The organism is Burkholderia sp. GbtcB21, assembly GCF_019091065.1.
Lineage (GTDB): Bacteria > Pseudomonadota > Gammaproteobacteria > Burkholderiales > Burkholderiaceae > Burkholderia > Burkholderia pyrrocinia_C.
Genome location: NZ_JAGXKA010000002.1, coordinates 520,358 through 745,458, shown reverse-complemented (window position 1 = coordinate 745,458; position 225,101 = coordinate 520,358). Strand labels below are relative to the sequence as shown.

The window sequence follows — 225,101 nt, the reverse complement described above, 5'->3', positions numbered from 1 at the left end:
GGCAGGTCGGCGGACACGACGACCACGACCGTGTTGTCGAGCGACGACGCGGCTTCGTTGAACTTGCGGGTCGACGTCGCGCAGGTCGGCGTGTCGAGGCTCGGCACGATGTTCAGCACCTTGCGCTTGCCGGCGAAGCTGGCGAGCGACAGGTCGGCGAGGTCCTTGCCGACCAGCTTGAAATCGGCGGCTTGGGCGCCGACGGCCGGGAACGTGCCGGCGAGATCGATCGGGTTGCCACCCAGCGTAACTTTGCTCATGTTCGTGCTCCGAAATAGCGCGCCGCTCGGGCGCGCGGGTTGAGACGGGCGCGCAGGCGCGCGCCGCGGCGCGTCACGGATAGAAGATCTGGACGCGGAAATTCGAGGCGGGCGTGCCGTTCGTTTCGACGCGGACGATCATCGTCTGCGTCTTGCCGGGCGGCAGCCCGGCGTCGATCGGCGTGCCCGGGCGCACGTAGTCGCGCGGCGCGAGCACGCGGCGCACGGTCACGTGATTGGTGTCGTCGAGCAGCGTCAGTTCGAGCGACGGGTACGCGAGCGCGACACGGTAGCGGTTCGTCAGCGGCACCTTCAGCTCGAGCACGCGCGGGCCGTCGAGCTGGCGCAGGTCGGTCGCGTCGAGCCGCAGGCCGTCGATCGCGCGCGGCGGCGCGACCGTGCAGCCGAGCGGCGCGCAGGCCTGACGGAACCAGCCCTGCGTGACGGGCCAGTAGATCATCAGCGTCTCGCGCTGCCACCATGCGAGTTGCGCAACGAGCAGGAAGGCCAGTACCGCGGCGACGAGGCCGCCGAAAAAGCCGCCGAGCAACCCGCGCCGCTGCGGCGCGCGCGTCTCGCGCGTGACGGCGAAGGGCGGGCGATCGTCGTCGGTCAGCGCGGCCGGGAACGGCGCGGCGGGCGCGTCGGTGATCGCGGCCGGTGTTTTGTCGTGCCGGGCGACGGCGTCGGGCTCGGATCCGGTTTCGGGTGCGGTTACGGCCGGCGCCGGAGCGAACGCAAAACGCGGTTTGCGCGGCGCGCGCTCGTCGTCCGGTACGGCGAAGTGCGCGTGGCCCACGGGTCCGGTGTCGTCGGTAGCGGTTTCTGCTTCCGACGGAATGCGGGCGACGAAGCGGGGCTCATGCGGGTCGCGTTCGACCGGGGGCACGACGGGCGCGGGCGATGCTTCGGCTTCCTGTTCCGTCTGCGTCGAATGCGGTTCGGCCGGTTGCACGGCGTCGGCGGATGCATCGAGCTCGGTCGGGGACGGGAACGGCGCGGGCGTACCCGACAGGTGAACGATGCCGGCTTCGGTGGACGGGAGCGCGAGCGGCACCAGCGGCGCGGTGCGCACGGTCTGCACGTTGTGCTGCAGCGACGGATCGACGCCGGCGTCGAGCCACGGCGCCCACATGTCCCAGCCTTCCGGCTTGTAATCGGTGTCGGACGGCAACCCGGCCGGCGCGTCGGCGGCGAACAGCCGTGCGGGCGCGGCCTGATGGTGCGCGTCGCCGTTCTCCGGCGCGGCAGCCGTTTCGGTCAATACCGGTTCGGGCTGCTGCGCGTGCTCGGGAACGAGCGATTCCGACGCGTTGAAGACTTCGTGGCAACGCCCGCAGCGCACGAGCCCTTCATGCAGCGAGAGCTGTTCCTGCTGCAGTCGGAAGACGGTTTCGCAATGGGGGCAGCGCGTCGCAAGAAGCATGTCGAGCCGGGCGGCCTGCTGGCCAGAGTGAAGGACAGCGCTATTCTAATGGCTTTCCCGCCGGGTTCCGGCAAGGCAGACCCAACCTTCGTGTTCGCGCCAGACCGAGATGTCGATGTAGCGCGCATAGACGGCTGCGACTTCGTCCGCCTGGCGCGCGAGCACGCCCGACAGCGCGATGCGCCCGCCCGGTTTGACCTTCGACGCGAGCATCGACGCCATCAGCTTCAGCGGGTTCGACAGGATGTTCGCGACGACGATGTCGAATTCGCCGTCCGGGCATGCATCGGGCAGCCCGTACGTGACTTCCGCGCGATTGCGTTCGCTGTTCTGCCGTGCCGATTCGACGGCCTGCGGATCGATGTCGATGCCGATGACGGGGTTCGCCCCGCATTTCTTCGCGAGGATCGCGAGAATGCCGGAGCCGCAGCCGTAGTCGAGCACCGACTGGCCGGGCTTCACCGACTGTTCGAGCCATTCCATGCAAAGGCGCGTGGTCGGGTGGCTGCCGGTGCCGAACGCGAGGCCGGGGTCGAGTTCGAGTACGAGCGCGTCGGGATCGGGCGCGTCGTGCCACGACGGCACGACCCAGATCCGCTCGCCGATCGGGATCGGCTCGAACTGCGATTGCGTGAGCCGCACCCAATCCTGTTCCTCGACTTCGCGGACGTCGAATTTCGGTGCATCGGCGAGGCCGATCTCGTTCGCGGCCGCCGCGAGCAGCACGGCCGGCTCATGGTCGGGCGACAGCAGCGCGACCACGCGCGAGTGCTGCCACGCGGTGCGATCGGGCACGAGGCCGGGCTCGCCGAAGAGCGGCTGTTCGTCGGGCGTGTCGGCGTCGGCGTCCTCGACGGACACCGACAGCGCGCCGAGGTCGAGCAGCGCGTCGGACAATGCCTCCGCATGCTCACGGGCCAGTTCGACGACGAGTTCGCGATAGCTCATGCTTACGCTTCTTCCGGTGCGACCTGCTGCTTCTGCGCGAGCCGGTTTTCGAGGTAGTGGATGCTGGTGCCGCCTTCGACGAACTTCGAGTCGATCATCAGCTCGCGGTGCAGCGGGATGTTGGTCTGGATGCCTTCGACGACCATTTCCGACAGCGCGATGCGCATCCGGCTGATCGCCTGCTCGCGGGTCGCGCCGTAGGTGATCAGCTTGCCGATCATCGAATCATAGTTCGGCGGCACGAAATAGCCATTGTAGGCATGCGAGTCGACGCGCACGCCGGGGCCGCCCGGCGTATGCCACGACGTGATCCGGCCCGGCGACGGCGTGAACTTGAACGGATCTTCTGCGTTGATCCGGCATTCGATCGCATGTCCGCGGAACTGGATGTCGCGCTGGCGCAGCGCGAGCTTCTCGCCAGCCGCGATGCGGATCTGTTCCTGCACGATGTCGACGCCCGTGATCAGTTCCGACACCGGGTGCTCGACCTGCACGCGCGTGTTCATCTCGATGAAGTAGAACTCGCCGTTTTCGTACAGGAATTCGAACGTGCCCGCGCCGAGGTAGCCCATCTTCTTGCACGCGTCCGCGCAGCGGTCGCCGATGCGGTCGATCAGGCGGCGCGGAATGCCCGGTGCCGGTGCTTCCTCGATCACCTTCTGGTGGCGGCGCTGCATCGAGCAGTCGCGCTCGCCGAGCCAGATCGCGTTCTTGAACGCGTCGGACAGCACCTGGATCTCGATGTGGCGCGGGTTCTCGAGGAACTTCTCCATGTACACCTGCGGGTTGCCGAACGCACGGCCGGCTTCCTCGCGGGTCATGTTGACCGCGTTGACGAGCGCGGCCTCGGTGTGCACGACGCGCATCCCGCGCCCGCCGCCGCCGCCTGCCGCCTTGATGATGACCGGATAGCCGATCGCGCGCGCAATCTTGACGATCTCCTTCGGATCGTCCGGCAACGCGCCTTCCGAGCCCGGCACGCACGGCACGCCGGTCTTGATCATCGTCTGCTTGGCGGTGACCTTGTCGCCCATCATCCGGATCGTTTCCGGGCGCGGGCCGATGAACGTGAAGCCCGACTGCTCGACGCGTTCCGCGAAATCGGCGTTCTCCGACAGGAAGCCGTAGCCGGGATGGATCGCCTCGGCATCGGTGACTTCCGCGGCGCTGATCAGCGCCGGCATGTTCAGGTAGCTCAGGTTCGACGGAGCCGGGCCGATACAGACGGCTTCGTCCGCGAGGCGCACGTACTTGGCTTCCTTGTCGGCTTCCGAGTAGACGACCACCGTCTTGACGCCGAGCTCGCGGCACGCGCGCTGGATGCGCAGCGCGATTTCACCGCGATTGGCAATGAGGATTTTTTCAAACATAGCGAGTATTCGTCTCTTCGAGGGGCGCGCGAACGGCGCCTGGCGAGCATCGGCGGCGCGCGGCCGGAAGGCCGCGCAGCGGGCTTAGCCGATCACGAAAAGCGGCTGGCCGTATTCGACGGCCTGGCCGTTCTCGACGAGGATTTCCTTGATCACGCCGGCCTTGTCCGACTCGATCTCGTTGAGCAGCTTCATCGCTTCGATGATGCAGATCGTCTGGCCTTCCTTGACCGTGTCGCCGACCTGGACGAACGGGTCCGCGCCCGGCGACGGCGCGCGATAGAACGTGCCGACCATCGGCGACGTCACGACGTGGCCTTGCGGGACGGCCGGCGCGGCTGCGGCGCCGGCTGCCGGTGCAGCGGCACCGTCGGTCGGCAGCGCGGCCGACGGAGCGGGCGCGCTGATTTGCGGGGCATACCCAGCCGTCGGCTGTACGTAGACCGGCGGTGCGTTCTTGACGATGCGCACCTTGCCTTCGCCTTCCGTCACTTCCAGCTCGGAGATGCCGGATTCGGAGACGAGGTCGATCAGAGTTTTCAGCTTACGAAGATCCATCGGGAATTCCCCTTTCAATACGTGAAAGCGCCGGTTAGGGGCCGGCGCTGAATCTAGATCGCGAATTCAGCCGCGCGACGTGCCTTGCAGCTTGTCCAGCGCGTACTCGAGCGCGTACAGATAACCTTTCCAGCCGAGCCCGCAGATCACGCCTTCGGCCTGGTCGGAAAAGTAGGAGTGGTGCCTGAACGCTTCGCGGCGATGCACGTTCGACAAGTGAACCTCGACGAACGGGATGCCAACGCCGGCGATCGCGTCCCGGATCGCGACGCTCGTGTGCGTATACGCGGCCGGATTGATCAGGATGAAATCGGTCTGTTCCTCCCGCGCGGCCTGGATGCGGTCGACCAGCGCGCCTTCATGGTTGCTCTGGAACGACGACAGTTCGGCGCCGGCTTCCCGGGCGCGCGCGGCAAGCGCCTGATCGATCTGCGCCAGCGTGACGCGGCCGTACACCTCCGGTTCCCGGGTGCCGAGAAGGTTCAGGTTCGGGCCGTGCAGCACCAGCAATCGTGTCATGGTCGCTTCTATTTCTGCGGAATTGCGCGAACTTTAGCGCTATTTAGAGAAATTTGTCTAGTTTTGCCGAACGGCCGAATTCGCCGGACCTGCAAGAATTACCGGTGCGGATGCAAAGTATCGGCGAATTCACGCGAAATTGCGGCGATCGACGGGCAAATTGCCGCGAACGTGCGGGCCGGCGTTCGGGCAGGTTACAGCGCGTCGAGCGTCTTTTTCAGCTCGGCCGGCTGGATTTGTCCCAATTTTGTCTCGCGAATCTTGCCGGTTTCGTCGATGACGACCGTAAACGGCAACGCGCCAGCCGTATTCCCGAAATTACGGGCCAGATCGGCGCCCGCATAACCGCTGACGAAAACCGGATAGTCGACCTTCACTTTCTGCAGAAAGTTCTTCACGTTCTGCTCGGAATCGACGCCGATCCCGATGAAACGGATGCCTTTCTGTTTGTACTGATGCGACAGCGCGACGAGCTCGGGCATCTCTTCGACGCACGGGCCGCACCACGACGCCCAGAAATTGACGACGACCTTCTGGCCCTTGAAGGCGGACAGCGTAGCCGGCTTGCCGTCGACACCCGTCAGCGCCGCCGCCCACAACTGGTCGACCGGGCTGCCCGCTGCGGCGGGCGAGGCGACGGCGGCGCCGTCGTCGGCATTGCCGCGGAACCAATGGCCGGCGGTAATCCCGCCGGCGACGGCGGCGGCCGCGACCACCGCGAGCGCCAACATGCGTTTCATCATCATCGTTGAATCATTCAGGTTCGGAAGGGGCTTTGCCTGCTTCGACGAGCGTGCGCAGCGCGGCGGCATCCGCACGGGCGACCCGGCCGCGCGAGTCGGCCTTGACCGCGCCGCGCAGGTCGTCGCTCGCATAGAGCGCGAGGTGGATGCCGATCGCGTCCACATCGCGCCGCGGGCGCCACAGGAAGCTCAGCGTCTCGACGTCGCCGCGGCCCGCGAAGTGCCGCGTCTCGGACACGTCGTACTGGATGTTCTGGTTCAGCAGGTAGATCGCGACGTCCTTCGGGTTGTCGGTGAATGCCTGCAGATGGATATCCGAATGCGCGTTTGCGGTGCCGTTCAGCACGGCGCCCGTCACATACGGACGGAACTCGGCGAGCCGGCGCATCCAGTCGAGCGCGATCTCGCGCAGCAGACGCAGTTCGTCCGGCTGCGTGTCGCTCTGGAACAGTGCGAGGTACTCGCGCAGTTCTTCCTCGATCTGATCGTTATCCGGCAGCCATTCGCCGGCAACGCGCGAATCGCCGAGCAACTGGCGCGCGGCCTTGCGTTTCGCGCCGGCATAGTCCAGCCCGTCCTCCGCGATCAGGCGGGCGGCGGACTGGGCGATTTCCTCGCGGACGCGCCGCGGGTCGACAAGAGGTTTGCGAGACATGATCCGGCAATCATACTAGATCGCCGCGGCGCCCGAACGCGGGTGCGGCGGCCTGCCGCCCGGTGCGCCGGCGGCGTTCGCGCGCATCGTTCCGGCCGCCGGGCACGGCAGGCCGTCAGTTACAATACTGCTCTTTGTGTCGCGGCGACGAGCGCCGGTCGCACGGCCTGTCCGGCGCGCCGCAGACGCATCTTTTCCGAATCGACGGCGCCCGGCGGCGCGAAAGCATTCATCTATGCACATCCACATTCTTGGCATCTGCGGCACCTTCATGGGCGGTCTCGCCGTACTCGCGCGCGAGGCGGGCCACACGGTGACGGGTTGCGACGCGGGCGTCTATCCGCCGATGAGCACGCAGCTCGAGGCGCAGGGCATCACGCTGATCGAGGGCTACGGCGCCGAACAGATCGACCTGAAACCGGACCTGTTCGTGATCGGCAACGTCGTCACGCGCGGTAATCCGCTGATGGAGGCGATCCTCGATCGCGGCCTGCCGTACGTGTCGGGCCCGCAGTGGCTCGGCGAGCACGTGCTGGCCGGCAAATGGGTGCTCGCGGTCGCGGGCACGCACGGCAAGACGACCACGTCGTCGATGCTCGCGTGGCTGCTGGAAGACGCGGGCCTGAACCCGGGTTTCCTGATCGGCGGCGTGCCGCTGAACTTCGGCGTGTCGGCGCGGCTCACCGATTCGAGCTTCTTCGTGATCGAGGCCGACGAATACGATACGGCGTTCTTCGACAAGCGCTCGAAGTTCGTCCATTACCGGCCGCGCACCGCGGTGCTGAACAACCTTGAATTCGATCACGCCGACATCTTCCCGGATCTCGCCGCGATCGAAACGCAATTCCACCACCTCGTGCGCACCGTGCCCGGTGTCGGCCGGATCGTCACGAACGGCCGCTCGGACGCGCTCGAGCGCATGCTGGCGCGCGGCTGCTGGAGCGAGGTCGAGCGGTTCGGCGTCGACGGCGGCTGGCAGGCGTTGCCGGCCGAGGACGGCGTGCCGGTCGACGAGCGCTTTGCCGTGTATTCGCACGCGGAGCGTGTCGGCGAAGTCGCGTGGCAGGTGCAGGGCGATCACAACCGGATGAACGCGCTCGCGGCGATCGCCGCCGCGCGCCACGTCGGCGTGCCGCCCGCGCAGGCCGCGGCCTCCCTCGCGGCGTTCCGCAACGTGAAGCGCCGCATGGAAGTACGCGGCAGCGTGGACGGCGTGACCGTCTACGACGACTTCGCGCACCATCCGACCGCAATCGAAACCACGATCGCCGGCCTTCGTGCGCGCATCGGCAGCCGGAATGCCCGCATCCTCGCGGTACTCGAGCCGCGCTCGAACACGATGAAGCTGGGCGTGATGAAGGCGCAATTGCCCGCGAGCCTGGCCGATGCCGATCTCGTGTTCGGCTACGGCGCGCCGACCGGGCGTGACGCGCTCGGCTGGAATCTCGGCGAGGCGCTCGCGCCGCTCGGCGACAAGGCGCGCGCGTTCGACGATCTGCACCTGCTGGTGAAGGCCGTCACCGAGGCCGCGCGCCCGGGCGACCACGTGCTCGTGATGAGCAACGGCGGCTTCGGCGGCGTGCACCAGAAGCTGCTCGATGCGCTCGGGAGCCGCACGTGATCCTGTATCTGCACGGCTTCCGGTCGTCGCCGGAATCGCAGAAGTCGCGGCTGCTTGCCGCGCGCATGGCCGAACTCGGCCGCACGGCCGAGTGGCGGTGCCCGTCGCTGTCCGTGTCGCCGCTCGACGCGATCGCCGTCGCGGAAGCCGAGGTTGCCGGTGCGCGCGACGTGACCGTCATCGGCAGCTCGCTCGGCGGCTATTACGCCACGTGGCTGGCCGAAAAGCACGGCTGGAAGGCCGTGCTGCTGAATCCGGCCATCGTGCCGCAGCGCGATCTCGAGCAGCATCTGGGCGAACAGCCGCTGTGGCACGGCGGCGGCACGATCGTCGTCGAGCGCCGTCACCTGCACGAGCTCGACGCGCTGCGCGTGCCGGCGATCACGCGTGCCGAGCGCTACTATCTGTTCGCGGCGACCGGCGACGAAGTGCTCGACTATCGCGAGATGCTGGCCCATTACCCCGGCGCGAAAACGCGCGTGATCGAAGGCAGCGATCACGGCATCAGCGAATTTGCCGACTATGTCGACGACGTTCTCGCGTTTTGCGACGGAAAAGCGCGATAAACCGGCCGCGTGCCGATCGAATCCCCATCATCATGCGGCGCCGCCGATGCGGCGTCCGGCAGTCTGAACGAGAGTACTGAGTGAACGTTTTCTTCGAGGAATCGGGCAGTTTCAAGGCGGGCAGCGTGCTGTCGCGCCAAGGCGACGCATTTCAGGTCGAGTTGCCCGGCGGGCGGCGTGCGAAGGTGCGCGCGAAAGACGTGCTGATCGAATTCGACAAGCCGGCCGCGGGCGAACTGATGCAGGAGGCCGACACGGCCGCGCAGCAGATCGATCTGGATTTCCTGTGGGAATGCGCGCCGGCCGACGAGTTCGCGTATACGGCGCTGGCCGAGGAGTACTTCGGCGCGGCGTACGGCCCGGTCGAGCGCGCGGCGCTGGTGCTGCGGCTGCATGGCTCGCCCGTCTACTTCCGCCGCAAGGGGCGCGGCCAGTACCAGCGCGCGCCGGAAGAGCAGCTCAAGATGGCGCTCGCGGCGCTCGAACGCAAGCGCCAGCAGGCGCTGGTCCAGGCGCAGTATGAGGAGGAACTGAAGGCCGGCAAGCTGCCGGAAGCGTTCGCGGGCAAGGTGCTCGGGCTGCTGACGCGGCCGGACAAGAACGCGATCGAATACAAGGCGATGGAAGCGGCGGCCGGCGCGCGCGGCGTGTCGCCGGCGCGGCTGATGCTCGACTGCGGCGGCATCGCGTCGCCGCGTGCGCTGCACGAGGCGCGCTTCCTCGCGGAATTCTTCCCGCACGGCACGGGCTTTCCGCCTGTCGCGGTCGGCGCGCTGCCGGACGACCTGCCGCGCGCGAACGTCGAGGCGTTCTCGATCGACGACATCACGACGACCGAAATCGACGATGCGTTCTCGGTCGAACACCTGTCCGACGGCCGCGTGCGGATCGGCGTGCACATCGCGGCGCCGGCGCTCGGCATCGTGCGCGGCGACGCGGTCGACGCGATCGCGCGCACGCGCCTGTCGACCGTCTACATGCCGGGCGACAAGATCACGATGCTGCCGGACGACGTCGTCGACGTGTTCACGCTGAAGGAGGGCGATTACCGCCCGGCGCTGTCGCTGTACATCATCGTCAACCGCGAAACGCAGGACATCGTCGCGAACGAGACGCGTGCCGAACTCGTGTTCGTGAAGAACAACCTGCGTCACAACACGCTAGACGAGCTCGTCAACGAAGAGACGCTCGCGGCCGGCACCGGCGACTACCCGCACAAGGACGACATCGCCGTGCTGTGGCCGCTCGCGCAGGCGCTGTTCGAGAAGCGCCAGCTCGCGCGCGCGGGCTACGGCCTGAAGCGCGAAGTGCAGCGCAACACCGACTACAACTTCTACGTCGAAGGCGAGCACGTGTCGATCACGCCGCGCCGCCGCGGTTCGCCGCTCGACCTGATCGTGTCCGAGCTCGCGATCCTCGCGAACTCGACCTGGGGCGCATTCCTGCACGACCACACGGTGCCCGGCATCTACCGCTCGCAGCGCGGCTTCGGCGCGCCGGGCCCGAAGCGCACGCGGATGCAGACGACGGCCGCGCCGCACGAAGGCCTCGGCGTGCCGCAGTACGCATGGAGCACGTCGCCGCTGCGCCGCTACGTCGACCTCGTGAACCAGTGGCAATTGCTCGCCTGCGTGCAGCATGGCGTCACCGCCAAGCTCGCCGCGCCGTTCAAGCCGAAGGACGCCGACCTGTACGCGGTCGTGCAGGGCTTCGACGACACCTACACCGCGTATGCCGACTACCAGCGCCGGATGGAATATTTCTGGTGCCTGCGCTGGCTCGCGCAGGAGCAGAAGAAGCAGGTCGTCGCGAGCGTCGTGAAGGGCGATCTCGTGCGCCTCGAGGAAATTCCGCTGCTGCTGCACGTGCCGGGGCTCGGCGTGCATGCGCGCGGCACGCGCGTGCTGCTCGACGTGATGTCGCTCGACGAGCTGACGATCGAAGCGTCGGTGCGGTTGCTGAACGTGCTCGACGCGCCGACCGTGACAAGCGGCGATGCGGCCGAGGAAGAGGATGACGCCGAAAGCGGCGACGACACGCTGATCGACGCGGAAGACGCTTCGGCCGAAACCGAGGCGGAAGCGCTGGCCGAAGCGGACGGTGCGGCGGCAGGTGACGGTGGCGAAGCCTCGCGCGGCAACGACGGCGAACAGGGGCGGGCATCATGAACGCGGTTGCGTCGACGAGCGGCGCCGACCGCTACGTGGTGTTCGGCAACCCGGTGGCGCACAGCAAGTCGCCGTTCATCCACGCGCAGTTCGCCGCGCAGACCGGCGAGGCGATCGAGTACGCGCACCGGCTCGCGCCGGTCGACGGCTTCGAAGCGGCCGTGCGCGCGTTCGTCGCCGATGGCGGTCGCGGCGCGAACGTGACGGTGCCGTTCAAGCTCGAAGCGCATGCGCTCGCCGACACGCTGTCGCCGCGCGCGGCGGCGGCGGGCGCGGTGAACACGCTGCGCATCGACGCCGACGGAAGCATCTACGGCGACAACACCGATGGCGTCGGTCTCGTGCGCGACATCGAAGCGAACCTCGGCGTGTCGCTCGCGGGCGCACGCATCCTGCTGCTCGGTGCGGGCGGCGCCGCGCGCGGGGTCGTGCTGCCGCTGCTCGAGCGCGCGCCGCTGTCGATCACGATCGTGAACCGCACCGCAAGCAAGGCCGAGGCGCTCGTCGGCCAGTTCATGCAGGCCGCACACGATGCGGGCTGCACGCTCGCGGGCGGCGGCCCCGATGTGGTGCGCGCGGAGCCGTACGACGTGATCGTCAATGCGACGGCCGGCAGCCTCGATGCCGCGCTGCCGGCGTGCGACGCGGCCGCATTCGGCGCGGGCACGCTGGCGTACGACATGATGTACGGCGCGCAGCCGACCGTGTTCATGCAGCATGCGGCGTCGCTCGGCGCACGCACGGCCGACGGGCTCGGGATGCTCGTCGAGCAGGCGGCCGAATCGTTCTTCATCTGGCGCGGCGTGCGGCCGGACGGCGCGCCGGTGCTTGCCGCGCTGCGCCAGGCGCTCGCGGCGAGCTGAACGGAGCGCGGCACGTGGTGGCGGTAAGCAGCACGCAGCGCACGCGAGCGGTGAGCCCGGCTCGCTGGATCGTCTACGCGGGTGCGGTGTTCGCGGGCGCGTGGCTCGCGACGCAGCTGTTCTATCTCGCGCAGATCGCGTTGTGGTCGTTCGTGAACCCGGGTTCGACCGCATTCATGCGCACCGACGCGTGGTGGCTGTCGCGCGACAAGCCGCCTGCGCAGATCCAGCACCAGTGGGTGCCGTACGACCAGATCTCGCGCAACCTGAAGCGCGCGCTGATCGCATCCGAAGACTCGACCTTCGCGACCAACAACGGCTACGACGTCGATGCGATCCTGCAGGCGTGGGAGAAGAACAAGGCGCGCGGCCGGATCGTCGCGGGCGGTTCGACGATCACGCAGCAGCTCGCGCGCAACCTTTTCCTGTCGCGCGAGAAGAGCTATATCCGCAAGGGGCAGGAGCTCATCATCACGTGGATGCTCGAAACGGTGCTCGACAAGGAGCGGATCTTCGAGATCTACCTGAATTCCGTCGAATGGGGCCGCGGCGTGTACGGCGCCGAAGCGGCCGCGCGCTATTACTACAGGATTCCCGCGAGCCGGCTCGGCGCGTGGCAGTCGGCGCGTCTCGCGGTGATGCTGCCGAAGCCGCGCTGGTTCGACGCGCATCGCGGCTCGGCCTACCAGGCACAGCGCGCGGCAATCATCGCCCGCCGGATGGGTGCGGCCGCGCTTCCGCAATCGGAGTGAACGGCGCGCTCGCGCCGCCGCATTGTCCGTTCTGCCGTCAATGCGCCATTGGTGCGCTGCAGCGCATTCCTGTCGCGTGCATTTCGGGCCACATCCTTTAGACGAATTCATCTATTTCGCTTTGCTGAGCAATGCCCGTGACTGCGCGATTTTGTTTGCCGATATGGCGCGAAATCCGCGCTTTTTTAGTATTCCCGGGTAAACACGAAAGACGTTGAAAGCAGCGCGAAATGCAACGTTTCGCGAACCGAAGCATTCCTGAAAGGTGTGCGCCGCACCGGCCGCCGGCCAAATATTTCAAAATTTTTCAAAGCCGATGTGCTCGCGTATATTGGCCAGCGCCTCGGCTTATCGGCCGCAATCGAGGCGGGGGGCGGCTTATCCGGCTGCTCGACACAAAAAACATCCGAGAGAAGGAAAGCAACGATGCCAGCGAGCAAAGCGAAGCTGTTGTTGGGGGTGGTTTTTTCTTCGCTGATTCTGACGGCCTGCAACGACGACGTGACATCGTCCGCTGCTGCGAGCGCCGACAGCTCAGCCGATCCCGCCAGTCAGGTGGACAGGGCGTACAACGATCCGAACAGTTATTCGTCGAGCGCGAACGCGTCGCTCGACGCATCCGCCGCGGTCGAAAAGGCCGCCGTCACGCATCACCAGATCACGCTGAACGGCAAGACGATCCGCTACACGGCCACGGCCGGCCACCTCGTCGCGCGCAATCCGCAGACGGGCGCGCCCGAGGCATCGTTCTTCTACGTCGCCTACACTGCCGACAACCAGCCCGCGGCGAAGCGGCCCGTCACGTTCCTGTACAACGGCGGCCCCGGCTCGGCATCGGTGTGGCTGCACCTCGGCTCGTTCGGCCCGCGGCGGGTCCAGACGGGCGACCCGAACGCGAACGCGTCGACGTTCCCGTTCGTCGACAACCAGGAAAGCCTGCTCGACACGACCGACCTCGTGTTCGTCGATGCGATCGGTACCGGCTTCTCCGAAGCGATCGCGCCGAACACGAATCAGACGTTCTGGGGCGTCGACCAGGACGCCGGCGCGTTCCGCGATTTCGTGACGCGCTACCTGACCGTGAACCAGCGCAACGATTCGCCGAAATACCTGTTCGGCGAGTCGTACGGCACGCCGCGCACCGACGTGCTCGCGAACCTGCTCGAGACGGCCGGCGTGAAGCTTGCCGGCATCGTGCTGCAGTCGTCGATCCTGAACTACAACACGAACTGCGACATGGCGAGCGACTATGTCGGCAACTCCAACAACGGGTCGAGCCCGGTGAGCTGCGCGGGCTTCGCGCCGTCCTATGGCACCGTCGGCGCGTACTACCAGCTCGACAATCCGAACCCGTCGAACCTGCCGCAGTATGCGGACCAGATGCGCCTGCTGACGGCCGGCAGCTACGCGCCCGCCGTGAACGCGTACCTGGCGAGCCATACGCCGCCGCCGCCGAGTCTCGTCACGACGATGGCGAACTCGACCGGCGTGAAGCAGGCGCTGTGGAACGCGGACTTCAACGTGATCCCGACCTTCTTCGACAACAGCTTCCAGCTGTCGCTGATCCCGGGCACGCTGATCGGCCGCTACGACGCGCGCGTGAACGTGCCGGTGTCGAGCCCGCTCGCGGCGGACGGCGATCCGTCGAGCACGTTCATCACGAAGCCGTTCACCGACACGATCGGCAGCTACCTGCCGAACGAGCTGAAGTACACCGCGCAGTCGGCCTACTCGTTGAGCAGCAATGCGATCAACACATGGGACTGGACGCACGACGGCCTCGCGATGCCCGACACGATCCCCGATCTGGCCGCTGCGCTGACGCTGAATCCGTCGTTGAAGGTGCTGTCGCTGAACGGGTATCACGACATCGCGACGCCGTTCTACCAGACCGAGCTCGACCTCGCGCGGCTCGGGACGCAACCGAACCTGACGATCAAGGACTATCAGGGCGGACACATGGTCTATCTCGACGATACGTCGCGTCCGCAGGAGAAAGCCGACCTCGTGACCTTCTACAACGCGGCCGCGCACTGATGCGATACGCGACGCCGGCGAATGGCGCCCCCGGCGGCGCCTCGCCTGCCGTCGACGACCTCATTCCAGACTGGAGCCTGATATGAAGAATCGTTTCATCGTCGTTGCCGCGGCGCTCGCATGCGCCGCCGCTGCAGCATCCGTATCCGCGTTCGCTCAGGCGAGCGACGCTGCCGCACCGGCGCGTGCGCGCCAGGCGCAGCTCGGCGATCCGTACGTGCCGCCGGCCGCGCGCAAGCCGACCGCCGGCACGCAGACGACGGGCGCCGCGCTGCATGCGCAGGTGGTGCGCAAGCTCGCGCGGCAGTTCGACTCGGCCGATACGCAGAGCACAGGTTCGATCACCGAGGCGCAGGCGCGCGCGGCCGGGCTCGGTTATGTCGCGAACCACTTCCGGCAGATCGATTCGGGCGGCAGCGGCCGCGTGTCGTTCGCCGACGTGCAGCGCTACATGCAGGCACGCAGCACGAGCCAGCAGTAAGCGCGGTGCGTGGTGAACAAACGGGGGCGGAACCTGCTGTGCGGCGGGTTCCGCCCCCGTGCACATGGCGCGGCCGTCGCGTCACGCGCGCAGCGTATCTCGCCTGAATTCTCATTATCTGGACAACGCATTCAAATATTGGAGACGAGTGCGTGCGCTCCTACAATCCGAAGCACATCGACAGCTTCGGACCCACGCATCGCGCGGCGCCCGACGCACACGGAGACACATTCCATGAAGTTCGCCGGGCGCCTTATTCGGTGCATCGACCGCCGCCACGCCGCAGCATCGGACGCAGTTCCGGCGCCGCGCGAGCGGCTTCACCGATTCCGTTGAAGAAGCCCGCCCCATGACCAAGATGCCCGACTCCCTTGCCCTCGATGCCCGGCGCGCGACGCCGGACGATGGGTCGCTGACCGACAGCATCGGCGCGACCAGCACGCCGCTCGATCTCGCCGCACAGCAGGCCGGCACGCAGACGCTGCTGCGCGGTCTCGCGATCCTCGAGGCGATCGCGAACGGCGCGCGCGACATGCGCGCGATCGGCGCCGCGCTCGGCACGACACGCAGCACGACGCACCGCCTCGTCAGCAGCCTCGTGCAGGCGCGCTACCTGCGCCAGGTGCAGGGCGGCTACCTGCTCGGCCCGAAGCTGATCGAGCTCGGCACGATCGCGCTCGAGCAGATGCCGCTCACCGCGGTGGCGCGGCCGCATCTCGAAGCGCTCGCGGAAGCGACGCTCGACACGATCCATCTCGGCGTGCGCGACGGCGACGACGTGCTGTACATCGACAAGATTCCCGGCACGCGCGGCCTCGAGATGCGCTCGCGCGTCGGCCACCGGATGCCGCTCGCATCGACGGGCATCGGCAAGGCGATGATGCTCGACCTCGATCCCGACCTGTGGCGCTCGCTGTTCGAGGCCGCGCGGCGCGCGCTGGCCGGCGTCAATTTCAAGCCCGACAACCGGCCGGAGACGAGTGCGTTCCTGCAGCGCATGGCCCATTACGCGGCCGGCGGCTATACGTTCGACCTCGAGGAGAACGAGGCGTCGATCCGCTGCGTGGCCGCGTCGATCCGCGACGCATCGGGTGCGATCGTCGCGGCCGTGTCGGTCGCGAGCACGATTCCGTACATGCCGCACGACCGGATGGACGAACTGATTCCTCTCGTGCAGCGCGAAGCGCGAGCCATTTCCGCGGAACTGGGCTGGAGCCCGCCGCAGGGTACCCGCAGGATCAAACGATGACGACTTCGACCCGGGCCGTTCCGGTTGCCAGCTCCGCCACCCCGTCGCTGATCGCGCTCGACTGGGGCACGACGTCGCTGCGCGCGTATCTGTACGACGCGCACGGCGCGCTCATCGACACGCGCAGCCGCGCGGCGGGCGTCATGCACGTGCCGGGCGGCGGCGCGCGCGCGTTCGACGCGGTGTTCGAGGACGCCTGCGGCGACTGGCTCGACCGCACGCCCGGGCTGCCGGTGCTCGCCGCCGGGATGGTCGGCAGCGCGCAGGGCTGGCGCGAGGCGCCGTACGTCGCGGTGCCGGCCGGCGCCGACGCGCTTGCCGCGGGTCTTATTACAGTGACGACGTCGCGCGGCGCGACGGTATCGATCGTGCCGGGCGTGATCGCGACGGGCGAATTGCCCGACGTGATGCGCGGCGAAGAAACGCAGATATTCGGCGCGCTCGCGAGCGATCCCACGCTTGATGCAGATCGTTCAGGGGTACTGATCGGCTTGCCGGGTACGCATGCCAAATGGGCGTGGGTCAAGGACGGGCTGATCGAGCGCTTCCAGACCTTCATGACGGGCGAGCTGTTCGCGGCGCTGCGCGACCACACGATTCTCGGCCGCACGATGCGCGCGGGTGCGTTGCCCGATCGCGCGGCGTTCGTGCACGGCGTGTCGGTCGCGCGCGGCGCGCAGCGCACGGGGCTGCTCGCGACGATTTTCAGCACGCGCACGCTCGGCCTGACCGACCGGCTCGCGCCCGATGCGCAGGGCGACTACCTGTCCGGCCTGCTGATCGGCCATGAGCTCAATGCACTCGACGCGATGCTCGCGGAGCGCGGCATCGCGCTCGCGGACCAGCCGCTGCTGCTGATCGGCGACGACGGCTTGTGTGCGCGCTACGTCGATGCGCTCCACGTATTCGGCCACACGCACGCGCGGGTCGTCGCGCATGCGACCGAGCGCGGCCTGTGGCGGATCGCGTCGCGCGCCGGGCTCGTGCGCGCGGACGGCGAGCCTGTCCTGGCCGACCAATGAACCGATTGCAGAGGAACCCAGTCATGCCGTCCGACCTTACGTTGCCCGCGCCGTACACGCCCCACGCCGCACTGATGCGCGCGTTCGATGCGTGCCCGCTGATCGCGATCCTGCGCGGGATCACGCCCGCCGACGCGGCCGACCACGGGCATGCGCTTTACGAAGCCGGCTTCCGGATCGTCGAGGTGCCGCTCAACTCGCCGGATCCGTTCGACAGCATCGCAAAGCTGCGGCGCGCGTTGCCCGACGATGCGATCGTCGGCGCGGGCACCGTGCTGCGTGCCGAGTATGTCGACCGCGTGCAGGACGCGGGCGGCGCGCTGATCGTGATGCCGCACAGCGACGCGGCCGTGATACGCCGCGCACGCGAGCGCGGCCTCGCGAGCGCACCGGGCGTCGCGACGCCGACCGAAGCGTTCGCGGCGCTCGCGAACGGCGCCGACGTGTTGAAGATGTTCCCGGCCGAGCAGCTCGGCGTGACGGTCGTGAAGGCATGGCGCGCGGTGATCGACCGCGCGGTGCCGCTGATTCCGGTCGGCGGAATTTTGCCCGACAACATGCAGCCGTTCCTCGCGGCCGGCGCGAACGGCTTCGGGCTCGGCTCGGCGCTGTACCGGCCCGGCCAGGCGGCCGATGCGACCGCGGCGAACGCGCGCGCGTTCCAGGCCGGATTGCGCGTCGCGCGCGGCGGAGCCGCATGATGGGCCGCCTCGCGGGCAAGGTCGCGATGGTGACGGGCGCGGGCCGCGGAATCGGCGCCGCGATCGCCCGAGCGTTCGCGCGCGAAGGCGCGGCCGTCGCGCTCGTCGATCTCGACTTCCCGCAGGCGCAGCACACGGCCGCCGCGATCGCGCACGACGTCGACGGCGCGCGCGTGCTGCCGCTGCACGCGGACGTCGCGCGTCAGGATGCGGTGCGCGATGCGCTCGCGCAGACCGAAGCGGCATTCGGCCCGCTCGACGTGCTGGTGAACAACGCGGGCATCAACGTGTTCGCCGATCCGCTGACGATGACCGACGACGACTGGCGCCGCTGCTTCGCGGTCGATCTCGACGGCGTGTGGCACGGCTGCCGCGCGGCGCTGGAAGGCATGGTCGAGCGCGGCCGCGGCAGCATCGTGAACATCGCGTCGACGCACGCGTTCCGGATCATCCCGGGCTGCTTTCCGTACCCGGTCGCGAAGCACGGCGTGCTGGGCCTCACGCGCGCGCTCGGCATCGAATACGCGGCGCGCAACGTGCGCGTGAACGCGATCGCGCCGGGCTACATCGAGACGCAGCTCACGCGCGACTGGTGGGACGCGCAGCCCGATCCGGCTGCCGCGCGCGCCGAGACGCTCGCGCTGCAGCCGATGAAGCGGATCGGCCGGCCCGACGAGGTCGCGATGACGGCCGTGTTCCTGGCGTCCGACGAGGCGCCGTTCATCAATGCCGCGTGCATCACCGTCGACGGCGGGCGCGCGGCGCTGTATCACGACTGACGCAACGATTCGAAAGACCGCACGTGCGACGGCCGCGCGCACGCTGCGTCGAAACCAACAAGCGGCTGCATCCTGTTCGATGAAAACAAGGAGACACTGGAGATGAAACGCAGAACGTTCGTAACGCTGGCCGCGGCAGCCGCGGTGGTGATGGGTAGCCCGGTTGCGCACGCGGCAGACCCGGTCAAGATCGGCTTTCTGGTGAAGCAGCCGGAAGAGCCGTGGTTCCAGGACGAGTGGAAGTTCGCCGAGATGGCGGCGAAGGAAAAGGGCTTCACGCTCGTGAAGATCGGCGCGCCGTCGGGCGAAAAGGTGATGAGCGCGATCGACAACCTGTCCGCGCAGAAGGCGCAGGGCTTCATCATCTGCACGCCCGACGTGAAGCTCGGGCCGGGCATCGTCGCGAAGGCGAAGTCGCACAACCTGAAGATGATGACGGTCGACGACCGCCTCGTCGACGGCGCGGGCAAGCCGATCGAAGCGGTGCCGCACATGGGGATCTCCGCGTACAACATCGGCAAGCAGGTCGGCGACGGCATCGCGGCCGAGATCAAGAAGCGCGGCTGGAACGTGAAGGAGGTCGGCGCGATCGACATCACCTACGAGCAGCTGCCGACCGCGCACGACCGCACGAGCGGCGCGACCGACGCGCTGGTGGCCGCCGGTTTCCCGAAGGCGAACGTGATCGCGGCGCCGCAGGCGAAGACCGACACCGAGAACGCGTTCAACGCGGCGAACATCGCGCTCACGAAGAACCCGCAGTTCAAGCACTGGGTCGCGTACGGCCTGAACGACGAGGCCGTGCTCGGCGCGGTGCGTGCGGCCGAAGGGCGCGGCTTCAAGTCGGACAACATGATCGGCATCGGCATCGGCGGTTCCGATTCGGCGCTGAACGAGTTCAAGAAGCCGCAGCCGACGGGCTTCTACGGCACCGTGATCATCAGCCCGAAGCGCCACGGCGAGGAAACCTCGGACCTGATGTACTCGTGGATCACGCAAGGCAAGGCACCGCCGGCGCTGACGCTGACGACGGGCATGCTCGCGACGCGCGACAACGTGTCGAAGGTGCGGGAGGAGATGGGGCTCGCGTCGAAGTAAGCGGCCCGCCGGCCGCCGCGGCGATGCGGCGGCCGGCGGTCGATCGATTGGGAAGTGAGGAGACGACGTGTCAGCGGCACTGCGTTTTGACAATATCGGCAAGGTATTTCCCGGCGTGCGCGCACTCGACGGCATTTCGTTCGACGTGCATGCGGGCGAGGTGCATGGCCTGATGGGCGAGAACGGCGCGGGCAAGTCGACGCTGCTGAAGATTCTCGGCGGCGAATACCAGCCCGATGCGGGCAGCGTGCTGGTCGACGGCCAGCCCGTGCAGTTCGCGAGTGCGGCGGCGTCGATCGCGGCCGGCATCGCGGTGATTCACCAGGAGCTGCAGTACGTACCCGACCTGACGGTCGCGGAAAACCTGCTGCTCGGCCGCCTGCCGAACGCGTTCGGCTGGGTGAGGAAGCGCGAGGCGAAGCGCTACGTGCGCGAGCGGCTCGCCGCGATGGGCGTCGACCTCGATCCCGACGCGAAGCTCGGGCGGCTGTCGATCGCGCAGCGGCAGATGGTCGAGATCTGCAAGGCGCTGATGCGCAATGCGCGCGTGATCGCGCTCGACGAACCGACGAGCTCGCTGTCGCATCGCGAGACCGAGGTGCTGTTCAAGCTCGTCGACGACCTGCGCGCGCAGGGTCGCGCGCTGATCTACATCTCGCACCGGATGGACGAAATCTACCGGCTGTGCGATGCGTGCACGATCTTCCGCGACGGGCGCAAGATCGCGTCGCACGATGCGCTTGCCGACGTGCCGCGCGAGCGGCTCGTCGCCGAGATGGTCGGGCGCGAGATTTCGGACATCTACCATTACGCGCCGCGCGCGCTCGGCGACGTGCGGTTTTCCGCCGAAGGCGTCGACGGCCCGGCGCTGCGCGAACCCGCGAGCTTCTCGGTGCGCGCGGGCGAGATCGTCGGTTTCTTCGGGCTGGTCGGCGCGGGCCGCAGCGAACTGATGCGGCTCGTGTACGGCGCGGACCGCCGGCGCGCGGGCGTGCTGACGCTCGACGGCACGCGCATCGACGTGAAGCGCACCGGCGACGCGATCCGCCACGGCATCGTGCTGTGCCCCGAGGACCGCAAGGAAGAAGGGATCATCGCGATCGCGTCGGTCGCGGAGAACATCAACATCAGCTGCCGCCGCCATTCGCTGCGCGCGGGGCTGTTCATCGACCGCAAGACCGAAAGCGAAACGGCCGACCGCTTCATCCAGCGGCTGAAGATCAAGACGCCGAACCGGCGGCAGAAGATCCGCTTCCTGTCCGGCGGCAACCAGCAGAAGGCGATCCTGTCGCGCTGGCTCGCGGAGCCCGACCTGAAGGTCGTGATCCTCGACGAGCCGACCCGCGGGATCGACGTCGGCGCGAAGCACGAGATCTACGACGTGATCTACCGGCTCGCGGAGCGCGGCTGCGCGATCGTGATGGTGTCGTCGGAACTGCCGGAAGTGCTCGGCGTGTCCGATCGCATCGTCGTGATGCGCGAAGGCCGGATCGCGGGCGAGCTGCCGCGCGAACAGGCGAACGAGCACGCGGTGCTGAACCTCGCGCTGCCGCAGACGAGCGCCGCCCAGGCGGCCTGACGCGGCGCACGACATTCGAATCGATCAGGCGCGGCGTGAGCCGCGCGATGCAGGAGCAGGAGACACAATCATGCAAGTCAGGGAAAACCTCGCCGGCGCAGCCGTGAAGCAGTCGGCCGACGCGCTGGTTCCGCAGCAAAGCGACCGGCAGAAGTGGTGGCAGCATCTCACCGAGTACAGCCTCATCGCGATCTTCGCGGTGATGTTCATCACGATGTCGCTGACGGTCGATCACTTCTTCTCGATCGACAACATGCTCGGCCTCGCGCTGTCGATCTCGCAGATCGGCATGGTCGCGTGCACGATGATGTTCTGTCTCGCGTCGCGCGATTTCGACCTGTCGATCGGCTCGACCGTCGCGTTCTCGGGCGTGCTGTGCGCGATGGTGCTGAACGCGACCGACAACACGTTCGTCGCGATCATTGCGGCGGTCGCGGCCGGCGCCGCGATCGGCTTCGTGAACGGCGCGGTGATCGCGTACCTGCGCATCAACGCGCTGATCACGACGCTCGCGACGATGGAGATCGTGCGCGGGCTCGGCTTCATCGTGTCGAAGGGGCAGGCGGTCGGCGTGTCGTCGGATACGTTCATCGCGCTCGGCGGCTTGTCGCTGTTCGGCGTATCGCTGCCGATCTGGGTCACGCTGCTGTGCTTCATCGCGTTCGGCGTGCTGCTGAACCAGACCGTGTACGGCCGCAACACGCTCGCGATCGGCGGCAACCCCGAGGCGTCGCGGCTCGCGGGGATCAACGTCGAACGCACGCGCGTGTACATCTTCCTGATCCAGGGCGCGGTGACCGCGCTCGCGGGCGTGATCCTCGCGTCGCGCATCACGTCGGGCCAGCCGAACGCCGCGCAGGGCTTCGAGCTGAACGTGATCTCCGCGTGCGTGCTCGGCGGCGTGTCGCTGATGGGCGGCCGCGCGACGATCTCGGGCGTCGTGATCGGCGTGCTGATCATGGGCACCGTCGAGAACGTGATGAACCTGCTGAACATCGACGCGTTCTACCAGTACCTCGTGCGCGGCGCGATCCTGCTCGCGGCGGTGCTGCTCGACCAGCTGAAGAACCGCGGCGTACGCGACTGACCTGATTTCACGGAGACGAACCGCATGACCATCGACACTTCCGCGCACGACCCGCACGCCGCGAGCCATGCGCGCTTTGCGCGATACCCGAGCCTCGAGGATCGCGCGGTGCTGATCACGGGCGGCGCGACCGGCATCGGCGCGTCGTTCGTCGAGCACTTCGCGCAGCAGGGCGCGCGCGTCGCGTTCGTCGACCTCGATGCGGCCGCGGGCACCGCGCTGGCGGAAAGCCTCGCGCATGCGCCGCACGTACGTCATGCGCCGCTGTTCATCCAGTGCGACCTGACCGACATCGATGCGCTGCGCCATGCGATCGACGCGATCCGCGCGCGCATCGGCGCGATCGCGGTGCTCGTGAACAACGCGGCGAACGACACGCGCCACGCGATCGGCGACGTGACGCCCGAGTCGTTCGACGCGGGCATCGCGGTGAACCTGCGCCACCAGTTCTTTGCCGCGCAGGCGGTGATCGACGACATGAAGCAGCAAGGCGGCGGCGCGATCGTCAATCTCGGCTCGATCAGCTGGATGCTGAAAAACGGCGGCTATCCCGTCTACGTGATGGCGAAGGCGGCCGTGCAGGGCCTGACGCGCGGCCTCGCGCGCGACCTCGGTCCGTTCGGCATCCGCGTGAACTCGCTGGTGCCCGGCTGGGTGATGACCGACAAGCAGCGCCGGCTGTGGCTCGACGACGCGGGCCGTGCGGCGATCAAGGCCGGCCAGTGCCTCGATGCCGAACTGCTGCCGGCCGACCTCGCGCGGATGGCGCTGTTCCTCGCGGCCGACGACAGCCGGATGATCACCGCGCAGGACGTGATCGTCGACGGCGGCTGGGCCTGACCGTTCGCACCGACCCGCATCGTTTCTTCGACGAAGGAAAGGAGCTCATCATGACCGCCACGCCCTCGCGCGCATCGTCGTCCACGAGCCAGTCGCGCCGTGCCCGCCTGGCCGCCGCCGCGCAGCCGGTCAGCCCCGGCCCGCAGACGGCCGCATTCGCGCAGGGCGTGGGCGCCGCGCATGCGGCGGCCGTCTCGCTGTCGAATGCGTCGCTGCGGCTCGACGTGCTGCCGCATCTGGGCGGCGGCATCGCGCGCTTCGACTGGCGCGGCGACAACGGTGCGCTGGTGCCGGTGTTTCGCCGCTGCGAGCATCCGGAGACGGCGACGGACCCGAACGAGCTCGCGTGTTATCCGCTGCTGCCTTACTCGAACCGGATCGGCGGCGCACGCTTCGAATGCGACGGGCGCAAGGTCGCGGTGCCGCGCAACCGGCGCGACGAGCCGCTGCCGATCCACGGCGACGGCTGGCTCGCGCCGTGGCAGGTGGACGAGGCGACCGACACGACGCTGCAGTTGTCGCTCGATCGCGCGGCTGGCGCGCCGTATGCGTTCCGCGCGATCCAGTCGTTCGAACTCGACGACACGACGCTGTCGATCGCGCTGACGATCGAGAACGCGGGGCGCGCCCGGCTGCCGTTCGGGCTCGGCGTGCATCCGTTCCTGGTGCGCGACGCGGTGACCGAGCTGGCCGCGGCGGCCGGCGGGCTGTGGTTGTCGGGCTCCGATTTCCTGCCGGTGCGGCACGTGAGCGTGCCGCCGGCCTGGCAGTTCGGCGTCGCGTATCCGCTGCCGGGTGCGCTCGTCAATCACGCGTTCACCGGCTGGGGCGGCCACGCGACGGTGAGCTGGCCGCGCCGCGGGCTGTCGCTGACGGTCGCGGCCGACGCCGACGCGTACGTGCTCTATACACCGCCCGGCGAGGATTTCTTCTGCTTCGAGCCGGTCGATCATCCGATCAATGCGGTGAACCTGCCGGGCGGCGCAGCCGCGCACGGAATGACGCTGCTCGCGCCGGGCGAGCGGCTCACGCGGCGTTTCGCGTTCACCGTCGGGCGCGCCGATGCGCGCGGCAATGCCGCGACTCGCGAGGCGCGCCGAAGACGCGGGTAAAATACGCGGTCTACCAATGGTTTGCCGCGAGTACCCGCCATGTCTTCCCCGCTTACTTTCATCGAATCGCTGCGCGCCGCGTGGCAGCGCACGAATTCGCTGCTGTGCGTCGGCCTCGATCCCGAGCCGTCGCGCTTTCCCGTGCAGTTCGACGGCCAGCCCGACGCGATCTTCGAATTCTGTCGGCAGATCGTCGACGCGACCGCGCAGTACGCGAGCGCGTTCAAGCCGCAGATCGCCTATTTCGCCGCGCATCGCGCGGAAGACCAGCTCGAACGGCTGATCGCGCACATCCACCTTCAGCATCCGGGCCTGCCCGTGATCCTCGACGCGAAGCGCGGCGACATCGGCAGCACGGCCGAGCAGTACGCGCGCGAAGCGTTCGAGCGCTATCGCGCGGACGCGGTCACGGTGAACCCGTACATGGGCTACGACTCCGTCGAGCCGTACTTCGAGCACGACGGCAAGGGCGTGATCGTGCTGTGCCGCACGTCGAACCCGGGCGGCTCCGACCTGCAGTTCCTGGAAACGGGGGGGCGGCCGCTGTACCAGGTCGTCGCGGACCTCGCGGCGAACAAGTGGAACGCGAAGAACGGCCAGCTCGGCCTCGTGGTCGGCGCGACGTTCCCGAAGGAAATCGAGATCGTGCGCGGGATCGTCGGCGACATGCCGCTGCTGATTCCCGGCATCGGCGCGCAGGGCGGCGACGTGCAGGCGACCGTCAGCGCCGGCCGCACGGCCGACGGCACGGGCATGATGATCAACTCGTCGCGCGCGATCCTGTACGCGAGCAACGGCGAGGATTTCGCCGAAGCCGCGGCGCTCGCCGCGCAGAAGACCCGCGATACGATCAACGCGCATCGCTGAAATGCACAGGCCGCCCGTTCGGGCGGCCGACTTTCCGGCAGGCCCGCACCGGCGGGTCGGTGCCGCGTTCCCGCTCAACTTTCCCGCTTCGTCCGCCTGCCCGCTCAGCCCTCGCGCTCGTCGAGCAGCTTCAATAGCCCGCGCAGCGCATGCACGGCCGCCTGCGTGCGGATCTGTTCGCGGTCGCCCTTGAACACGAGCGTTTCGACGTCGGTATGAAGCCGGTTGCTCCAGCCGAACGACACGGTGCCGACCGGCTTTTTCTCGCTGCCGCCCGCCGGGCCCGCGATGCCCGTGACGGACAGCGCGACCTGCGCGCGGCTGTTGCGCAGCGCGCCTTCGGCCATCGCGCGCGCGACGGGCTCGCTGACGGCGCCGTGCTTGTCGATCAGGTCGGGCGGCACGCCGATCATGTCGATCTTGGCCTGGTTCGAATACGTGACGAAGCCGCGCTCGAACCACTGGCTGCTGCCGGAGATGTCGGTGATCGCCGCGGCGATCATGCCGCCGGTGCAGGATTCGGCGGTGGCGAGCGTCAGGTGCTCGTCACGCAGCTTGTTGCCTGCGCGGATCGCAAGCTGGTGGACGACGGAATCGGTTGGCATGCGCGTCGGGAAACGGGAGTCGGGAAATCGGTCAGCCGACGACGGAGCGCCACAGGGCGATCACGAGCAGCGTCATGAACGCGGCGACCAGGTCGTCGATCATGATGCCGAGCCCGCCTTTCAGGCGGCGGTCGAAATAGCGGATCGGCGGTGGCTTGAGCATGTCGAAGAAGCGGAACGCGACGAACGCCCACAACTGGCCGATGAAGGTCGCCGGCGTGACGAACAGCATCACGAGCCAGATCGCGACGATCTCGTCCCAGACGACGGCGCCCGGATCGGACGTGCCCATCTTCCTCGCGGTGAAACCGGTGATCCACGTGCCCGCCGCGAAGCCGGCCGCGATCAGCACCCACCATTCGGGTACCGTCAGGTAGCGGCTCAGCACGATGAACGTGAGCCAGCCGAACAGCGAACCGAACGTGCCGGGCATGATCGGCGCGAGCCCGCTGCCGAAACCGAGCGACACGAGGTGCGCCGGATGCGACAGCATGAAGCGCGCGCTCGCGCGCTTCGGCGCATTCCCGTTCGGTGCGGCGCCGGGTTCGACCGCGGCGTGCGCGGGCGTCGGGTCAGTCTGCATGGAAGTGGTCGAAGCCGTGCAACGTGAGAGCCAGGGGCGCGCCGGCGGCGTCGCGCCACGCGATCGCGGGCCGCTCCGACGGCGCGGACAACGCGCGTATTGTACCGATTCGCGTGACCGGCACGCCGGCCGTCGCGCCTGCCGCTTCGACCGCCGCGCGGGCCGCGGCCGGAGCCGTGAAGCACAGCTCGTAGTCGTCGCCGCCCGCCAGCGTGCAGCGGCGCTGCACGTCGGGCGGCAGCGTCGCGAGCGCGGCCGAGCGCGGTACCGCGTCGGCGTCGATCTCGGCGCGCACGTTCGAGCGCGCCAGGATGTGCTGCAGGTCGCCGGCGAGGCCGTCCGAGATGTCGAGCGCCGCGTGCGCGACGCCCGCGAGCGCGAGGCCGAGCGCGACGCGCGGTTCGGGGCGCTCGAGCGCGTGCCGGAACGCGGCCGCTTCGTTCGCGCCGGCCGCCCATTCGCCGCGTGCGACGCCGAGGCCGGCGCGTGCGTCGCCGAGCGTGCCGGACACCCAGACGTCGTCGCCGTCGCGCGCGGCATCGCGCCGCAGCGCCGCGTCGGGCGCGACTTCGCCGAATACGGTCACGCACAGGTTCAGCGGCCCGCTCGTCGTGTCGCCGCCGACCAGCTCGCAGCCGAATCGCTCGGCGAGCGCGAACAGCCCGTTGCTGAACGCCTCGAGCCACGCCGCGTCGGCGCGCGGCAGTGCGCACGCGAGCGTGAACGCGCGCGGCTCGGCGCCCATCGCCGCGAGGTCGGACAGGTTGACCGCGAGCGTCTTGTGGCCGAGCGCGTCGGGCGCGACGTCGGGGAAGAAGTGGCGGCCCTCGACCAGCATGTCCGTCGAAATGGCCAGCAATTTCCCGGATCGAGGTGCGATCAGCGCGCAATCGTCGCCGATGCCGAGCGTCGACGCGCGTGCGCCCTGTGCCGCGCGGCGCGCGAAGAAGCGATCGATCAGCGAAAACTCGGAGAGGGCGGCTGGCACGGCGGGTGGATCCGATACGGTTCAGGGAACGGCATTGTACGAGGCGAACGGCGGCGTTCCTGCACCGTTCGGTTCATTTTTGTCGCGGCTGTCGCACCCGAATCGCCGGTCTGGCGGCCTTCGATTGGCGCTACAATGCCGTCGAACAGTTATTCTAATCCGCCCGTCACGAGACATATGTCCACCCAAGCCTCCTCCAAAGCCAAGCTCCGCGAAGCCGCGCTCGACTATCACGAATTCCCGACTCCGGGGAAGATCGCGATCGCCCCGACCAAGCAGATGATCAACCAGCGCGACCTCGCGCTCGCATATTCGCCGGGCGTGGCGTATGCGTGCGAGGAGATCGTCGAGAACCCGCTCAACGCGGCGCGTTTCACCGCGCGCAGCAACCTGGTCGGCGTCGTCACGAACGGCACGGCGGTGCTCGGTCTCGGCAACATCGGCCCGCTCGCGTCGAAGCCGGTGATGGAAGGCAAGGCCGTGCTGTTCAAGAAGTTCGCCGGCATCGACGTGTTCGACATCGAGCTGAACGAGTCGGACCCGCACAAGCTCGTCGACGTGATCGCCGCGCTGGAGCCGACCTTCGGCGGGATCAACCTGGAAGACATCAAGGCGCCTGACTGCTTCATCGTCGAGCGCGAAGCGCGCAAGCGGATGAAGATCCCGGTGTTCCACGACGACCAGCACGGCACCGCGATCGTCGTGGCCGCGGCTGTCACGAACGGCCTGAAGGTCGTCGGCAAGGACATCAAGAAGGTGAAGCTCGTCGCGTCCGGCGCGGGCGCGGCCGCGCTCGCGTGTCTCGACCTGCTGGTCGACATCGGCCTGCCGATCGAGAACATCCTGGTGACCGACCTGGCCGGCGTGGTCTACAAGGGCCGCACCGAACTGATGGACCCGGACAAGGAGCGTTTCGCACGCGAGACCGAAGCGCGGACGCTGGCCGAAGTGATCGAAGGCGCGGACATCTTCCTCGGCCTGTCGGCCGCGGGCGTGCTGAAGCAGGAGATGGTGAAGGGCATGGCCGAGCGCCCGCTGATCCTCGCGCTCGCGAACCCGACGCCGGAAATCCTGCCGGAACTCGCGCTCGAAGTGCGCCCGGACGCGGTGCTGGCCACGGGCCGCACCGACTACCCGAACCAGGTCAACAACGTCCTGTGCTTCCCGTTCATCTTCCGCGGCGCGCTCGACGTCGGCGCGACGACGATCACGCGTGAAATGGAGATCGCGGCCGTCAATGCGATCGCCGAGCTCGCGCAGCAGGAACAGAGCGACATCGTCGCGACCGCGTACGGCATCCAGGACCTGTCGTTCGGCCCCGAATACCTGATTCCGAAGCCGTTCGACCCGCGCCTGATCGTGAAGATCGCGCCGGCCGTCGCGCAGGCCGCGATGGACGGCGGCGTCGCGACGCGCCCGATCGAGGACATGGAGGCGTACCGCGTCCATCTGCAGCAGTTCGTGTATCACAGCGGCACGACGATGAAGCCGATCTTCCAGATCGCGCGCAGCGCGCCGGCGGAGAAGAAGCGCGTCGTGTTCGCGGAAGGCGAAGAAGAGCGCGTGTTGCGCGCCGTTCAGATCATCGTCGACGAAAAACTCGCGACGCCGATCCTGATCGGCCGGCCGTCGGTGATCGAGCACCGTATCCAGCGCTACGGCCTGCGCCTGAATCCGGGTGTCGACTTCACGGTCGTCAACACCGAGCACGACGAGCGCTACCGCGACTTCTGGCAGTCGTACCACAAGCTGATGGCGCGCAAGGGCATCAGCGAGCAGCTCGCGCGCGTCGAGATGCGCCGCCGCACGACGCTGATCGGCGCGATGCTGGTGAAGCGGGGCGAAGCGGACGGGATGATCTGCGGCACGATCAGCACGACGCACCGCCACCTGCACTTCATCGACCAGGTGATCGGCAAGCGCCCCGGCTGCAGCGTCTATGCGGCAATGAACGGCCTCGTGCTGCCGGGCCGCCAGATCTTCCTCGTCGATACGCACGTCAACGTCGATCCGACCCCGGAGCAACTGGCCGAGATCACGATCATGGCCGCGGAAGAAGTACGCCGCTTCGGTATCGAGCCGAAGGTCGCGCTGCTGTCGCATTCGAATTTCGGCACGAGCAACGCGCCTTCGGCGCAGAAGATGCGCGATACGCTCGCGATCCTGCACGAAACCGCACCGGAACTGAAGGTCGACGGCGAGATGCACGGCGACGTCGCGCTCGACGCGGCGCTGCGCAAGGAAATCCTGCCGGAATCGACGCTGGAAGGCGACGCGAACCTGCTGATCCTGCCGAACATCGACGCCGCGAACATCGCGTACAACCTGCTGAAGACGGCCGCCGGCAACAACATCGCGATCGGGCCGATCCTGCTGGGTGCTGCCCAGCCGGTGCACGTGCTGACCGAATCGGCGACCGTTCGCCGCATCGTCAACATGGCGGCGCTGCTGGTCGCCGACGTGAACGCCGCGCGCTGAGCGAAAACGAACGCGCCAGGCCGGTCGAACCGGCGTGGCGCGTCGGGCGAAATTGTAAACAAAAGCAAAAAGAAGCGTGCCCGCAATGGGCACGCCGTCGGGCAGGGCGCAAACGCGCTTCCCTCAAAGCAACAGCAGCATCTCTCCACTCCAGGTAACGAGCGTGGCAAGGAGGCAGGGTCTTGCCATACGAAAGATGCCGCCTGCATTTTATCTTATGTAAGATAAATGTAGTGCAAATTCGGTAAGAAATACGCACATCCGCGCGTCGTCGGGCTTTCGATTCCCAAACGGACATTGATTCGCGCGGCCAATAACGCTACGCTAACGCCTTTGTTGGTCGTCAACTACTTGATTTAACAGCGGGAACCCTGGTTCATGGCACGCAAGTGGCTCCGCAACGGCGCGCTCGCGTCCGTCTTCGCGATGTTCGCGATGGGTATCGTCGGCACGCCGACGGGCAGTCTGGTTTCCGCCGCTTACGCACGGGAGGCCGTTTCGGCCGACGTGGCCGCCAGCGGGCTCGATACGATCCCGACCGCCCGTCTTCCGCGCGAGGCCGTGACCACGCTGGGACTGATCGGCGCCGGCGGCCCCTATCCGTACGAGAAAGACGGCGTCGTGTTCGGCAACCGCGAGCGGATTTTGCCGAAGGCGAAGCGCGGCTACTACCATGAGTACACGGTGCCGACGCCGCGTGCCCGCAATCGCGGCGCGCGCCGGATCGTCTGTGGCGGGCCATTGCGCCGGATCGACAACTGTTATTACACGGGCGACCACTACAACAGTTTTAAACGTATTGTTGAATGACTTCGGGACGAATGGCATGAGCGACTCCATCTACGCGCACGATTCGGCGGCGGCGGAACTGTTCGCGGCCGGCGACGGCAACCTGTTTCAGCGCGTGATTCAACTGAACGCGGCGGCACAGGCCGTCGGCGCGCCGGAGCAACAGGAAGCCGAGCCCGGGCTTTCATCGAACGAGGAGCCTATGAGCCTTTTCACGACCGTGCGACCCAATCTCGTGCAGTCGATCCGCGCGTTCCGCGTGCAGGATCTCGCCGACGAAGCCGGTCGGCTCGGCCAGCACTTCCTGTACGCGTATTGCGGCGCCGCGCAGTCGAAGCAGGAAGTGATGGAAACGATCGCGACGTCGTTCCTGTTCCCGAAGCATTTCGGGAAGAACTACGACGCGCTGTACGACTGCCTGACCGACCTCGTCGCGAAGGCCGGCGCGCAGCCCGGTTTCGTGATCGTCCTCGAAGGGCTGCCGATCGCGCAGAAGTTCGACAAGGAAGGGCGCGAGACGCTGCTCGACGTGTTCCGCGAGGCGGCCGAGTTCTGGGCCGAGCGCAAGGTCGCGTTCCGCGTGTTCTACTCGTTCGCGTAAGCGCGAATCGGCCTGCGGCACGGCGAAAAGCCCGCTTCGAGCGGGCTTTTTTGCGTGTGCGCGGCCGGCCCGACAAAATTCCTTATCGATATCGAGCCGTTGAAAGCGGCGCGCTAACGCGCATCGCCGCGCGTCGACGTCATGCCGCGGCGCCTGCCCGGTCGCGCATCACCATCCGCCCCAGCGCGCTGCCAATGCCGCGAGCACGGCCGCGCCGGCCGTCTCGGTGCGCAGCACGCGGGGCCCAAGCGACAACGCGGTGAAGCCGCGCGCGCGGGCCGCGTTTTCCTCGTCGGGCGACAGTCCGCCTTCGGGCCCGATCAGCAGCGTGACGGGCGCTCCGGGCGGCGTGTCTGGCAGCGACGCGAACGGGATGCTCGCGCGCGGCGACAGCAGCAGCCGCAGTTCGCCGTCGGCCGGCGCGGCCGGCAGCGCATCGAGCCACGCGTTGAAGCCGAGTACCGGCGCAACCTCGGGCAAGCGGTTGCGCCCGCACTGTTCGCACGACGCGCGCACGACGCCGCGCCAGTGCGCGACGCGCTTGTCCGCGCGTTCGCCGGCGAGCTTCACGACGCCGCGTGCGGTCGACAGCGGCACGATCGCCGCGACGCCGAGCTCGACGGCCTTCTCGATCACCCAGTCCATCTTGTCGCCGCCGGCGATCCCTTGCGCGAGCGTCACGCGATAGGGCGGCTCGGCCTCGGCCGGCTCGAACGCGTCGATCTGCGCGAGTGCGCTGCGCTTGTCGATCTCGACGAGCCGCGCGCGGTATTGGCCGCCCGTGCCGTCGAACAGCGCGAGCACGTCGCCGGGCTGCAGGCGCAGCACCTGAGCGTGGCGCGCGACGTCGGCCGGCAGCGCGAGCGTGGCGTCGGCGCGCAGTGCCGCGTCGACGAAAAAGCGCGGCACGGCCGCGGTGGTGGTGGCTTCGTTCATGCGTGTGGCGGTTTCGGTCATGCGTCGAGATGGCGCGCGAGTGCCCAGCGGTAGCCGTCGAGATCCTCGATCTGCGCGAACCGGTCGCCCCAGAACTGGTCCTGCGGCGCGCTCAGCGATTTCGCGCCCGCGTCCAGCGCGCGCTGCCAGGTTGCGTCGACATCGTCGACGTACAGATAGAACGACTGCGGCGCGGTGGCGTGCGCGCTTTTCGGCGTGAGCGCGATCGAGCCGAATGCACCTTCGGGTGCGAACATCACGATCAACTGGCCGCGGTAGACCATCTCGACGTGCATGATCGCGCCGTCCTCGTCGTGCACGTCGCGCAGCTCGAAGCCGAATGCGGCCTTGAAGAAATCGATGGCCGCGCGCGCGTTGCGTACGGCCAGGTATGGCGTCAACCAAGGCACGTTGGCCGGACGTGGATCGGTCATCGGTAGTTCTCCTGCATGGGGGAAAGCGGAACGGCTCGGCTGCCCGGACGCTCAGCGGCGAGCGCCCAGTGTATCGCGCAGCGTGTGCGGCAGGGCAAAGAGGGACGCATGCAGCCGCGCGTCGTAGTAGCGCAAGCCCTGGACGTGGCGCGCGGCGAGCCGTTCGTCGATGTCGTGCGCGAACAGCGCGGCCGCATCGAGCGTGTCGCTCGCGATCGCCATCAGCCACTGCGAACCGTACAGCGGCACGTGCGCGGACAGCGGATCGACGACCGCGAAGCTCGCGCGCAGGTCGTCGAGCAGCGCGGCGATGCGCGCGGCGTGGAACACCGGCGAGCCGAGATGCATCGAGATCGCGCCGCACGGCGTGAGGATCCGCTTGAGCCGCGCGTAGAACGCGCGCGTGTAGAGGCCGGCCGCCGGCGAATCGGGCGGCGTGAGGTCGAACACGACGAGATCGAAATGCTCGACGGTCGACTCGACGAAATGCGCGGCGTCGCCGATCACGAGCTCGACGCGCGGGTCGTCGAGCGCGCCCTGGTGCACGTCGTCGAGATAACGACGCGCCATCCCGACCACCTCGTCGTCGAGCTCGGCGATCACGATCCGCTCGATGCACGCGTGCTTGAGCAACTGGCGCGCCGCACCGCCGTCGCCGCCGCCGAGCACGAGCGCCTTCTTCGGCGACGGATGCGCAAGCGCGGCCGGGTGCGTCATGCACTCGTGATAGACGTATTCGTCGCCGACCGACGTCATCGGCCGGCCGTCGAGCGTAAACAGGCGGCCGAGCTGCGGGGTTTCCCAGACTTCGATCTGCTGGTGCAGGGACGCGACGCGCGCGAGCCGCCGGGCATTCGGGAAGCCGTAGGTGGCATCGGGCGTGGGGTGAAAGAGTAGCGTGGTGCTCACGGGCGGGCCGCTAGGGGCAGTCGGTTCTGACGTCTGAATTATAGGAGGCGCGCGGTTTGGCGGAAAACCGTGCCGGAACACCGCGCGCCGACAAGGGAAATGTCGGCCCATCTGTTAAAATGACGAGCTTTGCAGCCCCGTCCGTAGGCTCCGTCCGCTTCGCGTCCGTCAGGCGCCGCACCGCGCGCCGGGAACGATTGACGCTCGAGCTTCCGGATGCCGCCGTGCCCCCGTTTCCTCGACTCGTTCTCCGGACTCGACATGACGACTTCGTCTCCCGCCTCCACCACCCTGATGGCCAACGCGATCCGTGCGCTCGCGATGGACGCCGTCCAGCAAGCGAACTCCGGCCACCCCGGCATGCCGATGGGCATGGCCGAAATCGGCGTCGCGCTCTGGTCGCGCCATCTGAAGCACAACCCGACGAACCCGCACTGGGCAGACCGCGACCGCTTCGTGCTGTCGAACGGCCATGGCTCGATGCTGCTGTACTCGCTGCTGCACCTGACCGGCTACGACCTGCCGATCGAAGAGCTGAAGAACTTCCGCCAGCTGCACTCGAAGACGCCGGGCCACCCGGAATACGGGATCACGCCGGGTGTCGAGACGACCACCGGCCCGCTCGGCCAGGGTCTCGCGAACGCGGTCGGCATGGCGCTCGGCGAAGCGCTGATGGCCGACGAGTTCAACCGTGACGGCGCGAAGATCGTCGATCACCACACGTACGTGTTCCTCGGCGACGGCTGCCTGATGGAAGGCATCTCGCACGAAGCCTGCTCGCTCGCGGGCACGCTGAAGCTGAACAAGCTGATCGCGCTGTACGACGACAACGGCATCTCGATCGACGGCGACGTCGTGAACTGGTTCCACGACGACACGCCGAAGCGCTTCGAAGCGTACGGCTGGAACGTGATCCCGAACGTGAACGGCCATGACGTCGACGCGGTCGACGCGGCGATCGCGAACGCGAAGCTGTCGGACAAGCCGACGCTGATCTGCTGCAAGACGGTGATCGGCAAGGGCGCGGCGACCAAGGCCGGCGGCCACGACGTGCACGGCGCGGCGCTCGGCGCGGAAGAAATCGCGAAGACGCGCGAAGCGCTCGGCTGGAAGTGGGAGCCGTTCGTGATTCCGCAGGAAGTCTATGCGGCATGGGACGCGAAGGAAGCCGGCAAGCGTGCCGAGAACGACTGGGACGCGACGTTCGCGCAATATCGCGCGAAGTTCCCGGCAGAAGCCGCCGAATTCGAGCGCCGGATGGCCAACCAGCTGCCGGCCGACTGGGCGCAGAAGGCTGCGGCGATCATCGCCGGCGCGAACGAGCGCGCCGAGACGGTCGCGACCCGCAAGGCTTCGCAGCAGGCGATCGAAGGGCTGGCCGCTGCGCTGCCCGAACTGCTCGGCGGCTCGGCCGACCTGACCGGCTCGAACCTGACCAACTGGAAGGCGTCGAAGGCGGTTCGCGCGAATCCGGAAGGCGCGGGCGTCGTGCTGGGCAACCACATCAACTACGGCGTGCGCGAATTCGGCATGAGCGCCGCGATCAACGGCCTCGCGCTGCACGGCGGCCACAAGCCGTTCGGCGGCACGTTCCTGACGTTCTCCGACTACAGCCGCAACGCGCTGCGCGTGGCCGCGCTGATGAAGGTGCCGTCGATCTTCGTGTTCACGCACGATTCGATCGGCCTCGGCGAAGACGGCCCGACGCACCAGTCGATCGAGCACGTGTCGAGCCTGCGCCTGATCCCGAACCACGACGTGTGGCGTCCGGCCGACACGGTCGAGACGGCCGTTGCCTGGACGCACGCGGTTGCCGCGGATCGTCCGTCGAGCCTGATCTTCAGCCGCCAGAACCTCGCGTTCAACCCGCGTACCGACGCGCAGATCGCCAACATCGAGAAGGGCGGCTACGTACTGAAGGACTGGGACGAGGAAATCGTCGCGCGCAAGATCATCCTGATCGCGACGGGTTCGGAAGTCGAGCTCGCGATGAAGGCCGTCGAGCCGCTCGCGCAGCAGGGTATCGCGGCGCGCGTCGTGTCGATGCCGTCGACCAACGTGTTCGACCGCCAGGACGCCGAATACCGCGAACGCGTGCTGCCGCACGGCGTGCGCCGCGTCGCGATCGAAGCCGGCGTGACGTCCTTCTGGCACAAGTACGTCGGCCTCGAAGGCGGCGTCGTCGGGATCGACACGTTCGGCGAATCGGCGCCGGCCGGCGTGCTGTTCAAGTACTTCGGCTTCACCGTCGAGCACGTCGTCGAGACGGCCAAGGCCGTGCTGGCCTAAAAGCAATTCGCGACGCGCGCCACCCGTTGCGCGCGTCGCACCGTGAAGCTGCACGAAACGAATTTTTTCAGCCATCAGGAGATAGACCATGACGATTCGCGTCGCAATCAACGGCTACGGCCGTATCGGCCGCAACACGCTGCGCGCGTTTTATGAAAACGGCAAGAAGCACGATCTCGAGATCGTCGCGATCAACGACCTGGGCGATGCGAAGACCAACGCGCACCTGACCCAGTACGACACCGCGCACGGCAAGTTCCCGGGCGAAGTGTCGGTCGACGGCGACTACCTCGTCGTGAACGGCGACAAGATCCGCGTGCTGGCGAACCGCAACCCGGCCGAACTGCCGTGGGGCGAGCTCGGCGTCGACGTCGTGATGGAGTGCACGGGCTTCTTCACGACCAAGGAAAAGGCGAGCGCGCACCTGAAGGGCGGCGCGAAGAAGGTGATCATCTCGGCACCGGGCGGCAAGGACGTCGACGCGACGATCGTCTACGGCGTGAACCACAACGTGCTGAAGGCCGAGCACACCGTCATCTCGAACGCATCGTGCACGACGAACTGCCTCGCGCCGCTCGTCAAGCCGCTGAACGACAAGATCGGCCTCGAAACCGGCCTGATGACGACGATCCACGCGTACACGAACGACCAGGTGCTGACGGACGTCTATCACGAAGACCTGCGCCGCGCGCGTTCGGCCACGCACAGCCAGATCCCGACGAAGACGGGCGCTGCTTCGGCCGTCGGCCTCGTGCTGCCGGAACTGAACGGCAAGCTCGACGGTTACGCGATCCGCGTCCCGACGATCAACGTGTCGATCGTCGACCTGTCGTTCATCGCCAAGCGCGACACGACGGTCGAGGAAGTCAACGCGATCATGAAGGAAGCGTCGGAAGGCTCGCTGAAGGGCATCCTCGGCTACAACGACGCACCGCTGGTGTCGATCGACTTCAACCACAACCCGGCTTCGTCGACGTTCGACGCGACGCTGACCAAGGTGTCGGGCCGCCTCGTCAAGGTGTCGAGCTGGTACGACAACGAGTGGGGTTTCTCGAACCGCATGCTGGATACGGCTGTCGCGTTCGCGAACGCGAAGTAATCCCGCACGTTGCGCGGCCGCGGCAACGCGGCACGCGCGGCGAACGAGCCCGGCCCGGTTTTCCGGCCGGGCTTTTTTGTTGTCGCGAGCCGCGAATGCGTCGTCACCGCGCCGCCGTCACCTGCTCGAGCGCGTCGACGAACGCACGCTTCAGCGGGCTGTCGAGGTCGGTCCACGCGAGGCCGATGCCGCTCCGGTGGCCGGCCAGGTCGAGCGGCCGCGCGAGCACGTTCGGCGGCAGCGCGCTGGCGGCTTCCGCCGGGATCAGCCCGATGCCCATCCCCGCCGCGACGAGCGCGAGCATCGTCGTGAATTCCCCGAACTCCTGCGCGATTTCGAGCGTCGTACCCGCGCGGCTCAGCGCGAGCAGCATGTCGTCGTGAAAGCCGGGCGCATAGCGGCGCGCGAGCACGAACGCGGGCTGGCCGCGTAGCGCCGCCGGCGGGATCGTGTCGTGCGCGGCGAGCGGATGGTCGAGCGGCAGCGCGACGATGAAGCCTTCTTCCAGCACCACGCGCGTGTCGATGCCCGCATACGCGGCCGGCAGCCGGATCATCCCGAAATCGATCCGCCGGTCGCGCAGCGCGGCGATCTGGTCGGGCGTCGGCATGTCCTTCAGTTCGAGCGCGATCAGCGGATAGCGCTCGCGCATCGTGCGCAGCACGGCCGGCAGCAGCGCGGGCAGCACCGACGACACGAACGCGATCCTCAGCGTGCCGATCTCGCCGCGGCTCGACAGCCGCGCCATCTGTTCCGCGCGCGCGGCCTGCTGCAGTGTCGCGCGCGCTTCCGGCAGGAACACGCGCCCCGTGTCGCTCAGTTCGACCTTGTGGCGGTCGCGCTCGAACAGCCGCGCACCGAGCTCTTCCTCGAGCGCCTTGATCTGCATGCTCAGCGCGGGCTGCACGATGAACAGGCGCTGCGCCGCGCGCCCGAAATGCAGCTCTTCCGCGAGCGTGACGAAGGCGCGCAATTGCTTGAGTTCCATGGGCGGCGGGCAGGAGAGGGCGGTAATCAGATTTCATGATAACCGGATCAAAAAAGACCATTGGCGCAGCCTCGGGCCGGCAGCAGAAGATACCGTCGACGCGAGACCGGCCGCGACGGGCAGCCGGCTCCACTGGCACGAGGAGACATGCATGACCAACGCACTTGAACGGTTCCGTCTCGACGGCCGCCGCGCACTGATCACGGGTTCCGGACGCGGGATCGGGCTGACGCTCGCCCGCGGGCTGGCGGAAGCCGGCGCGTCGATCGTCATCAACGATCGTAATGAAGAGAAGGCTGCGACGCTCGCGCGCCATTTTCGCGACGAAGGCTTCGCGGCCGACCATGCGGTGTTCGACGTCGCCGAGCATGCGCAGGTGCGCGCGGCGATCGACGACTTCGAGGCGCGCGTCGGTGCGATCGACATCCTCGTGAACAACGCGGGCATCCAGCGCCGCGCGCCGCTCGACGCATTCGAGCCCGACGACTGGCATGCGCTGATGCGCGTGAATCTCGACGGCGTGTTCAACGTCGCGCAGGCCGTCGCGCGTCACATGATCGCGCGCGGCCATGGGAAGATCATCAACATCTGCTCCGTGCAGAGCGAGCTCGCGCGGCCGACGATCGCGCCGTACGCGGCGTCGAAGGGCGCGGTGCGGATGCTGACGAAAGGGATGTGCGCCGACTGGGCGCGCCACGGCATCCAGGCCAACGGCCTCGCGCCCGGCTATTTCGAAACGGAGCTGAATCGCGCGCTGGTCGACGACGCGGCGTTCTCGGACTGGCTGTGCAAGCGCACCCCGGCCGGCCGCTGGGGGCGCGTCGACGAGCTGTGCGGCGCGGCGATTTTCCTTGCGTCGGCCGCATCCGATTTCGTCAACGGCCAGACGCTGTTCGTCGACGGCGGCCTGACGAGCGCCGTATAGGGAGGAAGGTCATGCGTATGCGTTGCATGTGTGTCGTGATCCACGGACCGAACGACCTGCGGGTCGAGGAACAGGACGCGGGCGAGATCGGCCCGGGCCAGGTGCGCGTCGATGTCGCGATGGGCGGCATCTGCGGGTCCGACCTGCATTACTTCCGGCACGGCGGCTTCGGCGCGATCCGGCTGCAGCAGCCGATGGTGCTCGGCCACGAGGTTGCCGGCACGGTCGCGGAGGTCGCGCCGGACGTGACGTCGGTGAAGGTCGGCGATCGCGTCGCGGTCAATCCGAGCCGGCCGTGCGGTGCGTGCCGCTACTGCCTCGAAGGCTTGCCGAACCAGTGTCTGGACATGCGCTTCTACGGCAGCGCGATGCGGATGCCGCACGTGCAGGGCGCGTTTCGCAACGCGCTCGTGTGCGACGCGGCGCAGTGCGTGAAGGTCGCCGATCACGTGCCGCTGTCGCTCGCGGCGCTCGCCGAGCCGTTCGCGGTCGGGCTGCATGCGGTGTCGCGCGCGGGCCCGCTGATCGGCAAGCGCGTGCTCGTGTCGGGCTGCGGGCCGATCGGCGTGCTGGCGGTCGCGGCGGCGCGCGTGCACGGCGCGGCGGAGATCGTCGCGACCGACGTCGTCGAAGCACCGCTGGAAGTGGCCCGCGCGCTCGGCGCCGACCATACGATCAATGCGGCGGCCGATGCCGGATGGGTCGAGCGCTACGGCGCCGACAAGGGCACGTTCGACGTGATGATCGAGTGTTCGGGCAATGCGCGCGCGTTGCGCGACGGGCTGGACGTGATGCGTCCGCGCGGCGTCGTCGTGCAGCTCGGGCTCGGCGGCGATGTCAGCCTGCCGCAGAACGTCGTGGTCGCGAAGGAGTTGTCGATCTGCGGATCGTTCCGCTTCCATGCGGAATTCGCGCTCGCGGTGCAACTGATCAACGCGGCGCGCGTCGACCTGCGGCCGGCCATCACGCGCGTGTTCCCGATGCGCGACGCGAACCTCGCGTTCGAACTGGCCGGCGACCGGCAGCGCGCGATGAAGGTGCTGATCGATTTCGCGGGCGAGGCCGCGTGATCGTCCGGCGCCGGCGCGTGCTTTTTTCGTGATCGACGCGAATCCGATCGCTGCGGTGTGATGCTCGTGCGGCGCGCGCCGCACGGCCGTCAGGCGCCGGGCGTCGGGAAGAAGATGCCCGCGCGCTGCGCGGCGTTCGCGATGTGCGTTTCGATCGCGCTGCCCGCGGCGGCCGCATCGCGTGCGATCAGCGCATCGACGATCGCGCGATGCTCGTGCCACGTCGACAGCAGCAGCTCGCGCCGGTAGAACGGCATGCGCTGGCTTTCCTTCATGATGTCCGCGCTGCCGCGCAGGATCGATTCGATCGCCGCGTTGCCGGCGAGATGGATGATCCGCATGTGGAAATCGAAGTCGAGCTGCGACGCCTCGTCGAGCGCGTTTTCGGTCAGCGCGACGTGCAGGTCGGCGAGATTGTCTTCGAACCACGCGATGTCGTCGTCGCTGACCACGCGCGCGGCCATCCGCGCGGCGAACCCTTCGAGCGCGTAGCGCATCTGGTAGGTATCGGGCGGCGACGACTGCTCGGCAAACTGCCACGCATGCGCGGCCGTTGCCTGCGCGCTTTCGACGTACACGCCCTTGCCCGCGCGGATGCGCAGCATCCCGAGCGCCTCGAGCGTCGACAGCGCCTCGCGCAGCGACGCACGGCTGATCTCCAGCTCCTCGGAGAGCTGACGCTGGGCCGGCAGCAGGCTGCCGACCGGATAAACGCCTGCCTCGATCCGGTCGCGGATCGTCGCGATGGCGGCGTCGGTCACGGTATGCGGAACATTTTTCATGATGTGAACGATGGCCGGTCTGACCGGCATTGTAATCCGCACGGGCGCAGCGCACGACCGCACTACGGGAAAGCCACGATCAGACCCGTTTTCGGGGCCGCCGGACGCATGCGAAGGGGGGCGGGAAATCCCTATTTTGTCCGTCCTTGACGTCACTATATCGGCTTCCTACTATCCACCATAACATCACTGGTCTTACCAGTATGAACAGACGAAACTGCAACCGTTGGATCGGGAGAGCGCCGTGTCGAAATTCCTCAATTCGCTGTTTGGCCGGGTAGTCGTCGCATTGATCCTGGGGGTCGCGCTCGGCGCGTTCTTCCCGCATTTCGCCGAGTCGCTGCGACCGCTCGGCGACGGCTTCCTGAAGCTCATCAAGATGGTCATCGGCCCGATCGTGTTCTGCGTCGTGGTCAGCGGGATGGCCAACGCGGGCGACCTGAAGAAGGTCGGCCGGGTCGGCCTGAAGGCCGTCATCTACTTCGAGATCATGACGACGCTCGCGCTCGGCATCGGCCTCGTGCTCGCGTGGGTCACGCGCCCGGGCGTCGGGATGAACATCGACCTGCATTCGCTCGACGCGTCGTCGCTCGCGTCGTACGCGAAGAACGCCGAAAGCCTGAAGGACACGGCCGGCTACCTGATGAAGATCATCCCCGACACCGCGATCGACGCGTTCGCGAAGGGCGACATCCTGCAGATCCTCGTGTTCGCGGTGCTGTTCGGCTCCGCGCTGTCGCTGCTCGGCGACAAGGCGCAGCGCGTCAACTCGCTGATCGAGGAGCTGTCGCACGTGTTCTTCCGGATCATCGGCTTCATCATCAAGCTCGCGCCGCTCGGCGTGCTCGGCGCGATCGCGTTCACGACCGGCAAGTACGGCGTCTCGTCGCTCAAGCAGCTCGGCTACCTGGTCGCGGTGTTCTACCTGAGCTGCTTCGTGTTCGTCACGGTCGTGCTCGGCATCGTGATGCGGCTCGCGGGCTTCTCGGTGTTCAAGCTGATCCGCTACCTGCGCGAGGAGCTGTCGATCGTGCTCGGCACGGCGTCGTCGGATGCGGTGCTGCCGCAGGTGATGCGCAAGCTCGAATACATGGGCGTCAAGGATTCGACGGTCGGCCTCGTGATCCCGACCGGCTATTCGTTCAACCTCGACGGCTTCTCGATCTACCTGACGCTCGCCGTGCTGTTCATCGCGCAGGCCACCAACACGCCGCTGTCGACGCATGACCTGATCGTCGTGCTGCTCGTGTCGCTCGTCACGTCGAAGGGCGCGCACGGGATTCCCGGTTCGGCGATCGTGATCCTCGCGGCGACGCTGTCGGCGATCCCGGCGATTCCGGTGCTCGGCCTCGTGCTGATCCTGCCGGTCGACTGGTTCGTCGGCATCGCCCGCGCGCTGACCAACCTGATCGGCAACTGCGTCGCGACGGTCGTCGTCGCGGTGTGGGAGAACGATATCGACAAGGTTCGCGCGAAGCGCGTGCTGAACCGCGAGCTGCGCTACGTGCCGGCCGAAGAGGAAGGCCGCGCGACCCCGGTCGCCGGCGACCAGGCCCACGCGCTCTGAGCGCGGCTTGTCGCGCGGGGCGGCTTTGCCCCCGGTAGTCCCGCGCGATCGATTTACATGCGGCCGGCGCCTCGATGCGCCGGAACTTAATCAGAAATTGCTTTGCATGGGACGGGAGTAAGCGCTGAAGCGCCAACTCTCGTCGACCGCGAAGCATGGGATGGGAGTAAGCGCTGAAGCGCTAACTCCCATCGACAGGAGACGACATGGCAGCCCCCATCCTCGATCCGAACGCGCCGGCCTTCACGCGGCGCTACATGAACCTCGCCGACCCGCGCCTCGGTGCGCAGGCTTTGTTTGCGAGCGACGAGTTCTTCGCGCCGAAAGAGCGCATGCTGAACCCCGAGCCGGCGGTGTTCATCCCCGGCAAGTACGACGACCACGGCAAGTGGATGGACGGCTGGGAAACGCGCCGCAAGCGCACGACCGGCCACGACTTCTGCGTGGTGCGGCTCGCGCGGCCGGGCGTGATTTTCGGCGTCGATCTCGATACGAGCCACTTCACCGGCAACTTCCCGCCGGCCGCGTCGATCGAGGCGTGCGTCGCCGACGGCGACACGCCGCCCGACGATGCCGAATGGCGCACGATCGTCCCCGCGACGACGCTGCAGGGCAATTCGCATCACTACGTGAGCGTCGACGACGCGCAGCCGGTCACGCACCTGCGCGTGAACCTGTATCCGGACGGCGGGCTCGCGCGGCTGCGCGTGTACGGCCAGCCGCAGCGCGACTGGCGCCATGTGCCGGCCGGCGAACTCGTCGATCTCGCGGCGATCGAGAACGGCGGTTATCTGGTGGCCGCGAACAACCAGCACTTCGGCCCGGCATCGCAGATGCTGATGCCGGGGCGCGGCGCGAACATGGGCGACGGCTGGGAAACGCGGCGCCGCCGCGAGCCCGGCAACGACTGGGCGATCGTCGCGCTCGCGCGGCCGGGCATCATCCGGCGCGTCGAGGTCGACACGGCGTTCTTCAAGGGCAACTTCCCCGACCGCTGCTCGCTGCAGGCCGCGCGGGTCGCGGGCGGCACCGACGATTCTCTGGTCACGCAGGCGATGTTCTGGGCCGAATTGCTCGGCGAGCAGAAGCTGTCGATGGACCACGTGCATACGTTCGACCAGCTCGCGGCGCTCGGCCCCGTCACGCACGTGCGTTTCAACATCTTCCCGGACGGCGGCGTGTCGCGCCTGCGTCTGTGGGGCGAGCCGGCTTGAAGGAGGGCGACGGCATGAGCGGACCCCATATCCTGCGCGTCGAGCGCCTGACCCGCGAAGCGTTCGCGCCGTTCGGCGACGTGATCGCGCTCGAAGGCGCGCGGCATTTCCCGATCAACGGCGGCACGACCGAGCGCTTCCACGATCTCGCGACGATCGACGTCTGCGCGGACGGCGGCCGGCCGCTCGTCAGCGTGTTTCGCGCGCAGCCGCGCGCGCTGCCGGTCGCGGTCACGCTGATGGAGCGCCATCCGCACGGCAGCCAGGCGTTCATCCCGCTCGCGGCCGTGTCGCGCTACGCGATCGTCGTCGCGCCTGCCGGCGAATTCAGGCCCGAAGCGATGCGCGCGTTCCTGGCCGAAGGCTGGCAGGGCGTGAACTATGCGAAGGGCGTCTGGCACCATCCGCTGCTCGCGCTCGACGCGGTCAGCGATTTCGTGATCGTCGATCGCGGCGGCCCGCAGCCGAACTGCGACGAGATCCCGCTCGACCGTGCGTGGGCGCTCGAGTTCGAGCCGGCCTGCGCGAGCACGGCCTGACGCGGCGCGCAGCCGGGGTCGGGTTCCGGTTGCGGGCCGCGCGAGATCGCCGAAGGGCGTTCGGCAGCATTCCGAACCGGCTCGTGCGCGATGCGCGGCACGATCCCGAAAAGAACACGGCCCGGGCGGCGAGATGCCGGCCGGGCCGTGCTTCGTGCGCGCGGCGCGCGATTCAGTGCTTGCGGTGCGGGCAGTTCTCGGTCGTGCAGGAACCGTACATCGCGAGCGAGTGCTCCTGGAGCCGGAAGCCGCGCTCCTTCGCGATCGCCTGCTGGCGGCCTTCGATCTCGGCGTCGAAGAATTCCTCGACGCGGCCGCAATCGAGGCACACGAGGTGGTCGTGGTGCGAGCCTTCGTTCAGTTCGAACACGGCCTTGCCGGATTCGAAGTTGCTGCGCGAGAGCAGGCCGGCCTGCTCGAACTGCGTCAGCACGCGGTAGACGGTGGCGAGCCCGATGTCGAGCTGCTCGTTGAGCAGGTTCCGGTAGACGTCTTCCGCCGTCAGGTGGCGCACGGGGCTCTGCTGGAAGATCTCGAGAATCTTGAGGCGCGGTAGGGTGGCCTTTAGCCCGATATTCTTGAGATCCGTCGGATTGGTCATGGCTAGGCATCCCTAGAGTACAATGCAGGGCTTCAATGTTACCGGCTTTTCGCCGTTCCAGATATACGCGCGGCCTGCGACGCAGGCCAGCACGGTGAAGGAAATGATCCCAGAAACGCTTTCGCACTTTCAGAGGAGTCGCATGCGGAGTGCCATCATCGCTGCCGCCGCCGTTGCGGCGCTGGCTGGTTGTTCGTCGTACGACAGCGTGACGCAGCGCATCGCGCAGAGCATCACGCCCTATCGGATCACCGTCGTGCAGGGCAACTTCGTGTCGCAGGAGAAGGCCGCACAACTGCAGGTCGGCATGACGCGCGAGCAGGTGCGCGCATTGCTCGGCACGCCGCTGCTGGCGGACATGTTCCACGCCGACCGCTGGGATTACCTCTTCTACTTCAAGCGCGGCTCGACGTCGATCGTCCAGCAGCGCGATCTCGTCGTGACCTTCTCGGGCGATCGCCTCGCGGGCTGGACCGGCGCCGAGAACCTGCCGTCCGAGCTCGACCTGCTGGCCGATATCGACGGCGATCGCGGCGGCAAGAAGGCGAAGGCGGCCGCGGCGGCGAAGGCCGCTTCAGAGGCGGCTGCCGCACGCGCTGCACAAGCGGCGAGCGCGTCGGAGGCTGTCGCCAGCCCGTCCGCCGTGCCGGCGTCCGGCGCGGTGGTCGATCAGGATGCGAACGCGCAGGCCGCCCGCGCGGCGAACCGCGCGACCAACCAGGTGTCGGGTCAGGGCTCGAACGCGCGCCGCTTCACGCCGTCCACGCAGGCTGCCGGCGGTGCGCCGGTGCCGGGCGGCCAGCCGCCGGGCGCGGTGCCGGCGATCCAGCCGCAGTTCCAGTTCCATCGTCCGCCGCAGCCGAACGCGTCGAGCGAGGCGTCGCCGCCGGTCGGCCCGCAAGGCTCGGACACGCTGCAGAACCAGCCGCTCACCACGCCGGCCCAGTCGCAGTAAGCGGCCGGCGTGCGGAAACGGGGCGGCTCGCGCCGCCCGCCTTTAGACCTGTCGTGTAGAAAGCCATGAAGATTGCGATTGCCGGCGCATCGGGCCGAATGGGCCGGATGCTGATCGAAGCCGTTCTCAACGATCCCGACGCACAGCTCGTCGGCGCGCTCGACCGCGCCGATTCGCCGTTCCTCGGCCAGGACGCCGGCGCGTTCCTCGGCAAGGAAACCGGGATCAAGCTGACCGACGACCTCGACGCCGTGTTCGTGCAGGCCGACTACCTGATCGATTTCACGCGCCCGGAAGGTACGATCGCACACGTCGAGGCCGCGCTGCGCCACGACGTGAAGCTCGTGATCGGCACGACCGGCTTCACCGCCGAGCAGAAGGCCGAGCTGCAGGCCGCCGCGGGCAAGATCGGCATCGTGTTCGCGGCGAACATGAGCGTCGGCGTGAACGTCACGCTGAAGCTGCTCGAATTCGCGGCCAAGCATTTCTCGCACGGCTACGACATCGAGATCATCGAGGCGCACCACCGCCACAAGGTCGATGCGCCGTCGGGCACCGCGCTGATGATGGGCGAAGCCGTCGCCGGCGCGCTCGGGCGCTCGCTCGACGATTGCGCGGTGTACGGCCGCCACGGCGTGACGGGCGAACGCGATCCGTCGTCGATCGGCTTTGCCGCGGTGCGCGGCGGCGACATCGTCGGCGATCACACCGTGCTGTTCGCCGGGATCGGCGAGCGCATCGAGATCACGCACAAGTCGTCGAGCCGCGTGTCGTACGCGCAGGGCGCGCTGCGCGCGGTCCGCTTCCTGTCGGCGCGCGGCGCCGGCCTGTTCGACATGCAGGACGTGCTCGGCCTGCGCTGACACCCAACGGGGAAACTCCGATGGCGATTCCCACCGGCGTTGTCCACTACCTCGAAAGCGGCGATGCGATCACGCACGCCGTTGCCTATGTGCTGCTGGCGATGTCCGTCGCCAGCTGGTGCTTCCTCTTCATGAAAGCCTGGCTGCTGGTCCGCGCGAAGCGGCAGGGGCCGCGCGCGCTCGCCGCGTTCTGGCGTGCGCCGTCGCTCGACGCGGGCATCGCCGCGCTCGCCGGCGCCGATCGCGAGCGCGTATTCGCGCCGCTCGCCGAAGCCGCGCGCGACGCGGCCGACGATCACGATCCGGCCACGCTGGCCGCACGCGTCGAGCGCAGTGAGCGCGTGCTGCGCGCGTTGCGCCACGCGATGCTGCGCTCGCAGCGGCGTCTCGAATTCGGCCAGGTGCTGCTCGCGTCGATCGGCAGCACCGCGCCGTTCGTCGGGCTGCTCGGCACCGTGTGGGGCATCTACCACGCGCTCGGCAGCATTGCCGCGAGCGGGCAGGCGCAGATCGAGAACGTCGCGGGGCCGGTCGGCGAGGCGCTGATCATGACCGCGTTCGGGCTCGTCGTCGCGATTCCGGCCGTGCTGGCCTACAACATCCTCGGGCGGCTCGTGCGGCAGCTCGCCGAGGAGCTCGACGGCTTCGCGCGCGACCTGCACGTGTTCGTGTGCGCGCAGGAATCCTGACGCGCCCATCCGGGAGGAGCAACCATGGCATTCGGCGGACTCGAGCACCACAAGACCTCCGCGCCGATGGCGGAGATCAACATGACGCCGCTGATCGACGTGATGCTCGTGCTGCTCGTCATCTTCATCATTACCGCGCCGCTGATGACGCATGCGATCCGGCTCGACCTGCCGAAGGTCGCGGCCAGCGTCGCGCGCGACACGCCGCAATCCGTCACGCTGTCGATCGACGACGCGGGCAAGCTGTACTGGGACGACGCGCCGGTTGCGCTTGACGCGCTGCCCGCGCGCTTCCGGGCCGCCGCCGCGGGCGGCGCGCCGCCCGAGCTGCGGCTGCGTGCGTCGCGCGCGACGCGCTACGACGTGATCGCGCAGGTGATGGGCGCCGCGCAGGCCGCGGGCCTCGTGCGGATCGGCTTCGTGACCGACGTGCCGCCGCAGGCGGGCGGTTCCGTCGTGCCGTCTGCGGTGCAGGCGAACCGCTGAGCGGATCTTCCGGCCGGTCCGCGCCCGCCGCGGGATCGGCCGACCGCCGCGAGACCGGCCGAATGGGCCGGCGCGGGCGGTATAATCATCGTTTTTCCCGGTTGGCAGGCTTTTTCAGGTAACCCGGAATTTTCCAGGCTACCCGGGCATGCTGCGGGTTACCCGGAAAATACCCGGAAACCGTGAACAGGTCCGGCAACAGCGAACCTGCAGGTCCGCCGGGCAAGCACGACTTTCGATCCACTCCAGCGCGCGAGCTGTCGCTGCGCGCCGCTTAAAGCCTAGTCCGAACCACACCATGCACGAGAGATACGTACCCGCCGACGTCGAAGCCGCCGCCCAGGGCGACTGGCGCGCAGCCGATGCCTACAAGACGAAGGAAGATTCGCAGAAGCCGAAGTTCTACTGCGTGTCGATGCTGCCGTACCCGTCCGGCAAGCTGCACATGGGTCACGTGCGCAACTACACGATCAACGACGTGATGTACCGCTATCTGCGGATGAACGGCTACAACACGCTGATGCCGATGGGCTGGGATGCGTTCGGGATGCCGGCCGAGAACGCCGCGATGGCGAACGGCGTGCCGCCCGCGAAGTGGACCTACGACAACATCGACTACATGAAGGGCCAGATGCAGTCGATGGGCCTCGCGATCGACTGGTCGCGCGAGATCGCGACGTGCAAGCCCGACTACTACAAGTGGAACCAGTGGTTGTTCCTGAAGATGCTCGAGAAGGGCATCGCGTACAAGAAGACGGGCACCGTGAACTGGGACCCGGTCGACCAGACCGTGCTCGCGAACGAGCAGGTGATCGACGGCCGCGGCTGGCGTTCGGGCGCGCTCGTCGAAAAGCGCGAGATCCCGATGTACTACCTGCGGATCACGCAGTACGCGGATGAGCTGCTGAACGATCTCGACGGCCTCGGCTGGCCCGAGCGCGTGAAGATCATGCAGCAGAACTGGATCGGCAAGAGCTTTGGCGTGAACTTCGGCTTCCCGTACGAACTCGACGGCGAGAAGAAGCTGCTGCGCGTGTTCACGACGCGCGCCGACACGATCATGGGCGTCACGTTCTGCGCGGTCGCGGCGGAGCATCCGCTCGCCACGCGCCTCGCACAGGACAAGCCCGAGCTGCTGGCGTTCATCGACGAATGCAAGCGCGGCGGCGTCGCCGAGGCCGACGTCGCGACGATGGAGAAGAAGGGCGTCGCGACGGGCTTCTCGGTCACGCATCCGCTGACGGGCGAGCCCGTCGAGGTGTGGATCGGCAACTACGTGCTGATGAGCTATGGCGAAGGCGCGGTGATGGGCGTGCCCGCGCACGACGAGCGCGACTTCGCGTTCGCGAAGAAATACGACCTGCCGATCAAGCAGGTGATCGCGGCCGAAGGCCAGACGTACTCGCTCGACGCGTGGCAGGAGTGGTACGGCGACAAGGAAGTCGCGGCCTGCGTGAACAGCGGCAAGTACGACGGCCTCGCATACGGCGCGGCGGTCGACGCGATCGCGGCCGACCTGAAGGCCGGCGGCTTCGGCGACAAGCAGGTCACGTGGCGCCTGCGCGACTGGGGCGTATCGCGCCAGCGCTACTGGGGCACGCCGATCCCGATCATCCACTGCCCGTCGTGCGGCGACGTGCCGGTGCCGGAGAAGGATCTGCCTGTCGTGCTGCCGGAAGACCTCGTGCCGGACGGCTCGGGCAACCCGCTCGCGAAGTCGGAAGCGTTCCTGAACTGCACGTGCCCGAAGTGCGGCGCGGCCGCGAAGCGCGAAACCGACACGATGGATACCTTCGTCGATTCGTCGTGGTACTTCTCGCGCTACACGGCGCCGGACGCCGAGACGATGGTCGACGCGCGCACCGACTACTGGATGCCGATGGATCAATACATCGGCGGCATCGAGCACGCGATCCTGCACCTGCTGTATTCGCGCTTCTGGACCAAGGTGATGCGCGACCTCGGCCTCGTGAAGTTCGGCGAGCCGGCGAAGAACCTGCTCACGCAGGGGATGGTGCTGAACGAGACGTTCTACCGCGAAGACGCATCGGGCAAGAAGACCTGGTACAACCCGGCGGACGTGACGGTCACGCACGACGACAAGGGCCGCCCGGTCGGCGCGACGCTGAACACGGACGGCCAGCCGGTCGTGCTCGGCGGCATTGAGAAGATGTCGAAGTCGAAGAACAACGGCGTCGATCCGCAGGTGCTGATCGACCTGTACGGCGCCGATACCGCGCGCCTGTTCACGATGTTCGCCGCACCGCCCGAGCAGCAACTGGAGTGGTCGGGCGCCGGCGTCGAGGGCGCGAGCCGCTTCCTGCGCCGCGTGTGGAGCTTCGGTTACGCAAACCGCGAAGCGCTCGCCGCGCGCGCGGGCTTCGACGCGGCCGCGCTCGGCGAAGCCGACAAGGCGCTGCGCCGCGAGATCTACAGCGTGTTGAAGCAGGCCGATTTCGACTACCAGCGCCTGCAGTACAACACGGTCGTATCGGCCGCGATGAAGATGCTGAACGCGGTCGACGGCGCGAAGGGCGCGACGCCCGGCGTGCTGCGCGAAACGTACGGCGTGCTGCTGCGCGTGCTGTACCCGGTCGTGCCGCACGTCACGTTCGAGCTGTGGAAGGCGCTCGGCTACGCGGACGAATTCGGCCCGCTGCTCGACGCACCGTGGCCGAAGGTCGACGAGGCCGCGCTCGAGCAGGCCGAGATCGAACTCGTGCTGCAGGTGAACGGCAAGGTGCGCGGCGCGCTGAAGGTCGCGAAGGACGCAAGCCGCGAGGCGATCGAAGCCGCGGCGGTGGCCGACGACGCATTCGCGAAGTTCAGCGACGGCAAGCCGGCGAAGAAGATCGTCGTCGTGCCGGGCCGCCTCGTGAACATCGTCGTCTGACGGCCGCCGGCCGTCGGACGTACCCAGAAGGAGCGAAGGTGATCCGCAGATCGTTTTTGATGCTCGTCGGCAGCGCGGTCGCGCTGTCGGCATGCGGCTTCCAGTTGCGGGGCCAGCAGGACTATGCGTTCAAGCACCTGCTGGTGGCCGGCGCGCCGGCGCCCGTCGAGGCGCGGCTGACGCGCCTCGTCGAGGCCGGCAGCGACACGAAGATCGTCAAGTCGGCGGACGACGCCGACGCCGTGCTGCGCATGTGGGAGTCGCGTGGCCAGAACACGCTGACGCTCAACAAGTACGGTTCGGCGCAGGAATACGCGCTGTTCTATACGCTGAACTACACGCTGACGAGCAAGGACGGCACCGTGCTGATCCCGCCGAGCGCGATCGCGCTGAACCGCGCGATGACGTACAGCGACCAGTACACGAACGCGAAGGCGCAGGAAGCCGACATCCTGTACGGCGACATGCAGAACGATGCGGTCGACCAGTTGATGCGGCGTCTCGCGATCGTCCACTCGCTGACGCCGGCGCCGGAGGACGTGGTGCCGGGCGTCGCGCCGCGCGCGCCGCTGCCGCCGCCGCCGCTCTGATCGACGGCGCACGCACCGATGCAATTGCGACTTGATGCGCTGGAGCCGCACCTCGCGAAGGGGTTGGCCGGGCTCTATACCGTCTACGGCGACGAGCCGCTGCTCGCGCAGGAAGCATGCGACCGCATTCGTGCGGCCGCGCGCGCGGCCGGCTTCACCGAGCGTTCGGTGCATACGGTCGAGCGCGGCTTCGACTGGAGCGTGCTGCTCGGCGCGACCCAGGCGATGTCGCTGTTCGGCGAGCGCCAACTGATCGAGCTGCGCATTCCGTCGGGCAAGCCCGGCAAGGAAGGCGCCGACGCGCTGAAGACGCTCGCGGCCACCGCCAATCCCGATGCGCTGTTGCTCGTCACGCTGCCGCGTCTCGATGCGGCCACGCAGAAATCCGCGTGGTTTACCGCGCTGCAGAACGGCGGCGTCGCGCTGAAGATCGATCCGGTCGACCGCGCGCAGCTGCCGAACTGGATCGGCCAGCGTCTGTCGATGCAGGGCCAGCGCGTCGCGGCCGGCGACGACGGGCGGCGCGCGCTGCAGTTCATCGCGGAGCGCGTCGAGGGCAACCTGCTCGCCGCGCACCAGGAAATCCAGAAGCTCGGGCTGCTGTATCCGCAGGGCGCGCTGTCGTTCGAGCAGGTGCACGATGCGGTGCTGAACGTCGCGCGCTACGACGTGTTCAAGCTGAACGAAGCGATGCTCGCCGGCGACGCCGCGCGGCTCGCGCGGATGATCGACGGGCTGAAGGGCGAGGGTGAGGCGATCGTGCTCGTGATGTGGGCCGTCGTCGAGGAACTGCGCACGCTGCTGCGGATCAAGCGCGGCGCGACGGCCGGCAAGCCGCTGGCGACGCTGCTGCGCGAGAACCGCGTGTGGGGTCCGCGCGAACGGCTGATCGGCCCCGCGCTGAACCGCGTGTCGGAACCCGTGCTCGAGAAGGCGCTCGCGTTCGCCGCGCAGCTCGACCGGCAGGTCAAGGGGCTCACGGCCGTCGTGCCGGGCCGCCGCACGCAGGACCAACCGCCGCCCGATCCGTGGGACGGGCTGTTCCAGCTCGCGATGACGGTTGCGGGCGCACGCGGCGAGCGACCGCCGACCGCGGGTCGCGTGCGGCGTTAAGCCCCGTTCGGGCCTTCAGCGCGCGCTGCACAACCCGCTTACAATGCTTCGAAAGCCGGGGCGGCCATCCCCGGCGCGGCCTTTCGGCCGCCGCACCATACGGATGGCCCACCCGCGGATAGCCGCCCCTCGCTTCCCCACGAATTCATGCCGCCCAACGCGGCTTGCTTCTCGAGTCACACGATGGATATCGATCAGTACATGACCGACCTGGGCCGTCGCGCCCGGCACGCTTCCCGCGCGATGGCGCGCGCCAGCACGGCCGCGAAGAACGCGGCGCTCGACGCCGTGGCCCGCGCGATCGAACGCGACGCGCAGGCGCTGAAGGACGCGAATGCACGCGACGTCGCCCGCGCCCGTGAAAAGGGGCTCGATGCGGCGTTCGTCGACCGCCTGACGCTGTCCGACAAGGCGCTGACGACGATGGTCGAAGGCCTGCGCCAGGTTGCGTCGCTGGCCGATCCGATCGGCGAGATCGGCAACCTCAAGTACCGCCCGAGCGGGATCCAGGTCGGCCAGATGCGCGTGCCGCTCGGCGTGATCGGCATCATCTACGAGTCGCGCCCGAACGTGACGATCGACGCGGCCGCGCTGTGCCTGAAGTCGGGCAACGCGACGATCCTGCGCGGCGGTTCCGAAGCGCTCGAGTCGAACACGGCGCTCGCGAAGCTGATCGGCGAAGGGCTCGCGGCGGCCGGCCTGCCGCAGGACGCGGTGCAGGTCGTCGCGACGGCCGATCGCGCGGCGGTCGGCAAGCTGATCACGATGACCGAATACGTCGACGTGATCGTGCCGCGCGGCGGCAAGAGCCTGATCGAGCGCCTGATCAACGAGGCACGCGTGCCGATGATCAAGCACCTCGACGGCATCTGCCACGTGTACGTCGACGATCGCGCCGACCTCGACAAGGCACTGACCGTCTGCGACAACGCGAAGACGCACCGCTACGGCACCTGCAACACGATGGAGACCTTGCTCGTCGCGAGCGGCATCGCGGCGAAGCTGCTGCCGCCGCTCGGCAGGCTGTACCGCGACAAGCAGGTCGAGCTGCGCGTCGACGCGGCCGCGCGCGCGGTGCTCGCCGACGCGGGCGTCGGCCCGCTCGTCGATGCGACCGAGGAAGACTGGCATACCGAATATCTCGCGCCGGTGCTCGCGATCAAGGTCGTCGACGGCCTCGACGCCGCGATCGAGCACATCAACCAATACGGCTCGCATCACACCGATGCGATCGTCACCGAGGATCACGACCGCGCGATGCGTTTCCTGCGCGAGGTCGATTCGGCGAGCGTGATGGTCAACGCGTCGACGCGCTTCGCGGACGGCTTCGAATTCGGCCTCGGCGCGGAAATCGGCATCTCGAACGACAAGCTGCACGCACGCGGCCCCGTCGGCCTGGAAGGGCTGACGTCGCTGAAGTACGTCGTGCTCGGGCACGGCGAAGGCCGCCAGTAAAGCGAGGCGCACAACCGATGGCAATGCTCTGGGTCAAGACGTTCCATATCGTTCTGATCGCCGCGTGGTTCGCGGGGCTGTTCTACCTGCCGCGCATCTACGTGAACCTGGCCATGGAAACCGATCCGGCCGCGGTGCGACGCCTGCTGCTGATGGCGCGCAAGCTGTTCCGCTTCATGACGATGATCGCGGTGCCGGCGCTGGCCTGCGGGCTGTGGCTCTGGCTCGCGATCGGCATCGGCCAGGGGCAGGGCTGGATCCATGCGAAGGTGACGGTCGTGCTGCTGCTCGTCGTCTATCACGCGTATTGCGGGCACCTGCTGCGGGTGTTCGAGCGCGGCGAGAACCGCCGCACCGACAAGTGGTACCGCGTGTTCAACGAGCTGCCGGTGCTCGGCATGCTCGCGGCGGTCGCGCTGGTCGTGATCAAGCCGTTTTGAGCGGTGCGGCCGGCGAGGCTGCCGGCATCGATTCATGCGCAACGGCGCCCTTCGGGGCGCCGTTGTTCGTTTACGCACGGGTTCCGTGTGATTCTGTTCAATCCTTCGTGCCGTCGTCGATCCGCCGGCGCGTGATCGCTTCCTTCGCGCGGCCGACCCGTTCCATCAGCGCGGGGCCGCGCGACAGCGCGACGCCGACCGCGAGGATGTCGCCGATCGCGAGATGCGACATCCGCGACGTCATCGGCGAGAACACGTCGGTTTCCTCGGCGACGTTCGACGCGAGGCTCACCGTCGCGAGCTTCGCGAGCGGCGAATGGCTCTGCGTGATCGCGACGACTTTCGCGCCGCACGCGAGCGCGGAGCGCGCGGCGTCGACGATGTCGCGCGTGCGGCCGGTGTTCGAGATCGCGACGACGACGTCGTGCGGCCCGAGCAGCGCCGACGACATCGAGAACGTGTGCGGATCCGAATACGCGACGCTCGGCACGCCGAGCCGGAAGAACTTGTGCTGGATGTCCTGCGCGGCGATGCCCGAGCCGCCGGCGCCGTAGAACTCGATGCGCGACGCGTTCGACAGCAGCGCGATCGCATCGGCGACGCTGCCCGCGGACAGGCTGTTGCGCACCTCGATCAGCGCGCCGATCGTGCGGTCGAACACCTTGCCGATGATGCCGGGCGCCGGTTCGTCGGGCTCGACGTCGCGATACACCGACGACACGCCCGGCGCGACGCTCTGCGCGAGCCGGATCTTGAATTCGCGAAAGCCGCTGCAGCCGAGTGCCTGGCAGAAGCGCGCGATCGTCGGCTGGCTGACGCCCGCGCGCGTCGACAGCTCGGTCATCGCGAGATCGAGCACCTCGCGCGGTGCGGCGAGGATGTAGTCGGCGAGCTTGCGCTCGGACGGGCGCAGTTCGGCGCGGATCGCTTCAATGCGAGGCAGCATGGGGCAGTGGCTGGAAATCGGGTTCGGATGAGCGAGTGTATCGCAATCGAATTGTAGAAAATCTACAAGAAAATACTAGCGTTATTGCAGTGCCTCCGGCGCGATGGCGATGAGGGTAATTAGGGTTTTCACTAGGTAAAGCCTTACTGGTGGCGGGAATGAGGGTTGCGCGCGAATCGATCTGCATTGCATGCTTGTAGTTTTTCTACTAGACTGGCTTCGTTCGGTCGATGCATTCGACCGTCCCCACGATTCCAACCGCCGGTGTCGGCCGGCATACAGGAGCGCCCAGCATGACGTCGCTGCACCCCACTCTGGCGAAGGTCACCGAACGCGTGATCGCCCGCAGCCAATCGACCCGTTCCGCCTATCTGCACCGCATCGACGGCGCGCAGGGCAAGTTCCCGGCGCGCGGCGCGCTGTCCTGCGCGAACCTCGCGCACGGCTTCGCGGGCCTCGAGGGCAGCGACAAGTTCGCGATCAAGACGATCCGCGAGCCGAACATCGGCATCGTGTCCTCGTACAACGAGATGCTGTCCGCGCATGCGCCGTACAAGGATTTCCCCGACATCATCAAGGCCGCCGCGCGCGAGAACGGCGGGGTCGCGCAGTTCGCGGGCGGCGTGCCGGCGATGTGCGACGGCGTCACGCAGGGCAACCCGGGGATGGAGCTGTCGCTGTTCTCGCGCGAGGCGATCGCGATGGGCACGGCGATCGCGCTCACGCACAACATGTTCGACGCGGCGCTCTGCCTCGGCATCTGCGACAAGATCGTGCCGGGCCTCCTGATCGGCGCGCTGCAGTTCGGCCACCTGCCGACCATCTTCGTGCCGGCCGGCCCGATGACGAGCGGCCTGTCGAACGACGACAAGGCGAAGATCCGCCAGCAGTTCGCGACCGGCCAGGTCGGCCGCGACGCGCTGCTCGAAGCCGAATCGGCCGCGTATCACGGCCACGGCACCTGCACGTTCTACGGCACCGCGAACAGCAACCAGATGCTGATGGAGCTGATGGGCCTGCATCTGCCGGGTTCGGCGTTCGTCCATCCGCACACGCCGCTGCGCACCGCGCTGACGGCCGAGGCCGCGCGCCGCGTGCTCGACCTGACCGTCGAGCGCGGCCGCTACACGCCGATCGGCCATGTGATCGACGAGAAGGCGATCGTCAACGGGATCGTCGCGCTGCTCGCGACGGGCGGCTCGACCAACCACACGCTGCACCTCGTCGCGATCGCGCGCGCGGCCGGCATCCTGATCGACTGGAACGATTTCGACGAACTGTCGGCCGTCGTGCCGCTGCTCGCGAAGATCTACCCGAACGGCAAGGCCGACGTGAACCACTTCCACGCGGCGGGCGGCGTCGCGTTCCTGGTGCGCAACCTGCTCGAAGGCGGGCTGCTGCACGAGGACGTGACGACAGTTGCCGGCAAGGGGCTGTCGCACTACACGAAGGAGCCGAAGCTGATCGACGGCAAGCTCACGTGGGTCGACGGCGCGGCCGAGAGCCACGACACGAAGGTGCTGCGCGGCATCCGCGATCCGTTCCAGCCGGACGGCGGCCTGCGCCTGATGCAGGGCCGGCTCGGCCGCGGCGTGATCAAGATTTCGGCGGTCGCGCCCGAGCACCGCAAGGTGACGGCGCCCGCGATCGTGTTCGATTCGCAGGAGGCCGTGCAGGAAGCGTTCGATCGCGGCGAGCTGAAGCGCGATTTCGTCGCGGTCGTGCGCTTCCAGGGCGCGCGCGCGAACGGGATGCCCGAGCTGCACCGTTTGACGCCGCTGCTCGGCGTGCTGCAGGATCAGGGCTTCCACGTCGCGCTCGTGACCGACGGCCGCATGTCGGGCGCGTCGGGCAAGGTGCCGGCGGTGATCCACGTGTCGCCGGAAGCGCTGCTGGCCGGTCCGCTCGGCAAGGTGAAGACGGGCGACACGCTCGTGATCGACGCGGAAGCCGGCGTGCTCGACATCGAGGTCGACGACGCCGAGTGGCAGTCGCGCCCGGTCGCGCAGCCGCAGCACCAGGCCGAGAACGAGGTCGGTTTCGGGCGCGAACTGTTCGGCGTGTTCCGCGCGGCCGCGGCGCCGGCCGAGCAGGGCGCATCGGTTTTCGGGACGCTGGTCGGCGAAACGGCCGTCCGCGTCGACGCATGAATTTCAAGGAGCGAATTTGATGAAGACGATTGCTGAAATCGTGAAGCTGGGCCCGGTCATTCCGGTGCTCGCATTCGACTCGGTCGAGCAGGGCGAGCACGTGTCGCGCGCGTTGCACGCGGGCGGCGTGAAGGTGCTCGAGATCACGCTGCGCACGCCGGCCGGCCTGGAGGCGATCCAGCGCGCGAGCCAGCTCGCGGACGACATCGTCGTCGGCGTCGGCACGATCACGAAGCCCGAGCACTGCGCGCAGGCGAAGAAGGCCGGCGCGAAGTTCGGCGTGTCGCCGGGCCTGACGAAGGACCTGCACCTCGCGTCGCTCGACGCGGGCCTGCCGCTGCTGCCGGGTGTGATGACGCCGAGCGACATCATCCAGGCGCTCGAATTCGGCTACGAGATCGTGAAGTTCTTCCCCGCGCAGCAGGCGGGCGGCGTGCCGATGCTGCAGGCGTTCCACGGCCCGTTCCCGGCGCTGAAGTTCTGCCCGACGGGCGGCATCACGGTCGACACCGCGCCGAATTTCCTGAAGCTGCCGAACGTCGTGTGCGTCGGCGGCTCGTGGCTCACGCCGAAGGCGGCGCTCGCCGCGCAGGACTGGGCCGAAGTCACGCGCCTCGCGCAAGCTGCGAGCCAGCTGCCCCGTTAAGACTTGTACGGAATGACGGTTTGACCCTCGGAAAGCAAGCGCTTAGTGCTTGTTTTACCGAGGGTTTTTGCTGATGGAACCGGTTCTATCCGCGAACCGTAAAGATAAGTAAAATTCAGCGTCCTGACGGTGGGGGTCTCCCCGCTGTTTCGGAGACCTGCATAGCCGGGCATACTCGCAACGATCCGCCCGGTTCGAATAATCCCAAGGAGGAGTCCACATGGGGGCTGTCCAAGGCAGCATGCTGCTCATCTATACCGTGATCGCGATCGTGGCGTTGATCGTGATGATCGCGCGGTTCAAGATCTATCCGTTCCTGGTGCTCATCATCGTGTCGCTCGGCCTCGGCCTGGTGGTCGGGATGCCGATGGACAAGATCGTCAAGTCGTTCGAGACGGGCAACGGCAATACGCTCGGCCACATCGCGATCGTCGTCGGCCTCGGCACGATGCTCGGCAAGATGATGGCCGAATCGGGCGGCGCCGAACGGATCGCGACCACGCTGATCGACTGGTTCGGTGAAAAGAACATCCACTGGGCGATGATGTTCGTCGCGATCATCGTCGGCCTGCCGGTGTTCTTCGAAGTCGGCTTCGTGCTGCTGATCCCGATCGCGTTCAACGTCGCGAAGCGCACCGGCAAGTCGCTGCTCGTCGTCGGCCTGCCGATGGTGGCCGGCCTGTCGGTCGTGCACGGGCTGATCCCGCCGCACCCGGCCGCGCTGCTCGCGGTCCAGCAGTACGGCGCCGATATCGGCAAGACGATCGCATTCGGCCTGATCGTCGGCGTGCCGACCGCGATCGTCGCGGGCCCGCTGTTCGCGCTGACGATCTCGAAGTTCGTGAAGCTGCCGGAGAACAACCCGCTCGCCGCGCAATTCGTCGACACGCACACCGAAGGCAAGAAGCGCGAACTGCCGGGCTTCGGCATCACGCTGTTCACGATCCTGCTGCCGGTAATCCTGATGCTGGTCGGCAGCTGGGCCGATCTGCTGTTCGCGCCGAAGACGCTGCCGAACAACCTGCTGCGCTTTGCCGGCAACTCGGACGTCGCGCTGCTGATCGCCGTGCTCGTGAGCTTCTTCACGTTCGGCAAGCTGCAGGGCTTCAACCGCGACCAGATCCAGAAGTTCTGCGGCGAGTGCCTGGCACCGATCGCCGGGATCACGCTGATCGTCGGCGCGGGCGGCGGCTTTGGCGGTATCCTGCGTGATAGCGGGATCTCGCAGCAGATCGTCGCAACCGCCACGCAGGCGCACCTGTCGCCGCTGCTGCTCGGCTGGTTCGTCGCCGCGCTGATTCGTCTGGCCACGGGCTCGGCAACGGTCGCGATGACGACGGCCTGCGGCATCGTCGCACCGATCGCGGCGGCATCGGGCGCGGCGGTCCGTCCGGAACTGCTGGTGCTCGCGACGGGCTCGGGCTCGCTGATCTTCTCGCACGTGAACGACGGCGGCTTCTGGCTGATCAAGGAATATTTCGGGATGACGGTCGGCCAGACGTTCAAGACCTGGACGCTGCTCGAAACGATCATCTCGGTGCTTGGCCTGAGCTTCACGCTGCTGCTGAGCATGGTTTTGTAACAAGGGGTAGTCAATGATTCTGATCGCAATGGGCGTGTCGGGCGCGGGCAAGTCGCGAATCGGCGAAATGCTGGCGGAACGCCTGTCGTGCAGCTATACCGACGGCGACGCGTTTCACAGCGCGGCGAACAAGGAAAAGATGCACAACGGCATTCCGCTCACCGACGACGACCGCTGGCCGTGGCTGCGCTCGATCCGCGAGGCCATCGAGGAAAAGCAGCGCGCGGGCGAGACGGCCGTGTTCACGTGCTCGTCGCTGAAGCGTTCGTACCGCGACGTGCTGCGCGGCACCGACACCGACGTGCGGTTCGTGTACCTGCAGGGTTCGTTCGACGTATTGCGCGAGCGCCTGAAAACCCGCACCGGCCATTTCTTCGATCCGTCGCTGCTGAAGAGCCAGCTCGACACGCTCGAGGAGCCGGGCCCGGACGAAGCGATCGTGGTCAGCATCGAGCTGACGCCCGAACAGATCGTCGATCAGGTGATGGTGAAGATCGGCCTCGCGCAGCAGCACTGAGCGCGGTTCGCGGCAATCGTGATGAAAAAGGCGCCCTTCGGGGCGCCTTTTTCATTGGCGGCGCGCCAGCCGGTCAGGCCGCGTGCGCGCGCTTCGCGATGCCGTCGAGCAACACGTCGAGCATCGTGTCGTGCACGATCTCCGGATCGAGCTGCGCATAGAGCGGGGCGGCCGACCTGACGAGCGGATGCTCGGTGTCCGACAGCGCGTTCATTTCCTCCAGCTCCACGTCGTTCGCGGGCCGCGTGAGACCGCCGGCCTCGGCGGCGGCAAGCCCGATCACGCTCGCATACCAGCCGACGCACACCGACGGCAGCGCCGTGCGCGGGATGCCGGCGTCGGCGAGCGCGCGGTGCACGGCCTCGATGTGCGCGAGATCGGCGGGCCCCGTGCTCATGTGACGCTGCAGCAGCGCGAACGCGGCCGGGTGGCGCAGCGCGAGCGCGCGGTACTGGCGCGCGAGATCGCGCAGCCGCTCGCGCCACGGCTGAGCATCGTCGACCGGCACGAGCGAGCGCGACAGCGCGTTCGCGATCGCGCGGCTCAGGCCGTCCTTCGACTTGAAGTGATACAGCACGCTCATCGGGTCGCAGCCGACCGACTGCGCGAGCTTGCGGACGCTGAACGCGGCTTCGCCGACGTCTTCGAGCAGCGCGAGCGCGGCCGCGACGATCGCGTCCTTGTCGAGGCCGCGCGGGCCCTGGGCGGGTTTGTCTTTCATCGATGCGGGCTGGCAGCCGGAGCGGGGCCGGTCGTAAACTTGACGAAAACTTATTCTACATTGTAGAATTATTTCTGCGGTGTAGAAATTGGGTGTCCCGGTACTTTTCAATGCGTGCTTTCGCACGGTCCGGGACCCAGGCGGCACGAGCGTGTCCGCCGTCAACACGGGCCATCGCGCCCTTTATCTCGTTGACACCCAAGTGGAACCGGCTGCCCCACCCGCGAAGCCAGAACGGCTCATCGTCAGGCGGCCCAAGACCATGCAAGTGCAATCATGACTTCCAATCACCAACCCCTGATCCAGGGCGAATCGCGTTTCGAGCAAACGCAACTGAACATCGAGAAAGACAACTGGAACTGGTGCAACCCGGCCCGCTATGACGGCGAGCGCCCGGCCAACTGGTACGAGGCGTCGCTGTCGCGCCCCGCGAACAGTGCGCCGCTCGCGCACGACGCCGTGTGCGACGTGCTCGTGATCGGCGCGGGCCTGCTCGGCGCATCGGCCGCGCTGCATCTCGCGGAAGCGGGCGTCGACACGATCCTCGTCGACAAGCATCACGTCGGCTCGGCCGCATCGGGCCGCAACGGCGGGCAGTTGACGCCCGGCCTCGCGCGCTGGGAAGCGGCCGACATGATCGACCACCTGTCGCACGACGACGCGAAGCGGCTGTGGCGCTTCGCGTCGACCGAATCGATGGACCTGATCGATGCGATCGGCGCGCGTTACGCGCTCGATCTCGACCGCAAGCGCGGCCACGTCACGGCGGCGGTCCACCCCGGCCACATGAGCGCGCTGCTCGACGGCGCGGATGCGCGCCGCCATCTCGGCGACGCGGGCGTGACGCTCGTCGGCCGCCATCAACTGCACGACGAATACGTGCGCTCGGGGCTGTACCACGGCGCGGCGATCGACGCGATCGGCGGCCAGATCCATCCGCTCGCGCTGGTGCGCGGCCTCGTGCACGGCTTCCGGCTGAACGGCGGCGCGCTGTTCGAGGGCACCGAGGTGCTCGAGCTCGACGAAACGCCGGCAGGCGTCGTCGCGACGACGCCGGGCGGCACGATCACCGCGCGCAAGGGCGTCGTGCTCGCGCTGCACAACACGACGTTCCGGCTGCTCGACGGCGGCAGCACGACGACCGTGCCGTTCTTCACGTACGTGAGCGTGACGGCGCCGCTCGATGTCGATGTCGCGACGCTGATGCCGGCCGGCATGCCCGTGTACGACACGCAGTTCCAGATCGACTACTACCGGCCGGTGCGCGGCAACCGGCTGCTGTTCGGCGGGCAGGGCACCGGGTCCTGCTGGGCACAACCCGACGTCAACGCGTATCTGCTGACGCGGTTGAACACGGTGTTTCCGCAGTCCGACGGCAGTTTCGCGCTCGACTACTGCTGGAGCGGCGTCAGCGACTTCACGCTGAACGGCGCCACCGACAGCCGCAAGACCGACGGCCGCGTGCCGATGTACATGGTGCAGGGCTGGAGCGGCCACGGCGTTGCGCAGACGGTGCGGATCGGCAAGGCGATCTGCGACGATTTCGTCGGCCGCAACGACGATTTCTCGATGCTGACCGGCATCGACCATCGCGAGATTCCGCTCGGCCGGCAGTTGTCGCCGATCGCGATCCCGGCCGCGAAGGCGGCGATGAGCGTGATGAGCGCGCTCAACCCGGGCCGGATGATTTCGTTCTGAGCGCCTGAAAGGAAAAAGCCCGATGCGATTGTTCGCATCGGGCTTTTGTTCGTCCTGCGACGGCGGTGCTTACGCGATCCGCTTCGCGAGTTCGACGGCCTTGCCGATGTACGACGCGGGCGTCATCGCGAGCAGGCGGTCCTTCGCGTCCTGCGGGATCGCGAGCGTGCCGACGAACTGCTGCAGCGCTTCGCGCGTGATGCCCTTGCCGCGCGTCAGTTCCTTCAGCTGCTCGTACGGGTTCTCGATGCCGTAGCGGCGCATCACCGTCTGCACCGGCTCGGCGAGCACTTCCCAGCAGTTGTCGAGATCTTCGTTCAGGCGCTGCGGGTTCACTTCGAGCTTGTCGAGGCCGCGGATCAGCGAGTCGTATGCGAGCAGCGAGTAGCCGAGCGCGACGCCCATGTTGCGCAGCACCGTCGAGTCGGTCAGGTCGCGCTGCCAGCGCGATACCGGCAGCTTGTCGGCGAGGTGGCGCAGCGTCGCGTTAGCGAGGCCGAGGTTGCCTTCCGAGTTCTCGAAGTCGATCGGGTTGACCTTGTGCGGCATCGTCGACGAGCCGATCTCGCCGGCCTTCGTCTTCTGCTTGAAGTAGCCGACCGAGATGTAGCCCCACACGTCGCGGTCGAGGTCGAGCAGGATCGTGTTCGCGCGCGCGACCGCGTCGAACAGCTCGGCCATGTAGTCGTGCGGCTCGATCTGGATCGTGTACGGGTTGAACGTGAGCTTCAGGCGGTTTTCGATCACGTCGCGCGAGAACGCTTCCCAGTCGAATTCCGGATACGCGGACAGGTGCGCGTTGAAGTTGCCGACCGCGCCGTTCATCTTGCCGAGGATCTCGACCTTCTCGATGCGGGCGATCGCACGTGCGAGACGCGCGGCGACGTTCGCGAGTTCCTTGCCGAGCGTCGTCGGGCTGGCCGGCTGGCCGTGCGTGCGCGACAGCATCGGCTGTTCGGCATGCGCGTGCGCGAGCGCGACGAGGCGCTGGTAGACCGTGCGCAGCGCCGGCACGATCACGTGTTCGCGCGCGCCGGCGAGCATCATCCCGTGCGACGTGTTGTTGATGTCCTCGGACGTGCACGCGAAGTGGATGAATTCGCTTGCCTTCTCGAGTTCGGCCTGGCCCTTCACCGATTCCTTCAGCCAGTATTCGACGGCCTTCACGTCGTGGTTCGTCACGCGCTCGATTTCCTTGATGCGCGCGGCGTCGTGCGCGGTGAAGCGCTCGGCGAGCTGCAGCAGGAACTGTTCGGATGCGTCGGAGAAGCGCGGGACTTCCGCGAAGCCGGCGCGCGACAGCGCGATCAGCCAGTGCACCTCGACGGTGACGCGGTGGCGCATGAAGGCGGCTTCGGAGAGCCAGTCGCGCAGCGCTTCGGTCTTGCTGGCGTAGCGGCCGTCGATGGGCGAGAGCGCGGTGAGGGCGAAAAGCGTATCGGGACGAGTGTCGGACATGATCGGGCGTGGCCTTGGGGCCGGTGCGGACGAGGGGGGAGAAGAATCCGGCATTTTACCATTGGCGCGGGGCGGTCCCGGCCGAACCGGTCCGGCCGAGGCCGCAGCGGGGGATCCGCACGCGCCCGGCGCCCGGGCGGCGCACACGCGGCCTGCCGGCAGGCGCCAGCGCCGGCTCGCCGGGCTGCCCGGCGACGCCGCCGGCCGGGCCCGCCCGCCGGTAGAATGCAGGCTTCTTCCCGACCGCCGCCCGCCGCGCCCGCCTGCATGGAACTGAAATGGCTCGAAGACTTCGTTTCGCTCGCGGAAACGCGCAGCTTTAGCCGGTCCGCCGAACTGCGGCACGTGTCGCAGCCGGCGTTTTCGCGGCGCATCCAGGCGCTCGAAGCGTGGCTCGCGACCGAACTGATCGACCGTTCGGTCTATCCGACGCGGCTCACGCAGGCCGGGCAGATCTTCTACGAGCAGGCGCTGACGATGCTGTCGCAGGCGCACGAGGCGCGCACGCTCCTGCGCGGCCACGTCGGCGCGCCGGTGCCGACGATCGAGTTCGCGGTGCCGCACACGCTGTCGCTCACCTATTTCCCGCGCTGGCTGCAGCGGATCGAGGCGAAGATGGGCCAGGTCCACACGCGGCTGCGCGCGCTGAACGTGCACGACGCCGTGCTGTCGCTGGTCGAGGGCGGCTGTGATCTCGTGATGGGCTACCACCACCCGAGCCACCCGGTCGCGCTCGATCCGGCGCGCTACGACATGCTGATCCTCGGCAGCGAGCCGATCAGCCCGTTCTCGGCGCCCGGCCGCGCGGGCCGGCCGCGCTATACGCTGCCCGGCACGGCCGACGCGCGCGTGCCGTACCTGTCGTATACGCCGAACGCGTATCTCGGCCGGATGACGGAAGTCATCATCGCGAACGCGCCGACGCGGCTGTTCCTCGATCGCGTCTACGAAACCGACATGGCCGAAGGGCTGAAGGCGATGGCGCTCGCGGGGCACGGCGTCGCGTTCCTGCCGCACAGCGCGGTCGAGGACTCGGTCGCGGGCGGCCGGCTGATCCGGCTCGACCGTGCGGCGCGCGGCGGCGCGCATCCGTTTACGCTGACGATGGAGATCCGGCTCTATTGCGACAAGCTCGCGCTGCAGGGCGACGATCCGCGGCAGAAGCTCGTGCGCGCGCTGTGGGAGGTCGTGCGCGACGAACTGCGCGAGACCGCCGGTTAGCAACTGGCTAGCCATCGGCGACTGCGCACGATCGACCGCGACCGGCTGACGGCGAGCTTGCCGCGCCTGTCGGACGGCTGTCCGGCGGCCGGCCCGCGCGCGGGCAACGCGATTGTTCGCGGACGCGATGCGCGGCCGATCGCGTGCGTTCTTGCGCAAATCGACCGCAGATTTGCGAAAAATCGCGATCATGCAAGAAACGCATAATCGAATAAGCAAACGGCATTGGATAAAAAAAACGGGTTTTTCGACAATGTGCGCACCTGTTGACCGTTGGAGCATCCATGTCTTCGCAATTGCAGTCCATCCCGTCCTACCTGCACGCCGACGATCTCGGCCCGTGGGGCAACTATCTTCAGCAAGTCGATCGCGTCGCGCCGTACCTCGGCTCGCTGTCGCGCTGGCTCGAAACGCTGAAGCGCCCGAAGCGCATCCTGATCGTCGATGTGCCCATCGAGCTCGACAACGGTACCGTCGCGCACTTCGAGGGCTATCGCGTGCAGCACAACGTGTCGCGCGGCCCGGGCAAGGGCGGCGTGCGCTACCACCAGGACGTGACGCTGTCGGAAGTGATGGCGCTGTCCGCATGGATGTCGGTGAAGAACGCGGCCGTGAACGTGCCGTACGGCGGTGCGAAGGGCGGCATCCGCGTCGACCCGCGCAAGCTGTCGCGCGGTGAGCTCGAGCGCGTGACGCGCCGCTACACCAGCGAAATCGGCATCATCATCGGCCCGAACACCGACATTCCGGCGCCGGACGTCAACACCAACGAACAGGTGATGGCGTGGATGATGGACACCTTCTCGATGAACCAGGGCCAGACGTCGACCGGCGTCGTGACCGGCAAGCCGATCGCGCTCGGCGGTTCGCTCGGCCGCAAGGAAGCGACGGGCCGCGGCGTGTTCGTCGTCGGCTGCGAAGCGGCGAAGAAGAAGGGCCTCGAGATCGAAGGCGCGCGCATCGCGGTGCAGGGCTTCGGCAACGTCGGCGGCATTGCGGCGAAGCTGTTCCAGGAAGCGGGCGCGAAGGTGATCGCGGTGCAGGATCACACCGGCACGATCTACCGGCCGGCCGGCCTCGATTCGAACAAGCTGCTCGACCACGTCGCACGCACGGGCGGCGTCGCGGGCTTCGAAGGCGCGGAGCCGATGCCGAACGACGAGTTCTGGACGGTCGAGACCGACATCCTGATCCCGGCGGCACTGGAAAACCAGATCACCGAGAAGAACGCGGCGAAGATCCGCACGAAGATCGTCGTCGAAGGCGCGAACGGCCCGACGACGACGGCGGCGGACGACATCCTGAGCGCGAACGGCGTGCTCGTGATCCCGGACGTGATCGCGAACGCGGGCGGCGTGACCGTGTCGTACTTCGAGTGGGTGCAGGATTTCTCGAGCTTCTTCTGGACGGAAGACGAGATCAACCATCGTCTCGAGCGCGTGATGCGCGAAGCGTTCGCCGGCGTGTGGGCGGTCGCGGAAGAGCACAAGGTGACGGTGCGTACGGCGGCGTTCATCGTTGCGTGCACGCGCATCCTGATGGCGCGCGAAATGCGCGGCCTCTACCCCTGATCATTGACTATGATCTAGCCATGACGCAATCCAACCGGTTGCGTGCATGAACCCTCGCGGGCGGTGCCGAATCCGGTGCCGCCCGCGCGCGCATTGGGGCGCGCAAAGGGTGCCCGGAGCCGGGAGGAAGGCGCCGGACAGCGCGATTCGTAGTTCGGTAAACAACCAGTACTTTCAAAAATATTACTTTGATACACTGGCGCGGGTTTTAGCCAAGGAGATGACCAAAATGAAATACCACAAGGCAGTCCTGATGGTCGCGGCGCTCTGCGCGTTCGCAAGCGGCGCGCATGCTCAGGAGACGGGCACGCTGAAGAAGATCAAGGACACGGGCGTAATCGCGCTGGGCCACCGCGAATCGTCGATCCCCTTCTCCTACTACGACCAGAGCCAGCAGGTCGTCGGCTATTCGCGCGAATTCCAGCTGAAGGTGGTCGACGCGGTGAAGAAGAAGCTGAACCTGCCGAACCTGCAGGTGAAGAACATCCCGGTCACGTCGCAGAACCGCATTCCGCTGGTGCAGAACGGCACGGTCGATATCGAGTGCGGCTCGACGACCAACAACACCGAGCGTCAGCAGCAAGCTGCGTTCTCCGACACGATCTTCGTGATCGGCACGCGCCTGATGACGAAGAAGGATTCGGGCGTCAAGGATTTCGCGGACCTGAAGGGCAAGACGGTCGTGACCACCGCCGGCACGACGTCGGAGCGCCTGCTGCGCAAGATGAACAACGACAAGCAGCTCGGCATGAACATCATCAGCGCGAAGGATCACGGCGACTCGTTCAACACGCTGGAATCGGGCCGCGCGGTCGCGTTCATGATGGATGACGCGCTGCTCGCGGGCGAGCGCGCGAAGGCGAAGCAGCCGGGCGAGTGGGTGATCGTCGGCACGCCGCAATCGGAAGAAGCGTACGGCTGCATGATGCGCAAGGGCGATGCTGACTTCAAGAAGGTCGTCGACGACGCGATCTCGCAAGTCGAGAAGTCGGGCGAAGCCGCGAAGATCTACGCGAAGTGGTTCGAGAACCCGATCCCGCCGAAGGGGCTGAACCTGAACTTCCCGCTGTCCGAATCGATGAAGAAGCTGTACGCGAACCCGAACGACAAGGCACTCGACTGACCGCACGGCCGTTGATGCAGAAATGACGCTAATGAGACGGAAGAGGCCACGCTTCTTCCGTTTCTTTTTGCTGGAGTCTTGCCCATGTCTTACCACTGGAACTGGGGCATCTTCCTGAGCCCCGTGTCGACCGGCGAGCCGACGACTTATTTCGGATGGCTGATGTCCGGCTTCCGGGTGACGATCGAAGTGTCGCTCGCCGCCTGGGTCATCGCGCTGATCGTCGGTTCGTTGTTCGGCGTGCTGCGCACGGTGCCGAACAAATGGCTGTCCGCGATCGGCACCGCGTACGTGTCGATCTTCCGGAACATTCCGCTGATCGTGCAGTTCTTCATCTGGTATCTCGTGATACCGGAACTGCTGCCCGCATCGATCGGCACCTGGATCAAGCAGTTGCCGCCGGGCACGCAGTTCTTTACCGCGTCGATCGTCTGTCTCGGCCTGTTCACGGGCGCGCGCGTGTGCGAACAGGTGCGCTCGGGGATCAACGCGCTGCCGAAGGGCCAGCGCGCCGCCGGCCTCGCGATGGGCTTCACGCAATGGCAGACGTACCGCTACGTGCTGCTGCCCGTTGCGTACCGGATCATCGTGCCGCCGCTCACGTCGGAATTCCTGAACATCTTCAAGAACTCCGCCGTCGCGTCGACGATCGGCCTGCTCGACCTGTCCGCGCAGGCGCGCCAGCTCGTCGACTACACCGCGCAGACCTATGAGTCGTTCATCGCGGTCACGCTCGCGTACGTGCTGATCAACCTCGTCGTGATGTCGCTCATGCGCTGGATCGAAGGCCGTACGCGGCTGCCCGGCTATATCGGAGGCAAGTGATGCATCAGTTCGACTGGAGTAGTATTCCCGGCGCGCTGCCGACGCTGTGGACGGGTGCGATCGTCACGCTGCAGATCACGCTGATCGCGATCGTCGTCGGGATCGTGTGGGGCACGCTGCTGGCACTGATGCGGCTGTCGGGCGTCAAGCCGCTCGCGTGGTTCGCGCAGGGCTACGTGACGGTGTTCCGCTCGATCCCGCTCGTGATGGTGCTGCTGTGGTTCTTCCTGATCGTGCCGCAGCTGCTGCAGGGCGTGCTCGGGTTGTCGCCGACGATCGACATCCGCCTCGCGTCGGCGATGGTCGCGTTCTCGCTGTTCGAAGCCGCGTATTATTCCGAGATCATCCGTGCCGGCATCCAGTCGGTGCCGCGCGGGCAGGTGAACGCCGCGTTCGCGCTCGGCATGAACTACGCGCAGGCGATGCGCCTCGTGATCCTGCCGCAGGCGTTCCGCGCGATGGTGCCGCTGCTGCTCACGCAGGCGATCGTCCTGTTCCAGGATACGTCGCTCGTGTACGTGATCAGTCTCGCGGACTTCTTCCGCACGGCCGCCAACGTCGGCGATCGCGACGGCACGACCGTCGAGATGGTCCTGTTCGCCGGCGCATGCTATTTCGTGATTTGCTCGTTGGCGTCTGTTCTCGTCAAGAGTCTCCAGAAAAAGGTCACACGATGATTTCCATCAAGAACGTTTCCAAGTGGTACGGCCAGTTTCAGGTTCTCACCGACTGCACGACCGAGGTCAAGAAAGGCGAAGTGGTCGTCGTGTGCGGCCCGTCGGGCTCCGGCAAGTCGACGCTGATCAAGACCGTCAACGGCCTCGAGCCGTTCCAGCAGGGCGAGATCCTCGTGAACGGCCAGTCGGTCGGCGACAAGAAGACGAACCTGTCGAAGCTGCGCTCGAAGGTCGGGATGGTGTTCCAGCATTTCGAGCTGTTCCCGCACCTGTCGATCACCGAGAACCTGACGCTCGCGCAGATCAAGGTGCTCGGCCGCGGCAAGGACGAAGCGGCCGACAAGGGCATGAAGCTGCTCGATCGCGTCGGCCTGAAGGCGCATGCGCACAAGTATCCGGGCCAGCTGTCGGGCGGCCAGCAGCAGCGTGTCGCGATCGCGCGCGCGCTGTCGATGGACCCGATCGCGATGCTGTTCGACGAACCGACGTCCGCGCTCGATCCGGAGATGATCAACGAAGTGCTCGACGTGATGGTCGAACTCGCGCAGGAAGGGATGACGATGATGGTCGTCACGCACGAGATGGGCTTCGCGAAGAAGGTCGCGCATCGCGTGATCTTCATGGACAAGGGCGCGATCGTCGAGGACGACCGCAAGGACGATTTCTTCTCGAATCCGAAATCGGAGCGCGCGAAGGACTTCCTCGCGAAGATCCTGCACTGAGCGTTCGTGCACTGCGTGCGTTTCGCGCGCGCCAATGCGAAACCGCCCGGCCGAGCGCCGGGCGGTTTTTTTTGTGCGCCGTTACCAGCTGTACCGGTAGCCGACCTGCCCGACGATGCCGCGCCGGTACGCGCCGCCGATGTTGCGCGCGATCTTCGCGTTCGCGTACAGCTCGCCCGACTTGCCGAAGCCCGCGGTCACGCCGACGCCGAGCTCGTACCACGTGCGGCCGAGATGCGTCGCGAACGGCGTGCCGCCGACGACGGTCTGGCCGGGCGACAGGAAGTCGTGCAGCACGTCGGCCGTGAAGTACGGCGTCGCGGCGCCGCCGCCCGAGCCCGCCTCGAGGTTCGGGCGGAAGATGCGCACGCCGACGCGGCCGCGCAGCGCATGCGTCGTCGTGCCCGACACGGCCGACACGTTGTCGTTGAACCCGTTGAGCTTCAGGTACTGGTACATCAGTTGCGCCTGCGGCTCGATCGCGATCGGCGTGCCGCCGATGCCGAGCGGCTTGCCGACCTCCTGCGACAGCGCGATACCGAAGCCGTTCTGCGACGCCGCGTTGCCGTAGCTGTCGCGATAGCGGTTGCCGTAGTGCGTGACCTGCCCGACGCTGTCGAAGTACGTGCCGTCCGTCAGGTAGCGCGTCCAGTAGCCGCCGACGCTCTGCGCATGCATCTCGACCGAGCCCGTCGACGTCGACAGGTTCGGCGAGTCGGCGCGCGCCATGTCGCTGAAGCTCGCGTTCGACACGCCGATGCTGGCCGTCACGCCTGCATGCGTGCTGCTGCCGCCGGGCGCCTGGTCGAGCGTCCAGTCCTTGCCGAACTGCGCGAAGAACGTGCGCTCGTCCGCCGCGAAGCGGTCCGCGTCCGCATCGAGGCTCTGGCCGCCGATGCGGCCCCACACGCCATCGCGGTTGCCGGGCTGCTGCTTGCCGAGGTTGTAGATGTCGCCGACGCGCTCGTGCAGCTTGCCGAGCGTCGAGAAGCCGTAGTCGGCGTTCAGCAGCGGCGTCAGTGAGTAGCCGGCGACGCCCGGACGATACGCGAGCGTGCCGCTGCCGCCATTTCCGCTGCCGCCGCCGGACGGGTGGATCGTCGGGTCGCCGGGGTCCGTCGGATCGAGCTGCGAGCGCAGGTACCAGCCGTTCGCGTCGCCCTGGCCGCCGCGATAGAGCCGGTATTCGTATGCGCCGGCCTGTACCGGGCCCGCGAGATGGAACGCCGACGCGGCGGTCGTGCCGCCGTTGGCCGTGACGACCACGGGAATCCCGTCGCCGGTCGTCTTCGCGCCGGTGCCGGCCGTGTTGGCGATCTTCAGGCCGGTCGTGCCGCTCGCGGCGCCGCCGTTCACGATCAGCCGGTCGGTCGGCGATGCATCGGCGCCGAGATACGTGTTGAGTGCGATCGTGCCGCCGTTGCCGATATAGCTGCCGGTCGTCAGCGTCTTGTAGCTGCCCGTGAGCGTCGGCGAGCCGGCCGGCGCGGCGAACGCGACCAGACCCGCGTTGTTCAGGCTGCTCAGCACCGAGCTGCCCGTCATGCGCCACGTGCTCGTGCCGTCGATCGTCAGCGCGACCGGATCGATCGTGCCGGTCAGCGTCGTGCCGTTCGCGAGGAACACGTTGCCGGTGCTCGACGCGTCGGAGACGATGTCGCCCGCGAGGTTCAGCGCCGACGCGTTGAACGTCACGTTGCTGCCGTTCGCGAGGTTCAGCAGCGTGCCGTTGCCGGCCGTCACGACCGTGCCGTTGCGCACCGCGATGTCGGCCGTGCCGCCGCGCGCGGCGAATGCCGGCCCGGCGGCGGCCGTCACGCTTCCGCCGTCGACGAGCACCGAGCTCGTCGCGCCGTTCGCGAGCGTGTCGGACGTCAGCACGCCGGCCGTCGCGCCCTTGAGCGTCGTGCCGGTCAACGCGAGCACGCCGCCGCTGTCCGCGGTCGCGCCGTTGCCGGCCGCGCTGGCGATCGCCGATCCCGTATCGCCGATGCGGCCGCCGTTGCGCGCGACGACGCCGTCGGCCGCGGCACCCGATGCGGTGACTTTCGCGCCCGACAGCAGCGCCGTCGCGCCACCGTCCATGACGACCGCGTGCGCGCCGGCGCCCGTCGTCGCGACGGTCGTGCCGTTGGCCGTGAGCGTCGAATCCGCGCTCGATACGAACAGGCCGCGCGCGTTGGCGCCGGCGGTGCGGACGACCGTTGCCGCGTCGGTCGCGATGCGCGCGCCCGCGCCGGTCGATGCGAGGCCGTCGGCGCCATTGCCGGTGGTCGCGACCTGCGTGCCGGACAACGCGATCGCGGTGTTCGCGCCGAGGTTGCGGACCCCGCTGCCCGAGCCGCCGACCGCGATCGACGTCGCGCCGGCCGCGAGCCCGCCGCCCGATACGGTCGAGTCGATCAGCACGCCGTCGGCGCTGCCGTTCGCGACGACGGTGCCCGCGCCCGACAACGCGACCGATGCGCCGGCGCCCGTCAGGCGCACGCCCGCGATGCCATCGTCGGCTTCGATCGAACCCGTGTTGGCGAGCGTCGCCGACGCACCCTTCACGAGCGCGCCGGTGCCGTCGGCTACGCGGATCGTCGACGCGTTGTTCACCGTGCCGAGCGTGCCGGCCACGACGCCCGTCGAGCCGGCGCCCGTCAGCAGCACCGTGTCGCGGTTCTCGAGCGTGCCGAGGTTTTGCGCGACGAAGCCCGTCACGCCGGCGGTCGACGACGCGACGGCGGCGTCGTTGATCAGCGTCGTCGCGACCGGCGCGCCGGCATTCGCGCCGGCGAGGTCGTGCGCCTGGCCGTCGACGACGCCCGCGGTCGCGCCGGCCGCGTTCAGGTTGATCGTCGCGCCCGCATCGATCGTGCCCTTCGCGCCGCCTTCGACCGCGATCGCGATGCCGTTCGCGCCGTTGACGTTGTAGATCGCGTTGCCCGTCGACAGCGTGGTGCCGGCGTCGGTCGCGAGCACGCCGCGCGAATGCTGGCCGTTGACGTCGGTCGTCAGCGCGCCGGCTGCCGACCTGCCCGTGTAGGTCGCGCCGCCCGCGACACGGAACAGCGTCGAGTCGTCGGTGTCGACGCTGAGGCGCCGCGCGGCGACGTTGATCTTCGAGCCCGCGCCATACGCGTAGAAGCCGATCTGGTTCGTGCCCGACATGAAGGCCGGCACCGCGTTCGCGCCGACGTCGATCGTCGCGCCCGAGCGCGCGTGCACGCCGATCGCGCCGGTGCCCGTCAGGTTGAGCGCGCCGTCGAGCGTGGCCTTCGCGAGCGGCCCTTCGGCCCAGACGCCGTAGTTGCGCGTGCCCGAGGCCGGATCGAGGCCGCCGGCCACGTTGATCGTGCCGGTCGACGTCACGACCGTCGCTTTCGTGCCGGTCCCGACGACCATGATGCCGATGCCGTTCACGCCGTTCAGCGTGATCGTGCCCGTGTTGGTCACGGTCGCGGCGCTATCGGCCGCAAGCATGCCGACGTTCGCGAGCGGCGTGCCGGGCGCCGCGCCGTTGACGACGATCGAGCCCGCGTTGGTCAGCGTGCCGGACGACGAGCCGATGCTCGCCAGCGCGGCGCCGTTCTGCGTCTGCGAGCCGATCACGATCGTGCCGAGGTTGCTCGCGGTGCCCGATGCGCCGAGCAGGATGCCGTACGCATGCGCGGACAGCGCGACGTCGTTCGCGGCCTCCGGCGACGCGGCGTCATACTGGGCCGCGCGGCCGAGGTAGATCGTGCCGCCGGCTTCGTTCGTGAAGCTGCCGCCGGCGACGAGGCCGCCGATCACCTGGCTGTCGAGCGTCGTCGCGTTGACGCCGACGTTGATCGTGCCGGTGTTCGACCCGCTCGCGCCGTCCGTCGCGGCCACCGCGTAGTTCTGCAGGTCCGGGCGATTGCCGACGAGGTTCCACGCGCCGACGTTCATCACGCCGTTGTTGACGAACGTCGTGCCCGCGCCGTTCGCGTATACGCCGTTGCCTTCCGTGTACGCGTTGAAGCCGAAATTGCCCGGCTGCGCGCTGCCGCCCGTGTTGAAGTTGTCGCCGGACGCATACCCGGACGAGATCGCGCCGTTGTTGACGCCGCTTGCGCCGGTCAGCAGGCGCACGAGCGTGAAGTCGCCCGACAGGCGGCCGTCGTTGACGAAGCGCGCGCCGTTTTCCGCGAGGACCGCCGAGCTGGAGTCGATCGTATCGGTGCCGCGGAAGTCGATCTGGCCGTCCTTGCCGATGTGCAGCGTCGCATTCGCGCCGGTGCCGTGCATCACCGACAGGTGATCGATCGGCAGCGTGTTCTTGTCGCCCGCGGATACGTTGTTCGCGTACTGGAAGGTTTGCTGCGAGAACGTGACGGCCTGGCCGAACGCGCTGTCGTAGGCTGCTTGCGAGCCGAGCGCACCGCTTTGCACCGAGCGCACGAGAAAGTCGTTGTAGGCGGCCAGCGAAGCGGCATCGGTGACGTTCCAGGCGCTGCCGTCGAATGCGGTGAATTTGCCCGCGTAGGCCGGCACGTCGAGCCGGATGCTGCCGACCGGGCCGCCGCTCGCGAGATAGTCGCCGGTGCCGAGCCAGATCTGGTTGCGCGAATTCCAGTTGACGACGCTTTTCGCCGAGCCCGTGCCGTCCGCGAAGGTCAGGTCGGTCTGCTTCGGCGCGATCGAGATCGCGTTGCCGGCCGCGTCGGGCGCGTTCGCCGGATTGCCGATCGACACGTTCAGCGTGCCGCCGGAGTTGTCGACGGTGCCGATCCGCGTGTTGACGTACTGGTTGCCGTTCACGTCATGGTAGACGGGCACGTTGGTCGAGCCGGCCGTAGACGCGGAGAACGCGGACGAGTTGTAGGTGGCGACTGACGCCCGAGTGTCCGTGATCGAATCGGGCGTGCTGATGCTCTGCGTCTTGCCGCCGAGCGACAGCAGCGGCTGGTTCGGGTTGCCCGAGACGACGGTCGCGCTGCCGATCGGCGTGAGGGTGTAGCCGGGGTCGCCGCCGACGCCGGTCCATGCACCCGTCACGCCGACCGTGTCGCCGCCCGACACGGTGGTTGCGCCGGCCAGGTTGTCGTTGACGGTCGGGCTGAAACTGCCGAGCGCGCAGGTGCCGCCGCTCGCGACGGCCGCGCCGCTGCCGCAGGTCGATGCGTACGCGGAGCCGGCCGACAGCGCGGCCAGCGCGGCCAGCGCGGCGCCGAGCGCGGCGACGCGAAGCGGCGACCGGCGTGTTGCCGTGTGTGCAGCGCCGCGGCTTGCGCCGGATTCGCCGCCCGAACGCTTGCCGCGCGCCCGTGCCGTTTCCGCAACCGCGACCCAGCAGCCGGCGGTTTCGCTCCATATCGATCGAAATGAGTGATTCACGACAAGCCCCTCTCTCTTTTTTTGAAGTGGTATTCACCGCGGTGCAGTGAAATCGCAATCCGCGGTGGAGTAATGGCCTGAATGGACGTGCAGCGGCCGTGGCCGTTTCTGCGCCAATCGTGATTCGTTACACCGAGGATGGGAGGAGTCTAATGATCGGAAGGGTGGCCGATTGTCAAAAAAATAATGAATGTGGCAATAATGCCGACTTCATTCGGTATTTTTTGATTGTGTGATGAATCGAACTGAAAGCCTTTGTGGGTAAGGGTTTGGGTGGTTTTGTCAGCGTGGGCGCGTGATTGCCGGATCGGTGGGGTGGCGCACGGTTCGCATCGGGGTGGTGCGTTAGAATGCGGTTTCCGGATTATATGTGCTCCGGATTTTCGGATTTATTTATTTCGGATTTGAGTTATTTTCGCTTGGAAATTAATAAAATCAAGCGAATGTTGTGTCGCATTGAATCGATATGCCGGAATGTAGTCCGGATGAAACGAAACCGGCACGCGGCAGGCGATTTTCCCCGACGGTGAAAGCCGTACGCATCGCGTGCGCACGAAATCGCCCGCCACGCCCGAACGTTGCGGACGACGGTCTTGCCGTGCGGGAATTGGAAAGCGGGAAGTGCGCCGGCGCGCGGCGCTCAGAAGTCGATCGCGTCGTCGGAATCGCCGTCGGCGGCGGTGGCGAGCGCTTCGCGTGATTCGCGCGGTGCCGAGGCCGACGCGTCGAGCGCCGGATTGCGCAGCTTCTCGAGCACGCGTTCGGGCACCGGGATCTGCATCCGCGCGGCGACGTCGCCGCACTGGAACATGATCAGCTCGCCCGGCTCGAACGCGGTCCAGACCTCGTTGTCGGTGAGCGGCTGCGTCGCGATCACCGCGACACGATCCTCGGGCGTCGTGTATTTCGCGAAGTCGATCGACAGGTCTTCGTCGACGAGATGCGCGGTCGAGAACGGCCAGCGCCGCACCAGGTAGTGCAGCCGCGTCGAGCAGTGCGCGAAGAGCGCCTGGCCGTTCGACATCAGGAAGTTGAACACGCCGTGATCGGTGATGCCGCGCGTGAGCTCGCCGACGCGCTCGAACAGTTCGGGCAGCGGCGGCTGCGCGCCGGGAAATGCCTCGCGCAGCCCCTGCATCAGCACGCAGAACGCCTGTTCGCTGTCGGTCGTGCCGACCGGGTGGTAGACGCTGCCGTCCATGTTCGGCGCGTAGTCCTGCAGGTCGCCGTTATGCGCGAAGATCCAGTGCCGCCCCCACAGCTCGCGCATGAACGGATGGCTGTTCTCGAGCAGGATGTGCCCTTGCGTCGCCTTGCGGATGTGCGCGATCGTGTTCTTGGACTTGATCGGGTAGCGCTTCACCATTTCGGCGATCGGCGAGGTAGCCGATGCCTGGTGATCGATGAACAGGCGGCAGGCCTTGTCTTCGAAGAACGCGATGCCCCAGCCGTCGGCATGGTGATCGGTGAGCCCGCCCCGGGCCGCGAAACCTGTGAAGGAGAATGTGACGTCCGTCGGCGCGGCGCAGTTCATTCCTAGGAGTTGGCACATTTTACTTGGGGCGGCAGGCAGAAGCGGGGGGGGGGGTAACGAACCGGGCGAACCCCGGTACAATGCGGCTTCTAGCATATCACCGAGCCCTGAGCGGTAAAAAGCGGATTCCGCTGGCCAAAGGCCTCGTGTTGCGGTTTGCCGTCAGTCGGCCCGCGCACGCGTGTTCCGGCCCCGCTGATGGCCAGTCCGTTCCTCACGACGCCTCCTATGACTGCCTCGAACGCTTCCTCCCCGGCGACGCTTTCGCTCGCCCGTCCCGACGACTGGCACCTGCACCTGCGAGACGGCGACATGCTGGCCGCCGTGCTGCCGCACACCGCGCGCCAGTTCGGCCGCGCGATCGTCATGCCGAACCTGAAGCCGCCGGTGACGACCACCGCACAGGCGCAGGCCTATCGCGAGCGCATCCTCGCCGCGCTGCCGGCCGGGATGACGTTCGAACCGCTGATGACGCTGTACCTGACCGACAACACGCCGCCCGACGAAATCCGCCGCGCGCGCGAAAGCGGCTTCGTGCACGGCGTGAAGCTGTATCCGGCAGGCGCTACGACGAACTCGGACCACGGCGTCACCGATCTCGCGAAATGCGCGAAGACGCTCGAGGCGATGCAGGAAACGGGCATGCCGCTGCTCGTGCACGGCGAGGTGACCGATGCGTCGATCGACCTGTTCGACCGCGAGAAAGTCTTCATCGACCGCGTGATGACGCCGCTGCGCCGCGATTTCCCGGGTCTGAAGGTCGTGTTCGAGCACATCACGACGAAGGACGCGGCCGACTACGTGCGCGATGCCGACGCGGCGCCCGGCCTGCTCGGCGCGACGATCACCGCGCATCACCTGCTGTACAACCGCAACGCGCTGTTCGTCGGCGGGATTCGCCCGCACTACTACTGCCTGCCCGTGCTGAAGCGCGAGACGCATCGCGTCGCGCTGGTCGAGGCCGCGACCTCGGGCAACCCGCGCTTCTTCCTCGGTACCGACAGCGCACCGCATGCGCGCGGCGCGAAGGAAACCGCGTGCGGCTGCGCAGGCTGCTACACGGCGCTGCACGCGCTCGAACTGTATGCGGAAGCGTTCGACCACGCCGGCGCGCTCGACAAGCTGGAAGGTTTCGCGAGCTTCTTCGGCGCCGATTTCTACGGGCTGCCGCGCAGCGCCGAGACGGTCACGCTGCGCCGCGAGGCGTGGGAACTGCCGCGCGAGATCTTCGCGGGCGATACGCCGGTCGTGCCGCTGCGCGGCGGCGAGACGATCGGCTGGAAACTCGTGTGACCGGCGCGCCGCCGCGCGAAGCCGGCCACACGGCCGGCAGCGGGGCGGCGGATTTCGCGCGGATCGACTGGTCCGCGCCGTGGCTTGCGCAGTACGCGGAGCCCGGCCGCGCCGCACAAGCGGCCGCACGGGCGGGCGATGCCGCGCTGCTCGACGCGCTGAACGGCGTTTTGCGCGACGGCGGGCGCATCAGCGGTCGCGGCAGGCCGCTGCGATTCGTGCCGCAGGCCGAACTGCCGCCTGGTGTCGCGTACGAGACCCATATTGCCGACACCGGCGGCGTGCCGACCCGCCACAATCTTCACGACTTCTTCAATGCGCTCGTCTGGTTCGCGTATCCGCACATCAAGGCCGCGTTGAACGCGCGCCAGGCCGCCGCGATCGACGCGGCGGGCGGCGTCGGGCCCGTGCGCGGCACGCTGCGCGATGCGCTCACGCTGTTCGACGAGAATGCCGCGCTGTTCGTGACGGCCGACCGCGCGCTCGTCGATGCGCTGCGCGGCTTCGACTGGCAGCGGCTGCTGGTCGCCGCACGCGACGCGTGGGGCACGCGCTGCGAAGCGCGGCTCGTCGGCCATGCGCTGCTCGAGAAGCTCGTCGCGCCTTACAAGTCCTGCACGGCGCACACGTGGATCGTCGAAGTGAGCGCCGACTATTTTTCGTGGCCCGACGCGCAGCGCACTGCGCATGTCGATGCGCGTGTCGCCGCCGAACTCGCGACGCGCGAGTTGACGAGCCGCGATTTCTCGCCGCTTCCGGTGCTCGGCGTGCCGGGCTGGTGCGACGCGAATGCCGGCGCCGCGTTCTACGACGATCCGGCCGTATTCCGCAGCGGTCGCCGCACGCGCGCAGCCGGCGGCGGCGCGCAGTGCTAGAATGCGCGTCGCAAAGCAGGCCAGGCAGTCGCGGCCTCGCCGCCTTCGGGCGCGCGGGGGCGAGGAAAGTCCGGACTCCACAGGGCAGGGTGATGGCTAACGGCCATCCGTGGCGACACGCGGAACAGGGCAACAGAAAGCAAACCGCCGATGGCCCGGCGCAAGCCGGGATCAGGTAAGGGTGAAACGGTGCGGTAAGAGCGCACCGCGGCGACGGCGACGTTCGCCGGCACGGTAACCTCCACCCGGAGCAATTCCAAGTAGGCAGGCGCGCATCTTCGGATGCAGGACGGGGCCCCCGTCTCGTCTGCGGGTAGGAAGCTTGAGCGCGTCAGCAATGGCGCGCCTAGAGGAATGGCTGCCACGCGCTGTGCGCTTCGGCGCGCAGCGTGCACAGAATCCGGCTTATCGGCCTGCTTTGCCATTCGAATGCGAAAGGGCCGGCGTCTCCTTGCGGAGCGCCGGCCCTTTTTTCGTGCGCGAGCGCCGTGCGTTCAGGCGGCGACGATGTCGAACGAATGCGTGAGTTCGGCCGTCTTCGCGATCATGATCGACGCGGAGCAGTACTTGTCGTGCGACAGGTTGATCGCGCGTTCGACCGTGGCCGGGTTCAGGTTGCGGCCGGTGACGGTGAAGTGGAAGTGCACCTTCGTGAACACCTTCGGGTCTTCGCTCGCGCGTTCGGCCTTCAGCGTGACCGAGCAGCCGGTGACTTCCTGGCGGCTCTTCTTCAGGATCAGCACGACGTCATAGGCCGTGCAGCCGCCGGTGCCGAGCAGCACCATTTCCATCGGGCGCGGCGCGAGATTATGGCCGCCGCCTTCGGGCGCGCCGTCCATCGTGACGAGATGCCCGCTTCCGGTCTGGGCCGAAAACGCCATGCCGTCCTGACCCATCCAGCTTACTTTGCATTCCATGCTTGCACTCCAGCGTTGCCTGATTCGGATTCGATCCGGCATTGTAGCCCGCAGCGCTTCGGTCGGCTGATGCGGTGCACGACGTGCAGCACCGGAGCCGCGCGAGCGGTGCGCGACAGCGTGCCGAGCGGCGATTTCCCTGTTGTTTTTAGGGGTTTTACTCTAGGTGCGGGCTATCTTCGCTCGCCTTGGCCGGAGTCATGTGATTGATTTTAAACATGAAATTGAATTTTTCTGCCAATCGTCAGAAATTTCGCATTATGGTTTTTGATTTCGCAATGCAAATTTTCTTGTGAAGCCGGTGGTGCGTTCGTATAATGAGCCTCATTGGTTGTCGCGCTGCGGCAACCTCCGAATGTCTCCTCCACCCTCCTCCTAAGGTGGATTAAGCCCGAACCAGCCGTTCGGGCTTTTTTTCGTCCCATGCAAACATCGGCGCGCGGCTTGCGCGCCCCGGCATCCCCCGGCATTCATTACGCAGGCTGCCGTGCGGCCGGCTGCGATGTCGCGTCGGGCGGTGTGCCGCGCAAGCGTGCGTCGGGTGCCGGCGCGGTCACGGCCGACGCATGGCCGTGGCCGCGTGCGCAGAAATGGCGGACGCGTTCGCGCACCGCACGCAGGCGGGCGACGCGATCCTCGGCATGGGCGGTCCGGGCTTCGGCAATGCGCGCATCGAGCGCGTCGAGCTTGGCTTCGCAGCCGACCTGGGCGGCGACGGCAGGCGCCGCGGCGGCCAGCAGCGCGGCCGCGAAGAAGGGCGTAAGTCGTTGTTTCATCATGCTTGTTTGTTGTTTTCCGTATTCGGCCGGTCTGGCGCGGCAAGGTCATGTGCCGCGCGTCGATGGGTGCCTCCCCGGGCGCTCGGATCGCCTGGCTTGTCGGGGCACGACCGAATTTTCGCCCATTTCGGGCGCCGCGGACACGGGACGTGGATTCCCTTTGACCGCGTTGCCGTATTTCCTTTATAATTCAGGGCTTTTCCGCATTCATGCCCACGGAAAAAGAACAGGGAGAGCCTGCACCGCGCCTCGAAGCGCACACAGACAAGCAGGAAGAACACATCGGGCAAAGCATTTTTTTTGGATCGATCATGAAGACGTTTTCCGCAAAAGCCCATGAGGTGACGCGCGAATGGTACGTGATTGACGCGACGGATAAGGTTCTCGGCCGTGTTGCCAGCGAAGTGGCACGCCGTCTGCGCGGCAAGCACAAGCCTGAGTTCACCCCGCACGTCGACACTGGTGATTTCATCATCATCATCAACGCGAGCAAGTTGAAGGTCACGGGCAACAAGACGCTGGACAAGAAGTACTACCGTCACTCGGGCTACCCGGGCGGTATCTATGAAACGACGTTCGGCAAGATGCAGGAACGCTTCCCGGGCCGCGCGCTCGAGAAGGCGGTCAAGGGCATGCTGCCGAAGGGCCCGCTCGGCTACGCGATGATCAAGAAGCTGAAGGTCTACGCAGAAGCGACGCATCCGCATTCGGCTCAACAGCCGAAGGCGCTCGAGATCTAAGGGGACCCACATGATCGGTAACTGGAACTACGGTACGGGCCGCCGCAAGAGCGCAGTCGCACGTGTCTTCATCAAGGCTGGCAAGGGCGACATCATCGTCAACGGCAAGCCCATCGCTGACTACTTCTCGCGCGAAACGTCGCTGATGATCGTGCGTCAACCGCTGGAACTCACGAACCACGGCCAGACGTTCGACATCAAGGTGAACGTGAACGGCGGCGGTGAAACGGGTCAGGCAGGCGCAGTGCGCCACGGCATCACCCGTGCATTGATCGACTACGATGCGACGCTGAAGCCGTCGCTGTCGAGCGCAGGCTTCGTGACGCGCGATGCGCGTGAAGTCGAGCGTAAGAAGGTCGGTCTGCGCAAGGCACGCCGCGCCAAGCAGTTCTCGAAGCGTTAATTTCCGCTTCATGGCCGCGCCGCTTTCGGGCGGCGCCCGCCGGAAAAACCGCCAGCTTTCGCGCTGGCGGTTTTTTTATGCCCGCTGCGAGGCCCGTGCTGCGGCGGCTTGCACGGGCAGGTTTGATGAAATCGACAAGAACCTATTGATTTCATGGACTTCAGCACGATCTTCTGATCGGCCCTACAATAGCGGCTAAAGCTTCTTGGAGAGTTCGCAATGAACGCTGTTACCGAATCCGCAGCAACGACGACCGAAATGCCGCTTCCGTTCGTCTTTACCGACGCAGCGGCCGACAAGGTCAAGCAACTGATCGACGAAGAGGGCAATCCCGACCTGAAGCTGCGCGTGTTCGTGCAGGGTGGCGGCTGCTCCGGCTTCCAGTACGGCTTTACGTTCGACGAGGAAGTCAACGAGGACGACACCGTGATGAACAAGAACGGTGTCCAGCTCCTGATCGACTCGATGAGCTACCAGTATCTGGTCGGCGCCGAGATCGACTACAAGGACGACATCAACGGCGCCCAGTTCGTGATCAAGAACCCGAACGCGACCACCACCTGCGGGTGCGGTTCGTCGTTCTCGGTCTGAGCGCACGACAGATCAGCGCCGGTTCGCCGGAATGAAAAACGGGGCATGAAGCCCCGTTTTTTTATGCTCGTGCGCGGCGCCTGCCGGGCGGCAGGCTTTACGTCAGCCCGGATAGAGCGCGCCGAGCACGCGGTGGCCGGCCGCACCGGTGACCGTCGCGAGATTGCCGGGCTGGCGCGCGGTGAAGCGATACGCGAGCCACGCGAACGCGAGCGCCTCGACCTGTTGCGGCGGCACGCCGAGCGCGGCCGTCGTATCGACCGTGGCCGGCACGCCGGCCTCGCGCAGCGCGTGCCGGAGCGCGTCGAGCAGCACCGGATTGCGTGCACCGCCGCCGCACACGAAGACGGCCTTGCAGCCGGGTGCGTGCTGCGCGATCTCCCGTGCGACCGAGACCGCGGTGAGTGCCGTGAGGGTCGCCTGCACGTCCTCCGGCGCGACCTGCGCGAACGCGGCGAGCTTCGCGTCGAGCCACGCGGGATTGAACAGGTCGCGTCCGGTGCTTTTCGGCGGCGGCGCGGCGAAATACGGTTCGTCGAGCAGCGCATCGAGCAGCGGCGCGTGTACGGTGCCGCGCGCGGCGAACTTGCCGCCGTCGTCGTAAGGCTTGCCCAGATGGCGGGTCGCCCACGCGTCGATCAGCGCATTCGCGGGGCCGCAGTCGAAGCCGCGCACGTCGCCGCCTTCGCCGGGCAGAATCGTGATGTTGCTGATCCCGCCGAGATTACAGACGACGCGCGTCTCGCCCGGCGCACCGAACACCGTCGCATGGAACGCCGGCGCGAGCGGCGCGCCGTGGCCGCCGGCAGCCACGTCGCGGCTGCGGAAATCGGCGATCACATCGACATGGGTCAGCTCGGCGAGCAGCGCCGGGTTGTTGAGTTGCCGCGTATAGCCGCGTTCGGGGCGATGGCGCACCGTCTGGCCGTGCACGCCGATCGCGCGAATCTCGTCGCGCGACAGCCCCGCGGTGCGCTGCAATTCGTGGCAGCACACCGCGTAGCGCGTGACGAGCGCGTTCGCCGCGAGCGATTCGCGGTCGATCTCGTTGTCGCCGGGCTGCTGCAGCGCGAACAGCGCGTCGCGCAGCGATTGCGCGAAACCGACGAACGCTTCCGCGAGCACGGCCGGCGCCTTGCCGGCCTCGAAACGCACGGCGACGCCGTCGACGCCGTCCATGCTGGTTCCCGACATCAGCCCGAAGTAGATGCCGTCGGCCGGATGGACGTTTTGCGGCTGTCGTTGCGGCACGTTGGGTTCTCCTCGATCGTACGGCGCGGGCCCGTGCCGCGCACCTTGCGCCCGATTATCCGCGCAACGTGACGCGCCGTTAAGCGATGCGCGCGCAAGTTATGGGAAAATCCCTGTTTTTGCGACATTCTTCCTGGCACCGATGAGCACCGAACCCAGTTCCAAGCCCGTTTTCCCGATCACCGACGAAGTCCGGCATGCGCTCGCCGTCACGAAGCGCGGCGTCGACGAGCTGCTGATCGAGGAGGAGTTCGCGCAGAAGCTCGCGCGCAGCGCGGCCACCGGCACGCCGCTTCGCATCAAGCTCGGCCTCGACCCGACCGCGCCCGACATCCACATCGGCCACACGGTCGTGCTGAACAAGATGCGTCAGCTGCAGGACCTCGGCCACACGGTGATCTTCCTGATCGGCGATTTCACGTCGCTGATCGGCGATCCGTCGGGCCGCAACGCGACGCGCCCGCCGCTCACGCGTGAGCAGATCGAGTCGAACGCGAAGACCTACTTCGAGCAGGCCGCACTCGTGCTCGATCGCGAAAAGACCGAGATCCGCTACAACAGCGAATGGTCGATGCCGCTCGGCGCGGACGGGATGATCAAGCTCGCGTCGCGCTACACGGTCGCGCGGATCCTCGAGCGCGAGGACTTCACGAAGCGCTTCCAGGGCGGCGTGCCCATCTCGATCCATGAATTCCTGTACCCGCTGATGCAGGGCTACGATTCGGTCGCGCTGAACGCCGATCTCGAACTCGGCGGCACCGACCAGAAGTTCAACCTGCTGGTCGGCCGCGAACTGCAGAAGCAGTACGGCCAGGAACAGCAGTGCATCCTGACGATGCCGCTGCTCGAAGGCCTCGACGGCGTCGAGAAGATGTCGAAGTCGAAGGGCAACTACGTCGGCATCAGCGAGAAGCCGACCGACATGTTCGGCAAGCTGATGAGCATCTCGGATACGCTGATGTGGCGTTACTTCGAACTGCTGTCGTTCCGCAGCATGGACGAGATCGTCGGCTTCAAGCGCGAAGCCGAAGGCGGCCGTAACCCGCGCGACTTCAAGGTGCTGCTCGCGCAGGAAATCGTCGCGCGCTTCCATTCGCAGGCCGACGCCGAGCGTGCGCTCGAAGACTTCAACCACCGCGCGAAGGGCGGCGTGCCGGACGACATTCCGTCGGTCACGCTCGCGGGCGCACCGCTGGCGATCGGCCAGTTGCTGAAGCAGGCCGGCCTCGTGCCGTCGACGAGCGAAGCGCTGCGCAACATCGAGCAGGGCGGCGTGAAGATCGACGGCGCGACCGTGTCGGACAAGGGCCTGAAGGTCGAGGCCGGCGAGTTCGTCGTGCAGGTCGGCAAGCGTCGCTTCGCGCGCGTCACGCTGACCGCATGATCGCGCTGATCCAGCGCGTGAAGCGCGCCGACGTGCGCGTCGGCGACCGCACGACGGGCGAGATCGGCGCGGGCCTGCTCGCGCTGGTCTGCGCGGAGCGCGGCGACACCGACGCGGCGGCCGACAAGCTGCTGGCGAAGATGCTCGGCTACCGCGTGTTCAGTGACGCGGCCGGCAAGATGAACCTACCGGTGTCGAATATCGACGGTGCGGGCCGCGCGGGCGGCCTGCTGCTCGTGTCGCAGTTCACGCTGGCGGCCGATACCAACAGCGGGCTGCGCCCGAGCTTCACGCCGGCCGCGCCGCCCGACGAAGGCGCGCGGCTGTTCGACTATTTCGTCGCGGCCGCGCGGGCGCGCCATCCCGTCGTCGAGACGGGCGAGTTCGGCGCCGACATGCAGGTATCGCTCGTCAACGACGGCCCCGTGACGTTCTGGCTGCAAGTGCGGCCCTGATGCTTCCCCGGAGACGCGCCGCGATGGCCACCACGCAGATTCTTTTCATCCGCCATGGCGAGACGGCCTGGAACCGCATCAAGCGCATCCAGGGGCATATCGACATCCCGCTGGCCGATTCGGGGCTCGCGCAGGCGCAGCGACTGGCCGCGCGGCTCGAGCAAGAGGCGCGCAAGGGGGCGCGGCTCGACGCGGTCTATTCGAGCGACCTGATGCGCGCGCAGCAGACCGCGCAACCCTTTGCCGATGCGCTCGGGCTGCCGCTGCAGTTGCGGGACGGGCTGCGCGAACGCTCGTACGGCGCGTTCCAGGGGCACGACAGCACCGAGATCGAGGCGCTGTTTCCGGACGCGTACGCGGCCTGGCAGACGCGCGATCCGGGTTTCGCGCCGGAAGGCGGCGAGTCGCAGCGTTCGTTCTATCACCGCGTGCTGCATGCGCTCGAACCGATCGTCGCCGCGCATCCGGGCGGCCGGATCGCGTGTGTCGCGCATGGCGGTGTGCTCGACTGCGTGTACCGTTTTGCGAATGGTCTCGATCTGTCGGCGCCGCGCAACTACCAACTGCTCAATACGAGCATCAACGTCGTCGATTACGTGGATGGCCGCGCGCAGGTCGTGCAGTGGGCCGACGTGTCGCACCTTGACGCCGAGAGCGACGACGACGGCTATCGCAAGGTGCTCTGAGCACGCGGGGCCGGCCGGGATTCCCCCTTCCTCCTGCGTGACGCTTACTGCGGCAGCGCGTGGCGCGCCTTGTAGTCGGGCGCGTATGCGATCTTGCCAGGCTGGTCGGCCGTGATCGGCTGGCGCAGCTTGTCGAATTCCCCGTTGGTTTGTCACAGGTATTTGACAGTAAATTGAAATAATCTGAAGAGGCGAATCGTCAGGCGGAAGGTGCGCCGTCGGGCGGGGGCGCGGTCGCGCGACGGCGCGCACGCTTCGACGCGCCGTTGACGAGCGCCCAGCGCAGCACGGGTGCGACGGCCCGTACGCCGGGCCGGACCACCGCGCGTCGCAATGGCGCGAACGTCGACACGCGGAGCATCCGCTGCGCCCACGGCGGCAGCAGGTCGATCCCGGCATGCATCACCAGCGACGCGGCCGGCCGCAGCGCGGGCTTCGCGACCGGCACATTCAGCAGGATGGACATCACCTCGAAGGTATGCGGTCCGGCCTCGAGTTCGGGCTGCATGCGCGCGAGATACGCGGCGACCTCGGCGCGCGAACGGGGCACCTCGTGCGCGCCGAGCAGTTCGGCGATCAACGCCGTTTCGGCGTAATAGCGGTCCTGCAATTCGCCCGACAGCGCCGGATTCACGTAGCACAGGTGCGCGGCGAGGAAGCTCGATACTTCCGCGATATGCACCCAGGTCAGCAACGCCGGATCGTCGGCGCGGTACGGCCGACCGTCGGGCGCGATACCCGATACGCGCGAGTGGATCGTTTTCACGCGCTCGATCAGCGCGAGCGCGTCCGCGCGACTGCCGAACGTCGTGCCCGTGATGAACGTGGCGGTGCGCCGCAAGCGGCCGAGGATGTCGGTGCGAAACGACGAGTGATCCCAGACGCCCGCGAGCGCGAGCGGATGGAGCGCCTGCAGCAGCAGCGCGGCGATGCCGCCTGTCATCATCGACGTGAAGTCGGCATGCACGCGCCAGCAGACGGCATCGGGGCCGAACAGCCCGGGATCGCCGGGCGGTGAAGAGAGATCGAGCGACGGGCCGCCGCCGCCCACGGTCAGGTGCGTGATGCCGGCCACGAGCCGCTTGCGGATCGGCTCGGCCCAGCGCGGGCCCGGTGCGGGTGCGGCGGGGTGGTGGCTAGGCGGCGTCGTCATGGCTGGCGTGGCTCGGGCGGCCGGTTACTTCCCGGCGGGCGTATCCCACATACCGCGTTCGGTGCTGCCGGCGTCGGGCGCGGAGAGCCCGAAGTGGCGGTACGTGAGCAGCGTCGCGACGCGCCCGCGCGGCGTGCGCTGCAGGAAGCCCTGCTGGATCAGGTACGGCTCGAGCACGTCCTCGATCGTGTCGCGTTCCTCGCCGATCGCGGCTGCCAGGTTGTCGATGCCGACCGGGCCGCCGTCGAACTTGTACAGGATCGCTTCGAGCAGCTTGCGGTCCATCAGGTCGAAGCCGACCGGATCGACGTCGAGCATCGCGAGCGCGGCATCGGCCACCGCCGCGGTGATCTGGCCGTCGGCCTTTACTTCCGCGAAGTCGCGCACGCGGCGCAGCAGCCGGTTCGCGATCCGCGGCGTGCCGCGCGAGCGCTTCGCGATTTCCAGCGCGCCGTTCGGATCGATCTGCGCGTTCAGCAGCGACGCCGAGCGCCGCACGATGCGCGACAGTTGATCGGCGTCGTAGAACTCGAGGCGGGAGACGATCCCGAAACGGTCGCGCAGCGGGTTGGTCAGCATCCCCGCGCGGGTGGTCGCGCCGACCAGCGTGAACGGCTGCAGGTCGAGCTTCACGCTGCGCGCGGCCGGACCTTCGCCGATCATGATGTCGATCTGGTAATCCTCGAGTGCCGGATACAGGATTTCCTCGACGACCGGCGACAGCCGGTGGATCTCGTCGATGAACAGCACGTCGTTCGCTTCGAGGTTCGTCAGCAGTGCGGCGAGATCGCCCGCGCGTTCGAGCACGGGCCCCGACGTCTGCCGCAGGTTCACGCCCATTTCGCGCGCGATGATGTGCGCGAGCGTCGTCTTGCCGAGACCCGGCGGCCCGAACAGCAGCACGTGGTCGAGAGGCTCGGAGCGGCGCTTGGCGGCTTCGATGAAGATCTCGAGCTGGCCGCGCACCTTTTCCTGGCCGACGTAGTCGTCGAGCTGGCGCGGCCGCAGCGCGCGTTCGAACACCTCCTCGTGCGACGAGGTGGGCGTGGCGGCGATGATCCGCTGCTCGGTGGCGAGTTTGTCGGTTTCAATCATGCGGCCATTGTACCGCGCGCCGCTCGCGGTCCGAACTGGCCGGACGGCCGACTGGCGCGCGCCGCGCGGCGGCACGACACTGCGTCCGACAGTCGGTTCCGGCGGGCGTTACGCCTTCGACAGCGCCTTCAGCGCGAGCTTGATGCCTTCGGACACGCCGGTGCCGGCCGGCACGTTCTTGATCGCGGCGAGGCCTTCCTTTTCGGAGTAGCCGAGCGCGAGCAGCGCGTTGAGGATGTCGGTCGCGTGGTCGGACGCCGACGCGGCGCCGGCGAGCGCGCCGAGGTCGGCGCCGAGCTTGCCCTTCAGCTCGAGCAGCAGGCGCTCGGCCGTCTTCTTGCCGATGCCGGGCAGGCGCGTGAGGCGCGCGGCGTCCTGCATCGTCACGGCCTGCGCGAGCTCCTGCACGCTCATGCCGGACAGCACGGCGAGCGCCATGCGCGCACCGATGCCGGTGATCTTCAGCAGTTCGCGGAACGTCGTGCGTTCCTGCGGCGTCAGGAAGCCGTACAGCAGGTGCGCGTCCTCGCGGACGATCTGCTGCGTGAGCAGCACGACGCGCTCGCCCGTCTGCGGCAGGTTGTAGAAGGTGCTCATCGGCACGTCGATTTCGTAGCCGACGCCGTTGCAGTCGACGAGCAGGTGAGGCGGGTTCTTTTCGAGCAGGATGCCGGCGATGCGACCGATCATGGATGGCGGGATGCGAGGAAGAAAGCGCGAGTGTAGCGCACGCGCGGCGCAATGCCGATGGGCTTGGCCGTCAGGCCGATGCGGTGCGCGTCGCGTGTGCGCCGCGCGCGGGCAAAACAGTCGGTCCGGTGTGCCGGGCGATGGCGCGCGCCGGCATCAGCCGACCAGCCGCCCGCGCCGCACGCGCAGCCCTTTCTTCGCGAGCGCCGGCGCGAGGCCGCCGAGCGTGCTGAGCGTGTTGCCGCCGTGCGCATGGCAGATCGCCATGCCGAGCGCGTCGGCCGCATCGGAACCCGGTTGGCCGGAGAGGTTGAGCAGCCGCGTGACCATCTCCTGCATCTGCGTCTTGGTCGCGCGGCCGTAGCCGACGACGGCCTGCTTGAGCTGCAGCGCCGTGTATTCGGCGACCGGCAGCCCGCCCGCGACGAGGCCGCAGATCGCGGCGCCGCGCGCCTGGCCGAGCAGCAGCGTCGACTGCGGGTTCACGTTGACGAACACCTTTTCGATCGCGGCCTGGTCGGGCGCATGTTCGCGCACGATCGTCGACACGCCCTGGAAGATCGTGCCGAGCCGGGTGGCCAGATCGGCCGTCGGCGTGCGGATCACGCCGCTCGTGACATAGGCGAGCCGATGGCCGCTGACGTCGATGACGCCGAAGCCCGTGACGCGCAGGCCGGGGTCGATGCCGAGAATTCGCATGAGTGAGGAGAGATGCGTGATGCAGCGATACTACAACGAATGGCGCGGCGAGCCGGTCGCACAGTCGCGCGCCGGCGCCGCGCAATAAAAAACCCGGCGGGTGCGACGCCGCCGGGTTGTCGTGCAACGGCCGCGCGGGCCGCATGCGATCAGTGACGGAAGTGGCGCACGCCCGTCAGGATCATCGCGATGTTGTGCTCGTCGGCTGCCGCGATCACTTCGTCGTCGCGCACCGAGCCGCCCGGCTGGATCACGCAGGTCGCGCCGGCCGCGACGACGACGTCGAGGCCGTCGCGGAACGGGAAGAACGCATCCGACGCGACGGCCGAACCGGCCAGCGTCAGGCCCGCGTTCTGCGCCTTGATGCTCGCGATGCGAGCGGAATCGACGCGGCTCATCTGGCCTGCGCCGACGCCGAGCGTCATGCCGTTGCCGCAGAACACGATCGCGTTCGACTTCACGTACTTCGCGACGCGCCACGCGAACAGCAGGTCGTCCATTTCCTTCGGCGTCGGGTGGCGCTTCGTGACCACGCGCAGCTCGTGCGGCTGCACGTTCTTCGAATCGAGCGACTGCACGAGCAGGCCGCCGCCCACGCGCTTCAGGTCGAATGCGTTATGGCCGTCGCCGAGCGCGATTTCGAGCAGGCGCACGTTCTGCTTCGCGGCGAACACCTGCTTCGCGGCGTCGGAGAACGACGGTGCGATCAGCACTTCGACGAACTGCTTCGCGACAGCCTGCGCGGCCGCTTCGTCGACTTCGCGGTTGAACGCGATGATGCCGCCGAACGCGGAGGTCGGGTCGGTCTGGAACGCCTTCGCGTACGCGTCGGCCGAGTCGTTGCCGACCGCGACGCCGCACGGGTTCGCATGCTTGATGATCACGCAGGCCGGCGCGTCGAACGTCTTCACGCATTCCCACGCCGCGTCCGAATCCGCGATGTTGTTGTACGACAGTTCCTTGCCCTGCAGCTGGCGGTAGTTCGCGAGCGCGCCGGCCGGCGTCGAGATGTCGCGGTAGAACGCTGCGCTCTGGTGCGGGTTCTCGCCGTAGCGCAGGTCCTGCACCTTGTCGAACGCCATGTTCAGCGTCGCCGGGTACGCATTGCGCGATGCGTGCTTCAGCTCGTCGGTCAGGCTCGTCAGGTAGTTCGTGATCGCGCCGTCGTATTGCGCGGTGTGCGCGAACACCTTCGTCGCGAGGCGGAAGTTGGTCGGGTAGCCGACCGTGTTGCCGTTCGCCTTCATTTCATCGAGCACGACTGCGTAGTCGGCCGGATCGACGACGACCGTCACGTCGCGGTGGTTCTTCGCGGCCGAGCGCAGCATCGTCGGGCCGCCGATGTCGATGTTCTCGATCGCGTCGGCGAGCGTGCAGTCGTCCTTCGCGATCGTCGCGACGAACGGATAGAGGTTCACGACGAGCAGGTCGATCGTCGGGATGCCGTGCTGTTCCAGCGCCTGCATGTGCTCGGGCAGGTCGCGGCGCGCGAGGATGCCGCCGTGCACCTTCGGGTGCAGCGTCTTCACGCGCCCATCGAGCATTTCCGGAAAGCCCGTGTAGTCGGCCACTTCGGTAACGGGCAGGCCCGCGTCGGCGAGCAGTTTCGCGGTGCCGCCCGTCGACAGCAGCTTGACGCCGAGGTCGGACAGCGACTTCGCGAAGTCGACGATGCCGGTCTTGTCGGAAACGGAAATGAGCGCTTGCTTGATCATGATGGAACCACCAATAGCCAGGGAAACGGGGACGGGACGGCCGACTACAGCAGGCCGTGCTGCTGCAGCTTCTTGCGCAGCGTATTGCGATTGATGCCGAGGTACTCCGCGGCGAGCGACTGGTTGCCGCCTGCCTGTACGAGCACGACCTCGAGCATCGGCTTTTCGACGCAGGACATCACCATTTCATAGACGTCGTGCGGATTGGAGCCGTCTAGATCCCGGAAATACACGTCCAGGCTCTCGCGGACACATTGTTCGATGTTGTGCTTGCTCATGCTGCTAACTGGTTATGGTCGTCCGACTCGCCCTGGCCGTTTTCCTCTTCGTCATCGACGTAGACGAGGTGGTCCGACAGCGCCTTTTGCGCGTCGAAGAATGCATTGACGGCGGCGAGTTGCTCGCGGGTGGAATCGAGCGTGTTCATCCTGTGCCGGAACCCGTTGGCACCGGAAAGGCCGCGAGTGTACCAGCCGATGTGCTTGCGCGCAGTACGGACTCCCGTGAATTCACCATAGAAAGCGTAGTGGTCTTCCAGGTGTTCGTTCATCACGTGCTGGATCTCGTCGATCAGCGGCGGGGGCAGCAGCTCGCCGGTTTGCAGGAAATGATCGATTTCGCGGAACAGCCACGGCCGGCCTTGCGCGGCACGACCGATCATCAGCGCGTCGGCACCGGTTGCATCGAGCACGGCCTTCGCTTTTGCGGGCGACGTGATGTCGCCGTTCGCGACGACTGGAATCCGCACGGCCGCCTTCACGGCCGCGATGGTGTCGTATTCGGCGTCGCCGCGGTACAGGTCGGCGCGCGTGCGACCGTGCACGGTGAGCATCGCGATGCCGGCGGCTTCGGCCAGCCGCGCGACCGTGATCGCGTTCTTGTGCTCGCGATCCCAGCCGGTGCGGATCTTCAGCGTGACGGGCACCGCATCGGGCCCCGTGCCGACCGCCGCGACGACGGCCTCGACGATCCGCTGCACGAGCGGCTCGTTCTGCAGCAGCGCGGAGCCGGCCGCGACGTTGCAGACTTTCTTCGCCGGGCAGCCCATGTTGATGTCGATGATCTGCGCGCCGTTGTCGACGTTGTAGCGGGCCGCTTCGGCCATCATCGCCGGATCGGCGCCGGCGATCTGCACCGCGATCGGCTCCACTTCGCCTGCGTGGTTCGCGCGCCGCATCGTCTTCGCGCTTTTCCACAGCTGCGCGTTGGACGCGACCATCTCGGACACGGCGTAACCGGCCCCCAGCCGCTTGCACAGCTGGCGGAACGGACGATCCGTCACCCCGGCCATCGGGGCGACGAACAGGTTGTTACGCAATACGTGAGAGCCGATAACGGGCATCGCAATGGCACCGCCCGCGACCGGCGCGGGCATGAAAAGGGCGGAGGGAAAACGCGCATTTTACCGTATTCCCATGCCCCGCCGATTTGACCCGGTTTGTGTGGTCCGGCCGGGCGCACCGTATGGTGCGCCCGCGCGTCAGTTGCGCTGGCCGAACATCATCTGGCGCGCGATCGCCTTCTTGAGCGGCGGCACGAATTCGAGCGCGGTGAGCGCGGCGCCGCGCAGCAGCGGGAGCGGACCCGCATCGATCGTGAACAGCCGCGCCAGCGTGTCGGTCGCGCCGATCGTGAAGCGCCGGTCGAGCGCGCGGCGCGCGTTGAAGGTCGCAAGTGCGGTCGCATCGAAGCCTTGCGCGGACAGCGCGTCGACGAGCGTATGCGCGTCGCGCAGCCCGAGGTTGAGCCCCTGGCCCGCGACGGGGTGCAGGGTTTGCGCGGCATTGCCGACGATCGCGACGCGGCCGCTGACGAGCGTTTGCGCGGCGTTCAGCCCGAGCGGGAACGACGCGCGGCCCGCGATCGCGACGAACCGGCCCATGCGTTCGCCGAACGCGCGGCCGAGCTCGCGCAGGAACGCGTCGTCGGGCAGCGCCGCGCGGCGCGCCGCTTCGTCCGGCGTGCAGCACCAGACGAGCGCGTAGTCGGCCTGGCGCGGCCCGCCGAGCGGCAGCAGCGCGAGCGGGCCTTCGTGCGTGAAGCGTTCCCATGCGACGTTCGGGCGCGGCGCCGATACCGTGACCGTGCCGACGAGCGCGGTCTGCCCGTAGTCGCGGCGATGCTTGCCGGCGTCGGCCTGCTGTTCGTGGAACAGCCCGCCTTCGGCGTTGATGACGATGCGCGCGCGCAGCGTGCGCTCGCCCTGCGGGCCGTCGAGCGTCAGCGTGACGCCGTCGGCGTCCTGCTGCGGCGCGCGCGCGGTGGTCGACGTGAGCCAGTCGACGCGCGTGCCGTGCACGGCGCCCGCGAGCGCCTGCACCAGCGACCCGTAGCGCACGACATAACCGAGCGCGGCGAGGTCGTGCTCGTCGCGGTCGATCAGCGTGCGGCCGAAATGGCCGCGCTGCGACACGTGGATATGTTCGATCGGCGTCGCGTCGGCAGGCCACGCGAGCGTGTCGAGCAGCACGCGGCTGCCGTGCGACACGGCGATCGCGCGCGGGTCGTTCATGCTCGCGGCCGGTTCGCGCGCATCGATCAGCGCGATCGACGCGTGCTGCGTTGCGCTGCGGCGCGCGAGCCAGCCGGCGAGCGCGAGCCCGACGGGGCCCGCGCCGACGATGGCGAGGTCGTAATCCGGTGTGGCCGGGGAGGAAGCGGTCGTCATCTTGATTCGTGAAACGGAGGTAACGGTCGGCAGCGGCCGGTCATGCGCCCGCGCGCATCAGCGCTTCGATCTCGGCGGCGTCGACAGGCACGCCGCGCGTGATCAGCTCGCAGCCGTGCTCGCGCACGATTGCGTCGTCCTCGATGCGGATGCCGATGTTCCAGTACTCGGGCGGCACGTCGTCGGCCGCGCGCACATACAGGCCGGGCTCGACCGTCAGCGTCATGCCGGGCGTCAGCGTGCGCCACGGCAGCGCGCCGTTGCCGTCGCGCTCGGCGAGCCGCTCGCGGTAGTCGCCGCAGTCATGCACGTCCATGCCGATCCAGTGGCCCGTGCGGTGCATGTAGAAGCGCGTGTACGCACGCTCGGCGATCACGTCGTCGACGTTCGAGAAGCGCGCTTTCGGGATGATGCCGGTGTCGAGCAGCCCCTGCGCGAGCACGCGCACGGCCGCATCGTGCGGCGCCTCGAACGGCACGCCCGCGCGTGTCGCATCGATCGCGGCCTGCTGCGCGGCGAGCACGATGTCGTATAGCGCACGCTGCGCGGGCGAGAAGCGCCCGTTGGCTGGGAACGTGCGCGTGATGTCCGACGCGTAGCCGTCGAGTTCGCACGCGGCGTCGATCAGGATCAGGTCGCCGTCCTGCGCGGCCGCGTTGCCGGCCGGGTAGTGCAGCACGCACGCGTTCGCGCCGGCCGCGACGATCGAGCCGTATGCCGGCGCCTGCGCGCCGTGCTTGCGGAACGTATACAGCAACTCGGCCTCGAGTTCGTATTCGCGGATGCCGGGGCGGCACGCCTGCATCGCGCGGCGGTGCGCGAGCGCGGAGATGTGCGCGGCGCGCATCATGATCGCGAGTTCGTGCTCGTCCTTCACGAGCCGCATGTCGTCGACGAGCGGCGTGAGGTCGAGCATCGCGTCCGGCGCGGCGACGCCCGTGCGCGCGAGCGCGCGCACCGCGTCGAGCCAGCCCGCGAGCTGCCGCTCGAAATCGGCCGACGCGCCGAACCGGTAGTGCACGGTGCCCGCATCGGCGAGCAGGCGCGGCATCTCGGTGTCGATCACGTCGATCGCGAACGCCGCGTCGAAGCCGAACGCGTCGCGCGCGGCTTCGGGCCCGTAGTGGAAGCCTTCCCAGATCTCGCGGTCGACATTCTTGCCGCGGCAGAACAGGATCGACTCCGGCGCGCCGTGCGGCGCGGCCGCGTTCAGCACGAGCACGGCATCCGGTTCGGTGAAGCCCGTCAGGTAGTGGAAGTAGCTGTCGTACCGGTACGGGTAGGCCGTATCGCGGTTGCGCAGCAGTTCCGGCGCGGTGGGGACGATGGCGACGCCGCCGCCGGCGGCGCGCAGTGCGGCAAGCACGCGTTCACGGCGCTGGCGGTAGACGTCGACGGCGATGGCGGTATCGTGGGGCGCATTCATCGTGCGATTGTAGCGCCGCGGGACGCGGCGCGTGAGAGAGGGGCGGGAAGCCGCGCCGGAAGGCCCGCGGCGGCGGTTGTTGCAAACCATCCACAGGCCGGCCGGGCGATTTTCTATCGCGCGACGCTGGCCGGTTATGATCGGCGACAACGTATACTCTCGGCGGTTCCCTTAAAAAGGCAGATGATGAAATTAATCGGTTCGCTCAGCAGCCCGTACGTCCGAAAGGCGCGGATCGTGCTCGCTGAAAAGAAGATCGACTACAAGCTGGAGCTCGAGAACGTGTGGGCGCCGGAGACGGATATTCATGCATCGAATCCGCTCGGCAAGGTCCCGTGCCTCGTGATGGAGGATGGTGCCGCGGTGTTCGATTCCCGGGTGATCTGCGAATACGTCGATACGCTGTCGCCGGTCGGCAAGCTGATTCCGCCGTCGGGCCGCGAGCGCGTCGAAGTGCGCTGCTGGGAAGCGCTGGGCGACGGCGTGCTCGACGCGGCGGTCGCGATTCGTCTCGAACACACGATGCGCGACGAGGTGCAGCGCAGCGCGAGCTGGATCGCGCGCCAGCAGCGCAAGATCGACGATGCGCTCGTTGCGATGTCGCAGGGCCTGGGCGGCAAGACGTGGTGCGTCGGTAATCATTACTCGCTCGCCGACATCGCGCTCGGCTGCGCGCTCGGCTATCTCGACTTCCGGATGCCCGAGGTCAACTGGCGCGATCGCCACCCGAACCTCGACAAGCACTTCGTGAAGCTGCTGCAGCGGCAATCGTTCGCCGACACGCTGCCGCAGAACTGAACCGCTGCCGGCCACGCAGTCACACATTCGGCAGACGAAAGAAAAGCGCCCCGCGGGGCGCTTTTCTTTTTGCCGGGCCGCCCGGTACCTGGGCGGCCGCGAGCGTCACTCGATCGACGCGTAGACGGTCTCGCCGAGCGTGAACGAATCGCTGCGCGCGATCGGCCACCACTTGTCGTACAGCGAGAAGCCGCAATGGTTGCCGTCGAGCAGCGCGCCGGGCTTCAGGTATTTCAGCAACTGCGACATCAGCCGGACCTCGTGCGGCGCGACGCGCTGCACGATGTGATGCGCGCGCAGCTCGGACGGATGCGCGAGGCCGGCCGCCTGCACGAGTTCCTGCAGCGCGTGCAGCGTATTGCGGTGGAAGTTGTACACGCGGTCGGCCTTGTCGGGCACGACGAGCGCGCGCTGGCGCACCGGGTCCTGCGTCGCGACGCCGGTCGGGCAGCGGCCCGTGTGGCAGGTCTGCGCCTGGATGCAGCCGACCGCGAACATGAAGCCGCGCGCCGAGTTCACCCAGTCCGCGCCGATCGCGAGCGTGCGCGCGACGTCGAACGCGGAGATGATCTTGCCGCTCGCGCCGATCTTCACGCGGTCGCGCACGCCGATCCCGACGAGCGTGTTGTGCACGAGCAGCAGCCCTTCCTGCAGCGGCACGCCGACGTGGTCGGTGAATTCGAGCGGCGCTGCACCCGTGCCGCCTTCCGCGCCGTCGACGACGATGAAGTCCGGCACGATGCCGGTTTCGACCATCGCCTTCGCGATCCCGAAGAACTCCCACGGATGGCCGACGCACAGCTTGAAGCCGGTCGGCTTGCCGCCCGACAGTGTGCGCAGGCGCTCGACGAATTCGAGCAGCCCGCGCGGCGTCGAGAATTCCGAATGCGTGGCGGGCGAGATGCAGTCCTTGCCCATTGGCACGCCGCGTGTCTCGGCGATCTCCGGCGTGATCTTCGCGGCCGGCAGCACGCCGCCGTGGCCGGGCTTCGCGCCCTGCGACAGCTTCACCTCGATCATCTTGACCTGCGGATCGGCGGCCTGCTTCGCGAACTTGTCGGGATTGAACGTGCCGTCGTCGTTGCGGCAGCCGAAGTAGCCCGACGCGATTTCCCAGATGATGTCGCCGCCGTTTTCGCGATGGTATTTCGACAACGAGCCTTCGCCGGTGTCGTGCGCGAAACCGCCTTTCTTCGCGCCGAGGTTCAGCGAGCGGATCGCGTTCGCGGACAGCGAGCCGAAGCTCATTGCCGAGATGTTGAAGATCGAAATGTCGTACGGTTGCGCGCGATTCGCGCCGACGCGGATGCGGAAATCGTGGTTCGGCAGCTTCGTCGGCGCGAGCGAGTGGCTGATCCATTCGTGCGCGACGGCCTTCACGTTCAGCTCGGTGCCGTACGGGCGATTGTCGGCGACGTTCTTCGCGCGCTGGTAGACGAGGCTGCGCTGCGCGCGCGAGAACGGTTTCTCGTCGGTGTCGTCTTCGACGAAGTACTGGCGGATCTCGGGGCGGATGAACTCGAACAGGAAGCGGAAGTGGCCCCAGAGCGGGTAGTTGCGCAGGATCGCGTGGCGGTCCTGCTTCAGGTCGTACAGGCCGAGCACGACGAGGGCGGCGGGGATCAGGATCCACAGCCAGGAGAGTGCGTGGATCGACGCAAGCGAGGCCGTCGCGGCGAGCAGCAGGACGGCACACCACATCGCCAGATAGCGTCTTGAAAGCATGGGGACTCCGTAAGAATCTTGAAATACCGCCATGCGTGCGCTGCGCGGCGGTCTGCCGGCCTCGGCGGAATCATGTTCCGCCGGGCGCGGCGTGCCGCAAGTCTAAACCGAATGTGTGTCAGCGTGCTTCGGCGAGCGCCGGTGCGTGGCCTTCCGCGGGCGCTGCCTGGCCGGGCTGGCCGGTTGCCGCGAACTCGATGATGCCGCCGCCGAGACAGATCTCGCCGTCGTACAGCACGGCCGACTGGCCGGGCGTGACGGCCCACTGCGCGTCGTCGAAGGCGAGCGAGAAGCGCTCGCCGCCGGCACGTGCAAACGTGCATGCGGCATCGGCCTGCCGGTAGCGCGTCTTCGCGCCGCATGCGAAGCCTTCCGCCGGCGGCTCGCCGGCGACCCAGCTCACGTTGCCGGCGACGAGCTGCCGCGACAGCAGCCACGGATGATCGTGGCCCTGCACGACATACAGCGTGTTCGACGCGATGTCCTTCGCGGCGACGAACCACGGCTCGCCGCTGCCGCTCTTGCTGCCGCCGAGGCCGATGCCCTTGCGCTGGCCGAACGTGTAGAACGCGAGGCCGATGTGCTCGCCGACGACCTTGCCGTCGGGCGTCTTCATCGGGCCGGGTTTCGTCGGCAGGTAGCGGTTCAGGAAATCGCGGAACGGCCGTTCGCCGATGAAGCAGATGCCGGTCGAATCCTTCTTCTTCGCGTTCGGCAGCCCGATCTGCGCGGCGATCTCGCGCACCTTGGTCTTCGGGATCTCGCCGAGCGGGAACATCGTCTTCGACAGTTGCGCCTGGTTCAGCCGGTGCAGGAAGTACGACTGGTCTTTCGTATGATCGAATGCCTTCAGCAGTTCGAAGCGCCCGCCGCGCTCGCGCACGCGCGCGTAGTGGCCGGTCGCGATCATTTCCGCGTCGAGCGACATCGCGTGATCGAGGAATGCCTTGAACTTGATCTCGGCATTGCACAGCACGTCGGGGTTCGGCGTGCGGCCGGCCGAGTATTCGCGCAGGAACTCGGCGAACACGCGGTCCTTGTATTCCGCTGCGAAGTTGACGGCTTCCACGTCGATGCCGATCAGGTCGGCCACCGACACGACGTCGATCCAGTCCTGGCGCGTCGAGCAGTATTCGCCGTCGTCGTCGTCTTCCCAGTTCTTCATGAACAGGCCGACCACGTCGTAGCCCTGTTCCTTCAGCAGCCACGCGGTCACCGACGAATCGACGCCGCCCGACATGCCCACCACTACACGGCGCTTGCTCATTTGTTGACCGCCTGACGTTCGAATGCTTCGGGGCGCGGCGCGACCGAATGCGTGTGCACGAAATCGAGCGGAATGCGCCGCCCGGCGAGATAGTCGTCGACGCAGCGCATCACCGCGGGCGAGCGATGGCGCTCGCTGCATGCGCGCAGTTCGTCGGCCGTCATCCACAGCGTGCGGACGATGCCGTCGTCGAGCACGTGGCCCGCGACCGGCTCGCCGGCCTTGCCGCAGAACGTGAAGCGCAGGTAGGTCGCGCCGGCGCTGCCGGGGCGGTCGTAGTGCGCGAGATAGACGCCGACGAGCGCGTCGGGCGTGAACGGGTGCGCGGTTTCCTCGAGCGTCTCGCGGATCACGGCGTCGGCCAGTGTTTCGCCGGCTTCGAGATGGCCGGCCGGCTGGTTGATGCGCAGGCCCGTCGAGGTTTCTTCCTCGATCACGAGAAAGCGGCCGGCGTGCTCGACGAGCGCGGCGACCGTCACATGCGGGGTCCAGATTTCGGGTTTCATGGTTCGGCATTTTACCGGTTGCGCCCGAACGCTGCCCGGCATCTCGTTAGACGAATCCGACCCCCGCAAATCGTCCGTCCCGCCGACGCGTGGCGCTACGAGCCGGGTTAATGTCGCATTCGAGCACGATCGTGCGGAATGTGCTGGCGCAACCATCGCTTTCGGTTAAAGTGCAGCGTGAACGCCGTTGCCCGTGAGCCGGTAAGTCAGCCTGTCCGGCTCGTTGTGCAGTAAAAATCGCAAGAAAAGAAATACTGACAATGACTGGAGGAACTGACGATGCATATTGGAGTGCCTGCTGAAACGCGGGCGAACGAGGCGCGTGTGGCTGCGACGCCGGAAACCGTGAAGAAATACGCGGCTGCCGGCCATCGCGTCAGTATCGCGAAAGGGGCCGGCGTCGCAGCCAGTTATCCCGACCAGGCCTACGCGGCCGCCGGTGCCGAATTGACCGACCAGTCGGCTGCTTTTGATGCCGACATCGTGCTGAAGGTCCAGGCGCCCACCGACGCGGAACTGCCATCGCTGAAGCGCGGCTCCGTGCTGGTCGGCATGCTCGAGCCGTTCAACGGCGAGCAGGCGGCGAAACTGGCCGCGGCCGGCGTGACGGGCTTCGCGCTCGAAGCCGCGCCGCGCACGACGCGCGCGCAGAGTCTCGACGTGCTGTCGTCGCAGGCGAACATCGCGGGCTACAAGGCCGTGCTCGTCGCCGCGGCGCTGTATCCGCGCTTCTTCCCGATGCTGATGACGGCCGCGGGCACCGTGAAGGCCGCGCGCGTGCTGATTCTCGGCGCGGGCGTCGCGGGCCTGCAGGCGATCGCGACCGCGAAGCGGCTGGGCGCCGTGATCGAGGCTTCCGACGTGCGGCCGGCCGTGAAGGAGCAGATCGAGTCGCTCGGCGCGAAATTCCTCGACGTCCCGTTCGAAACCGACGAAGAGCGCGAGGCCGCGCAGGGCGTCGGCGGTTATGCGCGCCCGATGCCGCCGTCGTGGCTCGGCCGCCAGGCCGCGCTCGTGCACGAGCGCGCGAAGCAGGCCGACATCGTGATCACCACCGCGCTGATTCCCGGGCGCCCGGCGCCGACGCTGATCTCGGTCGAAACCGCGCAGTCGATGAAGCCCGGCTCGGTGCTCGTCGATCTCGCGGCCGGCCGCGGCCCCGAATTCGACGGCAGGAAGAGCGGCAACTGCCCGCTGACGGTCGCCGACCAGGTGATCGTGCACAACGGCGTGACGATCGCCGGCTACACGAACCTCGCATCGATGGTCGCGTCGGACGCGTCGGCGCTGTACGCGCGCAACCTGCTCGACTTCATGAAGCTGATCGTCACGAAGGAAGGCACGCTGAACATCGACCTGACCGACGACATCGTCGCCGCGACGCTGCTGTGCCGCGATGGCGAAGTCACGCGCAAATAACGGGGGAGACATGGAAGTCATCAATCACACGGTGATCAACGTGATCATCTTCGTGCTGGCGGTGTACGTCGGCTACCACGTCGTCTGGAACGTCACGCCGGCGCTGCATACACCGCTGATGGCCGTGACCAACGCGATCTCGGCGATCGTGATCGTCGGCGCGATGCTCGCGGCGGCGCTCACCGTCGGCGTGACCGGCAAGTTCTTCGGCACGCTCGCGGTCGCGCTCGCGGCCGTCAACGTGTTCGGCGGCTTTCTCGTGACGAGGCGAATGCTCGAGATGTTCCGCAAGAAGGAGCCCAAGCGTGTCGAGGGCGGCAAGGAGGGCGCGCGATGAGCATGAACGTCGTTACGCTGCTGTACCTCGTCGCATCGGTGTGCTTCATCCAGGCGCTCAAAGGCCTGTCGAACCCGAAGAGCGCGCGGCGCGGCAACCTGTTCGGGATGGTCGGGATGGCCATCGCGATCCTCACGACGGTCGCGCTGATCGTCAAGCAGGCGGCCTGGCTCGGCGCGAACCTGCCGCTCGGCATTGCGCTGGTGCTCGGCGCGCTGGTCGTCGGCGGCGGTGTCGGTGCGTTCGTCGCCGCGCGCGTCGAGATGACGAAGATGCCGGAACTCGTCGCGGCGATGCACTCGCTGATCGGTCTCGCGGCCGTGTGCATCGCCTATGCGGTGGTGTCGGAGCCGGAAGCGTTCGGGCTCGTGCCGCAGGACGCCGTCGCGTCGAACTTCATCCCGTACGGCAACCGCGTCGAGCTGTTCATCGGCACGTTCGTCGGCGCGATCACGTTCTCCGGGTCGGTGATCGCGTTCGGCAAGCTGTCGGGCAAGTACAAGTTCCGGCTGTTCCAGGGCGCGCCGGTCGTGTATGCGGGCCAGCACCTGATCAACCTGATGCTCGCGATCGCGATGCTCGGCTTCGGCATCCTGTTCGTCATCACGCAGGCGTGGCTGCCGTTCATCATCATGACGGCGATCGCGTTCGTGCTCGGTGTGCTGATCATCATCCCGATCGGCGGCGCGGACATGCCGGTGGTCGTGTCGATGCTGAACTCGTACTCGGGCTGGGCGGCGGCGGGCATCGGCTTCTCGCTGAACAACGCGATGCTGATCATCGCGGGCTCGCTGGTCGGCTCGTCGGGTGCGATCCTGTCGTACATCATGTGCCACGCGATGAACCGTTCGTTCTTCAACGTGATCCTCGGCGGCTTCGGCGGCGAGGCGGCGGCCGGCGGCGCGGCGGGCGCGCAGGAGCAGCGCCCGGTGAAGTCGGGTTCGGCCGACGACGCGGCGTTCATGCTCGGCAACGCGGAATCGATCGTGATCGTGCCGGGCTACGGGCTGGCCGTCGCCCGCGCGCAGCACGCGCTGAAGGAGTTGACCGACAAGCTGATCGAGAAGGGCGTCGACGTGCGTTATGCGATCCACCCGGTTGCCGGGCGGATGCCGGGACACATGAACGTGCTGCTCGCGGAAGCGGAAGTGCCGTACGACATCGTGTTCGAGATGGAGGACATCAACGGCGAGTTGGGCCAGGCCGACGTGGTGCTCGTGCTCGGCGCGAACGACGTCGTGAACCCGGCCGCGAAGAACGATCCGAAATCGCCGATCGCGGGGATGCCGATCATCGAGGCTTACAAGGCGCGCACGGTGATCGTCAACAAGCGCTCGATGGCGTCCGGCTACGCGGGCCTCGACAACGACCTGTTCTACATGGACAAGACGATGATGGTCTTCGGCGATGCGAAGAAGGTCATCGAGGACATGGTGAAGGCCGTCGAGTAACGCGCGCACCGGCAACCCGGGCGCCTGCTGCAATGCAGGGGCGGCCCGCCCGGACAGGCCCGACCGGCGCAAGCCGGCCGGGTCTTTTTCATGGCGCGACGAGGTTCGCGATCCGGCGATCGCGTCAGCGCATCGGCGCTTCCGCGATCCGCATGTAGTCGGCGATCCGCCGTCCTTCCATGTCCGGAAACTGCTCGTGCACGGTGATGTCGCCCATCCGCGCGATGTCGAAGGTGCGGAAATCGTCGCGCAGCTCGCACCACGCGCCGATCGTCCAGCGCCCGCCCCAGTAGACGAGCCCGAGCGGCCACACGCGGCGTTGCGAATGCGCGCCGAGCCGGTCGCGGTAGCCGAAGCTGACGATGTGGCGCGTGTCGATGGCCTGGTGGATCGCGTCGACCTTCGCGCAGAACGTCTCGTCGATATGGAACGACGGCGCGAACACGGGCAGGCGGTCGAGCGCCGTGCGCTTGTCGGCCGGCATCGCCGACGCGATCTTCGCAAGCGCCGAGCGGGCGCCGCTCGCGAAGCGCGCACCGCCCCAGGTCTCGAGCATGCGCGCGCCGGTGGCGAGCGCCGCGAGCTCCTCGGCCGTGAACGTGAGCGGCGGCAGGCTCGCGTTGCGGTTCAGCCGGTAGCCGATGCCGGCTTCGCCTTCGATCGGCACCCCTGACAGTTGCAGGTCGCGCACGTCGCGATAGACCGTGCGCGGCGACACCGACAGCCAGTCGGCAAGCTGCTGCGCGGTCGTGAGACGGCGCCCGCGCAACAGCTCGGCGATCTGGAACAGGCGGTCGGCACGGCGTGTCATGGCAGCACCTCGATTCCAACGGCTAAGGGGACTTCGCGATGATAGCGCCGCGCTGCCCCGATGGCCGATGCGCTCAATGGCATTTCGGCGCGTGCAGGCCGACGCGGTTGCCTTCGGTATCGATCAGGTAGCCGATGTAGCCGTAGTTGTTCGGCAGCTCGACGACGGAGCCTTGCACGATGCCGCCTGCGCGCTTCGCGCGTTCGAGCGCCGCGACGACCGAGTCGCCGGCGTTCAGGTAGACGAGCACGCCGTTCGCGCTCGGCTTCATCTGCTGCGGATCGAACACGATGCTGCCGCCCGTGCTCGACGCCTCGTGATCGAACATCGCCATCGGCACGCCGCCGATCACTTCGCGCTGCAGCGTGGTTTGCAGCATGGTTTCGTAAAAACGGATCGCGCGATCGAAATCGAGGGACGGAATGTCGAACCACGCGATCGCGCGTTCCAGGGTTGCGGTGGCAGTTGCGGACGTCATGACGAACTCCTTGTTGCGTTGTTATTCGGGTTCTGGGTGGAAACCAGCGTTGCATTGCGCCGGGATTGCAGTGTGAGCGCGGCCTGCTGACACCGTATTGTCAGTAGAGTTGTCATCCTTGACATGCAACTGTTTGGTTGCATAATAAGGCCATCGACCCGGGAGCGGCATGGATCTCGTTTTCAAGGCGCTGGCCGATGCCACGCGCCGTCAGTTGCTCGACCTGCTGCATGCGAAAAGCGGCCAGACCCTGTCCGAACTGTGCGACGGACTCGCGATGAGCCGGCAGGCCGTGAGCAAGCATCTCGCGCTGCTCGAGGCCGCGAACCTCGTCGCAACCGCATGGCGCGGCAGGGAGAAGCTGCATTACCTGAATCCGGTGCCGATCCACGACATCGCGGAACGCTGGATCGGCAAGTTCGAGCGTCAGCGCCTGCAGGCGCTGGCGGATCTCAAGCGCGGGCTGGAAGCGGCCCGCGGCACAGGAGACGACGATGGGTAATCCCGCTTTTGTGTACGTGACCTTCATCGCGGCGACACCCGAGCGCGTGTTCGACGCACTGACCAACGCCGAGCTGACGAAGGACTACTGGGTCCGGCATCGCAACGCATCGCCCGACTGGCGGCCGGGATCGCGGTGGGAACATCAGGACTACGACGATCCGTCGCGGGTCGACATCGTCGGCGAAGTGGTCGAGAACGATCCGCCGCACCGGCTGGTCGTCACGTGGCGTGCGCCGTCGGGAGACGGCGAGGAATCGCGCGTGACCTATCTCGTCGAACCGCACGAGGGGGTCGTGAAGCTAACCGTCACGCACGACGGGCTCGTGGCCGGTTCGGAGATGGATCGCGGGATTCGCGGCGGCTGGCCGGTCGTGCTGTCGAGCCTGAAGACGCTGCTCGAGACGGGGCACGCACTGCCGTTCACGATGGGGCGCTGGTCGAAGTCGAAGCACTGACGCGCGCCGGCGGGAGGAGCGCGCGGGCGCCGCGATGGCGGCCCCGCGCGACGGTATCGCTTACGCGTCGCCTTCCGGCGCGGCCGGGCGCGCCTTCACGCTGCCGGCGATCAGGTCGAAGCGGAACAGCCGGCATTCGAGCGCGCCGTTGAACAGCGGCGTCTTCGCCGATTCGCGCAGCCGCAACTGGCCCGGCAGCGAACGGTCGGACGTCAGCAGGAATGCCTGCCAGCCCGTGAAGCGCTGCTTCAGCGCATCGCCGAGCGCGTTGAAGAACTCGCTGTCCGGCGCGTCGGTGTGCGTGCGGCGGAACGCGTCGTCGTTGCCGCGGTTGCGGCCGGTTTCGCGCACCTCGCCGCGCGCGCTGCGGCCGCGCACTTCGATCCGCTCGCCGTACGGCGGGTTCGCGAGGATGATGCCCGGCCCGTCGCACGGCGGCGTCATGCCGCGCGCGTCGACTTGCTTGAGCCACACCGACGGCACGCCCGCGCGCTCGAGGTTCGCGCGCGCCTTCTCGAGCATGTCGCCGGAAATATCGCTGCCGTACACGCCGAGCGCATCGCCGCGCTTGCCGCGCGCCGCGCGCTTCGCGTCCAGCGCCGGCACCTTCAGCCCTTGCCACGCGGTGATGTCGTACTGCTTGAGCTTTTCGAAGCCGAACCGGCGTTCGACGCCCGGCGCCACGCCGAGCGCGATCTGCGCGGCTTCCGCGAGGAACGTGCCGCTGCCGCACATCGGGTCGTACAGCGGCGTACCGGGCGTCCAGCCCGTCAGGCGCAGGATGCCGGCCGCGAGGTTCTCGCGCAGCGGCGCCGCGCCCTTGTCGAGGCGCCAGCCGCGCTTGAACAGCGGCTCGCCCGACGTATCGAGGTACAGCGTGCACTCGTTGGCCGTCAGGAACGCGAACACGCGCACGTCCGGCGCACCCGTGTCGATGCTCGGGCGGGCGCCGGTCTTGTCGCGCATCCGGTCGCAGATCGCGTCCTTCACGCGCAACGTCGCGAATTCGAGGCTTTTCAGCGGCGACTTGATCGCGGTGATGTCGACGCGCAGCGTCTGCGTCGCCGCGAACCAGCGCTCCCACGGCTGCTCGAGCGCGAGCGCATAGACATCCTGCTCGTTGCGGTACGCGCGGTGCGCGATCTTCAGCAGGATCCGGCTCGCGATCCGCGAATGGAGGTTCGCGGCCATGCCGGCGGCCCAGCCGCCGCTGAAATGGACGCCGCCCGGCACCTGCGCGCCCGCGGTGAACGGCGCGCCGTTCAGGTGGCGGCCGGCGATTTCGGCCAGCTCGGCGGCAAGCGCCGCTTCGAGGCCGCGCGGGCAGGGGGCGAAGAATTCGTACAGGGTGGGCGAGGACATAAGGCGGGTGAGGACGTGCAAAAGTCCATCATTGTACGCGGCGCGGGCGACCGGGGCCGGCGTTTCGGCGCGGCGGCGCAGGCGCGACGGCCGCGTTCGCGCGGGGAGGCCGGCGCAGCGGCGCCCGGTGGGGCACCGCCGCGCCGCCTCAGGCTCAGTGCGCGCCCGGCTGGCCGGTGCGCGCGGCCTGGCCGGCGGCCGGCCAGAACAGCGCGAGCGGATTCGACAGAACCGTGCGCACGATCGCGGCGACGAGCGCGCGCACCTTGGTCGGGCGCAGGCTGCGCGAGCGCACGGCCATCGTGAACGCGAGCGCGAAGCTCACGAGCACGTTGAGGATCGCCATGCTGAGCACGCCGGCGCCGGCCCACCACAGCTCGGGCGTCCCGAGCGCACCCTTGCCCAGCACGCCGAGCGCGATCCCGATCGAGCCGGCCGACAGCGTCACGTGCCGGACCTCGAACGGGAACATGAACACGGTGACGATCGCCGGAACGAGGCCGAGCATCAGGCCGAGGCCGACGTTCGCGACCACGCCCGCGACGTTCGACCGGCAGAAGTGCGCGAGCTTCGCGGCGCCGGCCGCGCCGAGCGTCAGGCGCAGCCGGCGGTTGTAGGTGAGCGCGTCGCCGACCCGGTGCAGCACGAACCAGTTGTCGGCCCAGCCCGCGAGCAGGCTCGACGCCCACAGCAGCACGCCCGTCAGCGCCGCGTAGAGCGGCGTCGGGCCGAGCAGCGAGAACGAGTGCAGCGTCGCGTGCGCCTTCTCCGGCGAGATCAGGTTCGCGTGCAGCACATTGCCCGCGAACAGCTGCACGAGCAGGCACACGGGCAGCACGACGAGCACGTTGCCGGAAATCGCGGCCGCCTGCGTGCGGATCAGCGCGATCACCGACGACACGAACGCCTTCACGCCTTCGTCGTGGCCGGTGTCGTCGAGTTCGCGCGCGAGCGTCGGCGCGGTCATCGCGGGCTGCTTGGTCGCGAGCGTGAAGTGCAGGAAGTGCATCAGCATGAAGCTGGCCGCGTAGTTGACGCCCGCGAGCAGCCCTTCGAGCATCGACTGCAGGTGCGCGCCCGTGATCGCGAACTTCACGCACACAGTCACGACCGTGACGAGGCCGCCGCCGGCGGCCATCCGCAGCATCTTCAGGTACTCGGCGCGGCCGCGCGAGATGTAGTGCTCGCCGGTGTCCGCGTTGGTCTCGACTAGCTTGCGCGCGAACAGCGAGAAGTTGCTGCGCACGAGGTGCGTGACGCTCTGGCTGTTCTGGTTCGCGTCGACCAGCTCGGCCGTCAGGCGTGCCATCCCGTGCAGGTCGTCGCGTGCCATCCACGCGTTCAGCAGCGTTTCGGCGCGCAGGATGCGCATGCGCATCCGTTCGACCTGGAACACGATGTCGACCGACACGCCGTTGCGGTACAGGTGCGAGAACACGTTGTCGACCGCGATCCGGCATTCGTCGAGCAGCACGCGCAGGTAGTTCACCTCGTGCAGCAGCTTGCTCGGGTCGCCGCCGTCCTCGACGGCCGCGTGCGCGGTCTCGACCGCGAGCATTGCGCGCGTGAGGCGATAGAACGGCTGCGTTTCGAGCGGCTGGCGCGCATCGTCGTCGGACAGCCGGCTGCGCACCGTCTGCGACAGGCCGGTCGAGCTGATCTGGCAGGTCAGGTTGTGCAGCGCGGCCAGCAGGTCGCGCGAGAACGAGCCGGGCTCGTGGCGCTCTTCGTCGGTGACGTCGAACGAGAACAGTTCGGCGAGGCGCGCGAGCAGGTCGTCGGGCAGCGCGTCGATCCATTGCGCGTCCCCGGGTGCCGGGAACATCAGCGTGAACAGCGCCGACAGTTCGCGGCGGTTCGGCGCGGGCGGGATCAGCGACGAGTCGATCCGCTCGAACAGCGCGCCGAAGAAGCCCGAGTGCACGGGCATGCCGGCGTCGCACAGCAGCGAGATGCCGTCGCACTCGCGCAGGATGCCGCGCAGGATGCGCGCGGCATGCGATTTCCATGCGGGGTTGCGATCGAGCACGTGGAACAGGTAGCGCAGCCGCGCATGGGCCGGATACGCGCGTGCGTCGGCGTCGCGCTCGGCCGGCGCGTCCTGCATCGTGCCGTTGCGGCGCAGCCAGTGCGCGAGCTCGATCAGCCATTCGCTGCGCTCGGCGTACGACGCATCGGCGTCGGCGTGCGCGAGCAGCGCATCGAGCTGGTGGCCGGCATTGCGCGACGCGCGCCACTTCTTGATCAGGGTCGTCAGGGAACGAAACATAAACGGAATAGCGAAAGCCCTGGACGGGCGGGTTCGGGATGCCGGCCGGGAATGCGGCACGGCGCCGGGGAGAACGGGTGAGACGGGGCCGGTTGCCGGACGATGCGCGGCGACCCGCGGTACGGCTGCCCCGCTGCGGTGCACGCCGATCGCGTCCGGGCGCCGGGAGGCACGGCAGTCGGGCCGAACGCGGCTCGGCGCCGCCGGCTCGCGCGCACGACGAGCGGCGCGAGCCTGAAAGTGCGTAGGATCGTCAATCGGGCCGGAAAACGCAAGCCGACCGCGTTGCATGGTGCCGGTTCCGGCCGACTTTGACAAACAATGCAAAGTCGCCATTCGGCCGATGAAGCGCTATGCGATCGGCTGCGGCAGCGTCATGCAAGCGGCTGCCGGCAGACGCGCCGCGTCGGACCAAGCCGCACCGGCGAACGGTTCTTCGGACGTCCGCCAGCGCTGCTCGCTCATGCGCCGCCGGACTTGCCCGTCGCGCCGGCGTCGCCGCCGGGCGTCGGGACGGCCGGGCACGGCACGACCGGCGCGGCGGCCGTCTTGCTGCCGGCCGCGGGCGCCGTCGCGGGCGTCGTGCCGCGGCTTGCGGCCATCGCGCGCACGCCGGCCGCGGCCTGCGTGGCGATCACGTCGAGCGCGCGCCGGTGGCCGGCGACGAGCGCGTCGTAGCTGTCGGCGACCGGTTCCGCGACGCTCGTGCGGCAGGTCATCACGGCCTGCGTGCCGAGCGGGCGCACGCTCCACACGGCGTCGACCGCTGCGCGCTTGCCGGGCCACGACTCGAAGCGCTGCACGTTCACGCTGATGCGATACACGGGCACGCCGGGCGGGTACGCGGAATTCGCGACGTCGATCGTGCCGAGCTGCGCGGCGAGATCGTCCGACAGCGCGCGGCGGATCTCGTCGGCGGGCGGCGACGCCCAGCGTTCCTGCTCGAGCACGTCGACCTGCGCGGCGTTCTTCTGCACGACCAGCTGGTTCTTCGCGACCTGCTCGGGCACGCCGACGGACGGCACCTCGATCAGGAACGCCGGGTTGGCCGGCGCGGTGCGCACCGGGGCCGAGGCGTCGGCCGGGCTGAGCGTGTAGAACCGCGCGGGCGGCGAGCTGCACGCGGCGAGCGCGAGTGCGGCGAAGGCCGCCGCCGCGCCGCTCGCGAAACCGTTCACGCGTGTCGTCATTGTTTATCTCCTGGCTTGCCCTTGAGCAGCGATTCGGGGTGACGCTCCAGATAATCGGCGAGCGCGTTCAGCGACTGCAGCGTGCGCGTGAGCTCCTTCAGCGCGCCGCGCACGTCGGATTGCAGCGGCGAATCCTGCTGCAGCGTCGCCTCGGCGGTAGAGAAGGTCTGCTTCGCGGCCGACAGCGTGTCGCGCGCTTCCGGCGCGACCTGCGTGTCGAGCTGCTTGAACAGCTTGTCGGCGTTCGACAGCGCGCTGTTCAGGTTCGCGCCGATCTGGTCGAACGGCACCTTGTCGAGCTTCTTCGCGATGTCGGCGACCTGCAGCTGCAGTTCGTCGAGCGTGTTCGGCACGGTCGGCAGTTCGAGCGGCTGGCGCGCCGTGTCGATCTTCACGACCGGCGCCTTCGGGAAGAAGTCGAGCGCGACGTAAAGCTGGCTCGTCAGCAGGTTGCCGGTGCGCAGCTGGCCGCGCAGCCCGTGCTGGACGAGCCGCTCGACGATCTCGCGGCGCGCCGGTTCGCCCTTGCTCTCGATCGTTTCGCGGAAGCGGCGGCCGAGGCGCTCCGGATACACGTTCATCGTCACCGGCATCGTGAAGTTCTTCGTCTTCGGATCGTAGTCGATGCCGATGTTCGTTACTTCGCCGAGCACGATGCCGCGGAAGTCGACCGTCGCGCCGACGGCGAGCCCGCGCAGCGACTGGTTGAAGTTCATCACGACCTGCAGCGGCTGGCCGTCCGGGTCGCGCATCGCGTCGCCCTCGTCGGAGGCCAGGCGGAACGTCGTGTTGTTCGGCGCCGTCGTGCCGCTGCCCTGGTTCGGCGGCGTCTGGAATGCGATGCCGCCGAGGATCACCGTCGCGAGCGACTGCGTGTTCAGCTTCAGGCCGCTCGAATCGAGCCGCAGGTCGACGCCGCTGGCCTGCCACCAGCGCGAGTTCACGCCGACGTACTGGTCGTACGGCGCAGTAACGAACACGTTGACCGTGACGCCCGTGCCGTCCTTGTCGAGCGAGAAGCCGACCACCTGGCCGACCTGCACGCGGCGGTAGTAGACGGGCGAGCCGATGTCGACCGAGCCGAGCGAATCGCCGCGCAGCACGTATTGCGTGCCTTTCTGGTCGCCCGTGACGGCGGGCGGCGTTTCGGAGCCCGTAAAGTCGGTCAGCGTATCCTGCCCGTGGCCGGCGTCGACGCCGATATACGCGCCGGACAGCAGCGTGCCGAGCCCCGACACGCCGGTCGCGCCGACGCGCGGTCGCACGATCCAGAAGCGCGAGCCCTTGACCGCGAAGTCCTCGGCTTCCTTCTTGAGCTGCACCTGGACGAGCACGCGCGACAGGTCTTTCGACAGCTTGATCGTCTTGACCATGCCGATCTCGACGTCCTTGTACTTGACCTGGGTCTTGCCGGGCTCGAGCCCTTCGGCGCTGTGGAAGCTGATCGTGATTTCCGGGCCGCGCTCGCGCACGGACTTGATCACGAGGCCGATGCCGATCAGCGCGGCGATCAGCGGCACGAGCCACACGAGCGACGGCAGCCAGCCGCTTTTCGTCGAGATCGTCGGATCGGGCGGCCGGGGCTGGTCGTGCTGCGGGCCTTGCGGACTATTCATGGTGATTCCCTGAGGTTTCTACTGGATCCCAGATCAGGCGGGGATCGAACTGCATCGATGCGAGCATCGTCAGGATCACGACCGAGCCGAACGCGAGCGCGCCGGGGCCGGCCGTGATGACGGCGAGCGAACGGAAATGGACGAGCGCGACGGTGAGCGTCACGACGAAGATGTCGAGCATCGACCAGCGACCGATGCGCTCGACGATCCGGAACAGGCGCGTGCGCTGCAGCGGCCGCCAGGTGGTGCGGCGCTGCGCGCTGATCACGAGGATCAGCAGCACGCCGAGCTTGAGCATCGGCACGAGGATGCTCGCGACGAATACGACGACGGCGAGCGGCCAGTCGCCCGACACCCAGAAATAGATGACGCCGCTCATGATCGTGTCTTCCTGCGAGCCGACGATCGACGCGGTGCGCATGATCGGCAGCAGGTTCGCCGGAATGTAGAGGATCGCGGCCGCGAGCAGCAGCGCCCAGGTGCGCATGATGCTGTTCGGGATGCGGAAATGCAGCGCGGTGCCGCAGCGCGCGCAGTGCGCATGCGGCCGGTCGAGCGTCTGCACGAGTCCGCACGTGTGGCAGCTCGCATAGCCCTCGCGGGCGGCGGTCGGCGTCGTCATCGGCGGGCGGCCTCGGGCGGCGGCGCGGCGGTGTCGGGCGGCTCCGGCTGTCCGGGCGGGCGCCCGGCGCGCAGGTCGTCGGCGATGTCCCACAACGTGCGCGGATCGAACATCAGCACGACGGCGATCATCAGCGTGAGCGCGGCGAACGCGAACAGCGCGGCATCGGGAACGACACGTGCGAGGCTCACCATCTTCACGATCGTCACGACGATCCCGAGCATGAACACCTCGATCATGCCCCATGGCCGCACGAGCTCGATCGCGCGCAGCACCAGGTTGAAACCGGGCGGCACGACGCCGCGCCGGATCGGCAGCAGCAGGTACAGCAGCGCGGACATCTCGACGAGCGGGAACAGCACGGTCGAGCAGAACACCATCACGCCGACGGCCGCCATGTCCTGGCGCCACAGCGAGTCGATCGCGCCGATCAGCGTCGTCTGCACGCGGTTGCCGTTCACGTCCATTTCGAGGATCGGGAACGCCTGCGCGATCGTGAACGTGATCAGCGCCGCGAGCGCGAGCGCGCAGATCCGCTCGATCTGCGTGGTGCTGTCGCGATAGAGCAGTGCGCCGCAGCGCGGACAGCGCGCGATTTCGCGGTGGCCGAGGCGCGGTTTGTGCAACAGTGCGTCGCACTCGTGACAGGCAATCAGGTCGTTTCGTTGCATGGAAAAAGCGGTTGCGCGACGGCGGGAAAACGCGTCGACGGGGCCGAAACCCGCGCCAATCTTACCAAAACGCCTTTTTCGCGGTGTCAACGATCGTATGGTTAGTGACCGATCGGTAACATGGCGGGAAGCGGGCAGCAGGCTGACACGCCTGTCCTCAGAGTCCGCGCGGGTCTAAAGGTTGCGGTAGCATGGCGCCCTTGACAAGCGTCGGACTCATGGCCGGCGCGGCTGTTCGCTGAACTGAGGAACCCAAGATGGCATCGAATTCGTTGCCGGCCATGCCGGTACGCTATACGCAGAGCGCGATCGCGCTGCACTGGCTGATCGCGCTGCTGATCGTCTGCGCCTTCGCGCTGGGCTGGGTGATGACGGACATCCCCGGCTTCACGCCGACGAAGCTGAAGTACTTCTCGTGGCACAAGTGGCTCGGCGTGACGGTGTTCGCGCTGGCCGTGGTGCGCGTGCTGTGGCGCGCGACGCACGTGCCGCCGCCGCTGCCGGGCGGCACGCCGGCGTGGCAGCGTGCGGCGTCGCACGGCGTGCACATCCTGCTGTACGTGCTGATGCTGGTGATCCCGATCACGGGCTACCTGTACAGCTCGGCGTCGAACATCCCGGTCGTGTACCTCGGCATCGTGCCGCTGCCGCGGCTGATCGATCCCGATCCGGTGCTCAAGGAAACCTTCAAGACGCTCCACGTGTCTTTGAATTACATTCTGCTTGCGCTCGTGTCGCTGCACGTGCTCGCGGCGCTCAAGCACCAGTTGTTGGACCGCGACGGCCTGCTGTCGCGGATGCTTCCCTTTGCCAAATGAAGGATTCCATGAAAGTGTCTTTCTCCCGCTCCATGCTGACCGCGTTCGCCGCGGTGTCACTTGTCGCGTCGGGCGCGGCGCTCGCCGATGTCGATCTCGCGAAGAGCAAGGTGTCCGCCGTGTCGAAGCAGATGAACGTGCCGACCGAAGGCGCGTTCAAGAAGTTTTCCGCGCAGGTGAAGTTCGATCCGGCGAAGGCCGCGCAGGGCAGCGCGCAAATGACGATCGACGTCGCGAGCTATGACCTCGGCGACAAGATGTACAACGACCAGGTCGCGGGCAAGGACTGGTTCGACGCGAAGGCGTATCCGCAGGCGACGTTCGTGTCGTCGGCGATCGCGCCGGCCGGCGGCAACAAGTACAACGTGACCGGCAAGCTGACGATCAAGGGCAAGTCCGAGGCCGTCACCGTGCCCGTCACGGTCACGCAGAGCGGCGCGACGCAGACCTTCGACGGCGTGCTGCCGATCAAGCGTTCGGCGTTCAACGTCGGCACCGGCGAGTGGAAGGACACGTCGATCGTCGCGGACGAAGTGCAGATCAAGTTCCATCTGGTCGCCACGAAGTAAGCGGCGGCCTGTCGCATCACCCGAATGCCGCGCGAGGGCGCGGCGCCGTTCCAAGGAGAATGAGTTGAAAAAGCATCTGATGATCGCCGCCGGCGCACTGGCCGCTTCGCTGTCGTTCTCGGCATTCGCCGACAGCGCGACCTACCAGTTCGACCCGAGCCACACGTACCCGAGCTTCGAGGCCGACCACTTCGGCGGCCTGTCGGTCTGGCGCGGCAAGTTCGACAAGTCGAAGGGCTCGGTGACGCTCGATCGCGCGGCGAAGACCGGCACGGTCGACGTGACGACCGAGGTCGGCTCGATCAGCACGGGCAGCACGAAGCTCGACGAGCACCTGCAGACGGCCGAGTTCTTCGACGCATCGAAGTACCCGGAAGCGACCTACAAGGGCGCCATCAAGTTCGACGGCGACAAGCCGGTGTCGGTGGTCGGCAACCTGACGCTGCATGGCGTCACGAAGCCGCTGACGCTGAAGATCGATTCGTTCAAGTGCATGCCGCACCCGATGCTCAAGCGTGAAGTGTGCGGCGTCGACGCGGTCGGCGAATTCAGCCGCGACGATTTCGGCCTCGACTACGGCAAGCAGTACGGCTTCAAGATGAAGACGAAGCTGCTGATCACGGCCGAAGCCGTCAAGCAGCAGTAACGCCGTCGGCCGGGCCTGCCGCCGCGCCGGCCCGCCGCGAGCCAACCGCCGCGTTCCCGTTACCGGGGCGCGGCGGTATTTTTTTGCGCGCCTATAATCGCCCGAGCGCCGCTCGCGGCGCCCGGCGGGCCGACGGCGCGGGCGTGGCCGCGGCCGCCTCGAACAGAACGTACAACGACAAGGAGATCGCCGATGCATGCCGCCACGCAGTCCCGTTCCATTGCCTCGTCGCCGCGCGTGTGGCGCGCGGTGGTCGCCGCGTCGATCGGCAACGCGCTCGAGTGGTTCGATCTCGTCGTCTACGGCTTCTTCGCGGTGACGATCTCGAAGCTGTTCTTTCCGGCCGGCAACGACACCGTGTCGCTGCTGCTCACGCTCGGCACCTTCGGCGTGTCGTTCTTCATGCGGCCGCTCGGCGCGATCGTGCTGGGCGCCTATGCGGACCGCGCGGGCCGCAAGGCCGCGCTCACGCTGTCGATCCTGCTGATGATGGTCGGCACGCTGATCATCGCGGTGCTGCCGACCTACGAGACGATCGGCGTCGCCGCGCCGGTGATCCTCGTCGCCGCGCGGCTGATGCAGGGTTTCTCGGCCGGCGGCGAGTTCGGCAGCGCGACCGCGTTCCTCGCCGAACACGTGCCGGGCCGGCGCGGCTTCTTCGCGAGCTGGCAGGTCGCGAGCCAGGGGCTCACGACGCTGCTCGCCGCCGGCTTCGGCACCGTGCTGAACGCGCAGCTGTCGGCTGCGCAGATGGCCTCGTGGGGCTGGCGCGTGCCGTTCTTCTTCGGCCTGCTGATCGGGCCCGTCGCGTACTACATTCGCGCCAAGGTCGACGAGACGCCCGAATTCCTCGCGGCCGAGGGCACCGCGAGCCCGCTGCGCGACACGTTCGCATCGCACAAGGCGCGCCTGGTCGCCGCGATGGGCGTGGTCGTGCTCGGCACCGTCGCAACCTATCTCGTGCTGTTCATGCCGACCTACGGCGTCAAGCAGCTCGGCCTCGCACCGTCCGCCGCGTTCGCGGCGATCCTCGTCGTCGGCGTGATCCAGATGGCGTTCGCGCCGCTCGTCGGCCACTGGTCGGACCGTTACGGCCGTGTGCGCGTGATGATCGCGCCGGCCGTCGGCATCCTCGTGCTGATCTATCCGGCATTCGCGTATCTGGTCGCGCATCCGGGCTTCGGCACGCTGATCGCGCTGCAGGTGCTGCTCGCATTCCTGATGACCGGCTACTTCGCGGCGCTGCCGGGCCTGCTGTCCGAGGTGTTTCCAGTGCAGACGCGCACGACCGGGATGTCGCTCGCGTATAACGTCGCGGTGACGATCTTCGGCGGCTTCGGGCCGTTCATCATCGCGTGGCTGATCCGCGCGACCGGGATGAAGACCGCGCCGAGCTTCTACCTGATGTTCGCGGCCGTGCTGAGCCTCGCGGCGCTGGTCGTGCTGCGCCGGCGATTCGGCTTCCGGTAGAAGGGCGGCGGCGCGTCAGTTGCCGCCGCGTTCGCACACGGGCTGCGCGGGCATCAATTGCGCAGGCGCGTCGACGGTCCGTACGGGGCGCCCCGCGAGCGCGGCGAGCGCCTGCTGCAACTGCCAGTCGTCGGCGGTGCCGAATGCGCGCTGCGGCAGCGCCGCGCTCTTCGACGTGTCGACCTTCGCGCGTACGCGCTGCTCGCGCAGCTTTTGCCGTTCCTTGCGCACGGGCGCGAACGGGTCGGGCGCCAGCCGGTCCGCATACGGCGCGCGTGCGAGATCGACTTCCCTGTACCACAGCAGCACGCCGTCGACGTCCGAGTCGCGGCGCGGCGGCACGAGCCAGTCCGGCACGACGCCGTAGCCGTCCATCGGGCAGCCGTTCGGCCGCAGGTTGCGCGCGAACGTGAAATTCAGGCGCGTGCCGTCGATCAGGTCGACGCCCGTCTGCGCGAGCCCCTTCCCGTAGGTCGGCATGCCGAGCAGTTTTGCGCGGCCGAGATCCTTCAGCGCCGCCGCGGTCGCTTCGGCGGCCGATGCGCTCTGTCCGTCGACGAGCACGACGAGCGGCACGGTCCGCCACCAGTCGTCGGCCTGCAGCGGCGCGAGCGGATCCTGCCCGTGCATCACCGGCAGTTCGTAGTCGGGCCAGTTGGTCGAGAAGCGGCGGCGGTGGGTGTCGCCGCGCTCGACCGTCACCATCGCGGTGCGGTCGCGTCCGGCGAACAGCGCGGCGATGCCGATCGCCGCATTGAGCGCGCCGCCGCCGTTGATGCGCAGGTCGAGAATCATCCCTTTCACCGGCGGGCCCGCGCGGCGCGCGACCTGCACCGCGTCGATGAAGTCGCCGACCGCCGGCTCCGGAAAGCTCGACAGCCGCGTGTACAGGATGTCGCCGTCGAGCCGCTTCGCGATCGCCGGATGCGGCTTGACGATCTCGCGTACGGGCGCGAAGTTCAGCACCGCATGGTTCGGGCCGCGCTGCACCGTGAGCTTCAGCGGGACGCCCGCATCGCCCTTCGCGAGTTTCACGAGCTCGCTATTGTCGATGCCGACGACGCTCCGGTCGTTCATCGCGACGACGAGATCGTCGGGACGCACGCCGGCCTTCTCGGCCGGTGCGTCGGGAATCACGTCGATGATGTGCAGCCCGTCGGGCCGCGTCTCGAAGACGATCCCGATGCCGGGTGTGCCGTCGCGCGTGCGTCGTTCGTTGTCGCGCCGCTCCTGCTCCTCCTTCGCGTTGAAGAAGCGTGCGTACGGCAGCGTCTTGATCCCGTCGTGGGTCGCGGCGTCGAGCAGCGCGCCGATGTCGACGTCGGTCAGGTGCTGCCGCTTCAGCACTTCGACGGCGGCCTTCAGTTCGCAGATCTGCGGCTCCCAGTCGGGCGGGCAGGGTGACGGCGATACGGCGGCAGGCTGGGAGGCCGGGGGGACAGGCGGGGCGACGGGTTGTGAGACAGGCGGTGCGGCGGGCGGCGCGGCTGTCGGTGCGGATGCCGACTGTGCGCCGGCAGGTTGCGTGCACGGCAGCAACGCAGCTGCGACGGCTGCGCAGCCGGCGAGGCGACGAACGACACACATCGGAGGCATCATCGGGACCGCATGTTCGGACGGGGGGGCGAGGGTGCTTGCACGCCGGCGAGTGGCCGGCATGCAGCTGGGCAGGGCGGAGACGATTGTAGCCGACACCCGTGACGGCGCCCGTCGGGCTGGCCGCACGCTGCACGGCGGCGGCCCTCGCATGAAAAAAAGGCCGGTCCAAACAGGACCGGCCTTCTTGCGTTTGCCGAAACGGCGCGGCGCTTAAACCTGCGCGCCCGCGTTCGGATCGTCCGGATCGTGCGCGGTCTTCTTGTCCTTGATCAGGTCTTCGCGCTTGATGCCGAGCCACATCGCGAGCGAGCCCGCGACGAACACCGACGAGTAGATGCCGAACATGATGCCGACCGTCAGCGCGAGCGCGAAGTAGTGCAGCGTCGGGCCGCCGAAGAAGAACATCGACAGCACCATCATTTCCGTCGACGTGTGCGTGATGATCGTCCGCGACATCGTGGTCGTGATCGCGTGGTTGATCACTTCCTGCACGCTCATCTTGCGTTCGCGGCGGAACGTCTCGCGGATCCGGTCGAAGATGACGACCGACTCGTTGACCGAGTAGCCGAGCACCGCGAGGATCGCCGCGAGCACCGCCAGCGAGAACTCCCACTGGAAGAACGCGAAGAAGCCGAGAATGATCACGACGTCGTGCAGGTTGGCGATGATGCCGGCGACCGCGTACTTCCATTCGAAGCGGAACGACAGGTAGATCACGATGCCGATCACGACGCACGCGAGCGCGAGCAGGCCGTCGGTCGCGAGCTCCCGGCCGACCTGCGGGCCGACGAACTCGACGCGCTGCAGCGTGACGTCCGGGCTCTGCGCCTTCAGCGCGGTCATCACCTGGTCGCTCTGCTGCGCGGACGTGAGGCCTTCCTTCAGCTGCAGCCGGATCAGCACGTTGCGCGACGTGCCGAAGTTCTGCACCTGCGCGTCGGCGTAGCCGAGCTTGCCGAGCGTCGCGCGCACGGGTTCGAGCTCCGCCGCCTGCTGGTACTGCACCTCGATCACCGTACCGCCGGTGAATTCGACGGACAGGTGCAGCCCGCGGTGGAACAGGAAGAACACGGCGGCGAGGAACGTGACCAGCGAGATCACGTTGAACACCAGCGCGTGCCGCATGAACGGAATGTCTTTACGGATGCGGAAAAATTCCATGGTCTCGTCTCCGGGGCCTTATTGGGTCGAGCCCGGTTTCTTCGGCGACACGCCTTGCTGCGCGCGGTTGCGCAGCTGCGGCTTGCCGGCGCGCGGCGCATTGCCCTTCGCGGGTGCGGCAAGCTTCGCGGCGCGCGCGGTGTCGGTCGATTCGTCCGCGTCGGTGAACGACGCGGCGGCAGCGGCGCCTTCCGGCCTCCACACCTGGCCGATCGCGAGCGACTTCAGCTTCTTGCGGCCGCCGTACCAGAGGTTGACGATCCCGCGCGAGAAGAACACCGCGGAGAACATCGACGTCAGGATACCGAGGCAGTGCACGATCGCGAATGCGCGAACCGGGCCCGAGCCGAACGCGAGCAGCGCGAGGCCGGCGATCAGCGTCGTGACGTTCGAGTCGAGAATCGTCGCCCACGCATGCGCGTAACCGGCCTGGATCGCGAGCTGCGGCGGCTGGCCCGCACGCAGTTCTTCACGCACGCGCTCGTTGATCAGCACGTTCGAGTCGATCGCCATGCCGAGCGCGAGCGCGATTGCGGCGATACCGGGCAGCGTCAGCGTCGCCTGCATCAGCGACAGCACGGCGACGAGCAGCAGCAGGTTCACCGACAGGCCGATCACCGAGACCACGCCGAACAGCATGTAGTACGCGATCATGAACACGGCGATCGCGCAGAAGCCCCAGATCACCGAGTGGACGCCCATCTTGATGTTGTCGGCGCCGAGGCTCGGGCCGATCGTGCGTTCCTCGATGATGTCCATCGGTGCGGCGAGCGAACCGGCGCGCAGCAGCAGCGCGAGGTCGGCCGCGGCCTGCGGCGTCGGCTGACCCGTGATCTGGAAGCGGTCGCCGAGTTCGGACTGGATCGTCGCGACCGTCAGCACTTCGCCCTTGCCCTTCTCGAACAGCACCATCGCCATCGGCTTGCCGATGTTGTCGCGCGACACCGTGCGCACCGCGCGGCCGCCGGCCGAGTCGAGGCGGATGTTGACCGACGGACGCTGGTGTTCGTCGAAGCCGGCCGATGCATCGATGATGCGGTCGCCGGTGAAGATCACGTCCTTCTTCAGCAGCACGGGTGCCTGGATGCCCTGCGTGAACAGCTCCTCGCCCGGCGGAACCGGGTCGTTCGGGTTCGGGTGCGTGTTGATCGGGTCGGCGAGGCGAGCCTCGAGCGTCGCGGTGCGGCCGATGATGTCCTTCGCCTTCGCGGTGTCCTGCACGCCCGGCAGTTCGACGACGATGCGGTCGCTGCCTTGCTGCTGCAGGATCGGTTCCGACACGCCGAGTTCGTTCACGCGGTTGTGGAGCGTCGTCAGGTTCTGCTTGAGCGCGGCGTCCTCGACGGACTTCTGCACGGCCGGCGTGAACGTGCCGACGACCTGCGTGCCGCCGCCGCCGGGCTGGGTCGCCCATTGCAGTTCGGTGACCGACTGCGCGAGCACCTTGCGGGCGTCTTCGGCGGTCTGCGCATCGCTGAAGTTGACGACGACGGACTGGTCGACGCGGCTCACGCCGCCGTCGCGGATGTTCTTGTCGCGCAGCAGCGAGCGCGCGTCGGATGCGTCGGAGTCGAGCTTCTTCGTGAGCGCGCCCGTCATGTCGACCTGGAGCAGGAAGTGGACACCGCCGCGCAGGTCGAGGCCGAGATACATCGGCAGCGCGTGCAGGGCAGTCAGCCAGCGCGGCGACGCGCTCTGCAGGTTCAGTGCGACGACGTACTGCGGATCGTTCGGGTCGGTGTTCAGCGACTTCTGCAGCAGGTCCTTGACGCGCAGCTGCGTATCGGTGTCCTTCAGGCGCACGCGGATGTTCGCGCTGGTCGCCGTGTTCTCGAAGGTGACGTCGTCCGGCGTGATCTGCGCGGATGCGAGCGCCGATTCGACCTGGGTCAGCGTGGTCGAGTCGAGCTTGACCGTGGCCTTGCCGCTCGACACCTGCACCGCCGGCGCTTCGCCGAAGAAGTTGGGCAATGTGTACAGAAGGCCGATGGCGAGCGCCACGACCATCACGACATATTTCCAGAGTGGGTAACGATTCATGAGGGGGCCGAACGGGTGGTTGGCGTGAAAGCGTCGCGTCCGGCGCCGCGGCGGCCCGCTCTCTCAGGCGGGCACGGCGCGGGGGGCCGGACGCTCGGTGAAGGGCTTACAGCGACTTGATCGTGCCCTTCGGCAGAATGGTCGTGACCGCAGCCTTCTGCACGGTGATTTCAGTGCCTTCGGCGATCTCGACGCCGATGTAGCCTTCGGTGACCTTCGTCACCTTGCCGACGAGGCCGCCGCTCGTGACGACTTCGTCGCCCTTGGCCATGGCCGCGAGCATGTTGCGGTGTTCCTTCTGACGCTTCATCTGCGGGCGGATCATGATGAAGTAGAGCACGCCGAACATCAGGATGAGCGGCAGGAAGCTCATCAGGCTCGATTCGGCGCCACCGGCACCTTGAGCGAAGGCATTGGAAATGAACGGCACGTTGGTCTCTCCGTAGGGGAAGATCGAAAAATAAGCCGGTTATTCTACCACCGGCCCCATGCGCAAACGGCGCAGCAAATGCGCTTTCGGATCAAGCTGTTAAAGCACGAACCGGCACCATTGCGACTTGTTTGGAAAGGCAATTGTAATATTTGGCGGTCGGGTCCGGCAGTTGGAGCGCGTTATTTAGTACACGTCCTATGTGACGAACCGCCGCGCGGCCCGTCGGCCCGTCAGTCGACGCCTCTGGCGCGGTCCTCCGCGAAGCGCTGGCGGAACGCGTCGAACGTATGGGTCTCGATCGCTTCGCGAATCTCGCTCATCAACTGCAGGTAGTAGTGCAGGTTGTGGATCGTGTTGAGCTGCGCGCCGAGGATTTCGCCGACGCGGTGCAGGTGATGCAGGTAGCCGCGCGAGAAATTCCGGCACGTGTAGCACGCGCAGCTCGCATCGAGCGGCTTCAGCGAGTTCTTGTGCGTCGCGTTGCGGATCTTCACGTCGCCGAAGCGCGTGAACAGCCAGCCGTTGCGCGCGTTGCGGGTCGGCATCACGCAGTCGAACATGTCGATGCCGTTGGCGACGCCCTCGACCAGATCCTCCGGCGTGCCGACGCCCATCAGGTAGTGCGGCTTGTTGGCCGGCAGCTTCGGGCCCACGTGCCGCAGCACGCGCATCATGTCTTCCTTCGGCTCGCCGACCGACAGCCCGCCGATCGCGAGGCCGTGGAAGCCGAGCTCCGACAGGCCCGCCAGCGATTCGTCGCGCAGGTCCTCGAACATCCCGCCCTGGACGATCCCGAACAGCGCATTCGGGTTGCCGAGCCGGTCGAACTCGTCGAGCGAGCGCTTCGCCCAGCGCAGCGACATGCGCATCGATTCGGCCGCTTCCTTGTGCGTGGTCGGCACGCCGTCGGTCGCGTACGGCGTGCATTCGTCGAACTGCATCACGACGTCGGAGTTCAGCACCTTCTGGATCTGCATCGACACTTCCGGCGACAGGAACAGCTTGTCGCCGTTGATCGGCGACGCGAACGTGACGCCGTCCTCGGTGATCTTGCGCAGGTCGCCGAGCGAGAACACCTGGAAGCCGCCCGAGTCGGTCAGGATCGGCTTGTTCCAGCCCATGAAGCCGTGCAGGCCGCCGTGCGCGTCGATCGTGTCGAGGCCGGGGCGCAGCCACAGGTGGAACGTGTTGCCGAGGATGATCTGCGCGTTGATCTCGTGCAGCTCGCGCGGCTGGATCGCCTTCACGGTGCCGTACGTGCCGACCGGCATGAAGATCGGCGTTTCGACCACGCCGTGGTTGAGCTTCACGCGGCCGCGGCGCGCGTGGCCGTCGGTCGCCAGCAGTTCGAATTCGAGCCCGCCCGCCGGGCGGTCGTGCACGGGGGCGTGCGTATCGTGATCGTGGGATGAGCCTTCGGTCATCGCGTCATTCTCCTTGCTACCGGAAATGCTTTGCATGGGACCGGAGTATGCGCTGAAGCGCTGACTCCGGATCGCAAGTCCGGCGCATGTTGGGAATGCCGCCGGCAAGCCGGCGGCGGGAAAAATCGGGGCGCGTCATCGTAGCGCGCGGCGGGCGAACGAGGCGGCCGCGCTGCGTGCGGGCCGTCGCGCCTGCCGCGCTTAAACGCGCGGCGCCTCCGGCGTGTCGCGCCGCGTGAGCAGCATCGCGTCGCCGTAGCTGAAGAAGCGGTAGCGTTGGTCGATCGCGTGCCGGTACGCGGCGCGGATCGTCTCGACACCCGCGAACGCCGACACCAGCATCAGCAGCGTCGACTTCGGCAGGTGGAAGTTCGTGACGAGCCGGTCGACCACGCGAAAACGATAGCCGGGCGTGATGAAGATGTCGGTCTCGGCCTGCGTCGCCGCGAGCGGGCGGCCCGCTTCGTCGGCCGAGCGCGCGGCGGCTTCGAGCGCGCGCATCGACGTCGTGCCGACCGCGATCACGTTGCCGCCGCGCGCGCGGGTCGCGGCGATCTTGTCGACGAGCGACTGCGGCAGGTCGTACCACTCGCTGTGCATCTTGTGCTCGGCGATGTTGTCGACGCGCACCGGCTGGAACGTGCCGGCGCCGACGTGCAGCGTCAGTGTCGCGCGCTCGACGCCCATCGCATCGAGCTTCTCGAGCATCGGCTGGTCGAAGTGCAGCCCGGCCGTAGGAGCTGCGACCGCGCCCGGATTGCTCGCGTAGACGGTCTGGTAGCGCGTCTCGTCGGTCGCGTCGGGATCGTGCTCGATATACGGCGGCAGCGGCAGGCGGCCGTACTGCTCGATCAGCGCGAGGCACGGCTCGGGGAAGTGCAGCGTGAAGAACGGCTCGACGCGCTCGCCGACGGTCACGTCGAACGCATCGGCGAGACGCAGCGTCGTGCCGGCGCCCGGCGACTTGCTCGCGCGGATCTGCGCGAGCGCCGTGTGCGTGCCCGTCACGCGCTCGATCAGCACCTCGATCTTGCCGCCGCTGGCCTTCTGGCCGAAGAAACGCGCCTTCAGCACCCTGGTATCGTTGAAGACGAGCAGGTCGCCGGGTGCGATGCACGACGGCAGCTCGGTGAAACGGCGGTCGACGAGGCGCGCGGGCTCGACGGTGCGGTCGACCTCGAGCAGGCGGCTCGCGGTGCGGTCGGGCAGTGCGGTTTGCGCAATCAGCTCGGGCGGCAGATTGAAATCGAAATCGGAAAGCGTGAACATGCGGGCTGGTTCGAAGCGGCCGGCGGGCGTCGCCGGCAGGGCGGAAACGCGTAAATGGGGCGCGCGAGCCGCTATGATGACGGGATGCGCGGCCTGGCCGGCGTCGTTCGTTCGGACGACGTGAAAGCCGCTATTGTACTTGCCTTGCGAAGCACCCAGACGATCCGATGCCTGTGTCACCACGCCGTTCCACCGCCACCGTTGCCGATTCCGCCGATCCGTTCGACACGGAGGATGTTGCGTTGCCCGCGCATCGCGCGGCGGAGCGTGACGCGCAGGATCCTGCCGAGCCGCAGCGCGCCGCGCCGCGCCGTGCCGGCCCGAAGCGCGGCGCCGACGGGCGGCTCGCGCAGCCGGCCGCCGCCGCGCCCGATGCCGAAGGCGCCGCCGCGAGCGACGAAGCGGGCGCAACCGGCACGAAGCGCAAGAAGAAGGCGGCCGCCGACAAACCCGTGAAGACCGTCGACAAGCTCGCGAAGCTCGGTCTCACGCGCTCGATCGATCTCGTGCTGCATCTGCCGATGCGCTATGAGGACGAAACCACGCTCACGCCGATCGGCGAACTGCTGCCGGGCGGCATTGCGCAGACCGAAGGCGTCGTGTTCGACAACGAGGTCGCGTACCGGCCGCGCCGCCAGCTCGTCGTGAAGATCCAGGACGACGACGGCGAGCACCTCGTGCTGCGCTTCCTGAATTTCTACGGCTCGCAGGTCAAGCAGATGGCCGTCGGCCAGCGGCTGCGCGTGCGCGGCGACGTGCGCGGCGGCTTCTTCGGGATGGAGATGGTGCATCCGGCGGTGCGCGTCGTCGACGCGGATACGCCGCTGCCGCAGGTGCTCACGCCCGTCTATCCGAGTACGGCCGGCGTGTCGCAGGCCTATCTGCGCAAGGCGATCGAGAACGCGGTCGAGCGCACGCCGCTGCCCGAGCTGCTGCCGCCCGAGATCGATCGCGCGTACCTGCGGCCGCTCGGCGTGCCGTCGCTCGAGCAGGCCGTGCGCATCCTGCACCACCCGGGCGTCGATTCCGACGAAGCCGCGCTGATGGACGGCTCGCATCCGGCGTGGACGCGCATCAAGTTCGAGGAGCTGCTCGCGCAGCAACTGTCGCTCAAGCGCGCGCACGAGGAGCGCCGCACGCGCGCGGCGCCCGCGATGCCGCGCCGCACCGCGAGCGATGCCGATGCGCTGACCACACGGCTCTACGCGGCGCTGCCGTTCACGCTGACCGGCGCGCAGTCGCGCGTCGTCGACGAGATTGCGCACGACCTCACGCTCGCGCACCCGATGCAGCGCCTGCTGCAGGGCGACGTCGGCAGCGGCAAGACGGTCGTCGCGGCGCTGGCCGCCACACAGGCGATCGACGCCGGCTACCAGGCCGCGCTGATGGCGCCCACCGAAATCCTCGCGGAACAGCACGCGCGCAAGCTGCGCGCATGGCTCGAGCCGCTCGGCGTCACGGTTGCGTGGCTGGCGGGCAGCCTGAAGGCGAAGGAGAAGCGCGCGGCGATCGAGGCGGCCGCGCTCGGCACCGCGCAGCTCGTGATCGGCACGCACGCGATCATCCAGGACACGGTCGAATTCGCGCGGCTCGGCCTCGTGATCGTCGACGAGCAGCATCGCTTCGGCGTCGAGCAGCGTCTCGCGCTGCGCGCGAAGGCCGCGAACGCGGCCAACGGCGCGCGCGATTTCCAGCCGCACCAGTTGATGATGTCGGCCACGCCGATTCCGCGCACGCTCGCGATGACGTACTACGCCGATCTCGAAGTCTCGACGATCGACGAACTGCCGCCGGGCCGCACGCCCGTGCTGACGCGCCTCGTCGGCGACGCGCGGCGCGAGGAGGTGATCGCCCGGGTGCGCGAGGCCGCGCTGACGGGGCGCCAGGTGTACTGGGTGTGCCCGCTGATCGAGGAAAGCGAGACGCTGCAGCTGCAGACGGCCGTCGAGACCTACGAGACGCTCGCCGCGGCACTTCCCGAGCTGAAGGTCGGGCTCGTGCACGGCCGGCTGTCGCCGGCCGACAAGGCGGCCGTGATGGAAGCGTTTACGCGCAACGACGTGCAGCTGCTGGTCGCGACGACCGTGATCGAAGTCGGCGTCGACGTGCCGAACGCATCGCTGATGGTGATCGAGCACGCGGAGCGCTTCGGCCTCGCGCAGCTGCACCAGTTGCGCGGCCGCGTCGGGCGCGGCACTGCGGCGTCGGTGTGCGTGCTGCTGTACACGGGGCCGCTGTCGATTACCGGCCGCGAGCGGCTCAAGACGATGCGCGAGACGACCGACGGCTTCGAGATCGCGCGGCGCGACCTCGAAATCCGCGGTCCCGGCGAATTCCTCGGCGCGCGCCAGTCGGGCGCGGCGATGCTGCGCTTCGCGAACCTCGAGACCGACGGCTGGCTGATCGATCCGGCCCGCGAGGCCGCAACGCGACTGATCGCCGCGTACCCCGACGTCGTCACGCAGCATCTCGCGCGCTGGCTCGGCGCTCGCGAGCAGTACCTGAAGGCCTGATCCACCGGTTCGGGGCCGGATCCTGAGCCGCCAAAACCGTCGATCGACGCATCGCGATGCAGAGAAACTTGGCGAACCGGTGCCAGAGGGTGTATAAATTAAACCTATCGCATGTATATCTCTGATTGACCCACAATGACGCTGACTGAATTGAAATACATCGTCGCGGTCGCGCGCGAGCGGCATTTCGGCCGCGCGGCCGAAGCATGCTTCGTGAGCCAGCCGACGCTGTCGGTGGCGATCAAGAAGCTCGAAGACGAGCTCAACGTGCAGATTTTCGAGCGCGGCGCGAGCGAAGTGAGCGTGACGCCGATCGGCGACCAGATCGTCACGCAGGCGCAGCGCGTGCTCGAGCAGACCTTCGCGATCAAGGAGATCGCGAAGCAGGGCAAGGACCCGCTCGTCGGCCCATTCCGTCTCGGCGTGATCTACACGATCGGGCCGTACCTGCTGCCGACGCTCGTCAAGCAGATGATCCAGCGTGTCCCGCAGATGCCGCTGATGCTGCAGGAGAACTACACGCTGAAGCTGCTCGAACTGCTGAAGCAGGGCGAGATCGACGCCGCGATCATGGCGCTGCCGTTCCCGGAAACCGGCCTGATGGTGCGCCCGCTGTACGACGAGCCGTTCGTCGTCGCGCTGCCGGCCGGCCATCCGTGGGAGAAGCGCGAGGAAATCGACGCCGAGGACCTGAAGCAGGAAACCATGCTGCTGCTCGGCAACGGCCACTGCTTCCGCGATCACGTGCTCGGCGTGTGCCCGGAGCTGATGCGCTTCTCGCAGACGGCCGACGGCATCCAGAAGACCTTCGAGGGCTCGTCGCTGGAGACGATCCGCCACATGGTCGCGAGCGGCGTCGGCATCACCGTGCTGCCGCGGATGTCGGTCACCGAGGTCGGCCCGCGCGCGAACGGCCCCGATGCCGAGTTGCTGTCGTACGTGCCGTTCCACGAGCCGGTGCCCGACCGCCGCGTGGTGCTCGTGTGGCGCAAGAGCTTCACGCGGATGCCCGCGATCGACGCGATCAGCGATGCGATTTCCGCATGCGAACTGCCGGGCGTCGCGAAGCTCGACATGCCGGCGACGATGAACTGACCGAGCCGCGGCTGCGTGCGTGACAACACGATGAACGGGGTCTTGCGACTCCGTTTATTTTTTCCTATCGCATAGATGAAATTAATCAAATTCAAATAATAGATAGATTTGCCTAAAATTCTCTACATGGATCGGCGTCATGTCGACGTTCGATTTGCACGCTGAATGCAAGCGCCAGAGGAGGATGTCATGATGCGGTCGGTATTGCAGCACGCGCAGCGGAACATCCCGTCGCGCGACGGGGTCGTACATCGCGCCAGGGTTGCGGTTCGGCGCCTGCGTCCGATTGCGTTCGCATACCTGGCGGACCGTGTGTATGGCGGATGAACGTTGCCGCATGCCGGTCCTGCGTGCCCCCGCGTCACTGCCGCCAAGCCATGAGAGAGCATCGCATGTCCGAAAGCTGGAACACCACGCGCATCACCGGCACGACGCCTGCCGGGGGCCGGTTCCCCGAGCGCCCCGCCTGCGGCGCGTCGCAGCGGGAACGCGCGGCGAAGGCCTCGCACGACATTCCGTAGTACGACAGGAGGGACCCTACCTGTTCCGTTTCCCATCCCCGCAATGACACTCCACAGACAGCGCCCGGCATGCCGCCGGAGCGAGCAGGTGGAGGCATACGAGCAAGCCAAGGAGAAAACGCATGTCGACCGAAACGAAGTGCCCGTTCAACCACACCGCAGGCAGCGGCACGACGAACAAGGACTGGTGGCCGAATCAGCTGAACCTGAACGTCCTGCACCGGCACTCGGCGCTGTCCGATCCGATGGACAAGGATTTCGACTACGCCGAGGCGTTCAAGAAGCTTGACCTCGCGGCAGTGAAGAAGGACCTGCACGCACTGATGACGACGTCGCAGGACTGGTGGCCGGCCGACTTCGGCCACTACGGCGGCCTGTTCATCCGCATGGCCTGGCACAGCGCCGGCACGTACCGCACGGCCGACGGCCGCGGCGGCGCGGGCGGCGGGCAGCAGCGCTTCGCACCGCTCAACAGCTGGCCGGACAACGTGAGCCTCGACAAGGCGCGCCGGCTGCTGTGGCCGATCAAGCAGAAATACGGCCGCAACATCTCGTGGGCCGACCTGCTGATCCTGACCGGCAACGTCGCGCTCGAATCGATGGGCTTCAAGACCTTCGGCTTCGCCGGCGGCCGCGTCGACACGTGGGAGCCGGACGATGTCTACTGGGGCTCGGAAAAGATCTGGCTGGAACTGAGCGGCGGCCCGAACAGCCGCTACTCGGGCAAGCGCGACCTCGAAAGCCCGCTCGCCGCGGTGCAGATGGGCCTCATCTACGTGAACCCGGAAGGCCCGGACGGCAACCCCGACCCGGTTGCGGCCGCGCACGACATCCGCGAGACGTTCGCGCGGATGGCGATGAACGACGAAGAGACGGTCGCGCTGATCGCCGGCGGTCACACGTTCGGCAAGACGCACGGCGCCGGCCCGGCATCGAACGTCGGCCCCGAGCCGGAAGCCGCGGGCCTCGAGCAGCAGGGTCTCGGCTGGAAGAGCGCGTTCGGCACGGGCAAGGGCGCGGACGCGATCACGAGCGGCCTCGAAGTCACGTGGACGTCGACGCCGACCAAGTGGAGCAACGACTTCTTCAAGCACCTGTTCAGCTACGAGTGGGAGCTCACGAAGAGCCCGGCCGGCGCGCACCAGTGGGTCGCGAAGGACGCCGGCGAAGTGATTCCGGATGCGTACGACGCGTCGAAGAAGCATCGCCCGACGATGCTGACGACCGACCTGTCGCTGCGTTTCGACCCGGCATACGAAAAGATCTCGCGCCGCTTCTACGAGAACCCGGCCGAGTTCGCCGACGCGTTCGCACGCGCGTGGTTCAAGCTCACGCATCGCGACATGGGGCCGCGTGCGCGCTATCTCGGCCCGGACGTGCCGGCGGAACACCTGCTGTGGCAGGACCCGATCCCGGCCGTCGACCACAAGCTGATCGACGACGCCGACGTCGCGGCGCTGAAGGCGAAGGTGCTCGCATCGGGCCTGTCGGTGTCGCAGCTCGTGTCGACCGCATGGGCGTCGGCTGCGACGTTCCGCGGTTCGGACAAGCGCGGCGGCGCGAACGGTGCGCGCATCCGCCTCGCGCCGCAGAAGGACTGGGAAGTGAACCAGCCGGCTGAACTCGCGAAGGTGCTCACGACGCTCGAAGGCGTGCAGAAGGCGTTCAACGACGCGCAGACGGGCGGCAAGAAGGTGTCGCTCGCCGACCTGATCGTGCTGGCCGGTGCGGCCGGCGTCGAGCAGGCCGCGAAGAATGCGGGCGTGGCGGTGACGGTGCCGTTCGCACCGGGCCGCGCGGATGCGTCGCAGGAGCAGACCGACATCGACGCGATGGCCGTGCTCGAGCCGGTGGCGGATGGTTTCCGCAACTTCCTGAAGCATGCGTACAAGACGCCGGCCGAGGCGCTGCTGGTCGACAAGGCGCAACTGCTGACGCTCAGCGCGCCCGAGATGACGGTGCTCGTCGGTGGCCTGCGCGTGCTCGGCACGAACGTCGGCGATGCGAAGCACGGCGTGTTCACCGATCGTCCGGAAACGCTGACGAACGACTTCTTCGTGAACCTGCTCGACATGGGCACGGAGTGGAAGCCGGTGTCGGCCGCGAACGACGTGTTCGAAGGGCGCGATCGCGCGACGGGCAAGGTCAAGTGGACGGGTACGCGCGTCGACCTGATCTTCGGCTCGCACGCGCAGCTGCGCGCGCTGGCCGAGGTGTACGGCAGCGCGGATGCGAAGGAGAAGTTCGCACGCGACTTCGTCGCGGCCTGGAACAAGGTGATGAACCTCGACCGCTTCGACCTCGCATGAACCTGGCCGCCGCGTAATGCGGCAGTGCGGTAACGCAGTAACGTGAAACGGCCGGTCGTTCGACCGGCCGTTTCTTCTGGAACCGATGTCTTGTCGAAGGAGTGACGATCATGACACAAATGATGCTGGACATGCGCGCCGCGTTCGCGGCGCCGGTGACACGGGCGCCGGCCGCGATCGTGCGGCGCTTCGTCGGTTTTGCGATCGTTGGCGGCGGTGCTGCCGTGCTGGTCGCGCAGGCGCTGCACGCGCTCGCGCCGGTTGCGGGCAACTGAGCGCGAAATTTCGCGTGGGCCGAACCTGTCCCTTGATTTCCGTGCATCGCTGCGCCGCCGTGTGCAGCGGGCCCCGGCGGCCCGAGCGCGTCCGGCGGCTGCCGACTGCGGGCCGCGCCGACATGACGGGAAGCGCCGCTCGGCTCTAAAATGCCGGGATTCTCTTCCCGGTGCTTCGCCATGCTTGCCCGCTTTCCCCTGTATCTGCGGCTCGTCCGGATGGACAAGCCGATCGGCAGTCTGCTGCTGCTCTGGCCGACGCTCAATGCGCTGTGGATCGCGTCGGACGGCCACCCGCGCTGGCCGCTGCTCGTGATCTTCACGCTCGGCACGCTGCTGATGCGCTCGGCCGGCTGCGCGATGAACGACTACGCCGACCGCGATTTCGACCGTCACGTGAAGCGCACGGCCGACCGGCCGCTGACGTCGGGCAAGATCCGCGCATGGGAAGCCGTCGCGATCGCGGTCGGGCTGTCGTTCATCGCGTTCCTGCTGATCCTGCCGCTGAACACGCTGACGAAGGAACTGTCCGTCGTCGCGCTGTTCGTCGCGGGTTCCTATCCGTTCATGAAGCGTTTCTTCGCGATTCCGCAGGCGTACCTCGGCATCGCGTTCGGCTTCGGCATTCCGATGGCGTTTGCGGCCGTGCAGGACACGGTGCCGGCGATCGCGTGGGTGATGCTGGTCGCGAACATTTTCTGGTCGGTCGCGTACGACACCGAATACGCGATGGTCGATCGCGACGACGACATCAAGATCGGCATCCGCACGTCCGCGCTGACGTTCGGCCGCTTCGACGTCGCAGCGGTGATGGCGTGCTATGCGGCGACGCTCGGCATCTACGTGTGGATCGGCGTGACGCTCGGTTTCGGCCTCGCGTACTGGGCCGGCTGGGCTGCGGCGGTCGGCTGCGCGCTGTATCACTACACGCTGATCAAGGACCGCGAACGGATGCCGTGCTTCGCGGCATTCCGGCACAACAACTGGCTCGGCGGCGTGCTGTTCGCAGGGATTGCCGTGCATTACCTGCTGGCCGGCAACTGAGCGAAGCCGCGCGCCGGCGCGCGTTGCCAATAAAAAAGCGGCCCGATGGCCGCTTTTTTTACGTCCGGTGCCGGGGCGCCCGGCACCACGGGCGCGCTTACGCGCGGCCGAGCTCGTCGCCCATTTCCTTCGCGCGTGCCTCGGCCGCGAGCGCGCCGCGCACGATCGCTTCCTTCACGCCCTGCGCGTCGAACGACGCGAGCGCGGCGGCCGTCGTGCCGCCCTTCGACGTCACGCGCTCGCGCAGCACGCTCGCCGGTTCGCCCGATTGCGCGGCGAGCTGCGCGGCGCCCGCGAACGTCGCGACTGCGAGCGCGCGACCCTGTTCGTCGTTCATGCCGAGGCGGCGTGCGGCTTCCTGCAGCGCTTCGATGAAATAGAACACGTACGCGGGGCCGCTGCCCGAAATGGCCGTGACGGCGTCGAGTTGCGATTCGTCGTCGAACCATACGATCTCGCCGACCGCGCCGAGCACGTTCGACGCGAGTTCGCGGCCCGCCGCGTCGACGCCCGGCAGTGCGGCGAGGCCCGTCACGCCCATGCCGACGAGCGCGGGTGTGTTCGGCATCGTGCGCACGACGCGGGCGTAGTCGCCGAGCCAGCGCGCGAGGTCCGTGCCGCGAATGCCGGCCGCGATGCTGATCACGAGCTGTGACTTCAGGTGCGGCGCGAGCGCCTGCGCGACGTCCTTCAGCACCTGCGGCTTCACCGCGAGCACGACCGCGTCGTAATCGGCGAGCGTCGCGTCGACGGCCGCGCCGGTGCGCACGCCGAATTGCTGCGCGGCGCGCGCGCGGACGTCCTCGTTGATGTCGATGGCATACAGGCCTTCAGCGGCGACGCCGCGCTTGATCAGGCCGCCGATCAGGGCCGCGGCCATGTTGCCGCCGCCGATGAATGCGATTTTCATGATGTCCGATTGAGCGAGTGAGTGAACGGAAAGGCGGAAAGGGCGCGGCGCTCAGTGCGAATAATCGCGCGCGCCGAAGATCGCGGTGCCGACGCGCACGATCGTCGCGCCTTCGAGCACGGCCGCGTCGAGATCGGCGGACATGCCCATCGACAACGTGTCGAGCGGCAGGCCGCCGGCACGCAATGCGTCGAACAGCGCGCGCAGCGCGCGATGCGGTGCGCGTTGCGCTTCGATATCGCCGGCCGGTTCGGGGATCGCCATCAGGCCGCGCAGCCGCAGCGACGGCAGCGCGGCGACCGCGCGCGCGACGTCGGCCACGTCGGCCGGCGCGACGCCGCTCTTCGACGCCTCGCCGCTGATGTTCACCTGCACGCACACGTTGAGCGGCGGCAGGTGCGCGGGGCGTTGTTCCGACAGGCGCTGCGCGATCTTCAGCCGGTCGACCGAATGGACCCAGTCGAAGCGCTCGGCGACCGGGCGCGTCTTGTTCGATTGCAGCGGCCCGATGAAATGCCATTCGAGCGACGCGCGCAGATCGGCGAGCGCGTCGATCTTGTCGATCGATTCCTGCACGTAGTTTTCGCCGAATGCGTGTTGCCCGGCCGCGTGCGCGGCGCGCACGTCGTCGGCGGGAAACGTCTTCGAGACGGCGAGCAGCGACACGGTGGCGGGATCGCGGCCGGCCGCGCGGGCGGCGTCGGCGATGCGGCGATGAACGGATTCGAGACGGGCGGCGAGATCGGACATGACGGGTACGAAGGCAGGCACGGAAGCAGGCACGAAGCGGATGCGCCGCGGCACGCGGCGCATCGATCCGCCCATTATACGGACGCCGCGCGCGACGCCCGCGTCAGCCGTACAGCAAATGCTCGACGAGCTGGACCCAGTGGACGACCGGAATCTGCGTGCCGCTTTGCAGGTGCGCGATGCAGCCGATGTTGCCGGACACGATCATCTGCGGTTCGAGCGCCTGCAGCTTCAGCAGCTTCTGCTTGCGCAACCGGTACGACAGCGACGGCTGCGTCAGCGAATAGGTGCCGGCCGAGCCGCAGCACAGATGGCTGTCGGCCGGCAGCCGCACGTCGATGCCGAGCGTCTCGAGCAGGCGTTCGACCTTGCCGCGCGACTGCTGCCCATGCTGCAGCGTGCACGGCGGATGGTACGCGACCGTGTGGATCGCGCGGCGCCGTGCGAGCGTCGCGAGCTCGGCCTCGAATGCGAGCAGCACGTCGGAGATGTCGCGCGTCAGCGAGACGATGCGCTGCGCCCGCTCCGCGTAGGCCGGGTCGTCGCGCAGCAGGTGCGCGTATTCGAGCACCGTCGCGCCGCAGCCCGACGCGTTCATCACGATCGCCTCGGCGCCTTGCTCGACATGGGGCCACCATGCGTCGATGTTGCGGCGTGCGTCGTCGAGCGCCTCGTCGTGATAGTTCAGGTGCAGGCGGATCGCGCCGCAGCAGCCCGCGTCGGGCGCGACGACCGTCTCGATGCCGAGCGCGTCGAGCACGCGCGCGGTCGCGATGTTGATGTTCGGCAGCATCGACGGCTGCACGCAGCCGCCGAGCATCAGCATCTTGCGCGTATGCGTGCGGTGCGGCCATTCGAGCAGCCGCGTGCGCGGCGGCACCTTGTCGCGCAGCCGCTTCGGCAGCAGCGGCCGCACGTGCTGGCCGAGCCGCATCATGGGCGAGAACAGCGCGGCGTTCGGCACGAGGCTCGCGAGCACGCGGCGCACGATCCGCTGCTGCACGGGGCGCCGCACCTGCGCCTCGACGTGCTTGCGGCCGATCTCGACGAGCCGGCCGTACTGAACGCCGGACGGGCAGGTCGTCTCGCAGCTTCGGCACGTCAGGCAGCGGTCGAGATGCTGCTGCGTGCTGCGCGTGACGGGCGCGCCTTCGACCATCTGCTTGATCAGGTAGATGCGCCCGCGCGGGCCGTCGAGTTCGTCGCCGAGCAGTTGATAGGTCGGGCAGGTCGCGGTGCAGAACCCGCAATGCACGCACTTGCGCAGGATCGCGTCGGCTTCGTCGCCGTCGGGCGTGTTGCGGATGAAATCGGCGAGGTTCGTTTGCATCGAGCCCTCAGAGATCGGGGTAGAGCCGGCCGCGGTTGAAAATGCGCGCGGGATCGAACGCGGCCTTCAGCCCGCGGTGGATTTTCATCATCGGGGCGGGCAGCGGCGTGAACACGCCCGCGCTGCGGTCGTACGTGTCGCCCGCGCGGAACAGCGTCGCGTGGCCGCCGGCCTGCTTCGCGCTCATGCGCACGGTCTGCGCATCGGCGTCGGTGATCCACCAGCGCTGCGCGCCGCCCCATTCCATCAGCTGGGTGCCGGGCAGGTGCATCGGTTCGGTGATCGACGGCAGCGCGAGGCGCCACAGCGCATAGCCGGGCGGGATGCCGTTGAAGAACGGATCGGTATGCTCGCGCAGGCCGGCCCAGAAGCGCTCGGCTTCGACCGCGTCGACGACTTCGCCGCCGAGCAGCGCCTTCGCGGATTTCACGGCCGCTTCGGCGCCCGACAGGCGCAGCACGAGCGTGCCGTTGCGCCACGCGCTCGCGCTGACGGGCAGCGGATGGCCGCCCCATTCGTTGAGCTTGCGCACCGCGTCGGTCGCGGTCATCTCGAACTTCAGCGTGACTTCGGCGACGGGCATCGGCAGCACCTTGATCGACAGGTCGAGCATCAGCCCGAGCGTGCCGAGCGAACCGGCCATCAGCCGCGACACGTCGTAGCCGGCGACGTTCTTCACGACCTGACCGCCGAACCGCAGCACCTCGCCGCGGCCGTTCATCAGCGTGACGCCGAGCACGAAATCGCGCGGTGCGCCGCAGGTGGCGCGGCGCGGGCCCGCGAGGCCCGCCGCGATGCAGCCGCCGACGGTGGCCGCGCGGCCGAAGTGCGGCGGCTCGAACGGCAGCATCTGGCCGCATTCGGCGAGGACGGCTTCGAGCTCGGCGAGCGGCGTGCCCGCGCGGACCGTGACGACGAGTTCGGCCGGGTCGTACGACACGATGCCCTGAAACGCGCGCGTGTCGAGTATTTCGCCCTCGAGCGCCTGGCCGTACCAGTCCTTGGTGCCGCCGCCGCGAATCCGCAGCGGCCGGCCGTCGGCGCTGGCCGCGCGGATGCGCTCGGCCCATCCGGCGACGATGTCGTCCTCTTCCATGTTCTGTTGCTGCCTCGACTTGTTGTTCGGTCGATTGTACCGGGGTGGCGCGATTCCACATCGCGACTATCCCTAAGCCCCGTATTGCAGACCGCATGCCCGCGCCGCCGCGCGAATGGGCCGCGCGGGCACGGCAGCACGGCGCGGGCCGTGCCGCCGGCGCGCGCCGCGCCCCGCGCGACGCTCAGAAGCGCGGCAGGTCGGGGTGCGGCAGCAGCCCGCCGCGCACGTGCTGGCGGCCGTACTCGGCGCAGCGCGCGCGGGTCGGGATGCCCTTGTCGGGGTTCAGCAGCCCCGCGGGATCGAATGCGCGCTTGACCGCGAAGAACGCATCGCGCTCCTGCGGCGAGAACTGTACGCACATCGAATTGAGCTTCTCGATGCCGACGCCGTGCTCGCCCGTCACGCTGCCGCCGAATTCCACGCAGCATTCGAGGATTTCCGCGCCGAACGCCTCGGCGCGGTGCAGCTCGTCCGGATCGTTCGCGTTGTACAGGATCAGCGGATGCATGTTGCCGTCACCCGCATGGAACACGTTGATGCAACGCAGCCCGTAGCGCGTCTCGAGCTGCTCGATGCGCGCGAGCAGCGGGCCGATCGCGCGGCGCGGCACGGTGCCGTCCATGCAGTAATAGTCGGCGGAAATGCGGCCGGCGGCCGGGAACGCATTCTTGCGGCCCGACCAGTAGCGCAACCGCTCCTGTTCGTTGCGCGACACCTGGATGCGCGTTGCGCCGTGCTCGCGCAGCACGGCCGTCATCCGCACGATCTCTTCGGCGACTTCTTCCGGCGTGCCGTCCGATTCGCACAGCAGGATCGCCTTCGCGTCGAGGTCGTAGCCCGCGTGCGTGAATGCCTCGACGGCCTGCGTGGCCGGCTTGTCCATCATCTCGAGCCCGGCCGGGATGATGCCCGACGCGATGATCGCCGCGACGGCCTCGCCGCCCTTGACCACGTCGTCGAAGCTCGCCATCACGAGTTGCGCGGTCTGCGGTTTCGGGATCAGCCGCACCGTGACTTCGGTGACGATCGCGAACATCCCTTCGCTGCCGATCATCACGGCGAGCAGGTCGAGGCCCGGCATGTCGAGCGCGAGCGAGCCGAACTCGACGATCTCGCCGTCGATCGTCACCGCGCGCACGCGCATCACGTTGTGCACGGTCAGCCCGTATTTCAGGCAATGGACGCCGCCGGAATTTTCCGCGACGTTGCCGCCGATCGTGCAGGCGATCTGCGACGACGGATCGGGTGCGTAATACAGGCCGTACGGCGCGGCGGCTTCCGAGATCGCGAGGTTGCGCACGCCGGGCTGCACGGTCGCCGTGCGCGCGTACGGGTCGACTTCGACGATGCGCGTGAAGCGCGCGAGCGACAGCACGACGCCGAGCGCGATCGGCAGCGCGCCGCCCGACAGGCTGGTGCCCGCGCCGCGCGGCACGATCGGCACTTCCATGCGGCGGCAGATCTGCACGATCCGCTGCACCTGCGATTCCGTTTCGGGCAGCGCGACCGCGAGCGGCAGGCGGCGGTACGCGGACAGGCCGTCGCATTCGTACGGCGCCGTGTCTTCGTCGCGGTACAGCAGGCAGTGCGTCGGCAGCACGGCCATCAGGGCCTGCACGACTTCGCGCTGGCGCTGCGCGCGTGCTGCGCTCGACAGTTCGACGGGAGCGTTCATGGGGTCTCCTGCAGCAGGCGGCGCGCCGTCGCGCCGCCGTCTCAGCACGTGAAAATCTTGCCGGGATTCATCAGGTTGCGCGGATCGAGCGCGAGCTTGATCGCGCGCATCGTGTCGATCGCGTTGTCGCCGTGCTCCTTCGGCAGGAACCGCATCTTGTGCAGCCCGACGCCGTGCTCGCCCGTGCAGGTGCCGCCGAGGCGCAGCGCGCGCTCGACGATCCGGTCGTTGATGTGCTCGGCTTCGGCGAGTTCCTCGGGCTTGTCGGGATCGATCAGGATCGCGACGTGGAAATTGCCGTCGCCGACGTGGCCGACGATCGGGCAGGGCAGCGACGACGCGCGCAGGTCGACTTCGGTTTCCTCGACGCACGCGGCGAGCTGCGAGATCGGCACGCAGACGTCGGTCGTCACCGCGCGGCAGCCCGGCTTCAATTGCAGCATCGCGAAGTACGCGTTGTGGCGCGCGGCCCAGAGCCGGCTGCGGTCCTCCGGGCGGGTCGCCCATTCGAAGCCCTGGCCGTTGTTCTGGCCGGCGAGCGCCTGCACGAGTTCGGCCTGTTCCTTCACGCCGGCCTCGGTGCCGTGGAATTCGAAGAACAGCGTCGGCGCTTCGGCGAGCGTCAGGTTCGAGTGGCGGTTGATCGAGCGCACGGCGAGCGAATCGACGAATTCGACGCGCGCGATCGGCACGCCGATCTGGATCGTCTCGATCACGGTGCGCACCGCGTCGCCCATCGTCGGGAACGTGCAGATCGCGGCCGACACGGCTTCGGGCAGCGGGTGCAGGCGCAGCGTGATCTCGGTGATCACGCCGAGCGTACCTTCGGAGCCGACGAACAGGCGTGTGAGGTCGTAGCCGGCGGACGATTTGCGCGCGCGCGAGCCCGTTTTCACGACGCGGCCGTCGGCGAGCACGGCGGTCAGGCCGAGCACGTTCTCGCGCATCGTGCCGTAGCGCACGGCGTTGGTGCCCGATGCGCGGGTCGCGGTCATCCCGCCGATGCTGGCGTCGGCGCCCGGGTCGATCGGGAAGAACAGGCCGGTGTCGCGCAGCGCTTCGTTGAGCGCCTTGCGCGTGATGCCCGGCTCGACCGTCACGGTCAGGTCCTCGGCGTTGATCGACAGCACGCGGTTCATTTCCGACAGGTCGAGCGATACGCCGCCGCGCACCGCCAGCAGGTGGCCTTCGAGCGACGAGCCGGCGCCGTACGGGATCAGCGGCACGCTGTAGAGCGAGCACAGCGACACGACTTCGCGCACGTCGTCCGCGCTGTGCGCGAACACGACGGCGTCGGGCAGTTGCGGATCAAACGGCGATTCGTCGCGGCCGTGGTGCGCGCGGACCGCTTCGGCGGTCGACACGCGCTCGCCGAAGGCGGCGCGCAGCGCATCGAGCATGGCGGGGGGAAGCGGGCGGCGCGTGGCGGCAGGCGGGGCGGGGTGATTCACGAATGTCTCCTGACTGCTTGTCGAACTTTCGGCCCATTCTACGCTGTAACGCCTGCTGCGAGCCTCGCCGCGGGCTGCGATAATCGTGCTTCAACCCAACCGGGCCGCATCGCGGCCGCGTACGAGAGGACATTCGCATGGGCAACCGCTTGAGCAAGATCGCGACGCGCACGGGCGATGACGGCACCACCGGCCTCGGCGACGGACGCCGCATCGGCAAGGACGACGTGCGGATCGCGGCGATCGGCGACGTCGACGAACTGAACTCGAATCTCGGCGTGCTGCTCGCCGAGACGCTGCCGGACGATGTGCGCACCGCGCTCGTCACGATCCAGCACGACCTGTTCGATCTCGGCGGCGAGCTGTGCATCCCCGGCCATGCGGTGCTCGACGACACGCATCTCGCGCGCCTCGACCGGTGGCTCGCCGACTACAACGCGACGCTGCAGCCGCTGAAGGAATTCATCCTGCCGGCCGGCTCGCGCGCGGCGTCGCTTGCGCACGTGTGCCGGACGGTGTGCCGCCGCGCGGAGCGCTCGATCGTCGCGCTCGGCCGCGACGAAACGCTCAACGATGCGCCGCGGCGATACGTGAACCGGCTGTCCGACCTGCTGTTCGTGCTGGCGCGCGTGCTGAACCGTGCCGACGGCGGGACGGACGTACTGTGGGAGCGCGGGCGCGTCCGCTAGCGCGCCGTGGCGCTGTTCCGCACTGCGACAATTTGTCCGGGTGAGGCAGGTTTTTAAACATGTATCTTATGGGCATGTTTAACGGAGAACCGAACATGACCCAGATCACCGCTGACCAGATGGCTCGCGTGAAGGCCACTGCCCCTGTCCTCGCCGTGCACGGCGCGACGATCACGAAGCATTTCTACCAGCGCATGTTCGCGCGCCATCCGGAACTGAAAAACCTGTTCAACCAGACGCACCAGAAGACCGGCAGCCAGCCGGAAACGCTCGCGAAGGCGGTTTATGCGTATGCGGCGAACATCGACAATCTCGGCGCGCTCGGCGGTGCGGTGTCGCACATCGCGCACAAGCACGCGAGCCTGAACATCCGCCCCGAGCATTACCCGATCGTCGGCGAGAACCTGCTCGCGTCGATCGTCGAAGTGCTCGGCGATGCGGTCGATGCCGATACGCTCGAAGCCTGGCGCGTCGCGTACGGCCAGCTCGCGCAGATCCTGATCGGCGCCGAGGCCGACCTGTACGCGGGCGCCGCGTGGAGCGGCTTCCGTCCGTTCAAGGTGGCGCGCAAGGTGCGCGAGAGCGACGAGATCACGTCGTTCTACCTGAGCCCGGCTGACGGTGGCACGGCGCCGACCTTCGAGCCGGGACAGTACGTCACGGTGAAGCGCTTCGTCGGCGATCTCGGCGTCGACCAGCCGCGCCAGTACAGCCTGTCCGACGCGCCGCACGGCAAGTGGCTGCGTATCTCGGTGAAGCGCGAGTCGGGCCAGCCCGAGGCGATCCCGGCCGGCAAGGTATCGACGCTGATGCACGACGGCGTGGAGGAGGGCGCGATCGTCGAAGTGACCGCGCCGATGGGCGAATTCTCGCTGAAGCGCGGTGTCGAGACGCCGGTGGTGCTGATCTCCGGCGGCGTCGGCCTGACGCCGATGGTGTCGATGGCGTCGACGCTGGTGTCGGAAGGCAGCAAGCGCGACGTGCGCTTCGTCCATGCATGCCGTTCGGGCGCGGTGCACGCGTTCCGCGACTGGCTGAACGATGCGGTGCGCGAGCACGCGAACGTCAAGCGCACGGTGCTGTACGAACTGGTCGGCCCGGACGATCGCGCAGGGATCGACCATGACCTCGAAGGGCGGCTCACGCCGGAACGCGTGAAGGAATTCGCGCTGGTGCCGGGCGCCGACTACTACATCTGCGGTCCGATCGCGTTCATGAAGGCGCAACGCGATGCGCTGGTCGCGCTCGGCGTCGCGCCGGAACGCATCAATACCGAAATCTTCGGCTCGGGCGCGCTCGAGTGATGCGCTGACGGGTGGTCTCCGGCCAATAAAAAATGCCCGGCGCGAGCCGGGCATTTTCGTTGCGATGCCAGTGATCAGTTGCCGCTGCCGCGCGCCACGCGCCGCGCCTTGACCGACTCCGCGAGGCCTTCGAGCACCTTCACGCTGTCGTCCCATGCGATGCACGCATCGGTGATGCTCTGGCCGTAGGTCAGCGGGCAGCCTTCCTTCAGGTCCTGACGGCCTTCGACGAGATGCGACTCGATCATCACGCCGACGATCCGCTCGTCGCCCGCCGCGATCTGGCGGCCGATGTCCGCGCACACCGGGATCTGGTTCTCGTGCTTCTTCGAGCTGTTCGCGTGGCTCGCGTCGATCATCAGGCGCGCGGCGAGGCCGGCCTTGCCGATGTCCGCGCAGGCGGCGTTCACGCTGTCCGCGTCGTAGTTCGGCGTCTTGCCGCCGCGCAGGATCACGTGGCAATCCTCGTTGCCGGCCGTCGACACGATCGCCGAGTGGCCGCCCTTCGTCACCGACAGGAAATGGTGCGGTTGCGATGCAGCCTTGATCGCGTCGACCGCGATCTTCACGTTGCCGTCGGTGCCGTTCTTGAAGCCGACCGGGCACGACAGCCCCGACGCGAGCTCGCGGTGCACCTGCGACTCGGTCGTGCGCGCGCCGATCGCGCCCCACGAGATCAGGTCGGCGATGTACTGCGGGCTGATCATGTCGAGGTATTCGGTCGCGGCCGGCAGCCCCATCTCGTTGATCTGCAGCAGCAGCTCGCGCGCGGTGCGCAGCCCTTCGTTGATCTTGAAGCTGTTGTCGAGGTGCGGATCGTTGATGAGCCCCTTCCAGCCGACCGTCGTGCGCGGCTTCTCGAAGTACACGCGCATCACGATTTCCAGTTCGCCCTTGAAGCGCTCACGCTCCTTCACGAGCCGGCCCGCGTATTCGATCGCCGCCTTCGTATCGTGGATCGAGCACGGCCCGATCACGACGATCAGCCGGTCGTCCATCCCGTGCAGGATGCGGTGCATCGACTGGCGCGAGTTGTAGATCAGCTCGGACGCGGCTTCGGAGCACGCGAATTCGCGGATCAGGTGGGCGGGCGGCGTCAGTTCCTTGAGTTCGCGAATGCGGACGTCGTCGGTATTGTGCGGGGGCATGCTGTTTCTCCTGGTTTTGCGGGCGCCGTTCGGTCAGTGCGCGTGCGGCAGATTCATCAATTCAAGCGATTCAGTGGTTTCGGTCGGGGCCGCGGGACCGCTGCGGCGGCGACCGGGTGGCGAAGGGCGAAAAAAAACCGCCGGGTTCGCCGGCGGTTTTCTCGGGAATTTCGGTTGCGCTTTACGCGCCATCAACCCTCTCGATCCGCCAGCGGTCTGAGATGCCAAAAAAAGTAAAAATAAAACTTGGCGGACATGACGGAGATTCGGTTCGTCAAAAAAGTTGATTCGGAATTTATACCCCGTCGCCGGGCGGCTGGCAACCGGGAGGCGTCAAAAATGCGGACAATCCGCGCGTTTTCTTCAAAATGCGCGGATTGTCTGCGCTGCGATGCGGTTATGCCGTACCGCCGACCGTCATCTTGTCGATCCGCAGGGTCGGCTGGCCGACGCCGACCGGCACGCTCTGGCCTTCCTTGCCGCACACGCCGACGCCCGTGTCGAGCGACATGTCGTCGCCGATCATGCTCACGTACTTCAGCGATTCGGGGCCGCTGCCGATCAGCGTCGCGCCCTTCACCGGGTAGGTGATCTTGCCGTTCTCGATCATGTACGCCTCGGACGCCGAGAACACGAACTTGCCGTTCGTGATGTCGACCTGGCCGCCGCCGAAGTTCACCGCGTACAGGCCGTTCTTCACCGACGCGATGATTTCCTGCGGATCCTTGTCGCCGTTCAGCATGTACGTGTTCGTCATGCGCGGCATCGGCAGCGCCGCGTACGACTCGCGCCGTGCATTGCCCGTGACCGGCATCTTCATCAGGCGCGCGTTCAGCGTGTCCTGGATGTAGCCCTTCAGGATGCCGTCCTCGATCAGCGTCGTGCACTGCGTCGGGTTGCCTTCGTCGTCGATGTTCAGCGAGCCGCGGCGGTTCGGCAGCGTGCCGTCGTCGACGACGGTCACGCCCTTCGCGGCGACCTGTTCGCCGATCCGGCCCGCGAATGCCGACGAGCCCTTGCGGTTGAAGTCGCCCTCGAGGCCGTGGCCGATCGCCTCGTGCAGCAGCACGCCCGGCCAGCCCGGCCCGAGCACGACCGTCATCGCGCCGGCCGGCGCGGGGCGGGCGTCGAGGTTCACGAGTGCCGCGTGCACGGCGTCGTCGACGTAGCGCGACAGCACTTCATCGGTGAAGTAGCCGTAGTCGAAGCGGCCGCCGCCGCCGCCGGAGCCGATCTCGCGGCGGCCGTTCTGTTCGGCGATCACCGTGACCGACACGCGCACGAGCGGGCGGATGTCGGCCGCGAGTGCGCCGTCGCTGCGCGCGACGAGCACGACGTCGTATTCGCCGGCGAGGCCCGCCATCACCTGCGTGACGCGCGGGTCGCGGCCGCGCGCCATCTGCTCGATGCGTTCGAGCAGCTTGACCTTGGCCGTCGCGTCGAGCGACGCGAGCGGGTCGGACGGCAGGTACAGGTCGCGGCCCGAGATGCCCTTCAGCGACGTCGCCGCCTTGATCTTCTGCCGGCCGCCGCCGGCCGCCGCGATCGCCTTGGTGGCCGCGGCCGCCTGCGCGATCGCTTCCGGCGACAGGTCGTCGGAATACGCGAACGCGGTGCGGTCGCCCGCGACCGCGCGCACGCCGACGCCCTGGTCGATGCTGAAGCTGCCCGACTTGACGATGCCTTCCTCGAGGCTCCACGCTTCGCTGCGGGTCGCCTGGAAGTACAGGTCCGCGTAGTCGACGCGATGCGTGAAGATGTCGGCGATCGTGCGCGTGAGCAGGCTTTCGTCGAGGCCGTACGGCGTGAGCAGGATGTCCTTCGCCAGCGCGAGGTTGCGGATGCCGGGTTCGATGATGTTCATGCGGATATCGGGGTTTCTCAAAAAGTTGTCGGGTGCTTCTGGGCAGATGGGTTGGCCGCGCGGCGTTTCAAGCGGCGCGGCGGATTCAGGTCAGCACGCGGTGCCGCCACGCGGGCAGGCTCTGGCGCACGTCGGCGATGCGCTGCGGATCGATCGCACCGAGCACGACGCTTGCGCCCACGTCGCGGACCGCGACGACCTCGCCCCACGGGTCGATCAGCATGCTGTGGCCCCAGGTGCGCCGGCCGTTCTCGTGCTTGCCGCCCTGAGCGGCCGCGAGCACGTAGCACTGGTTCTCGACGGCCCGCGCGCGCAGCAGCGTTTCCCAGTGCGCGCGGCCCGTCGTATACGTAAACGCGGACGGTACGACGATCATCGCGCAGTCGCCCATCCTGCGATACAGCTCCGGAAAGCGCAGATCGTAACAGACCGACAGGCCGACCCGCCCGAACGGCGCGTCGAACGCGACGACCGTATCGCCCGCGCGGATCGTGCGCGCCTCGTCGAACGACTCGTCGCCTTTCTCGAAGTTGAACAGGTGGATCTTGTCGTAGCGCGCGGCCTCGTTGCCGGACGGATCGAACACGAGTGTCGTGTTCAGCACGCGATCGGGCTCCGGCGCCTTCAGCGGCAGCGTGCCGCCGATCACCCAGATGCCGTGGCGGCGCGCGGCGTCAGCGAGGAAGCGCTGGATCGGGCCGTCCTGGTAGGGTTCGGCGAGCGCGAGCTTGTCGGTGTCGCGGTGGCCCATGAAGCAGAAATACTCGGGCAGCAGCACGAGCTGCGCGCCTTCGCCGGCCGCTTCCGCGATCAGGCGGCGGGCTTCGGCGAGATTGCGCGCGACGTCCGGCGTGCTCACCATCTGCAGCGCGGCGACCCGAAAGGGCGTGGCGGAACGGGTGTGGTCGGTCATCGCGGGATCGGTTGCGTCATAAATGGGGTGCGGCCCGGCAGCGCGCGGAACTCAATGGTTCGTTGCATCGGCCGGACCGTGATTCATCTTACCCTGATCGCCCCGCACCCGCTCGATGTGCGGGTGTGCCCACGAGCCCGTGATCGCGTAGTCGAGCGCGAACGCGCGCGACAGCGTCTCCGACAGCGCGTAGTTCGCGGCCAGCACGCCGACGCCGAGCAGCGGATTGACGATCGCGGCTGCGATCGCCGCCGTGCCGGCGCCGATCTTCGGGGCGACGTGCGCGTGCAGGTCCTGCGTTTCGGCGCCGAGGTCGACCGCGCCGCGCACCGTCACGTTCGCGGGCCCCGTCGTCATCGAAAAGTCGTCGGTGCGCGCGATCCCGTTCGAGATCCGGCCGGTGCCCGTGATCTTGTCGAACGGCAGCCCCTTGCCGACCACGTCGCGGAAATTCAGCGTCAGGAAGCGCGCGAGGCTCTGCAGGCTCAGTACGCCGAGCAGCTTCGCCGCACCCGGATCGACCTTCAGGATCTGCCCGTGCTCGAGGTCGAGCGCGACCTGGCCGCCGAGCGACGGGAAGTCGACCGCGGTCGGGCCGCCGCGCCAGCCGACCTTGCCCGTTACCGTGCCGTGTCCGTCCGCGAGCGTGCGCGGCAGGCCGACGCGGTCGAGCAGCGCGCCCGCGTTGTCGATGTCGAGCTTGAAGTCGAACACGGTGCGGCGCGGCGCATCGTTTTCGTCGGCGCCGCGGGCGAGCGCGCGGCGCGACGTGCGCCAGTTGCCGGTCGCCGTCAGCTTCGCGGCCGGATTCGACAGTTCCAGCTTGTCGAGCTGCCACACGGGCGTGCCGTCTTCGTCGATGTTGCGCGCGTTGACGACGAGGCGGCCGATGTCGTGGGCGCGCGCGACGACCTGGTCGACGATCAGGTCGATCGACGGTATCGGGCGGTCGGTCGGTGTCGGCAGGTTCATCGCGCGGCCGACGAGGTCTTGCTGCGCGCTGTCCGGAATCACGAGCTTCGCGAGCCGCGCGTTCAATACGCCCGCGCCGTTGTGGCCGCCGCCCGGCGCCCACGACAGGTAGCCCGACACCTGGTTCGACGCGATGTTCGCCTGCCACAGCTCGTCGACGTGCGATGCGCCGACGATCACGTTTTCCCAGTTGCGCTTGAGCAACTTCAGCGTGCCGAAATGGAACGCGAAGCGCTTCGGCGCGAAGCTCGCGAGATCGACGCGCGGCGCGGCCTGCGGCTCCGGCGCGCGCGGCGTGTCGGGCTTCAGCGTGCGGGCGAGCGCGAGCCACGCGTCGGCATCGAGTTCGTCGACGTCGACGGCCGCGCTCACGCCGTCCTGCGGCATGTCGGGCATCCGGTGGATGCCCATCGCGCCGCGCACCGCGCGCAGCGGCTGGCCGCGCGTCGCGTCGAGCAGGTAGGTCGCGGACACGGGGCCGAGCGTCAGGTCGGCGTGTTCGAGGCGCTTGCCGTCCGCCTGCGGCGCCGGCTGCAGCGTGAAGCTGAACGGCATCGGCGTGCCGGCCGCCTTCGCGAACGGCGCCGGGAAGTCCAGCGCGACGCCGGTCAGGTCGGAGCGCGCGGCGACGTCGGGCAGGCGGCCCGGCGTGCCGCGCACGGCGACCTTGTACGGCGCGTCGCCGATCACATGTTCGAGCAGCGCCGCGGCCGCGCCGTGCAGGTTCAGCCCGCGCGCGGCGTCGAGCGCGAGCCGGCCGTCGACGTCCACCGCGTACGGGCCGTGCGACCGGAAGCTGCCGTTCGCGTGTACCGGACCGCCGAGGAATCGGCCCGACAGGTCGTGCAGCGACGCGCCGGCATCGGTGAAGCGGACCTGGCCGCGCAGCGCGGACAGCGGCGGCACGCCGTCGGCTGACAGCGTGTTGCCGCCGAACGCGAGCGCGCCTTCGATGGCCGTGTGCTTGTGTGCGATGCGCTGCGGAATCGTCAGCTTGAGCGACAGCGCCGCGGGGCCCTGCGCGTCGAGACGCTGCGCCACGTGGCCGCTCATCGCGCCGAGCGAGCTGTTGTCCGCGTAGTCGAGCAAGTCGGCGAGCGGGCCGTTCGCATGGCCTTCGATCACGAGCGGCGAATCGGCCGGGCGGCCGAGATCGTCGATGCGGCCCGTGACCTTCGTCAGCGCGACGCGCTTGTAGTGCGCGCGGCCGATGTCGAAGCGCAGCTTGTTCTGCGCGAGCTCGAACACGCCGTCGATCCCGTCGAGCGCCGGCCAGACGCTCGGCGTGCCGTTCGCGAGCTTGCGCGGCGGATACGGCGTCGGCTCGAAGCGGCCGCCGGTGAACGGCGCGACGATGTGGAACACGCCGGCGTCCGGCTCGTGTTCGAACGGGAATTTCTCGAGCGGGCCGCGGGCGACGATCGACGCGCCCTTGGTCACCTTGCCGTCCTGCAGCGCGTGGCCGAGATAGTTGCGCAGGTGCTCGGACATCCCGGTCGGCAGGTAGCGCGGAATGCGCGCCACCGACGCGCGCGCGAAATCGGCGCGCAGGTCGAGCGAGCCGCGGCCGTGGCCGGGGTTCGTGTACGAGCCCGACACCGCGATTTCTGCATCGGGGTTCGAGACGAGCAGGTCGGGCAGCGTCACGTCGACGCGCGCGTGCTTGTCGCCGGGCGCGGGCGTGATCACCCATTTGGCGTTGCCGCGCAGCCGGTCGAACGTCAGGCGCGGCTCGTCGAACTCGCCGGGCACCGTGACGGCCGCGTTGACCGTGTCGAAATGCGCGGCGCCGCCCGTCTCGTTCGCATCGACGCGGCCCCACAGGTTCTCGACGCCCGGCCAGCCGGCACGCGGGTGGCCGCGCGGCGACAGGCCCGGCGGCGGCTCCTGCGCGGCGAAGCTGATGCCCTGCAGGTCGCCGAGGAAGCGGTAGCGGACGATCGGCGCGGCGCCGGTGCGCCGCTCCTCGTCGGCGAGTTCGGCCCGCGCGGGTTTCGCGCGCTCGACCTCGATGTGATAGTTCGACACCATCCCGCGCGGGTCGATCTTGACCAGCTCGTTGCGCAGGTGCGCCGGCAGCGGCAGCCCGCGGATGAATTCACTGAGGATGCCGAGATCGACGCGGTCGCCGACGACGCTGATCAGTTGCCCCTGGCTGGCCGTCGGCACGCGGTAGCGGGCCGTCAGCGTCGACAGCGCGAGCGAGCGCGCGAGCGGCGTGCCGTCCGGCAGCGGCGGCTGGCCGAGTTCCGCGTTGAAGCGCGTCAGGTGCAGCGTGTAGTCGTGGCCGGCATCGAGCACCATGTCCCAGCCGAAGCCGACCGTCGGCACGTCGAGCCGCGGTTGCGTCGGACGCACGCGCAGCGCGACGTCGGCACCCTGCAGGTCGCCGCCCGCCGAGCGCAGGTGGCCGTCGCTGAAGGTCGCCCAGATCGCGTTGTCGATCCGGCCCGCGTGGATCATGAGCGGTATGTCGAGGTAGCGGGCGAGCGTCTGCAGATCGACGGGGCCCGTCGACAGGTACGCGTCGCCGGTCCAGTTCGACGGCTTGCCGACCGGCGCGAGCGCCTTGTGCGTGAAGCGCGCGCGGAAATCGAGCGGGCCGAGCAGCAGCGTGCCGTTCGCGGGCGCCTGCAGCGCGGCCCTGTGTACGCGACCGTGGTTGAGCACCGCGATCCGGATGCCCGACAGCACGAGTTCCGGCGCGTCGTGCTGCGCGTCGCGCCAGCGCAGCGTGCCGCCGCGCAGCACGATCGCTTCCTGCCTCAGCAGCCACGTGCCGAACGTGTCGCTGCCGCCGTGGGTGGTCGCCACGCCGACGCCCGCGACGCTCAGCGAGCCGTCGGCCGCGCGCGCGACGACGAGGTCGGGCTGGTCGACGATCAGGCTCGACAGCGCGGGCGACAGCCGCAGCAGCGACATCCACGACAGCGCGGCCGTCGCGTGCGGCACCGACAGCGCGACCTTGCCGTCGCGGCCGCGGATCGTCAGGTTCGTGAGTTCGACGCCCGGCTGCATGCCGGACCAGTTCGGGGAAAGCTTGCCGATCGAAAGCTGCGCGTGGAGCTTGTCGGACACGACGCGCTCGATGCGCGGGCGGAATTCGTCGATGCGGGGCAGCAGCACGTAGCGCAGCCCGAGGAACGCGCCGGCCGCAACGAAGTAAGTGCCGATCCCGACGGCCAGCGTCACCTTGAACACGCGACGCAGGACTGGATGATCGTGCTTCGGAGGTCCCGCTTCGGGCGCAGCTACGGCGGATTCCTGACGGTCGGACATGCGGCGGACGGGCGGCGATATGGTAGTTTTGCAGACTGACGTTGAAATGTATCACACGGGTTCGTGCCGGCGGCCGTTGCGGCAGCACGGCACGGGCTTTCCGGCGCGCGGTTTCGCGGCGGACGCACGTGCGTCCCGCGATGCCGCGCCGAGTCCACGGGGCCGGCCGGCAGCGGGGCGCGCACGCGTATGCCCGCGCCGGCCGGCCTTACCGCCAGGCCCGCTTCTCGATGACCGACGCTTCCGCCCTGATCAGCACGTCTTATTCCCGTTATATCGCGCGAGCGGCCGCCGCGCGGCCCGCGCTGGCCGAGCAGGTCGCCGCGTGGGCTGCCGCGCCGCTCGCCCGCGCGCAACTCGATGCGCGCCTCACCGAACTGCTCGCGCTGCCGGACGGCGCGGCCGCGCCGTCCGAGGAGCAACTGAAGCGCGCGCTGCGGCAACTGCGCGCCGAGGCGTTCGGCGCGGTCGCGGAGCGCGACCTGCGCGGGCTGGCGGACGTCGCCGAGGTGACGGGCGCGATGACCGATCTCGCCGAAGTGGCCGTGCAGCGGTCGCTCGCGCTGTTGTCGGCCGAACTCGAGGCGCAGTACGGCGAGCCGCGCGGCGCCGACGGCCAGCGCGTCGTGCTCGGCGTGGTCGGGATGGGCAAGCTCGGCGGCCGCGAGCTGAACGTGTCGTCGGACATCGACCTGATCTTCGTGTACGAGGACGACGGCGAGACGACCGGCGGCGCGCGCGCGCCGCTGTCCACGCAGGAATACTTCACGCGGCTCGGCCGGCGCCTGATCGGCGTGCTGTCCGAGGTCACGGCCGACGGCTACGTGTTTCGCGTCGACATGCGGCTGCGCCCGAACGGCGATTCGGGGCCGCTCGTGTGCAGCATCGGGATGCTCGAGGAATATTTCTACGTGCAGGGGCGCGAATGGGAGCGCTATGCATGGATCAAGGGGCGGCTCGTGTCGGAAGGCGACAGCGACGCGGCGCGGCGGCTGGAGTCGCAGCTCGAGTCGATCGTCAAGCCGTTCGTGTATCGCCGCTATCTCGATTTCGGCGTGATCGGCGCGATCCGTTCGCTGCACCAGCAGATTCGGCAGGAAGCCGCGCGCCGCGCGTCGATGCGGCCCGACAAGGCCGACGACATCAAGCTCGGCCGCGGCGGGATTCGCGAGATCGAGTTCAGCGCGCAGGTGTTCCAGTTGATCCGCGGCGGCCAGGATGCGGAGTTCCGCGTGCGGCCGACGCTCGCGGTGCTGCGCCATGCGCAGGCGCGAGGGCTGATCGGCGAGGACGTGTGCGCACGCCTGACCGACGCTTACACATTCCTGCGCACGCTCGAGCACCGGCTGCAGTACCGCAACGACGCGCAGACGCACGCGATGCCGGTCGAGCCCGACGAACGCGCGGCACTGGCCGCGTCGCTCGGCTTTGCCGATTATGCGGCGCTGATGACGGTGCTGGACGAGTACCGGAACTTCGTCGAGGCGCAGTTCGACCAGATCTTCGCCGACAAGGTGACCGGCGCGCCCTGCGGCGCAGGCGAAGAGACGGCCGCCGCGTGGATCTGGAGCGGCGCGCTCGCCGACGACGGCGAGGACGACGCACTCGCGGCCCGTCTCGACGGCCTCGGCTTCGCCGATCCGGCGGCGGTGCTCGCGCGGCTGCGCGCGGTCTGGCAATCGTCGCGCTACACGGGCCTGCCGGAAAAGAGCCGGCACCGCTTCGACCGCGTTGCCCAACGCGCGCTGGAGGCCGCGCCGCGGATCGACACCGCGCGCCGCGACGACACGATCGTGCGCCTGTTCGACCTGCTCGAGACGGTCAGCCGGCGCGGCGTCTATCTCGCGCTGCTGACCGAATATCCGGCCGCGCTCGACCGCGTGCTGTCGGTGCTCGGCGCGACGCGCTGGGGCGGCGGTTACCTGATCCGCCACCCGCAGCTGCTCGACGAACTGCTCGACGACGAGGCGATCGCGAGCCCGTTCGACTGGCCCGCGTTCAAGGACGCGCTGCGCGCGCGCCTCGCGGCGGCCGACGGCCCCGAGCAACAGATGGACCTGCTGCGGCACGCGCAGCACGCCGAGGTGTTCCGGATCCTGCTGATCGATCTCGCCGGGCAGCTGTCGGTCGAGCATGTGAGCGACCGGCTGTCCGAGCTGGCCGACGCGGTGCTCGACGTGACGATCGAGGTCGTCTGGTCGCAGCTCGCGAAGCGCCATCGCGACGTGCCGAAATTCGCGGTGATCGCGTACGGCAAGCTGGGCGGCAAGGAACTCGGCTACGCATCGGATCTCGACCTGATCTTCCTGTACGACGACCCCGACGAGCGCTCGGCGGACGTCTACACGACCTTCACACGGCGGCTCATCACGTGGCTCACGACGGCGACGGGCGCGGGCGCGCTGTTCGACATCGACCTGCGGCTGCGGCCGAACGGCGAGGCCGGGCTGCTCGTCACCGATCTCGACGCGTTCCGCCGCTACCAGTTGCGCGAGGGCGACGCCGCGAACACCGCGTGGGTGTGGGAGCACCAGGCGCTGACGCGCGCCCGCTACAGCGCGGGCGACGCGCAGATCGGCGCGGACTTCGAGGTGATCCGCCAGCAGGTGCTGACGACGCCGCGCGACGGCGGCGTGCTCGCGAAGGAGATCGTCGACATGCGCGGCAAGGTGTTTGCCGGCCATCCGAACCAGACCGAGCTGTTCGACCTGAAGCACGATCGCGGCGGGATGGTCGACATCGAGTTCATCGTCCAGTACTGGGTGCTGCTGCACGCATCGAGCGACGCCGAGCTGATCCGCAACACGGGCAACATCGCGCTGCTGCGCGAGGTCGCGCGCTTCGGGCTGATGGGCGCGGACGAGGCCGAACGCGTCGGCGCGGCCTACCGCAAGTACCGGAAGCTGCAGCACAAGCTGCGACTCGACGGGATGGAGAAGGCGCGCGTCGATCCGGCCATGGTGGCAGACGAGCGGGCGGCCGTGACGGCGCTGTGGACGCGGGTGTTCGGAGCGGTCGAAACGGGCGTTTGAACGAGGGCGGGGCGGGTTGCGGGCGCTTCGTCCGCAGGCGCTCTGCCGTGAAAGCCGAACGGTGCGAGCCCGTTCGGCGTGGGCGGAGCAGTGGGACAGCCCGACGGCCGCGTCAGGCCGCCAGCATTTCCTTCGCGTGTTTGCGCGTCGTCGCCGTGATCTCGAGCCCGCCGAGCATCCGCGCGACTTCCTCGATCCGGTTGGCGCGATCGAGCGCGACGACCGTCGACACCGTGCCGCCGCGGTCGTCGGCTCCCTTCGCAACCTGGAAGTGGTGGTCGCCGCGCGCGGCGACCTGCGGCAGGTGCGTCACGCACAGCACCTGGCGGTCGCGCCCGAGCTGGTGCAGCAGGCGGCCGACCACTTCGGCGACGCCGCCGCCGATCCCCGTATCGACTTCGTCGAAGATCAGCGTCGGCGTCGGGCTCGCCGCGCTCGCGATCACGGCGAGCGCGAGGCTGATCCGCGCGAGCTCGCCGCCCGACGCGACCTTCGCGAGCGGCCGCAGCGGCACGCCGGCATGCCCGGCGACCCGGAACTCGACCTGCTCGAGCCCGTGCGGGCCGCCGTCGGCGAGCGGCACGAGCGCGACTTCGAAACTTCCGCCTGCCATCGACAGTTCCTGCATGCCGGCCGTGACGGCCGTGCCCAGCGCCTTGGCGGCCTGCGCGCGCGCCTTCGACAGGTGTTTCGCGTCGGCGAGATAAGCTTCCCGCGCCTTGGCCTGCACCGCCTCGAGCGCGCCGAGATCGGCGGCCGCGTCAAGCGCGGCGAGCTGCGCGCGGCGAGCCGCATGTTCTTCGTGCAGCGTGTCGGGCGGTAGCCGGAACTTGCGGGCGGTCGAGTGCAGCGCATCGAGACGCGTTTCGACCTGCGCGAGCCGCTCGGGATCGAGATCGACGCGCTGCGCATAGTGCGACAGCGAATAGACGGCTTCCTGCAGCTGGATTTCGGCCGGTTCGAGCGACGCGAGTGCGTCGCCGAGCGCGGTGTCGTAGTCGGCGAGGCTGCGCAGCTTCGACACGATCGCGCCGAGCTGCGCGAGCATCGCGTCGTCGGATTCGGACAGCGCGTTGAGCGCGCCGCGCACGCCTTCGATCAGGTTCGCCGAATGCGACAGGCGCTTGTGCTCGTTGCTGACTTCGTCCCATTCGCCGGCTTGCGGCGCGAGCTTGTCGAGCTCCGCGAGCTGCCACGCGAGCTTTTCGCGTTCGAGCTGCAGCTCGCGCTCGTGCGCCTTCGCGGCGTCGATCGCCTGCGTCGCGTCGCGCCAGACGCGCCACGCGCGCGCGACGTTCGCTGCATCGGCGACGAGCCCCGCGTGCGTGTCGAACAGCTCGCGCTGCGCGTCGGGCCGCATCAGCAACTGGTGCGCGTGCTGGCCGTGGATGTCGACGAGCATCTCGCCGAGTTCGCGCAGTTGCGCGAGCGTCGCGCTGGTGCCGTTGATGAACGCGCGCGACCGGCCGTTCGCGTCGATCACGCGGCGCAGCATCACGGTGTCCTCGGCGTCGAACGCGTGTTCGTCGAGCCAGCGCGCGACGCGGTCGTGCGGCGTGAATTCGGCCGTGATGTCGGCGCGGCCGCAGCCGGTGCGCACGACGCTCGCGTCGGCACGTTCGCCGAGCGCGAGGGCGAGGGCGTCGATCAGGATCGATTTCCCGGCGCCGGTTTCACCGGAAAAGACGGAAAAGCCGCTGTCGAATTCGAGATCGAGCGCGGCCACGATGACGAAGTCGCGGATCGAGAGGTGGCGGAGCATGGTGTCGGGCGGTGGGGCGTCAGGACGCCGTGTCGTCGTCTTCGTTCGACGCGTGTTCGTTCCAGTGCAGCTTCTTGCGCAGCGTCGCGTAGTAGCTATAGCCGATCGGGTGCAGGAACGGCACCGTGTGCTTCGAGCGGCGTACCTCGATCGTGTCGTTCAGTTCGAGCGAGGTGAACGACTGCATGTCGAAGTTCACGTTGACGTCGCGCCCGCCGACGATCTGGATCGCGATCTTGGATTCGTCGGGCAGCACGATCGGCCGGTTCGACAGCGCGTGCGGCGCGATCGGCACGAGCACGATGCCCTGAAGCTGCGGATGGAGGATAGGGCCGGCCGACGACAGCGCGTACGCGGTCGAGCCCGTCGGCGTGGCGACGATCAGGCCGTCCGAACGCTGGTTGTACATGTACCGGCCGTCGACCGACGCGCGCAGCTCGACCATCCCGGAGAAGCCGCTGCGGTTCACGACGACGTCGTTGAACGCGAGCGCGTGGTAGATCGGTTCGCCGTCGCGCATGATCCTGGCCTCGAGCAGCGAGCGCTCCTCGCGCTCGAACTTGCCCGCCAGCATCACGGGGACGAGCGCGTGCATGTCGGCCGCCGCGATGTCCGTGATGAAGCCGAGCCGCCCGTGGTTGATCCCGATCAGCGGTGTCCGGTACGGCGCGAGCTGGCGGCCGATGCCAAGCATCGTGCCGTCGCCGCCCAGCACGACCGCCACGTCCGCACGCGCCCCGATTTCGGCCGGGGTGAGCGCCGGATAGCCGGTGATGCCGAACTCGCGCGCGGTATCGCCTTCGAAGACGACCTCGAAGCCCAGCTTCGCTAGGCTGGCAGCCAGTGTGGCGAGCGGCTCGGCGATGCCGGGCGTGTTGCTCCGGCCGACGAGCGCGACAGTATTGAACTGATTACCGGTTTTCATGCCGGCATTACACCATAGCTCGTTGACGAAAAGAACCGGCTGTGCGCGGACGGGGCCGGATCGTGCCGGCCCGCGCAACGGTGGCCGACGCCACTCGCCGCGGTCGCGCGGTTGCGCTAAAATTTTCCACCATGCTAGATCCTCGCGCACGAACCCTCCTGAAAACCCTGATCGAACGGTATATCGCCGACGGTCAGCCAGTCGGATCGCGCACGTTGTCCCGTTATTCCGGGCTCGAGCTGAGCCCGGCGACGATCCGCAACGTGATGTCCGACCTGGAGGAGCTCGGCCTCGTGTCGAGCCCGCACACGTCGGCCGGCCGCGTGCCGACGCCGCGCGGCTACCGGCTGTTCGTCGACACGATGCTGACGGTCGAGGCGCCGATCGACGCCGAGGCCGTCGCGCGACAGGTGCAGAACACGCTGCAGGCCGGCGAGCCGCAGCAGCGGGTGGTGGCTGCCGCCGCGAGCGTGCTGTCGAACCTGTCGCAGTTCGCGGGCGTCGTGCTGACGCCGCGCCGCAGCCACGTGTTCAAGCAGATCGAGTTCATGCGCCTGTCGGACAAGCGCATCCTGCTGATCATCGTCACGCCCGAGGGCGACGTGCAGAACCGGATGCTCGCGACGCCGCGCGACTATTCGCCGTCGCAGCTGACCGAGGCGTCCAACTACATCAACGCGCATTTCGCCGGCCTGTCGTTCGATGAGGTGCGCCGCCGCCTGCGCGATGAGATCGACCAGTTGCGCGGCGACATGACCACGCTGATGCACGCGGCCGTGACGGCCAGTACCGAGGTGCCCGACACCGAGGACACCGTGCTGATTTCCGGCGAGCGCAACCTGCTCGAGGTGGCGGATCTTTCGTCCGACATGGCGCGGCTGCGCAAGCTGTTCGACGTGTTCGACCAAAAGACGGGCCTCCTGCAACTGCTCGACGTGTCGAGCCACGCCCAGGGCGTGCAGATCTTCATCGGCGGCGAATCGACGCTCGTGCCGATCGAGGAAATGAGCGTCGTCACCGCGCCTTACGAGGTGAACGGGCAGATCGTCGGCACGCTCGGCGTGATCGGCCCGACCCGCATGGCGTACAACCGCGTGATACCGATCGTCGACATCACCGCGCGCCTGCTGTCGCTCACGCTGAGCCAGCAATAGCCAGCGGTAACCAGCCCGATCCCGCCCCGTCATCGTGCCGCGGCGCCGCCTGCGCCGACAGTCGGCCGAACGGCACGGGGCGGCCCGCTATAATTGAGAGCCGTCCGGTCCCGTGCCCCGAGCACGTTCTTGCCCATGCGTTTCGATCTTGAGCCGCCTTCGAGCACCGCGGCCGCCCATCGCATCGGCGTGCTGCTGATCAATCTCGGCACGCCCGACGCCCCCACGCCGCGCGCGGTGCGGCGCTATCTGGCCGAATTCCTGTCGGATCCGCGGGTCGTCGAAATCCCGCAGGCCGTCTGGCAGGTGCTGCTGCGCACGCTGATCCTGCCGCTGCGCGGCCGCGCGGCCGCGAAGAAATACGCGGCCGTGTGGATGCCCGAGGGCTCGCCGCTGCGCGTGCACACCGAGCGCCAGACCGACGGCGTGCGGCATCTGCTCGTGTCGAACGGCTATCACGTGCTGGTCGATTACGCGATGCGCTACGGCAGCCCGAACATTGCGCACGCGCTCGCGCAGTTCAAGCGCTCGGGCGTCGAGCGCGTGCTGCTGATGCCGATGTATCCGCAATACTCGGCATCGACCACGGCCACCGCGTTCGATGCCGCATTCGGCGCGCTCGCGCGCATGCGCAACCAGCCGGAGGTGCGCACGGTGCGGCACTACGCCGACCATCCGGCCTATATCCACGCGCTTGCCGAACAGGTGCGCCAGTACTGGGCGCAGCACGGCCGGCCCGACTTCGCGGCCGGCGACAAGCTCGTGCTGAGCTTTCACGGCGTGCCGAAGCGCACGCTCGACCTCGGCGACCCTTATCACGACCAGTGCCAGCAGACGGGCGCGCTGCTGATGGCCGCGCTCGGGCTGTCGACGACCGAATGCCGCGTCACCTTCCAGTCGCGCTTCGGCAAGGCCGAATGGCTGCAGCCTTATACGGCGCCGACGCTGCGCGAGTTCGGCGAGGCCGGCGTGCGGCGGGCCGACGTGTTCTGCCCCGGCTTCACGGCCGATTGCCTGGAGACGATCGAGGAGATCGGCATGGAAGTGCGCGACGAATTCCTCGCCGGCGGCGGCAAGGCATTCCACCGCATTCCGTGCCTGAACGGCGCGCCCGCGTGGCTCGGCGCGATCGGCGAGATCGTCGCCGAGAACCTGCAGGGCTGGCCCGTCAGGGCCGCGCAGCCCGAAACGGTGAGCTGACATGGAACGAATCGCTCGCTCGCTTCATTCGCTGCGCCCTGGGGAGGCGGTTGGCCTCCTTGGGGCGGCCCGGCGGAGGCCGACATGAACTACAAGATTTCCACTGAACCGGGCGCGAAGCTGCGCATCGACAAATGGCTGTGGGCGGCCCGGTTCTTCAAGACGCGCTCGCTCGCGACCGATGCAGTCGACAAGGGGCACGTGAAGATCGGCGGCGCGGCGGTCAAGCCGGCGAAGGAGGTGCGCGTCGGCGACGAGGTCGAGATTGCGATCGACGGCATCGTCTGGCACATTGCCGTACTGGGCGTGTGCGACGTGCGCGGGCCCGCGAGCGTCGCGCAGACGCTTTACGTGGAAACGGAAGCGGGGCGGGCCGCGCGGCTCGCCGAACTGGAGCGGCGCCGCACGTATCGCGAGCCGGCGGCCGAACTGCACGGCCGGCCGACGAAGCGCGACCGGCGCATCATCGACAGATTTTCTGGTGGGAGCTGAACATCTGGTCGAAGGTCGCCCGCGCGCTTCCGTATTCGGTCGTGCGGTCGGTAACGGCTCCCGACAGGCAGATGGTGGTGGTGCCGGCAATGAGTACCAGCGCGACCACCGATATCGCAAAGGTCAGTTTCACGGTACTCCCCTCGAGAAGAAGGGTGAAAACGGCGCCAGGTGGATTGGATGTAAGGCGACGGTCAGCTAGGGTAAACACGCTTTTCCGACGCTTGACTGGAGTGTAGTGCAGCCGCGCTGTGCCGAGCTAGTACTTGCCTGGTAAGCGTTGTTACAGCCCGTTTCGCCCGGTCTGGCGAACTCTGCGGGGAATGCACCGGCGAGACGCGCGGTTGTTTCGCGGCATTGGAGAATGCCGGCGAATAACCCTCTTGAAATCGCAGTTTTCACCCTTATTTGCACCAACGATGTGCGGTGCCGCCGGGTATACGATCCGGCGGTTGCCGATTTGGCTTCAACCTCTAATCGACTTTCAGCGACATGGAAAACACGCAAGAGAACCCGTCTACCCAATCGGCCGAAGACATCGGCAGCGAGAAGCAGGCGGCGCAAGGCGCCGCTCCCGCCGCCGAAGCAGCCGACGCGGCGCTCGCGGAGGCTCAAGCCAAGGTCGCCGAGCTGCAGGAGAGCTTCCTGCGGGCGAAGGCCGAGACCGAGAACGTGCGCCGCCGCGCGCAGGACGACGTCTCGAAGGCGCACAAGTTCGCGATCGAGAGCTTCGCGGAACACCTGCTGCCCGTGCTGGACAGCCTGGAAGCGGCCGTCAGCGACACGTCCGGCGACATCGCGAAGGTGCGCGAAGGCGTCGAACTGACGCTGCGCCAGCTGACGAGCGCGCTCGAGAAGGGCCGCGTCGTCGCGATCAACCCGGTCGGCGAGAAGTTCGATCCGCACCAGCACCAGGCGATTTCGATGGTGCCGGCCGAGCAGGAGCCGAACACCGTCGTCGCGGTGCTGCAAAAGGGCTATACGATCGCCGACCGCGTGCTGCGTCCGGCGCTCGTCACCGTCGCGCAGCCGAAGTAAGGCCGTCGCGATGGTTCCCGCCGGCGTCGATCCGGCCGCTTTCGACGCGTTCGACATGCAGGCGCTGGCCGCCGACACGTTCGACGCGGGGATCGAAGGCGCCGGCGACGCGCTCGCGGTGGTGTTCTTCTGGGGCGTCGACTGCTTCAACTGCGAGATCGCGAAGAAGGCGATGCTCGCCCAGCCGGACGCGATCCGCGCGCTGGACCTGAAGTGGTTCCATTGCAACGTGTACGAACACCATCAGCTCGGGCGCCGCTTCGGGCTGCACGGCGTGCCGACGTGGTTCTTCTTCCACCGCGGCAAGCGTCTCGGCCGCGCGACGGGCTGGCATGGCCTCGCGCAGTTCCAGGCGGCCGTTTCGGCGGCGCGCGCGAAGATCGCGGCGGCAAGCCGTGAATCGGCTGGCGGCGATCCGGCGGCCGGCGATCCGGTAGCCCGTGGCGATTGAAAAAATTTAATATCCGCATCGCCTGTCGGGTCTTGAAAACGGACCGGACGGACGCATTTCGGAAACAGAGTTGAATTCTGGCGCGCGAAACCGCCAAAAAAGGCAGGGTTTCGTGCAGCAAACAGGCATTTCTGGAGATTAGGAAAATGGGAAAGATCATCGGTATTGACCTCGGCACCACGAACTCGTGCGTCGCCATCATGGAAGGCAACCAGGTCAAGGTCATCGAGAACTCGGAAGGCACGCGCACCACGCCGTCGATCATCGCGTACATGGACGACAACGAAGTGCTCGTCGGCGCGCCGGCCAAGCGTCAGTCGGTGACCAACCCGAAGAACACGCTGTTCGCGGTGAAGCGCCTGATCGGCCGCCGCTTCGAAGAGAAGGAAGTCCAGAAGGACATCGGCCTGATGCCGTACACCATCATCAAGGCCGACAACGGCGATGCATGGGTCGAGGCACATGGCGAAAAGCTCGCGCCGCCGCAGGTTTCGGCGGAAGTGCTGCGCAAGATGAAGAAGACGGCCGAAGACTACCTCGGCGAGCCGGTCACGGAAGCCGTGATCACGGTGCCGGCTTACTTCAACGACAGCCAGCGCCAGGCGACCAAGGACGCCGGCCGCATCGCGGGCCTCGAAGTCAAGCGGATCATCAACGAGCCGACGGCAGCCGCGCTCGCGTTCGGCCTCGACAAGGCAGAGAAGGGCGACCGCAAGATCGCCGTGTATGACCTCGGCGGCGGCACGTTCGACGTGTCGATCATCGAGATCGCGGACGTCGACGGCGAAATGCAGTTCGAAGTGCTGTCGACCAACGGCGATACGTTCCTCGGCGGCGAAGACTTCGACCAGCGCATCATCGATTACATCATCGGCGAGTTCAAGAAGGAGCAGGGCGTCGACCTGTCGAAGGACGTGCTCGCGCTGCAACGCCTGAAGGAAGCCGCCGAAAAGGCGAAGATCGAGCTGTCGTCGAGCCAGCAGACCGAAATCAACCTGCCGTACATCACGGCGGACGCGTCGGGCCCGAAGCACTTGAACCTGAAGATCACCCGCGCGAAGCTGGAAGCGCTGGTGGAAGACCTCGTCGAGCGCACGATCGAACCGTGCCGCATCGCGATCAAGGACGCGGGCGTCAAGGTGTCGGACATCGACGACGTGATCCTGGTCGGCGGCCAGACCCGCATGCCGAAGGTCCTGGAGAAGGTGAAGGAGTTCTTCGGCAAGGATCCGCGCCGTGACGTGAACCCGGACGAAGCCGTCGCGGTTGGCGCGGCGATCCAGGGCCAGGTCCTGTCGGGCGACCGCAAGGACGTGCTGCTGCTCGACGTGACCCCGCTGTCGCTCGGCATCGAGACGCTCGGCGGCGTGATGACGAAGATGATCAGCAAGAACACGACGATCCCGACGAAGCACGCGCAGGTGTATTCGACGGCGGACGACAACCAGGGCGCCGTGACGATCAAGGTGTTCCAGGGCGAACGCGAAATGGCGGCAGGCAACAAGCTGCTCGGCGAGTTCAACCTCGAAGGCATCCCGCCGGCACCGCGCGGCGTGCCGCAGATCGAAGTGACCTTCGACATCGACGCGAACGGCATCCTGCACGTCGGCGCGAAGGACAAGGCGACCGGCAAGGAAAACAAGATCACGATCAAGGCCAACTCGGGTCTGTCCGAGGCTGAAATCGACCAGATGATCAAGGACGCGGAAGCGAACGCAGCGGAAGACCACAAGCTGCGCGAGCTGGCCGATTCGCGCAACCAGGGCGACGCACTGGTCCACAGCACGAAGAAGGCGCTCGCCGAGTACGGCGACAAGCTGGACGCGGGCGAGAAGGAAGCGATCGAAGCGTCGCTGAAGTCGCTCGAGGAAGTGCTGAAGGACACGTCGGCCGACAAGGCGGCGATCGACGCGAAGGTCGAGGAACTCGGCAAGGTTTCGCAGAAGCTCGGCGAGAAGATGTACGCCGACATGCAGGCCCAGCAGGCGGGTGCCGCCGGCGCGGCGGGTGCAGCGGAAGGCGCGGCCCACGCGGGTGGCGCGCAGCAGGCTGCCGACGACGTCGTCGACGCCGAGTTCAAGGAAGTGAAGAAGGACTAAGCCGGGTTGCAACGGCACCGCACGCCGCGCGCTCGAACGCGCGCGGCGCGGCTGACAAGCGGTCTGTCTTTCCTTCCGGATGGCCGGATCGACTCCACGCCTGGCGGGCTTCGCGGCCCTCCGGGCACATTTGTTTTTTGGCGGGTGCTGCGCGAGCCGTCCGCGGACGGGCGCAGCGCCAGACGAGTCGAGAGACTTTACTGCGGGCGAAAGGAGCCGCCGCGTGCGCGATGCGTGGCGGCACAGTGAATCGATATGGCGAAACGGGATTACTACGAGGTTCTGGGCGTCGCGAAGAATGCGGGCGACGACGAAATCAAGAAGGCATATCGCAAGCTTGCGATGAAGTATCACCCTGACCGCAATCCGGACAGCAAGGATGCGGAAGAGCATTTCAAGGAGGTGAAGGAGGCCTATGAAATGCTGTCGGACAGCCAGAAGCGGGCCGCGTACGACCAGTACGGCCACGCGGGCGTCGATCCGAACATGGGCGGTGCGGGCGCACAGGGCTTCGGCGGCTTCGCGGATGCATTCGGCGACATCTTCGGCGACATCTTCGGCCAGGCCGCGGGCGGCGCCGCGCGCGGCGGCCGCGGCGGCCCGCAGGTGTACCGCGGCGCCGACCTGCGCTACAGCATGGAAATCACGCTCGAGCAGGCTGCGCACGGCTACGACACGCAGATCCGCGTGCCGAGCTGGGTGTCGTGCGAGGTCTGCCACGGGTCGGGCGCGAAGCCCGGTACGAAGCCGGAAACCTGCCCGACCTGTCACGGCCAGGGCACGGTGCGCATGTCGCAGGGCTTCTTCAGCATCCAGCAGACCTGCCCGAAGTGCCATGGCACGGGCACCTACATCCCCGAGCCGTGCGTGCACTGCCACGGGTCGGGCAAGGTGAAGGAAACCAAGACGCTCGAAGTGAAGATCCCGGCCGGGATCGACGACGGGATGCGGATCCGCTCGGCTGGCAACGGCGAGCCGGGCATCAACGGCGGGCCGCCGGGCGACCTGTACGTCGAGATCCACATCAAGCCGCACTCGGTGTTCGAGCGCGACGGTGACGATCTCCACTGCCAGATGCCGATCCCGTTTACGACCGCCGCGCTCGGCGGCGAGATCGAGGTGCCGACGCTGGCCGGCCGTGCGTCGTTCCCGGTGCCGGAAGGCACGCAGTCGGGCAAGACGTTCCGCCTGCGCGGCAAGGGCATCAAGGGGCTGCGTTCGAGCATCGCGGGCGATCTGTACGTGCACGTGCAGGTCGAGACGCCCGTGAAGCTGACCGACCAACAGCGCGACCTGCTCAAGCAGTTCGAGAAGTCGCTGGCCGAGGGCGGCGCGCGTCACAGCCCGCAGAGCAAGAGCTGGTTCGACCGTGTGAAGAGCTTCTTCGAGTAACGGCATGACTGAAGGCAGCGAGAGCGCGTCGTTCGCGCTCTTGGACGATTGCGACTCGACCGCGTCCGCGCGGTCGAGTCGCTTGTATTCCGGCTTCGTGCACGAACGCGTGTGCACGGATCCGGCGCGGCTCGACGAAATCGACGCGGCGGTGGCGCAGGACCTGCGCGACGGGCTGCATGCGGTGGTCGTCGGCGATTACGAATTCGGACGCAACCTGCAACGAGCGCAGCCGGGCGATGCCCCGCTGCGCTTTTTGCTGTATGCGTGCTGCGAGCGCTTGTCGCGCGACGAAGTCGACGCGTGGCTCGCGCAGCAGGACGGCGGCGGTTCGCCGTCGATCGCGGGCGTCGCGCATGTCGCGAAGAGCGTGTCGCGCGACGCGTTCGACGCGGCGATCGCCGCGGTGCACGACGCGCTGCGCGCGGGCGATTCGTATCAGATCAACTACACGTACCGGCTGAATTTCGACGTATTCGGCACGCCGCTCGCGCTGTACCGGCGGCTGCGCGCGCGCCAGCCCGTGCGTTATGGCGCGCTGATCGCGCTGCCGTGCGGCGCGTGGGTCGTGTCGTGCTCGCCGGAACTGTTCGTCGAGAAGCACGGCGACGTGCTGCGCGCGCGGCCGATGAAGGGCACCGCGCCGCGTTCGGCCGATCCCAGCGAAGATGCGGCAGCTGCCGCGTTCCTCGCGAGCGATCCGAAGAACCGCGCGGAGAACGTGATGATCGTCGACCTGCTGCGCAACGACGTGTCGCGGATCGCGCGCACCGGTACGGTCCGCGTGCCGGCGCTGTTCTCCGTCGAGCCGTATGCGTCGGTGTGGCAGATGACGTCGACGGTCGAGGCCGGCTGGCGCGACGGCACGACGTTCGCGCAGATGCTGCGTGCGCTGTTTCCGTGCGGATCGATCACGGGCGCGCCGAAGCACATGACGATGCAGTTGATCGACACGATCGAGTCGACGCCGCGCGGGCTCTATACGGGCGCGATCGGCTGGCTCGACGCGCCGCAGGACGGCGCCGGTTCCGATGCGCGCGGCAGTCGCGCGGCCGGTTGCGGCGATTTCTGCCTGTCGGTCGCGATCCGCACGCTGACGCTGGCTGCTACCGTCGAAGGCGCGGCTGGAGACGGTGCGGCCGCCGCCGCTACCGAAGAAGCATGCGAGCCGGCAACGGCAACCGCAACCGCCGACCGGCGCCGCGGCACGATGGGCGTCGGCGCGGGCATCGTGCTCGACAGCGTCGCGGCCGACGAATATGCGGAGTGCGAATTGAAAGCGCGATTCCTGACGGACGCCGATCCCGGCTTCCAGTTGTTCGAAACGACCGCCGCCACGCGTGCGGACGGCATCCGGCATCTCGATCGTCATCTCGCGCGGCTGCGGCGCAGCGCGGATGCGCTCGGCTTCCGCTTCGACGCCGATGCGTTGCGCCGCGAGATCGACGCGCGCTGCGCTGCGCTCGACGGCGACGGCCCTTACCGGATGAAGCTCTCGCTCGCGAAGGACGGCACGGTCGAGGTCGTTGCGGCCCCGCTCAAGCCGCTGCCGGCTGGGCCGGTCGGCGTGCTGCTGGCGTCCGCGCACGGTTTCGCGCCGACCCGCGCGAGCGATGCGCTGCTGTTGCACAAGACGACGCGCCGTGCCGAATACGACCGCGCGTGGCAGGCGGCGGAGGCGCTCGGCGGCTTCGACATGCTGTTCGTCAACGAGCGCGGCGAGGTGACGGAGGGCGGGCGCTCGAACCTGTTCGTGAAGCTCGACGGCCAGTGGGTGACGCCGCCGCTGGCGTGCGGCGTGCTGCCGGGCGTGATGCGCGGCGTGCTGCTCGATGACCGTGCGTTCGGTGCGGCGGAGCGCGTCGTGACCTGCGACGATCTTGCGCGCGCGCAGGCGCTGCTGCTGACCAACGCGCTGCGCGGCGCGCTCGACGCGGTATTGAAGTAACGAAGCGATGGATCGCACACCGCGCTCATGCCGGTGCCGCGACGCTTTTCATCGATGCAGCGTACCAACGAAAAGCGCGGCGCCCCGCAAAGGGCGCCGCGCTTTTTTCATATCCGGGTGCCGGCGAACGCGCCGCCGGCCGTACACGTCAGAACGAATGTTCCGGACCGGGGAACGAACCGTCCTTCACCGCGCGTACGTACGCTTCGACGGCCGCCTGGATGTTCGGCTGGCCCTGCATGAAATCCTTCACGAAGCGCGGCCGCTTGCCGGGGAAGATCCCGAGCATGTCGTGCAGCACGAGCACCTGCCCCGAGCAGTCCGCGCCCGCGCCGATGCCGATCGTCGGAACGCGCAGCATGTGCGTGACCTCGGCCCCGACGAGGGTCGGCACGGCCTCGAGCAGGACGACCTGCGCGCCGGCCGCTTCGACCGCGCGCGCATCGCGCAGCAGTTGCGCAGCGCCGGCCTCGGTCTTGCCCTGCACCTTGAAGCCGCCGAACGCGTGCACCGATTGCGGCGTGAGACCCACGTGCGCACACACGGGCACCGCGCGCTCGACGAGGAAGCGGATCGTATCGGCGAGCCATTCGCCGCCTTCGAGCTTGATCATCTGCGCGCCCGCGCGCATCAGCTTGACGGCGCTCGCGAATGCGTCGGACGGCGTGCCGTACGTGCCGAACGGCAGGTCGGCCATGATCAGCGCGCGCGGCTGTGCGCGTGCGACACAGGCGGTGTGATACGCGATGTCGTCGAGCGTGACGGGCAGCGTGGTCGTATGGCCCTGCAGCACGTTGCCGAGCGAATCGCCGATCAGCAGCACGTCGGCGCCCGCGCGATCGAGCAGTGCGGCAAAGCTCGCGTCGTAGCACGTGAGCATCGCGATCTTATCGCCGGCGTCGCGCATTGCCTGCAGCTTGGGCACCGTCACGGCAGGCCGGCTCGATTCCTGGAGATAGGTCATGGGAAATTCGGTTCGATGGGTGAAGAACGACAGGCGGGACGCGTCAGAGCGTCGTCTCGCCCTTGACGAAGAATTCCTTGCGGCCGCGCATCGTCTCGATGCGCTCGATCAGCAGCGCAAGATCTTCGGGGGAATCCAGCGGGTTCAGGTGTTCCGCGGCGACCGTCAGCACCGGCGTGCGGTCGTAGTGGTAGAAAAATTCGTTGTACGCGTCGACGAGCGAGCGCAGGTACGTGTCGCTGATCTGCAGTTCCATCGGCAGCCCGCGCTTCTGGATGCGCGAGAACAGCACTTCGGGGCTCGCCTGCAGATAGACGACGAGGTCGGGCGACGGCGCCTGCGGCACGTCCACGTGCGTCGCGATCGACCGATAGAGCTGCCATTCGTCTTCCGGCAGGTTCAGCCGCGCGAAGATGTCGTTCTTCTGCGGCATGAAATCGGCGACGACGGGGCGGCCCGTTTCCAGCGCGCCGACCAGCTCGCGCGCCTGCTGCGCGCGCTGCAGCGCGAACGACAACTGCACGGGCAGCGCGTAGCGCGCGGTGTCGCGATAGAAGCGTTCGAGGAACGGGTTGTCCTGCGGGCGTTCGAGCAGCGTCTGCATCGACCAGCGCTCGGCGAGCAGGCGCGCGAGCGTCGTCTTGCCGACGCCGATCGGGCCTTCGATCACGAGATAGCGGTGCGGGGCGCGCAGGTCGGGGGCGGTGACGGTCAGCGGAGTGGGGTTCATCGGCAGCGGTTCTTGTCGGTGTCGTCGCCGGCCGCGAGCGCCTTCTGCATCAGGCACTGGCAAGTCTGTACCTTTTCGACGCGCTGGTCCGCGACGGCGGCGAGGAACGCATCGGCGCGGCCGCGCGCGGGGATGTCGAGTGCCGGCTCGATCTCGACGAGCGGCACGAGCGCGAATGCGCGGTCGGTGAGGCGCGGGTGCGGGACGATCAGGTCGGGTTCGTCGATCGAGTCGGCGCCGAACAGCAGGATGTCGAGGTCGAGCGTGCGCGGCGCGTTGCGATACGGGCGCTCGCGCCCGAAGTGATGTTCGATCTTCTGGCAGAGCGCGAGCAGCTCGCGGGCAGACAGCGTCGTGTCGAGCTTGACGGCGCAGTTGTAGTAGTCGTCGCCGCCCGCTTCGAACGGCGCCGTGCGATACAGGCTCGATTTGCCGAGGATCGAGATGGTGCGCTGCTGTGCGAGGCACACCACCGCGTCCTTCAGGGTCTGGCGCGCATCGCCGAGATTCGCCCCCAGTCCGATATATGCAACCGTCATGGCATCACTTCCTACGTCGTTCGCCGGCGCGTGCGTCAGTCGTCGGAACCGCCCGCGGTGTCCGGTGCCTGCTCGGCAGCACCTTCACCCGGCTTGCGGTTTCGCGCGCCGCCGCGGCGGCGCCGCTTGCGGGGCGATTTTTCCTTCGAGCCGCCCTGCGTGAGCAATGCCTCGCGGGCAGCCGCGTCGCCTTCGATGAAATCCGTCCACCACTGTCCGACATCCGCATCGAGCTCGCCGGATTCGCAGCGTAACAGGAGGAAATCATACCCCGCTCTAAACCTTTGGTGTTCCAGCAGCCGCATCGCGCTGCGGCCCGAGCGTTTCTCGAGGCGCAACTGCAGGCCCCAGATCTCGCGCATGTCGGCCGAATAGCGCTTGTGGATCGCGAGTTTCTCGGTCTGCATGTCGATCACGTCGTCCATCGCGCGATGGAGCGCCGGCACCGGAATCTCGCCTTCGGCCGTGTATTGCTCGAAGCGCTGGCGCATGTCGTGCCACAGCAGCGTCGCGAACAGGAAGCCGGGCGATACCGTCTTGCCGGCGCGCACGCGCGCGTCGGTGTTGTTCAGCGCGAGCGTGATGAACTTCTCGCCCTGCGGCTGTTCGAGCACGACGTCGAGGAGCGGCAGCAGCCCGTGGTGCAGGCCTTCCTTGCGCAACTGCTTCAGGCACGCGAGCGCATGGCCCGACAGCAGCAGCTTCAGCATTTCGTCGAACAGGCGCGCGGCCGGCACGTTGTTGATCAGGTCGGCCAGCGCGTTGATCGGCTCGCGCGTATGCGGCTCGATCTCGAAGCCGAGCTTCGCCGCGAAGCGCACGACGCGCAGCATCCGCACCGGATCCTCGCGGAAACGCGTGGCCGGGTCGCCGATCATCCGCAGCAGGCGGGCGCGCATGTCGGCCATCCCGTCGTGGTAGTCGAGCACCGTCTGCGTCGACGGGTCGTAGTACATCGCGTTGATCGTGAAGTCGCGGCGCGCGGCATCTTCATGCTGCTCGCCCCACACGTTGTCGCGCAGCACGCGGCCGCTCGCGTCGACCGCGTGCGTGCGGCGATCGAGTTCGTCGCGCTTCAGGCGCCTCGGCGGCTCGGCCGACGGGGCAGCCTCGGGCGGCGCGTCGACCAGCGCGCGGAACGTCGACACCTCGATCAGTTCCTGGCCGAACTGCACGTGGACGATCTGGAAGCGGCGGCCGATCAGGCGCGCGCGGCGGAACAGGCGCTGCACCTCTGTCGGCGTCGCGTCGGTCGCGACGTCGAAGTCCTTCGGCGCGATGCCGAGCAGCAGGTCGCGAACCGCGCCGCCGACGATGAACGCGCGAAAGCCTGCCTGCTGCAGCGTGTCGGTCACGCGCACGGCATTCCTCGAGATCAGCGACGGATCGATCTGGTGCACGCTGGCCGGCACGACGGTCGGCTCATGGTTGCTGCGCGGCTTCTTCGCGCCGCCGCGTGCGCTTTTCGTGGGGCGTGGGGCAGCAGGGGCCGCTTCGTCGGCCTGAGCCGCTTCGGGGGGCGTTTGCTGGGCTTCGTCCTGGCCGAGCAGCTTGCGGATGAATTTTTTGATCACGACGTTCAGAATAAATCGAGGATACGCCAGCCGCGGGTGCTTGCATGCGCACGCAGCGTGTCGTCAGGGTTGGTCGCGATCGGGTCGGTGACTTTCTCGAGCAGCGGGATGTCGTTGTGCGAGTCGCTGTAGAAGTAGCTGTGCGCGAAGTCGTCCCAGTGCTTGCCCAGCGACGCGAGCCATGCTTCGGTACGCACGATCTTGCCTTCGCGATAGCTCGGCGTGCCGGTCGGCCGGCCCGTGTACGGCGAATCGGGATGCCCGTCGGTCGTTTCGACCTCGCATGCGATCAGCGTATCGACGCCGAACGCGGTCGCGATCGGGCGCGTGATGAATTCGTTGGTCGCCGTCACGACGCAGCACAGGTCGCCCGCGTCGAGGTGCTTGCGCACGAGTTCGAGCGCGGCGGGTGTCATCGCGGGCCGGATCACCTCGTGCATGTACTGCTCGTGCCATTCGGCGAGCTGCGCGCGCGAATATTTCGCGAGCGGCGTGAGCATCGCCGTCAGGTACGCGTGGATGTCGAGCTTGCCGGCCTTGTAGTCGGCGAAGAATTGATCGTTCTGACGCGAGAAGCTTTCCGCGTCGACGATGCCGAGCTTCACCATGAAGCGGCCCCATTCGTGGTCGCTATCGGTCGGGATCAGCGTGTGATCGAGGTCAAAGAGTGCCAGATTAGTCATGGAAGCGCATTTTACTCGAAGCGGTTCGGGCCCGTGCCCGGTGGTGTGATGTCGTCGCCGGGCCGCGCGAGCATGCGGCGCAGCAGCGGCAGCGTGACGGCGCGTTTCTGCTCGAGCGAGAAGCGGTCGAGCGCGTCGAGCAGCGCCATCAGGCTCGGCATGTCGCGGCGGAAATGGGTCAGCAGGTAGGCGGCGATGTCGTCGGTGAGCGCGATCCCGCGCTCCTTCGCCGCGAGCTTGAGCACGGCGATCTTGCCGGCGTCGGACGGCGGTGACAGGTGGAACACGAGCCCCCAGCCGAGGCGCGTGCGCAGATCCTCTCGCACGTCGAGCGCGAGCGGCGCCGCGGGGCCTGCCGCGACGAACGCGCTCGACGGATGCGCGCGGACTTCGTTGAACAGGTTGAACAGCGCGACCTGCTGCGTGTCGGTCATCCGGTCGCAGTCGTCGATCGCGTAGATGCCGATGCGCGGGGCGAACGTGAACGCGCCGAGCGGGCTCTGCGGCGTCAGGTAGCGCGCATAGCCGTACGACGCGTCGCTCACGAGCGCCTGCAGCAGGTGGCTGCGGCCGCTGCCGGGCTCGCCCCAGATGTAGAACGACCGGTCCGGCACGGGGCCCGCCGCGAGCGCGAGGTCGAGCTTCTGCAGCCGCGTGACGAGCTCGTCGTTCTCCTCGCTCATGATGAAGTTGTCGAACGTGGCGGGCGGCGGCGTGCCGAGATCGAGCGTCAGTTGACGGGACACAGTCACAATGCGGGTCGGTTGAGAATACGCGTGCCGTACGCCGGGCACGCGCCGGGGACCGCGGCTCCATGGGCTGCACGCGCGACCGCACGCACGGCGGCGCGCCGGTTTCGGCGCGGCTCGCTGGGCGATGAAAACGGGGACGTGTTGACCAAGATGCAATCCCTGACGATTCGGTGCTGGGAATTCCGGCCAACGGGCCGGCTTCGGGTAAAATCGCATTTTACCGACCTTCTCGCATTCCCCCATGAATCCTCCGAAATCCGCTCCCGACGCTCAGGGTCTGTCCTATCGCGACGCAGGCGTCGACATCGACGCTGGCGACGCGCTCATCGACAAGATCAAGCCTTTTGCGAAGAAAACCCTGCGCGACGGCGTGCTCGGCGGCATCGGCGGGTTCGGCGCGCTGTTCGAAGTGCCGAAGAAGTATCGCGAGCCCGTGCTCGTGTCGGGCACCGACGGCGTCGGCACCAAGCTCAAGCTGGCGTTTCATCTGAACAAACACGACACCGTCGGCCAGGATCTGGTCGCGATGAGCGTGAACGACATCCTCGTGCAGGGCGCCGAGCCGCTGTTCTTCCTCGACTACTTCGCGTGCGGCAAGCTCGACGTCGACACGGCCGCAACGGTCGTCAAGGGCATCGCGCAAGGCTGCGAACTGTCGGGCTGCGCGCTGATCGGCGGCGAAACGGCCGAAATGCCGGGCATGTACCCGGACGGCGAATACGACCTGGCCGGCTTTGCGGTCGGCGCGGTCGAGAAGAGCAAGATCATCGACGGCAGCACGATCGCCGAAGGCGACGTGGTGCTGGGCCTCGCATCGAGCGGCATCCACTCGAACGGCTTCTCGCTCGTGCGCAAGATCATCGAGCGCGCGAACCCCGACCTGTCGGCCGATTTCCACGGCCGCTCGCTCGCCGACGCGCTGATGGCACCCACGCGCATCTACGTGAAGCCGCTGCTCGCGCTGATGCAGAAGCTGTCGGTGAAGGGCATGGCGCACATCACGGGCGGCGGCCTCGTCGAAAACATTCCGCGCGTGCTGCGCGAAGGCCTCACGGCCGAGCTCGACCAGAACGCGTGGCCGCTGCCGCCGCTGTTCAAGTGGCTGCAGGAGCACGGCGGCGTCGCCGACGCGGAAATGCACCGCGTGTTCAACTGCGGGATCGGCATGGCCGTGATCGTCGCGGCGGCCGATGCCGATGCAGCGATCGCCGACCTGACCGCCGCCGGCGAACAGGTGTGGAAGATCGGCACCGTGCGTGCGACCCGCGAAGGCGAGGCGCAGACGGTCGTGGTCTGACGCACCGCCAGCAGCAGATGCAGCAAGAAAAGCCGCCCGGAGTCGATCCGGGCGGTTTTTTTTCGGGCGCCGCGCGCGGTGCTGATGAAGGAGGGATGACGATGACCGAAGACGAACATGCGATCCGCGAGCTCGTGGAAAACTGGTTCGTGTCGAGCCGGCGCGGCGATCTGGCGACCGTGCTCGACCTGATCGCCGACGACGCGATCTTCATGGTGGCCGGCAAGCCGCCGTTCGACAAGGCGGCGTTCGCGGCCGCGTCGCGTGAAGCGAACGCGGGTGCGGAGCACGCACCGAAGGTCGACGGCCGCTACCGGATCGACGAGCTGCGCGTGATCGGCGACTGGGCGTACATGCGCAATTTCCTCGAGATCGACGCGACGCCGCCGGGCGGCGAAACGATTCGCCGCTCGGGCCATACGCTGACGATCTTCCGCAAGGCCGGCGGCCGCTGGCAGCTCGTGCGCGATGCAAATCTCGTGACGCTCGCGCACTGAGCGCGGCGATGCGTACGGCGGCGCCTGCCGCCGCTCAGGCGGACGGCCGCGGTGCGCCCGCCGGCCGCGTGCCGGCCAGCAACGGCGGCACGAGCAGATAGAGCAGCGCGGCCGCGGCCCACACGAGCCCCGGCCACGTCGCGCGCGTCGCCGCATAGGTCGCGGTGACGACCAGTGGGCCCGCCACGCCGATCAGGCTGGCCACGCTCGCGAGCGTGCCCTGCAGTTCGCCCTGGCGCGCATCGTCGACCTGCCGCGCGAGCATCGCCTGCAGCGCCGGCAGCGTCATGCCGCCCGCCGCGAACAGCGGCAGCAGCGTGAACGGCACCCATGCGGCGGTCGCGAACGCGATCACCGCGAGCCCGAGCGCGTCGCCCGCGAGCCCCAGCGCGAGCGCGCGACGCTCGCCGAGCCGCGCGATCAGCGGCCCGATCGCGAACGCCTGCGCGAGCGCATGGCACGCGCCGTAGCCCGCGAGCGACAGCCCCGCGATCGGCGTCGACCAGCCGAAATGTTCCTGGCCGTACAGGATCCACAGCGTCGCGGGCGCCTGCGATACCAGCGCGACGATCACGTAGATGCCGATCAGCGGCACGAGCGCGGGTGCGCCGCTCAGCCGGCGCAGGCTCGCGAACGGGTTGAGCGCGGCGACCGCGCGGCCTTCGCGGGCCGAGCGCGGCCGCGATTCCGGCAGCGCGCGCCACACGAGCACGAGATTCAGCGCATTGAGCAGCGCGGCCGCGACGAACGGCGCGCGCAGGTGCAGCGCACCGAGCAGCCCGCCGATCAGCGGGCCTGCGATGAAGCCGATGCCCATCATCGCGCCGAGCTGGCCGAAGCGCCGTGCGCGGTCGGGTTCGGCCGTGACGTCGGTGACGTACGCGGTCGCGACCGCCACGTTCGCGCCCGTGATGCCCGCGATTAGCCGCCCCGCGTAAAGCCAGGCAAGCGTCGGCGCGAGCGCCATCAGCAGGTAGTCGAGCGCGGCGCCCGCGAGCGACGCAAGCAGCACGGGCCGGCGGCCGAAGCGGTCGCTCAGCGCGCCGAGCAGCGGCGCGCACAGGAACTGCGCGAACGCGTACAGCGCGAGCAATACGCCGTAGTGCGTGTCGGTGCTGCCCGCGCCGGCGAGCGAGCGCAGCAGGCCGGGCAGGATCGGCATCACGATCCCGACGCCGATCGCATCGAGCAGGACCGTGGCCAGGATGGCAATCAGGGACGGATTCAAGGCGGTGACTCTATCGATGATAGAGTGGCGATTATTCCATAGTTTCCCTATCGGTGATAGAGATGAAGGACACAGGGGCGCGATTGACGCGCGACACGGTATTGCGCGCGGCGCTCGAACTGCTTGATGAAGTCGGTATCGACGGGCTGTCGACGAGGCGGCTCGCCGAGCGGCTCGGCGTGCAGTCGCCGACGCTTTACTGGCATTTCAAGAACAAGGCCGAGCTGCTCGACGCGATGGCCGAAGCGATCATGCTCGAGCGCCACGGCGCGTCGCTGCCGCGGCCTGGCGAAGCGTGGGATGCGTGGCTTGCCCACAACGCGCGCAGTTTCCGCCACGCGCTGCTCGCCTATCGCGACGGCGCACGCCTGCATGCCGGTACGCGGCCGCGTGCGCTGCATTTCGGCTCGATCGAACGCAAGGTCGCGCTGCTCGGCGAAGCGGGCTTCGCGCCGGGTGAAGCGGTCGACGTGATGTATGCGCTCGGCCGCTTCGTGGTCGGATGGGTGCTGGAGGAACAGGCAGAGCAGGACGGTGAGGCCGATGCGCCGCTGCCGGACGCGGCCGAGTATCCGCTGCTCGCGAAGGGCTGGGCCGCGCTGCGCGAGCGCGGCGGCGACGAAGCGTTCGAGCGCGGCGTCGCGCTGATCGTCGATGGCGCCCGAGCGCATCTGGCAGCGCGCCGGCGCGGCTGACGCGGGCTGCTGGCGGCCCGCTCAGCCCGGCGCGCGGCCGTCGAGTACGCGTTCGAGCGCGTCGAGCGCGCGGGCCGTCGAATCCGGCGCGATGCAGTCGACGACGATCCGTTCCGGCATCGCGCGCAGCCAGGTGAGCTGGCGCTTGCACAGCTGGCGCGTCGCGAAGATGCCCTTGTCGCGCATCGTCCGGTAGTCGGTGTCGCCGTCGAGGAATTCCCACGCCTGCCGATAGCCGACGCAGCGCATCGACGGCAGGTCGGGATGGAGATCGTCACGACGGCGCAGCCGTTCGACTTCGTCGATGAAGCCCGCGTCGAGCATCGCGTCGAAGCGCTGCTCGATGCGTGCGTGCAGTACCGCGCGATCCGACGGTTCGAGCGCGACCGGCACGAAGCGGTACGCGGCGGCCGCATCGTCCGCGCGCCGCGGCGCGGCGAGCAGCGCCGACATCGGCTGCCCGCTCAGCATGAAGATTTCGAGCGCGCGCTGGATCCGCTGCGAATCGTTCGGCGCGAGCCGCGCGGCCGTGTCGGGATCGACCTGCGCGAGCCGCGCGTGCAGCGCGGGCCAGCCGTCGCGCGCGGCGTCGGCGTCGAGCTGCGCGCGCACGTCCGGATCGGCGCCCGGCAGGTCGTTGAGCCCCTGCGTCAGCGCCTTGTAGTACAGCATCGTGCCGCCCGCGAGCAGCGGCGTGCGACCGCGCGCGGCGATCTCGCCGATCAGGCGCAGCGCATCCGCGCGGAATTCCGCGGCCGAATACGCATCGGCCGGATCGATGATGTCGATCAGGTGATGCGGCACGCTCGCGCGTTCTTCGCGAGTCGGCTTCGCGGTGCCGATATCCATGTCGCGGTAGACGAGCGCCGAATCGACGCTGACGATCTCGATCGGGCGGCGCGCGGCGAGCGCCAGCGCCGCGGCCGTCTTGCCCGAAGCGGTGGGGCCGAGCAGGCAGGCGATCGTCGTCGGGGTGGACTGCGAAGGAGCGCTCATTGCCCGCGCATGAAGAGACGGTCGAGATCGTTCAGCGTGAGCTGATACCAGGTCGGACGGCCATGATTGCATTGGTCCGCGCGCTCGGTCGCCTCCATCTGGCGCAGCAGCGCGTTCATCTCGTCGAGCGTCAGGCGCCGGTTCGCGCGCACCGCGTGGTGGCACGCGAGCGTGCCGAGCAGTTCGTGCTGACGCTCGGTGAGCACGCGCGAGCCGCCGAACGCGTGCAGGTCGGCGAGCACCGCGCGCGCGAGCGACTGCAGGTCGGCATCCTTCAGCAGCGCCGGCACCGCGCGGATCGCGAGCGTCGTCGGCGACAGCACCGCGAGATCGAAGCCGAGCGATTCGAGCGTGTCGCGTTCTTCCTCGACCGTGCCGATCTCGACCGGCGTGGCCGTCATCGACACCGGCAGCAGCAGCGACTGCACGGCGACCGAGCGATCGGCGAGCGCGTTCTTGAACTGTTCGTACAGGATCCGCTCGTGGGCCGCGTGCATGTCGACGATCACGAGCCCGTGCGCGTTCTGTGCGAGCACGTAGATGCCGTGGATCTGGCCGAGCGCGAAGCCGAGCGGCTGCTCGTCGTGCGCGGTGGCGGCGATCGGCGACGCGCTGAAGCCCGGCAGCGGCGCACCCGGCGCGTCGGCCGAATCGCGGGCGACGATGGTCGTGCCGTCCGGCGTGCCCGCGCCGCTGTCCTTGCGGCCGAACAGCGCGTCGTAGAGCGCGAGCGGCTGCGCGACGGGCAGCGTGCCCTGCGTCATCCGCGCCTGGCGCATCCAGGTGTTGCCCGCCGACGATGACGACGACGGAGACGAGAAGCCGCTGCCGCCGGTGGCCTGGCCGTGGCCCTGGCCGAGCGGCGTGTCCAGGAACGATGCGGGTCCGCGCGGCGCGGGCTCGATATGCGCGGCGTGACCGCCCGCGGTGGTTTCCGGCGACGCGCCCGCGTGGCGCGCGAGCGCGCGCTGGACCGCGTGGAACACGTACTGGTGGATCGAGCGCGAATCGCGAAAGCGCACCTCGATCTTCGACGGATGCACGTTCACGTCGACGGCTTCGGGCGGCAGGTCGAGGAACAGCACGTACGACGGGTAGCGGTCGCCGTGCAGCACGTCCTCGTAGGCCGCGCGCACCGCATGCGTCAGCAGCTTGTCGCGCACGAAGCGGCCGTTGACGAAGAAATACTGCTGGTCGGCGCGCCCGCGGCTCGCGGTCGGCAGGCCCGCGCAGCCGTAGACGGCGAGCGGGCCGGCCTGCTCGTCGAGCGGCAGGTGCGCGGTCGCGAAGCTGTCGCCGAGGATCTTCGCGACGCGCTGCGCGGGCTCGGTCGCATTCCAGTGCTCGACGGCCTTGCCGTTGTGCAGCACCGAGATCGCGACGTCCGGCCGCGCGAGCGCCGCGCGGCGGATCATTTCCAGGCAGTGGCCGAACTCGGTCTGCTCGCTCTTCAGGAACTTGCGCCGCGCGGGCGTGTTGAAGTACAGCTCGCGCACCTCGATCGTCGTGCCGGTCGAGCCGGCGGCCGGCGACAGCACGCCTGTCTGCGCATCGATCTTCATTGCATGCGCGGCGTCGGTGGTCCGGCTCGTGATCGACATCTCGGCGACCGATGCGATCGACGCGAGCGCTTCGCCGCGGAACCCGAGCGTCGCGACCGCCTCGAGCTCCTCGAGCGAGCGGATCTTGCTGGTGGCATGGCGCATCAGCGCGAGCGCCAGCTCGTCGGGCGGAATCCCGCAACCGTCGTCGGTGATCGAGATGCGCTTGACGCCGCCTTCTTCCAGCACGATGCGCAGCGTCGTCGCGCCGGCATCCATTGCATTCTCGAGCAGTTCCTTGACGACCGACGCCGGGCGTTCGACGACCTCGCCCGCGGCGATCTGGCTGATCAGCTGGTCGGGCAGGGGCTGGATCGCGCGCAGCGGGCGCGGAGCAGGGGCGGGCGCGGCGCCCGCGGCCGTTTCGGTGATATCGGACATGGCCGAATTATAGCGAGGCGGCGGATGCGTGCCGGGGCGACCGGCGGTTACGTTTTTTCACGGAGCCTTAAGGTAGTTTCGGTATGATGGCTCCGTCGCGCGCGCCGCCTTGGCCGGCGGGTGCTTCCGCTTTTTCGACCATTCCGGCCCTTTCGCCCTTTCGCCTTCGAGGAATCGCATTTGGATACGCTGCTTCATTTCGTCAACCTTGTCCTGCATATCGACGCATTCCTCGGCGATTTCATCCGGCAGTACGGCGCATGGGTCTATCTCGTCCTGTTCCTGATCGTGTTCTGCGAGACGGGGCTCGTCGTGTTCCCGTTCCTGCCCGGCGATTCGCTGCTGTTCATCGGCGGCGCGTTCGCGGCGACAGGCGAAATGAACGTCGGCGCGCTGATCGTGCTGCTGCTCGTCGCGGCGATCTCCGGCAACACCGTGAACTACCTGATCGGCCGCTGGGTCGGCCCGAAGGTATTCAATACCCATATCCCGGTGCTCGAGCGCTTCCTCGATCGCGCCGCGCTGCAGAAGACCCACTCGTTCTACGACAAGCACGGCGGCAAGACGATCGTGCTCGCGCGCTTCATCCCGGTCGTGCGCACGTTCGCGCCGTTCGTCGCGGGTGCGTCGTCGATGAGCGCCACGCGCTTCCAGCTCTTCAACGTGATCGGCGCGCTGGTCTGGGTGCTGCTGCTCGTGCTGCTCGGCTATTTCTTCGGCAACATCCCGTTCGTCCGCCAGTACCTGAACGTGATCGTGCTGGTCGGCATCGGCGCGGCGATCGTGCCGGTCGCGCTCGGCGCGGTATGGAAGCTCGTGCGCGGGCGGCGGTCGGACCATGCGCAGAAGACGGGTGGGCGCTGAGCGGGGCGCTTCGCTTCCTTTTCGGTGCAAAAAAAGCGCGGCAATTTGAATTGCCACGCTTTTTTTTTCGTCCGGCGACGCAGTTAAGCGTTGCGATGCAAGAGCGGCGTTTCGGGCGTCGGGTATTGCGCGTCGCGGAACGTCTCGATGATCACGCGGTTGGTATCGCAGTACACCTGCCAGTAGTTCTCGGGTGCCGTGGACGGGCGCACGAACAGCAGCGGGCCTTCCGGCGTGAACTGCAGCACGCCGACGTCCGGCGCCGGGTCGGTCAGCACGTTCGGGATCCGCTGGATCGACGTCTTCAGGCGATTGATCGCGTCGACCGCGTCGACGCCGTTCGCGATCTTCGCGGTCAGGTCGACGCGGCGGTGCGACGTTGCGCTGTAGTTCGCGATGTTGTCCGAGAAGATCTTGTTGTTGCCGACGATCGTCACGATGTTGTCGGCGGTGACGATCGTCGTGCCGAACAGGCCGAGCTCCTTCACCGTACCCGTGACGCCGCCTGCGCTGATCACGTCGCCGATCTTGAACGGGCGCAGCACCTGCATGAACACGCCGGCGGCGAAGTGCGCGAGCAGGCCGCCCCAGGCCGTGCCGATCGCGAGGCCGAGGCCGGCGAGCAGCGCGGCGAACGAGGTCGTCTGCACGCCGAAGATCTGCAGGATCGCGAGGATCAGCAGGATCGTCAGCAGCACGCCGACGACGGAGGTCAGGTAGTCGGTGAGCGTCGGGTCGACCTTGCCACTGCGGCGTACGACCTTGCCGAGCAGGCGCGTGCCGATGCGGATCGCCCAGCGGCCGATGAACCACAACACGATCGCGGCGAGGAGGTTGAGGCCGAAGTCGAGGCCGCGGGTCATCAGGAATTGCTGGGCGGTGGCGAGGTCGGGCATGGAGTCTCCGGGAGTGGGAAGGGTGAAGATCGAACGTAAGGGGGCTCGATCGATGGGCCCTTTATATCCGACGCGGCGTCATGAGACAACGGGCCTGGTGGTCGGCGCGTTCATCAACGCTTTCCGGAGACCTCGATCCGCAACGATTCCTTATATCTCTGTCTATTTGCGGTTCGTGCGCCGCGCCTGACGGCGCGCACGGCGCCGGCCGTTACTTCTGCCGCGGCCCGAACGGCCGCTGCTGCACATCGGCCCCGTGCGCGACGATCGCCATGCCCTCCGGCACTTCCTCCCACGCGCCGCGCAGGTCGACGAGCGGTTCGGACACGACCATGAACGCGTCGTCGCCGACTTCGGCGATGCGCGGGTCATGCGGATACAGCTCGTGCAGGTGCTTGAACGACGTGCTGTGGAACAGCGAACGCGATTGCCGTTCGCTCGAGTAGCGCACCGCGATGATCCGTTCGCCGTCGGTCGCGCAGACCGTCATGTTGAGCGGGTCGGCCACGCGATGCCGCGCGGCGGTTTCCTCGACCATGCCGGCCATCCGTTCGAGCGCCTGCAGCGGCGTCTGCTCGAGGCCGTACGTCAGCGCGAGGCGGAACATCAGCTCGGAATCGGTCGAGCCTTCGAGCGTCGGGAACAGTGCTGGATCGACCTTCATCGTCAGGTCGCGGCGCAGCTTGTGGAAGCCGCGGATCAGCCCGTTGTGCGCGAACAGCCAGCGGCCGTGGCGGAACGGGTGGCAGTTGGTTTCCTGCACGGGCGTTTCGGTCGCCGCGCGGATATGCGCGATGAACATCCGCGAGCGGATCGCGCGCGCGGCTTCGCGCAGGTTGCGATCGTTCCACGCGGGATGCACGGAGCGATAGCGGAACGGCAGTTCGTCGGGGTGCCCGTACCAGCCGATGCCGAAACCGTCGCCATTGGTGGTCGTGGCGCCGAGCTCCGAATGCAGGCTCTGGTCGATCAGCGAATGCTTCGCGCGGAACAGCACGGTCTCGAGATGGATCGGATTGCCCGTATAGGCGAGCCAGCGGCACATTGAGCGCTCCCTCACGATGAATCGTTCGCGCATGGTAGCCGACTTCGCCGCGCGGCCGCGTCTGCGGCCTGCCGGCACGGTTGTCCGTGCGAGCGCGCTGCCCAATGCTCATATGTAACGCACGCGCATGCGCAACCGCCCGGCCAGGCGGCCGGGCGTCGCGCAGCGAGGCGGCCCGCGACGGCGCCGCCGCGGCCGTCATGCTCAGTCGCCGAGCGCGTCCATCACGCGCGCCGAATAGACGAGCGCGGCACCCGCATTCAGCGCAATCGCGACGCCGAGCGCTTCCGCCACTTCCTCCCTGGTCGCGCCATGCTTTGTCGCTTCGGCCGTGTGAACGGCGATACAGCCGTCGCAGCGCGTCGTGACGGCCACCGCGAGCGCGATCAGCTCGCGCGTTTTCGCGTCGAGATGGCCCGTCTTGGCGCCGGCCCCTGCCAGCGCCTGGTAGCCGGCCAGCGTATCGGGCGACAGCTTGGCGATATCGCCGATGCGCGTCGAGAGTTCCTTCCGGTATTCGTTCCAGTTCAGCATGATGCGTCCTTTCGAGTAGAGGTGAGGAGGGCGGCGGGCGCCGCGATCTCGGGCGATGCAGGGCTATTCTGATCGTTCGCGCTGAGGGTTTCGATACGTTAGAGTGTCAATTTTTAGCGCGATCGTCTCATGGATGCATTGAGTCAACTGTTGTCGCTGGGCCGCAGCCACGTCGAGCTCGACGTGCGCTGCCTGCTCGACGGGCCGTTCGCGATGCCGCACGACCCGCTGCCGCCCGGCGAGGCGGCGTTCCACCTGCTGCTGGCCGGCACGTGCCGGCTGCGTACCGCCGACGGGCGCACGCTGCAGCTCGCCGACGGCGATTTCGTGCTGCTGCCCGCGGGCGGCGCGCACGACCTGCTCGACGCGGGAGCCGGCCGGTCGTGGCCGGTCGCGCCGCTGCGCGAACCGGACGCCGCCGGCGGCGCGGTGGTCCCGGTCAAGTCGAATCTCGATCCGGCCGAATCGGGCAGTGCGAGCGTGGACCTGCTGTGCGGACGTTTCGTCTATGCGCGCGGCGCGGGCGAACTGCTGATGCGCACGCTGCCGCAGGTGCTGCACGTGGGGTTGCGCGAGGCGTCGGGGTTCGCGCCGCTGCAACTGCTGACGAGCGTGCTGCGCAGCGAGGCGTCGAATGTGCAGCCGGGCGCCGGCGCGATCGTGAATGCGCTCGGCCAGGCGCTGCTCGCGTATGCGTTGCGCGCGTACGGCCGCGACGCGCGCGTGCCGTCCGGCTGGCTCGCGCTCGCGGCCGATGCGCGGCTCGGCCCGTCGGTCCAGGCCGTGCTGCAGGCGCCGGAGCAGCCGTGGACGGTCGAGTCGCTCGGCGACGCAGCGGCGATGTCGCGCGCGACCTATGCACGGCATTTCCGCGAGAAAGCCGGGATGAGTGTCGGCGCGTTCGTCGCGCAGATCCGGATGATGCATGCATGCGCGCTGTTGCAGGATACGCAGCGCGGGCAGGCGGAGATCGGCCAGGCGGTCGGTTATCAATCCGAGGCGGCCTTCGGCAAGGCGTTTCGCGCGGTGCTCGGCACGACGCCCGGGCGCTGGCGGCGCGCGCAGCGCGGAACGTAAGACTGCAGGCGAGGTCGTCTTGTGGCGAGCGCCAAAGCTGCTACCATGCGCGAAACGCAGTTCAACGAAAACGATTTCGAACAACAAGAAAGAGAGGGCAAAGCAATGAACCAGACCACCATCCAGCAGCCGTCGTTCGCATTCGTGGCCGCGTCGTGGGCCGCACTGATCGCAGGTTTCGCGGCATTCCTGATCGGGCTCTGGAATGCCGGCATGCAGCTCAACGAGAAGGGCTACTACTTCACCGTGCTGGTGTTCGGCCTCTATGCGGCGATCTCGCTGCAGAAAAGCGTCCGCGATCGCGCGGAAGGCATTCCCGTCACCGGCATCTACTACGGCATCAGCTGGATCGCGCTGCTGCTGTCCATCGCGCTGCTGGTCGTCGGCCTCTTCAACGCAACGCTGCAGCTGAGCGAGAAGGGCTTCTACGCGATGTCGTTCGTGCTCGCGCTGTTCGGCGCGGTGGCCGTGCAGAAGAACACGCGCGACCTGCAGGGCGCGAAGCCGCGTTATACCGACGCCGATTCCGCGCCGTCCGTCCAGGAGTAACGGCACACGGGGCGGGCGCCTGCGAAGGCCGCCCGTTTCGAGACGACGCCAGCTGCGCCCCGCATTCGCCGGTGTGCCGCAGGCTCCCCGTCCATTCGTTTCAACCGTGCCGCTGCGCATGACGATGGAGATATTCAGGATGCCAGACATCACAGACATCGCACCGCGCACGCGTGCGGCAGCCCGTGCCGTGGCCGCGAAGGCCGCGCTCGTGCTGGAGACGAACAACCTGCGCGGCGGCGCCGGCCTCGCACAGGCCGTCGACAGCCTGAAGCGCCTCGTGTCGGCGCTGTCGAAGCAGACCGTGCCGCCCGCGGCACTCGCACAATGGATCATCACGCACGACGGCTTGCCCGCCGATGCGTGCGCGCAGATCGTCGCGCTGGCCGGCCGCCCGATCGACTTCGTCGAGATCGGCGCGAGCACCGGCTACTACGATGCGAAGAACGACGGCTTCGATCGCGTCGACGCGGCTCGCTGCGACATCGTTGTGTTCGGCGATGCCGATTGCCGGCCGGCCGGCGACTGGCTCGAGCACCTGCTTGCACCGTTCGCACGCGATGCCGGCGATGCACCCGTCGCGGTGGCGGGGCGGACCAGCTATGCGCCGAACGTGCTCGGCATCGCGCTGACGTCGATCGATTTCATGTATTTCCCGAGCCCGCTGCGCGACGGCGCGACACGCAACTTCTACGCGAACAACGTCGCGTTCCGGCGCGACGTGTTCGCGCAATTCCGCTACGAGCCGCTCGACGGCGTCTATCGCGCGCATTGCCAGGTGATGGGGCTGCGGATGCAGGCGGCCGGCGTGGCCGTCGAGTTCGCGCCGGCCGCGCACACCGAGCATCGGCTGCCGGACACGCATCGCGAATCGCTGAAGCTGCGCTGGATGCGCGGCGAGGACAGCGTCGGGTTGACGCCGTATCTCGTGAACGCGTACCTGCCGCGCCAGTGGCAGTGGCTCGGCCGCAGCGGCCCGCTCGGCCCGTTCTGCGTGATGGCGATGCGGCTCGGATACAGCCTGCGCGCGCTCGATCGCCAGCAACTTCCGCGGCTCGGCGCCGTCCGCTATCTCGCGGCCGTCGGCGTCACGATCGCCGCGTCCGCCGTCGATACGCTCGGCGCGCTCGCGCGCGGTTTCGGTCTCGCGGGACGGGCGTCGGTCCGGCGCGATCTCGAAGCGCTGTCCTATCACCGTCATTGAAACGGCGCCGCGCACCGCGGCTCCGCCACTCCGACTCCCTGCATTCATCCCGACGACCATGCCTTCATTCGCCACCCGAGTTGCCTGCCTCGCCCTGTTTGCCGCCAGCGCCGGCGCCCATGCCGCGCCGGTCGATCACGCGGGGCGCGGGATCGTCCACTTCGCGTCGCAAAGCGGCTGCCCGTTCGCGAACGCGGCCGCGACGGACTGCAATCGCGTCGCGCTCGATGCGCCCGACGTTCACGCGAGCATCGATACCGACGCGCACGCGATCGTCTTTTCGAGCGACGCGAATCGCCGCACGAAGGACGTGCTCGGCGACGTGCTGCTGCAGGGCACGGGCGTCGACGGCGACGGCCGGCGCGTGCCGTTGAGCGTCCACGTGCTGCTGCGTCGCGACGGTGCGAAATGGGGCCGCGACGTGTACGTCCATGCGCCGGTGCACGGCAAGTTCACCGATGTCCGGATCGATCCGTATCGCGTGCGCGTGAAGGAGGGCGACGGCGAGCGCGACGTGCTGACGCCGGACGAAACGCTCGCGCTGCTCGCGCATCCGCCGCTGGCATCGCGGCTCGCGCGGCATCTCGTGAAGGTGAGCGCGACCGATCCGAAGCAGCCGTCAGCCGACGACATCACGATCGCGCTCGGCGTCGGCGGCCTGACGAAGCCGGTCGCACGAGCGAGCTTCACGTCGAACGCGCCGCACGATGCGGACGTCGATCGCGCACTCGCGGCCGGCACGTGGTCGATTCGTTTCGAAGCACTGAGCAATCACATTCCGGTGTGGGTCGCGCGGCGCGAGCTGTTCCTGTTCGGTCTCGACGGCAGCGCGCTGTTGAAGGAGGTGCGCGAGCGCGGTTTCAGGAAGAACGACCGGATCGAATTCGGCGCGCGCGGCGGCAGCGGCTATCTGCGCGTGAACGGCCGCGAGGAGGCATTCGCGGGCGCGGCCGCATCCGCGCATGCGTTCATGCAGGAAAGTTTCGTCGGCCTGATTCTCGGCTGGCGTCGCGATCCGGCTGCCGCTGCGGCATCCGCGGCGAAATCCGCGTCCGCACCGGGCGTGCCGGCATGACAGCGGCAAGCGAACTGCCCGCATCGCCGCAGGCGATGCACGGCGAGCGCTTCGACTGTCTCGATGCGCCCGTGCCGCACGGCGCGGCGCGGGTACGTGCGTATCTCGTCGATCGCATCAAGCGGGCGGCGATCCGGCAGCTTCATCGCAGCACGCATGGCGAGCGCTGGATGCTGCGCATGTACCTGATCGGCGAAGAAGCGACCGAGTGCGCGTTGCACGACGACTGGACCGGACAGCCGCCGGACTGGCTCGCGCCGCGCATCGAGCAGCATCTCGCGGACGAGCGCCGCCACGCGGCCGCGTTTGCCGAGGCGCTGCGCCTGCGCGGTGTCGCGGCTTCGACGGAGCCGCACGAGCCCGACTGGCTGAGCCGGCGCAAGATCCTGCGATGGCGCCGGCTCGCGCAGCGCTACGCGCCGCAGTTCGCGCAAGGCGTGCTCGTGCCGGCCTATGCGACGGGCCTGTGCGCGGAACAGATGGCGATGCGCGTGCTCGCGCGTCACTGCGCGACGATCGGCGACGCGCATCCGCTGTATCCGCTGCTCGCGCGCGTGCTCGCCGACGAGACGCGGCACGTCCGGCTCTGTTCGGACACGCTGCGCCGTCTCGTCGCGCCGTCCGAGGCGGCGCATCTCGCCGCGTTGCTGGACGAGATCCGCGCGATCGACGCCGGTTTCGGCGTGACGGGGGCGCTGGCGATGTACGCGGCCGGCTGGATCCAGTCGCTTCGCCCGCGCGCATGATGCCGCGGATCGTCTATCTCGCGACGGCCGACGCGCGCGGCCACCTGATGCGCGCGCAACTGCTCGTGCATGCGTTGCGCACGGCCGGCGCGCAGGTCGACGTGCTGACGACGTCCGATGCGGGGCAGGCATTCCTGTCCGCGTTCGGCATCGATGCATGCGTGCTGTCGCGTCACTACGCGGTGCAGTTCGACGCACGGCAGAACATGCTGCGCGATGCGACCGATCGCAATGTCGCGCACTACGTGTTCAGGCCGACGCGCATGCTGCGCGACATCGCGCGGCTGCGTGCGATCGTCCGCGATGCAGATCTCGTGATCAACGACTCGTTTCATCCGGCGCTGCTGTTCATGGGTGCGATGCCGGGCTGGCGGCGCCGCATCGTTCACGTGTACGGCGGCAGCCTGCGCCGTGCGCTGACAGCGAATTTCGATGCGCGGCTGCCGCGTGCGCTGGCGCGTGCGTTTGCGCGGATCGTCGACTGGCAGATCGATTCGGCGCGGTGCTGCATCGAGCACGATTTTGCGTACGAGGTGACCGACGCTGCGCAGCGATCGCGCGAGCATTGCAGGTTGCCGACGCCGGTGCCGGTCGTCGCCGAACTGCCGGCTTCAGAGCCGGCTGCCGCAGCCGTTTATCTGAATCCGCACTTTCGCGATGTCGCGCTCGCCGATGCGCTGTCGGCCGGCATGCGCGACGCGGGGCTCGCCGCGCACCGCGTGGGCGAGGGTTACGCCGGGCACGACGGCTGGACCGGTGTCGATACCGACTGGGCGATGCGTGCCGCGCACGCGCCGCTGATCGTGTCCGCACCCGGAATGGCCGCGCTGTCGATCGCGCGCGTATATCGCCGCCCGATCCTGCTCGTGCTGACCGATCAGCCCGAGCAGGCGAGCAATGCCGCGCGCGCGGCACGGCTGCAGCTCGTGCATCGCATCGTCACGTGGCGCGGCGATGCGGCCGCGTTTCGGCAGGAGGTCGGGCAGGCCGCTGCGGACCTGATGCGCAATCCGGGTACGCGAGCGGGAACGATCGCCGGCCGCGAGCATGCGTGTGCGTGCGTGGATGCGTGGACGTCGCGCATCCTCGCGCTGCGGCCGCATGCACGGACGGCCGATGCGGATCCCCGATGCGAGGCGCCGGCGCCGCGATGAACACGATGCTGCTTCGTGACGATCGTCGACCCGATATCCGGCAGATGCTGGCCGCGACGTTCGGCATGACCGCGGGCCTCGCGATCTTCTTTCTGCTGGAGCGCAGCGTCACGCCGCGCTACGTGTTCGCCACGCCGATCGATGCGCGGATTCCGTTCATAGCATGGTCGTGGTTCGTCTATGTCGGCTTCTTTCCGTTCGTGATTGCGCTCGCCGCGTATGCACGGCCGCCCGCGTTCGCCGCGTTCAAGGAGGCCGTGCTGATCGCATTCGTGCTCGGTGTCGTCTGCTTCATGCTGTTTCCGGAAGCCGTGCCGCGGCCCGACGTCGCGGAGATCGGCAATACGTTCGTGCGCCACCGTCTCGCGCGCATGTGGCAGCTCGATCTCGCGGCCAACGGTTTTCCGAGCCTGCATGTCGCGGTGACGTGCCTCGCGTGCCGGATGCTGACAGACCGGCGCCGGATTGCGGCGGTTGCGATCGGCGTGCTGATCTGTGCGTCGACGCTGACGCTCAAGCAGCATACGGTCGCCGACGTACTGGGTGGCGTGGCGCTCGCGACGGTCAGCGCGCTGTGGGTCGAGAGGCGTTTGCTGCGCAGGAGGCTCGCGTGACGGATGTGCGTGTTCATCATGCCGGCCAGAATGCGGGGCTTGCGCGGTTCGTGCCCGATCCCGCGCTGTTTCGCGTGAACGCGTCGCGTGTCGGCGCGGCGCTGGCAGGCGACTGGCTGATGATTGCCGCTGCGTTCGCGGTGGCGATCGCGTTTCCGCATCCGCTCGTGTACGCATTTGCCGCGGTCGTGATCGCGCGCAGCCAGCTTGCGCTCGCGGTCATGATGCACGAAGGCGCGCACGGGTTGCTGGCACGGAACCGGCGCGTCAACGACGTGCTGGGCCAGTTGTTCGCGGCCGGCCCGCTGTGGCTGTCGCTGCGTACGTATCGTGCCGGCCATCTGAAGCATCATCGCGCGCCGATGCAGCCCGACGACCCCGTCGCGTTGCTGTTCGGCGTGCACGACTATCCGGTGACGCGTGGGCGGCTGATCGGCCGCCTGCTCGCGTACGCGTGCGGGATCGGCTACGTGACGAGCGTCGTGAAGCTCGCGCGCGGCGAGTTTGCGCACGCGTTGCCGAAGGTCGGGAAATCGCTTGCGTATGCGGCATGGGAAGTCGCGTCGATGCTGGCCGGCAACGGCTTGCTGTTCGGCGCGCTCGTGCTGGCCGGACATCCGCTGTTGTACATCGGGTTGTGGGTCGTGCCGTCCGTCACGCTGTTGCCGCTCGCCGGGCAGGTCCGGGCGATCTTCGAGCACGCGGGGCTGCCGGCTTGCGACGACCAGAGCCGCAACGCGCGCACGATCGTCCGGCGTTCGTGGCAGACGTTCCTGTTCGGGCCGCACGCGATCCATTTCCATATCGAACATCACCTGTACATGCGGATGCCGTTTCATAACCTGCCGGTCGTGCATCGACAACTCGCGCAGCGGCAGTTGTTGCCTGAAGGCAATCTGTACGCGGGATACGGTGCGGTGCTGCGTGACGTGAGCGTGCGCTGACTTGCGAGCGGGGATTGTGCGGTTGTATGCGCCGGGGCGACGGTGGACGAGGATGCCGGATGCTTGCGCGCACAATCGGATACGAAGTGAAAATTTCGAGCCCGACACGGCAAGAGGCAGACGCAAAAAAGCCTCCACGCGGGAGGCTTCAATTGCAACTATCGAAAAGATAGATGGTAGGGTGGGAGGGACTCGAACCCTCGACTCTCTGATTAAAAGTCAGATACTCTAACCAACTGAGTTACCACCCCACGTCCTCAAAAACTGCTCGAGAACGAGAAAAACGGCTTCAGGCTGTAGCTGATGCGGCTTGCTTGCGACCCAAAGAGCAAAAGATTATAGCGATGGATTTTCGGTGAGTCAACAATCCGCCACGATAATTATTTGATCGTTTCGAGCTTGCCCTGCGCCGTCTGCGCCGCGTTCGACCCGGCGTACTGCGACACCACCTGCTCGAACGTCTTCTTCGCGGCCGCCTTCTGGCCTTGTTCGAGCTGGTTCGTACCGATCGCCACGAGCGCATCGGCCGCGCGCGGGTGTTGCGGGTACTTGCTGACGATCCCTTGCCACGTCGCCGTCGAACCGCGGTAGTCGCGCAGCGCGTATTGCGCGTTGCCGAGCCAGTACTGCGCGGTCGGCTGGTGGGGGCTCTGCGGATACTTCGCGATGAAGCTGCGGAACGAAGCCGCCGCCGCCTTGAAGTTGCCGTTGCGGAACTGCTGCTGCGCCGCGTTGAGCGCATCCGTTTCACCCGGCTGCACGGTGCCTTCGACACCGTCGATCGTCGCCTGCTGCGGCTCGAACTTCTTGAGCCGCGTGTCGAGATCCTGGTAGTACTCCTTTTGCTGCCGCTCGAGCGTCGTCAGCCGGTTCGTCAGGTCCTCGTTCTCGCCGCGCAGCGTCGCGACCTGCTGGTTCAGCTGGTCGAGACGGCCGGATTGATCGAGGATCGTACGCTGGGCGGCGGACAACTGGCTCGCCAGGTTGTCGGTCTTGCTGCGCAGGTCGAGCACGGCGCGGCGCGCTTCGTTGTCGTCGAACACGCCGGCGTGCGCCGGCGCGGCCGACCACGCCGCGCCGGCGACGCAGAATGCTGCGGCAACGCGCAGCCAGGATACACGATGCGTCATACGGCGATTCTTCCGTTACTTACTGTTGGTAGACGAGGTCTGCGCGACGGTTCTGCGCCCACGACGCTTCGTCGTGACCCGTTGCCTGCGGCTTTTCCTTGCCGAGGCTCACGGCTTCCATCTGCGAATCGTTCACGCCGAGCAGCGCCATCGCGCGGCGGACGGCTTCCGCACGCTTCTGGCCCAGTGCGAGGTTGTACTCGCTCGTGCCGCGTTCGTCGGTGTTGCCCTGGATCAGCACGTGGCGCTGCGGATGGCTCTTCAGGTACTGAGCGTGCTGCTGCATCAGCGGCTGGTACTCGTCCTTCACCGAATAGCTGTCGAAGTCGAAGTAGATGCTGCGCTTCGCGAGCGGGCTGTTCGGGTCGTTCAGCGGATCGACGTTCACTTGCGCGACGTTGTCGGCGCTCGGTTGCGTGCTGACTGCACCCGCGTTTGCCTTGTCGTCGAGCTTCACGCCCGATTTGCACGCTGCGAGCGCGCTGATCATCATCACGGCCAGAGCCAGACGGGCTTTATTCGACATCATGGTTACTCTCCTTGTGGTCATTGCATGAAGGGCCCCCAAGACGGCTCACGAACGGAGCCGCCCTGGACGGACAGGATCTGTGGCGGCGCGCTGCCGTCGGAGGGCACTGCAGCCAGAACGTTGCGACCACCCGACTGGGTAGCGTACAGAAGGTACTGGCCGTTTGCCGCGAAGCTCGGCGATTCGTCGTGGTTCGTATTCGTGATGGCGTTCGCCGCGCCGGATTGCAGATCCTGAACGTACAGCTTGAAGCCCCCACCGGTGCGGGAGATGTAGGCGAGCAGCTTGCCGTCCGGGCTCACACGCGGGCTCGTGTTGTAGCTGCCGGTAAAGGTCACGCGCTGCGCGGCACCGGCGCTTTCGCCCTGTGCTGGCATCCGGTAGATCTGCGGCGCGCCGCCGCGATCGCTCGTGAAGTAGATCCAGCGGCCGTCCGGCGAGTAGTACGGCTCGGTGTCGATCGAGCTGCTCTGCGTGAGACGGCGCAGGCCGCCGCCGTTCGCATTGACCGTATAGATTTGCGTGTTGCCGGTCAGCGACAGCGCGACGGCGAGCGTGTTGCTGTCCGGCGACCATGCCGGTGCGCTGTTGTTGCCCTTCTGGTCCGAGACGATGTATCGGCGGCCGGTCGGCAGGTCGTGGATGTAGACGATCGGCTTCTTGCGCTCGAACGACACGTACGCGACCTTCGTGCCGTTCGGCGACCAGGCCGGCGAGATGATCGGCTCGGTGCTCGTCAGTGCGCTGATCGCATTCTGTCCGTCGGAATCGGAGACCTGCAGCTTGTACTTGTTGCCGATCTTGACCACGTACGACAGGCGCGTGGCGAAGACGCCACGCGTGCCGAGCAGCTTCTGGTAGATGTAGTCGGCGATCTGATGACCGACCTTGCGCAGCGAGCCGTCGTTTGGTGCCGTCAGCGACAGGCCGCCGAGGCTTTGCTGCTTCACGGTGTCGTACAGGATGAAGTTGACCTTGTACTGGCCGTTCGCGTCGCGGTTCACGCTGCCGGCGACGAACGCATTCGCGCCCTTGGCCTTCCATGCGCCGAGATCGACCGAGGCGGTCTCGGGCACGGGCGTGCTGCCCGCGTCGATGTTGGTGAATTTGCCGCTGCGGGCGAGGTCGGCGCGGACGATCGACGTGACCTGCTGCGGCAGGCCCGCCTCGTTCGCGAAATTCGCGGTGGCAATGGGGAACTGGGTCGAACCGACACCGGTGATCAACACGTTGACCTGGGCGTTAGCGGCGCTGCCCGCCGCAATCAGACACGAGGCCACGAGTGCCCTGAAACCTAGTTTTGTCATCAAACTCATGCTTCTTGCTTCCCGTATGACTTGGATCGCTGCGCAACCGCAGAGAGACAGTAAAAATACCCGATTCGTTCCCGTCCGACAGCGACGCCCGGAGTGTAAGCGTATTTCCTTTCACTCCGCCGCCTTGAAGGTAATCGTAATGTCCGACGGGGTACGACCGTTAGAATCGGGCGGCAACGGGACCGATGCCTGGATCGCATTGACCACGGCTTGATCCCACCCCGAATTCCCGCTGGAGCGGGAGACCGATGCGCTCAATACGTCACCGGACGGCGTGCACCGAATCTTGACGACGGTGGTCAGGCCTGCTCGCTCGCCGCCCCAAACGATGTTCGGCTTGACGCGGCGGCGCACCTTGTCGGCATAGCCGGGCGATGCGGCGTTGCCGCCGGAGCCCGTGCCCGTGCCGCTCTTCGCAAGGCCTTCGCCGCCGCCTTCGCCGGCGCCGGACAGGCCCTGCATCTGAGCGAGACGCGCGCTGCGTTCGCGGTCGAGCTTCGCCTTCGCCGCCGCATCGGCCTTTGCGCGCGCCGTGGCTTCGGCCTTCGCCTTGGCCTGGGCTTCCGCCTTCGCCTTCGCGGCCGCGTCGGACTTCGCCTTCGCCGCCTGCTGCGCTTCGAGCTGCGCCTGCTTCTGCTGCTGGAGTTTCTGCTGTTCGAGCTTCTGCTGCTCGGCGAGCTGCTGTTGCTTGAGCTTGTCGGCCTGCTTCTGCCTGTCGCGTTCCGCGGCCTTCTGCGCGGCGAGCGCGGCAGCCTGCTGTGCCGCGAGCTGCGCGCGCCGGGCGTCCTCTTCCTGTTGGGCCTTCAGTTGCTGGGCGTGGCGCTGCTGCTCGAGCAGCGCTTCGCGCGCGGCTGCTTCCTGCTGCCGCTTCTTCTGCTGCAGCGCGATGTCGGCCTGTTCGTCGCGCACCGGGGGAGGGGGCGGCGCGACCTTCGCGGGCGGCGTCACGACAGGCCGCGGCGCGGCGACGTCGGGCACTTCGGTCCACAGCTCGGCTTCGGCGCCGGCCGGCGTGCTGTTCTGCCACTGCACGCCGTGATAGAGAAACAGCGCGAGCAGCACGTGCATCAGCGCGGCGAGCGCGAATGCACGCCAGGTGCCGCGCTCGCGAGGTGGCCGAGGCGGATAGCCGGTGCTGCGCAGGGATTGCTGCCGGTTCATTGCGATTTGACGAGGAGGCCGACGCGCTTGACGCCGCGCGCCTTCAGATCCGACATCACGGTCATGACCGCATCGTACTGCACGGTCTTGTCGGCTGCGATCACGACCGGCTGGTCGGGATGATCGGCCTGCCGGGCCGAGATGAAGCCGTCGAGCTCGGCCTTCGTCATCGTGTCTTCCTGGGTCGCGCCCGAGTCGCCCTTGTACTTGACGCTCATCGTGCGGTCGGCCTTGATGTTGACGACGACGGGCGGCGTCTGCTCCTGCGGCGCGGCATTGCCGACGGTCGGCAGGTTGATGATCGACGGGGCGACGAGCGGTGCGGTGACCATGAAGATCACGAGCAGCACCAGCATCACGTCGATGTACGGCACGACGTTGATGTCGGCCATTGCGCGGCGCGAGCGGCCGCCGCGCATGCTGGATCGGATGGGACTTCCTGCCATGGCGAGCTCCTTACTGGGCCTGACGCTGCAGGATGTTCGAGAACTCTTCGATGAAGGTCTCGAAGCGGATCGCGAGGCGGTCGATGTCGTGCGCGTAGCGGTTGTACGCGACCACCGCCGGAATCGCGGCGAACAGGCCGATCGCGGTGGCGACGAGCGCCTCGGCGATGCCCGGCGCGACGTTCGCGAGCGTGGCCTGCTGCACGTTCGCGAGGCCGCGGAACGAGTTCATGATCCCCCAGACCGTGCCGAACAGGCCGATGTACGGGCTGACCGAACCGACCGATGCGAGGAACGCGAGGTTCGCTTCGAGCACGTCCATTTCACGCTGGAACGACGCGCGCATCGCGCGGCGTGCACCGTCGAGCACGAGGCCCGGATCGCTGAGGCGCTTTTCCTTCGCCTTCAGGAATTCGCGCATGCCCGATTCGAAGATCCGCTCGAGCGCGCCGATCGTGTGGCGGTTGTTGGCCGCACTCTGGTACAGCGCCTGCAGGTCGCCGCCCGACCAGAAATCCCTCTCGAAGCGTTCGGTCTGCGCGCGTGCGCGCCGGATCGCAAACCACTTGCGGAAGATGAAGGTCCACGACATCAGCGACAGCAGCAACAGCAGCCCCATCACGGCCTGGGCCAGCACGCTCGCGTTGAGGACGAGGGAAATGATCGACAGGTCTTGAGAAGTGTTCATAGAGGTTTGAGTAACGTCCCTTCGGGGCGCCCGGTATGCGTGCGGCGCGGCGCGCCGGCCGAGCCTGGCGCCGAACCTTGCTTAGTATCGAATCAGGAAGGCAAGTTCATAGGCTTTGTCTAAACGGCGCTCATGCGAGCTTCGTTGACAATACAGTCTGCCCGGTATCGATGACGGGCCCGCGGTGCAGCGCGTCGAGCACGGCCGGCGGGATGGCCGCGGGCCGGATACCGTTACGGTCGACGCAGCCGAGGCGGATATGTCCGGCCACGAGCAGCGTGTCGCCACACCAGGCTTCCTGCGTGAATTCCACCGATGCGCGGCCGATGCGTCCGGGCCGGCTCGTGATCGCCAGCGTGTCGTCGAGTCGCGCCGGTGCGCGGTAGTCGAGCGACGTGCTGCGGACGATGAAGATCGCGCCGGTGTCGTCGGCGAGCCGACGCTGGTCGATGCCGCATGCGCGCAGCCACTCGGTGCGGGCGCGCTCGAAGAACTTCAGGTAGTTGGCATAGAAGACGATGCCGCCTGCATCGGTATCCTCGTAGTACACGCGCACCGGCCAGGTAAAGCCGGAACGCCCTTCCGGGGAGCGGGTAGGCTGAGTCATGGCGCGCATTCTACCGGAACGCAGGAACCGGATTCGTAACCGTTTCGTAACGGAATGTAGTACGACGCGGCACACCGCGGGCCGGCCGGAGGCCGGCCGCAGCTGCGCGCGATGGGTCAGCCGCGATGGATCGTGAGGCCCGCCGGCGCCTGGGCGACCGGCATCATCTCGATCGTGTTGATGTTCACGTGTGCCGGGCGCGTCGCGATCCAGTAGATCGTGTCGGCGATGTCCTCGGACGTGAGCGGCTGGACGTTCTGGTACACGTTCGCCGCCTTTGCGTCGTCGCCGCGGAAGCGGACGTTCGAGAATTCCGTGCCGCCGCACAGGCCCGGCTCGATGTCGGTCACGCGCAACGGCGTGCCGATCAGGTCGGCGCGCAGGTTCAGGCTGAATTGTCGGACAAAAGCCTTGGTTGCGCCGTATACGTTCCCGCCCGGATACGGATAGGTGCCGGCAACCGAACCGAGATTGAAGATATGGCCGCGGCCGCGCTCGATCATGCCGGGCAGCAGCGCGTGCGTGACGGTCACCAGGCCCGAGCAGTTCGTGTCGATCATGGTCTGCCATTCGTCGAGGCTGGCCTTGTGGGCCGGCTCGACGCCAAGCGCGAGGCCGGCGTTGTTGACGAGCACGTCGAGCGCCGCGAATTCGGCGGGAAGGGCGGCCGGCACGGCTTCGACGGCCGCGCGGTCGCGCACGTCGAGCTCGAGCGGCAGAAGGGCATCGCCGAGCTCGGCGGCGAGCGCATCGAGACGATCCTTGCGACGCGCGGTCGCGACGACGCGGTGGCCTCCTTTGACGAAGGCACGGGCGATGGCGGCGCCGAAGCCGGCGGACGCGCCTGTGACGAACACGATCATTGCTGCTCCTGGTCGATAACAAAGTAGCGGGTGATATCCCGCAAGCCTACTGAGATTGCCGCACCGCGGCAAGGCGGCAAAGCGTTTCGGCACGGGCGCGTAGAGTCTGGCCCCAATTGCTCCCGGCGCGCTGCCGTGCGGTTGCCTATTCATGACGCATCCAATACACTAACGCGCTCATCACCCCTGCGTGACTGGCGATAGAACCCTTCGGGTTCAAGGTGGAGCATCCCACCGTGAAGCGCGGGGCGCCGTTTTTGCCGTTCGCCTGGGCAGCCGTTGTGCGCCGTCGCGTGCATCGCCGGTGGCTGTCCTGCCTCGCGTCATCCGGATTCTTCCGCCACGTCGAGCTGGTCCCGCCAGCAGCGCACCGTACTCGGCCACCCCGGTCAACCTGTACACACTTAACGGAAACCGTATGTTTGACAGAGCCCAAAGCACCATCGCGAACGTCGATCCCGAAGTCTTTGCAGCGATCGAGCAGGAAAACCGCCGCCAGGAAGATCACATCGAGCTGATCGCGTCGGAAAACTACACGAGCCCGGCCGTGATGGCCGCGCAGGGCTCGCAGCTCACGAACAAGTACGCGGAAGGTTATCCGGGCAAGCGCTACTACGGCGGCTGCGAGTACGTCGATGTGGTCGAGCAGCTGGCGATCGACCGCGTGAAGCAGCTGTTCGGCGCGGAAGCCGCGAACGTGCAGCCGAACTCGGGTTCGCAGGCGAACCAGGGCGTGTTCTTCGCGATGCTCAAGCCGGGCGACACGATCATGGGCATGAGCCTCGCGCACGGCGGCCACCTGACGCACGGCTCGCCGGTGAACATGTCGGGCAAGTGGTTCAACGTGGTGAGCTACGGCCTGAACGAGAACGAAGACATCGACTACGAAGCGGCCGAGAAGCTCGCGCAGGAACACAAGCCGAAGCTGATCATCGCGGGCGCGTCGGCGTTCTCGCTGAAGATCGATTTCGAACGTCTGGCTAAGATCGCGAAGTCGGTGGGCGCGTACCTGATGGTCGACATGGCGCACTACGCGGGCCTGATCGCGGCCGGCGTGTACCCGAACCCGGTGCCGCACGCTGATTTCGTGACGACGACGACGCACAAGAGCCTGCGCGGCCCGCGCGGCGGCGTGATCCTGATGAAGTCCGAGTACGAGAAGCCGATCAACTCGGCGATCTTCCCGGGCATCCAGGGCGGCCCGCTGATGCACGTGATCGCGGCGAAGGCGGTGGCGTTCAAGGAAGCGCTGTCGCCGGAATTCAAGGCATACCAGGAAAAGGTGGTCGAGAACGCGCGCGTGCTGGCTGAAACGCTGGTGAAGCGCGGGCTGCGGATCGTGTCGGGCCGTACGGAAAGCCACGTGATGCTGGTCGACCTGCGCGCGAAGAACATCACGGGCAAGGCAGCGGAAGCGGCACTGGGTGCGGCGCACATCACGGTGAACAAGAACGCGATCCCGAACGACCCGGAAAAGCCGTTCGTGACGAGCGGCGTGCGCCTGGGTTCGCCGGCGATGACGACGCGCGGCTTCGGGCCGGCGGAAGCGGAGCAGGTGGGCAACCTGATCGCCGACGTGCTGGACAACCCGGAAGATGCAGCGACGATCGAGCGCGTGCGTGCGCAGGTCGCCGAGCTGACCAAGCGTTTCCCGGTCTATCGCTGATCGACGATGCGCTGCCCGTTCTGCCGGCATGACGACACGCAGGTCGTTGACTCGCGCGTGTCCGAAGATGGCGCCGCGATTCGGCGGCGCCGTCGCTGCTCGGCTTGCGACAAGCGCTTCACGACGTACGAGCGGGTCGAGCTGTCCCTGCCGTTCGTCGTGAAGAAGGACGGCAGCCGCACGGAATTCGACCGTCGCAAGATCGTCGCCAGCATGCAACTCGCGCTGCGCAAGCGGCCGGTTGCTGCCGACGCGATCGACGCGGCGGTCGCCCGCATCGAATATCAACTGCTCGCGACAGGCGAGCGTGAAGTGCGTAGCGAGAAGCTCGGCGAACTCGTGATGAACGAGTTGCGCGGCCTCGATACGATTGCTTATGTCCGCTTCGCATCGGTGTATCGCCGGTTCGAGGACGTTTCCGAATTTGCCGACGTGATCGAAGAGTTCCGTCGCGCCTCTCCCGCCAAGACTCCGCGTAAGCGCTGACGCGCTGCGTCCGTTCATCGTCTTCTCCGTTGGTTCAGTTCGCGCCGATTGTGTCGGTCGCGATCGCATATCGCCAGTCGGCCGTTCGGCAAATGGCGTGCGTCCGCATACGTCGCTACAGTCGTCGCATCACCTTGGCGGAGGACGACTGCGATGGGACTGCGCTATCCATCCTTGAAAAACGTGGTGCGACGCTCGGGCGGGTTCACGCTCGTCGAGCTGATGGTCGTTATCGCGCTGGTGGCCGGGCTCGCGCTCCATGCGGCGCCCGCGTTCGACCAGTGGCGCATGCGCGAACGCGTGGACGCGCGCTCGCTTGCGTTGCTCGGGGCGCTGTCGTTCGCACGTACCGAGGCGACGCGTCTCGGCGTGCGCGTCACGCTGTGCCGGGCCGGGAACGACGGCGCCTGTTTGCGTGCCGGCGAGCGGTGCGATCCAGCCGAATGGTCGTGCGACTGGCTCGTCAGCGGGCAATTCGACGGGCAGTCGCGCGTGCTGCGGCGCTATCCGCGCGATGCCGAAGTGGCCGTCGCGGGCGCCGCGCACGATCTGGCTTTCGCACCGCCGGTCGGCCAGGCGATCGGCGGAATCCGGCGTTTCGAATTGCGTCCGCGCCGCGACCCGTCCGGAGCCGACGACGCACGCGCTTCGCGTTGCGTGCGGATTGCGGCGGGCGGCCGCGCGCGCGTTGTCGCCGGCCGTTGCGACGCGGCGTGATGACCATGCGCAACGCAATGCGCGGCACGTCGCTGATCGAGGCGATGCTGGCCGTCGCGCTGCTCGCGACCGTGATGCTGGCGGTGGCCGGCAGCCAGCTTGCGATGGCGCGCACGCAGCGGGCGACGATCTGGCGTGAACGCGCGCTGTGGCTGGCCGATGCGCGTATCGAGCGCCCGCGCGCCGGCGCAGGAGCCGACGACGGTCTCGCGGCGCTGGCGGCTGCATCGTTGCCCGGCGGTGCGATGACGCTCGACGAGGAGCCGGCCGGCGTCCGGTACGCGATTGTCGGCTGGAGAGGCGGCAATGCAGCGGTTTCGCCGCGATGCGAAGGTGCAGGTGCATCGGCGCAGCCGCCGTCTTGCGTCCGGATTCCGTTTCGGGAGGCTGGTGCAGATGAACGCTGATTGCCGCATGCGTGCGCATACGCTGCTCGAAGTGCTGATCGCGATGACCGTCGGTCTCCTCGTGCTGGCGGCAGCCGGTGCGCTGTATCACGCGCAGCGCGTTGCGCAGCGGCGCGCGGAAGACGGGTTCCGGATGCGCGATGCAGCCGGCACCGCGCTGATGCTGATCGGCCAGCAGCTCCAGATGGCAGGATTCCGGCCGCTCGATGCCGAAGGCGCGTCATCGTTGCCGCCTGTGTTCGGTTGTTCGATGGCGCGCGTGCGCGGCGACGGTGCGCAGGTGCGGTGCGAACCTGCGCGCGCTTCATCGGACGCACTGCTGATCCGGTATGTCGGCGATGCCGTGTCGACGTGGCCGACGGTGAGCGGCCAGGTGTCGGATTGCCTCGGGCAGGGTGTCGGCGTGTCCGGCGAACGGGCTCCGGTGGAGAACCGCTTCGATGCGCACGTCAGCCCGTCGACGGGCGAGCCCGAACTGTACTGCGAAGGAAACGGCCGTCCAGGCACGCCACAGCCGGTCGTGTCGGGCATCGATCAGTTGCGTGCGCGCTATCTTCGCCGCGGTGGCATGCAGTTCGTCGATGCCGATGCAATGCGTGTCGACGACTGGCGCGATGTCGTGGCCGTGCATGTCTGCGTGCGGGCGCGCGGCGAACCGATGCGCGAGCCGGCCCGTCACGTCGATTGCGACGGTCGCGCTGCGGTTGCACAGGACGGCCATGCACGTTTGACGCTGCATCGTGTCGTCGCGTTGAGGAATGCAGCGATCGCATTCGACGATACGTTGCGCGACGCAACGCACGCACGCGAGGTGTTGCGATGAGCGAAGCAGGACGATACGCGCGGGAGATATCGCGATGCGTTGCGGCCGGCGACATGCATGGGCGCATTGTGGCAAACGGTGAAGAACCGAGCCAGGCCGCGCGCACGGGAGCCATGGCAACGAACCGGCGCGAGCCGCGCATACGTTTCCGGTCGGCCGGTCGCGATTGGCGTCGCGACGCGGGCCTTGCATTGCCCGCTGTGATTGCGGTCGGTGCCGCCGTTGCGGCACTGACAGGCACGTGGTTCGAATCCGCGCTGACGGAATCGCGCCGTACGCGTGCGTTGTCGGATCGGCTGATCGCATTCCACGCGGCTGATGCCGCGCTTGCGGCGTGCACCGCGCGATTGCTCCGTGGCTCGGCACCCTACGTGAACGAAGGCGAATCGCGCGCGGAGCCCGACGCGTGGCGGCGCATGCCGGCGATGGCGGCCGCCGAAGCGTTCGCGCCGTTCGCCGGATGGCCGATGGCCGCGCAGCCGCCGCGATGCCTGATCGAGGCGTGGCGCGGGGCAGGGCCGGCCGGCGGCCGCGCTTACGTCGTCACCGCACGTGGTGTCGGCGCGCACACGTCGAGCGCCGTCTGGCTGCAACACCAGGTCGCAATACGCGACGGACGCATCGTTGCGCTGCGCTGGCGGCGCGTCGCGGCGGTGCTTCGATGAACGGTTCCGCGTCCGTGTACCGATCGGCGGGATTCACGTTGCTCGAGCTGATGATCGTGCTCGCGATCGTCGCGGTGCTGGCCGGATGGGGCATCCCGTCGTATCGCGAGCATGTCGTGCGCGTTCATCGCGCGTCGGCGGTGTCCGCGCTGTATCGGGCGGCCCAATATCTCGAAACGCTGGACGGTGCGCCGCCTCCGGCCCTGCCGGACGCGCTCGCGCAGGCGCCGCCGGACGGGCGGGCCGTTTATCGATTGACGCTCAGGCGGCCGGACGGCGACGACTCGCCGGTAACCTACGAGCTGGAAGCTAGTCCGCTCGACACGGGCCCGATGCACGACGATGCGTGCGGCGCCTTCACGCTGCGTTCGGACGGGACGAAGGGCAATGCGCGACGGGATGGCGCCGACGAACAGGGTGCTGCTTGCTGGGGCGTGCGCTGAATTCGCACGAAGGACGCGCAACGGCGCATGGCCGTGCGCGCCGGTCGCCGAGTATCAGTCGTCGTGTGCGTCGAGCTCGCGCTCGTCGCGCGACTGCTTCCAGATCCGGTAGACCTCCCATGCGGCGAAGCCGAGCGTGCCCCACTTCAGCGCGGGGCCCGCGCTCGCGCGCAGCAGCGAGCGAACGGGTTTCGCCAGCACGAGCGACGCGAGCGAACTCAGCATCGGATACTGGTTGACGAGGTGGCCGAGGCTCGTGTTCAGGTTTTTTGCGGACTGGCTGAACTTGCTGCCGGAAAGGCCGGGGATGAATACCTTGAGCCAGCTGAAGCGCGTGACGGCCTGGCGCATTTCGCCGGCGGCCGCCGCGAGTTCGAGCCGCTCGACTTCGGATCGCAGGATCAGCAATTCCTTGCGGAGCGCGCGATGTTGCGATGCGCTCCAGTGCGATCGCGACGAATGGGGGCGGTGTGCATTGCCCGTGACGTTCTGGCTCATGGCGCGTCGGCGAAGTAGGTGGGAAGGGCGAACACGACTGCGTTCACGGCTTGCCGCGGAACAGTTCGCGGTCTTTGTCGAGTTCGGCGAGCGTCGCCTCGAACACGGTCGGCGCGTCGCGCAGGCCCGAGCGCGCCTTCAGCGCGCACACGATGCCGCCTGCGGCATACAGCGCGGTGATCGCTGCGAGCGATTGCCAGCGATAGGTATCCCAGAACGCGATCGCGACGAGCACGGTCAGGCTCATGAGCGCCATCGTCGCGAGCATCATTGCGGCGAGCCCGAGGAACAGCACGCCCATCAGGCGTTCCTTCTCTTCGGCAAGCTCGATGCCCACCAGTTCGAGGCGCGTTTGCAGAAGCCCGATCGCGGAGCCGACGAGGCGGCGCAGCGGTCCTTGGCCGGATGGCTGCGAGGTGGTGTCTGTCGTCATGGGTGAGGTGCTTGCGCGTGCAGTGAGCAGCTAGGACAAAGCCGGCCGGCGGCAACCGCCGGTCGGCTTCGACGCCCGCAGGCCGCGCGACGCGGCCCACGGGACGGAACGGCGCAGCGCGCGTTACTTGCGGTTGATCAGCAGACCGATCAGCACGCCGACGCCGGCTGCAACGCCGATCGACGTCCACGGATGCTCGTGCACGTAATCGTCGGTCGCGCGCGCGGCCTTCTTGCCTTTCTCGACGACCACGACCTGGACGTCGGCTGCCTTGTCCTTGGCCTGCTTCAGGCGCGACATGGCTTTCTCGCGCAGCTCGGCCGCACGGTCGCCCGTGCTGCTGGCGGCTTGCTTGAGCAGGTCTTCGGCGTCCGCGAGAACGGTTTTGATATCCGACATCAGTTTCTCCTTGTTGATTTCCGACATTGCAACTCCCTTCGTGCTGTCATGCTGCAGGTTCACATCGTAGCGAAACGCCTGCCTGCTGGCGAGCCGGGAAGACGCACGGCGGCAGTGCAAGTTCGCATGGTAAACGATTTGTAATTATCGGCAGAGCGGCAAACGAGGTGAAAAGTTTCCCACGTGGCCGGCCGTCTTGCCGCGACACCGCGCAAAAATGACAAAAAAGTATGAATATCAAACGGAATAATCGTTCGCACGGCCCATTGCTTCCCGTAAGCTGATGGACTGTCCCGTGCCATACGGCGCGCGGTTTCAACCAGCATCGTTCGAGGAGGGAACATCATGAGTCTGCGTCTTGGCGACATCGCACCGGATTTCGAGCAGGAATCGAGCCTGGGCCCGATCAAGTTTCACGAGTGGCTCGGCGACAGCTGGGGCGTCCTGTTCTCCCACCCGGCCGACTACACGCCGGTGTGCACGACGGAACTCGGGCTGACCTCGAAACTGAAGGGCGAATTCGAGAAACGCAACGTGAAGGTGATCGCGCTGTCGGTCGACGGCGTCGAATCGCACAAGGGCTGGATCAACGACATCAACGAAACGCAGTCGACGGTCGTCGGCTTCCCGATCATTGCCGATGCGGACCGCAAGGTTTCGCAGCTGTACGACATGATCCATCCGAACGCGAACGAAACGCTGACGGTGCGCTCGCTGTTCGTGATCGACCCGAACAAGAAGGTGCGGCTCACCATCACCTATCCGGCCAGCACGGGCCGCAACTTCGACGAAGTGCTGCGCGTGATCGACTCGCTGCAACTGACCGACAACTACAAGGTCGCGACGCCCGGCAACTGGAAGGACGGCGACGATGTCGTGATCGTGCCGTCGCTGCAGGATCCGGAAGAGCTGAAGAAGCGTTTCCCGAAGGGCTTCAATGCGGTGCGTCCGTATCTGCGCCTCACGCCGCAGCCGAACAAGTAAGCATCGGCGCGTGAACGCGGTACCGGGCCGGCGGCCCGGATCGCGGATCCGATATCGGATGAAAAACGGCCCGCCCGGCAGTCATGCCGGGCGGGCCGTATCTTCTTGCGCGTACGCGGCATCGCTGCCGGGCGCGCCGCATCCGGACGATCAGAAGAATGCCTGGATGCCTGTCTGCGCGCGGCCGAGGATCAGCGCGTGAATGTCGTGCGTGCCTTCGTACGTGTTGACCACTTCGAGATTCACGAGGTGGCGCGCGACGCCGAATTCGTCGGAGATGCCGTTGCCGCCGAGCATGTCGCGCGCGAGCCGTGCGATGTCGAGCGACTTGCCGCACGAATTGCGCTTCATGATCGACGTGATCTCGACGGCCGCCGTGCCTTCGTCCTTCATCCGGCCGAGGCGCAGCACGCCTTGCAGGCCGAGCGTGATTTCGGTCTGCATGTCGGCGAGCTTCTTCTGGATCAACTGGTTCGCGGCGAGCGGCCGGCCGAACTGCTGGCGGTCGAGCACGTACTGGCGCGCGGTGTGCCAGCACGATTCGGCGGCGCCGAGCGCGCCCCATGCGATCCCGTAGCGCGCCGAGTTCAGGCAGGTGAACGGGCCGCGCAGGCCGCTCACGTTCGGCATCAGGTTCTCTTCGGGCACGAACACCTCGTCGAGGACGATCTCGCCGGTGATCGATGCGCGCAGCCCGACCTTGCCGTGGATCGCGGGCGCGGACAGGCCTTTCCAGCCCTTCTCGAGGATGAAGCCGCGGATCGCGTCCTTGCCGTTCTCTTCGAGCTTCGCCCACACGACGAACACGTCGGCGATCGGCGAATTCGTGATCCACATCTTCGCGCCGGACAGCGAGTAGCCGCCGGGCACCTTCTTCGCGCGCGTGACCATGCTGCCCGGATCGGAGCCGTGGTTCGGCTCGGTCAGCCCGAAGCAGCCGATCCATTCGCCGGTCGCGAGCTTCGGCAGGTATTTCTGCTTCTGCGCGTCCGAGCCGAATTCGTGAATCGGCACCATCACGAGCGACGACTGTACGGACATCATCGACCGGTAGCCCGAATCGATGCGCTCGACTTCGCGCGCGATCAGCCCGTAGCTCACGTAATTGAGGCCGGGGCCGCCGTATTCCTCCGGAATCGTCGGGCCGAGCAGGCCGATTTCACCCATCTCGCGGAAGATGGCTGCGTCGGTGCGTTCGTGGCGGAACGCTTCGGTGACGCGCGGCGCGAGCTTGTCCTGCGCGTAAGCCTGCGCGGCATCGCGCACCATCCGCTCTTCCTCGGTCAGTTGCTGGTCGAGCAGCAGCGGATCGTCCCAATGAAAAGTTGCAGCACTCATCGTCTCATCTCCTGTCGGTCCGCGTTGGCGCTTCAGCGCTTACGCGGACCCCATGCTTTGCGGTCGTCCCCGGTTTGGCCGGGCTCATGCCAAATGATCGCTTGACTGAAGTTCCGCTGTGCGGAACAATGTTTTGCAAATCGAACCCAGTGTAGCACCAGATGACACTTTCAACCATCGACGAAACCACGATCGACGAACGCAAGTTCGTCGTCGCGCTCGCGCGCGGGCTCGACCTGCTGCGCGCATTCCGGCCCGGCGAGACGATGCTCGGCAACCGTGACTTCGCGGAGCGCACGGGGCTGCCGAAGGCGACCGTGAACCGGCTGGCCTATACGCTGACGGTGCTCGGCTACCTGCGCTACGACGAGACGCTCGGAAAGTATGCGCTCGACGCCGGCGTGCTGTCGCTCGGCTACGCGCTGCTGTCGGGCTCGGGGACGATCGATCTCGCGCGGCCGCACATGCAGGCGCTCGCGCGCGAGATCGGCGCGGCCGTATCGCTCGGCTGCCGCGACGGGCTCGACATGATCTATCTGGAGACGATCCGCAGCGAGACCGCGCTGACGCTCGGGCTCGCTCGCGGATCGCGGCTGTCGATGCTGACGAGCTCGATGGGGCGCGCGTACCTGGCCGTGCAGCCGGAGGACGTGCGCCGCGCGCTTTATGCGGAACTGCATCGCGCGGCCGGCGGCGCGGCCGACGCCGATGCGCTCGTCGCCGCCGCACAGCAAGCGGTGGCCGAGTTTTCGGCGGGCGGTTGCTGTTATTCGTTTCGCGCGTGGCACATGGACGTGAACGCGGCGGCCGTGCCGTTTCGCGAGCCGCGCGAGGGGCGCTGGCTGATCCTGAGCTGCAGCGGCCCCGCATCGTCGATGGACGAGGACGTGTTCCGTACGCAGGTCGGGCCGAAGCTGAAGGCGCTCGCGCAGCGGCTCGGGCAAACGGCGTGAGCAACGCGGCGCGCGGCCGTCGCCGTCGCGCCGCAGCGGTTTCGTCTCCGGTTGGTGAGAGAGGGTCGAGCGGGTGAGGGCTGCCGCCGTCTCTTGTGCTGCGGTCGAACCGCGCTCATCATCGTTCGCCAGCTTCCCGACGACGAGGTTTGCGATGTCTCACCCGGAATCAATGGAAGGCGGATGCGCGTGCGGCGCGATCCGCTACCGTATCGCCCACGTTCCGACCGATGCCGGCTTTTGCCACTGCCGGCTCTGTCAGCGCACGACCGGCGCGGCGGTCGTCGCATCGGCATCGGTGCCGATCGACGCGTTCGAATACCTGCAGGGCGAGCCGACCGTCTACGCGTCGAGCGCGTGGGGCGAGCGGCGCTTCTGCGGCCGTTGCGGCGCGCAGCTCGAATACCGGCTTGGCGGCGCGCCGAAAACGGTCGAGATCAATTATGCGACGCTCGACGAGCCGGCGCGGCTGCGTCCGGCATGGCATGTCTGGTATGGGGATCGTTTCCCGGGCATTGAGATCGACGACGATCTGCCCAAGTACGACGATGGCGGACGAGCGTAAGCGGTAACCATCGGCGCAGACGCGCCGACGCGCCGACGCGCCGACGTCGGGCGGCGGGTCGCGCCACGCGACCCGATCTCGCTATTCCGCAATCAGCACAACACCCGCAACAGGCATCCGGCATCCGGCGCGCCGCTCTCCGCGCGCGCCTGCCGCCCCATCCGTTCAGGCCGTTACGACCTTCGCGAACGCGGGCCCCTGCATGAACCGCACGTCGTGCTGGCGCAGCAGCTCGCACTGCGTCTCGTCGACGACACCGTCGAAGATCAGCGGAATCCGCACGCGCTGCGCATACGCGACGAGCGCCTTGACCATCCCGTCGCGCAACGCGATGCCCGCATCCATCTTGATGTAGTCGGGCCGCGCCATGTCCGATTCGACCGCGAGGATGCGGCCCGGATCGGGCAGCTTGTCCGCGACCTTGAAGCCGTGATGCTGGTAGCTGCGCGTCAGGTAGCCGAGGAAGGTCTTGTGTGCGACCGCGACCGCCGGCAGCTCGATCACGATCCGCTCGGTCGGCAGCCCGAAGCGCTGCAGCACCGACGAGAAATGCTTGCCGTGGTCGTACTTCACGCTCTTGAGCAGCCGTTCGTGCACGCGCAGGAACAGCAGCCCGTGGCGCTGCGCGCCGAAGAAGTTGATCGCGTGCAGCGCGCGCGACAGGCGGTCGATCGCGACGAGCGTCTGGTCGTCGACGGCCGAGTCGACCGGATCGTGTGCGGCACCGGTGACGACCGTAACAGCCTGGAAGCCGAGTTCGTCGCCGTAGCGCTCGATCGCGTCGGTGAACGACGTCGATTGCGGCGCGCCGGGCATCGTCACGTCGTAGATCGGTTCGTAGGCGCTGCCGAGCGTGCGCTCGGGCAGATTCGCGCTCGCGGTGCCGCCTTCGGCAAGCGCGAGGTGATCCCGCAGATACGGCAGTTGCCCGGCACGGGCGACCAGCTCGGGAATGGTGGGCGGAATCATCGGCGTATGAAGGAAAAACGGCGGCCGAACGGGCCGCCTCGTATCTGGATATTAGCAGCGCGCGCCACGCTCGGCTCGGCGTTTCGCTCATATGGTTATCCCGTTCTCGAGCCCGCGCCTAGGGTTTACGTTGATTTCACTATTCGTAATTGGTTTTACTATTCGTAAATCCAGGATTTGTCGCCGATCAAGAAATGCGGCATTCGGGCGCCGCTCGACGGCGCCGTTCGCGAATCAACAGGAAGCAAGGAGCGAGACGTGGCGGTTGACAGGAAAGGCGGGCGGGAGCGCCGGCAGGCGACGGGCGGGACGACAGGCGCGCCGGCGCGCGCACGGCAGGGTTGAGGAGCGGATGGCGACCATGAGCATCGATTACCAGACGCTGAAGTTCGAGTACCGTCCGCGCGCGCATGACGCGGCCGTTCACCCGGTGATCGTCGTCGGCGCGGGCCCGGTGGGCCTGTCGGCCGCGATCGACCTCGCGCAGCAGGGCGTGCCCGTCGTGCTGCTCGACGACGACGACACGCTGTCCACCGGCTCGCGCGCGATCTGCTTCGCGAAGCGCACGCTCGAGATCTTCGACCGGCTCGGCTGCGGCGAGCGCTTCGTCGACAAGGGCGTGAGCTGGCACGTCGGCAAGGTGTTCCTGCAGGACGAGCAACTGTATGCATTCGACCTGCTGCCCGAGGAAGGGCATGCGCGCCCCGCGTTCATCAACCTGCAGCAGTACTACGTCGAAGGCTATCTGGCCGATCGCGCGTTCGAGCTGCCGAACATCGACATCCGCTGGAAGCACAAGGTGACGGGCGTCGAGCAATCGGCCGAGCATGCGGTGCTGACGATCGAGACGCCGGACGGCGTCGCGACGCTGCGCGCGCAATACGTGATCGCGGCCGACGGCTCGCGCAGCCCGATGCGCACGATGATGAGCCTCGAAAGCCACGGCCGTACGTTCAAGGACCGCTTCCTGATCGCCGACGTGAAGATGAAGGCGGAGTTTCCGACCGAGCGCTGGTTCTGGTTCGATCCGCCGTTCCACCCGAACCAGTCGGTGCTGCTGCACCGCCAGCCCGACAATGTGTGGCGCATCGACTTCCAGCTCGGCTGGGACGCCGATCCCGTCGCCGAGAAGCAGCCGGAGCGCGTGATCCCGCGCGTGCGCGCGCTGCTGGGGCCGGACGCCGAGTTCGAGCTCGAATGGGTGAGCGTCTACACGTTCCGCTGCCAGCGGATGGAGTCGTTCCGTCACGGCCGCGTGCTGTTCGCGGGCGACTCCGCGCACGGCGTGTCGCCGTTCGGCGCGCGCGGCGCGAACAGCGGCGTGCAGGATGCGGACAACCTCGCGTGGAAGCTGAAGCTCGTGCTCGACGGCCGCTCGGCCGACCGCCTGCTCGATACATATGCGAGCGAGCGCGAGTTCGCGGCCGACGAGAACATCCGCAACTCGACGCGCTCGACCGATTTCATCACGCCGAAAAGCCCGGTGTCGCGCGTGTTCCGCGACGCGACGCTGAAGCTTGCGCGCGATTGCGAGTTCGCGCGCAAGCTCGTGAACAGCGGCCGCCTGTCGGTGCCGGCCGTGCTGGCCGATTCGCCGCTGAACACGCCGGACCGAGACGGCGACGCATTCGCATGCGCGATGCGGCCGGGCGCGGCGGCAGCCGATGCGCCGGTGCGTGTGCAGGGTGCGGCGGGCTGGCTGCTGCAGCACCTGCGCGGCGGCTTCACCTGCGTGCTGTTCGGATTGCCGGGCGACGCGGCCGCGCTCGCGCAGGCCGTCGAAGGCCTCGCGCTGCCGGTGCGGCCGGTGCTCGTCGTGCCGGCCGGGCACGCGCAGCCGGTGGCCGGCATCGACGTCGTTGAGGACGTCGGCGGTTTCGCCGCGCAACGCTATGACGCGAAGCCCGGCACGTTCTACCTGCTGCGTCCCGACCAGCATGTCTGCGCACGGATGCGCACGTTCGACCGTCAGGCGCTTGCCGACGCACTGGCGCGCGCGATCTGCGCACGCTGAATACCGCATTGGACACGAAAAAAACACCGGAGACTCCGTCATGCCCTCACTCGACACCCGCCCGCGCCTGGCCGATCCGGACGCGTTCTATGAAGCGCTGATCGACATGCATCGCGACCTGTCCGACGCCGACAGCCAGCTCGTCAACGCGAAGCTGATCCTGCTGCTCGCGAACCAGATCGGCGACGCCGACGTGCTGCGCGAAGCGATGGCGCTCGCGCGCCAGGGCGTGACGCCGCCCGTGCATCCGGCCGCCGAGGTCGCGCAATGAGCGCGGCGCCGGCCGACGCGCGCGTGCTCGAAGTCGAGCGCGTGATCGACGAGACCCATCGCCCGGGCTTTCACTGGATGCTGCTCGCGTTGTGCGGGCTGTGCCTCGTGATCGACGGTTTCGATGCGCAGGCGATGGGCTACGTCGCGCCGAGCGTGATTGCCGAATGGGGTGTGCCGAAGCAGGCGCTCGGCCCGGTGTTCAGCGCGAGCCTGTTCGGGATGCTGCTCGGTGCGCTCGGGCTGTCGGTGCTGGCCGACCGGATCGGGCGGCGCCCGGTGCTGATCGGCTCGACGCTGTTCTTCGCGTTGACGATGCTCGCGACGCCGTTCGCAAGTTCGATTCCCGTGCTGATGGCGTTGCGCTTCGTCACGGGCCTCGGCCTCGGCTGCATCATGCCGAACGCGATGGCGCTGGTCGGCGAGTTCAGTCCGGCCGCGCATCGCGTGAAGCGGATGATGATGGTGTCGTGCGGCTTCACGCTCGGCGCTGCGCTCGGCGGCTTCATCAGCGCCGCGCTGATTCCGGCGCTCGGCTGGCGTTCGGTGTTCTTCGTCGGCGGCGCGGTGCCGCTCGTGCTTACGATCGCGATGGTCGCGCGGCTGCCCGAGTCGCTGCAGTTCCTGGTGCTGAAAGGGCGCGTCGCGCAGGCGCGCGACTGGCTCGCGCGCTTCGCGCCGCAGGCCGGCATCGATGCGAACACGCGGCTCGTCGTGCGCGAGCGCGCCGCGACCGGCGCGCCGGTGGCCGAGCTGTTCAGCCACGGCCGCCTGCCGGTCACGCTGCTGCTGTGGGCGATCAGCTTCATGAACCTGATCGATCTGTACTTCCTGTCGAACTGGCTGCCGACCGTGATGCGCGATGCGGGCTATGCGCCGGGCACGGCGGTGATCGTCGGCACGGTGCTGCAGACGGGCGGCGTGATCGGCACGCTGTCGCTCGGCTGGTTCATCGAACGCCATGGCTTCGTGCGCGTGCTGTTCGCGTGCTTCGCGTGCGCGGCCGTGTCGGTGGGGCTGATCGGCTCGGTCGCGCATGCGCTGCCGTGGCTGCTGGTCGTCGTGTTCGCGGGCGGGTTCTGCGTGGTCGGCGGGCAGCCGGCCGTGAATGCGCTCGCGGGCCAGTATTACCCGACGTCGCTGCGCTCGACGGGCATCGGCTGGAGCCTCGGCATCGGCCGGATCGGCTCGGTGCTCGGGCCGCTCGTCGGCGGACAACTGATTGCGCTCAACTGGTCGAACGATGCGCTGTTCCACGCGGCCGCGGTGCCGGTTCTGTGCTCTGCGCTGTTCGTCCTCGGGCTGGCTGGTGTGACGCGGCGAAACGGTGCGCACGCGCCGAATGCCGCGATGAATTGATGGAGAAAGGAAACGATGACGCTTGACCTGTCGAAACCGGCGACCGCCGGCTACCTGAGCGGTTTCGCGAACGAATTCGCGACCGAGGCGCTGCCCGGCGCGCTGCCGCACGGCCGCAACTCGCCGCAGCGCGCGCCGTACGGGCTGTATGCGGAGCAGCTGTCGGGCACCGCGTTTACCGCGCCGCGCGGCCACAACCGCCGCTCGTGGCTGTACCGCATCCGCCCGGCGGCCGTGCACCGGCCGTTCGAGCCGTACGCGGGCCCGCAGCGGCTCGTGTCGGAATTCGGCGATTCGGCCGACGTGCCGCCGACGCCGCCGAACCAGCTGCGCTGGGATCCGCTGCCGATGCCGGTCGAGCCGACCGATTTCGTCGACGCTCTGGTGACGATGGCCGGCAACGGCTCGGCGGCCGCGATGAACGGCTGCGCGATCCACCTGTACGCGGCGAACCGCTCGATGCAGGACCGCTTCTTCTACAGCGCGGACGGCGAACTGCTGATCGTGCCGCAGCAGGGGCGGCTGTTCATCGCGACCGAATTCGGCCGGCTCGACGTCGAGCCGTTCGAGATCGCGGTGATCCCGCGCGGCGTACGTTTTTCCGTCGCGCTGCCGGACGGCGACGCGCGCGGCTACATCTGCGAAAACTTCGGCGCGCAGCTGCGCCTGCCGGACCTCGGCCCGATCGGCTCGAACGGCCTCGCGAACCCGCGCGACTTCCTGACGCCGCAGGCCGCGTACGAGGATCGCGAAGGCGCGTTCGAGCTGATCGCGAAGCTGAACGGCCGCCTGTGGCGCGCGGACATCGGCCATTCGCCGCTCGACGTCGTTGCGTGGCACGGCAACTACGCGCCTTACAAATACGACCTGCGCCTGTTCAACACGATCGGCTCGATCAGCTACGACCATCCCGATCCGTCGATCTTCCTCGTGCTGCAGTCGCAGAGCGATACGCCGGGCGTCGACACGATCGACTTCGTGATCTTCCCGCCGCGCTGGCTCGCGGCCGAGGATACGTTCCGTCCGCCCTGGTTCCACCGCAACGTCGCGAGCGAGTTCATGGGGCTCGTGCACGGCGTGTACGACGCGAAGGCGGAAGGCTTCGTGCCGGGCGGCGCGAGCCTGCACAACTGCATGTCGGGCCATGGGCCCGACGCGGACACGTTCGAGAAGGCGTCCGCGAGCGACACGACGAAGCCGCACAAGGTCGACGCGACGATGGCGTTCATGTTCGAGACCCGCACGCTGATCCGGCCGACGCGCTATGCGCTCGACACCGCGCAGCTGCAGGCGGACTACTTCGAATGCTGGCAAGGCATCAAGAAACACTTCAACCCGGAGCAACGATGAGCGACACCCAAGACTGGCGCGCGACGCTCGACCCGGCCCGCAAGAGCTGGGTCGACACGGCGAACGATCCCGCCTGCGATTTCCCGATCCAGAATCTTCCGTTCGGGATCTTCAGCGACGCGAAGCAGGCGGCGCGCCGTGCGGGCGTCGCGCTCGGCGACCAGATCGTCGATCTCGCGGCGCTCGCGCGTGCGGGCCTCGTGACGCTGCCGGCCGGCGCCGACGCGTTCGCCGCGCCGACGCTCAACGCATTCATCGCGCTCGGCCGCGATGCATGGCGCAGCGTGCGCGTGCAGCTGTCGGACCTGTTCTCGCGCGACAACGCGCGGCTGCGCGACGATGCGGCGCTGCGCGCGCAGGTGCTCGTCGCGCAGCGCGACGCGACGCTGCATCTGCCGGTCGAGATCCCCGGCTACACCGATTTCTATTCGTCGAAGGAGCACGCGACCAACGTCGGCTCGATGTTCCGCGATCCGAAGAATGCGCTGCTGCCGAACTGGTCGGAGATGCCGATCGGCTACAACGGCCGCGCGTCGTCGGTGGTCGTGAGCGGCACGCCGGTGCGGCGCCCGAACGGGCAGCTGAAGCTGCCCGACCAGGAGCGCCCGGTGTTCGGCGCGTGCCGCAAGCTCGACATCGAGCTGGAGACGGGCTTCATCGTCGGCAAGGGCAACGCGCTCGGCGAGCCGATCGCGTGCGAGGACGCAGAAGCGCATATCTTCGGGATGGTGCTGCTGAACGACTGGAGCGCGCGCGACATCCAGCAGTGGGAATACGTGCCGCTCGGCCCGTTCAACGCGAAGACGTTCGCGACGACGATTTCGCCGTGGATCGTCACGCTCGACGCGCTCGAACCGTTCCGCACCGCGCAGCCGGAGCAGGTGCCGCAGCCGCTCGCGTATCTGCGGCACGCGGGCAGGCATGCGTTCGACATCGCGCTCGAAGTGACGCTGCGCGCCGAAGGGGCGGCGCATGCGACGTCGATCTGCCGCACCAACTTCAAGCACATGTACTGGACCATGGCGCAGCAGCTCGCGCATCACACGGTCGCGGGCTGCAACACGCGGGTCGGCGACCTGATGGGTTCGGGCACGATCAGCGGGCCGACGAAGGATTCGTTCGGCAGCCTGCTCGAACTGACGTGGAACGGCAAGGAGCCGGTTGCGCTGGACGGCGGCGGCAGCCGCGCATTCATCGAGGACGGCGACGAGCTGACGCTCGCCGGATGGTGCCAGGGCGACGGCTATCGCGTCGGCTTCGGCACGTGTGCCGGCAAGATCCTGCCCGCGCGGGGTGCGTGACGGATCGCAGCGTGACACGTAACGCGTAGTCCGGCAGGACAGGGCGGCCCGCTTTGCGCGGGCCGTTTTCGTTTTGCCGGCGCTTGGCGGTGCGTGTGCGCCGATGTGTGACGCCGCGCACGAATGTCTGTGCCAGCGTCTGCGTCAGACCGCGCGTTGCAACGCGGCGCGACGCTCCCACAGCGCGGCCGCGACGAATGCCGCGACGCAGACGACCAGCACGCCGACCAGCGCGTTGCTGCCCAGTTGTTCCATCAATGCGCCCGCGACGAGCGGGCCGCCGAAGCTCGCGGCGCTCCACGACGCCGACACGAGCGAGCTCGCGGTGACGAGCGCCGCGCCGCGGAAGCGTTCGCCGCATGCGACGAGCGACAGCGTGTAGATGCTGCCGGCCGCCGCGCCGAGCACGAACAGCAGCGGCCAGCACAGCCACGGGTTCGCGATCACGAGCGGCAGCAGCGGCAGGCCGGCCAGCACGATCCAGCCCGCGCCGAGGTGCACGCGTTCGCGGCCGAGCTTGTCCGCGAGCCAGCCGATCGGGAACTGCATCGCGGTATCGCCGAACAGCATGATCGACGCGAGCAGCACGGCGGTCGCGCTCGCGACGCCGTGATCCATCGCATAGAGCGGCAGCAGCGACAGCGCGAGCGTGTCGAACAGCGCGAAGAACCCGGTGCCGATGATCAGCGCGGGCATGCGCGGCAGCACGTCGAGCCAGCGACCGTGCGCTTCGTGATGTGCATCGTCACCCGCGAGCGGCGCGCGCCGGATCGTCGCGAGCGTCGGCAGCGCGAGCAGGAACAGCGCGCCGCACAGTGCGAAGCGGATGCTCGTCGCGCCCGCGATCTGGCTGACGAGCACGGGGCCCGCCATCTGGAACAGCGTGAAATTGGTTGCGTAGATCGCGACGACGCGGCCGCGCGTCGAATCGTCGGCGAGCTGGTTGACCCACGCCTCGCCGATCGTGAACAGCAGCATCAGCGCGGCGCCGCACAGCACGCGCAACACGCCCCACAGGATCAGGCTCGACGTGAACTGCATCAGCGCGGTGGCCGCCGCGAGCAGCACGACCGACACGACGATCGCGCGGCGCGAGCCGATGTGCCGCGCGAGCGCGGTGACGAACGGAACGATCGCGAGGCCGCCGAGGGCCTGCGCGGCCGTCAGCATGCCGACGACGTTGGTGCCGTGTCCGGCTTCGGTCAGTGCGAGCGCGGTGAGCGGCAGCGTGGCGCCGGTCCCGAGGCCGACGACCGCGACGCTCAGGATGAGCGCGAGGAAATCACGATTGAGAATGGCTTTCATCGGCCGGGATGCTACACCGCGGACCTTGAAAGGTCCATGAAGGCCGTCAGGATCGAATGCGTTGCGCGCGCAACGAATGCGCGCCGGCGCGTTACACGTATTCGGTCGGCGCGGCCAGCGGGCGGCGTTCGAGCGACGCCGACCACAGCGTGAGCGCCAGCGCCGCGACGGCCATCGCGACGCCGACCCACGGCAGGTTCACGAGCGACACGCCGGAGCCGATCGCCATTCCGCCGAGCCACGCGCCCGTCGCGTTGCCGAGGTTGAACGCACCCTGGTTCAGCGTCGATGCGAGATTCGGCGCGTCGCTCGCGCGATCGACGATCAGGATCTGCAGCGGCGGCACGATCGCGAACGCGAGGATGCCCCACACGAAGATCGTCGCGAGCGCGGCGAACGGCAGATGCATCGTGCCCGCGAACAGCGCAAGGACGATGCCGATCAGCGCGAGCGTCGCGATCAGCGACGGCATCCGGCGCCAGTCGGCGAGCCTGCCGCCGAGCGTGCCGCCGACCGTCAGCCCGAGGCCGAACAGCAGCAGCACGTAGGTGACCTGACGCGGCGAGAAGCCGGTCACGTCCTCGAGGATCGGCGTGATGTACGTGAACACGCTGAACAGGCTCGCGGACGCGAGCACGCTGATGCCGAGCACCATCAGCACCTGCGGGTGCTTCAGCACGCTGAATTCGCGCGTGATGCTGGTGTCGGGCATCGCGAGGTTCTTCGGCAGGCAGACCGCGAGCGCGGCGGCCGCGGCGATGCCGATGCCGGTGACGGCCCAGAACGTCGCGCGCCAGCCGAACGCCTGGCCGAGCGCGGTGCCGAGCGGCACGCCGAGCACGTTCGCGAGCGTGAGGCCCGTGAACATCAGCGCGATCGCCTGCGCGCGGCGGTTCGGCGCAACGAGGTTGCTCGCGACCACCGAGCCGATCCCGAAGAACGCGCCGTGGCAGAACGCGGTGACGACGCGCGCGGCCATCAGCACCGCATAGCCCGGTGCGATCGCGCAGAACAGGTTGCCGGCGATGAACAGCCCGATCAGGCCCATCAGTGCGCGCTTGCGCGGCATCTTCGCGGTGACGATCGCGAGGATCGGCGCGCCTATCGTCACGCCGAGCGCGTAGCCCGACACGAGCATCCCGGCGGCCGGAATCGACACGCCGAGGTCGCGTGCGACATTGGGCAGCAGCCCCATGATCACGAATTCGGTGGTACCGATTCCAAATGCGGCGACGGCAAGGGCGAAAAGAGGCAAGGGCATCGCGGTAGGCTCGGGAAAAGCCGCCGCTCGGGTGGGCGCAGGATGCGCGGTGCGGGCGGACGGGAAGGCGAACGACAGCGCGATTCTACTTCAGTGAAAACCCTGATGCTCGGGGCCAAAACGGATGTTGCCGGCGTGCGACGGGGCAGCGGGCGGGAAGCTCACAATGTGGGATTTGGCGGCGGTTTGCGGCGTGCGAATTCGTCGGGGTCGGAACGATGGTGCTGCCGGGCCGTGCTCAGGAAATTTGAACGACATTTCTCGGAAACCCCAAAAACCGATCCCGATTGACAGCGGGAGTCATATCAGCTGTTCGGGTGGACCGTCGGTGAGCGCGGCTGATCGTGCCGCTTCGGTGCTGGCGTCCGATGTGCGTGGCGCGTTTGCATCCGGTTCCGCGTTCGTGTCCGCAGGCGACGAAGGCGATCCGGCGGCGTCGAGCGCGGCCGGATCGTCCCAGCCGTTTTCGAACAGGCACGCTTCGATCGGCATCCGCGCGGCCCAGCGCTCCTGCTCGAGCATCGGCTTCGCATAGAACGCGTCGACGTGCCCGACGCACAGCACGGCGATCGGCTTCGCGCCGTCGGGCATCCGCAGCAGCGTGCGCAACGCATCGACGTCGAACAGCGACACCCAGCCCATCCCGAGCCCTTCCGCGCGCGCCGCGAGCCACATGTTCTGGATCGCGCACGCGGCGGACGCGAGATCCATCTCCGGCAGCGTGCGGCGGCCGAACACGTGGCGCTCGCGGCCGTCGGCGAGCGCGACGACCAGCAGCTCGCCGCATTCGCGCACGCCTTCGACCTTCAGCCGCATGAATTCGTCCTGGCGCTCGCCGAGCGCGTCGGCGGTCGCGCGGCGCTCGGCCTCGACCAGCGCGTGGATCGCGGTGCGCAGCGCGGGATCGGTGATGCGGATGAAGCGCCACGGCTGCATGAAGCCGACGCTCGGCGCGTGGTGCGCCGCGCGCAGCAAGCGCGCGAGCACGGCCGGATCGACGGGCGCCGGCGTGAAATGGCGCATGTCGCGCCGTTCGAAAATGGCGCGGTAGACGGCGGCGATGTCGGAGTCGTCGAAACGCATGAGCGGGAGGAGGCGGGGTAACGTCGGCGCAACGATAGCAGACGGCGCGCGGGAATCGTTACATCAGTCGCAACAAAACGAGAAATTGTTCATGAAAAAGGCTGGCTGCGCAGCAGCGGGCGCAAGCAAACGATTGCGGTGGCGCCGGCAACCGTCAAATGAGCCAATTTCGTCGATTTGTCAGCGAATCGCCGTCACGACGTTCTGCGGCGTGCCCGCATGCCAGGCCTCGATGTTCAGCAGCGTCGTGTGCGCGATCTCCGCCAACGCCTCGCGCGTGAAGAATGCCTGGTGCGACGTGACGATCACGTTCGGGAACGTCAGCAGGCGCGCGAGCACGTCGTCCTGCAGCGGCAGGTCGGAGTGATCCTCGAAGAAGAGCCCGCTTTCCTCCTCGTACACGTCGAGCCCGAGATGGCCGAGCTGGCCGCTCTTGAGCGCGTCGATCAGCGCCTGCGCATCGACGAGGCCGCCGCGGCCGGTGTTGATCAGCATCGCGCCGTGCTTCATCCGCGCGAGCGTCTGCGCATTGATCAGATGGTGCGTCGACGGCAGCAGCGGACAGTGCAGGCTGACGATGTCGGCCTGGTGCAGCAACGCGTCGAGCTCGACATAGCGCGCACCGAACGCGATCAGCTCGTCGTTGTACGGCGGCACCGAGTGCGCGAGCACATGCATCCCGAAGCCCATCATGATCTTCGCGAACACGCTGCCGATGATGCCGGTGCCGATCACGCCGACGGTCTTGCCGTGCAGGTCGAAGCCGAGCAGGCCGTTCAGCGAGAAGTCGCCTTCGCGGGTGCGCGCGACGGCGCGCGGCAGGCGGCGGTTGAGCGCGAGGATCAGCGCGACCGCGTGCTCGGCGACCGCGTGCGGCGAATACGCGGGCACGCGCACGACCGCGATGCCGAGCCGCTCGGCGGCCGCCAGGTCGACGTGGTTGAAGCCCGCCGAGCGCAGCGCGATCAGGCGCGTGCCGCCGTCCGCCAGCCGTTCGAGCACGGCTGCGTCGACGGTGTCGTTGACGAACGGGCAGACGACGTCATAGCCGTGCGCGAGGATCGCGGTTTCCGCGTCGAGGTGCGACGGCTGGAAGTGCAGCCGATAGCCGAACTGCCGGTTGGCGGCGGTAAACGAATCGTCGTCGTACTGCCGGCTGCTGAACAGGATCACGCGCACGCTGCACCTCCGATGGCTGACGCGCGCAGTTTACTGCAGGCCCGTGACGATGTCGGAGCGGTCGGGGCCGCGCGACGGACGCAGGAAGCCGTAATCCTTCCGCTCGCGGGCCGTCTGCGCGCTGAAGTGGTCGAGCGCATGCTCGACGAAGCTGCGCGTGCGGGCCGGCACGTACTGGCGGTTCGGATAGACGAGCGATAGTTGTGCGTCCGGGTCGTCGATCCGGTAGCCGGGCAGCAGCCGCACGAGCGTGCCGCTGTTGAGCGCGTCGGCGACGCACGGCTCGGGCAGCACCGCGATGCCGGCGCCGGCAATGGCGGCCGCCTGCACGAGTGCGAGCTGGTTGAGCGTGCAGGCCGGGCGCACCGTGACCGAATGCGCGACGCCGTCGTGGCCGACCAGCTGCCACGCGGGCGCATGCTGGTGCGGCGCGAGCGTGACCCAGTCGTGGCCCGGCAGGTCGTCGGGCGCGCGCGGCTCGCCGCGCCGGTCGAGATAGGCCGGCGCCGCGCAGGCGACGAACGGGTTCGGCGCGAGCGCATGGCCGATCAGCGTCGGGTTGCCGTCGAGCCGGTTGCCCGTGACGATGCCGACGTCGTAGCCCGATTCGAGCACGTCGAGCGGCCCGTCGGCGACGGTCAGCTGCACGCGCAGCTCGGGGTAGCGGTGCCGGAAGCTGCTGACGAGCGGCGTCAGCGCGAGCGGCGACAGCAGGCCCGACGCGACGACGCGCAGCGTGCCGGCCGGTTCGCGCACGGCATGCGCGACGGACGACTCGAGGTGGTCGAATTCCTCGAGCAGCGCGCGGCAACCGTCGAGGTAGCGCACGCCGGCCTCGGTGAGCGACAGGTTGCGCGTGGTGCGGTGGATCAGCCGTGTGTTCAGGTGACCCTCGAGCATCGCGATCGAACGCGTGACGAGCGCATTGGACACGCCGAGATGGTGCGCTGCGCGCCGGAAGCTCTGCTGCTCGGCGACGCAGACGAATACACGCATGGTCTGAATCTGGTTCATGGCTTGTGTATTTCTGGCCCGGTTGATTGATTATGGTTGTGATTTTTCGCCGCGCAACCTCGAAAACGCATCGCGCGGCACCCAGTTCTCCCTCGTATCGAAAAATCGGTTTTCGATTCCGCAGACGATTGTTAAATACAGTTGCGATATCCGTCAACCTGAGAAAACGGGCGGGTTGCGGAAAATCGAAATCGCGAGTACCGGTTAAATGTCGGGCTATCTCGCGTGCCTGCCGTTCAAAGACGGCAGAGTATTGGAATATGCATCGTGGCGGCGAATAATTCGTATGTTAATCAATTGGTTGTTCGTGATTCGATCCGGTTTGCTCCGGTAATTTGGGGAGTCGATCCCTAATACATGCTGCAGTAATGGATGTTTTTACCCGTGCGCTGGTTTTGCGTATCGCATTCCGTGCGGCGATTTTTATCGAACATCCGGTCTATTTCGTTCGATACGCAAGTCGCGCTGAACCGTCGGTATCGATGAAACGCGGCGATATTGGCGGAGAAAATCGCGCGCATGGAACCGTTTCACAACCGGCCGGCAATGCCGTTCCAATCCGGAACGCCGGCGCGCGATGCCTGGGCGGCCGGCTGGCCCGGTCCGGCGACCGGGCCACCGTCGCGCTGTCCGGCCGCGCGTGCCTCTTGCGCGAGGCCGCGGAACGCGGAATCATCGATCAGTTCGCCATGCAGTTGGTTTGGCGGGCGTCCGTGTATTTCCCTTCCTCACCTTTTGCCAGCCATGTCCATCGATTACTCGCCGATCCCCTGTCCCGTCGTCGTGCCGCTCGACGCGATCCTGCCCGAAGAACCGCTGCTGATGATGGGGGCCGGCCCGGTTCCGATCCCGGCCGCCGTCGCGAAGGCGAACACGATCGTGATCAACCACCTCGGTGCGACGATGGCGAAGATCATCGAGCAGGTGAAGGAGATGGCGCGCTACGTGTTCCAGACCCGCACGAAGTGGGTGCTCGGCGTCGCGGGCCCCGGCTCGGCCGCGATGGAAATGGCGATCTCGAACCTCGCCTGGCGCGGCACACGCGTGCTGTCGATCCGCAACGGCTTCTTCAGCGCGCGGATGGCCGAGATGGCCACGCGCGTCGGCGCCGACGTCGCGACGCTCGAAGTGGCCGACCGCGCGGTCGCGAGCCTCGACGAGATCGCGGACGCGATCGCGCGCGAGCGGCCCGAGATCGTCACGATCGTGCAGGGCGAGACATCGAACACCGTGTGGAACCGCGACCTGCGCGACATCGCGGCGCTCGCGAAGGCGGCCGGCGCGCTGGTCGTCGTCGACGCGGTGTGCACGCTGTCGACGATGCCGCTCGACATGGACGCATGGGGCATCGACGCGGTGATCACCGGCGGCCAGAAGGGGCTGTCATCGATCCCGGGCGTGTCGCTGATCGCGTTTTCCGACGCCGCGTGGGAGCGCATGAAGCATCGCCCGGAGCCGAATACGCACTGGTGCCTCGACATGGCGCTCGCGGAGAACTTCTGGCACAACGCCGGCTATCACTACACGGCGCCGGTGTCGGGCGTGCTCGCGCTGCACGAGGCGCTGCGGCTGGTTTGCGCGGAGACGCTGGAAAGCCGCTTCGCGCGCCACCTGCGCTGCTCGCTCGCGCTGCAGGCGGGTGTCGAGTCGATGGGGCTCAAGCTTTATGCGCCGAAGGACTGCCGGCTCAATTCGGTGGTCGGGATCGAGACGCCGGAAGGGCTCACGCCCGGGATGGTCTGCGGCCATATCTCGAAGCAGTATCAGGTCGAGATCTCGGGCTCGTTCGGGTTGCCGATCGTGCGGATCGGGCAGATGGGCGAGCAGTGCCGCGAACATAACCTGTTCCGCACGCTGCATGCGTTCGGCCGCACGATGGTCGACCTGAAGGTGCCGGTCGACCTGCCGGCCGGCGTCGCGGCGCTCGAACAGGAACTGTCGCGACGCGGCGCGTAACGCCGCACGCGGCCGACCGGCGTCGGGGGCAGGCTGGGCCGCGATCGGGCGATCGCGCTCAGCGGCCCTGCATCGCGCGCCGGTACATATTCGGCGTCGTGCCGTGCGCGTCGCGAAAGCGATGGCTGAAGTGGCCGGCGTTCGCGTAGCCGCAGTCGGCCGCGACCTGCGCGAGCGGCAGCGACGTCGTGCGCAGCAGTTCGCGCGCCCGCGCGAGCCGCTGCTCGGCGACCCACGCGTGCGGCGCGCGGCCGAACGACAGCCGGAACATCCGCGAGAAGTGGTATTCGGACAGCGCGGCGACGTCGGCCAGTTCGCCGAGCGTCAGCGGCTGCGTCAGGTACGTGTCGATGTAGTCGCGCACGCGGCGGCGCACGGCCGGCGCAAGCCCGCCGCGGAACGACGCGTCGGTGCGCGTCGTGCTCTGCCCGCGCAGCAGCAGGCTCAGCACCTCGTGCGCGGTCTCGTTCACGCGCAGCCGCTTGTCGGCATCGTCCCAGCCGTCCAGCGCGAGCGAGCGCAGCAGCGCGGCGACGCGCGCATCCTCGAAATAGGTGCGGTCGGCGAGCTTCAGCTCGCGCGGCTCGCGGTCGAGTTCGCGGATCGCGCGCTGCGTGAAGTGCTCGGGCAGGAAGTACAGGTGAATGAAGTGCATCTCGCCCCGCACCCACCAGCGCGATTCGTGGTCGCCCGGCAGCGCGCACAGCAGGCTCGGCGCGCCGTAGCGCGGCACGCGTTCGCGCTCGGTCCGGTAGCCGCCGTCGAGGTAGCACGACAGCGTGTGGTGGCCGGGCTGCTCGTAGATCGTCTCGCTTTCGTCGGTGATCCGCGTCCATTCGGCGATCGCGAGATGGTCGCCGAGCCACGCGAAGCGCTCGAGCGTCGCGTTCGCGTCGGCGAGCGTGCGGCAGACCGACTGCAGGCCGAACGGCAAATCGCCGCCGGCCAGGGTGGCGGCGCGGTCGACGGGCGGAGCGGAGAGGGAGAAGCTCATGGTGCGACGAGTATAAGCGGGCGCGCCGCACCGGGTGCGGCGGCCGGAAAAAGACCGCAATTCCGGACAATCGGCGCGCGCCGCGCGGCGGCATAGTCGGAGTCCCGTTTCATCTGATTTCCGGACCATCGCCGCCATGAACCTGTCGCTTTATTTCGTCACCGTGCTGATCTGGGGCACCACCTGGATCGCGATCAAGTGGCAGCTCGGCTCCGTGCCGCCGCCCGTGTCGATCGCATGGCGCTTCTGGCTCGCGGCCGCCGTGCTGTTCGCGCTGCTGCGCGTGATGCGCCGGCCGGTCCGGCCGCCGCGCGAAGCCTGGCGCTACCTCGTCGCGCAGGGCTTCGCGCTGTTCTGCCTGAATTTCCTGTGCTTCTACTACGCGGAGCAGGTCGTGCCGAGCGGGCTCGTCGCGGTGATCTTCTCGACCGCGCCGCTGCTGAACTCGATCAACGGCCGGCTGTTCATGGGCCGCCCGCTGCGGCCGTCAGCGATTGCCGGCGCGCTGCTCGGCCTGGTCGGCATCGCGTGCCTGTTCTGGCAGCAGATGGCCGGCCATCTCGACGATCACGCAACCTGGATCGGGCTCGCGATCGCGTTCGCGGGCACGATGTGCTTCTCGGCCGGCAACCTGCTGTCGAGCCGGATGCAGTCGATGGGGCTGCACCCGCTCGCGACCAATGGCTGGGCGATGCTGATCGGCGCGGCGATCCTGACCGTCGGCAGCGCGGTGGCCGGGATGTCGTTCACGCTCGACATGAGCCCGCGTTATCTCGGCGCGCTCGTCTACCTCGCCGTGCCGGGCTCGGTGATCGGCTTCACCGCGTACCTGACCCTCGTCGGCCGGATCGGGCCGGAGCGCGCCGCGTACTGCACGGTGCTGTTCCCGATCGTCGCGCTGGCCGTGTCGACGGTATTCGAGGGTTACCAGTGGTCGCCGCTCGCGGTGATCGGGCTGCTGCTCGTGGTGGCCGGCAATCTCGTCGCGTTCGACCTGACGCGCCGGCTGTTTCTCCGGACGGCGTGACGACGGCCGGACGGGTGACGCGCTGCATGGCGCGACCAGGCGTCAGGTTGACTTGGTTGACTTGGTTTCGATTCGAGGCTAGGCTTGAACCTCCGGTTGGATAAGGAGGCGGAGATGGTCAGGCAGGCTCATGCACTTGAAAGCGCGGCTGCGATTCTCGATGTCGAGACCGAGGAGGCGTTGCGCAGCGCCGTTGGTGCCGCGACCATGCTCGGTCCCGATCGGGCGCGTGCGCTGCTCAAGCTGTCGGACGAACAGCTCGGGCACCTGTTCAAGATCGGCATCGCCCAGGTCATCGATCTGGCGGGCACGATCACGTTCGGCATCGCTGCCGCTGCGACCCGCGACAGGCAACCTTCCGGCCGCACGAAGCAGCATGCGAAGCCGGCGGCACGCGCGGATGCTGCGGCCGCTGATTTCGAGCGGCGCGCGCTGGCCGAACGGCGGGCGCTCGTCGCACAGGGCGCGCTGCTGCCGGCCGCGGAGATCTGGGCAAGGCTCGGCATGACGCGGCAGGCGCTCAGCAAGGCGGTCGTGTCCGGGCGCATCTTCACGGTCGACGTGGGGGCGGTGCAGTACTACCCGGCCTTTTATCTGACGGGCGATATCGATCGCAAGACGCTGGGAAAGGTGACGCAACGCCTGGGTGGTTTGCCGGGATGGAGCAAATGGCAATTCTTGACGACGCCCAAGGCGTCCCTTGGCAACGTCACGCCGCTGAAAGCGCTGTCGCAAGGAAGGCGCGAAGAGGTGGAGCGTGCCGCGGCGGCGTTCGCGGAGCGCTAGGGGGTGCGGTCGACGTTGAGGCCACCGAGCGAACACTTCGCGAATGCGACGCTGGTTACGCGGGAGATTGCGCCGTCGGCGCTGGTGCGCGTCTCCCGATACGAGACAGGCGAGCCATACTTCGGCAAGTCGGGCGGCAACCGTTTCGACGACCCGCGCCAGCGGCGCCGGTATGGCACCAGCTATTTCGGTTTCGACCTGCACTGCGCGTTCGCCGAGACGGTGCTGCACGACGAAGTCGCGGATCTCGCTGTCGGTGGCTTCCCGCTCGTGACGACCGAGCTTGAGCGCTTCGTGCTTTCGTTCACCGGCTTGCCGCTGACGGTGGCCGTCCTGCACGGCCTGCCGCTGAAAAACCTCGGCGGCGACGGGGCGCTGTCGACCGTCGCACCGTACGATATCCCGCAGCAATGGTCGCTCGCCGTACACGGGCATGGTCGTCGGGTCGACGGCTTTCTGTATATGTCACGTCATCTCAACACGTCGGAAGCGCTTGTGCTCTTCGATCGTGCCGAACCCAAACTCAGGCTCGAGCGCGCCGTTCCGTTCCGGCACCACACCGAGGCTGCCCGCGTGCTGCGGGACTTCAACATATTGCCGCGTTAAGCCGCGTATCGCCGGCCACCCGACGGGCGGCTTCGGACGGCATTCCGTCAGAAGGGACGGCGCGCGCGATTCCCCGCGGCCCGTTCATGCGGCCGCGCCGCTCCCGGCAACACGCGCCTGTCGCTGGTACAGCACCATCGACAGCGCGACGCCCGCGGCGGCGGCCACCGCCGCGAACAGGAACACCTGCGGATAGCCGAACGCACCCGCGACATAACCGGCGAGAGGGCCCGTGATGCCGAGCGACAGGTCGAGGAACACCGAGTACGCGGACAGCGCCGCGCCGCGGCTCGCGGGCGGCACGAGCGCGACGGCCTCGACGCCGAGCGCCGGGAAGATCAGCGCAAAGCCGAAGCCCGTCAGCGCCGCGCCGACGAGCGCGACGTGCGGCACCGGCGCGAGCCACAGCAGCACGAGGCCCGAGCATTCGAACGCGAACGACACGATCGCGACGCGGAAGCCGCCGTAGGTCTTGATCGTGTTCGCGAACAGCAGGCGCGCGCCGATGAACAGCGTGCCGAACACGGTCAGCGACAGCGCGGCGTTCGGCCAGTGGCGCGCCGCGTAGTACAGCGTGACGAAGGTCGCGATCGAGCCGAAGCCGGCCGAGCCGAGCGCGAGGCCGAGGCCGTGCGGCAGCACGCGCGTGAACACACTCGCATACGACATCCGCTCGCCGTGCACGAGCGGCACCGAATCGATCAGGCGCGCGAGGTAGAAGCCGAGCGCGGCGAGCGCGATCACGATCACGCCGATCAGCGCCGGATTCAGCGTATGCGCGATCGCGACGCCGACCGGCGCGCCGAGCGCGAGCGCGCCGTAGGTCGCGATGCCGTTCCACGAGATCACCTTCGCGTTGTGCGCGACGCCGACCCGGCCGATGCCCCACAGGATCGCGCCGGTGCCGCACAGGCTTTCGCCGACGCCGAGCACGAGCCGGCTCGCGACCAGCAGCACGAGGCTCGCGACCGGCCAGTGCGCGAGCAGCAGCGCGACCAGCAGCAGCACACCCGACACGCCGCAGCCGACCAGCCCGCGCAGCACCGTCTGCTTCGGGCCGAGCGTATCGGCGAAGCGCCCGGCGAGCGGCCGCGACGCGAGCGTCGCGAAGTACTGGACGCTGATCGCACCGCCCGCGACGATCGCGGAAAAGCCGAGGTCGTCATGGACGAAGCCCGGCAGCACCGCGAGCGGCAGGCCGATGGTCAGGTAGCAGATGAACGTGAAGCAGACGACGGACACGATTTGCAGCGTGACCGCGAACCCGCTGCGTGCTGGTGTGGCGGAATCGGATGACATGGGGTCGGAACGAATGAGCGAAACGGAGCGTGACGGAACGGAAGACGGCGCAAAACGGAATCGGGATTTTCCCATGGAACCGGTTTTCACGCAGGTACCATTTAGTTAATCGCGACCCGTTTTCGCGCGTCACGGATCGGCGCCGGCCGCCGGGAAGGCAGTGCGGAAAAGGCGTCGGGCGGCCCCGGCGCTCATATCGCGGCAGTTATATGGGCCTCATGCGTGATGGGCTATGGGTTGCGAAATTTGATGGTGATAGCGTGCAAACTGTCAGAAAGACGTCGGTCGA

General features: G+C 67.8%; 209 protein-coding genes, 1 tRNA gene, 1 other RNA gene, 1 pseudogene and 1 riboswitch (1 of these 213 cut by a window edge). Of the genes and pseudogenes, 114 read left to right on the top strand and 98 right to left on the bottom strand.

The genetic code is table 11. The features are described from left to right. The 8 genes from tpx to KVT39_RS07710 all read right to left on the bottom strand — a co-directional run. A protein-coding gene (tpx, locus tag KVT39_RS07745; RefSeq protein ID WP_034182673.1) for a thiol peroxidase crosses the window boundary here: on the bottom strand, positions 1 to 260 show its 5' portion. The gene continues 244 nt to the left of window position 1, outside the view; only the first 260 of its 504 coding nucleotides appear in the window; its start codon is at positions 258 to 260; its stop codon lies beyond the left edge, outside the window. A gap of 73 nt (positions 261 to 333) precedes the next feature. Continuing rightward, positions 334 to 1,686 carry a DUF3426 domain-containing protein gene (locus KVT39_RS07740; RefSeq protein WP_217588319.1) on the bottom strand — a complete coding sequence of 451 codons (1,353 nt, stop codon included), beginning with the start codon at positions 1,684 to 1,686 and terminating at the stop codon, positions 334 to 336. Between the two features lie 45 nt (positions 1,687 to 1,731). After that, positions 1,732 to 2,634 (bottom strand): 50S ribosomal protein L11 methyltransferase, encoded by a 903-nt coding sequence (prmA, locus tag KVT39_RS07735; protein ID WP_217588317.1) that lies wholly within the window; start codon positions 2,632 to 2,634, stop codon positions 1,732 to 1,734. A gap of 2 nt (positions 2,635 to 2,636) precedes the next feature. Further along, positions 2,637 to 4,004, bottom strand: coding sequence for an acetyl-CoA carboxylase biotin carboxylase subunit (accC, locus tag KVT39_RS07730; protein WP_034182676.1), 1,368 nt, complete (start codon positions 4,002 to 4,004; stop codon positions 2,637 to 2,639). A gap of 84 nt (positions 4,005 to 4,088) precedes the next feature. Further along, the gene (gene accB / locus KVT39_RS07725; RefSeq protein ID WP_034182677.1) at positions 4,089 to 4,562 is read right to left on the bottom strand and encodes an acetyl-CoA carboxylase biotin carboxyl carrier protein; all 474 of its coding nucleotides are present in this window, start codon (positions 4,560 to 4,562) and stop codon (positions 4,089 to 4,091) included. A gap of 66 nt (positions 4,563 to 4,628) precedes the next feature. Beyond that, positions 4,629 to 5,081 (bottom strand): type II 3-dehydroquinate dehydratase, encoded by a 453-nt coding sequence (gene aroQ / locus KVT39_RS07720; protein WP_011350880.1) that lies wholly within the window; start codon positions 5,079 to 5,081, stop codon positions 4,629 to 4,631. Between the two features lie 194 nt (positions 5,082 to 5,275). Next, positions 5,276 to 5,827, bottom strand: coding sequence for a TlpA disulfide reductase family protein (locus tag KVT39_RS07715; RefSeq protein WP_034182678.1), 552 nt, complete (start codon positions 5,825 to 5,827; stop codon positions 5,276 to 5,278). Between the two features lie 7 nt (positions 5,828 to 5,834). Next, positions 5,835 to 6,479, bottom strand: coding sequence for a hypothetical protein (locus KVT39_RS07710; protein WP_034182679.1), 645 nt, complete (start codon positions 6,477 to 6,479; stop codon positions 5,835 to 5,837). Positions 6,480 to 6,615: 136 nt separating this feature from the next. Here KVT39_RS07710 and mpl point away from each other — a divergent pair, with 136 nt between their 5' ends. From mpl to pyrF, 17 genes are all read left to right on the top strand, one after another. After that, the gene (mpl, locus tag KVT39_RS07705; protein ID WP_368858908.1) at positions 6,616 to 8,100 is read left to right on the top strand and encodes a UDP-N-acetylmuramate:L-alanyl-gamma-D-glutamyl-meso-diaminopimelate ligase; all 1,485 of its coding nucleotides are present in this window, start codon (positions 6,616 to 6,618) and stop codon (positions 8,098 to 8,100) included. After that, complete coding sequence (locus tag KVT39_RS07700) at positions 8,097 to 8,666, top strand: YqiA/YcfP family alpha/beta fold hydrolase (RefSeq protein ID WP_105389870.1); 570 nt, start codon at positions 8,097 to 8,099, stop codon at positions 8,664 to 8,666. The genes mpl and KVT39_RS07700 overlap by 4 nt, the downstream gene beginning before the upstream one ends. Before the next feature lie 80 nt (positions 8,667 to 8,746). After that, a complete protein-coding gene (locus tag KVT39_RS07695) occupies positions 8,747 to 10,834 on the top strand; it encodes an RNB domain-containing ribonuclease (protein WP_034182682.1) in 2,088 nt (695 codons plus the stop codon). Next, positions 10,831 to 11,697, top strand: coding sequence for a shikimate dehydrogenase (aroE, locus tag KVT39_RS07690; protein ID WP_217588310.1), 867 nt, complete (start codon positions 10,831 to 10,833; stop codon positions 11,695 to 11,697). The genes KVT39_RS07695 and aroE overlap by 4 nt, the downstream gene beginning before the upstream one ends. Before the next feature lie 14 nt (positions 11,698 to 11,711). Further along, positions 11,712 to 12,449, top strand: a complete 738-nt coding sequence (mtgA, locus tag KVT39_RS07685; protein WP_034182684.1) for a monofunctional biosynthetic peptidoglycan transglycosylase — start codon at positions 11,712 to 11,714, stop codon at positions 12,447 to 12,449. Positions 12,450 to 12,875: 426 nt separating this feature from the next. Continuing rightward, positions 12,876 to 14,486, top strand: a complete 1,611-nt coding sequence (locus KVT39_RS07680; RefSeq protein ID WP_217588308.1) for a S10 family peptidase — start codon at positions 12,876 to 12,878, stop codon at positions 14,484 to 14,486. Between the two features lie 82 nt (positions 14,487 to 14,568). Continuing rightward, positions 14,569 to 14,967: an EF-hand domain-containing protein gene (locus KVT39_RS07675; protein WP_072436355.1), complete on the top strand. Its 399-nt coding sequence runs from the start codon at positions 14,569 to 14,571 to the stop codon at positions 14,965 to 14,967. Between the two features lie 349 nt (positions 14,968 to 15,316). Further along, the gene (locus KVT39_RS07670; protein WP_217588307.1) at positions 15,317 to 16,216 is read left to right on the top strand and encodes an IclR family transcriptional regulator; all 900 of its coding nucleotides are present in this window, start codon (positions 15,317 to 15,319) and stop codon (positions 16,214 to 16,216) included. Beyond that, positions 16,213 to 17,238, top strand: coding sequence for a 2-dehydro-3-deoxygalactonokinase (locus tag KVT39_RS07665; protein ID WP_217588305.1), 1,026 nt, complete (start codon positions 16,213 to 16,215; stop codon positions 17,236 to 17,238). The genes KVT39_RS07670 and KVT39_RS07665 overlap by 4 nt, the downstream gene beginning before the upstream one ends. Positions 17,239 to 17,261: 23 nt before the next feature. Then, a complete protein-coding gene (locus KVT39_RS07660) occupies positions 17,262 to 17,939 on the top strand; it encodes a 2-dehydro-3-deoxy-6-phosphogalactonate aldolase (RefSeq protein WP_217588304.1) in 678 nt (225 codons plus the stop codon). Further along, positions 17,939 to 18,718: an SDR family oxidoreductase gene (locus KVT39_RS07655; RefSeq protein WP_034182690.1), complete on the top strand. Its 780-nt coding sequence runs from the start codon at positions 17,939 to 17,941 to the stop codon at positions 18,716 to 18,718. The genes KVT39_RS07660 and KVT39_RS07655 overlap by 1 nt, the downstream gene beginning before the upstream one ends. 102 nt (positions 18,719 to 18,820) lie before the next feature. Then, positions 18,821 to 19,816: an arabinose ABC transporter substrate-binding protein gene (locus KVT39_RS07650; RefSeq protein ID WP_034182691.1), complete on the top strand. Its 996-nt coding sequence runs from the start codon at positions 18,821 to 18,823 to the stop codon at positions 19,814 to 19,816. Positions 19,817 to 19,883: 67 nt separating this feature from the next. Beyond that, complete coding sequence (gene araG, locus KVT39_RS07645) at positions 19,884 to 21,395, top strand: L-arabinose ABC transporter ATP-binding protein AraG (protein ID WP_105389865.1); 1,512 nt, start codon at positions 19,884 to 19,886, stop codon at positions 21,393 to 21,395. Positions 21,396 to 21,465: 70 nt separating this feature from the next. Then, a complete protein-coding gene (araH, locus tag KVT39_RS07640; protein WP_034182693.1) occupies positions 21,466 to 22,482 on the top strand; it encodes an L-arabinose ABC transporter permease AraH in 1,017 nt (338 codons plus the stop codon). 24 nt (positions 22,483 to 22,506) lie between these two features. After that, positions 22,507 to 23,322: an SDR family NAD(P)-dependent oxidoreductase gene (locus tag KVT39_RS07635; RefSeq protein ID WP_217588297.1), complete on the top strand. Its 816-nt coding sequence runs from the start codon at positions 22,507 to 22,509 to the stop codon at positions 23,320 to 23,322. Positions 23,323 to 23,372: 50 nt separating this feature from the next. Beyond that, positions 23,373 to 24,434, top strand: a complete 1,062-nt coding sequence (locus KVT39_RS07630) for an aldose 1-epimerase (protein WP_217588296.1) — start codon at positions 23,373 to 23,375, stop codon at positions 24,432 to 24,434. Positions 24,435 to 24,473: 39 nt separating this feature from the next. Further along, the gene (gene pyrF, locus KVT39_RS07625; RefSeq protein ID WP_034182696.1) at positions 24,474 to 25,301 is read left to right on the top strand and encodes an orotidine-5'-phosphate decarboxylase; all 828 of its coding nucleotides are present in this window, start codon (positions 24,474 to 24,476) and stop codon (positions 25,299 to 25,301) included. A 104-nt stretch (positions 25,302 to 25,405) separates the two neighbouring features. Here pyrF and KVT39_RS07620 read toward each other — a convergent pair whose 3' ends face one another. Genes KVT39_RS07620 through thiL form a run of 3 tightly spaced genes read right to left on the bottom strand, consistent with a single transcriptional unit; the run spans position 25,406 to position 27,477 of the window. Beyond that, positions 25,406 to 25,906 (bottom strand): CinA family protein, encoded by a 501-nt coding sequence (locus KVT39_RS07620; RefSeq protein ID WP_034182697.1) that lies wholly within the window; start codon positions 25,904 to 25,906, stop codon positions 25,406 to 25,408. Between the two features lie 31 nt (positions 25,907 to 25,937). After that, complete coding sequence (locus KVT39_RS07615) at positions 25,938 to 26,489, bottom strand: phosphatidylglycerophosphatase A (protein WP_217588295.1); 552 nt, start codon at positions 26,487 to 26,489, stop codon at positions 25,938 to 25,940. Continuing rightward, on the bottom strand, positions 26,479 to 27,477 hold the full coding sequence (thiL, locus tag KVT39_RS07610) for a thiamine-phosphate kinase (protein ID WP_034182699.1): 999 nt from the start codon (positions 27,475 to 27,477) through the stop codon (positions 26,479 to 26,481). The genes KVT39_RS07615 and thiL overlap by 11 nt, the downstream gene beginning before the upstream one ends. Before the next feature lie 135 nt (positions 27,478 to 27,612). On the opposite strand from thiL, the gene KVT39_RS07605 reads away from it, so the two are divergent. From KVT39_RS07605 to KVT39_RS07595, 3 genes are all read left to right on the top strand, one after another. After that, positions 27,613 to 29,955 carry an NADP-dependent malic enzyme gene (locus tag KVT39_RS07605; protein ID WP_034182700.1) on the top strand — a complete coding sequence of 781 codons (2,343 nt, stop codon included), beginning with the start codon at positions 27,613 to 27,615 and terminating at the stop codon, positions 29,953 to 29,955. A gap of 378 nt (positions 29,956 to 30,333) precedes the next feature. Continuing rightward, positions 30,334 to 30,765, top strand: coding sequence for a ribonuclease domain-containing protein (locus KVT39_RS07600; RefSeq protein ID WP_034182701.1), 432 nt, complete (start codon positions 30,334 to 30,336; stop codon positions 30,763 to 30,765). 16 nt (positions 30,766 to 30,781) lie between these two features. Beyond that, complete coding sequence (locus tag KVT39_RS07595; protein WP_027783519.1) at positions 30,782 to 31,345, top strand: barstar family protein; 564 nt, start codon at positions 30,782 to 30,784, stop codon at positions 31,343 to 31,345. A 168-nt stretch (positions 31,346 to 31,513) separates the two neighbouring features. Here the strand turns inward: KVT39_RS07595 and KVT39_RS07590 are convergent, their stop codons facing one another. Genes KVT39_RS07590 through speE form a run of 3 tightly spaced genes read right to left on the bottom strand, consistent with a single transcriptional unit; the run spans position 31,514 to position 33,624 of the window. Then, positions 31,514 to 32,281: a 16S rRNA (uracil(1498)-N(3))-methyltransferase gene (locus KVT39_RS07590; protein ID WP_034183404.1), complete on the bottom strand. Its 768-nt coding sequence runs from the start codon at positions 32,279 to 32,281 to the stop codon at positions 31,514 to 31,516. A gap of 17 nt (positions 32,282 to 32,298) precedes the next feature. Beyond that, a complete protein-coding gene (locus KVT39_RS07585) occupies positions 32,299 to 32,715 on the bottom strand; it encodes a glyoxalase/bleomycin resistance/extradiol dioxygenase family protein (RefSeq protein ID WP_034182702.1) in 417 nt (138 codons plus the stop codon). A 51-nt stretch (positions 32,716 to 32,766) separates the two neighbouring features. Next, entirely contained in the window at positions 32,767 to 33,624 is an 858-nt protein-coding gene (gene speE, locus KVT39_RS07580; protein WP_034182703.1) for a polyamine aminopropyltransferase, read from the bottom strand. Between the two features lie 216 nt (positions 33,625 to 33,840). Here speE and tkt point away from each other — a divergent pair, with 216 nt between their 5' ends. Continuing rightward, the gene (gene tkt / locus KVT39_RS07575) at positions 33,841 to 35,913 is read left to right on the top strand and encodes a transketolase (RefSeq protein WP_034182704.1); all 2,073 of its coding nucleotides are present in this window, start codon (positions 33,841 to 33,843) and stop codon (positions 35,911 to 35,913) included. 88 nt (positions 35,914 to 36,001) lie between these two features. Continuing rightward, the gene (gap, locus tag KVT39_RS07570; protein WP_107314676.1) at positions 36,002 to 37,012 is read left to right on the top strand and encodes a type I glyceraldehyde-3-phosphate dehydrogenase; all 1,011 of its coding nucleotides are present in this window, start codon (positions 36,002 to 36,004) and stop codon (positions 37,010 to 37,012) included. Positions 37,013 to 37,115: 103 nt separating this feature from the next. On the opposite strand, the gene KVT39_RS07565 is transcribed toward gap, so the two are convergent. Continuing rightward, complete coding sequence (locus KVT39_RS07565; protein ID WP_175750241.1) at positions 37,116 to 38,000, bottom strand: LysR family transcriptional regulator; 885 nt, start codon at positions 37,998 to 38,000, stop codon at positions 37,116 to 37,118. 151 nt (positions 38,001 to 38,151) lie between these two features. Here KVT39_RS07565 and KVT39_RS07560 point away from each other — a divergent pair, with 151 nt between their 5' ends. Further along, positions 38,152 to 38,925, top strand: a complete 774-nt coding sequence (locus KVT39_RS07560) for an SDR family NAD(P)-dependent oxidoreductase (RefSeq protein WP_175750240.1) — start codon at positions 38,152 to 38,154, stop codon at positions 38,923 to 38,925. 11 nt (positions 38,926 to 38,936) lie between these two features. After that, on the top strand, positions 38,937 to 39,995 hold the full coding sequence (locus tag KVT39_RS07555; RefSeq protein ID WP_034182707.1) for an L-idonate 5-dehydrogenase: 1,059 nt from the start codon (positions 38,937 to 38,939) through the stop codon (positions 39,993 to 39,995). An 89-nt stretch (positions 39,996 to 40,084) separates the two neighbouring features. On the opposite strand, the gene KVT39_RS07550 is transcribed toward KVT39_RS07555, so the two are convergent. Then, positions 40,085 to 40,807: a FadR/GntR family transcriptional regulator gene (locus KVT39_RS07550; RefSeq protein ID WP_081938529.1), complete on the bottom strand. Its 723-nt coding sequence runs from the start codon at positions 40,805 to 40,807 to the stop codon at positions 40,085 to 40,087. A gap of 214 nt (positions 40,808 to 41,021) precedes the next feature. Between KVT39_RS07550 and KVT39_RS07545 the strand changes: the two genes are divergently transcribed. The 3 genes from KVT39_RS07545 (at position 41,022) to KVT39_RS07535 (ending at position 44,097) form a co-directional block, all read left to right on the top strand. Next, positions 41,022 to 42,344: a C4-dicarboxylate transporter DctA gene (locus KVT39_RS07545; protein ID WP_034182709.1), complete on the top strand. Its 1,323-nt coding sequence runs from the start codon at positions 41,022 to 41,024 to the stop codon at positions 42,342 to 42,344. 206 nt (positions 42,345 to 42,550) lie between these two features. Further along, on the top strand, positions 42,551 to 43,558 hold the full coding sequence (alc, locus tag KVT39_RS07540; RefSeq protein WP_034182710.1) for an allantoicase: 1,008 nt from the start codon (positions 42,551 to 42,553) through the stop codon (positions 43,556 to 43,558). 14 nt (positions 43,559 to 43,572) lie between these two features. Further along, complete coding sequence (locus KVT39_RS07535; RefSeq protein WP_105389854.1) at positions 43,573 to 44,097, top strand: ureidoglycolate lyase; 525 nt, start codon at positions 43,573 to 43,575, stop codon at positions 44,095 to 44,097. Positions 44,098 to 44,269: 172 nt separating this feature from the next. Here the strand turns inward: KVT39_RS07535 and fur are convergent, their stop codons facing one another. Beyond that, a complete protein-coding gene (fur, locus tag KVT39_RS07530; RefSeq protein ID WP_034182711.1) occupies positions 44,270 to 44,698 on the bottom strand; it encodes a ferric iron uptake transcriptional regulator in 429 nt (142 codons plus the stop codon). Positions 44,699 to 44,840: 142 nt separating this feature from the next. Here fur and KVT39_RS07525 point away from each other — a divergent pair, with 142 nt between their 5' ends. The 9 genes from KVT39_RS07525 (at position 44,841) to KVT39_RS07485 (ending at position 54,182) form a co-directional block, all read left to right on the top strand. Then, positions 44,841 to 45,653: an outer membrane protein assembly factor BamE gene (locus KVT39_RS07525; RefSeq protein WP_175750239.1), complete on the top strand. Its 813-nt coding sequence runs from the start codon at positions 44,841 to 44,843 to the stop codon at positions 45,651 to 45,653. Between the two features lie 65 nt (positions 45,654 to 45,718). After that, complete coding sequence (gene dapB / locus KVT39_RS07520; RefSeq protein WP_175750238.1) at positions 45,719 to 46,516, top strand: 4-hydroxy-tetrahydrodipicolinate reductase; 798 nt, start codon at positions 45,719 to 45,721, stop codon at positions 46,514 to 46,516. Positions 46,517 to 46,536: 20 nt separating this feature from the next. Then, entirely contained in the window at positions 46,537 to 47,205 is a 669-nt protein-coding gene (locus KVT39_RS07515; protein ID WP_034182714.1) for a MotA/TolQ/ExbB proton channel family protein, read from the top strand. 24 nt (positions 47,206 to 47,229) lie between these two features. Next, positions 47,230 to 47,691, top strand: a complete 462-nt coding sequence (locus tag KVT39_RS07510; RefSeq protein ID WP_175750237.1) for a biopolymer transporter ExbD — start codon at positions 47,230 to 47,232, stop codon at positions 47,689 to 47,691. 298 nt (positions 47,692 to 47,989) lie between these two features. Continuing rightward, positions 47,990 to 50,584 carry a leucine--tRNA ligase gene (gene leuS, locus KVT39_RS07505; protein WP_034182716.1) on the top strand — a complete coding sequence of 865 codons (2,595 nt, stop codon included), beginning with the start codon at positions 47,990 to 47,992 and terminating at the stop codon, positions 50,582 to 50,584. Positions 50,585 to 50,622: 38 nt separating this feature from the next. After that, positions 50,623 to 51,174, top strand: coding sequence for an LPS assembly lipoprotein LptE (lptE, locus tag KVT39_RS07500; RefSeq protein WP_034182717.1), 552 nt, complete (start codon positions 50,623 to 50,625; stop codon positions 51,172 to 51,174). A gap of 18 nt (positions 51,175 to 51,192) precedes the next feature. Next, the gene (gene holA / locus KVT39_RS07495) at positions 51,193 to 52,287 is read left to right on the top strand and encodes a DNA polymerase III subunit delta (RefSeq protein WP_217588293.1); all 1,095 of its coding nucleotides are present in this window, start codon (positions 51,193 to 51,195) and stop codon (positions 52,285 to 52,287) included. A gap of 183 nt (positions 52,288 to 52,470) precedes the next feature. Further along, positions 52,471 to 53,742 carry a glutamate-5-semialdehyde dehydrogenase gene (locus KVT39_RS07490; protein WP_034182719.1) on the top strand — a complete coding sequence of 424 codons (1,272 nt, stop codon included), beginning with the start codon at positions 52,471 to 52,473 and terminating at the stop codon, positions 53,740 to 53,742. A gap of 17 nt (positions 53,743 to 53,759) precedes the next feature. Next, positions 53,760 to 54,182 carry a CopD family protein gene (locus KVT39_RS07485; protein ID WP_105389850.1) on the top strand — a complete coding sequence of 141 codons (423 nt, stop codon included), beginning with the start codon at positions 53,760 to 53,762 and terminating at the stop codon, positions 54,180 to 54,182. A 97-nt stretch (positions 54,183 to 54,279) separates the two neighbouring features. Here the strand turns inward: KVT39_RS07485 and KVT39_RS07480 are convergent, their stop codons facing one another. After that, positions 54,280 to 55,128, bottom strand: coding sequence for a MurR/RpiR family transcriptional regulator (locus tag KVT39_RS07480; RefSeq protein WP_027783542.1), 849 nt, complete (start codon positions 55,126 to 55,128; stop codon positions 54,280 to 54,282). A gap of 293 nt (positions 55,129 to 55,421) precedes the next feature. Here KVT39_RS07480 and edd point away from each other — a divergent pair, with 293 nt between their 5' ends. From edd to KVT39_RS07460, 4 genes are all read left to right on the top strand, one after another. After that, positions 55,422 to 57,278, top strand: a complete 1,857-nt coding sequence (edd, locus tag KVT39_RS07475; protein WP_131947996.1) for a phosphogluconate dehydratase — start codon at positions 55,422 to 55,424, stop codon at positions 57,276 to 57,278. A 19-nt stretch (positions 57,279 to 57,297) separates the two neighbouring features. Further along, positions 57,298 to 57,924, top strand: a complete 627-nt coding sequence (gene eda, locus KVT39_RS07470) for a bifunctional 4-hydroxy-2-oxoglutarate aldolase/2-dehydro-3-deoxy-phosphogluconate aldolase (protein ID WP_034182721.1) — start codon at positions 57,298 to 57,300, stop codon at positions 57,922 to 57,924. A gap of 220 nt (positions 57,925 to 58,144) precedes the next feature. Then, positions 58,145 to 59,506, top strand: a complete 1,362-nt coding sequence (locus KVT39_RS07465) for a GntP family permease (RefSeq protein WP_059687156.1) — start codon at positions 58,145 to 58,147, stop codon at positions 59,504 to 59,506. Between the two features lie 13 nt (positions 59,507 to 59,519). Beyond that, complete coding sequence (locus tag KVT39_RS07460) at positions 59,520 to 60,023, top strand: gluconokinase (RefSeq protein ID WP_034182723.1); 504 nt, start codon at positions 59,520 to 59,522, stop codon at positions 60,021 to 60,023. Between the two features lie 73 nt (positions 60,024 to 60,096). Here the strand turns inward: KVT39_RS07460 and KVT39_RS07455 are convergent, their stop codons facing one another. After that, positions 60,097 to 60,744, bottom strand: a complete 648-nt coding sequence (locus tag KVT39_RS07455; RefSeq protein ID WP_034182724.1) for a TetR/AcrR family transcriptional regulator — start codon at positions 60,742 to 60,744, stop codon at positions 60,097 to 60,099. Between the two features lie 276 nt (positions 60,745 to 61,020). Here KVT39_RS07455 and KVT39_RS07450 point away from each other — a divergent pair, with 276 nt between their 5' ends. Further along, entirely contained in the window at positions 61,021 to 62,442 is a 1,422-nt protein-coding gene (locus tag KVT39_RS07450; RefSeq protein WP_105389847.1) for an FAD-binding oxidoreductase, read from the top strand. A gap of 69 nt (positions 62,443 to 62,511) precedes the next feature. On the opposite strand, the gene purB is transcribed toward KVT39_RS07450, so the two are convergent. After that, positions 62,512 to 63,900 (bottom strand): adenylosuccinate lyase, encoded by a 1,389-nt coding sequence (gene purB / locus KVT39_RS07445; RefSeq protein WP_047899802.1) that lies wholly within the window; start codon positions 63,898 to 63,900, stop codon positions 62,512 to 62,514. A 267-nt stretch (positions 63,901 to 64,167) separates the two neighbouring features. Here purB and KVT39_RS07440 point away from each other — a divergent pair, with 267 nt between their 5' ends. The 6 genes from KVT39_RS07440 (at position 64,168) to KVT39_RS07415 (ending at position 70,039) form a co-directional block, all read left to right on the top strand. Further along, positions 64,168 to 65,121, top strand: coding sequence for a LysR substrate-binding domain-containing protein (locus KVT39_RS07440; RefSeq protein WP_034182727.1), 954 nt, complete (start codon positions 64,168 to 64,170; stop codon positions 65,119 to 65,121). 284 nt (positions 65,122 to 65,405) lie between these two features. Continuing rightward, on the top strand, positions 65,406 to 66,692 hold the full coding sequence (locus KVT39_RS07435) for a Glu/Leu/Phe/Val dehydrogenase (protein WP_034182728.1): 1,287 nt from the start codon (positions 65,406 to 65,408) through the stop codon (positions 66,690 to 66,692). Between the two features lie 229 nt (positions 66,693 to 66,921). Continuing rightward, complete coding sequence (locus tag KVT39_RS07430; RefSeq protein ID WP_034183407.1) at positions 66,922 to 67,815, top strand: glutamate/aspartate ABC transporter substrate-binding protein; 894 nt, start codon at positions 66,922 to 66,924, stop codon at positions 67,813 to 67,815. Between the two features lie 84 nt (positions 67,816 to 67,899). Then, complete coding sequence (locus KVT39_RS07425) at positions 67,900 to 68,640, top strand: amino acid ABC transporter permease (protein WP_034182729.1); 741 nt, start codon at positions 67,900 to 67,902, stop codon at positions 68,638 to 68,640. Continuing rightward, a complete protein-coding gene (gene gltK, locus KVT39_RS07420; RefSeq protein WP_034182730.1) occupies positions 68,640 to 69,317 on the top strand; it encodes a glutamate/aspartate ABC transporter permease GltK in 678 nt (225 codons plus the stop codon). The genes KVT39_RS07425 and gltK overlap by 1 nt, the downstream gene beginning before the upstream one ends. Beyond that, positions 69,314 to 70,039, top strand: coding sequence for an amino acid ABC transporter ATP-binding protein (locus tag KVT39_RS07415; protein WP_034182731.1), 726 nt, complete (start codon positions 69,314 to 69,316; stop codon positions 70,037 to 70,039). Before gltK ends, KVT39_RS07415 begins: the two co-directional genes overlap by 4 nt. Before the next feature lie 81 nt (positions 70,040 to 70,120). On the opposite strand, the gene KVT39_RS07410 is transcribed toward KVT39_RS07415, so the two are convergent. Continuing rightward, positions 70,121 to 75,385, bottom strand: a complete 5,265-nt coding sequence (locus tag KVT39_RS07410) for an autotransporter outer membrane beta-barrel domain-containing protein (RefSeq protein ID WP_217588290.1) — start codon at positions 75,383 to 75,385, stop codon at positions 70,121 to 70,123. Between the two features lie 640 nt (positions 75,386 to 76,025). After that, a complete protein-coding gene (locus tag KVT39_RS07405; protein WP_034182733.1) occupies positions 76,026 to 76,937 on the bottom strand; it encodes a class II glutamine amidotransferase in 912 nt (303 codons plus the stop codon). 210 nt (positions 76,938 to 77,147) lie between these two features. Here KVT39_RS07405 and pyrC point away from each other — a divergent pair, with 210 nt between their 5' ends. From pyrC to rnpB, 3 genes are all read left to right on the top strand, one after another. After that, a complete protein-coding gene (pyrC, locus tag KVT39_RS07400) occupies positions 77,148 to 78,212 on the top strand; it encodes a dihydroorotase (RefSeq protein WP_034182734.1) in 1,065 nt (354 codons plus the stop codon). Beyond that, a complete protein-coding gene (locus tag KVT39_RS07395; protein WP_105389844.1) occupies positions 78,209 to 79,087 on the top strand; it encodes a DUF3025 domain-containing protein in 879 nt (292 codons plus the stop codon). Before pyrC ends, KVT39_RS07395 begins: the two co-directional genes overlap by 4 nt. Positions 79,088 to 79,099: 12 nt before the next feature. Next, an RNA gene (gene rnpB / locus KVT39_RS07390) (RNase P RNA component class A) lies at positions 79,100 to 79,511 on the top strand. 70 nt (positions 79,512 to 79,581) lie between these two features. On the opposite strand, the gene KVT39_RS07385 is transcribed toward rnpB, so the two are convergent. Both KVT39_RS07385 and KVT39_RS07380 read right to left on the bottom strand, forming a co-directional pair. Further along, positions 79,582 to 80,046, bottom strand: a complete 465-nt coding sequence (locus KVT39_RS07385) for an OsmC family protein (protein ID WP_072436316.1) — start codon at positions 80,044 to 80,046, stop codon at positions 79,582 to 79,584. Between the two features lie 431 nt (positions 80,047 to 80,477). Next, positions 80,478 to 80,783, bottom strand: a complete 306-nt coding sequence (locus KVT39_RS07380) for a DUF1090 family protein (protein ID WP_105389842.1) — start codon at positions 80,781 to 80,783, stop codon at positions 80,478 to 80,480. A gap of 311 nt (positions 80,784 to 81,094) precedes the next feature. On the opposite strand from KVT39_RS07380, the gene rplM reads away from it, so the two are divergent. The 3 genes from rplM (at position 81,095) to erpA (ending at position 82,517) form a co-directional block, all read left to right on the top strand. Further along, positions 81,095 to 81,523 (top strand): 50S ribosomal protein L13, encoded by a 429-nt coding sequence (gene rplM, locus KVT39_RS07375; RefSeq protein ID WP_009687896.1) that lies wholly within the window; start codon positions 81,095 to 81,097, stop codon positions 81,521 to 81,523. 10 nt (positions 81,524 to 81,533) lie between these two features. Next, positions 81,534 to 81,926: a 30S ribosomal protein S9 gene (rpsI, locus tag KVT39_RS07370; protein WP_006476904.1), complete on the top strand. Its 393-nt coding sequence runs from the start codon at positions 81,534 to 81,536 to the stop codon at positions 81,924 to 81,926. A 219-nt stretch (positions 81,927 to 82,145) separates the two neighbouring features. Next, positions 82,146 to 82,517, top strand: coding sequence for an iron-sulfur cluster insertion protein ErpA (erpA, locus tag KVT39_RS07365; RefSeq protein ID WP_034182738.1), 372 nt, complete (start codon positions 82,146 to 82,148; stop codon positions 82,515 to 82,517). A 102-nt stretch (positions 82,518 to 82,619) separates the two neighbouring features. On the opposite strand, the gene KVT39_RS07360 is transcribed toward erpA, so the two are convergent. Further along, positions 82,620 to 83,768 (bottom strand): anhydro-N-acetylmuramic acid kinase, encoded by a 1,149-nt coding sequence (locus KVT39_RS07360; protein ID WP_217588289.1) that lies wholly within the window; start codon positions 83,766 to 83,768, stop codon positions 82,620 to 82,622. Between the two features lie 142 nt (positions 83,769 to 83,910). Here KVT39_RS07360 and tyrS point away from each other — a divergent pair, with 142 nt between their 5' ends. Genes tyrS through KVT39_RS07345 form a run of 3 tightly spaced genes read left to right on the top strand, consistent with a single transcriptional unit; the run spans position 83,911 to position 86,293 of the window. After that, positions 83,911 to 85,152, top strand: a complete 1,242-nt coding sequence (gene tyrS / locus KVT39_RS07355; protein ID WP_034182740.1) for a tyrosine--tRNA ligase — start codon at positions 83,911 to 83,913, stop codon at positions 85,150 to 85,152. Beyond that, positions 85,149 to 85,607, top strand: coding sequence for a D-aminoacyl-tRNA deacylase (dtd, locus tag KVT39_RS07350; RefSeq protein WP_034182741.1), 459 nt, complete (start codon positions 85,149 to 85,151; stop codon positions 85,605 to 85,607). Before tyrS ends, dtd begins: the two co-directional genes overlap by 4 nt. A gap of 23 nt (positions 85,608 to 85,630) precedes the next feature. Continuing rightward, the gene (locus KVT39_RS07345) at positions 85,631 to 86,293 is read left to right on the top strand and encodes a histidine phosphatase family protein (protein ID WP_217588288.1); all 663 of its coding nucleotides are present in this window, start codon (positions 85,631 to 85,633) and stop codon (positions 86,291 to 86,293) included. A 199-nt stretch (positions 86,294 to 86,492) separates the two neighbouring features. On the opposite strand, the gene KVT39_RS07340 is transcribed toward KVT39_RS07345, so the two are convergent. The 9 genes from KVT39_RS07340 to KVT39_RS07300 form a co-directional block, all read right to left on the bottom strand. Beyond that, on the bottom strand, positions 86,493 to 87,446 hold the full coding sequence (locus KVT39_RS07340; RefSeq protein WP_034182743.1) for an oxygenase MpaB family protein: 954 nt from the start codon (positions 87,444 to 87,446) through the stop codon (positions 86,493 to 86,495). 24 nt (positions 87,447 to 87,470) lie between these two features. Continuing rightward, entirely contained in the window at positions 87,471 to 88,541 is a 1,071-nt protein-coding gene (gene ruvB, locus KVT39_RS07335; RefSeq protein ID WP_034182744.1) for a Holliday junction branch migration DNA helicase RuvB, read from the bottom strand. A 108-nt stretch (positions 88,542 to 88,649) separates the two neighbouring features. Beyond that, entirely contained in the window at positions 88,650 to 89,231 is a 582-nt protein-coding gene (gene ruvA / locus KVT39_RS07330) for a Holliday junction branch migration protein RuvA (RefSeq protein ID WP_006401679.1), read from the bottom strand. Between the two features lie 156 nt (positions 89,232 to 89,387). Continuing rightward, positions 89,388 to 89,930: a crossover junction endodeoxyribonuclease RuvC gene (gene ruvC / locus KVT39_RS07325; RefSeq protein WP_034182746.1), complete on the bottom strand. Its 543-nt coding sequence runs from the start codon at positions 89,928 to 89,930 to the stop codon at positions 89,388 to 89,390. 149 nt (positions 89,931 to 90,079) lie between these two features. Beyond that, positions 90,080 to 91,645 (bottom strand): bifunctional phosphoribosylaminoimidazolecarboxamide formyltransferase/IMP cyclohydrolase, encoded by a 1,566-nt coding sequence (gene purH / locus KVT39_RS07320; protein ID WP_034182747.1) that lies wholly within the window; start codon positions 91,643 to 91,645, stop codon positions 90,080 to 90,082. 44 nt (positions 91,646 to 91,689) lie between these two features. Next, the gene (locus KVT39_RS07315) at positions 91,690 to 91,923 is read right to left on the bottom strand and encodes a Fis family transcriptional regulator (RefSeq protein WP_006476892.1); all 234 of its coding nucleotides are present in this window, start codon (positions 91,921 to 91,923) and stop codon (positions 91,690 to 91,692) included. Then, positions 91,920 to 92,987, bottom strand: a complete 1,068-nt coding sequence (dusB, locus tag KVT39_RS07310; protein WP_175748707.1) for a tRNA dihydrouridine synthase DusB — start codon at positions 92,985 to 92,987, stop codon at positions 91,920 to 91,922. The genes KVT39_RS07315 and dusB overlap by 4 nt, the downstream gene beginning before the upstream one ends. A gap of 138 nt (positions 92,988 to 93,125) precedes the next feature. Further along, on the bottom strand, positions 93,126 to 94,313 hold the full coding sequence (locus tag KVT39_RS07305) for a UbiH/UbiF/VisC/COQ6 family ubiquinone biosynthesis hydroxylase (protein ID WP_217588286.1): 1,188 nt from the start codon (positions 94,311 to 94,313) through the stop codon (positions 93,126 to 93,128). Positions 94,314 to 94,353: 40 nt separating this feature from the next. Further along, positions 94,354 to 95,739: an aminopeptidase P N-terminal domain-containing protein gene (locus KVT39_RS07300; RefSeq protein WP_217588285.1), complete on the bottom strand. Its 1,386-nt coding sequence runs from the start codon at positions 95,737 to 95,739 to the stop codon at positions 94,354 to 94,356. 186 nt (positions 95,740 to 95,925) lie between these two features. Here KVT39_RS07300 and KVT39_RS07295 point away from each other — a divergent pair, with 186 nt between their 5' ends. Beyond that, positions 95,926 to 96,537 (top strand): glutathione S-transferase family protein, encoded by a 612-nt coding sequence (locus KVT39_RS07295; protein WP_034183409.1) that lies wholly within the window; start codon positions 95,926 to 95,928, stop codon positions 96,535 to 96,537. Positions 96,538 to 96,642: 105 nt separating this feature from the next. Here KVT39_RS07295 and KVT39_RS07290 read toward each other — a convergent pair whose 3' ends face one another. The 3 genes from KVT39_RS07290 to KVT39_RS07280 form a co-directional block, all read right to left on the bottom strand. Beyond that, the gene (locus KVT39_RS07290; protein ID WP_034182750.1) at positions 96,643 to 98,262 is read right to left on the bottom strand and encodes an FMN-binding glutamate synthase family protein; all 1,620 of its coding nucleotides are present in this window, start codon (positions 98,260 to 98,262) and stop codon (positions 96,643 to 96,645) included. A 118-nt stretch (positions 98,263 to 98,380) separates the two neighbouring features. Then, positions 98,381 to 99,529: a tRNA 2-thiouridine(34) synthase MnmA gene (mnmA, locus tag KVT39_RS07285; protein WP_175748710.1), complete on the bottom strand. Its 1,149-nt coding sequence runs from the start codon at positions 99,527 to 99,529 to the stop codon at positions 98,381 to 98,383. Further along, on the bottom strand, positions 99,526 to 100,035 hold the full coding sequence (locus KVT39_RS07280) for an NUDIX hydrolase (RefSeq protein ID WP_175748711.1): 510 nt from the start codon (positions 100,033 to 100,035) through the stop codon (positions 99,526 to 99,528). Before KVT39_RS07280 ends, mnmA begins: the two co-directional genes overlap by 4 nt. A gap of 279 nt (positions 100,036 to 100,314) precedes the next feature. Between KVT39_RS07280 and KVT39_RS07275 the strand changes: the two genes are divergently transcribed. From KVT39_RS07275 to KVT39_RS07265, 3 genes are read left to right on the top strand one after another with little or no spacing between them, the layout of a single operon-like run. Then, a complete protein-coding gene (locus KVT39_RS07275) occupies positions 100,315 to 101,454 on the top strand; it encodes a Re/Si-specific NAD(P)(+) transhydrogenase subunit alpha (RefSeq protein ID WP_034182753.1) in 1,140 nt (379 codons plus the stop codon). A gap of 10 nt (positions 101,455 to 101,464) precedes the next feature. Further along, positions 101,465 to 101,791, top strand: coding sequence for an NAD(P) transhydrogenase subunit alpha (locus KVT39_RS07270; protein ID WP_034182754.1), 327 nt, complete (start codon positions 101,465 to 101,467; stop codon positions 101,789 to 101,791). Beyond that, positions 101,788 to 103,242, top strand: a complete 1,455-nt coding sequence (locus KVT39_RS07265; protein WP_034182755.1) for an NAD(P)(+) transhydrogenase (Re/Si-specific) subunit beta — start codon at positions 101,788 to 101,790, stop codon at positions 103,240 to 103,242. The genes KVT39_RS07270 and KVT39_RS07265 overlap by 4 nt, the downstream gene beginning before the upstream one ends. A gap of 124 nt (positions 103,243 to 103,366) precedes the next feature. Here KVT39_RS07265 and KVT39_RS07260 read toward each other — a convergent pair whose 3' ends face one another. Beyond that, positions 103,367 to 104,053: a YafY family protein gene (locus KVT39_RS07260; RefSeq protein ID WP_034182756.1), complete on the bottom strand. Its 687-nt coding sequence runs from the start codon at positions 104,051 to 104,053 to the stop codon at positions 103,367 to 103,369. A gap of 73 nt (positions 104,054 to 104,126) precedes the next feature. Then, positions 104,127 to 104,531: a VOC family protein gene (locus KVT39_RS07255; RefSeq protein ID WP_034182757.1), complete on the bottom strand. Its 405-nt coding sequence runs from the start codon at positions 104,529 to 104,531 to the stop codon at positions 104,127 to 104,129. Between the two features lie 169 nt (positions 104,532 to 104,700). Between KVT39_RS07255 and KVT39_RS07250 the strand changes: the two genes are divergently transcribed. Both KVT39_RS07250 and KVT39_RS07245 read left to right on the top strand, forming a co-directional pair. After that, the gene (locus KVT39_RS07250) at positions 104,701 to 105,033 is read left to right on the top strand and encodes a helix-turn-helix transcriptional regulator (protein WP_034182758.1); all 333 of its coding nucleotides are present in this window, start codon (positions 104,701 to 104,703) and stop codon (positions 105,031 to 105,033) included. Further along, entirely contained in the window at positions 105,026 to 105,490 is a 465-nt protein-coding gene (locus tag KVT39_RS07245) for an SRPBCC family protein (protein ID WP_217588282.1), read from the top strand. Before KVT39_RS07250 ends, KVT39_RS07245 begins: the two co-directional genes overlap by 8 nt. Positions 105,491 to 105,550: 60 nt before the next feature. On the opposite strand, the gene KVT39_RS07240 is transcribed toward KVT39_RS07245, so the two are convergent. From KVT39_RS07240 to KVT39_RS07215, 6 genes are all read right to left on the bottom strand, one after another. Continuing rightward, entirely contained in the window at positions 105,551 to 106,852 is a 1,302-nt protein-coding gene (locus KVT39_RS07240) for a class I SAM-dependent RNA methyltransferase (RefSeq protein WP_072436300.1), read from the bottom strand. A 154-nt stretch (positions 106,853 to 107,006) separates the two neighbouring features. Further along, positions 107,007 to 109,121, bottom strand: a complete 2,115-nt coding sequence (locus KVT39_RS07235; RefSeq protein WP_034182761.1) for a site-specific recombinase — start codon at positions 109,119 to 109,121, stop codon at positions 107,007 to 107,009. Positions 109,122 to 109,582: 461 nt separating this feature from the next. After that, a complete protein-coding gene (locus KVT39_RS07230) occupies positions 109,583 to 110,311 on the bottom strand; it encodes a membrane integrity-associated transporter subunit PqiC (RefSeq protein ID WP_217588281.1) in 729 nt (242 codons plus the stop codon). Then, positions 110,308 to 111,927 carry an intermembrane transport protein PqiB gene (locus tag KVT39_RS07225; RefSeq protein ID WP_034182763.1) on the bottom strand — a complete coding sequence of 540 codons (1,620 nt, stop codon included), beginning with the start codon at positions 111,925 to 111,927 and terminating at the stop codon, positions 110,308 to 110,310. The genes KVT39_RS07230 and KVT39_RS07225 overlap by 4 nt, the downstream gene beginning before the upstream one ends. Then, the gene (locus KVT39_RS07220; protein ID WP_034182764.1) at positions 111,920 to 112,549 is read right to left on the bottom strand and encodes a paraquat-inducible protein A; all 630 of its coding nucleotides are present in this window, start codon (positions 112,547 to 112,549) and stop codon (positions 111,920 to 111,922) included. Before KVT39_RS07220 ends, KVT39_RS07225 begins: the two co-directional genes overlap by 8 nt. Beyond that, positions 112,546 to 113,220, bottom strand: a complete 675-nt coding sequence (locus KVT39_RS07215) for a paraquat-inducible protein A (protein WP_034182765.1) — start codon at positions 113,218 to 113,220, stop codon at positions 112,546 to 112,548. The genes KVT39_RS07220 and KVT39_RS07215 overlap by 4 nt, the downstream gene beginning before the upstream one ends. 257 nt (positions 113,221 to 113,477) lie before the next feature. On the opposite strand from KVT39_RS07215, the gene KVT39_RS07210 reads away from it, so the two are divergent. The 4 genes from KVT39_RS07210 to KVT39_RS07195 all read left to right on the top strand — a co-directional run bounded on the left by KVT39_RS07210 (position 113,478) and on the right by KVT39_RS07195 (position 116,723). Further along, positions 113,478 to 114,038: a cytochrome b gene (locus tag KVT39_RS07210; protein WP_175748714.1), complete on the top strand. Its 561-nt coding sequence runs from the start codon at positions 113,478 to 113,480 to the stop codon at positions 114,036 to 114,038. 8 nt (positions 114,039 to 114,046) lie between these two features. Next, positions 114,047 to 114,607: a YceI family protein gene (locus KVT39_RS07205; RefSeq protein ID WP_034183410.1), complete on the top strand. Its 561-nt coding sequence runs from the start codon at positions 114,047 to 114,049 to the stop codon at positions 114,605 to 114,607. A gap of 64 nt (positions 114,608 to 114,671) precedes the next feature. Beyond that, positions 114,672 to 115,253, top strand: coding sequence for a YceI family protein (locus tag KVT39_RS07200; protein ID WP_034182767.1), 582 nt, complete (start codon positions 114,672 to 114,674; stop codon positions 115,251 to 115,253). 192 nt (positions 115,254 to 115,445) lie between these two features. Next, positions 115,446 to 116,723, top strand: coding sequence for an MFS transporter (locus KVT39_RS07195; protein ID WP_105389829.1), 1,278 nt, complete (start codon positions 115,446 to 115,448; stop codon positions 116,721 to 116,723). Positions 116,724 to 116,738: 15 nt separating this feature from the next. Here KVT39_RS07195 and KVT39_RS07190 read toward each other — a convergent pair whose 3' ends face one another. From KVT39_RS07190 to queA, 6 genes are all read right to left on the bottom strand, one after another. Then, positions 116,739 to 118,310 (bottom strand): S41 family peptidase, encoded by a 1,572-nt coding sequence (locus KVT39_RS07190; protein WP_217588279.1) that lies wholly within the window; start codon positions 118,308 to 118,310, stop codon positions 116,739 to 116,741. A gap of 222 nt (positions 118,311 to 118,532) precedes the next feature. After that, a complete protein-coding gene (gene secF / locus KVT39_RS07185) occupies positions 118,533 to 119,483 on the bottom strand; it encodes a protein translocase subunit SecF (RefSeq protein WP_034182770.1) in 951 nt (316 codons plus the stop codon). 18 nt (positions 119,484 to 119,501) lie between these two features. Next, on the bottom strand, positions 119,502 to 121,523 hold the full coding sequence (gene secD, locus KVT39_RS07180) for a protein translocase subunit SecD (RefSeq protein ID WP_034182771.1): 2,022 nt from the start codon (positions 121,521 to 121,523) through the stop codon (positions 119,502 to 119,504). Positions 121,524 to 121,629: 106 nt separating this feature from the next. Next, positions 121,630 to 121,953 carry a preprotein translocase subunit YajC gene (yajC, locus tag KVT39_RS07175; protein ID WP_034182772.1) on the bottom strand — a complete coding sequence of 108 codons (324 nt, stop codon included), beginning with the start codon at positions 121,951 to 121,953 and terminating at the stop codon, positions 121,630 to 121,632. Positions 121,954 to 122,186: 233 nt separating this feature from the next. After that, complete coding sequence (gene tgt, locus KVT39_RS07170; protein ID WP_217588275.1) at positions 122,187 to 123,380, bottom strand: tRNA guanosine(34) transglycosylase Tgt; 1,194 nt, start codon at positions 123,378 to 123,380, stop codon at positions 122,187 to 122,189. Positions 123,381 to 123,581: 201 nt separating this feature from the next. Further along, the gene (gene queA, locus KVT39_RS07165) at positions 123,582 to 124,649 is read right to left on the bottom strand and encodes a tRNA preQ1(34) S-adenosylmethionine ribosyltransferase-isomerase QueA (protein ID WP_034182774.1); all 1,068 of its coding nucleotides are present in this window, start codon (positions 124,647 to 124,649) and stop codon (positions 123,582 to 123,584) included. 167 nt (positions 124,650 to 124,816) lie between these two features. On the opposite strand from queA, the gene recG reads away from it, so the two are divergent. From recG to ubiA, 6 genes are all read left to right on the top strand, one after another. Further along, the gene (gene recG, locus KVT39_RS07160; protein ID WP_217588272.1) at positions 124,817 to 127,162 is read left to right on the top strand and encodes an ATP-dependent DNA helicase RecG; all 2,346 of its coding nucleotides are present in this window, start codon (positions 124,817 to 124,819) and stop codon (positions 127,160 to 127,162) included. 135 nt (positions 127,163 to 127,297) lie between these two features. Then, the gene (locus KVT39_RS07155; protein ID WP_034182776.1) at positions 127,298 to 128,257 is read left to right on the top strand and encodes a LysR substrate-binding domain-containing protein; all 960 of its coding nucleotides are present in this window, start codon (positions 127,298 to 127,300) and stop codon (positions 128,255 to 128,257) included. A gap of 392 nt (positions 128,258 to 128,649) precedes the next feature. Continuing rightward, on the top strand, positions 128,650 to 128,778 hold the full coding sequence (locus KVT39_RS38405) for a hypothetical protein (RefSeq protein ID WP_258170479.1): 129 nt from the start codon (positions 128,650 to 128,652) through the stop codon (positions 128,776 to 128,778). A 122-nt stretch (positions 128,779 to 128,900) separates the two neighbouring features. Then, positions 128,901 to 131,087: a catalase/peroxidase HPI gene (gene katG, locus KVT39_RS07150; protein WP_105389825.1), complete on the top strand. Its 2,187-nt coding sequence runs from the start codon at positions 128,901 to 128,903 to the stop codon at positions 131,085 to 131,087. Between the two features lie 110 nt (positions 131,088 to 131,197). Further along, a complete protein-coding gene (locus KVT39_RS07145; RefSeq protein ID WP_165948128.1) occupies positions 131,198 to 131,362 on the top strand; it encodes a hypothetical protein in 165 nt (54 codons plus the stop codon). Between the two features lie 180 nt (positions 131,363 to 131,542). Continuing rightward, on the top strand, positions 131,543 to 132,406 hold the full coding sequence (gene ubiA, locus KVT39_RS07140; RefSeq protein WP_034182778.1) for a 4-hydroxybenzoate octaprenyltransferase: 864 nt from the start codon (positions 131,543 to 131,545) through the stop codon (positions 132,404 to 132,406). 97 nt (positions 132,407 to 132,503) lie between these two features. Here the strand turns inward: ubiA and proC are convergent, their stop codons facing one another. From proC to KVT39_RS07110, 6 genes are all read right to left on the bottom strand, one after another. After that, positions 132,504 to 133,316, bottom strand: coding sequence for a pyrroline-5-carboxylate reductase (gene proC / locus KVT39_RS07135; RefSeq protein ID WP_034182779.1), 813 nt, complete (start codon positions 133,314 to 133,316; stop codon positions 132,504 to 132,506). A gap of 51 nt (positions 133,317 to 133,367) precedes the next feature. Beyond that, positions 133,368 to 134,066, bottom strand: coding sequence for a YggS family pyridoxal phosphate-dependent enzyme (locus KVT39_RS07130; RefSeq protein WP_034183411.1), 699 nt, complete (start codon positions 134,064 to 134,066; stop codon positions 133,368 to 133,370). A 103-nt stretch (positions 134,067 to 134,169) separates the two neighbouring features. Continuing rightward, complete coding sequence (gene glcF / locus KVT39_RS07125; protein WP_034182780.1) at positions 134,170 to 135,396, bottom strand: glycolate oxidase subunit GlcF; 1,227 nt, start codon at positions 135,394 to 135,396, stop codon at positions 134,170 to 134,172. A gap of 7 nt (positions 135,397 to 135,403) precedes the next feature. After that, entirely contained in the window at positions 135,404 to 136,492 is a 1,089-nt protein-coding gene (gene glcE / locus KVT39_RS07120) for a glycolate oxidase subunit GlcE (RefSeq protein WP_105389823.1), read from the bottom strand. A 184-nt stretch (positions 136,493 to 136,676) separates the two neighbouring features. Continuing rightward, positions 136,677 to 138,170 carry an FAD-linked oxidase C-terminal domain-containing protein gene (locus tag KVT39_RS07115; protein ID WP_034182782.1) on the bottom strand — a complete coding sequence of 498 codons (1,494 nt, stop codon included), beginning with the start codon at positions 138,168 to 138,170 and terminating at the stop codon, positions 136,677 to 136,679. A gap of 41 nt (positions 138,171 to 138,211) precedes the next feature. Then, positions 138,212 to 139,621 (bottom strand): FAD-binding oxidoreductase, encoded by a 1,410-nt coding sequence (locus KVT39_RS07110; RefSeq protein WP_034182783.1) that lies wholly within the window; start codon positions 139,619 to 139,621, stop codon positions 138,212 to 138,214. A 137-nt stretch (positions 139,622 to 139,758) separates the two neighbouring features. Between KVT39_RS07110 and KVT39_RS07105 the strand changes: the two genes are divergently transcribed. Further along, a complete protein-coding gene (locus tag KVT39_RS07105) occupies positions 139,759 to 140,310 on the top strand; it encodes a cob(I)yrinic acid a,c-diamide adenosyltransferase (RefSeq protein WP_034182784.1) in 552 nt (183 codons plus the stop codon). A gap of 95 nt (positions 140,311 to 140,405) precedes the next feature. After that, positions 140,406 to 141,614, top strand: coding sequence for an NO-inducible flavohemoprotein (gene hmpA / locus KVT39_RS07100; protein ID WP_175748722.1), 1,209 nt, complete (start codon positions 140,406 to 140,408; stop codon positions 141,612 to 141,614). Positions 141,615 to 141,688: 74 nt separating this feature from the next. Here the strand turns inward: hmpA and aroG are convergent, their stop codons facing one another. From aroG to KVT39_RS07080, 5 genes and pseudogenes are all read right to left on the bottom strand, one after another. Beyond that, positions 141,689 to 142,762: a 3-deoxy-7-phosphoheptulonate synthase AroG gene (gene aroG / locus KVT39_RS07095; RefSeq protein WP_034182785.1), complete on the bottom strand. Its 1,074-nt coding sequence runs from the start codon at positions 142,760 to 142,762 to the stop codon at positions 141,689 to 141,691. Positions 142,763 to 142,953: 191 nt separating this feature from the next. Then, a pseudogene (locus KVT39_RS38400) lies at positions 142,954 to 143,155 on the bottom strand (hypothetical protein). Positions 143,156 to 143,159: 4 nt separating this feature from the next. Beyond that, positions 143,160 to 144,626, bottom strand: coding sequence for a metalloprotease TldD (gene tldD, locus KVT39_RS07090; RefSeq protein ID WP_217588271.1), 1,467 nt, complete (start codon positions 144,624 to 144,626; stop codon positions 143,160 to 143,162). A gap of 85 nt (positions 144,627 to 144,711) precedes the next feature. Further along, on the bottom strand, positions 144,712 to 145,539 hold the full coding sequence (locus KVT39_RS07085; protein WP_131948287.1) for a carbon-nitrogen hydrolase family protein: 828 nt from the start codon (positions 145,537 to 145,539) through the stop codon (positions 144,712 to 144,714). 51 nt (positions 145,540 to 145,590) lie between these two features. Continuing rightward, complete coding sequence (locus KVT39_RS07080; protein ID WP_217588267.1) at positions 145,591 to 149,790, bottom strand: AsmA-like C-terminal region-containing protein; 4,200 nt, start codon at positions 149,788 to 149,790, stop codon at positions 145,591 to 145,593. Positions 149,791 to 150,020: 230 nt separating this feature from the next. On the opposite strand from KVT39_RS07080, the gene glnE reads away from it, so the two are divergent. Further along, positions 150,021 to 152,822, top strand: coding sequence for a bifunctional [glutamate--ammonia ligase]-adenylyl-L-tyrosine phosphorylase/[glutamate--ammonia-ligase] adenylyltransferase (gene glnE, locus KVT39_RS07075; RefSeq protein WP_217588261.1), 2,802 nt, complete (start codon positions 150,021 to 150,023; stop codon positions 152,820 to 152,822). A 112-nt stretch (positions 152,823 to 152,934) separates the two neighbouring features. Here glnE and recN read toward each other — a convergent pair whose 3' ends face one another. Further along, entirely contained in the window at positions 152,935 to 154,584 is a 1,650-nt protein-coding gene (recN, locus tag KVT39_RS07070; RefSeq protein WP_034182789.1) for a DNA repair protein RecN, read from the bottom strand. A 19-nt stretch (positions 154,585 to 154,603) separates the two neighbouring features. Beyond that, positions 154,604 to 155,509 (bottom strand): NAD kinase, encoded by a 906-nt coding sequence (locus tag KVT39_RS07065; RefSeq protein ID WP_034182790.1) that lies wholly within the window; start codon positions 155,507 to 155,509, stop codon positions 154,604 to 154,606. Positions 155,510 to 155,640: 131 nt separating this feature from the next. Here KVT39_RS07065 and hrcA point away from each other — a divergent pair, with 131 nt between their 5' ends. The 3 genes from hrcA to KVT39_RS07050 all read left to right on the top strand — a co-directional run bounded on the left by hrcA (position 155,641) and on the right by KVT39_RS07050 (position 158,355). Next, positions 155,641 to 156,663 (top strand): heat-inducible transcriptional repressor HrcA, encoded by a 1,023-nt coding sequence (gene hrcA, locus KVT39_RS07060; RefSeq protein WP_011544637.1) that lies wholly within the window; start codon positions 155,641 to 155,643, stop codon positions 156,661 to 156,663. 135 nt (positions 156,664 to 156,798) lie between these two features. Next, complete coding sequence (hemH, locus tag KVT39_RS07055) at positions 156,799 to 157,863, top strand: ferrochelatase (RefSeq protein ID WP_217588259.1); 1,065 nt, start codon at positions 156,799 to 156,801, stop codon at positions 157,861 to 157,863. Positions 157,864 to 157,947: 84 nt separating this feature from the next. Then, a complete protein-coding gene (locus KVT39_RS07050) occupies positions 157,948 to 158,355 on the top strand; it encodes an RNA-binding S4 domain-containing protein (protein WP_034182792.1) in 408 nt (135 codons plus the stop codon). Here the strand turns inward: KVT39_RS07050 and KVT39_RS07045 are convergent. Further along, positions 158,327 to 158,488 carry a hypothetical protein gene (locus KVT39_RS07045; RefSeq protein WP_006476841.1) on the bottom strand — a complete coding sequence of 54 codons (162 nt, stop codon included), beginning with the start codon at positions 158,486 to 158,488 and terminating at the stop codon, positions 158,327 to 158,329. The genes KVT39_RS07050 and KVT39_RS07045 overlap by 29 nt on opposite strands. A 359-nt stretch (positions 158,489 to 158,847) precedes the next feature. On the opposite strand from KVT39_RS07045, the gene grpE reads away from it, so the two are divergent. From grpE to KVT39_RS07020, 5 genes are all read left to right on the top strand, one after another. After that, complete coding sequence (gene grpE / locus KVT39_RS07040) at positions 158,848 to 159,393, top strand: nucleotide exchange factor GrpE (RefSeq protein WP_217588255.1); 546 nt, start codon at positions 158,848 to 158,850, stop codon at positions 159,391 to 159,393. A gap of 10 nt (positions 159,394 to 159,403) precedes the next feature. Beyond that, positions 159,404 to 159,844 (top strand): co-chaperone YbbN, encoded by a 441-nt coding sequence (locus KVT39_RS07035; protein ID WP_034182794.1) that lies wholly within the window; start codon positions 159,404 to 159,406, stop codon positions 159,842 to 159,844. 146 nt (positions 159,845 to 159,990) lie between these two features. Continuing rightward, the gene (gene dnaK, locus KVT39_RS07030; protein ID WP_072436268.1) at positions 159,991 to 161,943 is read left to right on the top strand and encodes a molecular chaperone DnaK; all 1,953 of its coding nucleotides are present in this window, start codon (positions 159,991 to 159,993) and stop codon (positions 161,941 to 161,943) included. Positions 161,944 to 162,198: 255 nt separating this feature from the next. Next, on the top strand, positions 162,199 to 163,335 hold the full coding sequence (gene dnaJ / locus KVT39_RS07025) for a molecular chaperone DnaJ (protein WP_034182796.1): 1,137 nt from the start codon (positions 162,199 to 162,201) through the stop codon (positions 163,333 to 163,335). 4 nt (positions 163,336 to 163,339) lie between these two features. Further along, a complete protein-coding gene (locus KVT39_RS07020; RefSeq protein ID WP_217588253.1) occupies positions 163,340 to 165,283 on the top strand; it encodes a chorismate-binding protein in 1,944 nt (647 codons plus the stop codon). Between the two features lie 148 nt (positions 165,284 to 165,431). Here the strand turns inward: KVT39_RS07020 and panB are convergent, their stop codons facing one another. From panB to hda, 6 genes are read right to left on the bottom strand one after another with little or no spacing between them, the layout of a single operon-like run. Beyond that, a complete protein-coding gene (gene panB, locus KVT39_RS07015) occupies positions 165,432 to 166,247 on the bottom strand; it encodes a 3-methyl-2-oxobutanoate hydroxymethyltransferase (RefSeq protein ID WP_034182798.1) in 816 nt (271 codons plus the stop codon). Between the two features lie 43 nt (positions 166,248 to 166,290). Next, positions 166,291 to 166,977, bottom strand: a complete 687-nt coding sequence (locus KVT39_RS07010; protein ID WP_034182799.1) for a deoxynucleoside kinase — start codon at positions 166,975 to 166,977, stop codon at positions 166,291 to 166,293. Then, the gene (gene folK, locus KVT39_RS07005; protein WP_034182800.1) at positions 166,974 to 167,516 is read right to left on the bottom strand and encodes a 2-amino-4-hydroxy-6-hydroxymethyldihydropteridine diphosphokinase; all 543 of its coding nucleotides are present in this window, start codon (positions 167,514 to 167,516) and stop codon (positions 166,974 to 166,976) included. Before folK ends, KVT39_RS07010 begins: the two co-directional genes overlap by 4 nt. Before the next feature lie 35 nt (positions 167,517 to 167,551). After that, positions 167,552 to 169,090 carry a polynucleotide adenylyltransferase PcnB gene (gene pcnB, locus KVT39_RS07000; RefSeq protein WP_217588251.1) on the bottom strand — a complete coding sequence of 513 codons (1,539 nt, stop codon included), beginning with the start codon at positions 169,088 to 169,090 and terminating at the stop codon, positions 167,552 to 167,554. Positions 169,091 to 169,095: 5 nt separating this feature from the next. After that, positions 169,096 to 169,773 (bottom strand): HAD family phosphatase, encoded by a 678-nt coding sequence (locus KVT39_RS06995; RefSeq protein WP_034182802.1) that lies wholly within the window; start codon positions 169,771 to 169,773, stop codon positions 169,096 to 169,098. Positions 169,774 to 169,784: 11 nt separating this feature from the next. Then, entirely contained in the window at positions 169,785 to 170,525 is a 741-nt protein-coding gene (gene hda / locus KVT39_RS06990) for a DnaA regulatory inactivator Hda (RefSeq protein ID WP_368858907.1), read from the bottom strand. A gap of 241 nt (positions 170,526 to 170,766) precedes the next feature. On the opposite strand from hda, the gene purM reads away from it, so the two are divergent. Beyond that, positions 170,767 to 171,822 carry a phosphoribosylformylglycinamidine cyclo-ligase gene (gene purM, locus KVT39_RS06985; RefSeq protein ID WP_034182804.1) on the top strand — a complete coding sequence of 352 codons (1,056 nt, stop codon included), beginning with the start codon at positions 170,767 to 170,769 and terminating at the stop codon, positions 171,820 to 171,822. Positions 171,823 to 171,923: 101 nt separating this feature from the next. Next, a complete protein-coding gene (locus KVT39_RS06980) occupies positions 171,924 to 172,319 on the top strand; it encodes an SgcJ/EcaC family oxidoreductase (RefSeq protein WP_034183413.1) in 396 nt (131 codons plus the stop codon). 34 nt (positions 172,320 to 172,353) lie between these two features. Here KVT39_RS06980 and tet(64) read toward each other — a convergent pair whose 3' ends face one another. Next, positions 172,354 to 173,547: a tetracycline efflux MFS transporter Tet(64) gene (gene tet(64) / locus KVT39_RS06975; protein WP_034182805.1), complete on the bottom strand. Its 1,194-nt coding sequence runs from the start codon at positions 173,545 to 173,547 to the stop codon at positions 172,354 to 172,356. Positions 173,548 to 173,609: 62 nt separating this feature from the next. On the opposite strand from tet(64), the gene tetR reads away from it, so the two are divergent. Continuing rightward, positions 173,610 to 174,242, top strand: coding sequence for a tetracycline resistance transcriptional repressor TetR (gene tetR, locus KVT39_RS06970; protein WP_217588246.1), 633 nt, complete (start codon positions 173,610 to 173,612; stop codon positions 174,240 to 174,242). 21 nt (positions 174,243 to 174,263) lie between these two features. Here the strand turns inward: tetR and miaA are convergent, their stop codons facing one another. After that, positions 174,264 to 175,238, bottom strand: a complete 975-nt coding sequence (miaA, locus tag KVT39_RS06965; protein WP_217588245.1) for a tRNA (adenosine(37)-N6)-dimethylallyltransferase MiaA — start codon at positions 175,236 to 175,238, stop codon at positions 174,264 to 174,266. Continuing rightward, positions 175,235 to 177,220 carry a DNA mismatch repair endonuclease MutL gene (mutL, locus tag KVT39_RS06960; RefSeq protein WP_217588242.1) on the bottom strand — a complete coding sequence of 662 codons (1,986 nt, stop codon included), beginning with the start codon at positions 177,218 to 177,220 and terminating at the stop codon, positions 175,235 to 175,237. Before mutL ends, miaA begins: the two co-directional genes overlap by 4 nt. Before the next feature lie 180 nt (positions 177,221 to 177,400). Here mutL and KVT39_RS06955 point away from each other — a divergent pair, with 180 nt between their 5' ends. Next, on the top strand, positions 177,401 to 178,084 hold the full coding sequence (locus KVT39_RS06955) for a DedA family protein (RefSeq protein WP_034182809.1): 684 nt from the start codon (positions 177,401 to 177,403) through the stop codon (positions 178,082 to 178,084). 83 nt (positions 178,085 to 178,167) lie between these two features. On the opposite strand, the gene KVT39_RS06950 is transcribed toward KVT39_RS06955, so the two are convergent. From KVT39_RS06950 to KVT39_RS06940, 3 genes are all read right to left on the bottom strand, one after another. Next, on the bottom strand, positions 178,168 to 178,980 hold the full coding sequence (locus tag KVT39_RS06950; protein WP_217588241.1) for a mechanosensitive ion channel family protein: 813 nt from the start codon (positions 178,978 to 178,980) through the stop codon (positions 178,168 to 178,170). 211 nt (positions 178,981 to 179,191) lie between these two features. Further along, the gene (locus KVT39_RS06945; RefSeq protein WP_217588238.1) at positions 179,192 to 180,025 is read right to left on the bottom strand and encodes a class II glutamine amidotransferase; all 834 of its coding nucleotides are present in this window, start codon (positions 180,023 to 180,025) and stop codon (positions 179,192 to 179,194) included. 204 nt (positions 180,026 to 180,229) lie between these two features. Beyond that, on the bottom strand, positions 180,230 to 180,559 hold the full coding sequence (locus tag KVT39_RS06940) for a carboxymuconolactone decarboxylase family protein (protein WP_034182812.1): 330 nt from the start codon (positions 180,557 to 180,559) through the stop codon (positions 180,230 to 180,232). 129 nt (positions 180,560 to 180,688) lie between these two features. Here KVT39_RS06940 and KVT39_RS06935 point away from each other — a divergent pair, with 129 nt between their 5' ends. The 8 genes from KVT39_RS06935 to KVT39_RS06900 all read left to right on the top strand — a co-directional run bounded on the left by KVT39_RS06935 (position 180,689) and on the right by KVT39_RS06900 (position 187,922). Further along, entirely contained in the window at positions 180,689 to 181,636 is a 948-nt protein-coding gene (locus tag KVT39_RS06935; RefSeq protein WP_217588237.1) for an AraC family transcriptional regulator, read from the top strand. A 105-nt stretch (positions 181,637 to 181,741) separates the two neighbouring features. Next, positions 181,742 to 182,185 carry an inner membrane protein YiaA gene (gene yiaA, locus KVT39_RS06930; RefSeq protein ID WP_034182814.1) on the top strand — a complete coding sequence of 148 codons (444 nt, stop codon included), beginning with the start codon at positions 181,742 to 181,744 and terminating at the stop codon, positions 182,183 to 182,185. Between the two features lie 139 nt (positions 182,186 to 182,324). Continuing rightward, complete coding sequence (locus KVT39_RS06925) at positions 182,325 to 183,389, top strand: glycosyltransferase family 2 protein (protein ID WP_217588235.1); 1,065 nt, start codon at positions 182,325 to 182,327, stop codon at positions 183,387 to 183,389. Positions 183,390 to 183,447: 58 nt separating this feature from the next. Then, positions 183,448 to 184,464, top strand: a complete 1,017-nt coding sequence (locus KVT39_RS06920; RefSeq protein WP_217588233.1) for a hypothetical protein — start codon at positions 183,448 to 183,450, stop codon at positions 184,462 to 184,464. Then, complete coding sequence (locus KVT39_RS06915; protein ID WP_217588230.1) at positions 184,461 to 185,210, top strand: hypothetical protein; 750 nt, start codon at positions 184,461 to 184,463, stop codon at positions 185,208 to 185,210. The genes KVT39_RS06920 and KVT39_RS06915 overlap by 4 nt, the downstream gene beginning before the upstream one ends. Beyond that, positions 185,207 to 186,364 (top strand): hypothetical protein, encoded by a 1,158-nt coding sequence (locus KVT39_RS06910; protein ID WP_217588229.1) that lies wholly within the window; start codon positions 185,207 to 185,209, stop codon positions 186,362 to 186,364. The genes KVT39_RS06915 and KVT39_RS06910 overlap by 4 nt, the downstream gene beginning before the upstream one ends. Continuing rightward, positions 186,361 to 186,978 (top strand): phosphatase PAP2 family protein, encoded by a 618-nt coding sequence (locus KVT39_RS06905; RefSeq protein WP_217588228.1) that lies wholly within the window; start codon positions 186,361 to 186,363, stop codon positions 186,976 to 186,978. The genes KVT39_RS06910 and KVT39_RS06905 overlap by 4 nt, the downstream gene beginning before the upstream one ends. Then, positions 186,975 to 187,922 carry a fatty acid desaturase family protein gene (locus KVT39_RS06900; protein ID WP_217588227.1) on the top strand — a complete coding sequence of 316 codons (948 nt, stop codon included), beginning with the start codon at positions 186,975 to 186,977 and terminating at the stop codon, positions 187,920 to 187,922. The genes KVT39_RS06905 and KVT39_RS06900 overlap by 4 nt, the downstream gene beginning before the upstream one ends. Before the next feature lie 174 nt (positions 187,923 to 188,096). Here the strand turns inward: KVT39_RS06900 and KVT39_RS06895 are convergent. The 9 genes from KVT39_RS06895 to KVT39_RS06855 form a co-directional block, all read right to left on the bottom strand. Further along, positions 188,097 to 188,173: transfer RNA gene (locus tag KVT39_RS06895), tRNA-Lys, on the bottom strand. Positions 188,174 to 188,302: 129 nt separating this feature from the next. Beyond that, positions 188,303 to 189,052 (bottom strand): tol-pal system protein YbgF, encoded by a 750-nt coding sequence (gene ybgF, locus KVT39_RS06890; RefSeq protein WP_034182819.1) that lies wholly within the window; start codon positions 189,050 to 189,052, stop codon positions 188,303 to 188,305. Between the two features lie 19 nt (positions 189,053 to 189,071). Then, positions 189,072 to 189,581, bottom strand: a complete 510-nt coding sequence (gene pal / locus KVT39_RS06885; protein WP_034182820.1) for a peptidoglycan-associated lipoprotein Pal — start codon at positions 189,579 to 189,581, stop codon at positions 189,072 to 189,074. A 17-nt stretch (positions 189,582 to 189,598) separates the two neighbouring features. Continuing rightward, the gene (gene tolB / locus KVT39_RS06880; protein ID WP_217588226.1) at positions 189,599 to 190,897 is read right to left on the bottom strand and encodes a Tol-Pal system beta propeller repeat protein TolB; all 1,299 of its coding nucleotides are present in this window, start codon (positions 190,895 to 190,897) and stop codon (positions 189,599 to 189,601) included. Positions 190,898 to 191,008: 111 nt separating this feature from the next. Then, positions 191,009 to 192,058, bottom strand: coding sequence for a cell envelope integrity protein TolA (tolA, locus tag KVT39_RS06875; protein ID WP_217588225.1), 1,050 nt, complete (start codon positions 192,056 to 192,058; stop codon positions 191,009 to 191,011). Continuing rightward, positions 192,055 to 192,504: a protein TolR gene (tolR, locus tag KVT39_RS06870; protein ID WP_034182823.1), complete on the bottom strand. Its 450-nt coding sequence runs from the start codon at positions 192,502 to 192,504 to the stop codon at positions 192,055 to 192,057. The genes tolA and tolR overlap by 4 nt, the downstream gene beginning before the upstream one ends. Positions 192,505 to 192,514: 10 nt before the next feature. Further along, complete coding sequence (gene tolQ / locus KVT39_RS06865; RefSeq protein WP_034182824.1) at positions 192,515 to 193,192, bottom strand: protein TolQ; 678 nt, start codon at positions 193,190 to 193,192, stop codon at positions 192,515 to 192,517. Between the two features lie 130 nt (positions 193,193 to 193,322). Then, complete coding sequence (gene ybgC / locus KVT39_RS06860; RefSeq protein ID WP_034182825.1) at positions 193,323 to 193,808, bottom strand: tol-pal system-associated acyl-CoA thioesterase; 486 nt, start codon at positions 193,806 to 193,808, stop codon at positions 193,323 to 193,325. A gap of 107 nt (positions 193,809 to 193,915) precedes the next feature. Continuing rightward, on the bottom strand, positions 193,916 to 194,662 hold the full coding sequence (locus tag KVT39_RS06855) for an SDR family NAD(P)-dependent oxidoreductase (RefSeq protein ID WP_034182826.1): 747 nt from the start codon (positions 194,660 to 194,662) through the stop codon (positions 193,916 to 193,918). A 180-nt stretch (positions 194,663 to 194,842) separates the two neighbouring features. Then, positions 194,843 to 194,943: riboswitch (ZMP/ZTP riboswitch) on the top strand. A 137-nt stretch (positions 194,944 to 195,080) separates the two neighbouring features. On the opposite strand from KVT39_RS06855, the gene glyA reads away from it, so the two are divergent. The 7 genes from glyA (at position 195,081) to KVT39_RS06820 (ending at position 199,869) form a co-directional block, all read left to right on the top strand. Then, a complete protein-coding gene (glyA, locus tag KVT39_RS06850) occupies positions 195,081 to 196,328 on the top strand; it encodes a serine hydroxymethyltransferase (RefSeq protein WP_034182827.1) in 1,248 nt (415 codons plus the stop codon). Between the two features lie 6 nt (positions 196,329 to 196,334). Next, positions 196,335 to 196,814 (top strand): transcriptional regulator NrdR, encoded by a 480-nt coding sequence (nrdR, locus tag KVT39_RS06845; RefSeq protein ID WP_006476792.1) that lies wholly within the window; start codon positions 196,335 to 196,337, stop codon positions 196,812 to 196,814. Between the two features lie 153 nt (positions 196,815 to 196,967). Further along, the gene (locus tag KVT39_RS06840; RefSeq protein WP_034182828.1) at positions 196,968 to 197,531 is read left to right on the top strand and encodes a GspH/FimT family pseudopilin; all 564 of its coding nucleotides are present in this window, start codon (positions 196,968 to 196,970) and stop codon (positions 197,529 to 197,531) included. After that, positions 197,531 to 197,938, top strand: coding sequence for a hypothetical protein (locus KVT39_RS06835; protein WP_217588221.1), 408 nt, complete (start codon positions 197,531 to 197,533; stop codon positions 197,936 to 197,938). Before KVT39_RS06840 ends, KVT39_RS06835 begins: the two co-directional genes overlap by 1 nt. Beyond that, complete coding sequence (locus tag KVT39_RS06830) at positions 197,928 to 198,761, top strand: PilW family protein (protein ID WP_034182829.1); 834 nt, start codon at positions 197,928 to 197,930, stop codon at positions 198,759 to 198,761. Before KVT39_RS06835 ends, KVT39_RS06830 begins: the two co-directional genes overlap by 11 nt. 203 nt (positions 198,762 to 198,964) lie before the next feature. Then, positions 198,965 to 199,426, top strand: a complete 462-nt coding sequence (locus tag KVT39_RS06825; protein ID WP_217588338.1) for a pilus assembly protein — start codon at positions 198,965 to 198,967, stop codon at positions 199,424 to 199,426. Further along, positions 199,423 to 199,869 (top strand): type IV pilin protein, encoded by a 447-nt coding sequence (locus tag KVT39_RS06820; protein ID WP_217588217.1) that lies wholly within the window; start codon positions 199,423 to 199,425, stop codon positions 199,867 to 199,869. Before KVT39_RS06825 ends, KVT39_RS06820 begins: the two co-directional genes overlap by 4 nt. A 54-nt stretch (positions 199,870 to 199,923) precedes the next feature. Here the strand turns inward: KVT39_RS06820 and KVT39_RS06815 are convergent, their stop codons facing one another. From KVT39_RS06815 to KVT39_RS06805, 3 genes are all read right to left on the bottom strand, one after another. After that, positions 199,924 to 200,367 carry a DUF3318 domain-containing protein gene (locus KVT39_RS06815; protein ID WP_217588215.1) on the bottom strand — a complete coding sequence of 148 codons (444 nt, stop codon included), beginning with the start codon at positions 200,365 to 200,367 and terminating at the stop codon, positions 199,924 to 199,926. Between the two features lie 43 nt (positions 200,368 to 200,410). Next, positions 200,411 to 200,800, bottom strand: a complete 390-nt coding sequence (locus KVT39_RS06810; RefSeq protein ID WP_034182832.1) for a phage holin family protein — start codon at positions 200,798 to 200,800, stop codon at positions 200,411 to 200,413. Between the two features lie 123 nt (positions 200,801 to 200,923). Then, positions 200,924 to 201,226 carry a YqjD family protein gene (locus tag KVT39_RS06805; protein ID WP_026044969.1) on the bottom strand — a complete coding sequence of 101 codons (303 nt, stop codon included), beginning with the start codon at positions 201,224 to 201,226 and terminating at the stop codon, positions 200,924 to 200,926. 318 nt (positions 201,227 to 201,544) lie between these two features. Between KVT39_RS06805 and KVT39_RS06800 the strand changes: the two genes are divergently transcribed. Continuing rightward, the gene (locus tag KVT39_RS06800) at positions 201,545 to 202,183 is read left to right on the top strand and encodes a peroxiredoxin (protein ID WP_034182833.1); all 639 of its coding nucleotides are present in this window, start codon (positions 201,545 to 201,547) and stop codon (positions 202,181 to 202,183) included. A 150-nt stretch (positions 202,184 to 202,333) separates the two neighbouring features. Here the strand turns inward: KVT39_RS06800 and KVT39_RS06795 are convergent, their stop codons facing one another. Then, positions 202,334 to 203,521, bottom strand: coding sequence for an acyl-CoA dehydrogenase (locus KVT39_RS06795; RefSeq protein ID WP_217588213.1), 1,188 nt, complete (start codon positions 203,519 to 203,521; stop codon positions 202,334 to 202,336). A 161-nt stretch (positions 203,522 to 203,682) separates the two neighbouring features. On the opposite strand from KVT39_RS06795, the gene KVT39_RS06790 reads away from it, so the two are divergent. Together KVT39_RS06790 and KVT39_RS06785 are read left to right on the top strand one after the other, a co-directional pair. After that, positions 203,683 to 204,474, top strand: a complete 792-nt coding sequence (locus KVT39_RS06790; RefSeq protein WP_217588210.1) for an IclR family transcriptional regulator — start codon at positions 203,683 to 203,685, stop codon at positions 204,472 to 204,474. Between the two features lie 154 nt (positions 204,475 to 204,628). Continuing rightward, a complete protein-coding gene (locus KVT39_RS06785) occupies positions 204,629 to 205,039 on the top strand; it encodes a GFA family protein (protein ID WP_034182836.1) in 411 nt (136 codons plus the stop codon). Between the two features lie 165 nt (positions 205,040 to 205,204). Here KVT39_RS06785 and KVT39_RS06780 read toward each other — a convergent pair whose 3' ends face one another. Then, positions 205,205 to 206,008 carry an EAL domain-containing protein gene (locus KVT39_RS06780; protein ID WP_034182837.1) on the bottom strand — a complete coding sequence of 268 codons (804 nt, stop codon included), beginning with the start codon at positions 206,006 to 206,008 and terminating at the stop codon, positions 205,205 to 205,207. A gap of 352 nt (positions 206,009 to 206,360) precedes the next feature. On the opposite strand from KVT39_RS06780, the gene KVT39_RS06775 reads away from it, so the two are divergent. The 5 genes from KVT39_RS06775 to fahA are packed head-to-tail and all read left to right on the top strand — an operon-like array spanning position 206,361 to position 212,302. After that, the gene (locus tag KVT39_RS06775) at positions 206,361 to 208,022 is read left to right on the top strand and encodes an FAD-dependent oxidoreductase (RefSeq protein WP_217588209.1); all 1,662 of its coding nucleotides are present in this window, start codon (positions 206,361 to 206,363) and stop codon (positions 208,020 to 208,022) included. Positions 208,023 to 208,062: 40 nt separating this feature from the next. Beyond that, complete coding sequence (locus tag KVT39_RS06770) at positions 208,063 to 208,293, top strand: DUF2783 domain-containing protein (RefSeq protein WP_021157152.1); 231 nt, start codon at positions 208,063 to 208,065, stop codon at positions 208,291 to 208,293. Beyond that, a complete protein-coding gene (locus KVT39_RS06765; protein ID WP_217588208.1) occupies positions 208,290 to 209,651 on the top strand; it encodes an MFS transporter in 1,362 nt (453 codons plus the stop codon). Before KVT39_RS06770 ends, KVT39_RS06765 begins: the two co-directional genes overlap by 4 nt. A gap of 15 nt (positions 209,652 to 209,666) precedes the next feature. Then, entirely contained in the window at positions 209,667 to 211,001 is a 1,335-nt protein-coding gene (gene hmgA / locus KVT39_RS06760; protein ID WP_175748740.1) for a homogentisate 1,2-dioxygenase, read from the top strand. Beyond that, positions 210,998 to 212,302 (top strand): fumarylacetoacetase, encoded by a 1,305-nt coding sequence (gene fahA / locus KVT39_RS06755; protein WP_105393123.1) that lies wholly within the window; start codon positions 210,998 to 211,000, stop codon positions 212,300 to 212,302. Before hmgA ends, fahA begins: the two co-directional genes overlap by 4 nt. Positions 212,303 to 212,446: 144 nt before the next feature. On the opposite strand, the gene KVT39_RS06750 is transcribed toward fahA, so the two are convergent. The 5 genes from KVT39_RS06750 to KVT39_RS06730 form a co-directional block, all read right to left on the bottom strand. Then, a complete protein-coding gene (locus KVT39_RS06750) occupies positions 212,447 to 213,607 on the bottom strand; it encodes an MFS transporter (protein WP_034182843.1) in 1,161 nt (386 codons plus the stop codon). A 91-nt stretch (positions 213,608 to 213,698) separates the two neighbouring features. After that, complete coding sequence (locus KVT39_RS06745; protein WP_034182844.1) at positions 213,699 to 214,868, bottom strand: MFS transporter; 1,170 nt, start codon at positions 214,866 to 214,868, stop codon at positions 213,699 to 213,701. A gap of 300 nt (positions 214,869 to 215,168) precedes the next feature. Beyond that, positions 215,169 to 215,951, bottom strand: a complete 783-nt coding sequence (bluB, locus tag KVT39_RS06740) for a 5,6-dimethylbenzimidazole synthase (protein ID WP_034182845.1) — start codon at positions 215,949 to 215,951, stop codon at positions 215,169 to 215,171. Between the two features lie 180 nt (positions 215,952 to 216,131). Then, positions 216,132 to 217,130: a 2-hydroxyacid dehydrogenase gene (locus KVT39_RS06735; RefSeq protein WP_034182846.1), complete on the bottom strand. Its 999-nt coding sequence runs from the start codon at positions 217,128 to 217,130 to the stop codon at positions 216,132 to 216,134. Positions 217,131 to 217,160: 30 nt separating this feature from the next. Beyond that, positions 217,161 to 218,144 (bottom strand): LysR family transcriptional regulator, encoded by a 984-nt coding sequence (locus KVT39_RS06730; protein WP_034182847.1) that lies wholly within the window; start codon positions 218,142 to 218,144, stop codon positions 217,161 to 217,163. Positions 218,145 to 218,888: 744 nt separating this feature from the next. Between KVT39_RS06730 and KVT39_RS06725 the strand changes: the two genes are divergently transcribed. After that, a complete protein-coding gene (locus KVT39_RS06725) occupies positions 218,889 to 220,100 on the top strand; it encodes an alanine--glyoxylate aminotransferase family protein (RefSeq protein WP_034182848.1) in 1,212 nt (403 codons plus the stop codon). 58 nt (positions 220,101 to 220,158) lie between these two features. Here the strand turns inward: KVT39_RS06725 and KVT39_RS06720 are convergent, their stop codons facing one another. Beyond that, positions 220,159 to 221,094 carry an AraC family transcriptional regulator gene (locus KVT39_RS06720; RefSeq protein WP_217588207.1) on the bottom strand — a complete coding sequence of 312 codons (936 nt, stop codon included), beginning with the start codon at positions 221,092 to 221,094 and terminating at the stop codon, positions 220,159 to 220,161. 136 nt (positions 221,095 to 221,230) lie between these two features. Here KVT39_RS06720 and KVT39_RS06715 point away from each other — a divergent pair, with 136 nt between their 5' ends. The 3 genes from KVT39_RS06715 to KVT39_RS06705 all read left to right on the top strand — a co-directional run bounded on the left by KVT39_RS06715 (position 221,231) and on the right by KVT39_RS06705 (position 223,513). Next, the gene (locus KVT39_RS06715; protein ID WP_131948319.1) at positions 221,231 to 222,121 is read left to right on the top strand and encodes a DMT family transporter; all 891 of its coding nucleotides are present in this window, start codon (positions 221,231 to 221,233) and stop codon (positions 222,119 to 222,121) included. Between the two features lie 84 nt (positions 222,122 to 222,205). Further along, positions 222,206 to 222,907, top strand: a complete 702-nt coding sequence (locus KVT39_RS06710) for a hypothetical protein (protein WP_235212533.1) — start codon at positions 222,206 to 222,208, stop codon at positions 222,905 to 222,907. 3 nt (positions 222,908 to 222,910) lie between these two features. Continuing rightward, positions 222,911 to 223,513 (top strand): RES family NAD+ phosphorylase, encoded by a 603-nt coding sequence (locus KVT39_RS06705; protein WP_368858906.1) that lies wholly within the window; start codon positions 222,911 to 222,913, stop codon positions 223,511 to 223,513. An 84-nt stretch (positions 223,514 to 223,597) separates the two neighbouring features. Here the strand turns inward: KVT39_RS06705 and KVT39_RS06700 are convergent, their stop codons facing one another. Beyond that, a complete protein-coding gene (locus tag KVT39_RS06700) occupies positions 223,598 to 224,812 on the bottom strand; it encodes an MFS transporter (protein ID WP_217588206.1) in 1,215 nt (404 codons plus the stop codon). Between the last annotated feature and the right edge of the window lie 289 nt (positions 224,813 to 225,101).

What these genes read in the sequence shown, in the direction of transcription:
- KVT39_RS07740 (WP_217588319.1), bottom strand. Translation starts at nt 1,686, where the DNA reads ATGCTTCTTGCGACGCGCTGCCCCCATTGCGAAACCGTCTTCCGACTG.
- prmA (WP_217588317.1), bottom strand. Translation starts at nt 2,634, where the DNA reads ATGAGCTATCGCGAACTCGTCGTCGAACTGGCCCGTGAGCATGCGGAG.
- accC (WP_034182676.1), bottom strand. Translation starts at nt 4,004, where the DNA reads ATGTTTGAAAAAATCCTCATTGCCAATCGCGGTGAAATCGCGCTGCGC.
- accB (WP_034182677.1), bottom strand. Translation starts at nt 4,562, where the DNA reads ATGGATCTTCGTAAGCTGAAAACTCTGATCGACCTCGTCTCCGAATCC.
- aroQ (WP_011350880.1), bottom strand. Translation starts at nt 5,081, where the DNA reads ATGACACGATTGCTGGTGCTGCACGGCCCGAACCTGAACCTTCTCGGC.
- KVT39_RS07715 (WP_034182678.1), bottom strand. Translation starts at nt 5,827, where the DNA reads ATGATGATGAAACGCATGTTGGCGCTCGCGGTGGTCGCGGCCGCCGCC.
- KVT39_RS07710 (WP_034182679.1), bottom strand. Translation starts at nt 6,479, where the DNA reads ATGTCTCGCAAACCTCTTGTCGACCCGCGGCGCGTCCGCGAGGAAATC.
- aroE (WP_217588310.1), top strand. Translation starts at nt 10,831, where the DNA reads ATGAACGCGGTTGCGTCGACGAGCGGCGCCGACCGCTACGTGGTGTTC.
- KVT39_RS07680 (WP_217588308.1), top strand. Translation starts at nt 12,876, where the DNA reads ATGCCAGCGAGCAAAGCGAAGCTGTTGTTGGGGGTGGTTTTTTCTTCG.
- KVT39_RS07675 (WP_072436355.1), top strand. Translation starts at nt 14,569, where the DNA reads ATGAAGAATCGTTTCATCGTCGTTGCCGCGGCGCTCGCATGCGCCGCC.
- KVT39_RS07670 (WP_217588307.1), top strand. Translation starts at nt 15,317, where the DNA reads ATGACCAAGATGCCCGACTCCCTTGCCCTCGATGCCCGGCGCGCGACG.
- KVT39_RS07665 (WP_217588305.1), top strand. Translation starts at nt 16,213, where the DNA reads ATGACGACTTCGACCCGGGCCGTTCCGGTTGCCAGCTCCGCCACCCCG.
- KVT39_RS07660 (WP_217588304.1), top strand. Translation starts at nt 17,262, where the DNA reads ATGCCGTCCGACCTTACGTTGCCCGCGCCGTACACGCCCCACGCCGCA.
- KVT39_RS07655 (WP_034182690.1), top strand. Translation starts at nt 17,939, where the DNA reads ATGGGCCGCCTCGCGGGCAAGGTCGCGATGGTGACGGGCGCGGGCCGC.
- KVT39_RS07650 (WP_034182691.1), top strand. Translation starts at nt 18,821, where the DNA reads ATGAAACGCAGAACGTTCGTAACGCTGGCCGCGGCAGCCGCGGTGGTG.
- araH (WP_034182693.1), top strand. Translation starts at nt 21,466, where the DNA reads ATGCAAGTCAGGGAAAACCTCGCCGGCGCAGCCGTGAAGCAGTCGGCC.
- KVT39_RS07635 (WP_217588297.1), top strand. Translation starts at nt 22,507, where the DNA reads ATGACCATCGACACTTCCGCGCACGACCCGCACGCCGCGAGCCATGCG.
- KVT39_RS07630 (WP_217588296.1), top strand. Translation starts at nt 23,373, where the DNA reads ATGACCGCCACGCCCTCGCGCGCATCGTCGTCCACGAGCCAGTCGCGC.
- pyrF (WP_034182696.1), top strand. Translation starts at nt 24,474, where the DNA reads ATGTCTTCCCCGCTTACTTTCATCGAATCGCTGCGCGCCGCGTGGCAG.
- KVT39_RS07620 (WP_034182697.1), bottom strand. Translation starts at nt 25,906, where the DNA reads ATGCCAACCGATTCCGTCGTCCACCAGCTTGCGATCCGCGCAGGCAAC.
- KVT39_RS07615 (WP_217588295.1), bottom strand. Translation starts at nt 26,489, where the DNA reads ATGCAGACTGACCCGACGCCCGCGCACGCCGCGGTCGAACCCGGCGCC.
- KVT39_RS07605 (WP_034182700.1), top strand. Translation starts at nt 27,613, where the DNA reads ATGCCGTCGAACAGTTATTCTAATCCGCCCGTCACGAGACATATGTCC.
- KVT39_RS07600 (WP_034182701.1), top strand. Translation starts at nt 30,334, where the DNA reads ATGGCACGCAAGTGGCTCCGCAACGGCGCGCTCGCGTCCGTCTTCGCG.
- KVT39_RS07595 (WP_027783519.1), top strand. Translation starts at nt 30,782, where the DNA reads ATGAGCGACTCCATCTACGCGCACGATTCGGCGGCGGCGGAACTGTTC.
- KVT39_RS07590 (WP_034183404.1), bottom strand. Translation starts at nt 32,281, where the DNA reads ATGAACGAAGCCACCACCACCGCGGCCGTGCCGCGCTTTTTCGTCGAC.
- KVT39_RS07585 (WP_034182702.1), bottom strand. Translation starts at nt 32,715, where the DNA reads ATGACCGATCCACGTCCGGCCAACGTGCCTTGGTTGACGCCATACCTG.
- tkt (WP_034182704.1), top strand. Translation starts at nt 33,841, where the DNA reads ATGCCGCCGTGCCCCCGTTTCCTCGACTCGTTCTCCGGACTCGACATG.
- gap (WP_107314676.1), top strand. Translation starts at nt 36,002, where the DNA reads ATGACGATTCGCGTCGCAATCAACGGCTACGGCCGTATCGGCCGCAAC.
- KVT39_RS07565 (WP_175750241.1), bottom strand. Translation starts at nt 38,000, where the DNA reads ATGGAACTCAAGCAATTGCGCGCCTTCGTCACGCTCGCGGAAGAGCTG.
- KVT39_RS07560 (WP_175750240.1), top strand. Translation starts at nt 38,152, where the DNA reads ATGACCAACGCACTTGAACGGTTCCGTCTCGACGGCCGCCGCGCACTG.
- KVT39_RS07555 (WP_034182707.1), top strand. Translation starts at nt 38,937, where the DNA reads ATGCGTATGCGTTGCATGTGTGTCGTGATCCACGGACCGAACGACCTG.
- KVT39_RS07550 (WP_081938529.1), bottom strand. Translation starts at nt 40,807, where the DNA reads ATGCCGGTCAGACCGGCCATCGTTCACATCATGAAAAATGTTCCGCAT.
- alc (WP_034182710.1), top strand. Translation starts at nt 42,551, where the DNA reads ATGGCAGCCCCCATCCTCGATCCGAACGCGCCGGCCTTCACGCGGCGC.
- KVT39_RS07535 (WP_105389854.1), top strand. Translation starts at nt 43,573, where the DNA reads ATGAGCGGACCCCATATCCTGCGCGTCGAGCGCCTGACCCGCGAAGCG.
- fur (WP_034182711.1), bottom strand. Translation starts at nt 44,698, where the DNA reads ATGACCAATCCGACGGATCTCAAGAATATCGGGCTAAAGGCCACCCTA.
- KVT39_RS07525 (WP_175750239.1), top strand. Translation starts at nt 44,841, where the DNA reads ATGCGGAGTGCCATCATCGCTGCCGCCGCCGTTGCGGCGCTGGCTGGT.
- dapB (WP_175750238.1), top strand. Translation starts at nt 45,719, where the DNA reads ATGAAGATTGCGATTGCCGGCGCATCGGGCCGAATGGGCCGGATGCTG.
- KVT39_RS07515 (WP_034182714.1), top strand. Translation starts at nt 46,537, where the DNA reads ATGGCGATTCCCACCGGCGTTGTCCACTACCTCGAAAGCGGCGATGCG.
- KVT39_RS07510 (WP_175750237.1), top strand. Translation starts at nt 47,230, where the DNA reads ATGGCATTCGGCGGACTCGAGCACCACAAGACCTCCGCGCCGATGGCG.
- leuS (WP_034182716.1), top strand. Translation starts at nt 47,990, where the DNA reads ATGCACGAGAGATACGTACCCGCCGACGTCGAAGCCGCCGCCCAGGGC.
- holA (WP_217588293.1), top strand. Translation starts at nt 51,193, where the DNA reads ATGCAATTGCGACTTGATGCGCTGGAGCCGCACCTCGCGAAGGGGTTG.
- KVT39_RS07490 (WP_034182719.1), top strand. Translation starts at nt 52,471, where the DNA reads ATGGATATCGATCAGTACATGACCGACCTGGGCCGTCGCGCCCGGCAC.
- KVT39_RS07485 (WP_105389850.1), top strand. Translation starts at nt 53,760, where the DNA reads ATGGCAATGCTCTGGGTCAAGACGTTCCATATCGTTCTGATCGCCGCG.
- KVT39_RS07480 (WP_027783542.1), bottom strand. Translation starts at nt 55,128, where the DNA reads ATGCTGCCTCGCATTGAAGCGATCCGCGCCGAACTGCGCCCGTCCGAG.
- edd (WP_131947996.1), top strand. Translation starts at nt 55,422, where the DNA reads ATGACGTCGCTGCACCCCACTCTGGCGAAGGTCACCGAACGCGTGATC.
- eda (WP_034182721.1), top strand. Translation starts at nt 57,298, where the DNA reads ATGAAGACGATTGCTGAAATCGTGAAGCTGGGCCCGGTCATTCCGGTG.
- KVT39_RS07465 (WP_059687156.1), top strand. Translation starts at nt 58,145, where the DNA reads ATGGGGGCTGTCCAAGGCAGCATGCTGCTCATCTATACCGTGATCGCG.
- KVT39_RS07460 (WP_034182723.1), top strand. Translation starts at nt 59,520, where the DNA reads ATGATTCTGATCGCAATGGGCGTGTCGGGCGCGGGCAAGTCGCGAATC.
- KVT39_RS07455 (WP_034182724.1), bottom strand. Translation starts at nt 60,744, where the DNA reads ATGAAAGACAAACCCGCCCAGGGCCCGCGCGGCCTCGACAAGGACGCG.
- KVT39_RS07450 (WP_105389847.1), top strand. Translation starts at nt 61,021, where the DNA reads ATGACTTCCAATCACCAACCCCTGATCCAGGGCGAATCGCGTTTCGAG.
- purB (WP_047899802.1), bottom strand. Translation starts at nt 63,900, where the DNA reads ATGTCCGACACTCGTCCCGATACGCTTTTCGCCCTCACCGCGCTCTCG.
- KVT39_RS07440 (WP_034182727.1), top strand. Translation starts at nt 64,168, where the DNA reads ATGGAACTGAAATGGCTCGAAGACTTCGTTTCGCTCGCGGAAACGCGC.
- KVT39_RS07435 (WP_034182728.1), top strand. Translation starts at nt 65,406, where the DNA reads ATGTCTTCGCAATTGCAGTCCATCCCGTCCTACCTGCACGCCGACGAT.
- KVT39_RS07430 (WP_034183407.1), top strand. Translation starts at nt 66,922, where the DNA reads ATGAAATACCACAAGGCAGTCCTGATGGTCGCGGCGCTCTGCGCGTTC.
- KVT39_RS07425 (WP_034182729.1), top strand. Translation starts at nt 67,900, where the DNA reads ATGTCTTACCACTGGAACTGGGGCATCTTCCTGAGCCCCGTGTCGACC.
- gltK (WP_034182730.1), top strand. Translation starts at nt 68,640, where the DNA reads ATGCATCAGTTCGACTGGAGTAGTATTCCCGGCGCGCTGCCGACGCTG.
- KVT39_RS07415 (WP_034182731.1), top strand. Translation starts at nt 69,314, where the DNA reads ATGATTTCCATCAAGAACGTTTCCAAGTGGTACGGCCAGTTTCAGGTT.
- KVT39_RS07405 (WP_034182733.1), bottom strand. Translation starts at nt 76,937, where the DNA reads ATGTGCCAACTCCTAGGAATGAACTGCGCCGCGCCGACGGACGTCACA.
- pyrC (WP_034182734.1), top strand. Translation starts at nt 77,148, where the DNA reads ATGACTGCCTCGAACGCTTCCTCCCCGGCGACGCTTTCGCTCGCCCGT.
- KVT39_RS07385 (WP_072436316.1), bottom strand. Translation starts at nt 80,046, where the DNA reads ATGCCGGATCGAATCCGAATCAGGCAACGCTGGAGTGCAAGCATGGAA.
- KVT39_RS07380 (WP_105389842.1), bottom strand. Translation starts at nt 80,783, where the DNA reads ATGATGAAACAACGACTTACGCCCTTCTTCGCGGCCGCGCTGCTGGCC.
- rplM (WP_009687896.1), top strand. Translation starts at nt 81,095, where the DNA reads ATGAAGACGTTTTCCGCAAAAGCCCATGAGGTGACGCGCGAATGGTAC.
- rpsI (WP_006476904.1), top strand. Translation starts at nt 81,534, where the DNA reads ATGATCGGTAACTGGAACTACGGTACGGGCCGCCGCAAGAGCGCAGTC.
- erpA (WP_034182738.1), top strand. Translation starts at nt 82,146, where the DNA reads ATGAACGCTGTTACCGAATCCGCAGCAACGACGACCGAAATGCCGCTT.
- tyrS (WP_034182740.1), top strand. Translation starts at nt 83,911, where the DNA reads ATGAGCACCGAACCCAGTTCCAAGCCCGTTTTCCCGATCACCGACGAA.
- dtd (WP_034182741.1), top strand. Translation starts at nt 85,149, where the DNA reads ATGATCGCGCTGATCCAGCGCGTGAAGCGCGCCGACGTGCGCGTCGGC.
- KVT39_RS07345 (WP_217588288.1), top strand. Translation starts at nt 85,631, where the DNA reads ATGGCCACCACGCAGATTCTTTTCATCCGCCATGGCGAGACGGCCTGG.
- KVT39_RS07340 (WP_034182743.1), bottom strand. Translation starts at nt 87,446, where the DNA reads ATGACGACGCCGCCTAGCCACCACCCCGCCGCACCCGCACCGGGCCCG.
- ruvB (WP_034182744.1), bottom strand. Translation starts at nt 88,541, where the DNA reads ATGATTGAAACCGACAAACTCGCCACCGAGCAGCGGATCATCGCCGCC.
- ruvA (WP_006401679.1), bottom strand. Translation starts at nt 89,231, where the DNA reads ATGATCGGTCGCATCGCCGGCATCCTGCTCGAAAAGAACCCGCCTCAC.
- ruvC (WP_034182746.1), bottom strand. Translation starts at nt 89,930, where the DNA reads ATGCGAATTCTCGGCATCGACCCCGGCCTGCGCGTCACGGGCTTCGGC.
- purH (WP_034182747.1), bottom strand. Translation starts at nt 91,645, where the DNA reads ATGATCAAGCAAGCGCTCATTTCCGTTTCCGACAAGACCGGCATCGTC.
- KVT39_RS07315 (WP_006476892.1), bottom strand. Translation starts at nt 91,923, where the DNA reads ATGAGCAAGCACAACATCGAACAATGTGTCCGCGAGAGCCTGGACGTG.
- dusB (WP_175748707.1), bottom strand. Translation starts at nt 92,987, where the DNA reads ATGCCCGTTATCGGCTCTCACGTATTGCGTAACAACCTGTTCGTCGCC.
- KVT39_RS07305 (WP_217588286.1), bottom strand. Translation starts at nt 94,313, where the DNA reads ATGACGACCGCTTCCTCCCCGGCCACACCGGATTACGACCTCGCCATC.
- KVT39_RS07300 (WP_217588285.1), bottom strand. Translation starts at nt 95,739, where the DNA reads ATGAATGCGCCCCACGATACCGCCATCGCCGTCGACGTCTACCGCCAG.
- KVT39_RS07295 (WP_034183409.1), top strand. Translation starts at nt 95,926, where the DNA reads ATGAAATTAATCGGTTCGCTCAGCAGCCCGTACGTCCGAAAGGCGCGG.
- KVT39_RS07290 (WP_034182750.1), bottom strand. Translation starts at nt 98,262, where the DNA reads ATGCTTTCAAGACGCTATCTGGCGATGTGGTGTGCCGTCCTGCTGCTC.
- mnmA (WP_175748710.1), bottom strand. Translation starts at nt 99,529, where the DNA reads ATGAGCAAGCGCCGTGTAGTGGTGGGCATGTCGGGCGGCGTCGATTCG.
- KVT39_RS07280 (WP_175748711.1), bottom strand. Translation starts at nt 100,035, where the DNA reads ATGAAACCCGAAATCTGGACCCCGCATGTGACGGTCGCCGCGCTCGTC.
- KVT39_RS07275 (WP_034182753.1), top strand. Translation starts at nt 100,315, where the DNA reads ATGCATATTGGAGTGCCTGCTGAAACGCGGGCGAACGAGGCGCGTGTG.
- KVT39_RS07270 (WP_034182754.1), top strand. Translation starts at nt 101,465, where the DNA reads ATGGAAGTCATCAATCACACGGTGATCAACGTGATCATCTTCGTGCTG.
- KVT39_RS07265 (WP_034182755.1), top strand. Translation starts at nt 101,788, where the DNA reads ATGAGCATGAACGTCGTTACGCTGCTGTACCTCGTCGCATCGGTGTGC.
- KVT39_RS07260 (WP_034182756.1), bottom strand. Translation starts at nt 104,053, where the DNA reads ATGACACGCCGTGCCGACCGCCTGTTCCAGATCGCCGAGCTGTTGCGC.
- KVT39_RS07255 (WP_034182757.1), bottom strand. Translation starts at nt 104,531, where the DNA reads ATGACGTCCGCAACTGCCACCGCAACCCTGGAACGCGCGATCGCGTGG.
- KVT39_RS07250 (WP_034182758.1), top strand. Translation starts at nt 104,701, where the DNA reads ATGGATCTCGTTTTCAAGGCGCTGGCCGATGCCACGCGCCGTCAGTTG.
- KVT39_RS07245 (WP_217588282.1), top strand. Translation starts at nt 105,026, where the DNA reads ATGGGTAATCCCGCTTTTGTGTACGTGACCTTCATCGCGGCGACACCC.
- KVT39_RS07240 (WP_072436300.1), bottom strand. Translation starts at nt 106,852, where the DNA reads ATGTCCTCGCCCACCCTGTACGAATTCTTCGCCCCCTGCCCGCGCGGC.
- KVT39_RS07235 (WP_034182761.1), bottom strand. Translation starts at nt 109,121, where the DNA reads ATGTTTCGTTCCCTGACGACCCTGATCAAGAAGTGGCGCGCGTCGCGC.
- KVT39_RS07230 (WP_217588281.1), bottom strand. Translation starts at nt 110,311, where the DNA reads ATGACGACACGCGTGAACGGTTTCGCGAGCGGCGCGGCGGCGGCCTTC.
- KVT39_RS07225 (WP_034182763.1), bottom strand. Translation starts at nt 111,927, where the DNA reads ATGAATAGTCCGCAAGGCCCGCAGCACGACCAGCCCCGGCCGCCCGAT.
- KVT39_RS07220 (WP_034182764.1), bottom strand. Translation starts at nt 112,549, where the DNA reads ATGACGACGCCGACCGCCGCCCGCGAGGGCTATGCGAGCTGCCACACG.
- KVT39_RS07215 (WP_034182765.1), bottom strand. Translation starts at nt 113,220, where the DNA reads ATGCAACGAAACGACCTGATTGCCTGTCACGAGTGCGACGCACTGTTG.
- KVT39_RS07210 (WP_175748714.1), top strand. Translation starts at nt 113,478, where the DNA reads ATGGCATCGAATTCGTTGCCGGCCATGCCGGTACGCTATACGCAGAGC.
- KVT39_RS07205 (WP_034183410.1), top strand. Translation starts at nt 114,047, where the DNA reads ATGAAAGTGTCTTTCTCCCGCTCCATGCTGACCGCGTTCGCCGCGGTG.
- KVT39_RS07195 (WP_105389829.1), top strand. Translation starts at nt 115,446, where the DNA reads ATGCATGCCGCCACGCAGTCCCGTTCCATTGCCTCGTCGCCGCGCGTG.
- KVT39_RS07190 (WP_217588279.1), bottom strand. Translation starts at nt 118,310, where the DNA reads ATGTGTGTCGTTCGTCGCCTCGCCGGCTGCGCAGCCGTCGCAGCTGCG.
- secF (WP_034182770.1), bottom strand. Translation starts at nt 119,483, where the DNA reads ATGGAATTTTTCCGCATCCGTAAAGACATTCCGTTCATGCGGCACGCG.
- secD (WP_034182771.1), bottom strand. Translation starts at nt 121,523, where the DNA reads ATGAATCGTTACCCACTCTGGAAATATGTCGTGATGGTCGTGGCGCTC.
- tgt (WP_217588275.1), bottom strand. Translation starts at nt 123,380, where the DNA reads ATGACCGAAGGCTCATCCCACGATCACGATACGCACGCCCCCGTGCAC.
- queA (WP_034182774.1), bottom strand. Translation starts at nt 124,649, where the DNA reads ATGTTCACGCTTTCCGATTTCGATTTCAATCTGCCGCCCGAGCTGATT.
- recG (WP_217588272.1), top strand. Translation starts at nt 124,817, where the DNA reads ATGCCTGTGTCACCACGCCGTTCCACCGCCACCGTTGCCGATTCCGCC.
- KVT39_RS07155 (WP_034182776.1), top strand. Translation starts at nt 127,298, where the DNA reads ATGACGCTGACTGAATTGAAATACATCGTCGCGGTCGCGCGCGAGCGG.
- KVT39_RS38405 (WP_258170479.1), top strand. Translation starts at nt 128,650, where the DNA reads ATGTCCGAAAGCTGGAACACCACGCGCATCACCGGCACGACGCCTGCC.
- katG (WP_105389825.1), top strand. Translation starts at nt 128,901, where the DNA reads ATGTCGACCGAAACGAAGTGCCCGTTCAACCACACCGCAGGCAGCGGC.
- KVT39_RS07145 (WP_165948128.1), top strand. Translation starts at nt 131,198, where the DNA reads ATGACACAAATGATGCTGGACATGCGCGCCGCGTTCGCGGCGCCGGTG.
- ubiA (WP_034182778.1), top strand. Translation starts at nt 131,543, where the DNA reads ATGCTTGCCCGCTTTCCCCTGTATCTGCGGCTCGTCCGGATGGACAAG.
- proC (WP_034182779.1), bottom strand. Translation starts at nt 133,316, where the DNA reads ATGAAAATCGCATTCATCGGCGGCGGCAACATGGCCGCGGCCCTGATC.
- KVT39_RS07130 (WP_034183411.1), bottom strand. Translation starts at nt 134,066, where the DNA reads ATGTCCGATCTCGCCGCCCGTCTCGAATCCGTTCATCGCCGCATCGCC.
- glcF (WP_034182780.1), bottom strand. Translation starts at nt 135,396, where the DNA reads ATGCAAACGAACCTCGCCGATTTCATCCGCAACACGCCCGACGGCGAC.
- glcE (WP_105389823.1), bottom strand. Translation starts at nt 136,492, where the DNA reads ATGGAAGAGGACGACATCGTCGCCGGATGGGCCGAGCGCATCCGCGCG.
- KVT39_RS07115 (WP_034182782.1), bottom strand. Translation starts at nt 138,170, where the DNA reads ATGAACGCTCCCGTCGAACTGTCGAGCGCAGCACGCGCGCAGCGCCAG.
- KVT39_RS07105 (WP_034182784.1), top strand. Translation starts at nt 139,759, where the DNA reads ATGGGCAACCGCTTGAGCAAGATCGCGACGCGCACGGGCGATGACGGC.
- hmpA (WP_175748722.1), top strand. Translation starts at nt 140,406, where the DNA reads ATGACCCAGATCACCGCTGACCAGATGGCTCGCGTGAAGGCCACTGCC.
- aroG (WP_034182785.1), bottom strand. Translation starts at nt 142,762, where the DNA reads ATGCCCCCGCACAATACCGACGACGTCCGCATTCGCGAACTCAAGGAA.
- tldD (WP_217588271.1), bottom strand. Translation starts at nt 144,626, where the DNA reads ATGAACATCATCGAACCCGGCATCCGCAACCTCGCGCTGGCGAAGGAC.
- KVT39_RS07085 (WP_131948287.1), bottom strand. Translation starts at nt 145,539, where the DNA reads ATGACCGACCACACCCGTTCCGCCACGCCCTTTCGGGTCGCCGCGCTG.
- KVT39_RS07080 (WP_217588267.1), bottom strand. Translation starts at nt 149,790, where the DNA reads ATGTCCGACCGTCAGGAATCCGCCGTAGCTGCGCCCGAAGCGGGACCT.
- glnE (WP_217588261.1), top strand. Translation starts at nt 150,021, where the DNA reads ATGACCGACGCTTCCGCCCTGATCAGCACGTCTTATTCCCGTTATATC.
- recN (WP_034182789.1), bottom strand. Translation starts at nt 154,584, where the DNA reads ATGCTCCGCCACCTCTCGATCCGCGACTTCGTCATCGTGGCCGCGCTC.
- KVT39_RS07065 (WP_034182790.1), bottom strand. Translation starts at nt 155,509, where the DNA reads ATGAAAACCGGTAATCAGTTCAATACTGTCGCGCTCGTCGGCCGGAGC.
- hrcA (WP_011544637.1), top strand. Translation starts at nt 155,641, where the DNA reads ATGCTAGATCCTCGCGCACGAACCCTCCTGAAAACCCTGATCGAACGG.
- hemH (WP_217588259.1), top strand. Translation starts at nt 156,799, where the DNA reads ATGCGTTTCGATCTTGAGCCGCCTTCGAGCACCGCGGCCGCCCATCGC.
- KVT39_RS07050 (WP_034182792.1), top strand. Translation starts at nt 157,948, where the DNA reads ATGAACTACAAGATTTCCACTGAACCGGGCGCGAAGCTGCGCATCGAC.
- grpE (WP_217588255.1), top strand. Translation starts at nt 158,848, where the DNA reads ATGGAAAACACGCAAGAGAACCCGTCTACCCAATCGGCCGAAGACATC.
- KVT39_RS07035 (WP_034182794.1), top strand. Translation starts at nt 159,404, where the DNA reads ATGGTTCCCGCCGGCGTCGATCCGGCCGCTTTCGACGCGTTCGACATG.
- dnaK (WP_072436268.1), top strand. Translation starts at nt 159,991, where the DNA reads ATGGGAAAGATCATCGGTATTGACCTCGGCACCACGAACTCGTGCGTC.
- dnaJ (WP_034182796.1), top strand. Translation starts at nt 162,199, where the DNA reads ATGGCGAAACGGGATTACTACGAGGTTCTGGGCGTCGCGAAGAATGCG.
- KVT39_RS07020 (WP_217588253.1), top strand. Translation starts at nt 163,340, where the DNA reads ATGACTGAAGGCAGCGAGAGCGCGTCGTTCGCGCTCTTGGACGATTGC.
- panB (WP_034182798.1), bottom strand. Translation starts at nt 166,247, where the DNA reads ATGACCTATCTCCAGGAATCGAGCCGGCCTGCCGTGACGGTGCCCAAG.
- KVT39_RS07010 (WP_034182799.1), bottom strand. Translation starts at nt 166,977, where the DNA reads ATGAACCCCACTCCGCTGACCGTCACCGCCCCCGACCTGCGCGCCCCG.
- folK (WP_034182800.1), bottom strand. Translation starts at nt 167,516, where the DNA reads ATGACGGTTGCATATATCGGACTGGGGGCGAATCTCGGCGATGCGCGC.
- KVT39_RS06995 (WP_034182802.1), bottom strand. Translation starts at nt 169,773, where the DNA reads ATGACTAATCTGGCACTCTTTGACCTCGATCACACGCTGATCCCGACC.
- purM (WP_034182804.1), top strand. Translation starts at nt 170,767, where the DNA reads ATGAATCCTCCGAAATCCGCTCCCGACGCTCAGGGTCTGTCCTATCGC.
- KVT39_RS06980 (WP_034183413.1), top strand. Translation starts at nt 171,924, where the DNA reads ATGACCGAAGACGAACATGCGATCCGCGAGCTCGTGGAAAACTGGTTC.
- tetR (WP_217588246.1), top strand. Translation starts at nt 173,610, where the DNA reads ATGAAGGACACAGGGGCGCGATTGACGCGCGACACGGTATTGCGCGCG.
- miaA (WP_217588245.1), bottom strand. Translation starts at nt 175,238, where the DNA reads ATGAGCGCTCCTTCGCAGTCCACCCCGACGACGATCGCCTGCCTGCTC.
- mutL (WP_217588242.1), bottom strand. Translation starts at nt 177,220, where the DNA reads ATGTCCGATATCACCGAAACGGCCGCGGGCGCCGCGCCCGCCCCTGCT.
- KVT39_RS06950 (WP_217588241.1), bottom strand. Translation starts at nt 178,980, where the DNA reads ATGCCCGACCTCGCCACCGCCCAGCAATTCCTGATGACCCGCGGCCTC.
- KVT39_RS06945 (WP_217588238.1), bottom strand. Translation starts at nt 180,025, where the DNA reads ATGTGCCGCTGGCTCGCCTATACGGGCAATCCGATCCATCTCGAGACC.
- KVT39_RS06940 (WP_034182812.1), bottom strand. Translation starts at nt 180,559, where the DNA reads ATGCTGAACTGGAACGAATACCGGAAGGAACTCTCGACGCGCATCGGC.
- KVT39_RS06935 (WP_217588237.1), top strand. Translation starts at nt 180,689, where the DNA reads ATGGATGCATTGAGTCAACTGTTGTCGCTGGGCCGCAGCCACGTCGAG.
- yiaA (WP_034182814.1), top strand. Translation starts at nt 181,742, where the DNA reads ATGAACCAGACCACCATCCAGCAGCCGTCGTTCGCATTCGTGGCCGCG.
- KVT39_RS06925 (WP_217588235.1), top strand. Translation starts at nt 182,325, where the DNA reads ATGCCAGACATCACAGACATCGCACCGCGCACGCGTGCGGCAGCCCGT.
- KVT39_RS06920 (WP_217588233.1), top strand. Translation starts at nt 183,448, where the DNA reads ATGCCTTCATTCGCCACCCGAGTTGCCTGCCTCGCCCTGTTTGCCGCC.
- KVT39_RS06915 (WP_217588230.1), top strand. Translation starts at nt 184,461, where the DNA reads ATGACAGCGGCAAGCGAACTGCCCGCATCGCCGCAGGCGATGCACGGC.
- KVT39_RS06910 (WP_217588229.1), top strand. Translation starts at nt 185,207, where the DNA reads ATGATGCCGCGGATCGTCTATCTCGCGACGGCCGACGCGCGCGGCCAC.
- KVT39_RS06905 (WP_217588228.1), top strand. Translation starts at nt 186,361, where the DNA reads ATGAACACGATGCTGCTTCGTGACGATCGTCGACCCGATATCCGGCAG.
- ybgF (WP_034182819.1), bottom strand. Translation starts at nt 189,052, where the DNA reads ATGACGCATCGTGTATCCTGGCTGCGCGTTGCCGCAGCATTCTGCGTC.
- pal (WP_034182820.1), bottom strand. Translation starts at nt 189,581, where the DNA reads ATGATGTCGAATAAAGCCCGTCTGGCTCTGGCCGTGATGATGATCAGC.
- tolB (WP_217588226.1), bottom strand. Translation starts at nt 190,897, where the DNA reads ATGAGTTTGATGACAAAACTAGGTTTCAGGGCACTCGTGGCCTCGTGT.
- tolA (WP_217588225.1), bottom strand. Translation starts at nt 192,058, where the DNA reads ATGAACCGGCAGCAATCCCTGCGCAGCACCGGCTATCCGCCTCGGCCA.
- tolR (WP_034182823.1), bottom strand. Translation starts at nt 192,504, where the DNA reads ATGGCAGGAAGTCCCATCCGATCCAGCATGCGCGGCGGCCGCTCGCGC.
- tolQ (WP_034182824.1), bottom strand. Translation starts at nt 193,192, where the DNA reads ATGAACACTTCTCAAGACCTGTCGATCATTTCCCTCGTCCTCAACGCG.
- ybgC (WP_034182825.1), bottom strand. Translation starts at nt 193,808, where the DNA reads ATGCGCGCCATGACTCAGCCTACCCGCTCCCCGGAAGGGCGTTCCGGC.
- KVT39_RS06855 (WP_034182826.1), bottom strand. Translation starts at nt 194,662, where the DNA reads ATGATCGTGTTCGTCACAGGCGCGTCCGCCGGCTTCGGCGCCGCCATC.
- glyA (WP_034182827.1), top strand. Translation starts at nt 195,081, where the DNA reads ATGTTTGACAGAGCCCAAAGCACCATCGCGAACGTCGATCCCGAAGTC.
- nrdR (WP_006476792.1), top strand. Translation starts at nt 196,335, where the DNA reads ATGCGCTGCCCGTTCTGCCGGCATGACGACACGCAGGTCGTTGACTCG.
- KVT39_RS06840 (WP_034182828.1), top strand. Translation starts at nt 196,968, where the DNA reads ATGGGACTGCGCTATCCATCCTTGAAAAACGTGGTGCGACGCTCGGGC.
- KVT39_RS06835 (WP_217588221.1), top strand. Translation starts at nt 197,531, where the DNA reads ATGACCATGCGCAACGCAATGCGCGGCACGTCGCTGATCGAGGCGATG.
- KVT39_RS06830 (WP_034182829.1), top strand. Translation starts at nt 197,928, where the DNA reads ATGAACGCTGATTGCCGCATGCGTGCGCATACGCTGCTCGAAGTGCTG.
- KVT39_RS06820 (WP_217588217.1), top strand. Translation starts at nt 199,423, where the DNA reads ATGAACGGTTCCGCGTCCGTGTACCGATCGGCGGGATTCACGTTGCTC.
- KVT39_RS06815 (WP_217588215.1), bottom strand. Translation starts at nt 200,367, where the DNA reads ATGAGCCAGAACGTCACGGGCAATGCACACCGCCCCCATTCGTCGCGA.
- KVT39_RS06810 (WP_034182832.1), bottom strand. Translation starts at nt 200,800, where the DNA reads ATGACGACAGACACCACCTCGCAGCCATCCGGCCAAGGACCGCTGCGC.
- KVT39_RS06805 (WP_026044969.1), bottom strand. Translation starts at nt 201,226, where the DNA reads ATGTCGGAAATCAACAAGGAGAAACTGATGTCGGATATCAAAACCGTT.
- KVT39_RS06800 (WP_034182833.1), top strand. Translation starts at nt 201,545, where the DNA reads ATGAGTCTGCGTCTTGGCGACATCGCACCGGATTTCGAGCAGGAATCG.
- KVT39_RS06795 (WP_217588213.1), bottom strand. Translation starts at nt 203,521, where the DNA reads ATGAGTGCTGCAACTTTTCATTGGGACGATCCGCTGCTGCTCGACCAG.
- KVT39_RS06790 (WP_217588210.1), top strand. Translation starts at nt 203,683, where the DNA reads ATGACACTTTCAACCATCGACGAAACCACGATCGACGAACGCAAGTTC.
- KVT39_RS06785 (WP_034182836.1), top strand. Translation starts at nt 204,629, where the DNA reads ATGTCTCACCCGGAATCAATGGAAGGCGGATGCGCGTGCGGCGCGATC.
- KVT39_RS06780 (WP_034182837.1), bottom strand. Translation starts at nt 206,008, where the DNA reads ATGATTCCGCCCACCATTCCCGAGCTGGTCGCCCGTGCCGGGCAACTG.
- KVT39_RS06775 (WP_217588209.1), top strand. Translation starts at nt 206,361, where the DNA reads ATGGCGACCATGAGCATCGATTACCAGACGCTGAAGTTCGAGTACCGT.
- KVT39_RS06770 (WP_021157152.1), top strand. Translation starts at nt 208,063, where the DNA reads ATGCCCTCACTCGACACCCGCCCGCGCCTGGCCGATCCGGACGCGTTC.
- KVT39_RS06765 (WP_217588208.1), top strand. Translation starts at nt 208,290, where the DNA reads ATGAGCGCGGCGCCGGCCGACGCGCGCGTGCTCGAAGTCGAGCGCGTG.
- hmgA (WP_175748740.1), top strand. Translation starts at nt 209,667, where the DNA reads ATGACGCTTGACCTGTCGAAACCGGCGACCGCCGGCTACCTGAGCGGT.
- fahA (WP_105393123.1), top strand. Translation starts at nt 210,998, where the DNA reads ATGAGCGACACCCAAGACTGGCGCGCGACGCTCGACCCGGCCCGCAAG.
- KVT39_RS06750 (WP_034182843.1), bottom strand. Translation starts at nt 213,607, where the DNA reads ATGAAAGCCATTCTCAATCGTGATTTCCTCGCGCTCATCCTGAGCGTC.
- KVT39_RS06745 (WP_034182844.1), bottom strand. Translation starts at nt 214,868, where the DNA reads ATGCCCTTGCCTCTTTTCGCCCTTGCCGTCGCCGCATTTGGAATCGGT.
- bluB (WP_034182845.1), bottom strand. Translation starts at nt 215,951, where the DNA reads ATGCGTTTCGACGACTCCGACATCGCCGCCGTCTACCGCGCCATTTTC.
- KVT39_RS06730 (WP_034182847.1), bottom strand. Translation starts at nt 218,144, where the DNA reads ATGAACCAGATTCAGACCATGCGTGTATTCGTCTGCGTCGCCGAGCAG.
- KVT39_RS06725 (WP_034182848.1), top strand. Translation starts at nt 218,889, where the DNA reads ATGTCCATCGATTACTCGCCGATCCCCTGTCCCGTCGTCGTGCCGCTC.
- KVT39_RS06720 (WP_217588207.1), bottom strand. Translation starts at nt 221,094, where the DNA reads ATGAGCTTCTCCCTCTCCGCTCCGCCCGTCGACCGCGCCGCCACCCTG.
- KVT39_RS06715 (WP_131948319.1), top strand. Translation starts at nt 221,231, where the DNA reads ATGAACCTGTCGCTTTATTTCGTCACCGTGCTGATCTGGGGCACCACC.
- KVT39_RS06700 (WP_217588206.1), bottom strand. Translation starts at nt 224,812, where the DNA reads ATGTCATCCGATTCCGCCACACCAGCACGCAGCGGGTTCGCGGTCACG.